This is a genomic window from Pseudomonas sp. GL_117, from assembly GCF_057835125.1.
The window spans coordinates 5,532,390-5,760,931 of the sequence record NZ_CM174418.1 but is presented as its reverse complement, the minus strand read 5'-3'; the positions used below and the strand labels follow the sequence as shown (position 1 = coordinate 5,760,931).

The window sequence follows — 228,542 nt, the reverse complement described above, 5'->3', positions numbered from 1 at the left end:
AGGGCGCGCTCCGCGGTCTCCAGGACCTGGCGCAACAGCACGTGCTTGGTGCGGAAATGGTAGCCGTGGGGCTCGCTCCAGCGTTTGCGGGTGGCGTCGTCCAGGGTGTGGACGTGCACCGGCAGGTCGCGATAGGGCTCGGGGTTGTCGCTGAATACCTGGATGTCCAGAGGCATGTCCTGGGGGCCGCCCAGGTGGGACAGGGCACTGGCGATGCTGAATACCGCTTCCTGATGATAGGTCTCGGCGCCGAATACCAGATAAACCAGCTGCGGGCGGGGAGTCGGGGATGCTGTATTCATGTACTGCAGGCTTCCATTCCGGGAGGTATGAACAAAAAAAGCCCCCGTATCAACGAGGGCCCGGGTGCGACCGAACGGGCCTTAGCGTGGCAGCTTGAGGTTGTTCCAGATCGCCAGGCTAGGGTCAGCCTGGTTGAGGGTATAGAAGTGCAGGCCGGGTGCACCACCTTGTAACAAACGTTCACACATTTCGCTGATGACCTGCTCGCCGAACGCCTGGATGCTCTTGACGTCGTCGCCGTAGGCTTCCAGTTGTTTGCGCACCCAGCGTGGGATCTCGGCACCGCACGCGTCGGAGAAGCGTGCGAGCTTGCTGTAGTTGGTGATCGGCATGATGCCCGGCACGATCGGGATGTTCACACCCATGGCCCGTACACGCTCGACGAAGTAGAAGTAGCTGTCAGCGTTGAAGAAGTACTGGGTGATCGCACTGTTGGCGCCGGCGTTGGCCTTGCGTACGAAGTTCTGCAGGTCATCTTCGAAATTGCGTGCCTGGGGGTGCATCTCCGGGTAAGCCGCCACTTCGATATGGAAGTGATCGCCGCTTTCTTCACGGATGAAACTCACCAGGTCGTTGGCGTAGCGCAGCTCACCGCTGGCGATACCCATGCCGGATGGCAGGTCGCCACGCAGGGCAACGATACGTTTGATGCCGGCTTGCTTGTATTGGGTCAGCAGGCCGCGCAGGTCGGCCTTGCTGTCGCCCACGCAGGACAAGTGCGGAGCGGCAGGAACTTTGACTTCGCTTTCCAGCTGCAACACGGTGTTGATCGTGCGATCACGGGTCGAACCGCCGGCGCCGTAGGTGCAGGAGAAGAAGTCGGGGTTATAGCTGGCCAACTGCTTGGCAGTCGCCATCAGTTTTTCATGCCCAGCATCGGTCTTGGTCGGGAAGAACTCGAAGCTGTAGCGACGGTCTTGGGACATGGGGGAGGTCTCCAGCTGCAAGTTGCAAGCTTCAAGCTTCAAGAGCGGCGGTGCGCCTGATCTTGTTGCTTGAAGCTCACATCTCTCAGCTGCTCAAAGAGCAATGAGGTAACAAGCCCTGTACCACAAGCGCTTTTACTTACCGCTTGTAGCTAAAAGCTTGCAGCTGCTTAGTACCGATAAGCGTGCGGCTTGAACGGACCTTCAACGGTCACGCCGATGTAGTCGGCCTGGGTCTTGGTCAGTTGAGTCACGACGCCGCCGAAGCCGCGGACCATTTCCAGGGCCACTTCTTCGTCGAGTTTCTTCGGCAGTACTTCCACGGTCAGACGCTCGGCTTTCTGGGCTGGCGACAGGTCGGCGTATTTCTGCTCGAACAGGAAGATCTGCGCCAGTACCTGGTTGGCGAACGAGCCGTCCATGATGCGGCTTGGGTGGCCAGTGGCGTTGCCCAGGTTAACCAGGCGGCCTTCGGCCAGCAGGATCAGGTAGTCGTCGTTCTGCGGGTCGAAATCGCCAGCGCCGGTGCGGTGAACCTTGTGCACCTGCGGCTTCACTTCTTCCCATGCCCAGTTCTTGCGCATGAAAGCGGTGTCGATTTCGTTGTCGAAGTGACCGATGTTGCAGACCACGGCGCGCTTCTTCAGGGCCTTGAGCATGTTCGAGTCGCAAACATTGACGTTGCCGGTGGTGGTCACGATCAGGTCGATCTTGCCCAGCAGGGCCTTGTCGATGCTCGCTTCGGTGCCGTCATTGATGCCATCGATGAACGGCGAAACCACTTCGAAGCCGTCCATGCAGGCTTGCATGGCGCAGATCGGGTCAACTTCGGAAACCTTGACGATCATGCCTTCCTGACGCAGGGACTGGGACGAACCCTTGCCCACGTCACCGTAGCCGATCACCAGGGCTTGCTTGCCCGACAGCAGGTGGTCGGTGCCGCGCTTGATGGCGTCGTTCAGGCTGTGACGGCAGCCGTATTTGTTGTCGTTCTTGCTCTTGGTCACCGAGTCGTTGACGTTGATGGCCGGGATTTTCAGCTCGCCCTTGGCCAGCATGTCCAGCAGGCGGTGTACGCCGGTGGTGGTTTCTTCGGTCACGCCGTGGACGCGGTCCAGGATGGCCGGGTATTTCTTGTGCAGCAGCTCGGTCAGGTCGCCGCCGTCGTCGAGGATCATGTTGGCATCCCAAGGCGCGCCATCTTTCAGGATGGTTTGCTCCAGGCACCACTCGTACTCTTCTTCGGTCTCGCCTTTCCAGGCGAATACCGGGATACCGGCAGCAGCGATGGCGGCGGCGGCCTGGTCTTGAGTCGAGAAGATGTTGCAGGACGACCAACGCACTTCGGCACCCAGGGCAACCAGGGTTTCGATCAGCACGGCAGTCTGGATGGTCATGTGGATGCAGCCGAGAATCTTCGCGCCCTTGAGCGGTTGCTCGCTGGCGTATTTGCGGCGCAGACCCATCAGGGCTGGCATTTCGGATTCGGCGATAAAGGTTTCGCGACGGCCCCAGGCAGCGAGGGACATGTCGGCGACTTTGTAGTCGGTGAAATCTGCAGGCGTGTTGACAGCGCTCATAGAGAGCCTCCATTCGTAGTGTGCGAATGGGCGCCGTTGTGCGTTTAGTATCAAGCCCGATGAACCAGGCCGGACAACGCCCCATCCGAGCCTGACAGGTTGAACCTGCTGCAGCGCCCCTCGGACAGGTGGCGGGAAAACGGCATTAGCCGTTGTAAATCGGCGGCGATTATAGCTTTCTTTGGCTGGCTAGTGGCAAGTGACAAGCTACAAGCGGCAAGTTAAGAGCGAATCGGCTTTTACTTGCAGCTTGTCGCTTGAAACTTGAAGCTGGGGGCGCAACCTTATTGATTACCCCCCCTCGAACCCGGAGCCCCCATGAACTTCCACACCCGCAAATGGGTAAAACCTGAAGACCTCAACCCCAACGGCACCCTGTTCGGCGGCAGCCTGCTGCGCTGGATCGACGAAGAAGCGGCGATATACGCGATTGTCCAACTGGGCAACCAGCGCGTCGTTACCAAGTACATCTCCGAAATCAACTTCGTCAGTGCCTCGCGCCAGGGCGACATCATCGAACTGGGCATCACCGCCACCGAGTTCGGCCGTACCTCCATCACCCTGACCTGTGAAGTGCGTAACAAGATCACCCGCAAAAGCATCCTCACCGTGGAAAAAATGGTCTTCGTCAACCTCGGCGAAGATGGCTTGCCGGCGCCACACGGGCGTACCGAGATCAAGTACGTGAAGGATCAGTTTCAGGACGAAAGCATCAGCAAGTAGGGGGCTGCTCGGGATAAATATTTCCAGATGCCACGAGAGGGATCTTTCATCGGCGCTCGCGTTACTCAGGATTACATCCTGCAGAGAGCGCCACCATGAAAGTCTCACCTACTCCCCTGCTTGTATCCTACCCCGCACCTCAATCCGAGACTGCCGCTGACAAAACCGTATTGGTGGCGAACAGTGGCAAGCGTGCCTTGACCCTCAACCGGTATCGAAATGGCCAGGTAGAAGTGCTGCTGTCGCGGCCGCCCGCGACGCAGTTGGTGGCCAGCGGCGGTGGGGCCAAGGGCGTTGCCTATTCCGGAGTGGTGCAGGCTCTGGAGGAGAGGAACGCTCTGCGTGACATTCAGACGGTTTCCGGCTCGTCGGCCGGGGCGATTTACGGCGCGCTACTGGCCAGTGGCATGGGGGCCGAGCGGTTTGACCTGCTGTCGGACAACTTGGAGCTTCCGACGCTGCTCAATAGCGACAAGACCTGGGTCCGGGCGTTGCAGAATGCCTACACCGACGTGGGACGGATGGTGGGTCGCTTACCGGCGCCTGTAGGCGATGTCCTGCAAGCGCTCTACACGCTGCTGCCACGCCTGCAATCCAACGCGCAGCCCCTGGAACGCTTGATCCGTGACGAGTCGCGCCAGGCGGTGCTGGAACGAATCGCCGAGCTGCCCAGGGATGCGCGTTCGACCAGCACCATGGCCATCGCCGACCGGCTCAGTGCCGGCGGGGCCACTACGTTTGCCGACCTGGAGGCCTTGAGCCGGCAGATTCCTGCAATCAAGCCGCTCAATATCACCGGCACGGCGATGTTTGCCGGCAGACCGCAACTTGTCGTGTTCAACGCCAGCCTTACGCCGGATATGGACATTGCCCGCGCCGCGCACATTTCCGCAGCCCTGCCGATCCTGTTCAAGTCACCGCAAGAGCGGGGGCATGGCTTCCAGGAGCAAGGTGAAAAAACGGCTTTCCAGGACGGCGGCGTATTGCTCAACACGCCGGTGGCGGACCTGTATCAGCGCCAGCCCCACGGCAACACAGTGACCGATGTCGAGCGGTTGATCCTGCGATTGGACGACGTCACGGTGCCCAAGCCGGGTGCGGGCCTGATGGATGCGGTCGCGGACGCCGTCACGGGAACCGCACACACCGCCAACGGCGAACTGATGCACGCTCGGTTGAAGCCCTTTGCCGATCAGACGGTGAGCCTGCCTTTCAATACCGAATTGGGCGATTTCCGCAGCGCGCTCAAGGGCACACTCAACTTCAGCATGTCGCAGGATGTAAAAAATCATCTGCAAAAGCGCGCCTTTGATGCGGTGAGCGAGCACTTGGACAAGCGCGAAAACGTACGTGAGCAGTACATGTTTGACTCCGTCCACAGCGCCATTCTGGCCCTGGACGACGAAACGCTGGCCAGTGCCGCACCGGATCTCGCCAAGGACGAAGCCTGCAAGCCGGTGCTGCGTTTTCGGCATGAGGCGCGCCAGGTGTTAGCGGCTCTGGACAGTGCCATCAGCGCGTCCAATCAGGGTGATCGGCTGGAACTGAGCGCAGCGCTGGGCAGTGCCTTGCGCAACCTGGACGGCCTGGCTGATCGGCCGGAGTCGCTGGACTGGCTGGCGACGCAACTCAATGCCCCGGGCAACGCCAACTTCCAGCAATTGCTGCAATCGACACACGGGCATATGTCCAAGGTGCTGCGAAGTGGCATGGCTGAGATGAAGCGGCGCGATGTGGCTGCGGCGGCCGATAACCTGGTGCGCGAAGTGATTTACCCATCCTTGTTCCGCTACGGTCAGTCGGATGCCAACGCGACGCTGTTGCGCGACGCCGTGCGTGATCTGGAGCGTGCGACGACGCCAGCCGAAGTGAACCAGGTGCTGGATAACATCATTAACAACTATCAGGCGCGTAACAAACCCTGGGGCAAACCCTTTAGCTCAACCACCGTGGAAATGGCCAAGACCTGGCGCCTTCCGGTTTAAATGAACAGCCACGCTCGCGGCATGTCGTATCTTCAGGCACCCCTTGGACGCACACGATCATGGCCACTCGAGACGACGGCAAGACCCCCAACCTGTCGCGGGAAGAACAACAGGATGTAGACGAGAACCAGCCGCCACGCGCGGCGGTTCTGCATGAAATCATCCGCACCCAGGGCGACCAGGAGCTGGAGCGCAATGTCGCGGCCTTGTGGTGGTCGGCGTTGGCCGCCGGCCTGACCATGGGCTTGTCGTTGATGGGCATGGGCCTGCTCAACTCGCGCCTGCCGGACGGCGAGGCGTTCAAGGTCATCGCCAGCTTCGGCTACTGCGCGGGGTTTCTGGCGGTGATCCTCGCGCGTCAGCAACTGTTCACCGAAAACACCCTTACCGCCGTGTTGCCAGTAATGAGCAAGCCGACCCTGGCCAATGCCGGACGCCTGTTGCGGCTGTGGACGGTGGTGCTGGTGGGCAACCTGTGCGGCACCTTACTGGTGGCGTACGTGATGTTGCACCTGCCGATCTTCGACACCAAGACCGACCTGGCCTTCCTGGAAATCGGGCGCAAGGTCATGGAAAACGCCCCAGGCCAGATGTTCGCCAAGGGCATTGTCTCCGGCTGGATGATCGCCACCATGGTGTGGATGATCCCGTCGATGGAGAGCGCCAAGCTGTGGATCATTATCCTGATTACTTATCTGATGGCCCTTGGCGACTTCACCCACATTGTTGTCGGCTCGGCGGAAGTGTCCTACCTGGTGTTTGCCGGCGAGCTGGCGTGGAAGGACTTCTGGCTGGTATTCGCCGGGCCGACCCTGGCCGGCAATATCATTGGCGGCAGCTTTATCTTTGCGTTGATCAGCCATGCGCAGATCCGCAGTGAAAGCAGCCTGCCGGCCAAAAAGACTGCGGACCCGAGGCATCCGCAGTCGGTTCCCAAGGATCAGTGATGCTCTGGCGCGGCCTGGGGTTCGTCACGGGTCACGCGCTTGACCAGCTTGCCGATGCTCAATCCCTGCAACAGGATCGACGACAGCACCACGATGTAGGTGATGCTCAGTAACAGGTCACGCTCCGGGCCCAACGGCAGCGCCAGTGCCAGCGCCACCGAAACCCCGCCGCGCAAACCGCCCCAGGTGAGGATGCGGATGGTGCCGCGGGGCACCGTGCGCCAACGCCTCAGCAACAGGATCGCGGGTGCCACGGTGAGCAGGCGCGAAAGCAGGATCGCCACGGCCAGCAGGCTGGCGGCGAACACGTGCAGCCAGTTGAACGGCAACAGCAGCAGCTCCATGCCGATCAGCGCGAACAGCAGGGCGTTGAGCATGTCGTCGAGCAACTCCCAGAAACCATCGAGGTAGCGACGGGTCATGTCGTTCATCGCCAGCTTGCGGCCCAGGTTGCCGATGATCAGGCCCGCCACCACCATCGCAATCGGTGCCGAGACGTGCAGTTCGGTGGCCATCGCCGAGCCGCCGATCACCAGGGCGAGGGTCAGCATCACTTCGATCTGGTGTTGCTCGATGCTCTTGATCATCAGGTACACGAGGTAGCCGATCAGGCCGCCGAACACCACGCCGCCAATCGCTTCATGGGCGAACAGCATCGCTGTGGCGCCGACGGTGGGGGTTTCGCCCAGCTGTGCGATGCCGAGCAAGACGGTAAACACCACCACTGCCGTGCCGTCGTTGAACAGCGACTCGCCGACGATGGTGGTCTTCAAGGGTTTCGAGGCATTGGCGGTACGCAATACGCCCAATACCGCAATCGGGTCGGTGGGCGAGATCAGCGCGCCGAACAGCAGGCAGTACAGGAAACTGACGTGCCAGCCGAACAGGGCAAAAATGTAGTACGCCAGGCTGCCGATCACCACAGTGGCGATCAACACGCCAAAGGTCGCGAGCAGGCCGATGGGCCAGCGGTAGCTGCGCAGGTCATTGAGGTTGACGTGCAGGGCGCCGGCAAACAGCAGGAACGAAAGCATCCAGTTCATCAGCAGGTCGCCGAAGTCGATCTGGCCGATCAATTGCTGGATGCGTTCCTCCAGGCCCGGGTAGCCGAGGACACTCAGGCCTTGCAGGATCAGGGAAAACACCAGGGCCGTGACCATCACACCGATGGTGGGCGGCAGGCCGATAAAGCGGAAGTTCACGTAGGTGAGCAGGGTGGTGAGGCAAATAAACGCGGCGACAAGTTCAAGCATCCGGGGTCCTTGGAAGTTGGGTGACGGATCATTGGTGGGGGGATGGACCGCAGCAGCGGCGGGAGGTTGCAGGGCAAGCGGCAAGTCGACGATAGAACCTTTCGCGCGGCGGCGGTTCATAGCGGTGAGTGCGGCGTGTCAAATTTAGTGCTAAAACTCTAATTTCTGTTTAAAAACCAAAAAAGGAAGCAGTGATGACGGTGGCCTTCTGGTGTGTGTTGATCGCGATTTTCCTGCCTTACCTGTGCACGGGTGTGGCCAAGTTCAGCGGCGGTAAGTTCGGGCCCCGGCAGAACCATGATCCGCGTGCGTTCCTGGAAACGCTTGATGGGGTCGCCAAACGTGCGCACAACGCGCAGCTCAACAGTTTTGAAGTCACCCCGGCGTTTGCGACGGCGGTGATTGTCGCGCACCTGGCCGGCACGGCTGAGTTGGTGACGATCAATGTGCTGGCGGTGTTGTTTATCACCAGTCGCCTGCTGTACATCATTTGTTACCTGGCGGACTGGGCGATGTTGCGTTCACTGGTGTGGTTCGTGGGCATGGCGTTGATTGCGAGTTTCTTCTTCATCTCGATCTAAAGCCTGATAACAATCCCCTGTGGGAGCGGGCTTGCCCGCGAATGCGGCGTATCAGTAGCGAATTTGCTGGCTGACACTGCATATTCGCGGGCAAGCCCGCTCCCATACTTTTGATCTTCAGCGCTTGTCAGCTCCCGGTAGTGACTTGCGGCACTTGTGGCAATGCTGCGCCTTTAGGCCACAACATCCAGATCTGCCCCTGCTGCTTCATATTCCCCGCCAGCTCACCCGCTGCTGCGCCAGTGCCCCAGAACAAGTCCGCACGCACTTCGCCGGTGATTGCACCGCCCGTGTCTTGCGCGGCTACAGGTCGCGCGATGGGCGAGCCATCCGGCTTGGTGGTGGACAGCCACAACAGACTGCCCAACGGAATCACCTTGCGATCCACCGCCACGCTGTAGCCGGCAGTCAAGGGTACGTTCAGCGAACCGCGCGGGCCTTCGTTGCTGTCGGGGCGCACGCTGAAGAACACGTAGCTGGGGTTGCTCGCCAGCAGTTCCGGGATGCGCTGCGGGTGGGCCTTGGCCCAGGCACTGATGGTGCCCATGGTCACGTCTTCTTTCTTCAACTCGCCTTGCTCCACCAGCCAACGCCCGATAGGGCGGTAGGGGTAGCCGTTCTGGTCGCCATAACCGATGCGCAGTTGGCGTCCGCCGGCCAGTTGGATACGGCCCGAGCCCTGGATCTGCAGGAATTGCAGGTCCATCGGGTCGGTCAGCCAGGCAATCGGCTTGGCGGTGGAGCCCTGGCCATTGATCGCACTGGCGTCGTCGTAAGGCTTGAGCACCCGGCCTTCGAGGCGGCCGCGCAGGCGCTTGCCCTTGAGTTCGGGGTAGATGCTTTCGAGGTTGACGATGATCAGGTCATCCGGCACGCCGTACACCGGCACGTCGGCTTTGGCGGTCTTGGTCAGGCTGCCGGGGTAGACCGGTTCGTAGTAGCCGGTGATCAGGCCGTTAGGCGTGTTGTCGGCCGAACGCAGGCCGAAGACATCCAGGCGCTCTTTGAGAAACCCGCGTACCGCCTCGGCATTGCCCGGCACCGTAGCCGCTGCGGCGCAGGTCGCGCCCCAGATCGGGTCGGCCTTGAGGCGTTGGCAGGCACTGCGCCAGGATTCAAAACCGGCCAGCAGGTCGCTGTCGGATACCGCCGGCAAGGCTTCCCAGGGGGCGCTCACATAGGTGGCCACGGCGTGGGGTTTGGAAGTTTCATCTTTGGCTGTTTCTTTCCCCGCATCGCAACCGGCAAGCAGCGCGATCAGCGGTAGAGCCCACGCCAGGCGGCTGCTCCAAGGGTTGAGGGTGACATTCATACACGTATTTCCTGAAGCGATTGCCCGCGCCGTAGCGCCTGTTGGGCAACCCTTATTATTAATAGGGCTATTGGTCTTTGTGGGCTGGGCGAGGATACTGGCCGCCGTTTCCCGTGACCCTGAAGCCACCATGACTTTTAAACGATTGACCGTTGTATTGCTGGCCTGCATGACACTGTCCGCCTGCGGCGGCGTTGATCCGAATTCGCCCTTGGGCCAGCGCAAGGCGATCTTCAAACAGATGCTCAAGACCGGCGAAGACCTGGGCGGCATGCTGCGTGGGCGCATCCCGTTCGACGGCGCCAAATTCGCTGAAGGTGCGGTCAAGCTGGACGCGTTGTCCCATGAGCCATGGAAGCACTTTCCGAGCGTGCGCGAAGAAGACCATAGCAGCGCCAAAGATGATGTCTGGCAGAAACAGGCGCAATTCCAGGAACTGGCCCGCAACCTTGAAACGGCCACCGGTGAATTGGTAACCGCCAGCCAGGTGCAGCCTTACAAGGCCAGCAACCTGGGGCCTGCGGTGCAGAAAGTCGAAGATGCCTGCAGCGCGTGCCATAAGCAGTTCCGCGACCACTAAGCGATTTTACTGGTCGAGCTCTTCCACAGCGTCCTGCAGCTCTTTACGCGACTCGGCAAGCTTGTCCTTACGCTTGTTGATCTTGTCCGCGTCGCCTTTTTTCATGGCCTTGTCGAGGTCGGCCTGACGGCGGCTGACTTCGTGCTTGGCGTCGAGCACCTTGTTTTCCCGTTCCTTTTTCAAGGACGCGTCGGTGCAATTGGCGGTGACTTCGCTCAGGGCTTTTTCCAGGCCGGCTTGCTGGGCGCTGTTGCCGTGGGCCTTGGCTTGTTCGATCTGGGCGCTGATGGCCTGGCGCTTGGCGGCGCAGCCGGTGAGTTGCGGGGCGTCTTCGGCGGCCAGCAACGGCGTGGCCATGAAGCTTGCGACGGTCAGCAGGGCAAACGGTGCGAGAAATTTCATGTGGAGCTCCAAGGTCGCAATCTGATGGCCGGGCGGGTTCAAAACCCGTCGATCCCGGCCGCGCGTAATGTTTCAGCCATGGCCAGCACCTGCGGGTCGCGAAAAAAGGCGCTCAATTGCGCCGCGCGACCGGGGCCGATGCCGTCGGTTGCCAGCCAGGCTTGGGTGTCTTTGGCAGCCAGGGTGTGCCAGCCGCCTTCCAGGTTGTTGCGTGCCGTAGGCGGTACGCCGAGGGCTTTGAGCCATTGTGCAAAGGGCCGTTGTCGCGCGCTGCGCAGGCTGTCGAGCACTCGCGCGCGACTGCGATCACCGAGGCCGTCAATGTTAGCAAGCTCTGCCGCATCCAGGGTCAACCAATCGAGAAAGCCTGCGATTAGACCGGCCTGGATCAATACGTTCCACGTCTCGCGGCCCACATGGGGCAGCGCCAGGCCCTGACTACTGCTGAGCCAGGTGAGGCGGGCGAGCAATTGCTCTTCGCAACCGGGGTCCAGTTGCCAGCAACTGAGGGCGTGAAAGGCGCCGGCGTCGGGGGCGTGCACCTCGACACGCTCGGTGTTGCGCAAAATCACCTCGTCCAACCGCGGGATCACCTGGCCGGCGAGGCTGATGGACACCTGATCGCCGGGGCGTATGTCCAGCGCTTGCCAGCGTTTCAATGAGCCGGCGCTGACGCGACTGATCTGCCGGTCATCCAGGCGCACCGGTTCCAGTTCCAGGATCGGCGTGATGCGCCCGGTGCGGCCGATCTTGAACTGCACCTTGCGCACCAGTGCCAGGGCCTTGGTGACCGGGTACTTCCACGCGACCACCCAGTAAGGCGCGCTGACTTTCCAGCGCTCGGCCGGTGCGCGCAATGCCTGGTGCAGTACCACCCCATCGCTGGCGAAGGGCAACGGGTGGGTGTACCAATAAGTGCGCCAGTGCGCGGCTTCGCTGATGCTCCGGACCGGCTGGCTGTAGCGCTGGCTGTCGGTGAAACCCAGGTGTGCGAGGGTATTCAGGCGTTCGCTGAATGAGGCCGGGCCGTCGGGCCAGGCCCAGACAAACAGGCCGATACCGGCGGCGTCGGCGTCGCTCAGCTGTTGGCGGTTCATCAGCCCGGCCACCTTGCTGCGGGCATTGAGCCCGCCGTGTACCGATTGCACATGGTCGGTGAGGCGCCAATAGAGTTCACCTTGCAGGACCAGGTCGATGGGCTCCGGCAGGTGCTGGACAATGCCGGGAATCCTGCGTGCGGCGGCTGACCAGTCCTGGCCCTGGAGACCGTCGCCGCGGCTGATCAACCGGCTCAGGCGGCCCTTGCGATACACCAGGGTCACAGCCACGCCATCGATCTTGGGCTGAATCCAGACATCCTGGCGGCTGCTCAGCCAGGCCTCGACAGCGTGTTCATCCAGGAGTTTTTCCAGGCCGGTATGGGCGACAGGGTGGGGGTGGGTGCCCCGGGAACTGGCCAGGGGGTTGTCTGCTGGCGCCGTGGGTTGGGGCGCGCACTCGCGCCAGCGGGCCAGGCGCTGGCGGGCCTGGTCGTAAAGCTCGTCGCTGATGGGGGACTGCCCGAGCCGGTGGTAACTGTCGTCCCACTGGCGGATCTGCGCGGACAGGCTGTTGATCTGTGTCCGGGCGTCATCGGGGCAATCCTCGGCCCACGCCCAAAAAGCGCACATGCTGAGTAAAAGAGCCATCACTGAACGCATCATGAGCATCCTTGCTCGGAAGGGGAACCCAGCCTAAATGATCCACACGCCCACAAAAAAGCCCCGACGGTGCGGGGCTTTTTACGGGGTGTTTCTGCTTACTTGAACAGGCCGCCCAGTGCTTTCACGGCGTCGTTCTTGTCGGCCTTGGCTTCGGTGGTTTGCTGCTTGGCGTCGGCCTTGGCCTGGGTTTCGGCGAGTTTGTCACAACCTTTGTTGACTTGGTCCTGCGCTGCTTTGAAGGCCTTCACGGACAGCGTGTCGTTCTTGGCTTCGGCGGCATCGATCTTGGTTTGCAGGTCTTTGGCGTGTTGCTGGCAGTCGCCGGAGTTGCCGCCCAGTTGGGAACTCAGGGCGCCGCTCAGTGCGCTCAAGTCGGTGCCGGCGTGAGCAGGCAGGGCGAACAGGCTGAGCAGAAGGGCAGCAGGGGCGAGCGTGGAGATGCGCATGAAAAACCTCAATGTTCGATTGCTCGCGCGCGGATGAATCCCGGGCTGGCGCAAGGCAATATCCAAATAAGGTGAAGGCCCGAGAGGGCGCGGATTCTAGTGGGCCATTATTTGGCCTGCAAGGTTTGGATCCAAAAAATGTGAACATCACCGCGAATCATCCGGCAATAAAAAGCCCCGCCGGGCGAACCCGGCAGGGCTTTGGGTACTGCGGGCGATTACAGGCCGGCAGCGACGCGCAGGTCGTTGGCGCGGTCGGTTTTTTCCCAGGTAAACGTGGTGAAGGTGTCGTCGCCAACCGTCTTCTGTGCAGGGGTGCGGCCGAAGTGGCCGTAGGCTGCGGTTTCCTGGTACATCGGGTGCAGCAGGTCGAGCATGGTGGTGATGGCGTACGGACGCAGGTCGAAGACCTCACGCACCAGCTTGACGATCTTGTCATCGCTGATCTTGCCGGTACCGAAGGTATTCAGCGAGATCGACGTAGGCTGGGCCACACCGATAGCGTAGGAAACCTGAATCTCGCAACGCTCGGCCAGGCCGGCCGCGACGATGTTCTTGGCCACGTAACGACCAGCATAGGCCGCCGAACGGTCAACCTTGGACGGGTCTTTGCCGGAGAACGCGCCGCCGCCGTGACGGGCCATGCCGCCGTAGCTGTCGACGATGATCTTGCGGCCGGTCAGGCCGCAGTCGCCCACTGGGCCACCGATGATGAACTGGCCAGTCGGGTTGATGTGGAACTGGGTGTCTTTGCTCAGCAGTTCGGCTGGCAGCACATGCTTGACGATCAGCTCCATCACGCCTTCGCGCAGGTCGGCGTAGGACACGTCCGGGTTGTGCTGGGTCGACAGTACGACAGCGTCGATACCGACGACTTTGCCGCCTTCGTAACGGCAGGTCACCTGGGACTTGGCGTCCGGACGCAGCCATGGCAGCAGGCCGGACTTGCGCGCTTCAGCCTGACGCTGCACCAGTTGGTGCGAGAAGGTGATCGGGGCTGGCATCAGCACGTCGGTTTCGTTGCTGGCATAGCCGAACATCAGGCCCTGGTCGCCGGCGCCCTGATCTTCAGGCTTGGCGCGGTCGACACCCTGGTTGATGTCGGGGGATTGCTTGCCGATGATGTTCATCACGCCGCAGGTCGCGCCGTCGAAGCCGACGTCGGAGCTGTTGTAGCCGATGTCGGTGATCACATCACGGACGATCTGCTCCAGGTCAACCCAGGCCGTGGTAGTCACTTCGCCAGCGATGATCGCTACACCGGTTTTCACCAGAGTCTCGCAGGCCACACGGGCGTGCTTGTCTTCAGCAATGATGGCGTCCAGCACCGCGTCAGAAATCTGGTCGGCGATTTTGTCCGGATGCCCTTCAGACACGGACTCGGAGGTGAAAAGGGAGTATTCGCTCATCTCGATGTTTTCCTGATATTTACCGATGGTGAGTGTCGCCAGCCGGTCGCTGAAAATGGCGGACCTGGATCTGGAAACCATTACGTAAACCTACATAGAGGCTTTCCCCGGGAACGAGTCCCGCAGCGGTGGCCCAACGGGCCAGATCGTCCTGTTCAAAACCCAACCAGAGATCACCGCAGGCCTCCTTGGCCCAATTCTGGTTGTGGCTGCATAAATCCGTAACCAACAGGCTACCGCCGGGGTGCAGGAGCCCGGCCATTTGCTTGAGGGCGTCGGCGGGGGCGGCGAAATGGTGCAAGACCATGTTCAGCACCACGCAGTCGGCCTGCAGGGTTGTGCCATTGAGCGCGTCAGCCAGTTGCAGCGTGACGTTGCCCAAAGCCTCGCGCTCGCAGAGCTGGCGCGCCAGTTCGAGCATCGCCGGGCTGTTGTCCAGCGCACTGACGTGCTTGAAACGGCATGCCAGGTCTGGCAGGAAACCACCATCCCCAGGGCCGACCTCCAGCGCGCTGGCTTCATCACTGAAGCTCAGCTTGTCCAGTAGCGCCAGTACGCTTTCGCGGTATTGGGGCAGACCGGCAATCAGGTCCTGTTGGGCGCGAAACTTCTCGGCCACCCGTGAGAAAAAGTCCTGGCTGGCCGCAGCACGCTGCCCGTGGACCTGGGCGATGCGCGCTTGCACGTCGCCCGGCAGGTTCAGGCCATCGACTTCTTCAAGCAGGGCGGCGTGCAGCTTGCCACCGAGCAGGTCGGTGTGGGGCAGGGCGCGACGGTAGAAGATCGCGTTGCCTTCGCGGCGGGTGGCCACCAGTTCGGCCTGGGCCAGCACCTTCAGGTGGTGGCTCATGCCGGATTGACCGATGGCGAAGATCTGCGCCAGTTCCAATACGCCAAACGAGTCGTTGGCCAGTGCGCGCAGTACGTTCAAACGCAACGGATCGCCGGCGGCCTTGCACAAGGCTGCCAGTTCATCGCCGTCATCGGGACGCAGGGAGGGCACGGGTAGATTCATAAGGCCAGCAGTCTAGTGACGGGTGCAAGGCATCGCAAGGTCAATATCAAAAAGTTTTGATATTGATCGATAAGTGGCGGTCATAAGCAAGCACTCCAGCCTTTAGACGAACGGGTGGCCGATTTCTGCAAGGGATTGGCGCACAAAGGGCAGGAAAAACCGCTCAAGTGACTATCTGTCATTGCCCGCAGGCGGTGGCTGAGGGAAAATGCCGGTCCTTTTTTCCGTTTCTTTTTATTCAAACCCCAGGAGATCAGCGATGCCCAGCCGTCGTGAGCGTGCCAACGCCATTCGTGCCCTCAGCATGGATGCCGTGCAAAAAGCCAACAGCGGCCATCCCGGTGCCCCGATGGGCATGGCGGATATCGCCGAGGTACTTTGGCGTGACTACCTGAAACACAACCCGAGCAATCCATCGTTCGCCGACCGTGACCGCTTTGTGCTGTCCAACGGCCACGGCTCGATGCTGATTTACTCGCTGCTGCACCTGACCGGCTACGACGTCACCATCGATGACCTCAAGAGCTTCCGCCAGCTGCACAGCCGCACCCCGGGTCACCCGGAATTCGGCTACACCCCAGGCGTCGAGACCACCACCGGTCCCCTGGGCCAAGGCCTGGCCAACGCCGTTGGCTTCGCGCTGGCTGAAAAAGTCCTGGGCGCACAATTCAACCGCCCTGGCCACGACATCGTCGACCACCACACCTACGTGTTCCTGGGTGATGGCTGCATGATGGAAGGCATTTCCCACGAAGTCGCGTCCCTGGCCGGCACCCTGGGCCTGGGCAAGCTGATCGCCTTCTACGATGACAACGGCATCTCCATCGACGGCGAAGTCGAAGGCTGGTTCACCGATGACACCCCGAAGCGTTTCGAAGCCTACAACTGGCAGGTGATCCGCAACGTCGACGGCCACGATCCGGAAGAGATCAAGACCGCCATCGACACCGCTCGCAAGAGCGCACAGCCGACCCTGATCTGCTGCAAGACCACCATCGGCTTCGGTTCGCCGAACAAGCAAGGTAAAGAAGACTGCCACGGCGCCCCACTGGGTGACGCGGAAATCGCCCTGACCCGTGCTGCGCTGAAGTGGAACCACGGCCCGTTCGAAATCCCGGCCGACATCTACGCCGAATGGGATGCCAAGGAAAAAGGCCTGGCGACCGAAGCCGAGTGGGACCAGCGTTTCGCTGCCTACTCCGCCGAGTTCCCGGAGCTTGCCAACGAGCTGGTACGTCGTCTGGCCGGTGACCTGCCTGCCGACTTCTCGGAAAAAGCCTCGGCCTACATCGCCGAAGTCGCGGCCAAGGGCGAGACCATCGCCAGCCGTAAAGCCAGCCAGAACACCCTGAACGCCTTTGGCCCGCTGCTGCCGGAGATCCTCGGCGGTTCGGCCGACCTGGCCGGTTCCAACCTGACCCTGTGGAAAGGCTGCAAGGGCGTGACGGCGGAAGACGCCAGCGGCAACTACATGTACTACGGCGTACGTGAGTTCGGCATGAGCGCCATCATGAACGGCGTGTCCCTGCACGGTGGCCTGGTGCCTTACGGCGCGACCTTCCTGATGTTCATGGAATACGCACGCAACGCTGTGCGTATGGCTGCGCTGATGAAGAAGCGCGTGATCCACGTTTACACCCACGACTCCATCGGTCTGGGCGAAGACGGCCCGACGCACCAGCCGGTCGAGCAGCTGACCAGCTTGCGTACCACGCCGAACCTGGACACCTGGCGTCCAGCCGACGCGGTGGAATCCGCCGTGGCCTGGAAGCACGCCATCGAGCGCAAGGACGGCCCTTCGGCGCTGATCTTCTCGCGTCAGAACCTGCAACACCAAGTGCGTACCGACGCGCAGATCGCCGACATCGCCCGTGGCGGTTATGTGCTCAAGGACTGTGCTGGCGAGCCGGAGCTGATCCTGATCTCCACGGGTTCCGAAGTGGGCCTGACCGTTCAGGCGTACGACAAGCTGACTGAGCAAGGCCGCAAGGTGCGTGTGGTTTCGATCCCGTGCACCAGCGTGTTCGATGCCCAGGACGCCAGCTACAAGCAATCGGTCCTGCCGTTGCAGGTCAGCGCGCGTATCGCCATCGAAGCGGCTCACGCCGACTACTGGTACAAGTACGTGGGCCTGGAAGGCCGTGTGATCGGCATGACCACCTACGGTGAGTCGGCGCCGGCGCCAGCGTTGTTCGAAGAGTTCGGTTTCACCCTGGACAACATCCTGGGTCAGGCTGAAGAGCTGCTGGAAGACTAAGGCTGTAAATTGGGGTGGCTGTACCGACGCCTTCGCGAGCAAGCCCGCTCCCACACTTGACCGAGTTCCAGCATGAGAATGCGGTCAAAATGTGGGAGCGGGCTTGCTCGCGAAAGCGGTCTAACAGTCACCCCTCTACCCAAGGTAATCGAGAACCCCATGCCTCAACCGCGTCCCTACAAAGTTGCACTCAACGGCTACGGCCGCATTGGTCGTTGCGTCTTGCGTGCTCTGTTCGAGCGAGGGGCGGCTGCCGGGTTTGAAATTGTTGCGATCAACGATCTGGCCGACATGGCCAGCGTCGAATACCTGACACGCTTTGACTCCACCCACGGCCGTTTCCCAGGCGAAGTGCGGGTCGAGGGCGATTGTCTGCATATTAATGGCAACTGCGTGCAGGTCCTGCGCAGTGCCACCCCCGAAGGCATCGACTGGAAAGCACTGGGCGTCGACCTGGTGCTGGAGTGTTCCGGTGTCTATCACACCCGTGCCGATGGCCAGCGTTTTCTCGACGCCGGCGCGCCGCGTGTGCTGTTTTCCCAGCCGATGGCCAGCGAGGCGGATGTCGACGCCACCATCGTCTACGGCATCAACCAGGATTGCCTGACCGGCGCGGAGCTGTTGGTGTCCAACGCCTCCTGCACCACCAACTGCAGCGTGCCGCTGTTGCGCCTGCTGGATCAGGCGATTGGTGTGGACTACGTGTCGATCACCACGATTCACTCGGCGATGAACGACCAGCCGGTGATCGACGCCTACCACCATGAAGACCTGCGTCGTACGCGTTCGGCGTTCCAGTCGGTGATTCCGGTGTCCACGGGCCTGGCGCGCGGCATCGAACGACTGCTGCCGGAACTTGCCGGGCGAATCCAGGCCAAAGCCGTACGGGTGCCGACGGTGAACGTGTCTTGCCTGGACATCACCATGCAGACCGTGAGCGACACCGATGCGACGGAGGTCAACCGTATCCTGCGCGACGCCGCCACCAGCGGCCCGCTCAAAGGCCTTTTGGCCTACACCGAGTTGCCCCACGCCAGTTGTGATTTCAACCATGACCCGCATTCGGCGATTGTCGATGCCAGCCAGACCCGCGTTTCCGGCCCGAGGCTGGTGAACATCCTGGCCTGGTTCGACAACGAATGGGGTTTTGCCAACCGCATGCTGGATGTTGCAGGACACTATCTGCACATCGCCTCCAAACAACCTCAACAGTAATTCAGGAACTGCGACCCATGACCGTGTTGAAGATGACCGACCTCGATCTGCAAGGTAAGCGCGTACTGATCCGCGAAGACCTCAACGTCCCAGTCAAGGACGGTGTTGTCACCAGCGATGCGCGAATCCTGGCCTCGCTGCCGACCATCAAGCTGGCCCTGGAAAAAGGTGCGGCCGTGATGGTCTGCTCCCACCTGGGTCGTCCGACCGAAGGTGAGTTCTCCGCCGAAAACAGCCTCAAGCCTGTAGCCGATTACCTGAGCAAGGCCCTGGGCCGCGAGGTGCCGCTGGTGGCTGACTACCTGGCTGGCGTCGACGTTAAAGCCGGCGACATCGTGCTGTTCGAAAACGTGCGCTTCAACAAGGGCGAGAAAAAGAACAGCGACGAACTGGCCCAGCAATACGCAGCGCTGTGCGACGTGTTCGTGATGGATGCATTCGGCACCGCTCACCGTGCCGAAGGTTCGACCCACGGCGTGGCCAAGTTCGCCAAAGTCGCCGCTGCGGGCCCTTTGCTGGCCGCTGAACTGGACGCACTGGGCAAGGCCCTGGGCGCGCCGGCGCAACCGATGGCGGCCATCGTTGCCGGTTCCAAAGTCTCCACCAAGCTGGACGTGCTCAACAGCCTGAGCCAGATCTGCAACCAGCTGATCGTTGGCGGCGGTATCGCCAACACCTTCCTGGCCGCCGCCGGCCACCCGGTGGGCAAGTCGCTGTACGAGCCGGACCTGCTCGACACCGCCCGCGCCATCGCCGCTAAAGTCAGCGTGCCATTGCCGGTAGACGTGGTCGTCGCCAAGGAATTCGCCGAGAGCGCCGAAGCCACCGTCAAGCTGATCGCAGACGTGGCTGCCGACGACATGATCCTGGACATCGGTCCGCAAACCGCGGCCAACTTCGCCGAACTGCTGAAAGCCTCCCAGACCATCCTGTGGAATGGCCCGGTCGGCGTATTCGAGTTCGACCAGTTCGGCAACGGCACCAAGGTGCTGGCCAAGGCCATCGCTGAGAGCTCGGCGTTCTCGATTGCCGGCGGTGGCGACACCCTGGCGGCCATCGATAAATATGGCGTTGCTGATCAGATCTCCTACATTTCTACCGGGGGTGGCGCGTTCCTCGAGTTCGTCGAAGGCAAAGTCCTGCCGGCGGTTGAAGTGCTGGAAACACGGGCCAAAGGTTAAGGCGCGTGATCCGGAAAAGGAGCATTCCCATGATCAAGACGTTGGCACTGGTGATCGCAGCGGGCCTGTTGGCCGGCTGCGGCAGCACGCCGAACGCGGCGTCCGAGGCCGGAACGCCTGGGGCACAGCCGAAAAAAAGCTGCTACCAGGCTGACTGGCAAGCCGAGACCATGCCGGTGATCAACAAGCGTATCGGCAATGAACGGCTGGAGAAATACGACGCTGCGCCCAACGGTCAGGAACAGGGTTGTCCTTGACGGGTCTGATCAATTGGCGGCCGTTGGTCGCCTCACGAGGATTGGCAATGAAAGGCGTTTTCGCCCTGGCAGCCCTGGCCCTGTTGGCCGGCTGCAGCAGCATGAACATGTTCAACAAGGCAGAGCCTGCCGACAAGTGGACCACCTGGACCTGCGACAGCAAGGCCGAGGTCAACTGGCGCTTTGCCAATGCAGCCCGCAGTGAGGTGGACGTACGCCTCGGCGGTTCTGACCAGGTCTACCGCCTCAAGCAAGACGTCGCCGCCTCGGGTGCGCTGTACGCCAACGACCAATTGGCGTTTCACACAAAAGGTGAGGAAGGCCTGGTTTACTGGGTCGCCACCGACGATTTGATCGGCCGTGGCTGCAAAGCTCAATAGTTGGATCAATAGAGTTCAAATGTGGGAGCGGGCTTGCCCGCGAAAGCGGTGGGTCAGTTAGCGAATTCGGCATCTGGTACACCGCCATCGCAGGCAAGCCAGCTCCCACATTGACCCCGTTTCAACTTCAGATTGGTTAAATCCAATCAGCAATAACGATTCAGCAGGCCAGGCAAGCAAACCTGACCGGCAATAACTTGAATAGCAGTCGCCGCTACGGCAGGCTTGCACGATTAACGACCCTCGACCGGGAGAGACAACACAATGGCACTTATCAGCATGCGTCAAATGCTGGACCACGCAGCCGAATACGGCTACGGCGTCCCAGCCTTTAACGTCAACAACCTTGAGCAGATGCGCGCCATCATGGAAGCCGCTGACAAGACCGACTCCCCAGTGATCGTCCAGGCTTCGGCCGGTGCCCGCAAATACGCTGGCGCGCCGTTCCTGCGTCACCTGATCCTTGCCGCGATCGAAGAATTCCCGCACATCCCGGTGTGCATGCACCAGGACCACGGCACCAGCCCTGACGTGTGCCAGCGCTCCATCCAACTGGGCTTCAGCTCGGTGATGATGGACGGCTCCCTCGGCGAAGACGGCAAGACCCCGACCGACTACGAGTACAACGTACGCGTTACCCAACAAACCGTCGCCATGGCCCACGCCTGCGGCGTGTCGGTTGAAGGCGAGTTGGGCTGCCTGGGGTCCCTGGAAACCGGCATGGCCGGCGAAGAAGACGGCATCGGCGCCGAAGGCGTGCTGGATCACAGCCAGATGCTGACCGACCCGGAAGAAGCCGCTGACTTCGTCAAGAAGACCCAGGTCGACGCCCTGGCCATCGCCATCGGCACCAGCCACGGCGCCTACAAGTTCACCAAGCCACCTACCGGCGACGTGCTGGCCATCGACCGCATCAAGGAAATCCACAAGCGCATCCCCAACACCCACCTGGTGATGCACGGTTCTTCCTCGGTGCCGCAAGAATGGCTGGCGATCATCAACCAGTACGGCGGCGACATCAAAGAAACCTACGGCGTACCGGTTGAAGAAATCGTCGAAGGTATCAAGCACGGCGTGCGCAAGGTCAACATCGACACCGACCTGCGCCTGGCGTCCACGGGTGCGATGCGTCGCCTGATGGCTACCAACCCGAGCGAATTCGACCCGCGTAAGTTCTTCGGCGCCACTGTGACTGCGATGCGTGATGTGTGTATCGCGCGTTATGAAGCGTTTGGTACTGCCGGTAATGCTTCGAAGATCAAGCCGATCTCGTTGGAAGCGATGTACCAGCGGTATTTGAAAGGTGAGTTGAACGCCAAGGTCAACTAAGCCCCAAGCGTTTAAAAAGAAGCCCGCAGCGATGCGGGCTTTTTTGTGCCTGCTGGTTCAAATAACGGTAAACCGTAGATTCTGCGAGATAACGGTGTAAGTTCCGGATGCATTGGTCTGTTCGAAATAAATGTCGTAGGTGCCAGGTGAATTGAATTTGAATGGTGCCTCCGCCTCGTAGTGCTCTTGCTTGTTGGTAATGAATGCCTGCAAGCGGGCAGCGGTCAGCAGCGTGGTGATAACAGTCACCCTCGGGAAACCGGCAGAGGGAACCGGGTACAAATAATAGGTCACCGTGTCATTGATCCGGGTGTCTACGTCGAGCAGGTGATAGAGGACGAGGTACCTGATGTTGATACTGACTACCGGCAAAGTCTGAGGGCCGGTTGAAAACCCCCCCGGTGGCACCGCGTTATATATCTTGGGTTGGTTGCCCGATGAAAATCCGGAGACAGGAGCTTGAGCAATAGAAATTAAGCTGGGCATCAACTACTCCGGGGTAACGTGGCTATCGGCAGGACAATCTCGGCTCAGTCACTCAACTGCCTCCGACGTTGTGATCTGAGTGCGGTGCCGTGTGCCAAGTCTAAAGGGAGTTGATGTGCCCTCCACCTGTGAAACTTGACAGTGTTTTATAGGTGTTGGCTATATCGACGGTTTTTTCCATTCCCCAGTGTGCTGAAGAATGAAAAAAACCGTGCTGACAGGGTGTCGGTGCTCAGTCGTGATCAATATCCAACTTTGCAAAGGTCACCTTCGCGCCTTCCTTGCTATCTCCACTGTTGTCCTGCACATACGCCCCCGCCTTGAAATACAACGGCTTCGCCCCCCACGCCGCACCAATGCGTTCGTTCCACTCGCCATCCGCGGCATACACGCTGAGCAACCCTGCCTTATTCAGATTGATCACATAGGTGAAGCTCTTCTGCAGCGGCACATTCGAAGCGACGATCACTACCCGCCCTTCATCCTCATCCGGGCGCATGCGCACTTTGGCGACGATGTTGCCGGTCTGGGTCTTCTCCTTGAATTGATACTCCAGCTTGATCAGCGGTTTCTGGCTGTCGTAGGCGTGAATCTGCCCGATCACGATCTTGCCCGAGGATGGCACTTGATTGACCGCCAGGGTTGCGCGCAGGAAGTTGTCCGCATCCGGGTAGGTCCAGTTGCGCAAACGCCCATCGGCGTAGGTTTCGCGCAGTTCGCTGCGTGGGTAGATGGCGTTTTCGGTGCGGGTGCCGGTCACGGGGGTCCAGAACTGCACGTTGCTGCCTTCGGCCTGGAAGTATTGATCGTTAAAGCCGCTCATCAGCTTTGGCGTATCGATGGTCGCAGGCGGGGAGCCGACAGGGATGCTCAGGTTCCAGGTAGAGAGGTCGATCATGGCGTAGGCCTTTTTACAGAGGGGTGAAAGCTTTGGCCCGGAGGCCAGACAAGTTCTTTATAGGCGGTGCTTGTCCGGTTGTTAAACACTGGTTGGCAACTTATTGGCGTCAGCGAAATGTCAAAAAGCCATGTTTCCCATGAACCGCGGGCTGTAGCGGTTGACCGTTAGTCGGCTGACTGAACTTTGCGTCTATCATGGCATCCACGTCACTTCTGATTTTCAGGAACCGGGTCTAGAGTGAAGCCTCAGGGTTTGTCCGGGTTTTCTCTCAAAAATGACCGGAATTGCACCTTAAGGAAGAGAAGCAGCATGGATTGCGCTCCACACAACGGCGATGGCAGTTCGGTTCTTTTGGTGGTCGACGACTACCCGGAAAACCTCATCAGCATGCGTGCGCTTTTGCAGCGTGAAGATTGGCGGGTGATGACCGCCGCGTCCGGCATGGAAGCGCTGGAATTACTGCTGGCCCACGAAGTCGACCTGGTCCTGCTGGATGTGCGCATGCCCGGCATGGACGGTTTTGAAGTGGCGCGGCTGATGCGTGGCAGCCAGCGCACGCGCATGACCCCGATTATTTTTCTCACCGCCAATGCGCAGTCGCCCGCCGCCGTGCAGGAAGGTTATGCCAGCGGGGCGATCGACTACCTGTTCAAGCCGTTTGACCCGCATATCCTCAAGCCCAAGGTCCAGGCATTGCTGGAACACCAGCGCAACCGCCGGGCCTTGCAGCGCCTGAGTCATGACCTGGAGTCCGCCCGCGCCTTTAATGCCTCGGTGTTGGACAACGCCGCCGAGGGCATTCTGGTGGTGGGCGAGGGCAGTGTGATCCAGTACGCCAACCCGGCGATTTCGCGGTTGTTGAACGCCACGATGCTCGAGTTGCAGGGCGAGAGCTTCCTGAGCTTCCTGCAAAAGCCCCACGTGCCCGCCTGGCTGAGCTTCCCCATGTATGAGGCGTACTGCAAAGGTGAGACGTGGCGCCTGCACGACGCCATTTTGCGCACCAGTCGCGGCCAGCAGGTGGCGGTGGCCTTGTCCAGCGCGCCATTGCCCGCCGAGCAGAAGGCCATGGTGGTGACGGTGCTGGACATGTCCGAAGTGCGCCACCTGCATCAGCAGCTGGAGTTTCAGGCGGTGACCGACCCGTTGACCGGCCTGCTGAACCGGCGCGGCTTCTACCAGGCGGTGGAAAGCACGTTGCTGCGCAGCGAACGCAACGAGAACGCACTGGTGCTGCTGTACCTGGACCTCGATGGTTTCAAGCGGGTCAACGACTCCCTCGGCCATGATGCGGGGGATCGTGTGTTGCGTTGGGTCTCGGAACAGATGCAGGCATGCCTGCGCTCCTACGACATCCTGGGGCGCATGGGGGGCGACGAATTCACCGCGCTGCTGGAGCTGGAATTCCCCGAGCAAGCGGCGAAGATTGCAGAAAAACTCATCGAGCGCGTGTCGATCTGCCAGCAGGTTGACGGCCTGGATGTGATGCTTGGCGTGAGCATCGGCATCGCGACGTTCCCCGACTGCGGCGCGGACTTGAGTGGCCTGTTGCGTGCAGCCGACATCGCCATGTACGAAGCCAAGCGCGCCGGGCGTCAGCAGTATCGCTATTACGATCAAGACATGAACGGCCGCGCCCGCTCACGCCTGATGCTGGAAGACAGCGTGCGCACGGCCATTGAGAACAGAGATTTCACACTGGTGTACCAACCCCAGGTGTCGCTGCTGGACGGGCGTTTACGTGGCGTCGAGGCGTTGTTGCGCTGGCAGCACCCCAGTGTCGGTGATGTGCCGCCAGGGCTGTTTTTGCCGCTGCTGGAAGAGGCGCGGTTGATCAGCCAGTTGAGCGCCTGGATCTACCAGCAAGTCGCCGCCCAGCGCCAGGCCTGGCAAACGTTTGACCCGGAGTTGGTGCTGAGCGTCAGCCTGAGCGGCAACCAGTTCAATATGCCCAACCTCGCCGCCCAGTTGCAGCAGGTGGTAGAGCGCCATGGGTTGCAGGGGCGCCAGCTGGAAGTGGAGATCAGCGAAGACTGCCTGACCAGCAACCTGGAAGAGTCGGCCAAGCAACTCAAGCTGCTGCGCCAGATTGGGGTGCGCATCGCGCTGGATGACTTTGGTTGCGGCCATTGTTCCCTGGCCCATCTGCGTGACCTTGAGTTCGACACCCTCAAGCTCGACCCGCAACTGGTCGCCCGTTTGCCGGGATCGACCCGGGATGCGGCGATGGCGCGCAGCATCATCGAACTGTGCGGACACTTTGATGTGCTGGTGGTTGCCGAAGGGGTGGCCACCCAGGCGCAGGCGGATTGGCTCAAGGCCAGTGGTTGCGCGTTTGCCCAGGGCCCGCTGATTGCGCAACCGCTGATGGCCGACGAAGTCGCCAGCTGGCCGCACCCTCGGCAGGTCTGAATTCGTTACACTGGCGGCCATTCGAACCCTGTTGCAGACCCCATGACCGCGCTGAAATACCTCCAGGCCTATCCCGCTGCGCTCCAGGAGCAAGTGCGCCAACTGATCGCCAAGGACCAGTTGGGCGCCTACCTTGAGCAGCGCTACCCTGAACGTCACGCCGTGCAGAGCGACAAGGCCCTGTACGCCTACGCCCTGGCCTTGAAGCAGGAGCACCTGCGCAACGCGCCGGCCATCGACAAAGTGCTGTTCGACAACCGCCTGGACCTGACCCACCGCGCCCTCGGCCTGCATACGACGATTTCACGGGTGCAGGGCGGCAATCTCAAATCCAAGAAAGAAATCCGCATCGCGGCGCTGTTCAAGGACGCGGCGCCGGAGTTCCTGCGCATGATCGTCGTTCACGAACTGGCGCACTTCAAGGAATCGGACCACAACAAGGCATTCTACAAACTCTGCGACTACATGATGCCGGGCTACCATCAGGTGGAATTCGACCTGCGGGTGTACCTCACGTATCGCGACCTGCAAGGCAAGCCCTGACCGCATAAGGCGACCGACCATGGATGTGAGCAAGACCAAGAGCAGCTTCTACCGCCGCCTGTACGTGGCGTACCTGATCGACAGCGGGCTGGCGAGCAATGTGCCGGCATTGACCGACGTCACCGGCATGCCCCGGCGCACGGCGCAGGACACGATTGCGGCGTTGGCCGACTTGGACATCGTGTGTGAGTTCGAGCAGGAAGACGGGGCGCGCAATCATGCGGGGCAGTATCGGATCCGCAGTTGGGGGGCGATTGATCGGGGGTGGATTGCGGGGAATCTGGCTTCGGTGAAGCAGGTGTTGGGGTATCCCTGAAGTTTTGTGGTGAAGGGGCTGGCGTTATCGCAGGCAAGCTCCCACATTTTGACTGTATTCACAAATCAGAATGTGGGAGCTGGCTTGCTTGCGATGCGGCCCTCAGACCCGCCGCATCCCAATATGCGGAATGTCATCCTCCAGATATTCCTCCCCCGCCACCACAAACCCATACCGCCCGTAATACCCCTGCAAATGGGCCTGGGCCGACAGAAAGATCGGCGTCTCGGGCCAGATGTCGGCAATCCGCTTGAGCGTCTCTTCCATCATCTGGTGGCCCAAGCCGGTGCCCCGCGCCACCGGCGCCACGATCACCCGGCCGATGACCACATCGCCGCCCTGGGACTCCGGGTCCAGCAGGCGCAGGTAGGCCACCAACTGGTCATCCTGCCAGGCCATCAGGTGGTGGGTGTCGCCTTCCAGATCCTGCCCGTCGATGTCTTGGTAGACGCACTTTTGCTCGACGACGAACACCTCGCCACGCAGGCGCAGGATCGCGTACAGCTGCTCCTTGCCCAGGTCGGTGTGATGTTTGCAGACCCAATCGACTGTCATGGCGAAATCTCTTATCAGTAGGTGTTCTGGATAGTAAGCGCGACGAGCGATTGTGTCTAAATCAGCTATTTTTTGTGAGTGAAATCAATTTGCCATCATTGGGTGCATTCGCCGCCCGTTTCTTTGTGTAATCTTGAGCTACTGTTAGAACCTCTGGGCCCGCCAAGGATGTTGAGCATGCCGCGATTGTTTCGTGCCGTTGCTTTGATTGGAGTGTTGTTGCTGGCCCAGCCGGCGTTCGCACAGCGTTTACGCTTGGTGGCGGATGCCTGGCCTCCCTTTACCGATGCCACCTTGATCAATGGCGGCTTGGCCACCGACATCGTCAGCACAGCCTTGGCCCGTGCCGGCTACGCCAGTGATTTCGAGCAGGTGCCCTGGGCCCGTGCGCTGATGGGCGTGGGTGACGGGCGCTACGACGTGCTGGTCAATGCCTGGTACGACGATGCCCGTACCCGGCTGGGCCAGTTTTCCGGCGAGTACCTGCTCAACCGCGTGCGTTTCATCAAGCGACGCGACGACCCTATCGAGTTCAACAACCTTGAGCAATTGCACGCGTACCCCATCGCGGTGGTGCGCGGCTATGCCTACTCCGCAGCGTTCGACGGCGATGCGCAGTTGCAGAAAGTCCCGGTGCACAGCTTCGCCATGGCCGTGCGCATGCTGGCGGCGCAACGGGTGCGGCTGACGGTGGAGGATGAATATGTGGCGCGCTATTACCTCGCACGGGAGTCGCCCAAGGTGCGCAATGCGGTGGAGTTTCTACCCACACCGTTGAGTGAAAACAGCCTGCATATCCTGGTGAGCCTGAAGAACCCCGAACATGCGCAGATCGTTGCCAGTTTTGATCGGGAAATTGCCCGGATGAAGGATGATGGCAGTTATGCGCGGTTGATGAAGGCGCATGGGATGTAGTGCCTGGAAGGGCCTCATCCGCAAGCCCGCTCCCACAGGGGAATGCATTCCTACAGATAAATGCATTTCAAATGTGGGAGCGGGCTTGCCCGCGATAGCGATCTAAGCCTCGCCGGTTTCTTTGATCAGATGCGCCGCCAGAGTCCGCAACGGCCCCAGCTGCCGACAAATCAACGCCAACTGCGTCTGCACCAATCGCTGCCCCTCATCAATCTCATCCGGCATCTGCTCCAACTCCGCCGCCAACGCTTCCTCGGCATCACTCTGAATCGCAATCGGCTGCTTGTTCGCCAGCCCCGTGGCGATCTCATCGATGCTCGCCGCCAATGTCTTGCCGGCGCCGTCGATCAGATGCTCGCGCACCTCGGCCGGCAACTGCGTTTCGCGGTGCGCCCCCAGCCCCGACAAGTAGCTGAGCAAGGTGTGTGACAGCACCAGGAAGCGAAAGCCCACATCGGCTTCCTTGCGGAAGTGCCCCGGCTCCATCAGCATGTTCGCCAGGGTGGTGGACAGCGCCGCATCGGCGTTGTGCGCGTTGCGCCGGGCCAGGCGATAGGCGAGGTCGTCGCTCTTGCCGGCGGCGTACTGCTGCATGATCTGGCGCAGGTAGATGCTGTTGCAGGTCAGGGTGTTGGCCAGCACCTTGTTCAGGCGTCGACCTTGCCAGTCCGGCAGGAACAGGAACACCGCCAGGCCGGCGATCAGGCTGCCAAGCAAGGTATCGAACAGGCGCGGCAGGAACAGCCCGTAGCCGTCGCCCACCTGGTTGAAGCAGAACAGCACCATCAGGGTGATCGCCGCCGTGGCCAGGGTGTAGCGGGTGGTGCGGTTGATAAAGAACACCAGGCCGGCGGCGATGGCGAACATCGACTGCACCAGCGGGCTGGGGAACAGATCAAACAGCGCCCAGGCCACGGTCAGGCCGATGGCGGTGCCGATGATCCGCTGGCCGAGCTTGCGCCGCGTGGCGCCGTAGTTCGGCTGGCACACGAACAGTGTAGTGAGGATGATCCAGTAGCCTTGCGAGGCGTGGATCGCATGCAGCATGCCGTAGCCGACGGTCAGCGCCAGGGACAGGCGCAGCGCATGGCGGAACAGCAACGAGGTCGGCGTCATCTGCGTGCGCAGGCGCGTCCACATTTCCTTGAGGTTGCGCGGGGCACGGTCGAGCAGGTTGCTGTCGGTGGCGTCGGCCAGGCTATCGGGGTTGCTCGCGTCGCCGAGCAGGCGGTCCAGTGTGGACAGGTTGGCCGCCAGTGCACGCAACGAACGCAGCAGGCCGCGCCAGGCCGGGTTGCTCTGGATGCGCAGGTGTTCCAGGGATGCGTTCAGGTCACCCAGGGCTTCGGCGAAGCTGGCGTCATAGATGAATGGCTGGCGCAGTTGGATCGACTCGGCCAAGGCCTGGCAGGCCTTGCCTTGCTGGCGCAGCAGGCGCTGGCAGCGGAACAGCACGTCACTGTGGAAAAAGGCTTCGGCCAGGGCGTTGTAGGGGTAGTGCGACGAGCTGGCGCGTTCGTGGATGTCCTGGGCGAGGAAGTACAGCTTGAGGTAGCGACTGACCTTCGAACCCGGTCGGCCATTGCCCACGCGGTGCAGGATGATTTCCTTCGCGGCATTCAGTGCGGCGACCACCCGGCCGTTTTGCTGGGCCAGTTCCAGGCGGCGCGCTTCCACATCCAGCTGGCGGATCGGTTCGAAAAGCGACGATTTGAGCTTGAGGTAGCGCCCCAGTTCGCGGAACAACCGCGCCAGGCTCTGTTGCACCGGCTGGTTGGAAAACAGCGCCTGCCACAGCACCGACAACGCGCCGTACCAGGCCGCACCGGCCACCAGCAGCAGTGGTTCATGCCAGAAGTCCGAGACCGCGCCACCGCGCTGGTCCACGCCGATCATGGTGTACACCGACAGGATCAGCGTCGCCGAGGCAATCGCCCCGTAGCGTTCGCCCAAGGCGCCGAGCATGGTCAGGCAGAAGGTGGCCAGGGCCAGGGAAATCGCGAAAATCCACGGGTAGGGGAACAGCAACTCCACGGATAGCGCGGCAATGCTGAAACACACCAGTGTCACGGCCAGGGCGTTGAGGCGGCCTTGCCAGCTGTCGTCGGTCTCGGCCAGGGCACTGGCGATAATCCCCAGGAACAGCGGGATCAGCAGGGTCATCTCATCCTGATACCAGCACAGCGCCATACTGCCGGTGAGGGCGATGAACACCCGGATGCTGTAGCTGAATTTATCCAGCGCCCACAGGCGGCGCAGGGACTGCTTGAACGAGGTCGATGACATGAAGGCTGGAGTCTTCCGGGGCGATGCCGTTAAGTTGGCGCATCAGTGACGCCACGGCAAGGGTCGTGATCACATCTACTCGCAATTATTTCAGCAACACCCCATAACCCTGTGGGAGCAGGCAAGCCAGCTCCCACAGGGGATTGCATTTCAAAGGTTGAAACCGTGGTGTCAGGCGTATTGTGCGGCGGCGTAGCCCGAAGCCCACGCCCACTGGAAGTTGAACCCGCCCAAGTGACCGGTCACATCCAGCACTTCACCGATAAAGTACAGCCCAGGGCTTTTCAGGGATTCCATGGTCTTGGACGACACCTCCCGCGTATCCACCCCGCCCAGCGTTACCTCCGCCGTGCGATAGCCCTCGGTGCCCGCCGGCACTAGCTGCCAACTGCCGAGTTTTTGCGCAATATCGGCAATCTCCGCATGGGTGTACTGCTTCATCGGCTTGGACACAAACCAGGTTTCCGCCAGCAGGTTGGCCATCTTCTTGGTGAAGATCTCGCCCAGCAGGGTTTTCAGCTCGCTGTTCGCACGCTCGGCCTGTTGCTGTTGCAGCCAGGTGTGGGCGTCGTGGTCGGGCAGCAGGTTGATCTCCACGGTGTCGCCGGGTTCCCAATACGAGGAAATCTGCAAGATCGCCGGGCCGCTCAGGCCGCGGTGGGTAAACAGGATGTTCTCGCGAAAGCTCTGGTCGTTGCAGCTGACCAGGCAATCCACCGAGGTGCCGGATAACTCGCCGCACAAGTCCTTGAGCTGGTCGGTGATGGTGAATGGCACCAGCCCGGCGCGGGTCGGCAGCAGTTCGTGGCCGAATTGCCTGGCCACCTGATAGCCAAAGCCGGTGGCGCCCAAGGTTGGAATCGACAGGCCGCCGGTGGCGATCACCAGGGACTCGCAGCGCAGTTCGCCGAGGGTGGTCTGCAATTGGTAGCCGCTGTCGACTTTGGCGATCTCCTGGATGGAGGTGTCCAGGTGCAGGCTGACGCCGGTCTGGATGCATTCGTCGAGCAGCATGCCGAGGATGTCGCTGGACTTGTTATCGCAGAACAGCTGGCCGAGTTTCTTCTCGTGGTACGGCACGCCGTGCTTGGCCACCAGCCCGATGAAATCCCACTGGGTGTAGCGCGCCAGGGCGGATTTGCAGAAGTGCGCATTGTGCGAGAGGAAGTTGGCCGGCTCGGTGTACAGGTTGGTGAAATTGCAGCGGCCACCGCCGGACATCAGGATCTTCTTGCCGGCCTTGTTGGCATGGTCGATCAGCATCACCTTGCGCCCGCGCCCGGCGGCGGTCAGTGCGCACATCAAGCCTGCGGCGCCGGCGCCAATGATCACTACTTCGGTCGAGCGCACAGCCACGTCCTCATAAAAATTCTGAATTGGAATACAGTCAAAAGTGTGGGAGCGGGCTTGCTCGCGAATGGGGAGTGTCAGTCGTTACATGTCTGACTGATACACCGCATTCGCGAGCAAGCCCGCTCCCACATTTGGATCTCCATTGGGTGGGAGATCGTGTTACAGGATCCGCACGCGCAACGAACGGCCCTTGATCTTGCCGTCATTCAAACGCTGCAACGCCTGCTTGGCGATGCCGCGTTCCACGGCCACAAAGGCCTGGAAGTCGAAAATCGCGATCTTGCCGACCTGGGCCCCCGGAATCCCGGCTTCACCCGTCAGTGCACCGAGGATGTCACCCGGACGCACTTTGTCTTTACGGCCAGCGGCGATGCACAGGGTGCTCATGACCGGCAGCAACGGCCCACCACTTTGCGGCTTGAGGTTGTCCAGTTGGTCCCAGTTCAGCGGCGACTTCTGCAACTGCTCGATAGCCTGGGCGCGGTGCGCTTCGGACGGCGCCACCAGGCTGATCGCAATCCCGGTCTCACCGGCACGGCCGGTACGGCCGACGCGGTGGATGTGGATTTCCGAGTCACGGGCCAGTTCGACGTTGATCACCATGTCCAGCGAGTCGATGTCCAGGCCACGGGCGGCGACGTCGGTCGCTACCAGCACCGAGGTGCTGCGGTTGGCGAACATCGCCAGTACCTGGTCGCGGTCGCGCTGTTCCAGGTCGCCATGCAGGCCAACGGCGGAGATGCCCTTGGACGTCAGGTGGTCGACGGTTTCCTGCACTTGCTGCTTGGTAAAGCAGAACGCCACGCACGAAGCCGGGCGGAAGTGCGCCAGGACTTTGGTCACCGCGTCCATGCGTTCTTCTGGGGAGATCTCGAAGAAACGCTGTTCGATCTGATCGTCGGAGTGGAACGCTTCGGCCTTCACTTGCTGCGGCGCGCGCATGAACTTGGAGGCCAACTGCTTGATGCTTACCGGGTAGGTGGCCGAGAACAGCAGGGTCTGGCGGCGTGCCGGGGTCTTGCTGATGATGTCTTCGATGGCATCGTAGAAGCCCATGTCGAGCATGCGGTCGGCTTCGTCGAGGATCAGCGTATTCAAGCCATCCAGCACCAGCGAACCCTTGCGCAGGTGCTGCTGGATCCGGCCCGGAGTGCCGACGATAACGTGGGCGCCGTGTTCCAGGGAGGCGATCTGCGGACCGAGGGACACGCCACCGCACAGGGTCAGGACCTTGATGTTGTCTTCAGCACGGGCCAGGCGACGGATTTCCTTGGCGACCTGGTCGGCCAGCTCACGGGTCGGGCACATCACCAGCGCCTGGCAGCCGAAGTAACGCGGGTTGATCGGGTTCAACAGGCCGATGCCGAAGGCGGCAGTCTTGCCGCTGCCGGTCTTGGCCTGTGCGATCAGGTCCAGCCCCTTGAGGATCACCGGCAAGCTTTGCGCCTGGATCTGCGTCATCTCGACATAACCCAGCGAGTCGAGGTTAGCCAGCATGGCGGCGGACAGCGGCAAAGTATTAAAAGCGGTGGCGATGGTAGTCACGGGACTGGCTCTGCAAAACAAAATGTCGCGCAGTGTAGCAGGCCCCCTCGGGTTTATTTGTATGTTCTCGACGAGGAGTAGGGGGCCAGCGGCAAGTTATGAGCTGCAAGCTGCAAGTTAGCGCTTTTTCTTGCAGCTTCAAACTTGCGGCTTGCCGCTGTTTGTATGTTCTCGACGAGGAGTAGGGGGGGGCCAGCGGCAAGTTATGAGCTTCAAGCTGCAAGTTAGCGCTTTTTCTTGCAGCTTCAAACTTGCGGCTTGCCGCTGCCTTTAGGCGACAATTGCAGGAAGATCGCCGCCGCCAGCATCGCCATGATGCCTACGGTGAGGAAAGTCAGCTGGAACGCGCCGAGCACGCTTTCCACGCCATCGTTGCCGGTTTCTGCGGTGAACCCGCCGAGCAATGCACCGGCGCAGGCCACGCCAAGGCTGAGGGACAATTGCGCCACGACCGACAGCAAACTGTTGCCGCTGCTGGCCTGGGCGTCGTCGAGGTCGATCAGGGTGACGGTGTTCATCGCGGTGAATTGCAGCGAGTTGATTGCCCCCAGCAGCGCCAGCATGCCCAGCAACAAAGGGTAGGGCGTGTGTTCCGTGACCAGCCCCATGCTCGCCAGCATGATGCCCAGCGCCAGGGTGTTGCCGGTCAGCACGATGCGGTAGCCCAGTCGCTCGATCAACGGCCGCGCGATGGACTTGGCAAACATCGCCGCCGCCGCCAGCGGCAACATGCTCATCCCGGCTTCCGACGGCGAATAGCCCAGCGCCACCTGCAACAGCAGCGGCACCAGGAACGGCAGCGCGCCGCTGCCCAGGCGCGCAAACAAGTTGCCGAGGATGCCCACCGCAAAGGTGCGCGTCTTGAACAGCACCGGCGAGAACAACGGGTTATCGATATGCCCGGCGCGCAGCCAGTACGCCGCCAGGCACGCCAGCCCGCTGAACAGCAGCAACATCACCCGCAGGTGCGGCAGGTGCAGTTCGCCCAGGCCTTCCATGGCGATGGTGATCAGCACCATTGCCGCGCCAAACAGCAAGAAACCCAGGCTATCAAAGCGTGTGCGCTCGCTGCCGCGCAGGTCGGGGATGAATTTCCACACGGCGTAGCAACCGATCATGCCCACCGGCAGGTTGATCAAAAAGATCCAGTGCCACGTCAGGTATTGCACCATCCAGCCGCCCATGGTCGGGCCGAGCAGCGGGCCAAGCAGGCCGGGGATGGTGATAAAGCCCATGATCCGCACCAGTTCGGAACGCGGGTAGGCGCGCAGTACCACCAGTCGCCCGACCGGCAGCATCAACGCACCGCCCAAGCCCTGGATGACCCGCGCGCCCACCAGCATGGTCAGGCTGCTGGACAGCGCGCACAGCAGCGAACCGATGCTGAACAGCATGATCGCGCCAAAGAAGATTTTCTTGGTGCCGAAGCGGTCGGCGATCCAGCCCGAGGCCGGGATCAGCAAGGCGACGGTGAGCATGTAGGCGATCACCACGCCTTGCATGCGCAGTGGGTTTTCCGCCAGGTCCCGGGCCATGGCCGGCAGTGCCGTGTTCAGAATCGTCCCGTCCAGCGACTGCATGAAGAAGGCAATCGCCACCACCCAGGGGAGCCAGCGGGCGGTCTTGGCATCGAGCGGGACGCGATTCGGCATAGAAAACCCTTTTTGTTAGCAGGCTATGTGTCGGCGATTATGCGCCATCCGTCGTGCGTTTTCCCACCAGGAAATCCAGCAGTTCACGGTGCACCGCCGCGGCGGCCTCACTGGATTCGAGGTCGAGCAAGTGCCCGGTATGTTCGGCCACGGCAAAGCTGCTGCGCCCCACATACTGCATGAATACCTGCGCCTCGGCGGCCGGCGTGTATTCATCCAGCGCGCCGTTGATGAAGTGCACCGGCGTGTCAATCTTCTTGAGCTCTGGCAGGTAATTGCCATCGCCCAGCGCCAGCACCTGATGAATATGAAAGCGCGCCTGGCGGTATTCGGTGGTGGCCATGGTCGACAGGTGCCGATGGTTATTGCGCTTGAGCCGGGGCGACAGGTATTTGCCCACCGTCTCGTTGAGCAAATGGCCGACGGCGGACTTGTCATCCGCCTCGATCAGCACGCGCACGCGCTCCACGTAATCGAGCATCGCCCTGTTGAGGTCTGGGGCCAGGGCCATCACCACCGAGCTTTTGATCGATGGCGGGTTGTGCGCCAGGGTCAGCAGCGTGGAGATGCCACCCCACGAAGCCGACACCAGATGGTTGACCTCGAAGCGCTCCACCAGGGCGCGCAGCATCTGGACTTCATCGTCCTTGGTCACCAGATCCAGGTCGGTGTTGTGCTCGCGCGAGTAGCCCGAGAAGGGCAGGTCGAACAACAACACATTGAAATGCTCGGCCAGGCACTTGCTGGTGCGGGCGAACGAGCGGGTGGTGGACAGCGCGCCATTGACCATCAATACGGTGTCTTTCTGCGGGTCGTTGCCCAGTTGCTCAACGTGAACGTTGTAGTGCTTGAACAGCTTGTTGATGACGAAACTTCCGTGGTCCATGTCAACGCTCACTTCCTGTGGGTGGCGGTATGCCACTAACCGTTATAGCGAGGTTTTTTGCAGGGGACAACAGAGCACGGGGGAACAAGTGCGAGATGGGATTTTGCGGTAGGAAGGTGCGAAGCGAGGTATCAGAAACCTGCACAGTGCAATGTGAGAGTGGGTTGGTGTGGGAGCGGGCTTGCTCGCGAAAGCAGTGTGTCAGTCACTGAATGAGTTGACTGACCCACCGTATTCGCGAGCAAGCCCGCTCCCACACAAGCCCGCACCCCACAGGGGGGGTGTTGTGTTTAGAGGGTCAAGGTCAGGCGTTTGACCAAGGCGCCCGGGAGCAGGTTGGACGAGGTATTGCGTTGCCCATAAGTACTGGCCGACAGCAGCAACTCCCGCTCCGCCGTCAGCGCTTCCAACTGCGAACCGAGCAAGCTGTACACACTGTCATCAAAGCGCATGGTGCTCACCGGCGCCTTGATCTCGCCGTCCTCTACCCAGAACGTCGCAAAGCGCGTCATGCCGGTCAGGCGCGCCGCCGGCAGGTCGGAGTAGTTCAAGTACCACAGGTTGCTGATGTACAAACCGGTGCCCAACCTCTTGAGGATGTCGGCCTGGGCCAGGTTGCCCGCCGCCATCTGCAAGGCGCTCGGCGCTTCGTCACGGCTTGCGCCGTTGGTGCTCAGGCCGTACTCGGCGGCGCTGCGCGAGTTGATCAGCTCGCCTGCGGCCTGGCCCGCGTTGATCAGCGTGACATCGCCCCGCGGATAGCCTTCGCTGGAAAACGCTTCGCTCAGGGAGCCGCTGATGCGCTCATCCACCGTTACCAGCGGGCTCAGGGATTGTTCCCCGGCATACAGTTTTTGCAGCGAACTGCTTTTGCTGGCAATGGCCTGGGCGGAAAAACCGCTCCAAGTGATGATGCTGATGATTTCTTCCATGGCCGCCGGAGCGAGGTAGGCGCGGTACTGCCCCGGTGCCAGCTTGTGCAGTGGGCGGCCAAGGAACTCGAGTTGCTCGCGGGCCTGTTGCAAGCGTGCGGCAAACGCTTTGCTGTCCCAGGTGTGCCCGGCGTAGCTGGCTTTCACCGCTTCGCCATTGGCGTGAAACAGGCTGAAGTCGAAGTTGAAGCTATTGGCCTGGTGCCAGCCGAACGCCCCCGAAGAGCTGGCAAAACCACGGCTGATCGGGCCGGCGGCGTAGAAGCCAACCAGGTCCACGCCGTCGGCGGCGCGGCTGATGTCGTCCAGCACCTGGGCCAGCGCTGGCAATGGCTGTGCCTGTTCGTTGCGGCTTTGCCAGGCGTTGTGGTTCAGCAGCAGGTACGGGTCTGGCGGCAGCAGCGGCAGGGTTTCGCGCAACTGTTGCAAGCCATCGGCGAGGCGCTGGCGGTCCAGTTGGGGTGCACCGGCGAGGGTGATGTTCAGGTCGGCGTGGCGGTCAGCGTTGATCAGCTTGAGCGTGACGCTGGCCTGCTGCACCTGCCCGGCCTGGCGCACCTTGGCGTGGTTGAAACGTACGAACTCGGACGCTTCGGCGGCGTAGCCCAAATGAAACTGTTCGTTGTCGGTGATGGCCTGCTTGAGCCATTGCACCAGTGCCTTGAAGTCGTTCATCAGGCATCTCCCCCAAATACATCGACATCACTGAACACACAGGCCGGCGACGCATGGCCGACGCGGATCACCTGGTTGGGTTCGCCTTTGCCGCAGTTCGGCGTACCCAACACCTTGAAGGTGCTGGCATCGCCGACGGCGCTGAGATTGCGCCAGAACTGCGCGGAAATTGCCCGGTAGTTGGGGTTTTTCACCACGCCCTTGAGCTCGCCGTTTTCGATCAGTTGGCCCCATTCGCAGCCGAACTGGAATTTGTTGCGCGCATCGTCGATGGACCATGAACGGTTGGTCGACATCAGGATGCCGTTTTCGATGCCGCCAATCATCTGCGACAGGCTCTTGTCACCCGCCTCGATATTCAGGTTGGCCATGCGGTCGATGGGCGCGCGGTTCCAGCTGCTGGCGCGGCTGTTGGCCACGCCTTGCATGCCCGCACGGAATTGCGACAACGCACCGCCCAGCGGCTTGAGCAACAACCCTTCGCGGATCAGGAATTGCTTGCTGGCGGCGGTGCCGTCGTCGTCATGGCCGTAGCTGGCGAGTTGCTCGGGGATCTGCGGGTCGAAGGTCACGTTGAGCAGCGGTGAGCCGTATTGCAGATGGCCGAAGTCGCTGGCCTTCACAAAACTGGTGCCGGCGTAATTGCGCTCGTCGCCAAGGATGCGGTCCAGTTCCAGTGGGTGGCCGATGGATTCGTGGATTTGCAAAATCATCTGGTCGGGCATCAACAGCAGGTCGCGCAGGCCATTGGGCGTATTTGGCGCGAGCAGCAGTTGCAGGGCTTCATCGGCAACGCGCGGCGCGGCGCCGACCAGGCCGAAGCGGCTGATCACGCCAAAGCCGCCTTGCTGGCCGAAGTTGCTGCCGCCCAGGGTGCGGGTCTGGCTGTCGTGGCCGTCGTAGGCGGTGACGTTGACGCCGGGGAACACGAAGCGTTGGGCCTGGCGCAGTTCGGCACCGGCAGTGTTGAGGTAGATCTGCTCGACGTGGGTCAGGCCCAGGCTGACTTCCCAGTTCACCAGGCGCTCGTCTTTGGGCACCGCAGCGGATTCATCGCCGAGCAGTTGGTAGCAGTCGCTCAAGGACGGGAAGGCTTGCTCGAGATCGGGCGACAGGTAGTCGGCCACGTCGCTGGACACCGGCTGGTCGCGCAGGTCGAGCAGGGCGTGGGCAGCGATCTGCCGGGCTTGCTGTTCGGCGCGCTCAAGGGCGGCTTGCAGGCCGGCGAGGGAAATGTCGTGGGTCGCGGCGTAGGCTTCCACACCGTTGACGCGCACGGTGAGCATGGCGCCCTCGTCGTGGTTCAGGTGCGGCGGTTCGGCGACGTTCTTGCGCACGGCCAGGTAGTGGCCGGATTCGCACACGTAGCGCAGGGAGAAGAATTCGGCGCAGGAGCGCAGGGCACTGAAGTGCTGTTTGAGGAGGGAGTGTTTATCGAACATGGGGCCTTCCTTGTGGGCGGCTCGTCGCGGGCAGGCGGACAGAGTAGGCCTGGGCTGGGAGCTGATCAAGGAAAGTGTAGGCGGGTGGTTTTGTGGTGTCTGGTCGGGCCTCATCGCGGGCAAGCCCGGCTCCCACAGGTGATCGAGTTATTTAGACGAACTCGGTCAACTGTGGGAGCTGGCTTGCCTGCGATACAGGCGACGCGGTGTCTCAGTTACTGCGCGGTAGGGCCCACTTCACGCAGCGGCTTGCCACGCACTGGGGCATCGCCGGCCACGTAGTAGTCGGCAGTGCTGCGTGGCAGCGGCTGGCGGCCACGGATCTTGTCGGCGATTTTCTCGGCGATCATGATCGTCGGCGCGTTCAGGTTGCCAGTGGTGATGATCGGCATGATCGACGCATCCACCACACGCAGACCTTGCATGCCGTGTACACGGCCTTCGCCGTCCACGACTGCCATCTCGTCGGTGCCCATCTTGCACGAGCAGGACGGGTGGAACGCAGTCTCGGCGTGCTCGCGGATGAACTTGTCGAGCTGTTCATCGGTTTGCACGTCGATACCCGGGCTGATTTCGCGGCCACGGTACGGGTCCAGGGCCGGCTGTTGCATGATTTCACGGGTCAGGCGAATGCCGTCGCGGAATTCCTGCCAGTCCTGTTCGGTGGCCATGTAGTTGAAGAGGATGCTCGGGTAGTCGCGCGGGTTCTTCGACTTCAGCTGGATGCGCCCACGGCTCGGCGAACGCATGGACCCCATGTGCGCCTGGAAACCGTGCTCTTTCACACCGTTGCTGCCGTTGTAGTTAATCGCCACCGGCAGGAAGTGGTACTGGATGTTCGGCCACTCGAATTCTTCACGGGTACGGATAAACCCGCCTGCTTCGAACTGGTTGCTGGCGCCGATGCCGGTGCCGTTGAACAGCCACTCGGCACCGATCGCCGGCTGGTTGTACCAGAGCAGCGACGGGTACAGCGACACGGGTTGGGTGCACGCGTATTGCAGGTACAGCTCAAGGTGGTCCTGCAGGTTCTCGCCGACGCCGGGCAGGTCGTGGACCACCGGGATGTCGAGGCTTTCCAGCAGTTTGGCCGGGCCTACACCGGAGCGTTGCAGCAGTTGCGGCGAAGCGATTGCACCGCTGCACACCAGCACTTCCTTACGGGCGCGGGCTTCGACGCGCTCTTCGGCGGCACCGATCAGGTAACGCACGCCGACCGCACGCTTGCCTTCGAACAACACTTTGTCGGTGAGGGCGTGGGTGACGATGGTCAGCGTCGAACGCTTCTTGGCGGTGTCCAGGTAACCGCGTGCGGTGCTGGCGCGACGGCCGTTAGGCGTGACGGTACGGTCCATCGGGCCGAAGCCTTCTTGCTGGTAGCCGTTCAAGTCTTCGGTACGCGGGTAACCGGCCTGCACGCCGGCTTCGACCATGGCGTGGAACAGCGGGTTGTTGCCGGCCTTTGGCGTGGTCACGCTGACCGGGCCATCGCCGCCGTGCCAGTCGTTAGGACCGATGTCGCGGGTTTCGGCCTTGCGGAAATACGGCAGGCAGTCGAGGTAGGTCCAGTCTTCCAGGCCCGGCAGCTTCGCCCAGTTGTCGTAGTCCATGGCGTTGCCACGGATGTAGCACATGCCGTTGATCAGGGAAGAACCGCCCAGGCCCTTGCCGCGACCACATTCCATGCGGCGGCCATCCATGTGTGGCTCTGGATCGGTTTCGTAGGCCCAGTTGTAGCGGCGGCCTTGCAGTGGGAACGCCAGCGCGGCTGGCATTTGCGTACGGAAATCGAAACGGTAGTCCGGGCCGCCGGCTTCCAGCAGCAGGACGGTGACGCCTTCGTCTTCGGTCAGACGGGTCGCTAGTGTGTTGCCCGCAGAACCTGCGCCAACAATGATGTAGTCGTATTCTTGAGTCATGGGGGGCTCCTTGAGAGCTGCAAGCTCTTAGCTTCAAGCTGCAAGAAAGGGCAGCGAGCGGTGTATCGGGGAGGTACGGCAAGCCAAACTGCTTTTACTTGCAGCTTGAAGCTTGCCGCTTGAGGCTCATCAGAACACTGATGCGTAATCGCCCAGCTCGACCTGTACCGATTTGATGCGGGTGAAGTTGTTCAGCGAGCTGATGCCGTTCTCACGGCCCACACCGGATTGCTTGTAGCCGCCAACCGGCATCTTCGCGTCGGACTCGCCCCAGGCGTTGATCCAGCAGATACCCGCTTCCAGCTGATGAATCACACGGTGGGCGCGGTTCAGGTCCTTGGTCACCAGGCCGGCGGCCAGGCCGAAGTCGGTGTCGTTGGCGCGGCGGATCACTTCTTCTTCGGTTTCGTAGGTCAGGATCGCCATGACTGGACCGAAAATTTCTTCACGCACGATGACCATGTCGTCGGTGCAGTCGGTGAACACGGTCGGGGCCACGAAGGCGCCTTTGGCGAAGTCGCCGTCGGTCAGGCGCTCGCCGCCGCACAGCAGGCGTGCGCCTTGCTCTTTGCCCTTGGCGATGTAGCCCAGCACGCTTTCCATGTGGGCAAAGCTGACCAGTGGGCCGAAGTTGGTGTTTTCGTCTTCCGGGTTGCCGACGCGAATGCGCGCGACACGCTCGACGATCTTGGCTTCGAACGCCGCTTGCAGGTGCTTGGGCACGAACACGCGGGTGCCGTTGGTGCACACCTGACCGGAGCTGTAGAAGTTGGCCATCATCGCGGTGTCGGCGGCGCGGTCGAGGTCGGCGTCGTCAAAGATGATCAGCGGGGACTTGCCGCCCAGTTCCATGGTCACGTCTTTGAGCGAGGAGCTCGACGCGCTGGCCATGACTTTCTTGCCGGTGTCGGTGCCGCCGGTGAACGAGATTTTTTCGATGCGCGGGTGCTCGGTCAGCCAGGTGCCGACTTCACGGCCGCTGCCGGTCAATACGTTGAACACGCCCGCGGGAACGCCGGCTTCGGTGTAGATCTCGGCCAGTTTCAGGGTGGTCAGCGAGGTGACTTCGCTTGGCTTGAAGATCATCGCGTTACCGGCGGCCAGGGCCGGTGCGGATTTCCACAGGGCGATCTGGATCGGGTAGTTCCACGCGCCGATACCCGCCACCACGCCCAGCGGCTCGCGGCGGGTGTAGACGAAGGAAGTGTCGCGCAGCGGGATCTGCTCGCCTTCGATGGCGGGCACCAGGCCTGCGTAGTATTCCAGCACGTCGGCGCCGGTGACGATGTCGACGTACTTGGTTTCGGAGAACGCTTTACCAGTGTCCAGGGTTTCCAGGGCCGCCAGTTCGTCGTTGCGCTCGCGCAGGATGTCGACGGCACGACGCAGGATGCGCGAACGCTCCATGGCGGTCATCGCGGCCCAGATTTTCTGGCCTTTTTCGGCGCTGACCACGGCACGTTCAACGTCGTCTTTCGTCGCGCGTTGCACTTGGGCGAGAACTTCACCGTTAGCCGGGTTGATGGCTTCGAAGGTGGCATCGCTGCCAGCGTCGCTGTAGCCGCCGTCAATGTAGAGTTTTTGCAGTTCGAAACGGGCCATAAAGTCCTCGCAAGTGCATAAGTGGTTGGCGTTGACCACCGCACCGTAGGCCGGTGCGGCAGCGTTCAGGGGTTGAGCGTCTATGTGTGCTCTAACTCACCTGCTTGGCCAATTGGAAATCCATGTATTCGTAAGCGATCCGTTGCGCCTGCGCCGTGTCGAAAGCGTCTCCCGACAGGGCGCCGCGCAACCACAAACCGTCGATCAGGGCCGCCAGGCCTCGGGCTGCTTTGCGTGCGTGCGGCAGCGGCAGCACTCGGCGGAACTGGCAGCACAGGTTGGAATACAGACGTTGATCGTTGATCCGCTGCAACCTGTGCAATGACGGGTGATGCATGCTGGTGGCCCAGAAGGCCAACCAGGTTTTCATTGCCGGGCCGTTGACCTGGCTGGCGTCGAAGTTGCCCTCGATGATCACCTGAAGGTGTGCCCGTGGGCTGTCGTCCGTCAGCGCGAGCCTGCGTTCGTGGACGTTGTCGATCAGCGCGTTCATCAAGTAGCGCATCGTCGCTGCAATAAGGCCGTTCTTGTCCTTGAAGTAGTGACTGATGATGCCGTTCGAGACGCCGGCCAAACGGGCGATCAGCGCAATGCTGGCATCTCCCATCCCGACCTGATCGATGGCCGTCAAGGTGGCTTCGATCAATTGCTGGCGGCGTATGGGTTGCATACCGACCTTGGGCATGTAGCACCTCTCCTTAGGCCTGCCGACTGGCGATAAACGTCCGTCGGCTTGATGGCCAGTCTATTTTGTTTTGATTGAACGTTCAATCAACAAAGAATAAGATCTGCGACAAATGGTCGCTGCCTACAGAAGTTTCCTGCCTGAGAGCCGCGACAAATGACACCTGCAAAAACCCTTGAAACGCCCTGTCTACCTGTCCGGTAGGGGGCCAAGGGTTTTCGGGGTGTCTTTATAACACCCGTCCGTCGCCTGCCCATAAAGCGATGTCCCGGGATAACCGCTGCCTTGTGTTTCTCTTTCGCACTGCCCGGAGCATCTGCGCCATGAGTTCTGCCTCTCTTATAAAGACCCCGCCGGAAAAGGTGCGGGTCAACGGTTGGGTGTTCTACACCTCCACCGCGTTGATTCTGTTGTTGACTGCCATCCTGATCATCGCCCCGCAGGAGGCCGGGCGCATGCTCGGCGTCGCACAAGCCTGGCTGTCGAAAAGCTTCGGCTGGTATTACATGGTGGTCATCGCCGCCTACCTGGTGTTTGTGGTGGGCCTGGCGTTTTCTTCCTACGGCAAATTGAAACTGGGCAGTAAGGACGACACCCCGGACTTCAGCTACGGCGCCTGGGCCGGCATGCTGTTCTCGTCGGGTATCGGCATCTCGCTGCTGTACTTCGGCGCCTCGGAGCCGCTGGACCACTACTTCAACCCGCCTGAAGGCGCGGCCGCCAGCAACATGGCTGCACGCCAGGCGCTGCAACTGACCTTCCTGCACTGGGGCTTGCACGGTTGGGCGATCTACGCCTTGGTCGGCCTGGCCGTGGCGTACTTCGCGTATCGCCATAACCAGCCGCTGGCCTTGCGTTCGGCGCTGTACCCGCTGGTCGGCGAGCGTTGGGTGAAGGGCGCGGCCGGTCACGCGGTGGACGGTTTCGGCATGTTCGTGACGCTGCTGGGCCTGGTGACCAACCTGGGGATTGGTGCGATGCAAGTGTCGTCCGGTTTGGAAAACCTGTTCGGCATGGCGCACAACAACACCAACCTGCTGATCGTGATCATCGTGATGAGCACCGTGGCGACCATCGCTGCCGTGTCGGGTGTGGAGAACGGCATTCGCCGCCTGTCCAACCTCAATATCGTGCTGTTCAGCGGCTTGCTGATCTTTGTGCTGCTGTTCGGCCCGACCCTGCACCTGCTCAACGGCTTCGTGCAGAACATCGGCGACTACATGAACGGCCTGGTGCTGAAAACCTTCGACCTCTACGTGTACGAAGGCGACGCCGACAAGACCGAACGCTGGATGGGGCTGTGGACCCTGTTCTACTGGGCCTGGTGGATTTCCTGGGCGCCGTTCGTAGGCATGTTCATCGCGCGCATTTCCCGTGGTCGCTCGGTGCGTGAACTGGTGGCGGGCGTGCTGTTGATCCCGCTGGGCTTCACCCTGGCGTGGCTGTCGATCTTTGGCAACTCGGCGCTGGACCTGGTGCTGAACCACGGTGCGGTGGAGTTGGGCAAGACGGCGCTGGAACAACCGTCGATGGCCATCTACCAACTGCTGGAGCATTACCCGGCGTCGAAAATCGTCATCGGTGTGTCGATCTTTGTGGGCTTTGTGCTGTTCCTGACCCCGGCGGATTCCGGCGCGGTGATGATGGCCAACCTGTCGTGCAAAGGCGGCAATGTGGATGAAGATGCGCCGCACTGGCTGCGGATCTTCTGGTCGGCGGTGATCACTCTGGTGACCATCGGCCTGTTGTTCGCGGGTAACTTCGAAGCCATGCAAACCATGGTGGTGCTGGCGGGGCTGCCGTTCTCGGTGGTGCTGGTGTTCTTTATGTTCGGTCTGCACAAGGCCATGCGCCAGGACGTGGCCATCGAACAGGAGCAGGCGCAATTGGCCGAGCGTGGCCGTCGTGGTTTCAGCGAGCGGTTGACCGCGCTGGACCTGCAACCGAGCCAGGGCACGGTGCAGCGTTTCATGGACAAGCACGTAACGCCGGCGTTGGAAGAAGCCGCCGTGGCATTGCGTGAGCAGGGCTTGGAAGTGCAGACCTTGCTTGGCAAATCCAAGCGCTGCATTGGTGTGCGCATCGAGATGGAAGAGGGCAACCCGTTTGTCTACGAAGTGAGCCTGGATGCTTACTCGTCGGCCTCGACCGACTTGCCTGAAGAAGAGCGCACCCGCTACTACCGCGCTGAGGTGTACCTGCACAACGGGCCTCAGGAGTACGACCTGATGGGCTTTGCTCAGGAACAGATCACCCGGGACGTGCTCGATCAGTTTGAAAGCCATCGGCAGCTCCTTGGCCGGGTCTATAGCTGATAGTTGAAACGAACGGCGCCGTCACTGGCGCCGTTTTTTTATGTTGTACGTAGATCAAAATGTGGGAGCGGGCTTGCTCGCGAATGCGGTGTATCAGTGGCAGATGTGCTGTCTGACACACCGCATTCGCGAGCAAGCCCGCTCCCACATTTGCTTTGCGGTGTGGCTTACCCCAGGTTCTTGCCTAGCAGGGCGTGGTACAGCTCGCTGTCCCCCAAGATCCCCACCACCTGGTTGTTGTCATGCAACACCAGCTTGTTCCCCGTGTGATACCGAATCTGCAATGCATCACGCATGCCGATATTCGAATCCACCAGCGTTGGCAACCGACTCAAACCTTCCACCGCTTGCCCCGGTGCCCAGTTCTGCAAATTCATCACCGCGCCATTCTGGCGAGCACCCTTGATGGTGTTGCCTTCGGCCAGGTCCAGCCACGAGTCGCCGCCCGGGTCCAGGCACACCGAACCGTTGACGCGCTTGCAGTTGTCCAGGGTGCGCATCAGGCTGCGGCCGCACAGGACGTTCAGTGGGTTGGTATGGGCGACGAAGGTGCGCACATAGTCATCCGCCGGGTTCAGCACGATCTCTTCCGGCACGCTGTACTGGATGATCTTGCCGTCTTTCATGATCGCGATACGGCTGCCCAATTTGAGCGCTTCGTCGAGGTCGTGGCTCACGAATACAATGGTCTTGCTCAGCTTGCGTTGCAGTTCCAGCAACTCGTCCTGCAAGCCCTGGCGGATCAGCGGGTCGAGGGCGGAGAAGGGTTCGTCCATCAGCAGGATGTCGGCGTCCATCGCCAACGCGCGGGCCAGGCCGACGCGCTGCTGCATGCCGCCGGAGAGTTCATCCGGCTTCTTGTTGCGCCATTGGGTCAGGCCCACCAGTTCGAGCTTTTCGTCCACCAGCTTGCGCCGGTCTTTTTCCGGACGGCCCTGCATCTCCAGGCCGAAGCTGATGTTTTCGCGCACGGTCAGCCACGGCATCAGGGCGAACTTCTGGAACACCATGGCGATGCGCTTGGTACGCATCATTTTCAGCTCGGCGGGGGTGCAGGAAGCGATGTCGATCTGGCGACCCTCATGCTCCACGAACAGTTGGCCGCGGCTCACGGTGTTGAGGCCGTTGATGCAGCGCAGCAAGCTGGATTTGCCCGAGCCCGACAGGCCCATCAGCACGCAGATCTCGCCTTTCTCGATGTCCAGGCTGGCTTTTTCAACGCCGACAATCTGCCCGGTCTTTTTCAGGATCTCGTTACGGCTCATGCCCTGGTCCAGCAGCTTGAGCGCTTCGCGTGGGTCTTTGGAGAAGATCACGTCGACATTGTCGAATCGGATAATGCTCATGCATCACCCCCTACTTTGGCGTCGGGTTGTTTGCAGATGCGGTCGAGCATGATGGCCAGCAATACGATTGCCAGGCCGGCTTCAAAGCCCAGGGCGATGTCAGCGGTGTTGAGTGCGTTGACCACCGGTTTGCCGAGGCCATCGGCGCCCACCAGGGCGGCGATCACCACCATCGACAACGACAGCATGATGCATTGGGTAATGCCGGCAGCGATGCTCGGCATGGCGTGGGGCAGTTCAATGCGCGAGAGCAACTGACGGCGCGAGCAGCCAAAGGCCTTGCCGGCGTCCATCAACTCTTGCGGTACATCACGGATACCCAGGTAAGTCAGGCGGATCGGCGCGGCAATCGCGAACACCACCGTGGAAATCAGCCCAGGCACCACACCCAGCCCGAAGAGGGTCAGGGTAGGGATGAGGTAGACGAAGGTCGGTACGGTCTGCATCAGATCGAGTACCGGCCGCATCATGGTGTAGAACATCGGTTTGTGCGCGGCAACAATGCCCAGCGGCACACCGATGACCACGCAGACCAGGGTGGCGAACAGCACCTGCGCCAGGGTCTCCATGGTTTCCTGCCAGTACCCCAGGTTGAGGATCAGCAGGAAGGAGGCAATGACAAAGACGGTCAGGCCCCATTTGCGTTGAATAAAATGAGCCAGCAGCGCAATCAGACCGATCAATGCCAGCGGATTGAACCAGGTCAGCGCGAACGTCACGCCGTGGATCATCGTTTCCAGCGTCGATGCGATTGCGTCGAAGTAGTTGGCACCGTGTTGGGTCAACCATTCAACGAAGGCAGCGATGTACTGGCCTAGTGGGATTTTCTGTTCAGTCAGCATGGTAGTGAATGTCCACATGCGAAGAGGGAAAACATCCCGGGGCAGCGCACCGCCCCGGGGACAACGGTGAATTACTTGGCGAGATAGGCTTTCACGGCGTCCAGTCCAGGTTTGCCATCAACGGTGGTGACCCCCGCGAGCCAGGTGTCGAGCACTTGCGGGTTTTTCTGCAGCCAGGCTTTCGCCGCGGCGTCGGGCTTCATCTTGTCGTCCAGCACGTTACCCATCAGGGTGCTTTCCATGTTCAAGGTGAACGACAGGTTTTTCAGGAGCTGGCCAACGTTGCTGCATTCCTGGGTGTAGCCCTTGCGCACGTTGGTGTAGATGGTGGCCTGGCCGTAGTTGGGGCCGAAGGAATCATCCCCGCCGGTCAGGTACTTCATCTTGAAGCGGGTGTTCATCGGGTGCGGTTCCCAGCCGAGGAACACGATGGCCTGGTCACGCTTGGAGGCGCGCTCAACCTGGGAGAGCATCCCGGCTTCGCTGGATTCGACCACTTTGAAACCGGCGGTTTTCAGGCCGAAGGCGTCTTTGTCGATCAGTGTCTGGATGGTGCGGTTGCCGTCGTTGCCCGGCTCGATGCCGTAGATCTTGCCGCCCAGCTCGTCCTTGAATTTGGCGATGTCGGCGAAGTCCTTCAGGCCTTTGTTGTACAGCGCTTCGGGGACCGCCAGGGTGTACTTGGCGTTCTCCAGGTTGGCGCGCACGGTTTCCACGGTGCCGGCATCACGGTACTGCTTGATGTCGTTTTCCATGGTCGGCATCCAGTTGCCGAGGAAGATGTCCATGTTCTTGCCGTCGGCCAGGGACTTGTAGGTCACTGGTACGGAAATCATCGTGGTGCGCGGCTTGTAGCCCAGGCCCTTGAGGATTTCGCTGGTGGTCGCCGTGGTGACGGTGATGTCGGTCCAGCCGACATCGGAGAAGTTGACGGTCTGACATTGTGCCGGCTCTGCCGCGTGCGCCAGGACTGGCAGACTCAGCATGGCGGCCAATAACAACTGGGGTGAACCTTTCATGGGGCTAGACTCCTGTGTTTTTTCTGGCGGCCTTCGCCGCGCTTTATAAGTGTTGCGTTTAGAGCGTGTGACAACTGCTCTGGCACGGCGCCTTGCAAACGAGTCGAGACTGATCATGTACCAGTGAAAATCTGACGCCTACAGGGGGCGTCGTATCCAGTACAGGGAGGGTCGTATCCAGTGTCGGTGACGTCGCTTACAGGTTTTTCCCAAGGCAAAACTGCAGTTTTTGCCCATCTGCACCGCAAAAAACGCCCAAAACAGGTGATCACACGCCAGCGACGCTAGTGAGCATGGGTGCGTCGGTGTGAGACGCCGTGACGGCGGATAAAAGCTTGATGATGCCGCCATCTGGGCGATCTGAGCGTAGCACCTCGTTCAAGCCTGGCCGTGCTTATCGAGGAGTTCTACCGCAATGGCTATCAGTGTTTTCGACCTGTTCAAGATCGGCATCGGGCCTTCGAGTTCTCACACCGTCGGCCCCATGCGCGCCGCGGCGTTGTTCGTCCAGGGCCTGCGTGGACGTGAGTTGTTGGAACAAGTGCGGCGCGTCGAAGTTCAGCTTTATGGCTCCCTGTCCGCCACCGGCATCGGCCACGGCAGCGACACCGCCACCATCATGGGGTTGATGGGCGAGTGGCCGGACGCAATCGACCCGTCGCAAATCGGCCAGCGCATTCACACCCTGCGCGAAACCGACACCCTGCTGCTGGACGGACACCTGGCGGTGCCCTTCGTGTGGGCCCGCGACATGCGCCTGCTCGACGAAAACCTGCCGTTTCACCCCAATGCCATGACCCTTGTGGTGTACGGCGACAGCGGCGAGTTGCATCGCGACACTTACTATTCGGTGGGCGGCGGTTTTGTGGTGGATGAAGCCCAGGCACAAAGCGGCGTGGCCGACATGGATCGCACCGAACTGCCCTACGATTTTTCCAGCGCGGTGGAGCTGTTGCAGCTGTGCAAGACCCACAACCTGCGCGTCGCCGAACTGATGCTGGCCAATGAAAAGGTCTGGCGCTCCGAAGAAGAAATCCGCAGTGGCCTGCTCAAGCTCTGGCACGCCATGCAAGATTGCGTGGAGCAAGGCCTCAAGCACGAAGGCATCTTGCCCGGCGGCCTGAACGTGCGCCGCCGCGCCGCCAAGTTGCACCGCAGCCTGCAGGAATTGAACAAGCCCAATGTAATCGGCTCGACGTTGAGCGCGATGGAGTGGGTCAACCTGTTCGCCCTCGCGGTCAACGAAGAAAACGCCGCTGGCGGGCGCATGGTCACCGCACCCACCAACGGCGCGGCGGGGATCATCCCGGCGGTGCTGCACTACTTCATGAAGTTCAGCGAAGAAGTCACCGAAGCCAATGTGGTCGACTACCTGCTCGGCGCCGCGGCGGTGGGCATCCTGTGCAAGAAAAACGCCTCGATCTCCGGTGCCGAAGTCGGCTGCCAGGGCGAGGTGGGTTCAGCCTGCGCGATGGCTGCCGCCGGCTTGGCGGAAATCCTCGGCGCCACGCCGGAGCAACTGTGCAACGCCGCCGAGATCGGCCTGGAACACAACCTCGGCCTGACCTGCGACCCGGTGGGCGGGCTGGTGCAGGTGCCGTGCATCGAGCGCAATGCGATTGCGGCGGTGAAGGCGATCAACGCGGCGCAGATGGCGTTGCGTGGCGATGGCCAGCACTTTATCTCGCTGGACCGGGTGATCCGCACCATGCGCGATACCGGGGCGGACATGCACGACAAGTACAAAGAGACGTCGCGGGGTGGGTTGGCGGTGAGTGCTGTCGAGTGTTGAGTCAGTGACACCGCCATCGCAGGCAAGCCAGCTCCCACAGTTGACCGAGTTCCAGCATGAGGATGCGGTCGAATGTGGGAGCTGGCTTGCCTGCGATAGCGGAGGTCCAGACAACACTGCTCACAAAGTGCACACCCAAAGCAAAAGCGCCACCTTTTAGCGCGTCGCAAACAGATAAGTAGCTCACGAACGATTTACCCCTCGACCACCCGTCCCCCGTGCCATGGGTGACAGACTTCTCCTACGCCCGCAAAGCGCCTTCCCACAAGTGCTACCGTTCTGCTCACCCGGTCTGTGAGGGCCCGTTCCTACGCCCATTTCAGGGCTTAACCATGCGTCTCGCGCGGGCTTATATAGACGCGTCAAAACGTCGTTTTTAGGAGTTATTGGACGGCCATTCAAATTTAGGCATGGCATTTGCTCTGTCAATTCAAAGCCTCTCTCCGTGAAGGATGAAGAGCGCAATAACAAGAGCCTCGCCTGAGGCCATCACCCGCTTTGTGTGAGGAGATACTGTGATGACGTCGTTCAACTCCGGGGCTCAACCCCAGAACCGTACGCCTCAATCCATCGGCTTTTTGCTGCTGGACAATTTCACGCTGATTTCCCTGGCATCCGCAGTCGAACCCCTGCGCATGGCCAACCAGCTGTCCGGTCGCGAGTTGTATCGCTGGACAACCCTGAGTGTCGACGGCAACCAAGTGTGGGCCAGCGACGGGCTGCAAATCACTCCCGATGCCTCCATGCACAAAGCCCCGGCCCTGGACACTGTGATCGTGTGCGGCGGCGTGGGTATCCAACGTACCGTCACCCGTGAACACGTGTCGTGGCTGCAGAGCCAGGCGCGCCAGTCGCGTCGCCTGGGCGCCGTGTGCACCGGCAGCTGGGCCCTGGCCTGCGCGGGTCTGCTCGATGGTTTCGATTGCAGCGTGCACTGGGAATGCCTGGCCTCGATGCAGGAAGCCTTTCCCCGCGTGGCCATGAGCACACGCCTGTTCACCCTCGACCGCAACCGCTTCACCAGCTCCGGCGGCACCGCGCCGCTGGACATGATGCTGCACCTGATCAGCCGCGATCACGGGCGTGAACTGTCGGCCGCGATCTCCGAGATGTTTGTGTACGAACGCATCCGCAACGAGCAGGATCACCAGCGCGTGCCGCTCAAGCACATGCTCGGCACCAACCAGCCGAAGCTGCAGGAAATCGTCGCGTTGATGGAGGCCAATCTGGAAGAGCCGATCGACCTGGATGAGTTGGCGGTATACGTCGCCGTATCGCGGCGCCAGCTGGAGCGGCTGTTCCAGAAGTACCTGCACTGCTCGCCGTCGCGTTACTACCTGAAGTTGCGCTTGATCCGCGCGCGGCAGCTGCTCAAGCAAACGCCGATGTCGATCATCGAAGTGGCGTCGGTGTGTGGGTTTGTCTCCACGCCGCACTTCTCCAAGTGCTACCGCGAATACTTCGGCATTCCACCACGGGATGAACGTGTGGGCTCCAACACGACCCAACAGGTGGCGATGATGCCGATTCCGCCGGCCTTGGTGCTGTCACCGTTGTCGGGACCGATGTCGGCGTTGAGCCAGGCGCGCAATGAGTCGACGTTTGCCAGCGTAAGGCTCTAGACCCAGGCGCCTGCATTCGCGAGCAAGCCCGCTCCCACACTCGACCGAGTTCCAACCCTGGAATGCAGTCGAATGTGGGAGCGGGCTTGCTCGCGAATGCGCTTCATCAGGCCCCCGAGTTCTGCTTGAACTGCATCAGGGCCGGGAGCAACTGCTTATCGATGGCCTGGCGCACCGCCGGCAAGATCGTCGCGCTGCCGGTGTACATCTGCTCCACCATCCCCTTCAGTGCCTTGGCCCGCGCCTCGCTCAAGCCACGCACCGCACACTCGCAGGCCTGCTCGGCGGTAGAGCCGCTGGAGACTTCAAAACCCAGTGAGCGCAACTGGCCCAGCAGGTCATCCTGGTCAATCAAATCCGCATGCATCATGACGTTTATCCTGGTGAAGGGAACGGGTTTGACCTCGATTCTGGTAGCCACTCAACGGGGCGGCAAGGGCAGATTGCGCGAATGGCTCAGATGGCTATGAGCATGTCGTTTTCGGGCCATTTGCCGACGGCACTAATGGGCACACTGGGTTCAAGCAAGCAGCTTGACGGTTTGGTCACCCTCGGGATGTACAGCTCACACAAAACCTTCTGCCTCGATCTCGTCACGGCTTGATCGGGGCTTTTTTTATGCCGATGACCCGGCCGAGCAGGGCAGGGCGCGGCAAGTCGGCCTGCTCCAGGCATATCGCCGAAAGGCGTTGCAGGGTGGCCTCGCTAAACGCTGTCGCATGGGGCCCTTTGAGGTCGACGTGCAGCAGCATCTGTTCGTTGCCCGCCAGTTCCTTATCGCCGCCGACCAGATGCAGGCTGTGGTAGAGATGCAGGCGCTTGGCGTCATGGGCGATGAGTTGGGTATGCACCTCGACGTCGGCGCCGAGTTTCACTTCGTGCAGGTAGTTCAGGTGCAACTCCAGGGTGAACAGCGAGTGGCCGCTGGCTTCGCGGTGGGTGCTGTCCAGGCCGAGGCTGTCCATCAGCGCGTCGGTGGCGTAGCTGAAAATCAGCAGGTAGAACGCGTCGCGCAGGTGGCCGTTGTAGTCCACCCAGTCGGGTTGGATTTGCGTCGTATAAGTGGTTAATGCAGGCATGGCATGTACTCGGTCAAAAAATGTGGGAGCGGGCTTGCTCGCGAATGCGGTGAGTCAGAAAAATTTAAGTGACTGACACTCCGCTTTCGCGAGCAAGCCCGCTCCCACAGGGGTTATTCAGCGAAGCTCATGCCGTGTTTGGCCTTGGTGGTTTTTACCGCTTCCAGCACCGCCAACAGGCAATCATCACGATAGCGCTCCAGCGCCGAAATGCTGTGTGTGCCCAACTGATCGCGGGTGCCCTCCACCACATCGTCGATCAACTTGTCGGTCAGCTCCGGTGCCGGCAGGTAGGTCCACGGCAGCTGCAGCGCCGGTCCGAACTGCGCCATGAAATGCCGCATGCCGGCGTCGCCACCCGCGAGGGTATAGGTGAGGAACGTGCCCATGAACGACCAACGCAGCCCCGCGCCAAAACGGATCGCATCGTCGATCTCGCCAGTGGTCGCCACGCCGTCGTTGACCAGGTGCAGCGCCTCACGCCAGAGCGCTTCAAGCAGGCGGTCGGCAATAAAACCAGGGACTTCCTTGCGCACATGCAACGGGCGCATGCCGAGGGATTCATACACCTTGATCGCGGCCTGGATCGCTTGCGGCGCGGTGTTTTTGCCACCGACCACTTCCACCAGCGGCAGCAGATACACCGGGTTGAACGGATGGCCGACCACGCAGCGTTGCGGGTGTGTGGCGCTCTCGTAGAACTCACTCGGCAACAGACCGGACGTGCTCGAACCGATCAGCGCATTGGGCTTGGCGGCGGCGCTGATCTTGCTGTGCAATTCGAGCTTCAACTCCAGGCGTTCGGGGGCGCTCTCCTGGATGAAATCGGCGTCTTTTACGCAGGCTTCGATGGTGTCGACAAAGCGCAGGCGATCCTGTGATGCACCGGGTGCCAGGCCTTGTTTCTCCAGGGCACCCCAGGCGTTGGCGACGCGTTTGCGCAGGGCGGCTTCAGCGCCGGGCGCGGGGTCCCAGGCGACCACATCCAGGCCATGGGCGAGGGCGCGGGACACCCAGCCGCTGCCGATGACACCGCTGCCCAGGGCGGCGAAGGTTTTGATTTCGGTGATAAAGCTCATTGGCGACATTCCTGAAGAGTTCGGTGATCCATTGTGGGAGCGGGCTTGCTCGCGAATGCGCAGTGTCAGTCGCTCTATCCGGTACTGAGCCACCGCATTCGCGAGCAAGCCCGCTCCCACATTTTTGATTCGGTTTCGGGCAGGGGGTTAGCCGCGTCGGGTCAGGCCCATCTTCACGCGACCTTCCGCCGGGGTCAGAACCCGTGCACCAAGCCGGCTGAGAATTTCACTCGCCCGCTCCACCAACTGGCCGTTAGTGGCGAGCACGCCCTTGTCCAGCCACAGGTTGTCTTCCAACCCCACCCGCACATTGCCGCCCAGCAGCACCGCTTGCGCCGCCATCGGCATTTGCATGCGGCCGATGCCGAAGCCGGCCCACACGGCGTCGGCGGGCAGGTTGTCGACCATGGCTTTCATGGTGGTGGTGTCGGCCGGTGCGCCCCACGGGATGCCCAGGCACAGTTGGAACAACGGGTTGTCGAGCAGGCCTTCCTTGATCATCTGTTTGGCGAACCACAGGTGGCCGGTGTCGAAAATCTCCAGCTCGGCCTTGACCCCCAGCTCCTGGATACGCTTGGCGCCTGCGCGCAGTTGCGCCGGGGTGGATACGTAAATGGTGTCGCCATCCCCAAAGTTCAGCGTGCCGCAGTCCAGGGTGCAGATTTCCGGCAGCAGTTCCTCCACATGCGCCAGGCGGGTCAACGGGCCGACCAGGTCGGTATTGGGGCCGAACGCCATCGGGTTCTCGCCCGCCCCGATCTCCAGGTCGCCGCCCATGCCGGCGGTGAGGTTGACGATGATGTCGATGTCAGCCTCGCGGATGCGCTCCATCACTTCGCGGTACAAGGCGACGTCGCGGCTGAACTTGCCGGTCTCGGGGTCGCGCACATGGCAGTGCACAACGGTGGCGCCGGCCTTGGCGGCTTCCACGGCGGCGGCGGCGATCTGTTTGGGAGTGACCGGCACGTGGGGGCTGCGGCTGGTCGTGTCGCCAGCACCGGTGAGTGCGCAGGTGATGATGACGTCGTGGTTCATGAGGCGGTTCCTTACAGGCGTGGTGATGCCGTTCGCGGTCGGGAGTGACCGCGAAACGGTGGTTGGAAATGGCTTATTTGCTGGACAGTTGCAGGTTGGCCGCAGCCGGCTTGCCGTCGAAGGTGGTCACGCCTTCGAGCCAGCGCGCCTGGTCCTGGGGGTGATCCTTGAGCCACTGCCTGGCGGACTCGATGGCGTCCTTGTGATCCAGCAGGGGCTGCATCATCCGGCTCTCGTCGGCAGCGGTGAAGGTCAGGTTGGTCAGCAACTTGTGCACGTTGGGGCACTGTTCGGCGTAGGTTGGCGCGGTGACGGTCCATACCGTGGCCATGCCTTCGTTCGGGCCCAGGGCGTCGTCGCTGCCGGTGAGGTAGGTCATGGCGACGTTGACGTTCATGGGGTGCGGCGCCCAGCCGAAGAACACCACGGCTTCCTTGCGGCGCACCGCACGGTCGACGGCGGCGAGCATGCCGGCCTCGCTGGATTCGACCAGCTGGAACTTGCCCAGGCCGAACTGGTTCTTGGCGATCATTGCCTTGATCTGGGTATTGGCGCCCGAGCCTGGTTCGATGCCGTAGATCTTGCCGCCCAGTTCTTTCTCGAACCTGGCGATGTCGGCGAAGGTTTTCAGGCCCTTGTCCGCCAGGTAAGTCGGCACGGCGAGGGTGGCACGCGCATCTTCCAGGCTCGGCTTGTCGAGGACCTTGACTTGCTTGGCGTCGACGAACGGCGTGATGGTCTGGGTCATCAGCGGGTTCCAGTAGCCGAGGAACAGGTCCAGGCGCTGGTCGCGGATGCCGGCGAAGATGATTTGCTGGGAGGCGCTGGTCTGTTTGGTCTTGTAGCCGAGGCCGTCGAGCAACACTTGGGTCATGGCGCTGGTGGCGATGACGTCGGTCCAGTTCACCACGCCCATGCGCACGTTCTGGCAGGACGCCGCGTCGGCCGCCATCGCGTTGGTACTCAAGAGTGCGCAGGCGCTGAGTGCGAGCATCAGTCGTTTCATGGTGGTTCCCTCGGCAGGTCGTTATTGTGGGGGGCCGGTGTCTTTGTGCACCGTGCAGCCAAGGTACGCAGCTTGCGCGGCGGTAAAACGCACGGCGGCGACCGACTCTTGCACTGCAGCGACCTGCCCCCTTGAAACCAGCCGCGAACGGGAGTATCACAGTGCCACGCTGGCCGTCCGACGAGAGCGCCACCATGTCCCAGGATGTCTATTTTTTGCTGATGCCGGGCTTCTCGGCCATCGGCTTTATCTCCGCGCTGGAACCGCTGCGGGTGGCCAATCGCTTTCGTGGCGAGCTGTACCGCTGGCACGTGCTGAGCGCCGACGGCGGCGCGGTGTTGGCGAGCAATGGCATGTCGGTCAACGCCGACGCGGCGCTCGAGCCGCTGAAGAAAGGCGCGACATTATTGGTTGTCGCTGGCTTCGAACCTTTGCAGTTCGCCACGCCCGCGCTGGAGCACTGGTTGCGCCGCCTCGACCACGAGGGCGTAACCCTTGGCGCCATCGACACCGGCGCTTGTGTGCTGGCTGAGGCGGGCCTGCTCGATGGGCACCGCCTGACCCTGCACTGGGAAGCCATCGACGCTTTCAAGGAATCGTATCCGCACCTGACCGTGACCCAGGAACTGTTCGAGATCGACCGTCGTCGCATCACCTGCGCCGGCGGCACCGCGTCCATCGACCTGATGCTCGACCTGATTGCCCAGGCCCATGGCCCCGACCTGGCGATCCAGGTTTCCGAGCAATTCGTGCTGGGCCGCATCCGCCCACGCAAAGACCACCAGCGCATGCAGATCGCCACGCGCTACGGCATCAACAACAAGAAACTGGTGCAAGTGATTGGCGAGATGGAACAGCACACCGAGCCACCGCTGAGCACATTGGCCCTGGCCGAGGCGATCAAGGTCACTCGGCGCCAGCTGGAGCGCCTGTTTCGTTTGCACCTCAATGACACCCCGAGCAATTTCTACCTCGGCCTGCGCCTGGAAAAGGCCCGGCAACTGCTGCGCCAGAGCGACATGAGCGTGCTGGAAGTGAGTATTGCTTGCGGGTTTGAGTCGCCGTCGTATTTCACCCGCAGTTACCGCGCGCGGTTTGCCAAGTGCCCACGGGAGGATCGGCGACGGGAGGTGGTTTGATCATTTTTTAGCCAATTACAGTGGCGACTATAAATTATAGTTGCCGCCATCATTGGGTATAAAACTCAATTTCAGAGCTGCACCGAGTATCAGTGTGGCTTATTTATTCAGCAGGGCCGAGCAGGCGGCTTTGTAGGCTTCGTGCTGGTACTTGTTGAGCGTCGCGGGCAGATCAAAATTGTGCTTCTTGTTCTGCGCATTGATGGTCTGTGGCGACAACAACGTCACCTCCACACCGTCGAGCAACTGAAACACCCCTTCAATCTTGAACGTGGTCGGCCCACCGGCAAATTCACCCTTCTTGCTGCGCTTCTTGATCGCGATGCGCTCGATGCCGTTGGCCTGCACAAACGCCTTCACTTGCGCGGCGAAGGCTTTGACGTTGGCGGCTTCGTCGTCGTCTTCCAGGGCGATCTTCTTGGTGGCCAGGGCGACGTGGCTCAGCACTTGGTTGTCCAGGGAGGCGACGGCGATGATGGCTTCGCTGCCTTTGATTTCGATGCCGCAAGTCTTCATGAATAGCCTTGTTTCAAACGGAAAGTGCCGGGGATTGTCGCTTATTCCTGGCCAATCGACTCCAAAAACTCCGACCGCTCGTCACTCATGCGCGCCAGGCAGTCATTCACTGCAATCGCATAGGCCTTGGTGCCCGTTACCGCCGGGAAGGTGTCCACGGCGCAATCGGCATCCCGCAGTTTTTCCCACTTCTGCTGGGCATCCTTCAGACGAGCGGTAATGTCTGCCAGCTTGGTTTTGTCGCTGCCGTAGGTCGCCGCCATGCGTTCCAGCAGGCCCTGGTAGTTATCCTTGAGCAATTGCTCGGCGGTGGTTTTGTTGTAGGTAGCGCATTCCAGGGTTTGTTTGTCGTTTTCGATGCCATCGCACGGCGTGCTGTCGGTGTCTTCGGCCGCGTGGACGCCGGTTGCGATGAGTGCCAAAGCCAGGAAAATCGATTTCATTGCGCCGTCTCATATCTGGTGATGCGGGAATTCTGGCCCAAGAGTAGGACAAAGAACAGTCGCCAGTCAGGCCTCTGTTCTTAGCCTTTGTCGTGGATTGACGCTTTCGGCAATTCCCCTGTCGTTTTTGCACCCGGCTCTGTCGGCCCCTGGGCATATGCTGGCCCCAAAGCGCCGGCAGACGATTCGGCGCATGAATCGCCAATAAGGGGACGCCTGATGAGCCCAGCCGAATTGCACGCCGACAGCATCGTTATCGACGGGCTGATTATTGCCAAGTGGAACCGCGACCTGTTCGAGGACATGCGCAAAGGCGGCCTCACCGCCGCCAACTGCACCGTGTCGGTGTGGGAAGGGTTCCAGGCCACCATCAATAACATCGTGGCCAGCCAGACCCTGATCCGTGAAAACAGCGACCTGGTGATCCCGGTGAAAACCACCGCCGACATCCGCCGCGCCAAGGAGCAGGGCAAGACCGGCATTATCTTCGGCTTCCAGAATGCCCACGCGTTTGAAGACCAGCTCGGCTACGTCGAGATCTTCAAGCAGCTCGGCGTTGGCGTGGTACAGATGTGCTACAACACCCAGAACCTCGTCGGCACCGGCTGCTACGAGCGTGATGGCGGCCTGTCGGGTTTTGGTCGTGAGATCGTCGCCGAGATGAACCGTGTCGGCATCATGTGCGACCTGTCCCACGTCGGCTCCAAGACCAGCGAAGAAGTCATCCTCGAATCGAAAAAACCGGTGTGCTACTCCCACTGCCTGCCGTCCGGGCTCAAAGAGCACCCGCGCAACAAGTCCGATGAAGAACTCAAGTTCATTGCCGACCACGGCGGGTTTGTCGGCGTGACCATGTTTGCGCCGTTCCTGGCCAAGGGCATCGATTCGACCATCGACGACTACGCCGAAGCCATCGAATACACCATGAACATCGTCGGCGAAGACGCCATTGGCATCGGCACCGACTTCACCCAGGGCCATGGCCAGGATTTCTTCGAAATGCTGACCCATGACAAGGGCTACGCCCGCCGCCTGACCAGCTTCGGCAAGATCATCAACCCGCTGGGCATCCGCACCGTGGGCGAGTTCCCCAACCTCACCGAAACCCTGCTCAAGCGCGGCCACCCCGAGCGCGTGGTCCGCAAGATCATGGGCGAAAACTGGGTCAACGTCCTCAAGGACGTCTGGGGCGAATAAGCCACCGCCAACACATCTTCTCCCCCGGCCGTCCGCGCCCGGGGGCATTAACAAGAATTTTTCTGGAGTTAAGTTTCCATGGCCAAGATCGCCCCGCAATTGCCAATCGAAGTCGACAGCGAGACCGGTGTCTGGACCTCCGACGCCCTGCCAATGCTGTACGTGCCGCGCCATTTCTTCGTCAACAACCACATCGGTATCGAAGAAGTGCTGGGCGCCGAGGCCTACGCCGAGATCCTCTACAAAGCCGGCTACAAATCCGCCTGGCACTGGTGTGAAAAAGAAGCCGAATGCCACGGCCTGGAAGGCGTCGCGGTGTTCGAGCACTACATGAAGCGCCTGTCGCAACGCGGCTGGGGCCTGTTCAAGATCCAGGACATCGACCTCGACAAAGGCACCGCCAGCGTCAAGCTGGAACACTCGGCCTTCGTCTACGTGTACGGCAAGGTCGGGCGCAAAGTCGACTACATGTTCACCGGCTGGTTTGCCGGTGCCATGGACCAGATCCTGCAAGCGCGTGGCAGCAAGATCCGCACCGTCGCCGAACAAGTCTACGGAGGCTCCGAAGAGGGCCACGATGATGGCTTGTTCACCGTCAAGCCGTTGTAAGCCGAGGACCGTGCCATGGCTTTCGAAGCAATGTTTGCGCCGATCCAGATCGGCAAACTGACCATCCGCAACCGCGTGCTCAGTACTGCCCACGCCGAGGTGTATGCCACCGACGGCGGGATGACCACCGACCGCTATGTGAAGTATTACGAAGAGAAAGCCAAGGGCGGTATCGGCCTGGCGATCTGCGGCGGCTCCTCCGTGGTGGCGATCGACAGCCCCCAGGAATGGTGGAGCTCGGTGAACCTGTCCACCGACCGTATCATCCCGCACTTCCAGAACCTGGCTGACGCCATGCACAAGCATGGCGCCAAGATCATGATCCAGATTACCCACATGGGCCGTCGCTCGCGTTGGGACGGTTTCAACTGGCCGACCCTGATGTCGCCGTCCGGCGTACGTGAGCCGGTGCACCGTGCCACCTGCAAGACCATCGAACCGGAAGAAATCTGGCGCGTGATCGGCAACTACGCCCAGGCCGCACGCCGCGCCAAGGCCGGTGGCCTGGACGGTGTAGAACTGTCCGCCGTGCACCAGCACATGATCGACCAGTTCTGGAGCCCGCGCGTCAACAAGCGTACCGACGAATGGGGCGGCACCTTTGAAGGCCGCATGAAGTTCGGCCTGGAAGTGCTGAAGGCCGTGCGCGCCGAGGTCGGTGACGACTTCTGCGTGGGCATGCGCCTGTGCGGTGACGAGTTCCACCCGGACGGCTTGTCCCACGAGGACATGAAGCAGATCGCCAAGTATTACGACGACACCGGCATGCTCGATTTCATCGGCGTGGTGGGTTCGGGCTGCGACACCCACAACACCCTGGCCAACGTGATCCCCAACATGAGCTACCCGCCGGAGCCGTTCCTGCACCTGGCGGCCGGGATCAAGGAAGTGGTGAAGGTCCCGGTACTGCACGCGCAGAACATCAAGGACCCGAACCAGGCCACACGCATCCTGGAAGGCGGTTATGTGGACATGGTCGGCATGACCCGTGCACACATCGCCGACCCGCACTTGATCGCCAAGATCAAGATGGGCCAGATCGACCAGATCAAGCAGTGTGTGGGCGCCAACTACTGCATCGACCGCCAGTACCAGGGGCTGGACGTGCTGTGCATCCAGAACGCCGCGACGTCCCGTGAATACATGGGCGTGCCGCACATCATCGAAAAAACCACCGGCGTCAAACGCAAGGTCGTGGTGGTCGGTGCCGGTCCTGCCGGGATGGAAGCCGCGCGCGTGGCGGCCGAACGTGGCCACGACGTGACCCTGCTGGAAAAGAAAGAATTCATCGGCGGGCAAATCACCACCGCGTCGAAAGCCCCGCAACGCGACCAGATCGCCGGCATCACCCGCTGGTATCAGCTGGAGCTGGCGCGCTTGAAAGTCGACCTGCGCCTGGGCGTCGCGGCCGACGCCGACACCATCATGGACCTGCGTCCAGACGTGGTAGTGCTGGCGGTCGGTGGCCATCCGAACGTGGAACAGAACGAACACTGGGGCGCGGCTGAAGGCCTGGTGGTCAGCAGCTGGGACGTGCTCGACGGCAAGGTTGCACCGGGCAAGAACGTGCTGGTCTACGACACTATTTGCGAGTTCACCGGCATGTCGGTGGCGGACTTCCTCGCGGACAAAGGCAGCCAGGTCGAGATCGTCACCGACGACATCAAGCCGGGCGTGGCCATCGGCGGTACGTCGTTCCCGACCTACTACCGCAGCATGTACCCCAAGGAAGTGATCATGACCGGCGACATGATGCTGGAAAAGGTCTACCGCGAGGGCGACAAGCTGGTGGCGGTGCTGGAGAACGAATACACCGGCGCCAAAGAGGAGCGGGTGGTCGATCAGGTCGTCGTCGAGAACGGCGTGCGTCCGGATGAAGCCATCTACTACGCCCTCAAGGAAGGCTCGCGCAACAAGGGCCAGATCGACGTCGAAGCGCTGTTCGCGATCAAACCGCAACCGTGCCTGAGCGAGACGGGCGATGGGTACTTGCTGTTCCGCATCGGTGACTGTGTGGCGCAGCGCAATACCCACGCCGCGATCTATGACGCCCTGCGCTTGTGCAAGGATTTCTGACCCAGCCTTGAACCAATGTGTACTCGGTCAAAAATGTGGGAGCGGGCTTGCTCGCGAATGCGGTGAATCAGCCACCGAATGCGTCAGCTGACACACCGCATTCGCGAGCAAGCCCGCTCCCACATTTGTGGCCAGTTTCACAGTAGACCTGTGTGGTCTTTGGGAGCTTCACCATGTTGAACACCCTGCTTCCCATTTTATTGTTTGCCGCCCTGGGCCTCGCCGTCCTCGGCGCGCTGCGGCGCGTCATGATGTGGCGCCGTGGCCGCGCGTCCAAAGTCGACCTGCTGGGCGGCCTGCTGGCCATGCCCAAGCGCTACATGGTCGATTTGCACCATGTGGTCGCTCGCGACAAATACATCGCCAACACCCACGTCGCCACGGCGCTGGGCTTTGTGCTGTCGGCGTTGCTGGCGATCCTGGTGCACGGTTTCGGCCTGCACAACCGCATCCTGGGCTATGCGTTGCTGCTCGCCTCGGTACTGATGTTTGTCGGCGCCACCTTTGTCTACCTGCGTCGGCGCAACCCGCCGGCACGCCTGTCGAAAGGCCCGTGGATGCGCCTGCCGAAAAGCCTGATGGCGTTCTCGGTGAGCTTTTTCCTGGTGACCCTGCCAGTGGCCGGGATTCTGCCGGCGGACTTCGGCGGCTGGCTGCTCGCCGCGCTGCTCAGCGTAGGTGTGTTGTGGGGCGTGTCCGAAATGTTCTTCGGCATGACCTGGGGCGGCCCGATGAAACACGCCTTCGCCGGTGCCCTGCACCTGGCCTGGCACCGTCGCGCCGAACGTTTCGGCGGCGGCCGTTCCACCGGCCTGAAGCCGCTGGACCTGAGCGACAAAACCGCGCCCCTGGGGGTGGAAAAACCCAAGGATTTCACCTGGAACCAACTGCTCGGTTTCGACGCCTGCGTGCAGTGCGGCAAGTGCGAAGCCGCGTGCCCGGCATTCGCCGCCGGGCAGCCGCTGAACCCGAAAAAGCTGATCCAGGACATGGTGGTCGGCCTGGCCGGTGGCACCGATGCCAAGTTCGCCGGGAGCCCGTACCCAGGCAAAGCCATCGGTGAACACAGCGGCAACCCACATCAGCCGATCGTCAATGGCCTGGTGGACGCCGAGACCCTGTGGTCGTGCACCACCTGCCGCGCCTGCGTGGAAGAGTGCCCGATGATGATCGAGCACGTGGACGCCATCGTCGACATGCGCCGCCACCTCACCCTGGAAAAGGGCGCCACGCCGAACAAGGGCGCTGAAGTCCTCGAAAACCTGATCGCCACCGACAACCCTGGCGGCTTCGCACCGGGGGGGCGCTTGAATTGGGCGGCGGATCTGAACCTGCCGTTGCTCAGCGACAAAGGCAGTGCCGACGTGCTGTTCTGGGTCGGCGACGGCGCCTTCGACATGCGCAACCAACGTACCCTGCGTGCGTTCGTCAAAGTGCTCAAGGCCGCCAATGTCGACTTCGCCGTACTGGGCCTCGAAGAGCGCGACAGCGGTGATGTGGCCCGACGCCTGGGCGATGAAGCCACCTTCCAACTGCTGGCCTCGCGCAATATCCAGACCCTGGCCAAGTACAGCTTCAAGCGTATCGTCACTTGCGATCCGCACAGTTTCCACGTGCTGAAAAACGAGTACGGCTCCTTCAACGGCCACTACCTCGTGCAGCACCACAGCACCTTCATGGCCGAGCTGATCGGCGAAGGCGCGCTGAACCTGGGCCAGCACAAAGGCAACAGCGTGACCTATCACGACCCGTGCTACCTGGGCCGCTACAACGGCGAGTACGAGGCACCGCGCCAAGTGCTGCGTGCGCTGGGTATCGAGGTCAAGGAGATGCAACGCTCGGGCTTCCGTTCCCGCTGCTGCGGCGGTGGTGGCGGCGCGCCGATCACCGACATTCCCGGCAAGCAACGTATCCCCGATATGCGCATGGAAGACATCCGCGAAACCGGCGCCGAACTGGTAGCCGTGGGTTGTCCACAGTGCACGGCGATGCTCGAAGGCGTGGTTGAACCGCGGCCGTTGATCAAGGACATCGCCGAGCTGGTGGCCGACGCATTGCTTGAAGACGCCGCACCGAGCAAAGCCCCTTTAAAGCGTGAACCTGCGGAGGTGCACTGATGAGCGACATTATCCGCCGCGACCCCCGTGCCGAATGGATCGCCCGCAACCGTCTGCACCCGCTGCACGCAGCGATGCAGCCCGTACAACATAGCTGGATGGGGCCTAACGGCATCGTCCGCAAGAACGTGCATGGCGTCGGTTTTATCGGCCCCAACGGCATCAAGCGCATCGACCGCAGCGGCGCCCAGCAGGGCGGCGCGGCCAAACGCACGGCGGCAGAGCAAGTGCAGTTGCCGCTGCATCAGGTGGCGGCGCCGGCGTTCTACATCAACGTGGTGCCGGACATGGTCGGTGGCCGCCTGAGCAGCCACGACCGCGACCTGCTCGGCCTCGCCCGGCAACTTGCCGGCAGCGACGGCGCAGTGCTGGCGGTGGTGTTTGGCGAGCATAAGGAAAACACGTTTGCCACTGCGGGCGTGGATCGCCTGCTGGTGCTGGAAGGCCACGAGTTCGAGGGTTATTCACCGGAGCAACGCGTGCAAGGTTTGCGGGCTGTGGATAACCAGTTCAACCCGCGTCACTGGCTGCTGCCGGACAGCCGCAGTGGCGGTGGGGAACTGGGACGACGGTTTGCCGCCAGCCTCAAGGAGCGTCCGGCCACGCGGGTGTGGCAGATCAAGGGCGACGAGTGCATCGGCCGTGCCGGCGCGGGCCAGGAAGACTTGGCCCGGCCACTGCCGCGCCTGATCCTGGCTGCCGTGGAATGCGCTGAACCCGTCAGCGAAACCCGGCACGAAGTGCTGCCCGTGGAGTTATCCACAACCCTGGCGCGCAGCCTGCCGCGTATCGAGGACCTCGGCGCGGTGGCCGTGGACCCGGCAGCGATTCCGATGGCCGAGGCGGAGTTCATTTTCTCTGGCGGCAACGGCGTGAAGGACTGGGCGCTGTTCCACCAGACTGCGGCCGCACTGGGTGCCACCGAAGGCGCTTCGCGGGTGGCAGTGGACGATGGCTTCATGGGCCGTGATCGCCAGGTCGGCGCCAGCGGCACCTGGGTCACCGCCCGGGTCTATGTGGCCGTGGGGATTTCCGGGGCGATCCAGCACCTGCAAGGCATCGGCGCCTGCGACAAGGTGGTGGCGATCAACCTCGATCCGAGCTGCGACATGATCAAGCGTGCCGACCTGTCGGTGATCGGCGAAAGTGCCGCGATCCTGCAAGCCTTGATCGCTGCAGTCGAGACCTACCGCAACGGCGCCAAGCGCGATGCCGCTTAAGGACATGACCATGACCACGAATGTAATCAGCCTGGTGTCCATCGGCGCCCACCCTACCTCCGGGCGCCCGCGCCGCGCCGAGCAGGACGCGCGCGCGGTGGAGCTGGGCCTGCAACTGGCTGGGGATACATTGCAGGTGCTGCATGCCGGCAACATCGCCGAGCCGACCTTGCGCAGTTATTTGGGCATGGGCCTGCCGCAACTGCATGTGCTGGAACAACCGGCGGGCAGCGATGCCTTGCCGGTGCTCAGTGAATACCTGCGCGATGCCGGTGCCCACGTGGTGCTCGCCGGCAGCCAGGCGGAAACCGGCGAAGGTTCGGGCATGTTGCCGTTCCTGCTTGCCGAGCAACTGGGCTGGCCGTTGATTGTCGGGTTGGCGCAAGTGGAGTCCATCGACGGCGGCGTGGCCCATGTGCTGCAAGCCTTGCCTCGCGGCCAGCGGCGGCGCTTGAAGGTGCGCCTGCCGTTTTTGGCCACGGTGGACAACGCCGCGCCCAAGCCCCGGCAAAGTGCCTACGGCCCGGCGCAACGTGGTGAGTTGGCGGCGCATGAGGTTGAGGTGGCAGAAGATGAACTGTTCAACGCCGCAGTGCTGCAACCGGCCAAGCCACGGCCCAAGCGTTTGAAGGTGATCAAGGCCAAGAGCGGTGCCGATCGGATGAAAGCCGCGACGGCCAAGGCCAGTGGCGGTGGCGGGCAAGTGCTCAAGGGTGTGAGCGCGGAGGAGGGCGCCCAGGCGATCCTCAAGTTGTTGGTGGAAGAGGGTGTAGTCCGCTAACTAGGGAACCCATGCAAAACCATGTGGGAGCTGGCTTGCCAGCGATAGCGGTCCATCAGCTAAGGCTGTGCAAGCTGACCCGCCGCCATCGCAGGCAAGCCAGCTCCCACAATTGATCTTCATTGTGCCTGTGGGGCTTGAGGTGTCGGCACCGGCGCTGGCTGGGGCAGCAAGTCCGGCAACGGCGGCGGCAGCGGTGCCCAGTTGGCATTCGGTTGCTGCATCGGTGGCGGTATCGAGGGCGTTGGATCGCCGCCGGTGGGCTTGAGCGTCATCTTCTCGGTGGTATCACGCAGGATCATGCCCTCCGTCGAACTGCGCGCCTCGGTGCCGCTGTGGAAGGTGCTGATCTGGGAAATCGGCAGGTCGAGGTTGCGTTCGATCCTGGGGGTCAGCAGCAGGATGATCTCGGTTTTCTGCTGGGTACTCTGATTGGTGCCAAACAGCTTTTTGCCGATCCATGGGATCTGGCTCAACCACGGCAAGCCCGAGCCGTCATCGACGTCGGCGGTGCGGATCAGCCCTGAGACCACCTGGGTTTCATTGTTGCGCGCCGTGAGCAAGGTTCTGGTCGAGCGCGAACCCAATTCAAAAGTGGCAGGCACATTTTCCGAGCCGGCAATGCGTTTGGTGATATGGCTCATCTCCACATCCACTTCCAGGTTCACCTCATCGCTGAGGCTGATATTGGGCTTGACCCTGATCTGTAGCCCCACGTCCTGGTACGCCACGGATGAGGTGGTGACCAGGTTGGCCGTCGTGGTGGTGACCACGGGGATCTTGTCGCCGATATTGACCTGGGCCTCTTCGCGATTGCGCACCCGCACCCTCGGGTTGGCCAGGGTCACGGTGTTGCCGCTGCGTTGCAGCATATTGATGCGGGCCGAGGTGCTGCCTGAGTCCAGCAGGATGTTGTCGCCATTGATCCCGCGCAGTGCACTCAGCGGCACACCCGCGAGCCCCGCGGGTACGTTGGCCAGGTTGCCCACCGACAAGCCGAGACTCTCCGGGTACTGGATGCCCAGATTCAGTTCATCCGTCAGGCTGACCTCCAGCACCTGAATGTCGATAGTGACCTCCGATTGCGCAATGTCGATGGCCTCGACCATCTTCTCCACCGCACTCAACGTATCCAGCCCATCGCGCACAATCACCGCATTCAGGCGCTCGTCCACCAGCACTTCCTTGGGTTTGAGCACTTGCTTGATCTCGGCGGCGACGATCTTTGCGTCACCATGGCTGAGGTAAAAGGTGCGCACGGCCAGCTCACGGTATTCACGCTCTTTGTCGGGGCGCTTGGGGTACACGAGGATCGTATTGTTGTTGAGGATTTTCTTGTCCAGGCCCTGGGTCGCGAGCAGCAGGTTCAGCGCATCTTCGGCGGTGGTGCGGCTGGCGCTCATGCTCGCCGAGGCGCTGGGATTGACGTCTTTGTCGATGACGAAATTGACCCCCGACAGCCGCGCTATCGTCTCGAAGATCGTGCTCAGGCTCTGGGCGCTGAACTCCAGGCTCAGGGGTTTGCGCATGGCTTCGGACAGGTCGGCGCTCAGGTAGTCGGCACTCACCAATTCGCGGGTCAGGGCGTTGCGAAAATCCAGGGCCTCTCGGTAGTTGGGTTTTTGCGCAATGATCTGGCGCACCAGGTTGAGCGCTTCGACCGGGTTGGCGCGTTTCATTTCATAGGCCCGCGCCAGTTGCGGGCGCAGTTGTTTCATCGCCTCGATGTTCTGGATTTCCTGGCGGGCGCCGAGGTTGCTGGGGTCGTACTTGAGGATGATTTGCAGCGCGCGAATGGCGGCCGCGTCGTCGCCGCGCATCAGTGCGGCGCTGGCTTCGCGGCTGTATTGGGCGACCAGCAACTCCAGCTTGCTGAATTGGGCGGTGCGCAATTTCACATCGTCGGGCGCCTGTTTGGCTTCGGCTTGCAGCACTTCGACCGAGCGCACGATGTCGCCTTGCTGGCGCAGTTCGTCACTGTGCTTGATCGCTCGATCGGTCTCGCAGCCGGTAAGCAATATCAGCACCAGGCCCAGGGGAATCGATGTACGCATCCACATGATCATTCCCCTTCATCAGTGAGTATCCAGGCGCAAGGTGCTGACATGTTTGAGCGGCATGTAGGTCAGCACCACGAGCGTGTCGGTGAGTTTGTCCAGCCGGTAGTGCGCGTCGAGCATCTTGCCGGGCACGATACGTCCGGGTACGGAGCAGCGGTTGCACAGGGTGTATTGGCTGCCGTTGCCTTGCAGCACGACGATTTTCGCTTGGTTCTCGTAGCGCCATTGCGCACTGACAGTGAATGGCAGCGGCGGCGGTTTGGGCGGCGAGTTATCCACAGGTATCGGCGGTGGCGGCGGGGGTGTCCAGGTTTGCGCGGGGAACAGCTCGACCATGGCCGCCGGTGCGTTCACGGGCTGGGGTGCCGGTGCGGCGGCCACCGGCTTGGCGGCCACTGCCGTGGGGGCGCTGACCGGGCTGTCCGGCGTGTCCTGCCAGAACAGCCAGGCGCAGCCGATGACGGTGAGCAGCAACAACACGCGTAGATAGAGGGGCAGCTTCATTGCGTCACCCCCAGCAGGCTGATCTTGAGGTTGATGTTCAGCCGGCTGCTGATGATCTCCTTGCGTTCCAGCATGAGGTTTTCAATGCGCACTGCCGGCTGTTGCGCGATGTCCACCAACGCCTCGCGCAGCAGGCTGTAGGGCCCGACCAACGGGATTTCCACGTCCAGGCGTTGCAGCCCGGTGTCGCCGGGGGCGGAGTAGGCCAGGGTGGTTTGCTCGATCACGAAGCCGCGTTGGGTGAGGGAGCCCAGCAGCTGTTCCAGGCGCAGCGCAAAGTCGTCGGCACTGGGCATTTTTTCGACGGCTGCCGGTTCCGTGACTTGCACGTCCTGGGGCCGTTCGGCGATGCCGGCCTCCAGTTCCTGGCGGCGCTGGCGGTCGACGATGCCCGCCGGTTGAATCACCGCGACTTCGACCACCAGTGCAGTCGCCATCACGGCCAATGCCAGCAGCCCCCAGGAGCCCAGGCGCCGTTGCCATTGCATGAGGTGCCAGCGCACGCGCGGCAGGTGACGAGTCAACGCGTCCATGGGCGATTACCCCGCGCCCACGGCGATCTTGACCTGCACCGGGTGTTGCGGGTCATTGGTCTTGAGGGTGCTTTGTTGCAGGTTCACGTGCAGCCGCGGCTGGGCCTTGAGCCGTTCGACAAATCGGAACGCATCGCCCAGCCGCCTGGCCTCCAGCTCCATGTGCAACAGCTGGGTCTGGGTGTTGACCTCGACCCGGGTCAGGGCCACGTCGGCGGACCAGGCTTGCGCCACAGCGTCGATCAGCGCGAAGGGTGTCGCCGCTTGCTTGGATAACGCTGCCAGCTGTTGTTTCTGCCGGGGCGACAGACGACTCGCAGCCTGGATCAATTGCTCCTGGCGTCGCGTCAGCTCGATGAACTGCTGCTCCCGTGCATCGGTCTGGCGTTGCTGCTGGTCCATGCGCTGCCAGTGCAACCAGGTGTTGAGCAGCACTCCCAGCGTGAGCAGCCACAGCACGGCGACCAGCGGCCGATGGACGCCGTCGGGGCGTTGCAAGTCCACCGCTGGCGCCTGGGGCGTGCGCAGGGTGTGCCAGGCGCTGGCGAGCCGGGATTTCATGTGGACGATTCCTCCAGCCACGGATGCAAGGGCCCCAGCCAGGGCGAGACAGGGCGATTGGCGACGATCAGCGTGGTCGTCGCCTGTTGCTGTGCCAGCAGGTCAGCGGTGAACAGGTTGTCGCTCAAGTGACTGTCGGGGCGGGTGGGCAGCACGCACACCTGGGACGGCGCACCGCTGTGTCGATACAGGCAACTGAGGCCGCTGGATTCGGGGACGGCCAGCACGCAGTCTTCGGGCAGGTATCGCCAGTAACGCTGGGCCACGGCCGTGAGCAGCGGTGTGCAACTCACCAGGGGCAGGTGCGCCAGCTTGAACAGCTCGCGGATGTCTTGCAGCAGGTCCCGTGGCAGGGCCACCGCCAGGCGATCGCGGCCGAAGCTACTGTTGGCGACCTGGACCTGCCAGTGTTCGCTGTCGATACCGGCCTGTTGGCTGAACGTGGCTTCGGCGAAGCCCTGCCAGTCAGTGTGGCGATGCAGGTCGGCTTGCCACGGCAGCATCAGGTAATGCACGTGGGGAAACCCCAGCAGCACGCTGGCCCGGTCCAGAAAGCGCACGCGACCGCGCGGCGCCTGTGCGAGCAGTTCGGCGCAGGCGGCCAAGGGTTCGCCGGCCTGTTCCGCGCGCCATACCGTTGCACCGCGCCAGCGCGGGCGCGCAGCCCAGACGGCGCCGCTGCTGTGCAGCCATACCACGTGCTCAATGAAAGGGAAGGACACGGAGGATCTCCTTGATCGTGGTGTGGCCCTGGGCGGCATGGGCCAGGCCGATGTCGCGCATGAACACATGGCCGGTCTCACGCGCCAGCTCGCGCAAGGTGGCTGCCGAGCTGCGGTTGAGCAGGCCCTCCTTGATGCTGTCGTTCAGCGTGAGCACTTCCGCCAGGGCGAGCCGTCCGCGATAACCCGTGTGACGACAGGCGTCGCAGCCTTTGCCCGCGCGGTAGTGGCCGTGTTTGAGTTGGTCATCGGCAAGCTGGACGAGGCGGGCGCTGTCGGCGTCGGGTTCGGCATTCACCGCACAATCCGGACACACCCGCCGCACCAGACGCTGCGCGACCACACCGTTGAGGGCTTCGACGAAGCTGGCTGGGTCCACGTCCATGTAGGTAAAGCGTTCAAGCACGCTGAACGCGCTGTTGGCGTGCACCGAGGACATCACCAGATGCCCGGTGAGTGCGGCTTGCACCGCGATGCCGGCGGTTTCACTATCGCGGATTTCCCCGACCAGAATGGTGTCGGGGTCATGGCGCAGGATAGAGCGCAGACCACGGGCGAAGGTCAGCCCCTTTTTGTCATTCACTGGAATCTGCAGCACACCGGGTAGTTCGTATTCCACCGGATCTTCGATGGTGATGATTTTTTTCTCGCCGGTGTTGATCTCCGACAGGGTCGCGTACAGCGTGGTGGATTTGCCGCTGCCGGTGGGCCCGGTCACCAGCAGCATGCCGTAGGGCTCGCTGGCCAGCAGGCGGATGCGGGCGATGGTGTCGGCGGCGAGGCCGAGGCTTTCCAGGCTCAGGGATTCACCGCGCTGGGACTTGTCGAGAATCCGCAGCACCGCGCCTTCGCCATGGATGCTGGGCATGATCGACGCACGAAAATCCACCTCACGGCCTTGGATCTTCATCTTGAATCGCCCGTCCTGGGGCACCCGGCGCTCGCCGATGTCCAGCTCCGACAGGACCTTGATCCGCGACAGCGCCTGCTCGGCCATGTCCAGGCCGTTGGCCTTGCCCATCGCTTGCAGCACACCGTCGATGCGGTATTTGATGTCCAGGCCTTCGGGGTTGGTCTCCAGGTGGATGTCGCTGGCGCGGCTTTGCAGCGCATCAAACAACATGGAGTTGATCAGGCGCACCACGGGGTTGTCGTCGCGGGCAATGCTGCTCAGGGAGATTTCCTGGGCGGCCTGGCCGACGCGGGCGTCTTCATTGTCCTCGCCAAACGGCTGCATCACGCGCTGGCTGGTTTCGGCGAGCGCCAACTGGGCCTTGACCGCGCCCGGCAGGCTCATCGCCAGGGGCAGTGAATGCAGGTTGGGGGTGGACTGGATCCAGTGCCGATTGGCCAGGGTGAACGGGTCGCCGAGCACCAGGCAGGGGTGGCCCTGGTAGTCCAGGGGCAGCACGTTGTGCATCAGCGATTGGGGCAGTGGCAGCAGGTCGAAACGCCAATGGCTTTCCGTCAGGTGCTTGGGTTTGATCGGCGTCAGGCCCAGGGGGGTGGCGATGGTTGCGAGTTGATCGGGTGCCTTGTCCAGCACTTCCAGCAGGTAGTTGGCCAAGGACATCGAGCGTTGTTGCGCCAATGCTTGCCATTGCCGTGTCTGTTCGCTCATGGCGCTACCCCTGAATGGAACCTGCCAGTTCGAAGATCGGCATGTACAACATGAACACGATCAGGCCGATCAAGCCGCCCACCACCAGCATCAACAGAGGCTCGAAAACTTTGCTGAAGAGTTCGATGGCGCGCTCCAGCGCTTCATCGTGAAATTGCGCGATGCGCTCGCACATCGCCGCCAGTTCACCGCTCTGTTCACCGACCCGCAACAGGCGTTCGGCGACGGCGGTGGTCAGTTGATGGCGGGCCAGGGACGTGGACAGCGGCTGCCCGGCCTGGATGTCGGTCATGGCCTGGCGCAGCGCGCCCTGACGCTCGGCGGGCAGTAGTGCGCCGGACATGTGCACCGCCGTGACCACCGGCATCCCGCCCATCAGCAACATGCCGGCGGTGCGGTAGAAACGCGCAAGGACAAACAGCGTGCGCTGGGCGCCGAGGCTGGGAATCTTCCAGAACAGGTCGGCGGCGCGACGCTTGAACGCGGCGCTGCGCAACAGCAGCACCAGGCCGACAGTCGCCAGCACCACGGCGCTCAACAATTCGCGGCCACGGGTCTCCACCAGCGCGCCCCACCACACCATGAAACGTGCGGTGGCGGGCAGGTCGCTGACCGAGTCGAACACCGAGGCGAACCGCGGGATCACGAAAAACAGCAGGAACAACAGGATCAGCGCGCCGACGCTGAGCACCACCAAGGGATACATCAGCGCACCGCTGACGCGTTTTTTCACGCTCTCCAGGTGTGCCTCGAAGTGGTGATAACGGCGCAGGGCCACCGCCAGTTGGCCGCTGTGTTCGGAGGACGCCACGGTGGCGATCAACAACTCGGGAAAGGTCTGTGGCTTGAGCTGCATGGCCTTGGACAGTGAGTTGCCCTCGTACATCGAGGCCAGCAAGTCGCTCATGACGTGCCGGTTGATCCCCGCCGGCGCCTTGTCCCGCAGGGTTTCCACGGCCTCCACCAGCACCAGCCCGGCATCCAGCAGCACCACCAGTTCCTGGATAAACAGGCCCAGGGCGAACTTGGCGCGGCGGCTGGGCAGCTTGAGTTGGCGGCGTGTCTTCAGCGACACCACCTGGGCGCCATCGGCTTGCAGTTGCTGGCGTGCCTGGGCGAGGTCGCGGGCTTGCAGGCGCAGGGTCTGCAAATGACCGTCACGGATGATGCGCGCGTCGATGTCGATCATGGCGTCTGCCTCGCCAACTGCTCGCGTTGTTGCCGCAATACGCCGTAGTAGCGCCATACCGCCAGTGCATAGCTTGAGCGCCGCGTCGCACGATCCGGCCGGGCGCCCGCGTTATACGCGCCGACGGCCTGCCAGCCATAACCCGTCTGTTGAATAAACCCGGCGAGGATCCACGCGCCGACCATCACGCTGGTACAGGGCTGGCTGATCAATTGCTGTTCGGTGATGCCAAAGCGGGCGAGGGCGGGCAAGTGGCGGCTGTTGATCTGCATCAGGCCCAGGTCCTGGCTGCCGTCACCGTTGAGATTGCGTGCGTTGGGGTTGAGGTTGGATTCGACCTTGGCGATGGCGTACAGCAACAGCGGATCGACGTGATAACGGCTGGCCGCCAACTGCCAGCAGTCGGCCTGGGCGGTGCCCACGAGGCACAGCAAGGTCAGGGCGATCCGCAGCGTGTGCATGTCAGAGTCCGTAGACGATGTCGGCGTAGGTGTTTACACCGCCGGCCTTGCCATCGCGGCCCAGCGAGATGATCTCGGCATCGTTGGGCGGGGTGCCGGGGTTCTTGAAAATGTACGGGTTGCCCCAGGGGTCTGGCGGCAGCGTTTTCAGATACGGCCCCTGCCAGTTCGCTGCGTTGGCGGGGCGGGTAGTGAGGGCGTTGAGGCCGAGGGTTTCGTCGGGGTAGTTGCCGTTGTCCAGGCGGTACTGGTTCAAGGCATCCGCGATGGACTTCATCTGGCCCTGGGCGGTTTGGACTTTGGCCAGCTCGAGCCGGTCGAACATTTTGGGACCAACGTAGCCGGCGAGGAGCGCGATGATCAGCAGGACGACGAGCAGCTCCAGCAGGGTGAAGCCGTGTTGGGGGCTGTGGATAAGCGTGCGTGTGCGCATGGCGATACCCGACGGTTGTGTGTAACTCTTCCGGCCCGCGTTTTTGAAGCGGGCACCGCCGGTAGGACTGCGTCAGTTAAGAAATGAACATCTGTTGTTGGAGACATAATTCCAAGTGATAGGTGAAATATAGCGTTACTTGATATGCAGTATGAGCGAGGCACATATAACGTTTAGCACTCAGAAATAGTGAATTATTGAATAACGTTTCAAACAACGCCGTACATTGTGTACGGCGTTGTTTTACCCGTGTTCACCTCTGGTCGTTATTGTTTCTCCCACGCTTGGCTCCACGCGAGCCCTTTACCGGGTTCATAGTAGAGAGGCGAGCCGTCGCACCATGGTTTTTGCAGGCACTTATAGTTCTCTCCATTATGGGAGTAGATTTTACCGGCTTCATGCGATCCGCTTGGTACATACGGACCGTCGGGCTGTTGTCCGCCGGTTGCTGGCGTAATGGTAACGTCCTGTTCAGCCTGGGCTGTTTTATTGTTCTGAGCGTCCAGTACGTTCAAACGCACCTTGTGCACCGTTGTCTGAGGGACGCCTACGGTCACACCGTTCAACGTGACTTGGTCGTACGGTGCAGTCATACCGATGAAGGCCCAGTTGTATTTCAATCGACCGTTGTATCCAACCGACTGGCTGGCGCTGAAGGTAAACGGCTTGCCGGACTGGAGGGTAGTGGGGCCGGAAATCCGCGCGATCGGAGCGGTAGGGTTGACAGGGTTTTGACCTCCTCCCGGGATGATTGCCATCGCCTGTGCATACCCTTGCACGGTGGCGTAAACGGAGTTGGCGCTGGGGTCAGCAGTATTAAATACAATATTGCCGTTTTGTTTTTCCCCTACTTTTGCGATGGCTGGATTTATTTTATTAGCCAGCTGTTGCCCCCAGACTTTTGGGTCCAGATTACTTCCAGTAATGGGCAGGGTAATGTCAACGATCTCTTTGGCTGCGGGTGTGTTGTCCAGAATACGGAAGTGAACGGCATCATCCGGTTTTAGCCCACCCATGATGGCATCTATGAACTGCCCCATATCGAACCATTGCCCTGGAGTCACCGCATTGACAATATTGATGTCGCTGCAGTTATAGAAACCCTCGCCTGCCGGGTCAATACGCTGCCACTGTACGAATAGGGTGGCATTGCCACTTTGTCCTGAAGGTACAGGGACCAAGAACTCGAAATATCCAGAGGCGCCTGGGATAGCGGGCGGAGAATTACCCCAGTTGGTTTTCGCGACGGTCAGTTGCTCGGTGTGGATAAGAACCAGGTCCCTCCAGGTCAAGGGCGATTTGGTCGGGTCAAAGCCAGGTTTAGTGAGGAACACCTTTGCAAAGCTGGGCACGTGTGGCGCGGTCCCGATGATTCGGACCGTCATCATGCCATTGACCGGTGTCACATCGGTTCGGAACCAGTCCGCCGATACCCGGTTCAACCCCGCTTTCTTATCATCGCCAGCCGAACACAATTTACCGTCTGGAACCTGCTGCTCGACGATGGCTGGATCGTTATAGCCGGGTGCCGCAATCAAGTGGGCGACTTCGTTCCATTGTTGAAATTGATACGCCCATTCGGCGGGAGTGGAAAAGACTAAGGCGGCTCCTCTACAGCCTTTGTCTTTGATCGACGACCCGTCTTGCGAGGCCCAATAGCCTCCGTCTTTCTGACACTTCACTTGCCTGGCAATCGGAGTGTCTACTGCCCCATGTGCCCATCCCAAGGCGGGCACCAGCAAGGCCGCAGCCAACACCCACTTGATCAAATACTGCGTATACCTCTGTAAGTTGTTCATGCTCTATTCCACCTTCAATTCAGATAAACAAGTTCCGAACTGCTGGAACGACCAGTTGTGTAAATGCATTCACGTCATCGGTTCAGCTGATCTCCCATGGGAGCGGTGCGGGTTGGAGGGCTACTCTGTACAGAGCCATACAGAAACACCCACCCTTGATAACTGCCTTGCCCTGTAAAACTCTGATTGATCACTGCAAAGTTGCCTTGCTTGAACGGTGTGCCGTGGGCTTTGCTGAATACGCCCATGATGGTGTCACCCGGCCCGGCGACTACGCCCCAGTCTGTGGTGCCGCTCAGGGGGTCGTTGTAGAGCTTGCGCAGGTAGCGTTTGACGGTGGGTTGGCGGCGGTCCTGGACCAAGTCTTCGAGGGCCTTGGGAAAGGTGTTGCCCTCGCGGTAATACAGGCCGATCGCCCGACGAATCTCGTTGCCCCGCGCGAGCAATTCCAACTCACGCTCGCGCTGCAACACGCTGGACCACAGCGTGCCCACCTGCATCAACATGACGGCCACCACGGCCACCGTCACCAACATGCCCATGAACACCGAGCCGTGTTGGCGTGGTTTACCAGTCGGCATAGGCGCTCCCGTCGCTGGCAGTGCCGGGTGCGCCGCTGCGCACGTCGCCCAGGCCTTGTTCGTCGGAGGGTTGCAGTTGCCAGGTGTCGCGGCTGCCGGTCACCGGGTCCCGGGGGATCTCACGCAAGTAGCGCTTATCCACCAAGGCTTGCAGGCTGTCGGGGTTGGCGCCGTGGTCTTCGCGGTATTGGTCCAGGGCCTGGCGGATCGACGACAGGTTGTGGCGCAGCACGGTTTCCTGGGCCTTGGCGTGCTGGCGGAAATACTGGGGGGTCACGAGGGTCATGAGGGTCGCGATGATGGCCATGACCACCAGCAACTCGATCAGGGTAAAACCCCGATTACCAGGTGTTGTAGGGCGTTCCATTCAAACTCTCCCGAGTGCTGCGCGATGAAACGTCGAAGACATCTTCCCCCTCTTGCGGGCTGTCGGCGCTGCTCTTGTAACTGCGCAGCTGCCAGGTTTTTTCAGGCGCAAGTTCCGGACACTCGCAGACTGGATCGCGAGGAATGCGCCGCAGGAAATAGAGTTTTTGGCCTTGCAGGTTGGTTTTGTCCGTCACGCCTTCCACCAGTGCGTGCAAGGTGGGCGGGTAGCCGCTGTCGGTGACGCTCTTTTCAATGCGTCCGTCGTCGCTGGCTTCCTTGTAGGAATCGATGGCGCGCCGGATCTCCCGCAACGAGCGCTGCAAGTCGAGTTCACGATCACGTTTTCCCATCAGTGCTGTCAGCGGATATGCCACTGTCGCAAGCGTGGCCAGCAGGGCCAGCGTCAGTAGTAACTCAATCAGCGTAAAACCTTTGGCGCAGTGATGGCTGGTTTGACCCTGCCAGATCACCGTGGTCTCTCCTGTTGTTGCGCCAAGGACGTCCGCGTTAACCCAGGCTTGTGAAGTTGGATGCAACAGTCAGTGTAGATGCCGTATGTTTTTTGTACAGTTGCGCGGGTTACCCACAATCGCTGTGAGCGTAGCTGTGGATAAGGTGTTGGTGCTTGTCCACAGGCCACGCCAATCAACGGCTCCAGGCCCTTGTATGAAAACTGACCAGGCTAAGTCACGGTTTTTAAGGCAGTTTTCGTGTGGATAAGGCACCTGCGGGTTCTGGAGTTGCCCCCAAAGTCTGTTGGCGCTTCTGTGGATAAGATGTTTGCTATCGGCTACAGGCCAGGTGGATAGGGCGCTTCACGCATGTGATCATATTTTGATCAATTTCCGGTAATTGTGCGCCCAACTCCCTCGAAGCCTCGATTTATGAAGCTTTAAGGTGGTTTTCCACAGCGCTTTCAAAGTTACACCCAAAGTCTGTTGGCGCTTCTGTGGATAAGGTGTTTGCGTACTGCTGCATGCCAAGGATTACGTGGCTTGTAGAGTTATGGTCAAAAAATGATCAGCGCGTACTCAAAACCGTCTGACTGAATAAGTCACGGATTTTCTTCGGTTATTTTTGGCTGGAAGACACAGTTGCCCACAATTGCTGTGGGTGGCTTTGTGGATAAGTTGTTGGGCAAAGGCTGGAGGGCCTATTGCTAGCGGCCTGTAGGCTGTATGGCTAAATTTTGAACAGTGTGCGGATCAAACTGTGGGAGATTCCATGGTTGAGGGGCAGCCTATCTGCCAGCGGCGCCGATCAACTGTGGGAGCGGGCTTGCCCGCGAAAGCGGTGTATCAGTCAACTTCATCCGTGACTGACACTGCGCCTTCGCGAGCAAGCCCGCTCCCACATCAAGCCCGCATGTTTGTTTATTCGTGTGCGGCCACGCCCTTGAGGTAAGGCGCCGGTGCCGCACCCAGGTTGTTGAGCATGCGCTCGCTGTACCAATCCACGAAGTTCACCACGCCGAACTCGTAGGTCTTGGAGTACGGGCCCGGTTGGTAGGCGGTGGAGTTGATGCCGCGCTGGTTTTCTTCGGCCAGGCGACGGTCCTGGTCGTTGGTGGCGTCCCACACCTGGCGCATGCGCTCCACGTCGTAGTCCACGCCTTCGACGGCGTCTTTGTGCACCAGCCACTTGGTGGTGACCATGGTTTCCTGGGCGCTGATCGGCCACACGGTGAACACGATGATGTGGTCGCCCATGCAGTGGTTCCACGAGTGCGGCAGGTGCAGGATGCGCATCGAGCCCAGGTCCGGGTTCTTGATGCGGCCCATCAGCTTGGCGCAGCCCTGCTTGCCGTCCAGGGTCATCGACACGGTGCCCTTGAGCAGCGGCATGCGCACGATGCGGTTACGCAGGCCGAAGCTGGCGTGGGCGTACGGGATCTTCTCGGCGTCCCAGGCGGCGGCCGATGCGGCGACGTGATCCTTGAAGGCCTGGTCGGCGCGAGGGTCGGTGACGTCGTCCCATTCCAGCAGGGTCTTCAACAGTTCCGGGTGCGACGCGTTGCAGTGGTAGCACTCGCGGTTGTTTTCCAGCACCAGCTTCCAGTTGGCCTTCTCCATCAAGGTGGTTTGCACCGCCACCTTGGTGTTTTCCATGTCGTACGGTTCCATGTAATGGTTCAGCGTCGACAGGAAGTCATCAATGGCTGGCGGGTTCTCGGCCAGGCTGATAAAGATGTAGCCGCCAGCGGTCTTCACGTTCACCGGCTTCAAGCCATACTGCTTCATGTCGAAGTCGGCACCCATCTCGGTGCCGGCGAACAGCAGGCGGCCGTCCAGCTCGTAGGTCCACTGGTGGTAGTGGCAGACCAGCTTGGCGACCTTGCCCTTGTCGCTGGTGCACAAGCGCGAGCCACGGTGACGGCACACGTTGTGGAACGCATGCACCACGCCTTCGGCGCCGCGGATCACGATGATCGGGTTCTTGCCCACTTGCAGGGTCAGGTAGTTGCCCTTGGCGGGGATCTCGCAGGTCATGCCGGCGATCAACCATTCTTTCTGGAAGATTTCCTGCATGTCGATATCAAACAGTCGCTCATCAGAGTAGAACGGCTGTGGCAGCGAGAAAGTGCGCTCGCGCTCTTGCAGCATTTGCGCGGTGGCCTTGCGTGCGGGTTCCAGCGGATCGCCCAAGCTTAAGGTTGCGGTGACGTCCATCGTGTGTGTCCTCATGGCCATTCTGTGTGGCCGGCGAATAGTGGCTACGGTTGGTGCAGTGCAAGGCGTAAAGAAAGCGTCGTTGTTGGGAGCGAGTGTGGGGCCGCCGATGGGTTGAACCTTATCCATGGGCGACATGGCCCAATCTGTTCCCGACGCGCAAGCCTAGGTAGTTGGGGGCTGGTCGCGATAAGTATGTGAATGTCGCAGATAGGTAAATGGGCGGTTGCGACGTTACGCAGAATCGCCACCATAAAGCCGAACATCGGCAGTGGAGAATCAGCATGTCCAACAGCTTCCTGAATCCGGTAACCACCCAGACCTGGGCCAATGGTCGACACATTGTCCGTTGCGTCAAAGTCATCCAGGAAACCTGGGACGTGCGCACCTTCTGCTTCATGGCCGACCAGCCGATCCTGTTCTTTTTCAAGCCGGGGCAGTTCGTCACCCTGGAGCTGGAAATCGAAGGCCAGCCGATCATGCGCTCCTACACCATTTCCAGCTCGCCGTCGGTGCCGTACAGCTTCTCGGTGACGATCAAGCGCGTGCCGGGCGGCAAGGTGTCCAACTGGCTGCACGATACCTTGCACGAAGGCCAGGAGCTGGCGGTGCACGGGCCGGTCGGCCTGTTCAACGCCATCGATTTCCCCAGCCCGAAAGTGCTGTACCTCAGCGGTGGTGTCGGGATCACCCCGGTAATGTCCATGGCGCGCTGGTTCTACGACACCAACGCCAACGTCGACATGACGTTTATCCACAGCGCCCGCTCGCCCAAAGACATCATCTACCACCGCGAGCTGGAACACATGGCGTCGCGGATCGACAACTTCAGCCTGCACCTGATCTGCGAAAAGCATGGCCTGGGCGAACCATGGGCGGGTTATCGCGGCTACCTCAATCACAAGATGCTCGAGCTGATGGTGCCGGACTTCCTTGAGCGCGAAGTGTTCTGCTGCGGCCCGACGCCGTACATGAACGCGGTGAAACGCCTGCTGGAAGTCGCCGGGTTCGATATGGCGCGTTATCACGAGGAATCCTTCGGTGCCACGCCGGCGGAAGCGCGTGCCGATGCGGTAGAGCAAGCTGAACAAGCGGCGGATGCGCCGGAGATCGACCTGGCGGACCTGCATCAAGTGGAGTTCATTGCCTCGGGCAAAAGCATCCGCGTGGCGCCGGGCGAAACCGTGCACGCGGCAGCGGCCAAGCTCGGCCTGTTGATCCCGAAAGCCTGTGGCATGGGGATCTGCGGCACGTGCAAGGTGATGAAGCTGGGTGGCGAGGTGGAGATGGAGCACAACGGCGGGATCACCGAGGAAGACGAGGCCGAGGGTTACATCCTGTCGTGCTGCAGCGTACCGAAGGGTGACGTGCGCATCGAGTTCTGACAGCGGGCGCAGTTCAGAGTAGGAGCGGGCTTGTGTGGGAGCGGGCTTGCTCGCGAAAGCGGTGTGTCAGATCACTGATCTGGTGACTGATACTGCGTATTCGCGAGCAAGCCCGCTCCCACACAAGCCCGCTCCCACATCAGTGGTTACTGGGCGTAGATATGCACGACGAAGTGCTGACCTGATGCTGTCAATTCATAGACTTTATCGTAGATCCTCAACGTCCTTGATGGCTCGCGGATGGTGTCGCCGACTCTGGCGGATTTCCTGAACTCATCCCAGTCGATGACTGTGGTGTTGACGCCGTCGTCGCTTTGCAGGGTGGTACCGTTGCTTTGATATTCCATGGTTTGGCTCTCTGCTGGATTTCCATTTCCGGCCGATGATTCGGCAGGCAGTTGTACCCGGAAGGTGGCCGCTGCAGCGGCCTTTTCCTTGCGGGTTCCAAGAGGCTAGTCAATGAAAATACAGTGTGCTGCTGTCAGAAATATCAAATAACAGACTCGGCATAGCGCCAGTATCCGCCGGGATCAGGCGCCCATCACTTTCCGAATATCATCGGCCAATTCCCTTACACGTTCCTCTTCTGTGTCCCACGCACACATGAAGCGCGCGCCGCCTTTGCCGATGAAGGTGTAGAAGCGCCAGCCCTTGGCTGTCAGCGCCGCAATCGCCGGTTCCGAGAGTTGCAGGAACACGCCGTTGGCCTGCACCGGGAACATCAGCTCCACGCCGGGAATATCCGCCACCAGGCTGCTCAACAGTTGCGCGCAATGGTTGGCGTGGCGTGCGTGTTTGAGCCAGGCGTCGTTTTCCAGCAGGCCTACCCAAGGGGCAGACAGGAAGCGCATTTTCGACGCCAACTGGCCGGCCTGTTTGCAGCGGTAGTCGAAGTCTTCGGCCAGCTTGTGGTTGAAGAACAGGATCGCTTCACCCACGGCCATGCCGTTCTTGGTGCCGCCAAAGCACAGCACGTCGACGCCGGCCTTCCAGGTCAGGTCGGCCGGCGAGCAGCCCAGGAATGCGCAAGCGTTGGAGAAGCGTGCGCCGTCCATATGCAGGTTCAGCCCGAGTTCCTTGCAGGTGGCGCTGATGGCGCGGATTTCGTCCGGGGTGTACACGCTGCCGACTTCGGTGGCCTGGGTCAGGGTGACCACGCGGGGCTTGGGGTAGTGGATGTCCTGGCGCTTGAGGGCGATCTCGCGGATCGATTCCGGGGTCAGCTTGCCGTTTTCGGTACGGGCGGTGAGCAGCTTGGAGCCGTTGGAGAAAAACTCCGGCGCGCCGCATTCGTCGGTCTCGACGTGGGCGGTTTCCGAGCAAATCACGCTATGGTAGCTCTGGCACAGCGAGGACAGCGCCAGGGAGTTGGCGGCGGTGCCGTTGAAGGCGAAGAACACTTCACAATCGGTTTCGAACAGGTTGCGGAAACCGTCGGCGGCGCGGTGGGTCCATTCATCATCGCCGTAGGCACGTTGATGGCCGTGGTTGGCTTGTTCCATGGCGGCCCAGGCTTCCGGGCAAATGCCGGAATAGTTGTCGCTGGCGAATTGTTGGCTCTTGTCAGTCATGGCCCATTCCTGTGGTCGATGTTGGTGCGCACTGTAACCAAGATTGTCGCGGGTGCGCACGCTCTGTAAATGCAAAGTCACTGGGGAATTATGCACGGCACTCACACCTTGCCTGTCGGACCTGTCCGAGATGGCGCTTTGGACTTGCTCAAGTGGCTGGCGCTGCTGTGCATGGTGCTCGATCACCTGCGCTATGTCGGGTTGAGCCTGGACGGTTTGTATGTGCCGGGGCGCCTGGCGTTCCCATGGTTTTGCCTGGCGATTGCGGCGAATCTGCACCGGGTGAAAGGGGCCCCGGTCAGCGTGCGCTACCTGGGCTGGCTGCTGTTGTTCAGTGTGATCAGCGAGGTACCGTACCGGTTGTTTATCGAGGATGCCGATACGTTGAATGTGTTGCCGACCTTGGCGCTGGGAATGCTGGTTGCGCGAGGATGGCAGCAGAAGACGCTTTTTGATCGAGGATTGGCGCTGATTGCCCTCACGATAGCCGGCGTGTTTTCCCCGTACCTGATGTTCGGATTTTTTGGCGTGCTGCTGCCGTTGGCGATGCTGCTGGTGTTTAGCCGTGCCTGGTATTTCAGCGTATTGCCGGGGTTGGTCTGCGTGGCCGCCAATCAATGGCAGGTGTTGCTCGATAGCGGCACGCTGATGGCGATGTCGGGATTGGCCACATGCCTGATCGCGCCATTGGCCGGTCTGGTCTTGTTGCGACATGCCAAAAACGCCTCGCCGCCGGCGATGCGGCGCTGGGCCTACACCCTCTATCCTCTGCATTTTCTGCTGCTGTTAATCGTCCGCAAAATCATTGCGTAACCCCCTGTGGGAGCGGGCTTGCTCGCGAATGCGGTGGGTCAGTCAACACATGTATTGGCTGGCCCACCGCATTCGCGAGCAAGCCCGCTCCCACATTTTTTCTGCGGCGCTCAATGAATGTCGTAAACGCACCTTTGCGTGGCGTGCGTAGGCATTTGATCTACAGGCGCCAGCCCTACCATCGCATCAAAGGGCCCTGCACCGGGCCTCAACAATACGAAAGGCTGGGAGAGACGCGATGTTCAGCAAACAAGACCAGATCCAGGGATATGACGATGCACTGCTGGCGGCGATGAATGCCGAGGAGCAGCGCCAGGAAGATCATATCGAGCTGATCGCGTCAGAGAACTACACCAGCAAGCGCGTGATGGAAGCTCAAGGCAGCGGCCTCACCAACAAATATGCCGAAGGCTACCCAGGCAAGCGTTACTACGGTGGCTGCGAGCATGTGGATAAAGTGGAAGCCCTGGCCATCGAACGCGCCAAGCAGCTGTTCGGCGCCGATTACGCCAACGTGCAGCCACACTCCGGTTCGTCCGCCAACAGCGCCGTGTACCTGGCCCTGCTGAACGCCGGCGACACCATCCTGGGCATGAGCCTGGCCCACGGCGGTCACTTGACCCACGGCGCCAAAGTGTCGTCCTCGGGCAAGCTGTACAACGCGGTGCAATACGGCATCAACACCGACACCGGCCTGATCGACTACGACGAAGTCGAGCGCCTGGCGGTCGAGCACAAGCCGAAAATGGTCGTGGCCGGTTTCTCTGCCTACTCCAAGACTCTGGATTTCCCACGCTTCCGTCAGATCGCCGACAAGGTTGGCGCGCTGTTGTTCGTTGACATGGCCCACGTCGCCGGCCTGGTTGCCGCCGGCCTGTACCCGAACCCGCTGCCGTACGCCGATGTGGTCACCACCACCACCCACAAGACCCTGCGCGGTCCACGTGGTGGTTTGATCCTGGCCAAGTCCAACGAAGAGATCGAAAAGAAACTCAACGCCGCCGTATTCCCCGGCGCCCAGGGCGGCCCGCTGATGCACGTCATCGCCGGCAAGGCCGTGTGCTTCAAGGAAGCGCTGGAGCCAGGCTTCAAGGCCTACCAGCAACAAGTGATCGATAACGCCCAGGCGATGGCCAGCGTGTTTATCAAACGCGGCTACGATGTAGTGTCCGGCGGCACCGATAACCACCTGTTCCTGGTCAGCCTGATCCGTCAGGGCCTCACCGGCAAAGAGGCGGATGCCGCCCTCGGTCGCGCCCACATCACCGTCAACAAAAACGCCGTGCCGAATGACCCGCAGTCGCCGTTCGTGACCTCGGGCCTGCGCATCGGCACCCCGGCGGTGACCACGCGTGGTTTCAAAGTGGCGCAGTGCATCGAACTGGCCGGCTGGATCTGCGACATCCTCGACAACCTCGGCGACGCCGACGTCGAGGCCAACGTGGCCAAGCACGTGTCTGCCCTGTGCGCTGATTTCCCGGTTTATCGCTGAGCGCGGTTTTGGAGTAATGACTATGCAACGCTACTCGGGCTTCGGCCTCTTCAAGCACTCCCTCAGCCACCACGAAAACTGGCAGAAGATGTGGCGCACGCCCACCCCTAAAAAGGTCTATGACGTGGTCATCGTCGGCGGCGGCGGGCATGGTCTGGCGACCGCCTACTACCTGGCAAAAGAACACGGCATCACCAACGTGGCCGTGGTCGAGAAAGGCTGGCTGGGCGGCGGTAACACCGCGCGCAACACCACCATCGTGCGTTCCAACTACCTGTGGGACGAGTCGGCGCACCTGTACGAACATGCGATGAAACTGTGGGAAGGCCTGTCCCAGGACCTGAACTACAACGTGATGTTCTCCCAGCGCGGCGTGTACAACCTGTGCCACACCCTGCAAGACATCCGTGACTCCGAGCGGCGTGTGAGCGCCAACCGCCTCAACGGCGTGGACGGCGAGCTGCTCAACGCCAAGCAAGTGGCCGACGAGATCCCGTACCTCGATTGCTCGAAAAACACCCGCTACCCGGTACTCGGTGCCACCGTGCAACGGCGCGGCGGCGTGGCCCGTCACGATGCCGTGGCGTGGGGCTTTGCCCGTGCTGCCGACGCCCTTGGCGTGGACCTGATCCAGCAGACCGAAGTGATCGGTTTCCGCAAGGAAAACGGCGTGTGCATCGGCGTGGAAACCACCAAGGGCTTTATCGGCGCCAAGCGCGTCGGTGTGGTCACGGCCGGTAACTCCGGGCACATGGCTTCGCTGGCCGGGTTCCGCCTGCCGATCGAATCCCATCCGCTGCAAGCGTTGGTGTCGGAGCCGATCAAGCCGATTATCGACAGCGTGATCATGTCCAACGCCGTGCACGGTTACATCAGCCAGTCCGACAAGGGCGACCTGGTGATCGGCGCCGGTATCGACGGCTACAACGGCTACGGCCAGCGTGGTTCGTACCCGGTGATCGAGCACACCATCCAGGCCATCGTCGAGATGTTCCCGGTGCTGTCGCGCGTACGCATGAACCGCCAGTGGGGCGGCATCGTCGACACCACGCCGGACGCCTGCCCGATCATCTCCAAGACGCCAGTGCCGAACATGTTCTTCAACTGCGGTTGGGGCACCGGTGGCTTCAAGGCCACTCCAGGCTCAGGCAACGTGTTTGCCGCCAGCCTCGCCAAGGGTGAAATGCACCCGTTGGCCGCACCTTTCTCCATCGACCGTTTCCACAACGGTGCGTTGATCGACGAACACGGCGCTGCGGCCGTCGCCCACTAACAGGAGAAATTCCTATGTTGCATATCTTCTGTCCTCACTGTGGCGAACTGCGCTCCGAAGAGGAATTCCACGCGTCCGGCCAAGCGCATATCCCGCGCCCGCTGGACCCGAATGCCTGCACCGATGAGCAGTGGGGCGACTACATGTTCTTCCGCGACAACCCCCGTGGCCTGCACCACGAGTTGTGGATTCACGCCGCCGGTTGCCGCCAGTATTTCAACGCGACCCGCGACACCCTGACCTACGAAATTCTTGAAACCTACAAGATCGGTGAGAAGCCACAATTCACCGCCAAGGCCTCTGGAGAGAAGGTATGAGCCAGACCAATCGCCTGTCCAACGGTGGCCGGATCGACCGTAATAAAGTCCTGACGTTTACCTTCAACGGCCAGACCTACAAGGGCTTTGAAGGCGACACCCTGGCCGCCGCCCTGTTGGCCAACGGCGTCGACATCATCGGCCGCAGCTTCAAGTACTCGCGTCCTCGCGGCATCTTCGCCGCCGGCGCCGAAGAGCCGAACGCGGTGTTGCAGATCGGTGCGACCGAAGCCACCCAGATTCCCAACGTGCGCGCCACGCAACAGGCGCTGTACCAAGGCCTGGTCGCCACCAGCACCAACGGCTGGCCGAACGTCAACAATGACGTGATGGGCATTCTCGGCAAGGTCGGCGGCAAGCTGATGCCGCCGGGTTTCTACTACAAAACCTTCATGTACCCACAATCGTTCTGGATGACCTACGAGAAGTACATTCGTAAGGCTGCCGGTCTGGGCCGCTCGCCGACCGAGAACGATCCGGACACCTACGACAACTTCAACCGTCACTGCGACGTGCTGGTGGTCGGTGCAGGCCCTGCCGGCCTGGCCGCCGCACTGGCTGCCGCACGCAGCGGCGCGCGCGTGATCATTGCCGACGAGCAGGAGGAGTTCGGCGGTTCGCTGCTCGATTCCCGCGAAAGCCTCGACGGCAAGCCGGCTACCGAATGGGTCGCCAGCGTCATCGCTGAACTCAAGGCCCTGCCGGACGTGGTGCTGCTGCCGCGCGCCACCGTCAACGGCTACCACGACCATAACTTCCTGACCATTCACGAGCGCCTCACCGATCACCTCGGTGACCGTGCGCCGATTGGCGTGGTGCGTCAGCGTATCCACCGTGTGCGTGCCAAGCGCGTGGTGCTGGCGACGGGCGCGTGCGAGCGTCCACTGGTGTACGGCAACAACGACGTGCCGGGCAACATGCTCGCCGGTGCGGTCTCTACCTACGTGCGTCGCTACGGCGTGGCGCCGGGTAAAAAACTGGTGCTGTCGACCAACAACGACCACGCCTACCGCGTTGCGCTGGACTGGCTCGACGCCGGCCTGCAAGTGGTCGCCGTCGCCGATGTGCGCCACAACCCACGTGGTGCGCTGGTGGAAGAAGCCCGCGCCAAAGGTATTCGCATCCTCACCGGCAGCGCCGTGATCGAAGCCCGTGGCAGCAAGCACGTCACCGCTGCCCGTGTGGCCGCGATCGATGTGAAAGCGCACAAAGTCACCAGCCCAGGCGAATGGCTGGACTGTGACCTGGTGGCCAGTTCCGGCGGCTACAGCCCGGTGGTTCACCTGGCGTCGCACCTGGGCGGCAAGCCGACCTGGCGTGAAGACATCCTCGGTTTTGTCCCGGGCGAAGCGCCGCAGAAACGCGTGTGCGTCGGTGGCATCAACGGCGTCTACGGCCTCGGCGATTCCCTGGCCGATGGTTTTGAAGGCGGCGTGCGCGCGGCCAGCGAAGCCGGTTTTGCGCCGGTGGAAGGCACCCTGCCAAAAGCCCTGAGCCGCTTGGAAGAGCCAACGCTGGCGGTATACCAGGTGCCCCACGACAAGCCGACCGCACGGGCGCCGAAGCAATTCGTCGACCTGCAGAACGACGTCACCGCCGCCGCCATCGAACTGGCGACCCGCGAAGGTTTCGAGTCGGTCGAGCACGTCAAGCGCTACACCGCGCTGGGCTTCGGCACCGACCAGGGCAAGCTGGGCAACGTCAACGGCCTGGCGATTGCCGCCCGTTCGTTGAACGTGACCATCCCGCAGATGGGCACCACCATGTTCCGTCCGAACTACACGCCGGTGACGTTCGGCGCGGTGGCAGGTCGTCACTGTGGGCACATCTTCGAACCTGTGCGCTACACCGCACTGCAAGCCTGGCACGTGAAGAACGGCGCCGAGTTTGAAGACGTCGGCCAGTGGAAACGCCCATGGTATTTCCCACGCAACGGTGAAGACCTGCACGCCGCGGTGAAACGTGAATGCCTGGCCGTGCGCGACAGCGTGGGCCTGCTGGATGCGTCCACACTCGGCAAGATCGACATTCAGGGCCCGGATGCCCGTGAGTTCCTCAACCGCATCTACACCAACGCCTGGACCAAGCTCGATGTGGGCAAGGCGCGCTACGGCTTGATGTGCAAGGAAGACGGCATGGTCTTCGACGACGGCGTAACGGCCTGCCTCGCCGACAACCACTTCCTGATGACCACCACCACCGGCGGCGCTGCTCGCGTGCTGCAGTGGCTGGAAATCTACCAACAGACCGAATGGCCAGACCTCAAGGTGTACTTCACCTCGGTCACCGACCACTGGGCCACCATGACCCTGTCCGGCCCCAACAGCCGCAAGCTGCTGGCCGAAGTCACCGACATCGACCTGGACAAGGACGGCTTCCCGTTCATGACCTGGAAAGAAGGCCTGGTGGGCGGCGTACCGGCGCGGGTGTTCCGGATCTCGTTTACCGGCGAGCTGTCGTACGAAGTCAACGTGCAGGCCGACTACGCCATGGGCGTGCTCGAACAGATCGTCGCGGCGGGCAAGAAGTACAACCTGACCCCGTACGGCACCGAAACCATGCACGTGCTGCGGGCCGAGAAGGGCTTCATCATCGTCGGCCAGGATACCGACGGCTCGATGACCCCGGACGACCTGAACATGGGCTGGTGTGTTGGTCGCACCAAGCCGTTCTCGTGGATCGGCTGGCGCGGCATGAACCGTGAAGACTGTGTGCGTGAAGAGCGCAAGCAACTGGTGGGCCTCAAGCCGGTCGATCCGAAAGTGTGGCTGCCCGAAGGTGCGCAACTGGTGTTTGATCCGAAGCAGTCGATCCCGATGAAGATGGTCGGTCACGTCACTTCAAGTTATGCGCACAACTCCCTTGGTTATTCGTTTGCCATGGGCGTGGTGAAGGGCGGCTTAAAGCGCATCGGTGAACGGGTGTTCTCGCCACAGGCCGATGGCAGTGTGATCGAGGCGGAGATTGTGTCTTCGGTGTTCTTCGATCCTAAGGGCGATCGTCAAAATATCTGACGGACCGAGTAGCGGCCTTCGCGAGCAAGCCCGCTCCCACATTTGGAATGCGTAACCCCTGTGGGAGCGGGCTTGCTCGCGAAGACGCCAGTAGCCTCACAACAGAATTTGGATAGGTGCTTTATGACAGCAGCCAATGTGTACCAACAACGCCCAACCACCGGGGCCAAGGCCGAGTCGTCGCTGCACCATGCCGACCTCGCCAGCCTGGTTGGCAAGGGCCGCAAGAACGCCGGTGTGACCGTGCGTGAAAAGAAACTCCTGGGCCACCTGACCATCCGGGGCGATGGGCACGATGCAGCCTTCGCCGCCGGCGTGCACAAGGCCCTCGGCATCGAACTGCCCAGCGCCCTGACCGTGATCGTCAAAGGCGAAACCAGCCTGCAATGGCTCGGCCCGGATGAGTGGTTGCTCATCGTGCCAAGCGGTGAAGAATTCGCCGCCGAGAAAAACCTGCGCGAGGCCCTGGGTGATTTGCATATCCAGGTGGTCAACGTCAGCGGCGGCCAGCAGATCCTTGAGCTGAGCGGCCCGAACGTGCGCGATGTGTTGATGAAGTCCACCAGCTACGACGTGCACCCCGACAACTTCCCGGTAGGCAAGGCGGTGGGCACGGTGTTCGCCAAGTCGCAACTGGTGATCCGCCACACGGCCGAAAACACCTGGGAACTGCTGATTCGTCGCAGCTTCTCGGACTACTGGTGGTTGTGGTTGCAGGACGCCTCGGCGGAATTCGGCCTCAACGTCCAAGCCTGAGGAATCAGCCATGAGCCGCGCACCTGATACATGGATTTTGACCGCCGACTGCCCCAGCGTGCTCGGCACGGTGGACGCGGTCACCCGCTACCTGTTCGAGCAGGGCTGCTACGTTACCGAGCACCACTCGTTCGATGACCGGCTTTCGGGCCGGTTTTTCATCCGCGTGGAGTTCCGCCAGCCCGACGGTTTTGACGAGCAAGGTTTCCGCGATGGCCTGGCCACTCGCGGCGGAGCCTTTGGGATGATCTTCGAGCTGACGGCGCCGAACTACCGGCCAAAAGTGGTGATCATGGTCTCCAAGGCCGATCACTGTCTCAACGACCTGCTGTACCGCCAGCGCATCGGCCAACTGTCGATGGACGTGGTTGCGGTGGTGTCCAACCACCCTGATCTGAAGCCGTTGGCCGACTGGCACCAGATTCCCTACTACCATTTCCCCCTCGACCCCAATGACAAACCGTCCCAGGAGCGTCAGGTGTGGCAGGTGGTGGAAGACACCGGTGCCGAACTGGTGATCCTTGCGCGCTACATGCAAGTGCTGTCGCCGGAGCTGTGCCGCAAACTTGATGGAAAGGCCATCAACATTCACCACTCGTTGTTGCCGGGGTTCAAGGGCGCCAAGCCGTATCATCAGGCGTACAACAAGGGCGTGAAGTTGGTGGGCGCCACGGCGCATTACATCAACAACGATCTGGACGAAGGCCCGATCATCGCCCAGGGCGTGGAGGTGGTGGATCACAGCCACTATCCCGAGGATTTGATCGCCAAGGGGCGTGATATTGAAGGGCTGACGTTGGCCCGGGCCGTTGGGTATCACATTGAGCGGCGGGTTTTCTTGAACGCCAATAGGACTGTGGTGCTCTGATGGACGCCTTCGCGAGCAAGCCCGCTCCCACATTCGACTGGGTTCCAACCTTGGAATGCAGTCGAATGTGGGAGCGGGCTTGCTCGCGAAGAGGCCTTCACTAACAACGCAAAAACAGCATCTGTACCCGAGCATTTAACGCGCTGCCCACCCAAGGGCAACGCAGTTCCATAAAAACAACAGCGAGGTGAAAGCATGTCTGGTAATCGTGGTGTCGTGTATCTCGGCAACGGCAAGGTCGAAGTACAGAAAATCGACTATCCCAAAATGCAGGACCCCCGTGGCAGGAAGATCGAGCATGGCGTCATCCTGCGCGTGGTCTCCACCAACATCTGCGGCTCCGACCAGCACATGGTGCGCGGCCGTACCACCGCCCAGACCGGCCTGGTGCTCGGTCACGAGATCACTGGTGAAGTGATCGAGAAGGGCAGCGACGTCGAGAACCTGAAGATCGGCGACCTGGTTTCCGTCCCCTTCAACGTCGCCTGCGGCCGCTGCCGCTCGTGCAAAGAGCAACACACCGGCGTGTGCCTGACCGTCAACCCGGCGCGTGCCGGGGGGGCCTACGGCTACGTCGACATGGGCGACTGGACCGGCGGCCAGGCCGAATACGTGCTGGTGCCGTACGCCGACTTCAACCTGCTCAAGCTGCCGGACCGCGACAAGGCCATGGAAAAAATCCGTGACCTGACCTGCCTCTCCGACATCCTGCCAACCGGCTACCACGGCGCCGTCACGGCCGGCGTTGGCCCCGGCAGCACCGTGTACATCGCCGGTGCCGGCCCAGTCGGCCTGGCCGCTGCCGCGTCTGCTCGCCTGCTCGGTGCGGCGGTGGTGATCATCGGTGACGTCAACACCATCCGCCTGGCCCACGCCAAGGCCCAGGGTTTTGAAATTGTCGACCTGTCCCAGGACACGCCGTTGCATGAACAGATCGCCGCGTTGCTGGGCGAGCCTGAAGTGGATTGCGCAGTCGACTGCGTGGGCTTCGAAGCCCGTGGTCATGGGCACGACGGCGTCAAGGCGGAAGCCCCGGCCACCGTGCTCAACTCGCTGATGGGCGTGGTGCGCGTGGCGGGCAAGATCGGCATTCCGGGCCTGTACGTCACCGAAGATCCGGGTGCCGTCGACGCCGCCGCGAAAATGGGCAGCCTGAGCATCCGCTTCGGCCTGGGCTGGGCCAAATCCCACAGCTTCCACACCGGCCAGACCCCGGTGATGAAGTACAACCGCGCGCTGATGCAAGCGATCATGTGGGACCGTATCAACATCGCCGAGATCGTCGGTGTGCAGGTCATCAGCCTGGACGACGCGCCAAAAGGCTACGGCGAGTTTGACGCAGGCGTGCCGAAGAAGTTTGTGATCGATCCGCACAAGCTGTTCAGCGCGGCGTAATCGACAGATAAGGGCGACTCAGGGTCGCCCTTATCTCATGGGTCAGTTTTTTATAAACAACCAGCTGATACACATACTGATGAAAGAGATGAAGCTGATCAGGGTGGGGATGACCATCCAGTACTTGAGATGCGCAGGTATTTTTTCGACATCCTCAACACGTACCAAATGCCTCCATTGAAATAGTGTGGGAACTAGAATGATGAGCGCCATGGCGACGAGACGAGAGGGCCGCCCTTCAAAGGGAGCATTACGAAGTGCAGTCTTGTGCACGATGATATAGGCGCTGCAGTCCACATAGCGCTCTGCAGCATCGAGTTTTTTGAACATGGCGTAAAAGATCAGCGGGAAGCTAAGTAGCATGATGGCCCCCGAGCAGATGCCGATGTATTCAATGAACATCTAATCCCTCACAGTCTTGAAGAGAAATCTTCCAGTACTTTCCCCCAACTCGCTCCCCACCTTGCCACCGACCAGTCCGCCTGCTGCACCACCTACAACTGCGCATGCCAAGGCGCCGGCGCCTGCCGTCGGTATGCCAAAAACAATCATGCATGCCGCAATACCGATAGGGGCCCCGAATGTACCTCCCGCAGCAGCACCACCGATGCCAAGTACTAGCTTGCCTCCTTCAACGTACTTTGCCTGGGTGCAGTCTTGCTCACGTCCGGTAGAGCAAGCCTGCGTTATCTCCAACGCCGTTGCCCCTACATCCAGCGCTATACCGATGTAAGTCCCCTTCTTCAGCATTTGCGAGGCCTTGGCTATACGCTTGACCGACTGCTCGTACCCCTGGATTTCCCCATGGTGCCAATAGCTCTTACTGGAAATCCCTAGCATCTTTTTAATCGAACCTTCGCGTTTCAACCCTGTGCCCCAGTGCGCAAATCCTGAGAGTTGAATATCAAGCTTCGCAAACAGTTCCCTGCGTTTAAACAAGAACTCATCTCTTGCAGCCAGGGTGCCCTTTCTCAAGTACTGCTTATGCAAATCATCGATGTCCTTGAGCGTTTTCTCGATCTTTGCCAGGTGATTGCTCCAGGCACCACTGGTGCTGCCAATGCCAAGAGAGGCCAGGGACATGATTACTTGTAGTTGATCGTAGTTTTTGACCAAGAATTGATCGACGGCAGAGTGCGCCAATAACGAGTGTTTGATGTTTTCGGCTGAGCGCATCAATCGCGCTTCTTCTGCCGTGCAGGACGCTGTTCGGTTATCTCCGATAATGACCAACTGCCCAGGCAACACCACGGTGTTGCGGATGTGCTGATTGAGGAGATCGAACTTTGTGTGCGTGTGCAGGTTGAGTGACAGGCTTAGTTTGAGCAGTGGATAAGGCTGAGGCCTTTCGTTGATGAATGCGTAGGGTCCTTGCATCGCGTACACCTCCAAGACTGTGGCGCACGACTATAAGAAGGCGCCACAGATGGAGTAAGACGCTAACTGGAGCATGGTTAACGTTTCAGAAGCGGACTACTCAAGTGTCCGCTCGTGCCTACAATGGCAGTGTGGGAAGGATCAGCGATTGGCCAACGCCCCTTGGTACACCGTCGGGCCTGTCGGCTGTTTGCTCACCGAGCCGCCTTTGGTTTCCGAACTCACCATCAGCGTGACCGGCTTCTTGATCGACTCCTGCTGGCGCGGGTTGAGGCCGATGATGCCTTTGCCGTCTTCCGGCAACAGGCCAAGGGACACTGGCACACCGTCTTCGGGGATTGCCCACAGTTCCAGGCTCTGGTCTGGCGCAGGGGTGGCGGCGGCAATCGGTTGCACTTCCAGGTAGTCCTTGTGGGCCATGATCTGCGCAGCGGGCTGCTGGGTCGTGGTCACCAGGGTCGCGGCGGATTTGACCGAGTCTTGGGTGTAAAGGGCACCGCCGATACCCGCGAGCACCACAAGGCAGGCGCCCACGAACAGACGCGGGCCGTTCCAGAATGAGGGTTTGTGCTCAATCACTTGGGGGTCGATCGTAGTCATAGGTCTCTTCCTGACAAATTTTGTAGTCAACTCATGGACCTTGTGCAGGACGATGGGTTCCTGAACCCATCGCCCGTGATCTTCGCTAAAGTGATGCCAATTTGCCTTGATATAGCACTGGGCCAGTGGGCTGGCCGGTCGGTGAGCCGCCTTGTGGCTCCAGGCTCACGGCCAAGGTCAGTGGCGTGGAGAGCAGGGCTTTTTGTGCGTTGTTCAGCTGGATTTGACCTTTACCCGCTGTGGGTACCAAGCCCAGTGAAATCGGTTTGCCACCGGCGGGGATCGCCCACAGTTGCAGGGCACGCGCCGGTTCCACGGCGGCCAGGGCCAGCGGCTCGACCTGCAGTCGGTCGCCCACCGCCTGCACCCGCAATGCCGGTTGCTGGCTGGCGTTGACCAGGGTGGCGTTGTACGTCACGCCTGGATCGCGGGGGTACAGCACCCCCACCAGCAGCGCCGCGCCCAGCACGCAAGCGGCCGCGAGCAAGCGCCAACTGATCCTGAACGCTTTCTTCGCCGGCATATGCAGCACCTGCGGTTCGATGCGCGCCTGGATGCCCGCCCAAACGTGATCCGGCACCGGGTGTTCCGGCAGCTCGCCGGTCAGCGTGGCGAGGGCGTCCTGCCAATGGCCGAGCTCGACCCGCAGCGCGGGATCTTCCAGCAGCAACCCATCAAAGCGCCGACGCGCGGTCGCGGGCATCAGACCGATGGCGTAGTCGGCCGCGAGAGCGCGGCGCAGGGGCGTGGTTTGGTAGTTCATGATTCAAGGCACCTGCGTAGGCGCTCCATGCCGCGACGGATCCAGGATTTGACCGAGCCCAGCGGCGCCGCCATGTGCGCGGCCAACTCTGCGCACGACAGGCCCTTGAAGTAGGCCACGCTGATCGATTGACGCTGCATGCCGTCAAGGCTGTCGAGGCAGCGGTTCAGTGCATGGGTATCGCGTTCGCGGTCGAGTTGCTCGTGGGCGCTGGGGCCGTCATCGAGCAGGGCGTCCTGCTGGCCGTCGGCCAGGGGTTGCTCGCGGTGTTTGCGCAGTTGGTCGATGGCCAGGTTGCGGGTGATGTTGACCATCCACGTCATCGGCGCCGCCAGGTGGGCCTCGTAGCGCGAGGCGTTGTACCAGATACGCACGAAGGCTTCCTGCAGCACCTCTTCGGCCAGGTCCGGGCGCCCCATGAACCGCAAGGCAACACCGTGCAAGCGCGGCGAAACACTGCGGTAAAGGGTTTCGAACGCCTGGCGATTGCCCTCGGCACATCGGGCCAGCAAGGCGCACAACGGATCAGCGTCGTTGATCGAAATAAGGCATCTCCAGGCTCGCGAACGAGGGCGACGGCACTGCGCACGGTAGGCAAAGGGTAGTTCAGCTTGTGCGTTCATTCCATTTCACTCGCGGCGGCGCATGGTGGATATACGCGAGGGCAGGGGATTCGGATGCAGCCTTTTCTGAACTAACCTCCATGTGGGAACAATCCTTCGGGACAGTCAGTCAAACCCATGCTTTCAGCTCTTACATCCAGAGGTTGTTTCAATGAAGATTTCACGCGGTTTCGCCCTTTCCTGCCTGATGACCCTGGCAGCCGGCCCGGTGTTTGCCGCAGGCTTCAGCCTTGGCGATGCAGCCAATGCGATTTCCGGCATGCAAGGTGGCAACAACAAGGCTGCCGCTGCCGCACCGTCGTCCGAGACGGCCGATTTGCTGAGCACACTGACCTCGCAACTGAACATCACCCCCGAGCAAGCCATCGGCGGCACCGGCGCGATGCTCGGCCTGGCCAAGAACAAGCTGAGTGGCAATGACTACTCGCAACTGGGCAACAGCGTGCCGGGCCTGGATCAGCTGTCGGGCAACAATGCCCTGGGCAGCCTCGGCGCCTTGAGCGGGATGCTCGGCCAGGCCGGTGGCAGCAAGACCAGCGGCCTGGACGGCCTGCTGGGTAACGTGAAGAGCACCAACGACCTGAACACCGCGTTCGGCGCCCTGGGTATGGACAGCGGCATGATCGGCCAGTTTGCCCCGGTGATCCTGCAGTTCCTGGGCGGCCAGGGTGCCAACGAATCGTTGCTGGGCAAATTGGCTCAGGCGTGGGGCACCGGCAGCTAAGAACGCTCTGCGCGCAGTTGTTCGATGCGCGCATCCTTCTCGTTCCAGAGCTGGTTCACCCAGTTCTGGACGGTCTGGCGAAACGCCGGATCGTTCTCGTAATCCCCCTGCCACAACGCCGGGTCCAGCTCACGGGTACGGATGTCGATGATCACTTCTGGCACCGCGCCGCTGATCAAATCCCAGAACCCCGGAATCTTTTGCTGTGGATACACCACGGTCACATCGAGGATCGCGTCCAGCTGTTCGCCCATCGCCGCCAGCACAAAGGCCACGCCGCCCGCCTTGGGCTTGAGCAGGCGCCTGAACGGTGAGTCCTGCTGCTGGCGCTTGGCCTCGTTGAAGCGCGTGCCTTCCAGGTAATTGACCACCGTCACCGGCTGGCGCTTGAACAATTCACAGGCCTGTTTGGTGATTTGCAGATCCTGCCCGGCCAGTTCCGGATGCTTGGCCAGGAACGCCTTGCTGTAGCGCTTCATGAACGGGTAATCCAGCGCCCACCAGGCCAGGCCGAGGAACGGCACCCAGATCAGCTCTTTTTTCAGGAAGAATTTGAAGAACGGTGTGCGCCGGTTGAGGGCCTGGATCAGCGCCGGGATGTCCACCCAGGATTGGTGGTTGCTGATCACCAGGTAGGAGGTGTCGCGACGCAGGTCGTCGCCGCCGCGAATATCCCAGCGGGTGGGGATGCAGCGCGCGAAGATCAGTTTGTCGATCTCGGCCCAGGTCTCGGCGATCCACATCACCGCCCAGGACATAGAGTCGCGAGAACGGCCAGGGGCGACCAGCTTGAGCAGGGCAAACACCATCAACGGACCGATCAGGACCAGGGTGTTGAGCAATAGCAGCAGTGTGACCAGACAGCCGGTGAGCAGGCGGCGCATAAGCAACTCTTGGGATCTTGTGGGCGGGCCATGATAAGAGAGCTGAGTCTAGAGACCAAATCGCAAAGTATCGGACGAATGTTTCACAATGTGCCGGGTATGGTTCCGGTGAGCTAACTAAGTGCCGCGCGTGCGGTCTAGAATCCGCCTACTTCTTTCCGAGGACATGCCTTCGTGAAACTTCTATTTGCCTCGCTTGCCCTGGTTGCCTTGCCGGTCATGGCTGCTGAACCGACCCTTTACGGTCGCTACGAATACATCCAGTTGCCGGAGATCGGCCAAACCTTCAAGGCCAAGATGGACACTGGCGCGCTCACCGCTTCGCTGTCGGCCCGTGACATCGAAACCTTCCAGCGCGATGGCGATGACTGGGTGCGTTTCCGCCTCGGCGGCAAGGATGCGTCGGACAAAGTCTACGAGCACAAGGTCGCGCGGATCAGCAAGATCAAGAGCCGCGCCGACGAAGATGACGAGAAGGACGAACCCGCCGTGGCCAAGCGCCCGGTGATCGACCTGGAAATGTGCCTGGGCAACGTCAAGCGCACCGTCGAGGTCAACCTCACCGACCGCAGCAGCTTCAACTACCCGCTGCTGATCGGTGCCAAGGCCCTGCGTGAATTCGGCGCTGCGGTAAACCCGGCCCGTCGTTACACTGCCGACAAACCGGACTGCTGACAGAGCCCCATGCCCCACATCCTGATTGTCGAAGACGAAGCGGCGATAGCCGATACGCTGCTGTTTGCCCTGCAAGGCGAGGGTTTCACCACCACCTGGCTGAGCCTCGGCCAGGAGGCGCTGGCCTATCAGCGCCAGACCCCGGCTGACCTGATCATCCTCGACATCGGCCTGCCGGACATCACCGGCTTTGAAACCTGCAAGCAATTGCGCCGCTTCAGCGAAGTGCCGGTGATGTTCCTCAGTGCCCGTGACGGCGAGATCGATCGGGTGGTGGGCCTGGAAATCGGCGCCGATGATTATGTGGTCAAGCCGTTCAGCCCGCGGGAAGTGGCGGCGCGGGTGCGGGCGATCCTCAAGCGTGTAGGGCCCGCTGTCGCGCCGGCGGTGTTTCAGGTGGACCTGGAACGCATGCAGATCAACTATCGCGGTCAGCCCCTGAGCCTGACGCGGCACGAATTCCGTTTGTTGCAAAGCCTGCTGGAACAGCCCGAGCGTGTGTTCAGCCGCGAGCAATTGTTGGACGCGGTCGGCGTGGCCGCGGATGCCGGTTACGAACGCAATATCGACAGCCATATCAAAAGCCTGCGCAGCAAGTTGCGCAGCGTCGCCGCCGAGGCCGAGCCGATCCAGACCCATCGCGGCCTCGGCTACAGCTACAGCCCGAGCCACAGCTGATGCGCCTGGGGCTACGGATTTTCTTGGTATACGCGCTGTTTATCGGCCTGACCGGTTATTTCGTGCTCAGCACGGTGATGAAGGAAATCCGCCCCGGCGTGCGTCAGTCCACCGAGGAAACCCTGGTGGACACCGCCAACCTGCTCGCCGAGATCCTGCGCGATGACGTGAAAAACGGCACCCTTGGCCAAAGCCACTGGCCCGAATTGCTCAAGGCCTATGGCAACCGCCAGCCAGGGGCGACCATCTGGGGGCTGCCGAAAAACCAGGTCAACCACCGCATCTACGTGACCGATGCCAAGGGCACCGTGCTGCTCGACTCCACGGGCGAAGCGGTGGGCCAGGATTACTCCAAATGGAACGACGTGTACCTGACCCTGCGCGGCGAGTACGGCGCCCGTTCCACCCGCAGCGCAGCGGATGACGCCGCGTCGTCGGTGATGCACGTCGGTGCGCCGATCCGCGACAACGGCCGGATCATCGGCGTGGTCACCGTGGCCAAGCCCAACAGTTCGTTGCAGCCCTATGTGGACCGCACCGAGCGGCGCTTGCTGTGGTACGGCGCCGGCCTGGTGGTGCTGGGCCTGTTGCTCGGGGCGTTGCTGTCGTGGTGGCTGAGCGTGGCCCTGCGTCGGCTCACGGCCTACGCAGAGGCGGTCAGCGAAGGTCGGCGGGCCGAGTTGCCGCATTACCGGGGCGGCGAGCTCAAGCAGCTGTCCACCGCCGTGGAGCACATGCGCACGCAGTTGGAGGGCAAGGCCTACGTCGAACATTACGTGCACACCCTGACCCACGAACTGAAAAGCCCACTGGCGGCGATTCGCGGCGCGGCGGAGCTGTTGCAGGGCGACATGAGCCGCGAGCAGCAGCAGCGCTTTGTCGGCAATATCGACAGCGAAAGCGCGCGCTTGCAGCAGTTGATTGAACGCCTGCTGAACCTGGCGCAAGTCGAGCAACGCCAGGGGCTGGAAGAGCAGGTGCAGATTCCGCTGGCGACTATGGTCGAGGACGTGCTCAAGGCCCAATGTGCGCGGATCGAAGGCGCGGGCCTGCATGTCGAGCAACGGATAACGGCGGATGTGAAGGTGTATGGCGAACCCTTCCTGCTGCGCCAGGCCCTCGGCAACCTGCTGGACAACGCCTTGGACTTCACCCCGCCCGGTGGGGTGTTGCGGTTCAGCGCGCAGGTGCAGCACAACGCTGTGCACGTCAGCCTGTTCAACCAGGCCGCACCGATTCCCGACTACGCCCTGCCGCGCCTGAGCGAGCGTTTCTACTCGCTGCCACGCCCGGCCAGCGGGCGCAAAAGCACCGGCCTGGGCCTCAACTTTGTCGAAGAAGTGATGAAGCTACACGGCGGCGCGTTGCAGATCGGCAATGTGCAAGGTGGGGTGAACGTGGTGCTGCATCTCCACACAGTCTCCACAGTGCCCACATAAATCTCCCACACAGGCTGCCCAGACTCTCCCCATCAAAACAGGGAGAGTCCCATGAACCGCAGTCTGCTTTTCAAACTTGGCGCGATTGCGCTGCTGATGCTGGTGTTGCTGATTCCACTGCTGATGATCAACGGCATCATCGGCGATCGCCAAAACACTCGCGATGCCGTGCTGGATGACATCGCCCGCAGCTCCAGCTACAGCCAGCGTCTGACCGGCCCGTTAATGGTGGTGCCGTACCGCAAGACTGTGCGCGAGTGGAAGCTCAATGAAAAACTCAACAAACGCTACGAAGTCACCCGTGAAGAGCGCGGCCGTTTGTACTTCCTGCCGGACCGCTTCGAACTCGACGGCAAGGTGCAGACCGAACTGCGCGCCCGTGGCATCTACCAGGCGCGGCTGTTCCATGCCGATAACCGTATCAGCGGGCATTTCGAACTGCCGGCACAACTGGGCATCACCGAAGACTTTGCCGACTACCGCTTTGAACCGGCGTTCCTGGCGGTGGGTATCAGCGATATTCGTGGCATCGAGAACTCGCTGAAACTGGAACTGGGCAGCCAGCGCCTGGACTTCGAACCGGGCTCCCAAGTCGACTGGCTGGGCGAGGGCGTGCACGTGGCGCTGCCGGAGCAGGACAGTAAAAAACCTTATGTCGTGACCTTCGCTTTCGACCTGCGCCTGCAAGGCACCGAACAACTGCAAGTGGTGCCGGTGGGCAAGGTCAGCCAAGTGTCGCTCGCCTCCAACTGGCCGCATCCGAGCTTTATCGGCAACTTCCTGCCGGCCCGGCGTGACGTCACCGATCAGGGCTTCAGCGCCAACTGGCAGACCTCATTCTTTTCCACCAACCTTGAGCAGGCGCTGCAAAGTTGCCTGGACGGGCAGGGCTGCAAGGACTTCAACAACCGCAGCTTCGGCGTCAACTTCATCGACCCGGTGGACCAGTACCTCAAGAGCGACCGCGCGATCAAATATGCGCTGCTGTTTATCGCCCTGACTTTTGCCGGCTTCTTTCTGTTTGAAGTGCTCAAGAGCCTGGCGGTGCACCCGGTGCAGTACGCGTTGGTAGGCTTTGCGCTGGCGTTTTTCTACCTGCTGCTGTTGTCGTTGTCCGAGCACATCGGCTTTGCCCTGGCTTACCTGATCTCGGCGAGTGCCTGCGTGTTGTTGATCGGTTTCTACGTGTGCCATGTGCTGCGCAGCGTCAGCCACGGGCTGGGGTTTTCGGCGGGGTTGGCGGCGTTGTATGCCTTGCTCTACGGGCTGTTGAGTGCCGAGGATTACGCGCTGCTGATGGGCTCGCTGTTGCTGTTTGGGTTGCTGGGCACGGTGATGGTGCTGACGCGCAAACTGGATTGGTATGGCGTGGGCAAGCGCAAGGCGGTGGAGCCATTGCAGTTCGATCTGGAGGCGGTGCAATGATTGGGTTAAGGGAAGATCAGCAGATGAAGGCGAGGCTGGTCAACTTCCTCAACCACGCCACTGGACAATGTGGGAGCGGGCTTGCTTGCGAAAGCGGTGGGTCAGTCAATGAATCCGTTACTGATAGACCGCATTCGCGAGCAAGTCGAATCGTCGCACCGCCGCTCCCACAGGGGAATGTCGGTGGGGGTTAGGCGGGAGGTTGGGTTTCAAGCATCGAGGGACGCTGGCTGACCTCGGCGTACCAGGCGGCGAGCTTCGGGTTATCGAGGCGCCATTGCAGGTCCGGGTGGCGGAAGTCCAGGTAACCCAGGGCACACGCCACACTGATCGCCGCGATATCGAAATGGCTGGCCAGCTCCGCAATCGCATCCGCTTCCAACTCGGCCACGCTGCGCCGGATCTTGTTGCGCTGCTCATCCAGCCACTGGTCCCAATGCTTCTGCACCGGGCGCATCGCGGTCTCGTAGCGCACCAGCACGGCGGCATCCATGATGCCGTCGGCCATTGAGGCCAGGGTCAGGCGGCGCCAGCGGGCGGAGCCGTCGCGGGGGATCAGCGGGTTGCCGACGTGCTGGTGGTCGAGGTAATCGAGGATCACCCGGCTGTCGTGCAGCATCGAACCGTCGGCCAGGCGCAGGGCCGGGATCTTGCCCACGGGGTTGCCTTGCACCACTTGCAGGTCGGGCTGGACCGGCGTCGGCAGGGTGGCTTGCAGCGCCACGCGGTCCTGCTGGCCGGTTTCGATCAGCAGCACGCGGACCTTGCGCACGAAGGGCGAGGCGGGGTTGTGGAACAGGGTCATGGTGGACATGGGCATTCCTCAAGATGGGCAGGGGCTAGCCTAGAGGCATTTATGGTGTTTTTGAAGGCCTCTTCGCGAGCAAGCCCGCTCCCACATTTGACCCCATTTTGTCAGGCGGATCGCGGTCGAATGTGGGAGCGGGCTTGCTCGCGAAAGCGCCATCAGCTACGCCGCTTAAACAACCCCCAAGTGCCAAGCGCCGCCGGCACCCCCAACCCAACCCAACTCAACGAATCCCACCACCCATCCCCCAGCAACGCCGCAAACAACCCGGCTGCACTCAGCACGCCAATCCCCAAGGGAATGCCAAACACCTTCCAGAAACTCGACTGTCTTGGCTTCATGTCTTGCGCCTGACGATCCACAGGTAAATACCGCTGAGCAACACGATGATGGTCAGCACATCCAGCACCGCCCACAGAATTTTCATTGGCATGCCGCCGTAGTCGCCAAAGTGCAGCGGCTGGGACATGCCCATGGCGTCCATGTACCACGGCCGCTCGGCGATGGCGGTGACAGCCAGGGTACTGGCGTCGATCAGCACCGGCGTGAGCAGGTGCGAGGTCAGGTGCGTGCTGCCCTTCATGAACACCGCGTAGTGGTGCTCGCTGGAAAAGCGCGTGCCGGGGAAGGCGATAAAGTCTGGCTGCATGCCCGGTGCGGCCTTGGCGGCGATGGTCAGCAAGTCCGTTGCCGGGGCGCGCTGGGTCAAGGGCGGGGCGTTTTTGTAGGGTTCGATCATGGCGCCGAGGCTGTCCTGGCGCCAGGCGGCGATGATCAGGTCGGCGCAGGCGCTGATCACGCCGGTGACGCCGACCACCAGGGCCCAGGTCAGGGTCACCACGCCGATCAGGTTATGCAGGTCGAGCCAGCGCAGGCGTGTGGATTTGTCGTGGCGCACCGTGGCGAACCTCAGGCGGCGCATGAACGGCAGGTACAACACCGTGCCCGAGATGATCGCCAGCACAAACAGAATGCCCATGAACGCCAGCAGCAACTTGCCCGGCAGCCCGGCGAACATATCCACATGCAGACGCAGCAGGAACAGGGTGAAGCCGCCATTTGCCGACGGCATCTGCACCGCATCACCCGTACGCGCATCCAGCATGAAGGTGTGCGACGAATTGGGTTCGGTACCGGCAGTGGCGGCCATGATCGCGATCACACCGTTCGGGTCGTCCTCGTCCCAGGCCAGGTACTGCATGGCCTCGCCGGGGCGATGGGCCTGGGCCTTGGCCACCAGCTGTTCGAGGTTGAGCCGCGGCGTATCGGCGGGCATCTGCGCCAGTGCCGGCTCGTTGCCCAGCAGGTGGTCGATCTCGTGGTGGAACACCAGTGGCAGGCCGGTGAGGGCAAGCAGCAGCAGGAATACGGTGCAGATCAGGCTGGTCCAGGTGTGGATGAAGGACCAGCGGCGGATAGTGGTGCTTTTCATTTTCCAACCTTCAGACATGCCGAGGCCGCCCACTGGGGGGCGGCCCGGCTGTTAACTCAGCCGATCACCACTGGTAGGTGGCGCTGGCAACGACGCTGCGTTGGTCGCCGAAGTAGCAATAGTTGGCGTCACAGGTCGACAGGTAGTCCTTGTTGAACAGGTTGGTGGCGTTGAGCTTCACCGATGCGCCCTTGAGGGCGTTGTCCAGGCGGCCGAGGTCGTAATGCACCGAACCGTCGAACACGGTGTAGGCGTTGGCCTTGCCCAGCCAGGTGTTGGCCTGGTCGCCATAGGTGTTGCCGGTGTAACGCGCACCAAAGCCGACGCCGAAACCATCGAGTGGGCCGGTGTGCCACGTGTAGTCAGTCCACAGCGAGGCTTGCTGGTTGGGCATCAAGGTCAGGCGGTTGCCTTTGTAGATGCCTTTTTGCACCTCGGACTTGGCCAGGGTGTAAGCGGCGATGACCTTGAGGTTCTCGGTCACGTCAGACACGGCTTCCAGCTCCAGGCCCTTGACCTTCACTTCGCCGGTCTGGCTGTTGATCTGCTGGTTGCCAGCGCCAAGGGTGGTCACTTGCACGTTCTTCTGGGTCAGATCGTAGACCGCCGCCGTCAGCAGCGTGTTGGAACCGGGCGGCTGATACTTGACGCCCATTTCCCACTGTTTGCCTTCAGTCGGTTTGAAGGTCTTGGCCGCACTGGTATCGGCGTTGCTGGCCGGTTGGAACGATTCGGCGTAGGACAAGTACGGTACGACGCCCGAATCGAACACATAGCTCAGCGCTGCGTTACCGCTGAAGTGTTTGATGCGGTCGGTGTTGGTCGCATCGCTGTCGTTGAAGTAAGTGGTGGCCTGATGCACCCAGTCTTCACGCCCGCCCAGGGTCAGGCGCCATTTGTCCAGGGCCATCTGGTCCTGTACGTAGAGGCCGGTCTGCACGGTTTTCTGGTTGTAGTCGTAGAACGGCCGGACGTCGGTCGGGCGTACCGTCGGCGTGGTATTGACCGGGTTGAAGATGTTGATACCCGAAGCGGTGCCGTAAATCGCGCGGTAGGACGTATCGGTACGCTGGTGGTCCAGGCCCAGCAGCAAGGTGTGGATCACGTCGCCAGTGGCGAAGTCGGCCTGGAAGTTGTTGTCCACCGCAAACTGGCCGATGTTCTCGTCCACATTGGTGGTCGAACGGCTGATATTGCCTGCGGCATCCGCCGGCGAATAGGCATAGGAGCCCACAGTCAGCTGCTGGAACGATAATTCCGACTTGGTGTAGCGCAGGTTCTGCTTGAACTGCCACGTATCGTTGAAACGGTGTTCGAACGCATAACCCAGCGCGTAGTAGGTACGGTCGTAGAACTCGTAGTCCGGGTCGCCCAGGTTCTTGTGATGGGACACTTCGCCCAGCGGCGATTTGATCTTGGTGCCCTGGATCGGCATGAACTGGCTGGTGGTGCCGGTATCGTCGCGGGTGAACTGCGAGAGCAAGGTCAGCTTGGTGTCGGGGTCGACGTTCCAGGTCAGGCTGGGGGCGATGTTGTAGCGCTTGTTATCGATATGATCGACCTGAGTGCCGGCATCGCGCACCACGCCGCTGAGGCCGTAGAGGAACTGGCCTTCATCGTCGATCTTGCCGGTGCTGGCGAAGTTGATCTGGCGGTAGTTGTCGCTGCCGTATTGCACTTGGACGGCATGGCTCGATTCTTCGCTGGGACGGCGGCTGACCATGTCCAGGAGGCCTCCCGGTGGCGTCTGGCCGTACACCGACGACGCGGGGCCGCGCAGCAGGGCGAGGCGGTCGAGGTTCCAGGTCTCGGCCTTCGGGTTGGCGTAGACGCCGCGCGGCAGCGGCAGGCCGTCGAGGAACTGGGTCGGTTCGAAGCCGCGTACACGCATCCAGTCGTAGCGGGTGTCGCTGCCGTAGCTCGCGGAGACGATACCGGGCATGTATTTGACCGCGTCATCCAGGTTCTGCACGTTGCGGTCTTGCATCTGCTGGCGGGTGGCGACGGAAATCGAGCGCGGCGCCTCGACCAGGGCGGTATCGGTCTTGGTCCCGGCAGCGGTGCGCGTTGCGACATACCCGTCCACCGGGCCCCAGGCGCTTTCATAGCTGCCTTGGCCAATGATATTGGTCTGCGGCAACGCCACTACACCCTCCGGGATTGCCACCAGCGTGTACGTGCCGGCGCTGCTCTGTTCCAACTGCAAGCCCGTGCCGCGCAGGGCTTCGCGCAGTGCGCCCGGTGCATCGAACTGGCCTTGGACCGGGGCCGAGGTCTTGCCGGCGGCGAGTGCCGGGTTGAGGGTCAGGGCCAGGCCCGCTTGGCTGGCGATCTGGTTCAGGGTGGCCGCCAGGGGCGCCGCCGGCAGGTTGTAGGCACGCACGCTGGAGGCCTGTTCGGCGGCGATCAGCAAGGGGCTGGCCAGCGGGGTACCGAGGGCGATGGCCACGGCTAACAGGCTGGGGCGCAGCAGGGTGTCTAGCGTGCGGGACATGGGGCGGCTCCTGAATGGAAATATTTCTCAATTGCCTAGGTGCCGAACGAGAATCGAAAAGTGATAGGGCTGGGTGTAATTATTTTTTGCGCTGTTCTTGGGGGCCTCTTCGCGAGCAAGCCCGCTCCCACACTTGAGCGCATTCGTTCCGGTAGAACGCGGTCGAATGTGGGAGCGGGCTTGCTCGCGAAAGCAATCGGCCAGGCACTACAGAACCTAAGGCTTGGCGCTGACAGTCACCCACCACGGCGTAAGCTGCTCGATCTGAACCGGCAAAGTCGGCAGCAGCGCATTCAACGCCAGGGTTGTGTCATGCAGCGGGAAGCTGCCGGTGATCCGCAGGTCGGCCACATTGTTATCCACGCCCAGGTGCCCGGTGCGATAACGGCTGAGTTCCTCGATCACATCCCCCAGGCGAGCGTTGTCGACCACCAGCATGCCGCGCGTCCAGGCGTCGGTAGCCGGGGTGACGGCCAACGTAGGGCCCAGCCCGTCGCTGCGCATCAGCACTTGCTGGCCTTCCTTGAACACCTGTTCGTGCGGCGAGGTTTCGGGCTGGGCGCCGACGGCCGATTGCAGCACGCTCAAGCGCGTGGCGTGGTCTTCGCGCTTGACGATAAACCGCGTGCCCAGCGCCCGCAGGCTGCCGTCGCGGGTCTGCACATAGAACGGCCGCGCGTCGTTGTGGCCGGTTTCGACGAGGATTTCGCCGTCCTGCAACACAATCAGCCGGCGCTTTTCATCGAAGCGTACGTCGATGGCGCTGTGGGTGTTGAGGTTGATCAGCGTGCCGTCCGGCAACTTCAGCGTGCGCTGCTCGCCAGTGGCGGTGCGTTGGTCGGCCAGCCAATAGTGGATCGGTACGTAGCGTTCGCCGGCGAACAACGCCAGGCCGATGACCAGCGCGATGCTTGCCAGCCCGCTGCCGAGCTTGCGCACCCGCTGGCGAATGCCCTCGCGGGACTGCAACAACGCCACCCGCGCCGGGCCCGAGGCGGCGCTGAAACGCTGGTCGAGCATGCCCAACTGGCGCCAGGCGCGGGCGTGTTCTTCGTCGCTGGCCAGCCATTTATCGAACTCTTCGCGCTCAACCGGGCTGCCGTCGCCGGAGTCGAGGGACAGTTGCCAGGCAATTGCCGCGTCCAGCACACGGGACGACACCGGTTTGGAACTGATCGTGTTCACTGCGGCTCGCCATACAGCGCGATGTAGCACTGGCGAATGCCCTGGGCCAGGTACTGGCGCACACGCGGCACCGACACGCCGAGGCGCTGGGCGATTTCGGCGTGGCCAAGGCCGTCGAGGCGGTTATAGAGGAAGGCGGCGCGGGCCTTGCTCGACAGCTTGCCGAGCAGGCGGTCGATGGCCTTGAGGTCTTCGAGGATCAGTTGCTGTTCTTCCGGCGAGGGGTGTTCGCTTTCCGGGATCAGCATCAGCTCGGTGAGATAGGCCTGTTCCAGTGCGGCGCGGCGGAAGTAGTCGAACAACAGGCCCTTGGCGATGGCCACCAGGAACGCCCGTGGCTCGCGCGGTTCGCGCAGTTCGTCACGGCCGAGCAGGCGCATGAAGGTGTCCTGGCTCAGGTCTTCGGCACGGCTCGGGCAGGCCACGTTGCGTCGCAGCCAGGCCAGCAGCCAGCCGCGATGGTCGCGATACAACGCGCCAACAAGCTCACTGCGTGGGGTCTGGATCGACGACAAGGATCACCTGGCAAACAAAACGTTTAAACTAACGAGAATTATTCGCGATTGTGTCAGAGCCGTAGGGTGGACGCAATTGGCGTCTGTCGGGCGGTGCTATTAAAACGCTGGCGCTTGTTTACGCCGTTTCCATTGGCTTAAACGCTCTTGCAGGGCGTGGGGCGTGTCGATGAACTGCTGGCGCGCGCGGCTGAACAAGATGAGCATCAACTCGGCCGTGGCCAGGGCGTCGGCGCTGGCGTGGTGGCGTTCGCCGACCTGCAAATTGAAGTGGCTGATCCAGTCGTCCAGCCCGGCCTCGCGGATATGCGCTTCAGGGCACAGCAGCGGGGCGATGTCGGCCACGTCGAGGAACGGGTGGGTCAGGCGGTAACCCAGGCTGTCCTTGAGCGCCCGGCACAGCATGTGTTGATCGAATGGCGCGTGGAACGCGAGCAACGGGCTGTCGCCGACAAACGCCATGAACTCCAACAGCGCTTCCACCGGATCACTGCCGGCGGCAATTGCACTGGGACCGAGGCCGTGGATCAACACGCTGGGGCTGAGTTTGGTCTCGGCCCGTTGCAGGGTGCGTTCAAACATCTGTGAGAAATCCACCGCGCCGTCTTCGATCACCACTGCGCCGATCGACAGCACCTGATCGCGGTTGAGGTTCAGGCCGCTGGTTTCCAGGTCGACGACCACCCAGCGTTGCGTGCGCAAGGCGTTATTGCCCAGCGCCGCGGGCTCCGGCAGTTGCGCCAGGCGTTGTAGTTGCGTGCTGTCGAGGCCAGGCTTTTTCGCACGCAGCCAACTGAACAAACTCACAGCTGATACCGCAACGTCAGGCTGCTTTGCAGGCGTTGGGCCTGGCGCAGGGATTCGCGCAGGATGCGTCGGTCCAGGTGGTTGAGGCTGTCGGGGTCGACGCGATTGGAATACGCCTGGTTTTCCCGGGTCTGCAACTGGTGCTGCTGCATGCGGGTTTGCTGGATGAAGTGATACGCCTCTTCATAGGCGGCGCCGTCCAGCGGCTCGATGATTTCCTTGAGCACCAGTTGGCGCAGGCGCTCCAGGGTGTTGTTGGCGTGGATGCCATTGGCCAGGGCCAGCAGGCGCGCACCATCGACGAAAGGCGTGAGGCCCTGCACCTTGAGATCCAGCATGGCCTTTTCGCCACCTTTGCGTGTGAGCACAAAATCGCGGAAACGTCCTACGGGCGGACGCTGGCGCAAGGCGTTCTCGGCCAGCATGCGTTGGAACAGCCGGTTATCCCCAACCTGATCGAGAATGCCCTGGCGCAGTTGTTCACAGCCGCGTTCATCGCCCCACACCACGCGCAGGTCGAAGTAAATACTGGAGCCGAGCAGGTTCTCCGGGGTCGCCTCGCGGATAAACGCCGCGAAACGCCGCGCCCATTCGGCCCGCGACAGGCACAGCTCGGGGTTGCCGGCCATGATATTGCCCTTGCACAGGCTGAAGCCGCACAGCGCCAGGCTCTGGTTGATCTGCTGCGCCAACGGCAACAGTTGGGCGCGGATCTGTGCGGCTTCGGCGGCGTCCTTGGCCTCGAACAGGATGCCGTTGTCCTGGTCGGTATACAGCGTCTGTTCGCGGCGGCCTTCGCTGCCAAAACACAGCCAACTGAAGGGCACGCCGGGGTCGCCTCTTTCGGCCAGGGTCAGTTCGATCACCCGGCACACGGTGTGATCGTTGAGCAGGGTAATGATGTGGGTGATCTGGGTGGACGACGCGCCATGGGCCAGCATGCGCTCGACCAACTGGCCGATCTCGCCGCGAATCGCCACCAGGTTGTCGACCCGGGGCGCGTTGCGGATGGTGCGGGCCAGGTGCACCAGGTCTACCCGTTGCAGGGAAAACAGGTCGCGTTCGGATACCACGCCACACAGGCGTTGCTCCTTGACCAGGCAGACGTGGGCGATATGTCGCTCGGTCATGGCGATGGCGGCGTCGAATGCACTGTGGTCTGGCGTCAGATAGAACGGCGCCTGGGTCATATGGCGTTCGATGGCCTGGTTGAAATCACTGGTGCCGTCGGCCACCACCTGACGCAGGTCGCGCAGGGTGAAAATTCCCAGCGGCGCCTTGTGCTCGTCGACGATCACGATGCTGCCGACCTGTTGCTCATGCATCAGCGTCACCGCTTCGCGTAGCGGCGTGGTGGGGCTGCACGTTACCGGATGGCGCATGGCCAACTCGCCGAGGCGGGTGTTCAGGGAGTATTGGGTGCCGAGGGTTTCCACGGCTTTTTGCTGGACTTGCTGGTTGACCTGATCCAGCAGACTGCTCACGCCGCGTAGGGCAAAGTCGCGAAACGGGCTGGAAAGGGCGAACAGTTTGATGAACGCCGGTTTGTTCAGCTGTAGGCAGAAGGTGTCTTCGGCGGCTTTATGCTCGGTGCGGGTAGCCCGTTCACTCAGCAGGGCAGCGAGGGGGAAGCATTCGCCGGTGGTGATTTCGAAGGTGGTTTCGGTCGAGTCCGGGCGTTCGCCGACCACGCGGCCTTGCTTGACGATGTAAAAGTGTTCGACGGGCCCACCCGACGGCTTGAGGATGCTCTCGCCGGGGCCGAAGAAGCGCAGTTGGCATTGCTCCACCAGGAACGCCAGGTGGGCGTTTTCCATCTGGTTGAACGGCGGGAAGCGCTGCAGGAACTGCAAGGTGCCGTGGATATTCTGTAGTACGGCAGTTTTCCCCGCCTGGGCGAAGGCATCAGCTTTACTCATGACAGTGACCGCATTTTTTTGTCGTTATCGGTCTGCATGGTCGACTCCTGCGCTGCGGGTGCCCATTGGACGTAAGTCTAGGTCGATACAAGCGGCATAAACCTAGGGCAAAACCTTAGATGAGGATCGTGCAAAACCCGTAGAACGCCCACTAGGCAAACTTTCCGACGAAGTGCACATTGTTCGTCCGTGCGCCGATGTCTGACGAATGTGCCGGGAGCTGGATGAGAACTGCTGAGAACCGTATGTCCGACCACGATATTTTAAGTGATGCCGAGCGCGAGGCGCTGAGCGCCGTGATGCTGGAGCCTGATTTACCGCCGCAACGGGTGTTGATCGTCGATGACGACAAGGACGCCCGTGAACTGCTCGCGGAGATACTTGGGCTGGACGGCATTCGCTGCATGACCGCCGAGAGTGGCGAAGCCGCCTGGGCATTGTTGCAGTCCAACAGTTCCATTGGTTTGCTGATCACCGACCTGCGCATGGCGCCGAGCAATGGCCTGGAGTTGATTCGTCGGGTGCGCGAGTCCACACGGGCGGCGTTGCCGATCATCATCATGTCGGGGGACGCGGAAGCGCTGGATGTGATCGATGCAATGCATTTGAGCGTGGTGGACTTTTTGCTCAAGCCGATTGATAGCGTGAAGTTGGCGAAACTGGTGAAGCGGGAGTTGGGGATGGTTTCCTGATTGTTGTGGTGCCTGTACCGGCCTCTTCGCGAGCAAGCCCGCTCCCACATTTGATCGCGTATATCCCGTAGGCACTCGGTCGAATGTGGGAGCGGGCTTGCTCGCGAAAGCGCCAGTCCGGTCACCCTGGCCCCCCAAGAAAAAGCCCCAGTCTCTCGACCGGGGCTTTTTTCATTTACAGGCCATTCTTAGCCTTGAACTCCCGACGCCGACGATGCAACACCGGCTCGGTATAGCCATTGGGCTGCTTGGTCCCTTCAATCACCAACTCCACCGCTGCCTGGAACGCGATGTTGCTGTCGAAATCCGGGGCCAGTGGGCGATACAACTTATCCCCAGCGTTCTGACGGTCCACCACCGGCGCCATGCGCTTGAGGCTTTCCAGCACCTGATCCTGGTTGACGATGCCGTGGCGCAGCCAGTTGGCGATGTGCTGGCTGGAAATGCGCAGGGTGGCGCGGTCTTCCATCAGGCCCACATCGTTGATGTCCGGCACTTTCGAGCAACCGACGCCCTGGTCGATCCAGCGCACCACGTAACCGAGGATGCCCTGGGCGTTGTTGTCCAGTTCGTTGCGGATTTCTTCGTCAGACCAATTGGTATTGGTTGCCAGAGGAATGCTCAGGATGTCGTCCACCGAAGCGCGTTCGCGCTTGGCCAGTTCGGTCTGGCGGGCGAATACGTCGACCTTGTGGTAGTGCAACGCGTGCAGCGCAGCCGCCGTTGGCGACGGCACCCAAGCGGTGTTGGCGCCGGCCAGCGGGTGGGCGATTTTCTGTTCGAGCATCAAAGCCATCAGGTCGGGCATTGCCCACATACCTTTACCGATTTGCGCACGGCCTTGCAGGCCGGTGCTCAAGCCGATGTCGACGTTCCAGTTTTCGTACGCGCCAATCCATTTTTCCGCCTTCATCGCCGCCTTGCGCACCATCGCGCCGGCTTCCATGGAGGTGTGGATTTCGTCGCCGGTACGGTCGAGGAAGCCGGTGTTGATAAACACCACGCGCTCGCTGGCCGCCTTGATGCAGGCCTTGAGGTTGACCGTGGTACGGCGCTCCTCGTCCATGATCCCGACTTTGAGGGTGTTGCGCGGCAGGTTCAGCACCTCTTCGATGCGACCGAACAGCTCGTTGGTGAATGCGGCTTCTTCCGGGCCGTGCATCTTCGGTTTGACGATGTACACGGAGCCGGTGCGGCTGTTTTTGCGAGTGCTGTTGCCGTTGAGGCTGTGGATCGCGGCCAGGCTGGTGATCAGCCCGTCGAGGATGCCTTCCGGTACTTCGTTGCCGTCTTTGTCGAGGATCGCGTCGATGGTCATCAGATGACCCACGTTGCGCACAAACAACAGCGAACGGCCGTGCAGGGTTACGTCCTGGCCATTCACGCCGGTGTAGACGCGGTCGGCATTCATGGTGCGGGTGAAGGTCTTGCCGCCCTTGGCCACTTCTTCGGCCAGGTCGCCCTTCATCAGGCCGAGCCAGTTGCGATAGATCACGACTTTGTCATCGGCATCGACGGCGGCGACGGAGTCTTCGCAGTCCATGATGGTGGTCAGCGCAGCTTCCATCAGCACGTCTTTGACACCGGCGGCGTCGGTCTGGCCGACCGGGGTGCTGGCGTCGATCTGGATTTCGAAGTGCAGGCCGTTGTGTTTCAACAGTACGGCAGTCGGTTGTGCCGCGTCGCCGTGGAAACCGATCAGTTGCGCATCGTCGCGCAGGCCGCTGTTGCTGCCGCCCTTGAGGCCGACGATCAGCTTGCCATCAACGATCTTGTAAGCGGTGGAGTCGACGTGGCTGCCGGCGCTGAGCGGTGCGGCTTCGTCGAGGAAGGCGCGGGCGAAGGCAATCACCTTGTCGCCGCGCACTTTGTTGTAGCCCTGGCCCTTTTCGGCGCCGTCGGCTTCGCTGATGGCGTCGGTGCCATACAGCGCGTCATACAGCGAGCCCCAACGCGCATTCGATGCGTTGAGGGCAAAACGCGCGTTCATCACCGGCACCACCAGCTGCGGGCCGGCCATGCGGGCGATCTCGTCGTCGACGTTTTGGGTCGTGGCCTGGAAATCTGCGGCTTCTGGCAGCAGGTATCCGATGTCTTGCAGGAAGGCCTTGTAGGCCACCGCGTCATGAGCCTGGCCCGCGTGGGTCTGGTGCCAGGTGTCGATCCGCGCCTGGAAATCGTCGCGTTTGGCGAGTAGGGCTTTGTTCTTCGGTGCCAGGTCATGGATGACCTTGTCGGCACCGGCCCAGAACTGCTCGGCAGTAATGCCGGTGCCGGGAATGGCTTCGTTGTTCACGAAGTCGAACAGGACTTTGGCGACCTGCAGGCCACCGACTTGAACGTGTTCAGTCATTGCTTGCCTCACTCTACGGAGCTTATGCGCTTTTTCAGATTTTCATTATGTAGTGCACGGTTGGGCATACTACATGATGACTTGCGGTTGTGAAAATTAGACTAAATACGTCGTTTAGCGACCCACTTTGGTCGTACGGTCACAGCGGAGAACCGGATGTTCTCAAAAAACTATTGGATTGTTCCAGATAAATATAAAAATGGTACACGATTTGTTATCAAGGGCTTCCGGGTCCACCTTGTAGATTGAATTCCAGAGGGCATCGCCATGGACCATCTTGTACTCACAATCATCGCCGCCGACAAACCCGGCCTGGTGGAACGCATTGCACAGAACATCGCCGCCCACGGCGGCAACTGGCTGGAAAGCCGCATGGCGCACATGGCCGGGCAGTTTGCGGGGATCCTGCGGGTCAGCGTTCCTGCAGAAAACCGTCAGGCCCTGGTAGGCGCGCTGGAGGACTTATCCACACATGGCATCCGTGTGCTGGTGGGTGAGGGCAGCAGTGGGCAGGCGTCGGCGTCCAAATCCATCCTGATGACGCTGGTGGGCAATGACCGCTCGGGCATCGTGCGGGAGATCACGGCGTTGTTGAGCAAACAGGGGGTGAACCTGGAGAGCCTGAGCACCGATGTGCGGCCGGCTCCGATGAGCGGTGATCCACTGTTTACCGCCGAGGCGCTGTTGCGGGTGCCGGCAGCGTTATCCCTGGACACCTTGCAGCTCTCCCTGGAAACCCTGGCCGACGACTTGATGGTGGAGCTGCACCACGAGGAATAATCTGCCCACAGGGTTATGCATGGAAATCTTGCATGGGCCTGTGGATAACCTGTAGAGACCCGGCGCCAGGCCACGCCGGCCGGGCTTCTGCGCTGCTTGAGCAAAAAACGAGCAATTTCAAAAGCTTGTGCACAGATGGCGGGGATCAGGTTGTGGATAACCTTGGGGTGGATGTCTGCAAGCCACGCCCGCTGTGGCTTGCAGAGTTTTGTACGTTATTTGATCAGCGTTTGCGCACGCTCATCCACGCATCCACGCTGTAAACCACCAGGCCCGCCCAGATAAACGCGAAGGCGATCAGGGTGCTCGGTGCCAGGTGTTCACCGAACAACAGCACCGCTTCCAGCAGCACCAGGGTCGGCGCGACGTACTGCAAAAAGCCCAGGGCTGTGTAGGGCAGGTGCCGTGCGGCGGCGTTGAAACAGACCAGCGGGATCAGCGTCACCGGGCCTGCGGCCACCAGCCACCAGGCTTCGGACGTGCTCCAGAACGCCAGCTGTGCACTGTGGGCGGTCGGGTTGAACAGCAACCACGCCACGGCAATCGGCACCAGCATCCAGGTTTCCACCACCAGCCCCGGCAGCGCCTTGACCGGCGCCTGTTTGCGGATCAGCCCATAGAAGCCGAAGGTCAGTGCCAGCACCAGCGACACCCACGGCAAACTGCCGACCTGCCACACCTGCTGTGCCACACCCACTGCCGCCAGCCCGACCGCCGCCCACTGCAAGCGTCGCAGGCGTTCGCCGAGGATCAGCATGCCCAGCAACACATTCACCAGCGGGTTGATGTAGTAACCGAGGCTCGCTTCCAGCATGCGCCCGCTGTTCACCGACCACACATAGGTCAGCCAGTTGCCCGCAATCAACGAACCGCTGAGGGCCAGGATCGCCAGGCGCTTGGGGTTGTCACGCAGTTCACGGAACCAGCCGGGGTGCTTCCATACCATCAGCAGCAAGCCGCCGAACAGCGCCGACCACAACACGCGATGCACGATGATTTCGGCGGCCGGGACGCTGGCGATAGCTTTGAAATAGAGCGGGAACAGACCCCAGATGACATAGGCGCTCAGGCCCAGGATGTACCCCTTGCGGGGGTTGGCGGAGTGCATTGCAGAATCCTTGCTTAGGCAGCTAACAAAGGCGCGATTGTAAGTACATTTGCCAGGCAATGGGCGGTGCTTTTCTGTGGGAGCTGGCTTGTCGGCTCCCACAAGGAGAGGGGTTGGGTCAGAAGAGTTTCAGCGGCTCTTCGTTCAGTGCCGACAGCTGCTCACGCAATGCCAACACCTGGTCCCCCCAATACCGCTCAGTGCCAAACCACGGGAAGCTGTGGGGAAACGCCGGGTCATCCCAGCGCCGCGCCAGCCAGGCGCTGTAATGCATCAGGCGCAAGGCGCGCAGCGGTTCGATCAGCGCCAGTTCGCGCGGGTCGAAGTCGTGGAATTCCTGGTAGCCGTCCATCAATTCCGACAACTGTCCCAGGCATTCCTGACGATCACCGGCAAGCATCATCCACAGGTCCTGCACTGCCGGGCCCATGCGGCAGTCATCCAGGTCGACGATGTGGAACATCTCGTCACGGCACATCATGTTGCCGGGGTGGCAATCGCCGTGCATACGGATGTTCTTGTGCGGCGTGGCCTTGTACACCTCTTCCACGCGCTTGAGCAGGTCGCGGGCCACGGACTCGTAGGCCGGCAGCAGGCTCTTGGGGATGAAGTTTCCCTCGAGCAAGGTGGTGAGGGAATCGTGGCCGAAATTCTTCACACCCAAGGCTTCACGGTGTTCGAACGGGCGGGTGGAACCCACCGCATGCAAACGGCCCAGCAGTTGCCCAAGACGATACAGCTGGTCGAGGTTGCCCGGCTCCGGCGCACGGCCGCCACGGCGGGGAAACAGGGTGAAGCGGAAACCTGCGTGTTCGAACAGGCTTTCGCCGTTGTGGATAAGTGGTGCAACCACTGGCACGTCACACTCGGCCAGTTCGAAGGTGAAGCGGTGTTCTTCGAGGATCGCTTCGTTGGTCCAGCGCTGTGGGCGGTAGAACTTGGCGATCAGCGGCTCGGAATCTTCGATGCCGACTTGATACACGCGGTTTTCGTAGCTGTTGAGCGCCAGTACGCGGGCATCGCTGAGGAAACCGATGCTTTCAACGGCGTCGAGGACCAGATCAGGGGTGAGTGTTTCAAACGGATGGGCCATGCGAACTCCTGCGCGCAGCAGGGCGCCGCGTCCGGCCGGGTATGGTAACAGCATAGATAGGCGGTGGCTGTGCGGACGCCTTCGCGAGCAAGTCGAATCGTCGCACCGCCGCTCCCACAGTTGACCGAGTTCCAATATGAGAATGCGGTCGAATGTGGGAGCGGGCTTATCAGGCGCCGACTATTCCACCATCATCCCTACGAATCGCCACGACCGACGACCTTGGCTTGCCGTTCGGCACATGCTCCGGCCAGGTCGAACCGCCGGTTTCCCCCGGATGCTGAATCCCCACAAACAACGTTTTCTGATCCGGCGAGAAGCTGATGCCTGTCACCTCACATGCCACCGGTCCTACCATGAAGCGGCGGATTTCCCCAGTGGCCGGGTCGGCACACAGCATCTGGTTATTGCCCATGCCCGCGAAGTCGCCCGTGTTGCTGTAGTCGCCGTCGGTAAGAATCCACAGGCGCCCAGCCTTGTCGAAACCCAAGCCATCAGGACTGTTGAACATGTTCTGCGGGTTGATATTGGACGAGCCGCCCTTAGGTGTGCCGGCGTGGACACCCGGGTTGCCGGCCACCACAAACAAGTCCCAGCTGAACGTCGCGGCGCCGTGGTTATCGGCGTCGGCCTTCCAGCGCAGGATCTGGCCGTAGACGTTTTTCTCGCGCGGGTTGGGCCCGCCCACCGGCTGGCCGTCTTCGCCGCGCTTGGCGTTGTTGGTCAGGGTGCAATACACCTGGCCATCGGTGGGGCTGACCACGATCCATTCCGGGCGGTCCATGCGTGTGGCTTTCACCACGCTGGCGGCGAGGCGTGCGTGGATCAGCACCTCGGCCTGGCTGGTGAAACCTGTGCTGGCGTCGATGCCGTTCTTCCCGAAAGTCAGCTCGACCCATTGGCCTTTGCCCTTGGGATGGTCGGTGTTGCCGTCGCCGGCGTCGAAAATCGCCACGTACAAGGTGCCGTGGTCGAGCAGGTCTTTGTTGGCCTTGGGGTTCTTGTGGTTGATCTTGTCGCGGCTGACGAATTTGTAGATGAACTCGCCACGCTCGTCGTCGCCCATGTACACCACGGCGCGGCCGTCGCGGGTTTCGGCCAGCGCGGCATTTTCGTGTTTGAAGCGGCCCAGGGCAGTGCGCTTGACCGGGGTGGACTTGGGATCGAACGGGTCGATTTCCACTACCCAGCCGTGGCGATTGAGTTCGTTGGGGTTCTTGGCGAGGTCAAAGCGCGGGTCGTGCTGGTGCCAGTTGATGTCTTTGCTGGCGGCCACGGCGCCGTAGCGCTTTTGCCCGGCATCGAAGGTTTGTTGTGGGTTGGTGCTGCCGAAGCAGTCGGTGAAGTTCTCTTCACAGGTCAGATAAGTACCCCATGGCGTTTTGCCGTTGGCGCAGTTCTGGAACGTGCCAAGGGCCTTTGTGCCGCTCTTGTCGGCGCCGGTTTTCAGCCAGGCGTGGCCGGCGGCGGGGCCGCTCAGGCGGATCGGCGAGTTGCCGTGGATGCGCCGGTTGTAGCGCGAGTCCTGCACGAACTGCCAGGTATCGCCCTGGCGCCGCACTTCGATCACCGACACGCCTTCGCTGGCCTGGGCCTTGCGCACGTCCTCGGCCGATTGCGGCGCGCCGCCGTGGGCGAAGAGGTAGCGGTAGTTGGTGTATTCGTTGTTGATCGCCATGAGCGCACGGTTGTCGTCGCCGGGGAAGGCGAACAGGCTCATGCCGTCGTTGTGGTCGCCGAACTGCTGCTCCTGGGCCAGGGCCGTGCCGTTGCCGGACGGGTCGAACGCCGGTGCGCTCTTGCTCAGCGGCTGGCCCCAACTGATCAGCACCGAGGCGCTGTAGCCCGGCGGCAAGGTAATGGCGTCGCTGGTGGCGGCGGCGATGCTGGTGAAACCCAGCAACGGGCTGGCGCTTGCGGCGTTGACGGCCATCGCGCTGCGGCTCAACAGGTTGCCACCGAGGAACATCGCGGCACCGCACAGGGCACCGGCGCCGATAAAGCGGCGGCGGGTGAGGCCGACCATCTGTTCGAGGTCGGTGGCTTGGTTTTCTTCTAATAGGCTCATCGTCAGGCTCCCTGCGGTTTTTGCAGACACCTTAAGGAGCGCGCGTGACGAAATTGTTGCAGTTTGAGGATGGCCGTCGCCTATACCGGTGTGCCCAGCAGCACATTGCTTGGGGCGAATTGCACACGGATCGTCTGGCCTTCGGCGGCGCCCAGGGCCGTGAGCGTGCCGGGCGGCGCCAGGGCGCATAAAACCTGGCCGTTGGGCAGGGTGATACGCACTTCGCTGGGGCCGTCTTCAGCGTCGAGAATCGCCTCGATCCTGCCGCTCATGCAATTGTGTCCAGGTGTTGCAGAGGACCCGGGGGCCAGCAATTCCAGCCAGCCGGCCTTGATCAGTGCGACCACTTCCACACCGCTTTCCAGTTCCAGCCGTTGCGTGCTGTCGTGGGTGATCTGCGCTTGCAGCGTCAGGCCACCAGCGAGTTGCAGGCGGATCAGGTCGTTGCGGCCATGGCTCTCAATCGCCATGACCTGGCCGTGCAACTGGTTGCGCGCGCTGGTGCGCAGCATCAAGCGGCCAAGCAGGTTGAAGTCACTGGCGGCTTCATCCGAACCGAGCAGTTCGGCTTGCAGCACTTGCAGGCGCTGGTAGAGGCGCAGGACCCGCTCACCCTCTGCCGTCAGCCTGGCACCGCCGCCGCCCTTGCCGCCGACGCTGCGCTCCACCAGCGGTTTTTGCGCGAGGTTGTTCAGTTCGTCGATGGCGTCCCAGGCGGCTTTGTAGCTCAAACCGGCGCTTTTCGCTGCGCGGGTAATCGAACCCTGTTCGGCGATATGTCCCAGCAAGGCAATGCGCTGGGGGCGGCGGATGATGTGTTGGCTGAGGGAGGCTGGCAAAGACATGGCGATACGCTTGGATGAGATAAACAGAACGTTGCGGGCAAGGCGCGCTTGCGTCAAGTCAGGCCCCCGGTTTGGGCGTGCGGGCCAGGCAATACACATCGACTTGCCGCGCACCGGCGTTGATCAACAGGCGCGCAAGGCTGTGGGCGGTGGCGCCGGTGGTGAGTACGTCGTCGACCAGGGCGAAGTGGCGCCCCGTCACCTCGGCGTTGGCGGCCACGGCGAAGGCCTTGAGCAAGTTGCGTTTGCGCTGTTTGGCGTCAAGGGCTTGCTGCGCGACGGTTTCCTGGGGCCGCAGCAGCACGTGTTCATCCAGTGCGATGTCGAGGTCGTGGCTCAGCCACCGCGCCAGCATCAGTGCCTGGTTAAAGCCGCGTTCACGCTGGCGTTTGCGCGCCATGGGCACCGGCAGCAGGCAGTCGGGGCGCGGGAGTTCGGCGTTGTCGAAGCGGTGTTGCAGGTGCTGGGCGAGCAAGCGCGCGAGCAGGTGGCCGAACGGCCAGCGTGCCTGGTGCTTGAAGCGGCTGATCAGGCTGTCGACCGGAAAGCTGAAGGTCCAGGGCGCGATCACATGTTTAAACGCCGGTGGCTGTTTGAAACATTGTGCGCAAACCAGGCCGTCCATCGGCAGGGGCACGGCGCAAATCTCGCACTGCTCCAACAGCCAGGGCAGCTCGGTTTCGCAGACGTTGCACACACAATGGGCGGATTCCGTCGCTTCATCGCAGATCAAACAGGTGTGTTCGTTTTTTAACCAGATGTAAACCTGGCGTTTGTAGTCCGGTTGACAGTGCATGAATCTTCCTTAAATATGCCGAGCATCCGTGTCGTGTCTGTGGGTATTGCCCTTCCCACAGCGCTTGCCCAAGCATAATCAAGGAATCGCCCATGAGCGCCAGCACCACCGCCACCTTGCGTCACGATTGGTCCCTCGCCGAAGTCAAAGCGCTGTTCGTGCAGCCGTTCAATGACCTGTTGTTCCAGGCGCAGACCGTGCATCGCGCGCATTTCGACGCGAACCGTGTGCAGGTGTCGACCTTGCTGTCGATCAAGACCGGTGCTTGCCCGGAAGATTGCAAATATTGTCCGCAGTCGGGCCACTACAACACCGGCCTGGAAAAAGAAAAGCTGATGGAAGTGCAGAAGGTCCTCGAAGAGGCCGCCCGCGCCAAGGCCATCGGTTCGACCCGCTTCTGCATGGGCGCCGCGTGGAAGCACCCGTCGGCCAAAGACATGCCCTACGTGCTGCAGATGGTCAAAGGCGTGAAGGCCATGGGCCTGGAAACCTGCATGACCCTCGGCCGCCTCGACCAGGACCAGACCGCAGCCCTGGCCCAGGCCGGTCTCGATTACTACAACCACAACCTGGATACGTCGCCGGAGTTCTACGGTTCGATCATCACCACCCGCACCTACAGCGAGCGCCTGCAAACCCTGGCCTATGTGCGTGAATCAGGGATGAAGATCTGCTCTGGCGGCATCCTTGGCATGGGCGAGTCGCTGGATGACCGAGCCAACCTGCTGATCCAGCTGGCCAACCTGCCGGAGCATCCGGAGTCGGTGCCGATCAACATGCTGGTGAAGGTGGCCGGTACGCCGCTGGAGAATGCCGAGGACATCGACCCGTTCGACTTCATCCGCATGCTGGCCGTGGCGCGCATCCTGATGCCGCAGTCCCACGTGCGCCTGTCGGCCGGCCGTGAAGCGATGAACGAGCAGATGCAGGCCCTGGCGTTTTTTGCCGGCGCCAACTCGATCTTCTATGGCGACAAATTGCTGACCACTGCCAACCCGCAGGCGGACAAGGACATGCAACTGTTCGCGCGCCTGGGGATCCTGCCCGAAGCCCGCGAAGAGCACGCCGATGAAGTGCATCAGGCGGCAATCGAACAGGCACTGGTTGAGCAAAAAAGCAGCGAGCAGTTCTACAACGCGGTGGTTTGACGCCCATCTCTCTATTGGAATGCAATCCATTGTGGAAGCTGGCTTGCCTGCGATAGCGGCCTTTCAGACACATTGATGCTGAATGTGCCACCGTCATCGCAGGCAAGCCAGCTCCCACATTGAGACTGTGTTCAGTCTGTTTAATCGAGGCCTGCATGTCTTTCGATCTCTCCGCGCGCCTCGCTGCCCGCCGTGCCGAGCACCTATATCGCCAACGCCCGCTGCTGGAAAGCCCCCAAGGCCCGCAAGTGGTGGTCGACGGCCAACCGCTGCTGGCGTTCTGTAACAACGATTACCTGGGCCTGGCCAATCACCCGCAAGTGATTGAAGCCTGGCGCGCCGGTGCGTCCCGTTGGGGTGTCGGCGGCGGCGCGTCGCACCTGGTGGTCGGGCATGCCACGCCGCACCACGAGCTGGAAGAGGCCCTGGCCGACTTCACCGGGCGCCCGCGCGCATTGCTGTTTACCACCGGCTACATGGCCAACCTCGGCGCAGTCACGGCGTTGGTGGGGCAGGGCGATACGGTGCTGGAAGACCGGCTCAACCACGCCTCGCTGCTGGATGCCGGCTTGCTGTCCGGTGCGCGTTTCAATCGCTACCTGCATAACGACGCCGAAAGCCTGGCCAAGCGTCTGGAAAAGGCCACTGGCAACACGCTGGTGGTCACCGACGGCGTGTTCAGCATGGACGGCGACCTGGCCGACTTGCCCGCGCTGGCCCGTGAAGCCCGCGCAAAAGGCGCCTGGCTGATGGTGGATGATGCCCACGGTTTTGGCCCGTTGGGCGCCAATGGCGGTGGGATCGTCGAGCATTTCGGCTTGAGCCAGGAGGACGTGCCGGTACTGGTCGGCACCCTCGGTAAAGCCTTCGGTACGGCGGGCGCCTTTGTGGCGGGCAGCGAAGAGCTGATCGAAAGCCTGATCCAGTTCGCGCGGCCGTATATCTACACCACCAGCCAGCCCCCGGCGCTGGCCTGTGCGACCTTGAAAAGCCTGGAGTTGCTGCGCACCGAGCATTGGCGGCGCGAGCACCTCGACGGCCTGATCCGCCAGTTCCGCCGGGGCGCCGAGCAGCTTGGCCTGGATTTGATGGCGAGTTTTACGCCGATCCAGCCGATCCTGGTCGGTAGCAGCGCCAAGGCCGTGCGCCTGTCGCAAATGCTGCGCGAGCGTGGCCTGATGGTCACGGCGATCCGCCCGCCCACCGTACCCGCCGGCAGCGCACGTTTGCGCGTGACGTTAACGGCGGCCCACACCGAGGCGCAGGTGCAGCTATTGTTGAACGGATTGGAAGAGTGTTTCCGCTTGTTAGGCGCCACGGAGCCCGACCATGCGTGATCGACTGATTTTGTTGCCTGGCTGGGGCCTCGGCGTATCGCCGCTGGAGCCGTTGGCCGCTGCCTTGCACGGTCTGGACGAACACCTGCGGGTGCAGATCGAACCGTTGCCGACGCTGGACGCCAGCGACCTGGATGAATGGCTCGATGAACTCGACGCGACGCTGCCGGACAACGCCTGGCTGGGCGGCTGGTCCCTCGGCGGCATGCTCGCTGCGGAACTGGCGGCACGACGTGGCGAACGCTGCTGCGGCTTGCTGACCCTGGCGAGCAACCCCTGTTTTGTCGCCCATGACGGTTGGCCGAGTGCGATGCCTGCCGAGACCTTCGACGCCTTCCTCGCCGGTTGTCATGCCGATTCCCAAGTCACCCTGAAACGCTTCGGCCTGTTGTGTGCCAAGGGCGCCGCCGACCCGCGTGGGCTGGCGCGTTTGCTGGTGGGCGGGGCGCCGAACACTCCACCCCGGGCGTTGATGAGCGGCCTTGAATTGCTTGCCCGACTCGACACCCGCGACGCCTTGCTGGCCTATCGGGGCCCGCAGATGCACCTGTTTGCCGGGGGCGACGAACTGGTGCCCGCCGAAGCCGCGAGCGACCTGCTGAGCTTGCTGCCCGATGTTGAAATCGGCCTGATTGAACAGGCTGGTCACGCTTTTCTTCTGGAGGACCCCCACGGTGTGGCGGGGGCCATCCAGGCTTTTTTGCATGAGTGCGCTGATGACTGATTTATCCCACGCCCCGTTGCCGGGTGCCCTGCCGGACAAGCGCCAGGTGGCGGCGTCGTTTTCCCGTGCGGCGGCCAGCTATGACAGCGTTGCCGAGTTGCAGCGGGCTGTCGGCGCTGAATTGCTGGCACGTGTGCCGGCCGGTATTGCACCGCAACGCTGGTTGGATATGGGGTGCGGCACCGGGTATTTCAGCCGTGTGCTGGGCGCGCGCCTGCCCGCCAGCCAGGGCATTGCGTTGGACATCGCCGAAGGCATGCTCAACCACGCGCGGCCCCTGGGTGGCGCACAGCACTTCATCGCAGGTGATGCCGAGCGCTTGCCGCTTAAAGCTGAAAGCGTGGGGCTGCTCTTCACCTCCCTCGCGGTGCAATGGTGTGCGAATTTCGGCGCGGTGCTCAGCGAGGCTTATCGCGTGCTGCAACCCGGTGGCGTGTTGGCGTTCGCCAGCCTGTGCGTGGGCACCCTGGATGAGCTGCGCGAAAGCTGGCGGGCGGCGGACGGTATGGTTCACGTCAACCGTTTCCGCACCTTCGAGATGTATCAGCAATTGTGCGCGGCCAGCGGCCTGCGGGTGGTGAGCCTGGAGCGCCAGCCCCATGTGCTGCACTACCCGGATGTGCGTAGCCTGACCCATGAATTGAAGGCGTTGGGCGCCCATAACCTCAACCCCGGCCGGCCGGGAGGGTTGACGGGGCGCGCGCGGATTGTTGCACTGGTGGACGCTTACGAGCAGTTCCGTCAGGCCCAGGGCCTGCCCGCCACGTATCAAGTGGTGTACGCCGTACTGGAGAAACCGCTATGAGCGCCTATTTTGTCACCGGTACCGATACGGATGTCGGCAAGACAACCATCGCCGCCGGCCTGTTGCACGCCGCCCGGCAAGCCGGAAAAAGTACTGCCGCCGGTAAGCCGGTGGCCTCTGGTTGCCAGGTCACGCCCAAAGGCTTGCGCAACGCCGACGCGCTGGCGCTGTTGGCCGAGTGCTCGCTGCCGCTGAGTTATGCCGAGGTCAACCCGCTGGCGTTCGAGCCGGCCATCGCGCCCCATCTGGCGGCGCGCGAAGCGGGGGTTGCGCTCACGGTGCAAGCGTTGCTCAAGCCGATGCAGCAGATCCTGGCGCGGGATGCGGATTTCACCCTGATCGAGGGCGCGGGCGGTTGGCGCGTGCCGCTGGCGGATCAGGCGAACCTGTCGGACCTGGCCATTGCGCTGAAGCTGCCGGTGATCCTGGTGGTGGGCGTGCGCCTGGGGTGCATCAGTCATGCCTTGCTGACTGCCGAGGCCATCGCCCGGGACGGTTTGTCGCTGGCGGGCTGGGTGGCGAATATCATCGATCCCAAGACCTCCCGTCTGGAAGAGAACCTCGCCACCCTGGCCGAGCGATTGCCTGCGCCGTGCCTGGGGCGTGTGCCGAAGCTCAAGCACGCCGGGGCTGAAGCGGTGGCCGAGTACTTGCAATTGGACCTGCTTGACTGATTTTGGCTATCACTAAGGCATTGTGCCATTAGTGTTTTTGACGGGTGTTTTGCCGGTTTCTCTGCTTCAATCAGGGCTCACGATTCTATAAAGGCAGGTTTACGCCATGGACATCTCTGGAAGCAGCGCGTTTTATTCGGGACTGAGCACCATTCAGGCCGGGCAGAACCGTGTCGACCAGGCCGCCGGCAAGATCGCCAGCGCGGCGACGACCCAGCCATCGGATGCACAGCTTGATCGTCTGCGCGCCAACGACCGGGCCCAGCCGTCGAATTCGGCGAGCAATATGGTCGAGATGGCTGAAGGCAAGTTTCAGGTGGAGCTGGGCGCCAAAGTCGCCAAGGCTTCGGATGAAATGCTCGGCACCTTGATCGATACCTTCGCTTGACCCCTCTGCGCCCAGGCGTGCTGGCTCTTCTGGGGGAGCTGGCTTGCCTGCGATAGCTTCTACTTTTTCTTCCTGATGCACCGCGGCGCCTGTATCGCAGGCAAGCCAGCTCCCACATTTGTTCTGCGCCAACCCTCTGAACTTCTACACTTTCCTGTGCAGTGGCATCTCGCCACGGCGCTGTCGTGCGCGCCATTGATTTGCCGCATGACAAACGGCGTCTTGACATCCCCAAGTCGTAAACGTATGTTTCAAACACCTGTTTGACCGCCACAACAATTCCACGCGGTTGTTCATTCCAGATACATCAGCAGAGGTTTATCGCTATGCCTGACTACAAGGCCCCCTTGCGTGATATTCGCTTCGTTCGTGACGAACTGCTTGGCTATGAAGCGCACTATCAGAGCCTGCCGGCTTGCCAGGACGCTACCCCGGACATGGTTGACGCCATCCTTGAGGAAGGCGCCAAGTTTTGTGAGCAAGTGCTGGCCCCGTTGAACCGCGTGGGTGACATCGAAGGGTGCACCTGGAGTGAGTCTGGCGTTAAAACCCCTACTGGTTTCAAAGAAGCCTATAAACAATTCGTCGAAGGCGGCTGGCCAAGCCTGGCCCACGACGTAGAGCACGGTGGCCAAGGCCTGCCGGAATCCCTGGGCCTGGCCGTGAGCGAAATGGTTGGTACCGCCAACTGGTCGTGGGGCATGTACCCAGGCCTGTCCCACGGTGCGATGAACACCATTTCCGAGCACGGCACCCCCGAGCAGCAAGAGGCTTACCTGACCAAACTGGTGTCGGGTGAATGGACCGGCACCATGTGCCTGACCGAGCCTCACTGCGGTACCGACCTGGGCATGCTGCGCACCAAGGCCGAGCCTCAGGCGGACGGTTCCTACAAGGTCTCCGGCACCAAGATCTTCATCTCGGCCGGTGAGCACGACATGGCCGACAACATCGTCCACATCGTACTGGCCCGCCTGCCGGACGCTCCGGCTGGCACCAAAGGCATCTCGCTGTTTATCGTGCCGAAGTTCCTGCCCAACGCCGACGGCTCGATCGGCACGCGCAACGCGGTGAGCTGTGGCTCGCTGGAACACAAGATGGGCATCCACGGCAACGCCACCTGTGTGATGAACTTCGACCAGGCCACCGGTTTCCTGATCGGCCCGGCGAACAAAGGCCTGAACTGCATGTTCACCTTTATGAACACCGCTCGCCTGGGGACCGCGCTGCAAGGCCTGTCCCACGCCGAGATCGGCTTCCAGGGCGGCCTGAAATATGCCCGTGATCGCCTGCAAATGCGCTCCCTGACCGGCCCGAAAGCACCGGACAAAGCTGCTGACCCAATCATCGTGCACCCTGACGTGCGTCGCATGCTGCTGACCATGAAAGCCTTCGCCGAAGGCAACCGTGCGATGGTGTACTTCACCGCCAAGCAAGTGGACATCGTCAAGTACGGCACCGACGACGAAGCCAAGAAACAGGCAGACGGCCTGCTGGCCTTCATGACTCCTATCGCCAAGGCGTTCATGACCGAGGTCGGTTTCGAGTCCGCCAACCACGGCGTGCAGATCTACGGCGGCCACGGCTTCATTGCCGAGTGGGGCATGGAGCAGAACGTGCGCGACAGCCGCATTTCGATGCTGTACGAAGGCACCACGGGTATCCAGGCTCTCGACCTGCTGGGCCGTAAAGTGCTGATGACCCAAGGCGAAGCGCTCAAGGGCTTCACCAAGATCGTGCACAAGTTCTGCCAGGCCAACGAGGGCAACGAAGCGGTCAAAGAGTTCGTCGCACCGCTGGCTGCACTGAACAAAGAGTGGGGCGAGTTGACCATGAAGGTCGGCATGGCCGCGATGAAAGACCGCGAAGAAGTCGGCGCCGCCTCGGTGGACTACCTGATGTACTCCGGTTACGCGTGCCTGGCTTACTTCTGGGCCGACATGGCGCGCCTGGCGGCTGAGAAACTGGCGGCCGGCACCACCGAAGAAGCGTTCTACACGGCCAAGCTGCAGACGGCGCGCTTCTACTTCCAGCGCATCCTGCCGCGTACCCGTACCCACGTGGCCACCATGCTGTCGGGCGCCAACAACCTGATGGACATGAAAGAAGAAGACTTCGGCCTGGCTTACTAAGCCTTACCGGGTCACTTCCTGAGCCGCCGCTTCCTATCGGAAGCGGCGGCTTTTTTTTGGGCAATAAAAAACCACAGTACAGCGCTCAGGGATTGCCGTTGGCTGCCGTTAAAGTGATGGCAATGTGATACATGCGTGCCAGGTTATGCTTAACTGTTCGCGCAGAGGCACAGTGCCATCATTCTTTTGCGGGTCGGAGTTTTACCCTTGTCACGCGTGTCCGCTGTACGGTTCAGTCATTTCCTACCTTCGTTGCTGCTGTTGCTGGCCGGGCTCTCGGCTGCGTACGTCAAGGACCTCAACGTCTTCTTCACCTCGCTGTTCAACGTGCTGCCGACCCTGGTGCTGTTGCTCGGCGGTTCGTATTGCGCGGTGTATCGACGCCAGCGCGAACTGTTTCTGATGATCACGGTGTATATCGCCTACTTCCTGCTCGATACCCAGACCGACTACTACCGCGACAATGGCCGCGTGCGTGAAGACGCCGCCGTGGTGTTCCATTTGTGTTGCCTGCTCTTGCCGCTGTTGTTCAGCATCTATGCGTTATGGCAGGAAAAAACCCACCTGTTCCGCGACCTGGTCGCACGCTGTGCTGTGTTGCTTGCCGTAGGCAGTGTTGCGTTGGCGTTGGAGCAAAGTTATCCCCAGGCGCTGTTGAACTGGCTGGCAGAGATCCGCTGGCCGGCGTTGCATGGGGCCTGGATGAGCCTGATCCAGTTGTCGTACCCGATGTTCCTGATCGGCTTCCTGACCCTGGTGGCGCAATACTGGTATCAGCCACGCCCGCTGCACGCCGCGCAACTGGTGGGGTTTATCGGTTTGTTCTGGATGCTGCCGCAAACCTTTATCCTGCCGTTCACCCTCAACATCATGTGCAGCCAGGTGATGCTGATGATCGCCGCGGGTGTGGCCCACGAGGCCTATCAAATGGCCTTCCGCGACGAACTGACCGGCCTGCCCGGACGGCGTGCGCTGAACGAACGCATGCAGCGCCTGGGGCGCAACTACGTGCTGGCGATGACCGACGTTGATCACTTCAAGCGCTTCAACGACACCCACGGCCACGACGTGGGTGATCAGGTGCTGCGCCTGGTGGCGAGCAAGCTGGCCAAGGTCAACGGTGGCGGTCGCGCCTACCGGTATGGTGGTGAAGAGTTCGCTGTGGTGTTTGCCGGCAAGAGCCTGGATGAGTGCATGCCGCATCTGGAAGAAATCCGCGAGATCATCGCCAACTACGACATCAAGCTGCGCAACCCGGATCGTCCCCAGGACGATCAGCAAGGGCGCCAACGGCGGGTGGGCAATGGCGCCAGCAGTGTGTCGGTAACCGTCAGCATCGGCGTGGCCGAGCGTCAGGCTGAGCAACGTACCAGCGAAGAAGTGCTCAAGTCTGCCGACCAGGCGCTGTACGCCGCCAAGGGCGCGGGGCGCAATTGCGTGATCGCGGCCGGGCAGACCCGGCGTGGCGCCGTGCGCACGCAAAGCGCTGCCGGTTGAGTAATGGCGCTGTATTCAGCAGCGCTACAGTGATTGTCCGAGGGCTTGGCCGGCAGTAGGTTGAAGCGATCTGCTGCCGGAGACATTGCCATGCCTGACTACAAAGCTCCCCTGCGCGACATGCGCTTTCTGATCGACAACGTGTTTGATTTCCACGGCCACTACGCCGCGTTGGGCGCGACGGATGCCAGCCCCGACATGGTCAGTGCGATCCTCGAAGAAGGCGCCAGATTCTGCGAAAACGTGCTCGCGCCGCTCAACCGCAGCGGTGATGAAGAAGGCTGTCATTTCGACAACGGCGTCGTCACCACACCCAAGGGTTTCAAGGAAGCGTTCGCCCAGTATGTCGAAGGCGGCTGGCACGGCGTGGCGGCGGACCCGGCCTACGGCGGCCAAGGCTTGCCGCAGTCCCTGGGCCTGGTGCTCAGTGAGATGATCGGCTCCAGCAATACCTCGTGGGGCATGTACCCGGGGCTGACGCATGGCGCGATGTCAGCGATCCACGCCCATGGCACTGCGCAACAGAAAGACACCTTCCTGACTAAGCTCACCGCCGGCGAATGGACCGGCACCATGTGCCTCACCGAAGCCCATTGCGGCACCGACCTGGGCCTGATCAAGACCCGCGCCGTGCCCCAGGCGGACGGCAGCTATGCGCTGACCGGCAGCAAGATCTTCATCTCGGCCGGCGAGCACGACATGAGCGCCAATATCATCCACTTGGTGCTGGCCAAGCTGCCGGATGCGCCGGCGGGTACCAAGGGCATCTCGTTGTTTATCGTGCCCAAGTTCCATGCCGATTCCGGCGAGCGCAACGCGGTGCATTGCGGCTCTATCGAACACAAGATGGGTATCAAGGGCTCGGCCACCTGCGTGCTGAATTTCGACGGAGCCAAGGGCTTCCTGATCGGCGAGGCGAACAAGGGCCTCAACTGCATGTTCACCATGATGAACCATGCGCGCCTTGGCACCGGCATGCAGGGGTTGTGCAACGGCGAGGCGAGTTACCAGGGCGCGATCAAATACGCCAACGACCGCCTGCAGATGCGCTCTTTGACCGGCGCCAAGGCCCCGGACAAAGCCGCCGACCCGATCATCGTGCACCCCGACGTGCGGCGCATGTTGCTGACCATGAAGGCCTTCAACGAAGGCAACCGGGCGCTGACCTACTTCACTGCGCAATTGCTCGACACCGCGCACCTGAGCAGCGACGCCGCGCAACGTCAGGAGGCCGAAGACCTGTTGGCGTTCCTCACGCCGATCTGCAAAGCCTTTATGACCGACACCGGCCTTGAAGTGACCAACCACGGCATGCAGATCTTTGGCGGCCATGGCTACATTCGCGAATGGGGCATGGAGCAACTGGCGCGGGATGCGCGGATTGCGCCGATCTATGAAGGCACCAACGGCATCCAGGCCCTCGATTTGCTGGGGCGTAAAGTGCTGGGTAGCCAGGGCAAGTTGCTGCGCGGGTTTACCAGGATTGTGCATAAGTTTTGCGCGGCGAATGCCGAGCATGCCCAGCTCAAGGCCTATGTGGCGCAACTCAATCAACTCAATGGGGAATGGGGCGAGTTGACGACCAAAGTGGGCATGGCGGCCATGAAGAATCCCGACGAAGTCGGCGCGGCGGCAGTGGATTACTTGATGTACAGCGGGTACATCGTGCTCGCCTATCTGTGGCTGCGCATGGCGGTTGCCGCCCAAGCGCAGGTCGAGGATGCCGCGTTCGCCCAAGCCAAACTGGCCACCTGCGACTTCTACTTCAAGCGCCTGCTGCCCCGCACCGCCACCCACCGCGCTGCCGTAGAAGCGGGCAGCGAATGCCTGATGAGTCTGCCTGCGGAGGCATTTGCGTTGTGATGACTTAAAAATACCGGCCAGTCACAAGTGGACCCTATGTGTCTGAAAAGTTGTTCGGGTACACTCGGAGCCTGTAAAACCGACCCTTACCGAATTACTTTTCACGTTCTCACGAGGTTTGCCATGGCTGATTACAAAGCGCCGCTGCGTGATATGCGCTTCGTCCTCAACGAAGTCTTTGAGGTCGCCGACATTTGGGCTCAGTTGCCGGCATTGGCAGACACCGTTGATGCCGAAACCGTAGAGGCAATCCTCGAAGAAGCCGGCAAAGTCACTGCCAAATCCATCGCCCCGCTTAGCCGTGGTGGCGATGAGCAGGGTTGCCGTTGGCAAGACACAGCGGTGTTTACCCCGGATGGTTATCCGCAGGCTTATAAAACCTACGCTGAAGGTGGCTGGGTGGGTGTAGGCGGTGATCCGGCGTTCGGTGGCATGGGCATGCCCAAGGCGGTATCGGCCCAGGTTGAAGAGATGATCAACTCGTCGAGCCTGGCGTTTGGCCTGTACCCGATGCTGACGTCCGGCGCCTGTGTCTCCATCAATACCCACGCCAGTGAAGAACTCAAGGCCACCTACCTGCCGAAGATGTACTCCGGTGAGTGGGCCGGTTCCATGTGCCTGACCGAAGCCCATGCCGGTACGGACCTGGGGATTATTCGCACGAAAGCCGAGCCGCAAGCGGACGGTTCCTACACGATCAGCGGCACCAAGATCTTTATCACCGGCGGCGAACACGACCTGACCGAAAACATCATCCACCTGGTGCTGGCCAAGCTGCCGGACGCGCCGGCCGGTCCCAAGGGCATCTCGTTGTTCCTGGTGCCGAAGTTCATGGTGAATGCCGATGGCAGCCTGGGCGCGCGCAACCTGGTGAGCTGTGGCTCGATCGAGCACAAGATGGGCATCCAGGCGTCCGCGACCTGCGTGATGAACTTCGACCAGGCCGTGGGTTATCTGGTGGGCGAGCCGAACCGTGGCCTGGCGGCGATGTTCACCATGATGAACTACGAGCGTCTGGGGGTGGGTATCCAGGGCCTGGCGTCCGGTGAGCGCTCGTATCAGAACGCGATTGAATATGCGCGTGACCGCCTGCAAAGCCGTGCGCCGACCGGTGCCCAGGCCAAGGACAAGGTGGCCGATCCGATCATCGTCCACCCGGACGTGCGTCGCATGCTGCTGACCATGAAGGCCGCGAACGAAGGCGGTCGCGCGTTCTCCACCTACGTGGCGACGCAGTTGGACATCGCCAAGTTCAGCGAAGACCCGGCTGCCCGCGAGCGTGCGGATAACCTGGTGGCCTTGCTGACCCCGGTGGCCAAGGCGTTCTTGAGCGACCTTGGCCTGGAAACCACCGTGCTCGGCCAGCAAGTGTTCGGCGGCCACGGCTACATCCGCGAGTGGGGCCAGGAGCAACTGGTGCGTGACGTGCGCATCACCCAGATCTACGAAGGCACCAACGGCATCCAGGCGCTGGACCTGATGGGGCGCAAAATTGTTGGCAGTGGTGGGGCGTTCTACACCTTGTTCGCTGACGAGATCCGCGCATTTATTGCCTCGGCCGCTGGCGAGTTGGCGGAGTTCACCAAGCCGCTGAGTGCGGCGGTCGACACCCTGGACGAACTGACGGCGTGGGTGCTGGATCGCGCGAAAACCAACCCGAATGAAATCGGTGCGGCGTCGGTGGAGTATTTGCATGCATTTGGATACATGGCCTACGCCTATATGTGGGCGCGCATGGCAAAGGCGGCGTTGGGCAAAGAGGCTGAGGAGGCCTTCTACGCCAGCAAGCTGGGGACTGCGCGCTTCTACTTTGCCCGCCTGCTGCCGCGTATCCAGTCGCTGAACGCGTCGGTAAAGGCCGGTAGTGAATCGCTGTTCCTGTTGGATGAGGCGCTGTTTTAAGGGGAGAGGGCGTGTAAGTATTCTCTTACATGACGTGCTGCTATTCGTCCTCTATCGCCAAATTGGATCCACAGTTAATCTACTTCACATGGACGTCGCGCAGGAAGCGCAAAGCAACAACACGGACACGTAGGATTCTGCCAGGATGGCGGAGTGAAATGGATGTCAGGGAAACAGTCTGCAAAGCCCCGCTTCGGCGGGGTTTTCTTTTGCCCGCGAAAAAGTCAGGCGCTTGCCTGCGGCGCATTCATCACGTCTTCCAGCAACGTGCGCAACAGCGCTACCGTCGCCTGCTGGCGTTGCGCATCACGGCACACCAAACCGACTTTCAACGGCACCCTGGGTTCGCTCAAGGGTTTCCACAGCAGTGCCTTGCTGTTGTGTTCGTCTTGGGAGCGGCCCGGCAGTACCGTCGCCAGTTTGGAATGGGGCAGGCTGTCGAGAATCCCCACCATGGTGTTCAGCTCGGCCTGCACCTGCGGGCGCCGTCCGAGGTTGGCCAACTGGCCCTGCCAGATTTGTCTGACCTGAAACTCTTCCCCCAGCAGCAACATCGGCAACTCGGCCGCCTGTTTCAGCGAGACTTTCTTGAATTCCCGCAACGGGTGATCCTCGGGGATGACCACCTTCAACTCATCTTCATACAACAGTGCGCCGTGCAGGCCCGGCTGGCGTGGCGGCAGGTAGCTGATGCCGATGTCTAGCGAGCCATTGAGCAGTCGCCGTTCAATCTCCAGCCCGGTCAACTCGTAGATCTGCACCACCAGGTGTGGCTGGGCCTTGCGCACCCGTTCGAGCATTTGCGGGACCAGGCTGGTATGCACGGTTTGCAGCACACCGATGGCCAAGGTGCGCATGGCCTGGCCCTTGAAGTTGCGCAAGGCTTCGACGGCTTGCTGCATGCCATCGATCAACGGCAACGCGTGGTTGTACAGGGTGTGTGCGGCGAGGGTCGGCAGCAGGCGTTTGCTGCTGCGCTCGAACAGGCTCACGTCGAGGTTTTGTTCCAACTGGCGGATCTGCTGGGACAACGCCGGCTGGGAGATCGACAGACGCTCCGCGGCACGGCCGACGTGGCCTTCCTCATACACCGCGACGAAATAACGCAGTTGCTTGAAATCCATAAGATTTGCTTATCGAAAAAGCTGGAAAATCGAAATGGCCGTTGGCCCCCGGGGCGCCTAGTCTAGCGCCTATTCGCAGGGCTTACAGGGCCAGATCGGGCAATGAATAGCGTTTATTTAGATAGCGTTTACATAGGCAAGGCAAAAAACCTCAAGGCACTGATGCTCGGTCGCACCGACCAAGGTCCGGTTGCTATTGGGGGGGAGCTGTGAACCTGTTCAATATGCGCCGCCCGACGCCCAGCCTGGATGACCTGATTTTGGACGAGTCGCGTGATGATGCGTCGAGCGAATCCCTGATGCCCACTGTGGCGCGTCCACCGCAAGTGTTCGTACGCGGCCAGGGCTCCTGGCTGTGGGACAGCGACGAGCGTGCCTACCTGGATTTCAGCCAAGGCAATGCTGCCAACAGCCTCGGCCACAGCCCACAGGTGTTGATCAAGGCCTTGGCCGACCAGACCCAGGCGCTGATCAACCCGGGCAACGGCCTGCATAACCGTGCTCAACTCAACCTCGCCGAACGGCTCTGCCATCGTACCGGCAGCGACCAGGCCTACCTACTCAACAGTGGCGCGGAAGCCTGTGAGGCGGCGATCAAGCTGGCGCGCAAGTGGGGCCAACTGCATCGCGGTGGCGCCTACCGCATCATCAGTGCCGGCGGCGGTTGCCATGGGCGCAGCTTCGCGGCGATGTCGGCCTCGGCCGGTGGTCCGGACAATCGTTTTGAACCGCAACTGCCAGGCTTCAGCCATGTGCCTTTCAACGACCTGCCGGCCCTGCACGCCGCAGTCGATGCGCAAACCGTGGCCATCCTGCTCGAACCCATCCAGGGCGAAGCGGGCGTGATCCCGGCCACCGAGCACTACCTCAAGGGTGTTGAGCGCCTGTGTCGTGAACTGGGCATCCTGCTGATCCTGGACGAAGTACAAACCGGCCTTGGCCGTTGCGGCACCCTGCTTGCCGAACAGCAATACGGCGTACGCGCCGACATCATCACCCTGGGTAAAGGCCTGGGCGGCGGCGTACCCCTGGCGGCGCTGTTGGCGCGGGGCAAAGCCTGTTGCTTCGAGTTGGGCGAGCTGGACGGCACCCATCACGGCAACGCGTTGATGGCCTCAGCCGGCATGGCGGTGCTTGATACGGTGCTGGAGCACGGCTTCCTTGAACATGTACGTGAAGCCGGCTTGCATCTGGGCGAAGGCCTTGCCCGCCTGGCCTACCGCTACGACCACGGCCAACTGCGCGGCCACGGCCTGATGTGGGGCCTGACCTTGTCGGATGATTCTGCAGATGCAGTGGTAAAAGCGGCGCTGCACGAAGGCCTGATCCTCAACGCCCCGCAACCCAATTGCCTGCGCTTTACCCCGGCGTTGACCGTCAGCAAAGGCAACATCGACGAAATGCTCCTGCGCCTGGCGCGCGCTTTCTCCCGCGTGCGTACTGCGCAGTTGCAATGCCGCAAGGGCATCGCCGTTTAACCCCAATTTCCTGAACCGTCTCGCGGTATACGCGGCGCCTCCAGCCTGATTCTTTTGGCTGGGGGCGTTTTTTTGTGTACGTCGGTATGGATGGCTCTAAGCCAGATCCCACTGAACCCTCACGAACCCCCAAGGTCGATTAGCTACACGGCTCACACGAGCCGATTTTCTGGAGCTGACCCATGGATTTCATTCGTATCCTCATCGCCATCCTGCTGCCGCCACTGGGCGTGTTCCTGCAAGTGGGCTTCGCCGGCGCGTTCTGGCTGAATATTCTGCTGACCCTGTGCGGCTACTTCCCCGGCATCATTCACGCGGTATACATCATCGCCAAGCGCTGAGGCCGTCAGCTTTTGGCGATGAGGCGTGAGTTGCGCTCGTTGCGAAACGCCAGCTGTTCGATGGTCTGGGTGGCGTGTTCGGCATCTTCGCGCGCTTGAAGGATGATGCCGTGCTGCTCGGATTTGCTGCACACCGGGTCGGCGTTGCTGGCGTCGCCAGTGAGCATGAATGCCTGGCAGCGGCAGCCACCGAAGTCCTTTTCTTTTTCATCGCATGAACGGCACGGCTCGGGCATCCAGTCGTAGCCGCGAAAGCGGTTGAAGCCGAACGAGTCGTACCAGATGTGTTGCATGCTGTGGTCGCGCACATTCGGAAATTGCACCGGCATCTGTCGGGCGCCGTGGCAGGGCAGGGCGGTGCCGTCTGGCGTCACTGTCAGAAAAATACTGCCCCAGCCGTTCATGCAGGCTTTCGGGCGTTCTTCGTAGTAATCCGGGGTAACGAAGATCAGCTTGCACGGGTGGCCTTCGGCTTCGAGCTTGGCGCGGTATTCATTGGTGATGCGTTCGGCGCGCACCAGTTGTTCCTTGGTCGGCAACAAACCCACACGATTGAGCTGCGCCCAGCCGTAGAACTGGCAGGTGGCGAGCTCAACGAAGTCTGCCTCCAGCGCGATACACAGCTCGATGATGCGGTCGATCTTGTCGATATTGTGCCGGTGGGTAACGAAGTTCAGCACCATCGGGTAGCCGTGGGCTTTCACCGCCCGGGCCATCTCCAGTTTTTGCGCGAAGGCTTTTTTCGAGCCGGCCAGCAGGTTGTTCACCTGCTCGTCGCTGGCCTGGAAGCTGATCTGGATATGGTCCAGGCCAGCCTTCTTGAAGTCGCTGATCTTCTGCTCGGTCAGGCCGATGCCGGAGGTGATCAGGTTGGTGTAGAACCCCAGCTTGCGCGCTTCGGCGATCAGCTCGGCGAGGTCCTGGCGCACCAGCGGTTCACCGCCGGAAAACCCCAGCTGTGCTGCGCCCATTTCCCGCGCCTCGCGAAACACCTTGAACCACTGCTCGGTGCTCAGTTCCTTGCCCTGCTCGGCGAAATCCAACGGGTTGGAGCAATACGGGCATTGCAGCGGGCAGCGGTAGGTCAACTCGGCGAGCAGCCACAGCGGCAGGCCGATCGGCGGTTTTTCAGGCAAGGGTGATCCAGTGTTCTGCACGGGCGACCTCCATGAATTGCTCGATGTCGTCACCCAGCTCAGGTACGCCGGGGAACTGCTTATCCAGCTCGGCGATGATCGCCGCCACGTCGCGCTCGCCGTCGATCAAGCCGCCGATCAGCGCAGCGCTGTCGTTGAGCTTGATCATGCCTTCGGGGTAGAGCAACACATGGCCTTTTTGCGCGGGTTCGTACTGGTAGCGATAGCCCTGGCGCCAGGTCGGTTTCTTGCTGCGATCAAAGCTCATAGGGCGATCCCTTTATGCCACACCCGCTGGTCGGTCACGCTGTGATACGGCGGGCGTTTGAGTTCGTAGGCCATGCTCATGGCGTCCAGCATGCTCCACAAAATATCCAGTTTGAACTGGAGAATTTCCAGCATGCGCTCCTGGCCTTCGCGGGTGGTGTAGTGCTGCAAGGTGATCGCCAAACCGTGTTCCACATCCCGGCGGGCCTGGCCCAGGCGGGTGCGGAAATATTCGTAGCCGGTCGGGTCGATCCACGGGTAATGCTGCGGCCAGCTGTCGAGGCGCGACTGGTGGATCTGCGGCGCGAACAGCTCGGTCAGCGAACTGCTGGCGGCTTCCTGCCAGCTGGCGCGACGGGCGAAGTTGACGTAGGCATCGACCGCAAAGCGTACGCCGGGCAGTACCAATTCCTGCGAGCGCAGTTGGTCGGGATCGAGACCGACGGCCTGCCCCAGGCGCAGCCAGGCTTCGATGCCGCCGTCTTCACCGGGGGCGCCGTCGTGGTCGAGCAGGCGCTGGATCCATTCGCGGCGGATCTCGCGGTCAGGGCAGTTGGCCAGAATCGCCGCGTCTTTGAGCGGAATATTCACTTGATAGTAGAAACGGTTGGCGACCCAGCCCTGGATCTGCTCGCGGCTCGCGCGGCCTTCGTACATCGCCACGTGGTACGGGTGATGGATATGGTAGAAGGCGCCCTTGGCACGCAGGGCGGCTTCGAATTCGGCGGTGGTCAACGGCGTATCAGTCATTTCGATCGCTCCTACAGTTCAATGCTCATGCCGTCGTAAGCCACTTCGACATTGCGCCGCACCAGCTCGGCTCGCTCGGGGGAGTCTTCATCGAGGATCGGGTTGGTGTTGTTGATGTGGATAAGCACTTTGCGCTGCTCGGGCAGTTGTTCCAGCACTTGCAGCATGCCGCCGGGGCCGTTCTGCGCCAGATGACCCATTTCGCGGCCGGTGCGGGTGCCGACGCCACGGCGCTGCATTTCATCGTCGTCCCACATTGTGCCGTCCACCAGCAGGCAGTCGCTGCCGGCCATGATCTCCAGCAGTGGTGCGTCGACCTTGCCCAGGCCGGGGGCATAGAACAGCTTGCCGCCGGTGCGCAGGTCTTCGACGATCAGGCCGATATTGTCGCCCGGGTGCGGGTCGAAGCGGTGCGGTGAGTAGGGCGGTGCAGCGCTGCGCAGTGGCAGTGGGGTGAACCGCAGGTTGGGGCAGGCCGGGATGCTGAAGCTGGTGTCCAGCTCGATGCGGTTCCAGGCCAGGCCGCCGTTCCAGTGGGTAAGCATGGGGAACAGCGGGAAGCCGGTGCTGAGATCTTCGTGGACCATGTCGGTGCACCACACCTGGTGCGGGCAGCCTTCGCGCAGGCTCAGCAGGCCGGTGGTGTGGTCGATCTGGCTGTCCATCAGGATGATGGCGCTGATGCCGGTGTCGCGTAGCGCACGGCCGGGCTGCATCGGCGCAAAGCCTTGCAGTTGCGCGCGAATATCCGGCGAGGCGTTGCACAGCACCCAATTCACGCCATCGTCGGAGATTGCGATGGACGACTGGGTACGTGCCTGGGCCCGCAAGCTGCCATCACGAAAACCTGCGCAGTTGGCGCAGTTGCAGTTCCACTGTGGGAAACCACCGCCGGCGGCGGAACCTAGAATCTGGACAAACATGGTAGCTCCCAAGCAAAGCTCAAAACAAAAACGCCCCGGGCGGGCCGAGGCGTTGTAGTACCCAGCGGATTAACGGCTGGCGAAGTACATGGTGACTTCGAAACCGATACGCAGATCAGTGTAAGCAGGTTTGGACCAGGTCATATTCTTACTCCTACCAAGGGATGGGACTTTCACTACCAAGTAATACATATAGTCCATCTCCGATCGGAGATGTTCAGCAGCGTGAGTAGGAATAATACTCAGATCTGCTCAAGTTAGCGCTGTCTCGCTGGAAAAAGCCTGTTGCAAGGTTGGCAATGATCAGCCCGCCGGTATCAGCCTGTTGTGATGCGCGGGCCGTTGGCGACATAGCGCCAGCCGCCTGTGGCGTTGTTCAACTGTTCGGCGGCGTGTAGCAGATCTTCGCGGGTCAGGCGTTGGATCGACTGTTGAACGCGCTCCAGATAATCCGCCGGGTGCCCGGCCAAACGCGCATGCCAGAGCAGTTCGGCGGCTTGGGCAAGCGGTAGCGTGCTTGCCGAGAACTGGCCCGCCAGTGCCGTGTTGGCCATGTCGTCAGCGTTGTTGATCAGCGTCGGCAATTGCGTCAGGAAGATCTGTAACTGCTCAACGATCGCTTCCCGGGACACATTGGGCGATTGCACGCCAAACAGCAGGCCCGTTTGCCCGTTGATCTGTCGGACGCCGCTGAACACGGCGTAGCCGATTTGCAGCTCTACCCGCAGGCGTTGGTAAAACGGACCCTGGAGCAGATGCCCAAGCAGGCGCCACGCGGCTTCATCCTCCAGGGATTGGCTGGGTGCCGGGCAAAACAGCAGCAAGGCGGCCTCGCTGGAATCGGTCTTCACCTCGTGCCAGATGCGCTGGCCGCCTAGGGTTGGCAGGAACTGCTCGGTCGGTGCGGGTTGCCCGGGCAGGTGCGCTGCGGCTGCCTTGATCGCCGCTTCGGACGCGGCCGGAAAACCCAGCCCCAGGCCCTGCCAGCGGGCGTTGACCCAGGAGGTTTCGCGGTGCTCGGGCGGGGTGGCGCAGTAAGCGGGCAGTGCCTTGAGCAATTCGCGAATGGCGATCGTCGGCGTCGGGGCGCAGGGTTTCTGTTGTGCCTGGTTCAGGCTGTGCGCCAAGGCATCCAACACCGCCGGCATGGGTTCGTGCAGCCCGACCATTTTCACCAGCCAGTCGTTGCCGATGGTTTCAAACGACAATTCAACGCCCGCCTGGCGAGCATTCTCACGCAGTGGCTGCAATGCGCCTTGCAGGTCGCTGGGAGCAGAGCGCCAGCGCAGGTACAGCGCGGCTTCATCGGTGTCATTCGCCCACGCTTGGCTGAAGGACAGCGCCGACACTTCCCGGCGGCCCCGTGAACGGTCCTGGGCGAAGGTGCGCAAACCGCGGTGGGCGCTGGTCTGGCCACGAATCAGGCCAGCACGCTCTTCCTTGGCCGGCGGGCGCAGGAATGGATTGTTCGGTGGCAGTTGCCATGTGTGCTGCGCCGGTGGCAGGTGCAGGGCGGCGAGCAGGGTTTTGAGGGCCGTGAGGGCCTGCTCCGACAGGTCTTCGCTGTCGTGTCGAGCCAAGGCGAGGGCGCCGCCGGTTTGTTGCTGGCGAGCGGCCAGCAGGGCGAACTCTTCTTGCAGTGCCGTCCAATCGCTGTGTGCGAAAAAGCTCAGCCAGTCGTGCAGCAATGCCTCAATCGCTGTCGCCGGTTCATCTTGAGTGTCGAGGGTGAAATCGACGTCCAACAGTGCTTGCCCGGCAAAGTGATACAGCACCCTCGCTTGCAGGTCGGTGGCCAGTTGTCGTGTTTGCAGTTCGGCCAACAATCCGCCTGGAGCCGAAGCGTTGAGCCAGGTGCAGAGGAACTCCAGGGCTGCGCGCGGCGCGTTGCAAGTGATGACTTGGTGCAGGTGGTTGTCAGCTTTGTGCTGGTAGCCCTGAACGTCACCGGGCATCAACGGCGGTGGTGCGAGTTGTGGGCGTTGAGGGCTCGAATTCAACACAGCGCTGAATCGCTGCGCGAGAGTTTCCAGTGCGTCCAGCGACTGTGGGCCTGCAAGGCTTAAGGTCATTTGTCCGCTCTGGTAGAACTGCTGATGAAATTCCCGCAATGCCTGCTGAAATGCCTGACTTTCCACCGGCAAGCTGTCGCGGTTGCCCGCATGAAAACCGCGCAGTGGATGATCCGCCGCCAGCCCTGCGAACAACGCCACCTGCTGCTGGGCCTTGGCATCCTGGGACCAGGCGACAAATTCCGCGTGCAGCACTTCGCGTTCGCGCAGTTGATCTTCCAGCGCCAGACGCGGCTGGGCCAGCATGTCGGCCAAGCGCTCCAGGCCATCGGCGAAGGCCGACACCGGCAGTTCAAAGAAGAAGTCCGTGGTGCGCTCGCGGGTGCTGGCGTTGACCTGGCCGCCGTGACGTTGCACGTAGGCCATCAGCCCTTCGTCTGTGGGAAAACGCTCGGTTGCGAGGAACAGCAGATGCTCAAGAAAGTGCGCCAACCCCGGCCAGGCCAGGGGCACATCGTGGCTGCCGGCGGCGACCCGTAAAACCGCTGCGCTGCGCTTCAAGCGCGGCGCATGGCGCAGGGAAACCCGCAGGCCATTGGCCAGGGTCAGTTGACGGTGAAGAGGGTGGGCCGGCGCAGGCATGGGCACTTCCGAAACGTAGGAAGTGCCTATGCTAACAAACCCATAAGGTCAGGGCTTGTGCAGCGCGCTGTACAGCTCGGGACGGCGGTCGTGCAGGTAGTGGTTGGCGGCGCGGGCGGTGAGGATCGATTGATGATCCAGCGTGCCGATGATCAGCGCTTCATCCAGTCCGGCCTGGGCAATGCGCTGGCCGTCCGGCGCGGCAATACTGCTTTGCCCGCAGTAGTGGATGTCGCCTTCATGCCCGCAGTAATTGGCGTAGGCCACGTAGCATTGGTTCTCGAAGGCCCGCGCTCGCACGGTGACATCGGCGACAAAGTCGAACGGCACCATGTTCGCGGTGGGCACCAGGATCAACTCGGCACCGGCCAGGGCCAGGCGGCGGGTGTTTTCCGGGAATTCCAGGTCGTAGCAGATCAGCATGCCCAGCTTCCAACCGTTGAGTTCCACTACCGGGAAGTCATCGCCCCCGGCACTGAACATCCCGTGATCCAGATCGCCAAACAGATGCGTCTTGCGGTAGTTGCACAGGCGCTGGCCGTGAGCGTCTATCAGTTGCACGGCGTTGTAGATCTGCCCGTCGTCGGCCCGCTCCGGGTAGCCGTAGACAATTGCCAGCCCGGCACTTTGCGCCAGTGCGGCAATCCTCTGCGCGGCCGGACCATCCTGAGCCTCGGCCAAGGCCCCCACCGCCTCGGCGCCGATGTTGTAGCCGCTGAGGAACATTTCCGGCAACACCAGCACATCCGCACCGGACGCTTCATGCGCCAGCTGGTGCAGGCGTGCCAGGTTGCCGGCCACATCCAGTGGCAGCGGCGGGCATTGGTACAAGGCGACACGCATGGTCAACTCCTTACTCAGGCAGGGCAATCGGGCCGATTTCATCGAACACATCGCCCGGCCCCGGGTTCTCGGGGTAAGTGCTGCCGCCGAAGTGGGTCATGATGCCCCATACAGCATTCAGCGAGGTTTGCACGGCGCCTTCTACCCATGCCGGTGTCCAGGAAACGTCGTCACCGGCGATAAAGATCCCACGCTGTTCGGCGGGCATGTCCTTCTGCATGAAGTGCGCATACATACGCTGGTTGTAGCGATAGTGACCGGGCAGCGCGCCTTTGAAGGCCCCGAGGAAATGCGGGTCGGCTTCCCAGGATACGGTGATCGGGTCGCCGATGATGCGCGCCTTGATGTCGACTTTCGGGTAGATCTTCTTCAGGGCGTCGAGGGCCAGCTTCACGCGTTTGTCGATGGGCTGCGGGAGCATTTTCAGTGCGTCGCTCATCCACGCGTAGGACAGGCAGATCACCCCCGGCTTGTCGTCACCGTTGTCGAACAGGTAGGTGCCACGGGTCAGGCGATCGGTGAGGGTCATGCTCATCAGGTCGCGACCGGTTTCCGGGTCTTTGTCTTTCCAGAAGGGGCGGTCGACCATCACGAAGGTTTTCGAGGACTGCATGTAGCGTGTGCGGTCGAGGGCCATCCACATTTTTTGTGAGAACAGGCTTTCGTCACATTCGATCTGGGTGGTCAGCAGCCAGCTCTGGCAGGTGGTCAGGACGGCGGCGTATTCGCGGGTGTCGCCGTAGTTGTCGGTGACGGCGAAGCGGCCACCGTCGGCGTGGGCAATGCGCTTGACCCCGGCCCGTGGCGCGCCGCGGTGCAGCGAACTGAGGCTGGTGCCCGCCGGCCAATGGGCGCAGCGCTCCGGTACATGGCGCCAGATGCCCATGGGCACTTGGGCCACGCCACCGACCACGAGGTGCTGGTGGTCATCGCAGTTGGTCATCACCACGCGGAAGATTTCCAGCATCGAGTTGGGGAAGTCCGAGTCCCAGCCACCTGTGCCGAAACCGACCTGGCCGAAGACTTCGCGGTGCAGGAACGACAACTTGGCGAACGCCTTGGAGGTGGCGACGAAGTCGTAGAACGTGCGGTCGTCCCACAACGGTACGAGCTTGTTCCACAGCGCCTTGAGGCGTGGTACGTCACGGTCGCGGATGGCTTGCTGGATGTCACCGAACTGCGAGCCGGCCTCCAGGGCATCGGCCCAGGCGTCGGCAACTTCCTGGAACAACGCCGGCAAGTCCGACAGCTTTTGTGCGTAATGGGTCTGGCCTTCGAGGTCGATCACCGTGCTGCCGGACGCTGGCGTCAACGGGTTGGGGAAGGGTTTGGTTTCCAGGCCGAGCTTGTCGACGTAGTGGTAGAACGCGGTGGACGACACCGGGAAGCGCATGCCGCCCAGCTCGGCGATGATGCCTTCGGCGCCTTCAAACGCCTGGGAGCGCAAGCGCCCGCCCATTTTCGAGGCTTCGTACACCACCGGCTTGAGGCCCAGCTTCATCAGTTCGTAAGCGGCCACCAGACCGGCGATGCCCGCGCCGACAATCGCTACTTCGGCGCCATGGTTGGCGGCGGGAATGCTGCCCAGGCCGGCGGGGTGTTCGATCCAGTCATCGAAGGCGAACGGAAAGTCCGGGCCAAAGATGGTGATGGGTTTTTTACCGTCTGCAGGGTGGCGATTGTTTTTGTTGAATGTGTTCATGGCTGACCTGGCTGGCGACTCGGCGGGGCACGTCCCGCTGAGTATAGGAAAAGATGGCAGCCAGTTTAGGGAGCGTAGCGTTCGTTAATAAGACGCAAAGTGTCGTCGGAATGAATTGTTTTTAGTCAGAGTGACGAAGCGGGTGGTCAGACTGGCTGGCCGCGATCCAATTTGTTACTGAGGATGATCGAAGTAGTGGTCTTCTCGACGCCATCGACGCTGCCGATCTGGTCGAGCAACTGGTCGAGCTGCTCCGGCGAGTCGGTGCGCAGCCAGGCCACGTAATCGAACTCGCCGCTCACGGCGCACAACTGCTGGACCTGGGCCATCGCACTCAGTCGGCGCAGCACTTCCTTGCCGGAGCGCGGCTGGACGGTGATCCCCACATAAGCCTGCAAACCACCGCCCGCCACCCGTTGGCCGAGGCGTACACCGTAACCTGTGATCACCTGGGTCTTTTCCAGGCGCGCCAGGCGCGACGTCACCGTGGTGCGCGCGATCCCCAACTGGCGGGCCAGCATGGCCACGCTTTCGCGCGCGTTGATTTGCAGGGCGGCGATCAGTTGGCGGTCGATTTCGTCTAGGGCAGGCAAGGGGAGGCTCCAGTAGGTGAGCGATGGAGTGTGGACGCTTTTTACACACTTTCGTCGATTTATTCGCCTGGGCTGGCTGGCAAACCACTCGGCCAGACACACAAAAGCCGCGCAATGCGCGGCTTTGGAGTTGGTGGGCCCACACGGACTTGAACCGTGGACCAAAGGATTATGAGTCCTCTGCTCTGACCAACTGAGCTATAGGCCCTAAACAGGTCGCGGATTATAACGACGGTTTCTCCACTGTGCTATCCGAAAAATCCTCAGCCCTCATACGAAGGAATGTAGCTGCGAACAGTTCGGGCGGCAGGGGCAGGCTGACGATGTAGCCTTGCATCTGTTCGCAGCCCTCGGCGGCAAGGAATGCCTGTTGCGCGGAGTTTTCCACGCCCTCGGCGATGATGGTGAATTGCATGCTGTGGCCCAGGGCGATGATGGCGCGCACGATTGCAGCGTCGTGGGGGTCGTCGGGCAGGCCGCGGACGAAGGATTGGTCGATTTTCAGGAAGTCCAGCGGCAGCCGCTTGAGGTAGCTGAGGGATGAATAACCTGTGCCGAAGTCGTCGATCGCCAGCTGCACGCCCAGGTGCTTGAGTTGGTGCAGGACCTCCAGCGCTTCTTCAGCCTGGCTCATGATGAAGTTTTCGGTGATCTCCAGTTGCAGGCAGCCGGGTGTGAGGTGGTAGTCGTGCAACAGTTGTTCGATGCGTGACAGCAGGTTGGGGTGACGCAGTTGCGCGCCGGCGAGGTTGACCGAGAGTGTACCGAAGTCATCGAAGGTGCCTTGCCAGGCGTGCATTTGGCGGCAGGCCTGTTCCAGTACCCAGTCGCCGATCTGCAGGATCATGCCGTTCTCTTCGGCGAGGGCGATGAAGTGTTCGGGCGGCACTTCGCCGAAGGTCGGGTGACGCCAGCGGATCAGTGCTTCGGCGCCGATCAGTTCTTGTGTCGCCAGGCTGCGCTTGGGTTGGTAGCACAGGCTCAGTTCGTCGCGTTCGATGGCGCGGCGCAGTTCGTGTTCCAGGGCCACGCGCTCGTTGGCCTGGGCGGTGAGGTCGCGGGTGTAGCTCTCTACCCGGTTGCGGCCCTTGGCCTTGGAGCGGTACATCGCGGCGTCGGCGTTCTTGACCAGAGTGGCGACGTCGGTGCCGTCCTGGGGATACAGGCTGGTGCCGATGCTGGCGCTGATGAAGAACTCATGTTCGCCGGCCTGGAACGGTAGGGTGAAGCACGCCAGCAGCTTGTTTGCGAGGTGTTCGGCGTCGCTGGCATGTTGCAGGCCCGGCAGCAGGATGATGAATTCATCGCCACCGAGGCGGGCGACGGTGTCGATGTCACGCAGTTGTTCCTTGAGGCGTACGGCAATGTCCTTGAGCAGCAGGTCGCCAACGGGGTGGCCGAGGCTGTCGTTGATGTGCTTGAAACGGTCCAGGTCGAGAAACAGCACGGCGCCCTGTTTGCCGGTTTCCTGATGGCCGTTGAGGGCGGCCTGCAGTCGGTTTTCAAACAGCGTGCGGTTTGGCAGGCCGGTCAGCGGGTCGTGGTGTGCCTGGTAGTCGAGGCGGGCCTGGGCCAGTTTGAGGCTGGAAATGTCGGCAAACACGGCGACGAAGTGCGTGATCAACTGGTCGCGGTTGCGTACGGCGCTGATGGTCAGCCAGCTGGGGTACGGCTCGCCATTCTTGCGGCGGTTGGAGATCTCGCCTTGCCAATGCCCGTGGGCGGTCAACTGATGCCACATCGCGGCATAGAAGGCGCTGTCGTGCAGGCCCGAGGCGAGCATGCGTGGTGTCTGGCCCAAGGCTTCGGCTTCGCTGTAACCGGTGATCTCGCTGAAGGCGCGGTTGACGGCGCTGATGTTCTGCTGCGTGTCGGTGATCAGCACGCCCTCGGCAGTGCTTTCGAAGACCGTTGCGGCTTGTTGCAGTTTTTCCTGCATCAGCTGGCGTTCGGTAATGTCGCGGGCAATGGTGAGCATGCAGTCGTCGTCGCCGATTGGCAGTGGGCGGCTGGACAATTCACAGAGGCGGACTTGCCCATCACTGCGGCGGATATGGCAGATGAAATCGCGGACAAAGCCGTCGCGCTGCATCATCTCCAGCATGTTTTTGCGTTCGTTGAGGTCGACCCAGATGCCCAGGTCCAAGGCGGACTTATCGATGGAGGTGGCGCTGGCGAAGCCGGTAATGCGGCTGAAACCATCGTTCACTTCGATCAGCAGGCCATCGCGTTGACGGCTCAGCAGCAAACCGTCGGGGGAGGCATGGAATGCCTTGGCGAACTTCTCTTCCGAGGTTTGCAACTGCTGCTGGGTTTCCTTGAGCTGGGAAATATCGCGCACGACCACGACGATGGCTTCGATGGTGTCGAGCTGGAACGGCTCGGCGGAAATCAGGCCGGTGAAGACTTGGCCGTTGCTGCGCCGAAAGGGCATCTCCAGGTTGCGGATGCTGGAGGTCTGCACCCGTTTCAGCAGATCCGGGCCGGCGCCCTCGTAGCCCCAGATGTTCAACGCCGTGCCGGTTTTACCCACTACTTCCTCGGCGCTCAGGCCGACCTGATCCTCGAAGGCCTTGTTCACCTCCAGCAGGCAGCCGTCGGACAGACGGGCGATCACGAGTATGTCCGGGCATTGCTGGAACACCGAGGCAAACTTTTGCTCGGACAGTTGCAGCGCTTCTTCAGTGCGTTTGGCTTCGCTGATGTCGATCATCAGGCCGCGCAACACGGGCTCGTGGCCATGCTCTATGAGGCTGACGATGTCGCGCACCCACAGGCAGCGGCCGTCGGCGGTGATGACGCGGTAATCGACGCTGTGGTCGCGGTTGGCGCTGGTTTCGCGATGGCAATAGGTTTCGGCGCGTGTCAGGTCGGCAGGGTGGATGATGTTGCGCCAGAAGCCCGGGATCAGCCAATGGGCACGCGGGTACCCCAGCAGTTCTTCGGCGTGGGGGGAGACGTAGCTGTAGGTGAAATCGATGATGCTGGCTTCCCAGGCGATAGCCGACAGGCTCTCTACCAGGCCGCGGTAGTGGTATTCGCTGCTGCGCAGTTCTTGTTCGAGCGCCACGCGGCGGGAAATTTCCGAACTGAGCCGGCGATTGATCCGAATCACGATGGCCAAAACGGTGCTCAGCAGCAGCACTGCGGGCAGGCCGTAGGTCAGCAGGTCAGTCCAGAATGCGCGGTGATCGGTAATGCTGCCGACCCAGTGTTGCTGGATGGCATCGGTTTCGTCCGGGCTGAGGTCGGCCAGGACTTTATCGAGGATGCCGACCAGCATCTTGTTGTCACGCGGCACGCCCATCGCCAGTTGGTAGCGGTAGGGCGTTTCGCCGCTGACGTACAGACCGTCGAGTTTCAGCTGGCGCAGGCTCCAGACGCTGGATGCGAGGTCGCCGACCACGGCATCCACTTCGTCGGTGGCCAGCGCTTGTAGCGTCGAGCTGACGTTGGGCATGGCCACCAGATTCAGGTCGGGGTGGTGGGTGCGGAGCAGTTCGTGGGGGGCGTAATTTTCCACCACGGCAATTTTAAGCCCGTAGAGATCCTTGAGGTTGCGCGGCTGGGCGCCACCCTCATGGGCCAGGATCACGATGGGGAAGTCCAGGTACGGGCGCGTGAAGGCCATGTAGCTCTGGCGTTCAGGCGTGGACATGACACCGGGCAGCAGGTCGAGCTGGTTGTTTCGGGCCTGCTCGAGCACCGCGCTCCAGCTTGCGGGTTCGATCAATTTGATCCTGACGCCCAGGCGGTCCTGGATCAGACGCACATAGTCGGCGGCCAGGCCCTGGTAGTGGCTATTTTCATCACGGTATTCGAAGGGTGGCCATGACGCATCCACCCCCAGCCGCAGTTCCTGATGGTCCGCTAGCCAGCCACGCTCATCATCGCTAAGAGTCAACGCGCCAGCCGTTGCGGTCCAGGTCAGCAGCGACAGCAGTAACACGGTCGGCAATCTGGGCATAACGGTCTCGTTATGGCACGGGGAATGGTTCGAGTGTAGACGGGCATTGCGGGGGAGGGGTGTTGCGCGGGATTTTTTGCTGTAGAAAACAAAACCCCCGGCCTGGGCCGGGGGTTCTGGTATCACTCGTCGAGGAAGGAGCGCAGGTGCTCGCTTCGCGTCGGGTGGCGCAACTTGCGCAACGCCTTGGCTTCGATCTGACGGATCCGCTCGCGGGTCACGTCAAACTGCTTACCGACTTCCTCAAGGGTGTGGTCGGTATTCATGTCGATGCCGAAACGCATGCGCAGTACCTTGGCTTCACGGGCAGTGAGGCCGGACAGTACGTCGCGAGTCGCTTCCTTGAGGCTCTCAACGGTGGCGACATCGATTGGCGACTGCATGGTCGAGTCTTCGATGAAGTCACCCAGATGGGAGTCTTCGTCATCACCGATCGGGGTTTCCATGGAGATCGGCTCTTTAGCGATCTTCAATACCTTGCGGATTTTATCCTCAGGCATTTCCATGCGTTCGCCCAACTCTTCCGGGGTCGGTTCGCGACCCATTTCCTGCAACATCTGCCGGGAAATGCGGTTGAGCTTGTTGATGGTCTCGATCATGTGCACCGGAATACGGATGGTGCGGGCCTGGTCGGCGATCGAGCGAGTGATCGCCTGACGGATCCACCAGGTGGCATAAGTCGAGAACTTGTAGCCGCGACGGTATTCGAACTTGTCCACAGCCTTCATCAAGCCGATGTTGCCTTCCTGGATCAGGTCGAGGAATTGCAAGCCACGGTTGGTGTACTTCTTGGCGATGGAGATCACCAGACGCAAGTTCGCTTCAACCATCTCTTTCTTCGCGCGGCGGGCCTTGGCCTCACCGATCGACATGCGACGGTTGATGTCCTTGATCTCGGCAATTGTCAGGCCGGTCTCGGTTTCAAGCGCGGTCAGCTTCTGCTGGCAGCGGATGATGTCCGGTTGCAGGCGACCAATGGCTTCAGCGTACTTCGCCTTGCCTTTGGCCAGTGCGTCGGACCAGCTTTCGTCAACTTCGTTGCCCGGGAACTGGCGCAGGAAGTCGGTACGCGGCATGCGCGCATCACGGACACAGAGCTGCATGATCGCACGCTCTTGTGCACGCAGACGCTCAAGGGCGCTACGAACGCGTTCAACCAGGCCTTCGAATTGCTTCGGCACCAGCTTGATCGGCATGAACAGCTCGGCCAGGGCCAACAGTTCGGCAATGGCCTGCTTGTTGGTGCGACCGTGCTTCTTCAATGCCTTGCGGGTGATTTCCATTTGATCGGAAACCGCCCCGAAACGCTGGGCAGCGACGATCGGGTCCGGGCCGCTTTCGACTTCTTCTTCGTCGTCGCTGCTGGCTTCAGCATCGTCGTCTTCGGAATCGTCGTCAGCTTTCGCCGCTTTTGCATCGACAGGCGGCGGTACTTCGGCGGCAGGCGGCGCAATGCCGTCGTCCGGGTCGATGTAACCGCTCAAGACGTCGGACAGGCGACCACCTTCGGTGGTGACGCGAGTGTACTCGGAGAGAATGTGGTCAACCGTGCCAGGGAAGTGCGCGATTGCGCCCATCACTTCACGGATACCCTCTTCAATACGCTTGGCGATTTCGATTTCGCCTTCGCGTGTCAGCAACTCGACGGTACCCATTTCACGCATATACATGCGCACAGGGTCAGTCGTGCGACCGATGTCGGTCTCCACCGCAGCCAGCGCGGCAGCGGCTTCTTCAGCGGCTGCCTCGTCGGTATCGGCGTCGGCCAACATAAGGGCGTCCGCATCCGGAGCACTCTCGTGTACGGGGATCCCCATGTCGTTAATCATGCGGATGATGTCTTCCACCTGCTCAGGATCTGAAATATCCTCAGGCAGGTGGTCGTTGACCTCTGCGTAAGTCAGATACTTCTGCTCACGACCAAGGGTGATCAACTCTTTGATACGAGACTGCTGTTGCGCTTTTCCGGACATAACACCCTATCCACTGAAGGTCTTGGCGGGCAAAAAACAAGCCGAGGATTATACCCGAGCTATGACCTCACACGCCAGCTGAGGTCGGGTTTGATGCGGAAACATTCTGTTTTAAGAGGTCGCGCATCTGTTTTGCTATCTGAATTTGCTCTTCAGCCGACAATCCCGGCTGTCTTGCTCTCTTGATCAGTTCATCGAGGGTCTGCGTGTGCTGGCCCGCGGATAACCTAGTAATGGTGTCTAAAAACTGTTGTTCAAGGTTATCGCCGTCAATTAGCCACTCCTTTTCCGCGAGCGCCTTGAGTAATCGGCCTTGTTCGGTGCCATGCCAGCGAGCCATCAGCTGAATAGAGTTTAGCTTAGGATTTTTCTGCACGGCTTCGATCAGGGCAATCAGCACCTGGGCGTAAGTGTTGCTCGCGTTGGCAAAATGATCGGCACTTTCAACCTTGCCCGCCAGTTGCGGGTGGTGGATGAGCGTGCGCAGGGCAATCAGCGTCGGCGCTTCTACGGCGACCGGGGTGCGCGGGGCATAGGCTTCATCGCGGTCACCGCGCTTGCCGTTCTTGCTCCAAGGCTTCTTGTTCCATTTCTTGCCGCCGGCGCCGGGCTTTTTCGGTGTCCACTCCTGCTGGGGCGCGTAGGCCTCCTGCGGCTGGTGGAAGTCGGCGTAATCCGGCATGGCGTCGTAGTCCATGCCTGGGTCGTAGGTCGGTGGCGGTGCATCTTGCGGCGCGCTGTGCGCCAGCTGGCTGACGGCTTCGCCGCTCAGGCCGGTGATCTCTTGCAGGCGTTGGCGCATAAGCGTGCGCAGGTTGGCGCCCGGCACCTTGTCGATCAGCGGCGCCGCGAGGGTGGCCATGTGGGCCTTGCCTTCGAGTGAGCGCGGGTCGGCTTCTTCGGTCAGTTGCTGGAAGAAGTAATCTGCCAGCGGTTGCGCGTGTTGGTTGATGCGGGCGCGGAATGCGTCGGTGCCTTCGGAGCGGACCAGGGTGTCCGGGTCTTCGCCTTCGGGCAGGAACAAAAAGCGCGCGCGGCGCCCATCTTGCAGGCTCGACAGCGTGGCTTCGAGGGCGCGCCAGGCGGCATTGCGGCCGGCCTGGTCGCCGTCGAAGCAGAAAAGCACACTGGGCACTACGCGAAACAGGCGCTTCAAATGTTCTTCGCTGGTCGCCGTACCCAGGGTCGCCACGGCATTGCGCAGGCCTTGCTGGGCGAGGGCGATCACGTCCATATAGCCTTCGACCACGATGATTTCATCGAGGTTGCGGTTGTTCTTGCGCGCTTCAAACAGGCCGTAGAGTTCCTGGCCCTTGTGGAATACCGGGGTTTCCGGGGAGTTCAGGTACTTGGGCTTGTCGTCCCCCAGCACGCGGCCACCGAAGGCGATGATGCGGCCGCGGCTGTCGCGGATCGGAAACATCACGCGGTCGCGGAAGCGGTCGTAACGTTTGCCGGTCTCGGCGTTTTCCACCAGTAGGCCGGCGTCGATCATGGCTTTTTGCTGCAGGGTGTCGCTGCTCAGGTGCTTGTACAGGTTGTCCCAGCCAGGCGGAGCGAAACCCAGGCCGAAGTCACGGGCGATTTCGCCGGTGAGGCCACGACCCTTCAGGTAGTCGACGGCGGCCTTGCGCTGCGGGTGGCTTTTAAGCGCCTGACGATAAAAGTCGGCAGCGGCCGTCAGCAGTGGGTACAGCGGCGAGTCGGTGGGCTGGCGCGGTTTGTGTGGGCGACCACTTTCTTCGCGAGGGACTTCCATGCCGGCGGCTTTCGCCAGGTCCTCGATGGCCTGGGGGAAGTCCAGGTTGTCGTGGTCCATGAGGAAACCGAGGGCATTGCCGCCAGCGCCGCAGCCGAAACAGTAGTAGAACTGCTTGTCGGGGCTGACGCTGAATGACGGGGTTTTCTCTTTGTGGAACGGGCAGCAGGCGGTGTAGTTCTTGCCGGCTTTTTTCAGTTGCACGCGCGAGCTGACGACATCGACGATGTCGGTGCGGTTCAGAAGGTCGTCAATAAAGCTCTGGGGAATTAGCCCGGCCATGGCGTTCTCGTCATCACTGCGTGTAAATGAGGGCCCATGATGTGCTCAAGCGCACGTAAGGCGTGGCTCGTTCATCGATTGTGTGCTGGGGCTGCATGGAAGTGTATCTGCCGAACATTCACTGACGTTAATTTCTGATCAGTCTTTGGCGTGGAAATGTTGCCCGGGCGTCCGGTCTTGGCCGTTAATGGGCCTCGGAATCGCTTTGTTGGGCACAGCCGACCTGTTGATCGTCTGTTTACAGAATAAGTGTGCTCGTCAGTAGCCTTGTTAGACTCGTCAGAAGAGACGTGCACCGCTGGCAGAAGAGCCAGTCCTGACGTGTGAAGCAGTTGTTTCAGTCGCATGTGCGGCGTCAACAGTGAAGCATCAAGCGTTGTCCGCAAATGCCATTAGCCCGGCTGAGGGCCGGGCTTGGCAGAAGCTTGCTACGAACGTCTGTGTATTAGTACAGACGAACGGCGCGGCGCTGTTCGCGCTGAACTTTCTTGGCGTGACGCTTAACAGCGGCTGCTGCTTTGCGCTTACGCTCAGAAGTTGGCTTCTCGTAAAATTCGCGGCTACGAACTTCAGCCAGTACACCGGCTTTTTCGCAGGAGCGCTTGAAACGACGCAGAGCTACGTCGAAGGGTTCGTTCTCTTTAACTTTGACGGCTGGCATCCAGAGCTACCTTCTTTCATTACCGGGATCAACGTTCTCGTCGCAAACAATTCGCGGCTGAGGTCGTCGGTTTTTAAGGGTTGCGGATGTTAACCCCTCATTGGCCGGAATGCAAAGCCTCTGATCGAAAACCGCTAGTCGGGAGGGGGAGTGGCGACTATTATGCGCGCCTTCGAATTCAGCCTCTACAAGGCGCAAACCCATGCTAGTACTGGGACTTGAAACCTCCTGCGACGAAACCGGTGTCGCACTTTACGACAGTGAACGCGGGCTTTTGGCCGATGCACTGTTCAGTCAGATCGACCTGCACCGCGCCTATGGCGGCGTGGTGCCGGAGCTTGCCAGCCGAGATCACGTCAAACGCATGCTGCCGTTGATTCGCCAGGTGCTGGACGAGGCCGGTTGCGTGCCGACCGAGATCGATGCGATTGCCTACACGGCTGGTCCAGGATTGGTCGGAGCCCTGCTGGTTGGGGCCTCTTGCGCCCAGGCACTGGCCTTCGCCTGGGGCATTCCGGCCCTTGGCGTGCACCATATGGAAGGCCATTTATTGGCTCCAATGCTGGAAAAAACGCCGCCAGAGTTCCCGTTCGTCGCTTTGTTGGTTTCCGGCGGCCATACGCAGCTGGTTCAGGTGGATGGCATCGGCCAATACACGCTGCTGGGTGAATCCCTGGACGACGCCGCCGGCGAAGCCTTCGATAAAACCGCGAAGATGATGGGCCTCAACTATCCAGGCGGTCCGGAAATCGCACGGCTTGCCGAAAAAGGCGTCGCCGGTCGCTACACCTTCCCGCGTCCGATGTGCGATCGCCCGGGTTTGATGTTCAGCTTCAGCGGCTTGAAGACCTCCGCGTTGAATACCTGGCAGCACAGCGTCAGCGCCGGAGACGACAGCCAGCAAGCCCGTTGCGACATCGCGCTGGCGTTCCAGCAGGCCGTGGTGGAGACTTTGACCATCAAGTGCAAGCGTGCGCTGAAACAGGCGGGCATGAAGCGCCTGGTGATTGCCGGTGGCGTCAGCGCCAACAAGGCCTTGCGCACGTCGTTGGAAAAAATGCTCGGCGACATGAAGGGCGACGTGTTCTACGCGCGCCCCGAGTTCTGCACCGACAATGGCGCGATGATCGCCTACGCCGGCTGCCAGCGCCTGCAGGCCGGGCAGCATGAGAGTCTGGCGATCAGCGTGCAGGCGCGCTGGCCGATGGAGCAGTTGTCTGCGTTGTAAGCCTTTGCATGGGGCAACGTGAGCGGGTATTTAAAAATGCCGTTCGCGCCCGGCAAACAGGTCGCGTAAATTGCCGCGGTGGCGCCAGACGATCAGCAATGTCAGCACGCTCATCGGCAACAGTGCCGCCGGCTCCTGCCAGGCCAGCAGCGGCAGGGTCAGCGGGGTGGCGATCAGTGCGGCGAGTGAGCTGGTGCGGGTCAGGTAGAACGTCAGCAGCCAGGCGATAACGGCCAGCAACGCTGCTGGCGGGTAGATCCCCAGCAACATGCCGGCCGCCGTGGCGACACCTTTGCCACCGCGAAAGCGGAAGTACAGTGGGAACAGATGGCCGAGGACGGCACACACGCCGACCCAGGCCTGCTGTTGCAGGGTAAGACCGGCGAGGCTGGCGATCAGCACGGGCAACAGGCCCTTGCACAGATCGCCCAGCAGCGTCAGCACGGCGAGCTTCTTGCCCGCCAGGCGCAACATATTGGTGGCGCCGGCATTGCCTGAACCACTCATTCGCGGATCGGGATTTCCCGTCAGGCGGCTGAGCAAAATGGCGAAGGACAGCGAGCCGAGCAGGTAGGCGAAAATCGCCAGTGACCAAAACATGCTAACTATTCCGGGCGAGGACGCCCTGATTCTAACGGGGCATCGCGCCCTTGTCGTGCTGCGGAGAAGAGTGCTTGGACAGAGTGTTTATCGAAGGCCTGGAAGTCGACACCGTGATCGGGGCCTACGACTGGGAGCGCGGAATCCGCCAATGCCTGCGCCTGGACCTGAGCTTCGCCTGGGACAACCGTCCGGCTGCGGCCGGTGACGACCTGACCCTGGCCCTGGATTACGCCAGCGTTAGCGCGCGCATCCAGGCGTTTGCCGAGCAATCCCAGTACCAGCTTGTGGAAACCTTCGCCGAGCGTCTGGCCGAAGTGTTGATGAGCGAGTTCCAGATTCCCTGGCTGCACCTCAAGTTGACCAAGCCTGGGGCTGTGCCGGCCGCCAAGGGCGTGGGCGTGGAGATCGAGCGCGGATGTCGCTAACTCAGATTTACCTTGGCCTTGGCAGCAATATTGATCGCGAGACCCACCTGCGCGCCGGTCTTGATGCATTGGCGAGCTTTCTGACGCAAATACGTTGCTCGGCTGTGTTCGAAAGCCAGCCAGTGGGCATCAAGAGCGGTCCGTTCTTTAATCTGGTGGTGTCGGCCTATACCGACCTGTCATTGATGGAACTGGATCGTCGCTTGAAATCCATCGAGGCCGATAACGGTCGCTATGCGCCGGACCGCAAAGGCTTGCCGCTGGACATCGACGTACTGCTGTATGGTGACCTGGTGGGCGATTTCGATGGTTTGATCCTGCCGCGAGCAGAGATCCTCAAGAACGCCTTCGTGCTGTGGCCGCTGTCACTGATGGCGCCGCAGCGTGTGCATCCTGAGGTGGGCAGGACCCTTGGCGACCTGTGGCGCGATGCGCAGATCGACCAGGTGCTGGCGCCTGTCGGGTTTGAATGGCAAGGCCAGCAACTCACGCCCGATGAGCTTCTGTAGGCCTGTGGCGAGCGCTGGGGTGCGCGGCGCCCCCGCGCCACGGTGGATTGGCGTCTACAGGTTGTGTTGCTCTTTGTAGGTTTTCAGCGCCTTGAGCCGTTCGCGCTTTAGAGCCTCGCCCAGTTCCGGGCCTTTGAAGCCCTTCTCCAGCAATGGCGCCACCGCCACCTCCCGCGCGGCCTTGGCAGCGCCGCGTAGATAATCCGCCTGTGGATAACTACGCTGCTCGAAACCCTTGCGGCCTCGGGCATCCATTTCGCAGGCGACCACAAACTCTTCGAAGCGCTGTGGTCGACGGTACACGTCAAAACTCTGCAGTAATTCCAGTAAAGTCGAGGCCTTCAGCTCCAGTGCCCGGTGGCCATGGGTGTGATATTGACCCACCAACAGTGCCAGTTCCTGGCAATCTCGCGGCACCTTGAAGCGTTCGTTGACCGCCTTGATCAGTTTGAGGCCGGTGTATTCGTGCGCAATGTGCTGTGGCAACTTATCCACAGGCGTCAGGCCCTTGCCCAGGTCATGCAGCAGGCAGGCCCAGCGCACAGTCAGCGGCTGTGTGTGTAGGGCGGCCTGTTCCAGCACGCTTAAGGTATGCACGCCCGTGTCGATCTCGGGGTGGTGCGCGGCCGGTTGCGGCACGCCGAAGAGGGCATCCACTTCCGGCATCAAGGTTTTCAGGGCGGCGCAGTCGCGCAGCACTTGGATAAATACCTGTGGCTGATCTTCCATCAGTGCGCGGGAGATTTCCTTCCAGCTGCGCTCCGGGGTCAGGGCTTCCAGTTCGCCGGATGCACTGAGTTGACGCATCAGCTCCAGGGTTTCCGGTGCGACGCGAAAACCCAAGGGCGCGTAGCGCGCGGCGAAGCGGGCAACACGCAGGACTCGAAGGGGATCTTCGGCAAATGCGGGGGAAACGTGACGTAAAATGCGCGCTTTGAGATCGCGCTGCCCGTTATAAGGATCGGTCAGGTTGCCGTCGTCATCCTCTGCCATGGCATTGATGGTCAGGTCGCGGCGGACCAGGTCTTCTTCCAGCGTGACGTCAGGGCTGGCGTGGAACACAAAGCCACCGTAACCCCGGCCGCTCTTGCGCTCGGTGCGGGCGAGGGCGTATTCGTCACCGTTTTTCGGGTCGAGGAACACTGGGAAGTCCGAGCCCACCGGCTTGTAGCCCTTGGCGAGCATCTCTTCTGCCGTGGCACCCACGACAACGCGGTCGATGTCGGTGACCGGGATGCCCAGCAGGCGATCCCGTACCGCACCGCCGACTTTGTAGATTTTCATGAAAAAGCCTCCATTAGCCGCACAGGATACCGCCTGTGCCCTGCCAATGGAGGCTTTGCCGATTCAGAGGTGGACGACGGCAAGGTCCAGGCGGCCGTAGTCGTTGTCGTTGTGATCGGTGCGCGGGGGCACGTGGTGGGTTTTCATCACCTGATCGCCCTGCAGGGTTTCCAGGTGGATGTCGAAGCCCCAGAGCCGATGCAGGTGCTTGAGCACTTCCTCGGTGGACTCGCCCAAGGGTTTGCGGTCGTGTTGCTGGTGGCGCAGGGTCAGCGAACGGTCGCCGCGCACGTCGATGCTGTAGATCTGCACGTTGGGTTCGCGGTTGCCCAGGTTGTACTGCGCCGCCAGGGTTTCACGGATGATGCGGTAGCCGGGTTCGTCGTGGATGGCCGGTACCACCAGGTCGTCCTTGAGATCGTCGTCGAGGATGCTGAATAGCTTGAGGTCGCGAATCACCTGGGGGGACAGGTATTGCAGGATGAAACTCTCATCCTTGAAGCTGCTCATGGCGAACTTGATGGTCGATAACCAATCGCTGCCGGCGATTTCCGGGAACCAGCGGCGGTCCTCCTCGGTGGGGTGTTCGCACATGCGCCGGATGTCGCGGTACATGGCAAAGCCCAGCGCATAGGGGTTGATGCCGCTGTAATACGGGCTGTCGAAGCCGGGCTGGAATACAACGCTGGTGTGGGATGTGAGGAACTCCATCATGAAACCGTCGGTGACCAGGCCTTCGTCGTACAGGTCGTTCATCAGCGTGTAGTGCCAGAACGTCGCCCAGCCTTCGTTCATCACCTGGGTCTGGCGCTGTGGATAAAAGTACTGGGCGATCTTGCGCACGATGCGCACGATTTCCCGTTGCCACGGCTCCAGCAAAGGCGCGTGTTTTTCCAGGAAGTACAGGATGTTTTCCTGGGGTTCGGCGGGGAAGCGCGCATTGTCCTTGTCGCTGTTTTTGCCGGTTTTTTTCGGAATGGTGCGCCATAGGTCGTTGATCTGTTTCTGCAGATGCTCCTCGCGCTCCTTTTGGCGCAGGCGTTCTTCCTCGGCGGAAATCGGGTACGGGCGTTTGTAGCGATCGACGCCGTAGTTCATCAGCGCATGGCAGGAGTCGAGCAGGTCTTCCACCGCATCGATGCCGTGGCGCTCCTCGCACTGCATGATGTACTGCTTGGCGAATACCAGATAGTCGATGATCGAGCTGGCGTCGGTCCAGGTACGGAACAGGTAATTGCCCTTGAAGAAGCTGTTGTGCCCGTAGCAGGCATGCGCCACTACCAATGCCTGCATGCAGATGGTGTTTTCTTCCATCAAATAGGCGATGCACGGGTCGGAGTTGATCACGATCTCGTAGGCCAGGCCCATCTGGCCGCGGCTGTAGGACTTCTCGGTGCTGAGGAAGTGCTTGCCGTAGGACCAATGGTGATAACCCAAGGGCATGCCCACGGAGGCATAGGCGTCCATCATCTGTTCGGCAGTGATCACTTCGATCTGGTTGGGGTAGGTGTCCAGGGCATAACCCGCCGCAATACGGCTGATTTCCCGGTCATAGGCCTGGATCAGTTCAAAGGTCCACTCGGACCCCGTGGAAATCGGTTGGCGCTTTTGCTCTTTTTTGGCGGTCATGTCACTAACCTGCGCTGGAAGAGTTCACGGAAGACCGGGTAGATGTCGCCGGCCGAGACCAGTTGCTGCTGGGCGAACGTGTCGGCAAAGGCTTCGCCGATGCGCTCGTATTCGAACCACAGGGCCTGGTGCTCACGGGGGGTAATCTCAACATAAGTGTAGTACTGCACGAACGGCATGATCTGGTTGATCAGGATGTCGCGGCAGATGGGCGAATCGTCGTTCCAGTTGTCGCCGTCCGAGGCCTGGGCGGCGTAGATGTTCCATTCGTTGGCCGGGTAACGTTCGGCCATGATCTCCTGCATCAGCTTCAGTGCGCTGGAGACGATGGTGCCGCCGGTTTCCCGTGAGTAGAAGAACTCTTCTTCGTCCACTTCCCGGGCGCTGGTGTGATGGCGGATAAACACCACGTCGATCTTGTCGTAGTTCCGTTTCAGGAACAGGTACAGCAGGATGAAGAAGCGCTTGGCGATGTCCTTGGTGGCTTGAGTCATGGAGCCGGAGACGTCCATCAGGCAGAACATCACGGCCTTGGAACTGGGGTTGGGCTGCTTGACCAGCAGGTTGTACTTCAGGTCGAAGGTGTCGAGGAACGGCACGCGGTGAATGCGCGCGCTGAGTTTCTCGATTTCTGCCTCGATTTCCTGAATATCGCCGAAGTTGTCCGGCTCTTCGCGTTTTAGACGCGCCAACTCTTCCTTGGCTTCCTTGAGCTTGGCGCGGCTGCTGCCGGACAGGGCGATACGCCGCGCATGGGCCGAGCGCAGGGTGCGGATGATATTGATGCGAGACGGATTGCCCTCGTTGCTGATCCCGGCACGCACAGTCTTGAAGGTATCGGTGCCGGTCAGGTTGCGCTTGACCAGGTTGGGCAGTTCCAGGTCTTCGAACATGAATTCGAGGAACTCTTCCTGGGTGATCTGGAACACGAACTCGTCCATGCCCTCGCCGGAGTTGCCGGCCTTGCCCGGGCCTTTGCCACCGCCACCGCCTTGGGGGCGCTGGATGTGTTCGCCGGTGGTGAACTCCTTGTTGCCGGGGTGCACGACAGTCTGTTTGCCGCCCCGGCCGTGGTGCAGCACCGGTTCGTCGATGTCCCGGCCGGGAATGCTGATTTGTTCGCCATGCTCCATGTCGGTGATGGAGCGGCGGCTCACGGCCTCTTCAACGGCCTTTTTGATATGGTCACGGTAACGCCGCAGGAAACGCTGGCGGTTTACCGTGCTCTTGTTCTTGCCATTGAGGCGTCGGTCGATCACATAGCTCATGGGGCCCTCCGGGAGCTTCAAGTCGTAAGCTGCAAGCGACAAGTAAAAGCGGATCGGCTTTTACTTGCAGCTTGTAGCTAGAAGCTTGCAGCTGCTTCTCTTACTGCGATTTCCGGACCCGTAGGTACCATTCCGACAGAAGCCGTACCTGTTTGTCGGTGTAGCCACGTTCGACCATGCGTGTGACGAAGTCGTTGTGTTTTTGCTGATCCTCCTTGCTGGCCTTGGCATTGAAGCTGATGACCGGCAGCAGGTCCTCGGTGTTGGAGAACATTTTCTTCTCGATGACCACCCGCAGCTTCTCGTAGCTGAGCCAGGTGGGGTTCTTGCCGTTGTTGTTGGCCCGGGCACGCAGCACGAAGTTGACGATTTCGTTGCGGAAATCTTTCGGGTTGCTGATGCCGGCCGGTTTTTCGATCTTTTCCAGTTCCTCGTTGAGGGCTACGCGGTTGAGGATCTCGCCGGTTTCCGGGTCGCGGTATTCCTGGTCCTGGATCCAGAAATCGGCGTACAGCACGTAGCGGTCGAAGATGTTCTGGCCGTACTCGCTGTAGGACTCCAGGTACGCGGTCTGGATTTCCTTGCCGATGAACTCGATGTAGCGCGGTGCCAGGTATTCCTTGAGGAACCGCAGGTAGCGCTCGCGGGTTTCGGCCTGGAATTGTTCCTGTTCGATCTGCTGTTCCAGCACGTAGAGCAGGTGCACCGGGTTGGCGGCGATCTCGTGGGGGTCGAAGTTGAAGACCTTGGACAGGATCTTGAACGCAAAGCGTGTCGACAGGCCGTTCATGCCCTCGTCCACACCCGCGGTGTCGCGGTATTCCTGGATCGATTTGGCCTTTGGATCGGTGTCCTTGAGGTTCTCGCCGTCGTACACGCGCATCTTCGAGTAGATATTCGAGTTCTCCGGCTCCTTGAGGCGCGACAGCACGGTGAACTGGGCGAGCATCTTCAGGGTGTCGGGCGCGCAATGGGCCTTGGCCAGGGAGCTGTTGAACAGCAGTTTGTCGTAGATCTTGATCTCATCGCTGACCCGCAGGCAGTACGGCACCTTGACGATATAGATCCGGTCGATGAAGGCTTCGTTGTTCTTGTTGTTGCGGAAGGTGTGCCACTCCGATTCGTTGGAGTGGGCCAGCAGGATGCCGGTGAACGGAATCGCGCCGAGGCCTTCGGTACTGTTGTAGTTGCCTTCCTGGGTGGCGGTGAGCAGTGGGTGCAGCACCTTGATCGGTGCCTTGAACATCTCCACGAACTCCATCAGGCCCTGGTTGGCCCGGCACAGCGCGCCCGAGTAGCTGTAGGCGTCGGCGTCGTTCTGTGGGAACTCTTCCAGTTTGCGAATATCGACTTTGCCCACCAGCGCCGAGATGTCCTGGTTGTTCTCGTCGCCCGGTTCGGTCTTGGCCACGCCGATCTGGTTAAGGATCGAGGGGTAGAGCTTGACCACGCGGAACTGGCTGATGTCACCGCCGAACTCGGCCAGGCGCTTGGTGGCCCAGGGCGACATGATGGTGTTGAGGTAGCGGCGTGGAATGCCGAAATCCTCTTCGAGGATCGCGCCATCTTCGGTGGCGTTGAACAGGCCCAGGGGCGACTCGAACACCGGCGAGCCCTTGATGGCGTAGAAGGGCACTTTTTCGATCAGTTGTTTGAGTTTTTCGGCCAGGGACGATTTACCGCCACCGACGGGGCCGAGCAGGTAGAGGATCTGTTTCTTCTCTTCCAGGCCCTGGGCCGCGTGGCGGAAGTAGGAGACGATCTGGTCGATGCATTCTTCCATGCCATGGAAGTCTTCAAAGGCCGGATAGCGACGGATCACCTTGTTGGAGAATATTCGCGACAGCCGCGAATTGTTCGAGGTGTCTATCAATTGCGGCTCGCCTATCGCCAGCAGCAGACGTTCGGCGGCAGACGCGTAGGTGCTGCGATCCTGTTTGCACAGCTCGAGGTACTCTTGCAGCGTGAGTTCCTCCTGCTGTGTGGATTCGAAGCGGTTTTTGAAGTGGCTAAAAATACTCATGACGTCGTCACCTCGCTCGATACGTGGAGCCGACGCCGGATCAATCAGTCGATGCTGGCAGTCATTGGCAGACGCCAATGGCCGTTTTCCCCCCAGAACACCCTGAAACGCTACCGATGACCCGCACGCCGGTGTACCGGCTCTCCCCTGATTCGGATGGCCTGCGCTTAAGGATAGTTCGGAATCAGGGAGGTCAAGGCGCGATGCGTAATTAGTTTGGCTGCGCCGTTCGTCAGAAACGGCGCGAGCCCAAGCGTCACGCGGGGTAGCGGGGTGTGAAAAAAATTATTGCGAGTCGCCTGAGGAAATTTCCGCAGGAAAGGTCGTACGCCACAGCTCAAAGCCACCGTCCAGGCTGTAGACGTCGGAGAAGCCCTGGCTGATCAGGTAGGCCGCTGCGCTCTGGCTGGAATTGCCGTGGTAGCAACCCACGATCACCGGTGCGTCGAGGTCGGCGGCGCGGATGAAGTCGGCGATGTTGTGGTTGTCCAGGTGCTGGGCGCCGCTGATGTGTGCAGCGGCAAAAGTCGGTTGGTCGCGGATGTCGACAACCACTGCGCCTTTCTCGCGCAGGGCCTGGGCTTGTTCGGGAGAGATGCGTTTGAATTCGCTCATGGGGGCTCCTAGGGCTTGGCGGCCGGCAGTGTAACGGAAAGGGGCGATTCGCACTGGCAGCTGTGGCGCTCGCCGGTGTCGATGTTCATCAGGGTCATGGCACCGCCCCACACGCAGCCGGTGTCGAGGGCAAATATACCGGGCTCGGTGCACTTGCCTTCGAGGGCTGCCCAGTGGCCAAAGATGATCTTTGTGCCGGCGGCCTTGCGGTCCTTGTGGGCGAACCAGGGTTTGTAGCCGGGCAGCGCGGTGTCGGCGCCTTCCTTGCTCTTGAGGTCCAGCTTGCCTTCGGCGGTGCAGAAACGCATGCGCGTGAAGTAGTTGGTGATCACCCGCAGGCGGGCAACGCCGGTCAGGTCGTTGTCCCATTTCACCGGATCGTTGCCGTACATGCCGTCGAGGTAGGCGGTGTACAGGTTGTCATCGGCCAGGGCCGCCTCGACTTCGGCAGCGCACTTGAGGGCTTTCTTCAGCGTCCATTGCGGCGGGATGCCGGCATGCACGAGGGCCATGTTGCGGGCCTCGTCATAGTGCATGAGCTTTTGTCGGCGCAGCCAATCGAGCAAATCGGCCCGGTCGGGTGCGTCGAGGATCTCCCGCAGGGTGTCGCTTTTTTTCAGGCGTTCGACGTTTTTATCCGCCGCCAGCAAGTGCAGGTCGTGGTTGCCCAGCACGCAGACCAGGGAATCGCGCAGGCTATATAAGTAGCGCAGGGTCTCCAGGGATTCGGGGCCGCGGTTGACCAGATCACCGACCAGCCACAGGCGGTCGCTTTTCGGGTCGAAGGCCACGCGCTCAAGTAAGCATTTGAGGGGTTCCAGGCAGCCTTGCAGGTCGCCGACCGCGTACGTCGCCATCAGTGCAGGGCTCCTGGCACGGCGAGGCGGAAGGGTGCGATGACGGCGTCGAACAGCTGGCCGTCCGTTGCTTTCATCTGATAGGAACCTTGCATGGTACCGACCTTGGAGGTCATCACCGTGCCGCTGCTGTAGGTGTGGCTGGCGCCGCAGTCGATCAACGGTTGCTGGCCGACGACGCCGGCACCGCGTACTTCCTCGACCTGACCGTCACCATCGGTGATCACCCAGTGGCGTGATAGCAACTTGGCCGGCACCAGCCCGTTGTTTTTCACCGTGATGGTGTAGGCAAAGGCGAAGCGGTTCTGTTCAGGTTGCGATTGGTCCGCGAGGAAGCGGGTGACGACGCTGACGTCGATCTGATAGCGAGGATCGGACATGCGAAAGGCCTTAAAAGCAAAAGCGGAGGACAGCAGATGCGGATCAGTCTAGGCCAAGAGGCGGGCACTAGGCCAGACATGCCGTCTGGCCTGTGCTCGGCAGGCTTCAGTCCGCGGCGGGCGCTGGCTGGATGGCAAGCTGGTCGGCCAGGCGCACGAATGCAGCCAGGTCCAGCTGCTCGGGGCGCAAGCTGCCGTCGACGCCAGCGGCTTCGATTTCAGCATTGCTCAGCAAAGCCTTGAGCGTGTTGCGCAGGGTCTTGCGACGCTGGTTGAAGGCCTCGCGTACCACGCGTTCGAGCAGCTTGTGATCCTTGGCCGGATGCGGCAGCACAGCGTGTGGCACCAGGCGCACGATGGCCGAATCGACCTTCGGCGGCGGGTTGAATGCGCCCGGGCCGACATTGAACAGGTGTTCGACGCGGCAGTGGTACTGGACCATGATCGACAAGCGGCCCCAATCACCGCCGCCAGGCCCTGCGGCTAGGCGCTCTACCACTTCCTTTTGCAGCATGAAGTGCATGTCACGGATGATCCCTGCGTTATTCAGCAGGTGGAAAATCAGCGGCGTAGAGATGTTGTACGGCAGGTTGCCCACCACGCGCAGGCTGTTCGGCGCGGCGTTGAGGCTGTTGAAGTCGAACTTCAGCGCATCGCCCTGGTGCAGGTTGAAGTTGGGCTTGTTGGCGAACTGCTGGTTGAGGATCGGGATCAAGTCCTTGTCCAGTTCCACTACGTCCAGCTGCCCACCGCTGGCCAGCAGGCCTTGGGTCAGTGCGCCCTGGCCCGGGCCGATTTCCAGCAGACGGTCTTCGGGTTTGGCATGGATGGAGCGCAGGATGCGGTCGATCACGCCAGCGTCGTGCAGGAAGTTTTGCCCGAAGCGCTTGCGCGCCCGGTGTTGGTAATGCTCGGTCATATACGGGTCTCGGCCATCTGATAGGCGGTTTCCAGGGCCACGTGCAGGCTGCCGGTATCGATCTTGCCGCTGCCCGCCAGGTCCAGGGCAGTGCCATGGTCGACGGAGGTGCGGATGATCGGCAGGCCCAGTGTCACGTTGACGGCGGCGCCGAAGCCTTTGTATTTAAGCACCGGCAGCCCCTGGTCATGGTACATCGCCAGCACTGCGTCGCAGTGCTCCAGATATTTGGGGGTAAACAGAGTGTCTGCAGGCAGTGGGCCGCGCAGGTCCATGCCTTCTTGGCGCAGACGCTCCAGGGTGGGTTCGATGATGTCGATTTCTTCATGGCCCAAGTGGCCGCCTTCACCGGCGTGGGGGTTGAGCCCACAGACCAGGATGCGCGGTTGGGCGATGCCGAATTTCTGTTGCAGGTCGGCGTGCAGGATGCGCGTGACGCGCTCAACCCGCTCGACGGTGATGGCGTCGGCAATTTCACGCAGCGGCAGGTGCGTGGTCACCAGGGCGACGCGCAGGCCGCGGGTGGCCAGCATCATCACGACTTGTTCGGTGTGGGTCAGTTCGGCAAGGAATTCGGTATGCCCGGAAAAGGCGATCCCGGATTCGTTGATCACGCCCTTGTGCACCGGTGCGGTGATCATCCCGGCGAAGTCGCCGTCGATGCAGCCTTGGCCGGCACGGGTGAGGGTTTGCAGCACAAACGCGGCGTTGGCTTTGTCCAGTTGGCCGGCAATTACCTTGGCCTGCAGCGGGGTGTCCCACACATACAGGCTGCCGGCGGGGGCGGGCAGGTCGGGCCAGTTGCCTGGCGCCACGTCCAGCAAACTGACAACCACACCCAGCTGCGCGGCCCGCTCAAGGAGCAGGTCACGGCTGGTAATGGCAATCAGGGGGTATGGCTGTGGGTGCGAGGCGAGCAGCAGGCACAGGTCTGGACCAATGCCGGCCGGCTCGCCGGGTGTTACCGCGAAACGCTGGGGTTTCACTGGGGTGCCTGGTCGGTGCCTGTTTGCTCGGCGCCTGGCAGCTTGTTTTCTACGTAGGCTTCGTCACGGATCTGACGCAACCAGGTTTGCAGCTCTTCGTCGTATTTGCGGTTACGCAGTACGGACAGGGCTTGTTGCTCGCGGGCCTGGCTGGTGTTGTCGGTGGCGCGACGGCCAAGGACTTCCAGCACGTGCCAGCCATATTGGGTCTTGAACGGCTTGGACAATACGCCTTGCGGGGTCTTGGCCATGACGTCCTGGAACTCTGGCACCAGGGCTTTCGGGTCGATCCAGTTCAGGTCGCCGCCGTTGAGGGCGGAACCCGGGTCTTCCGAGAAGCTCTTGGCCAGGGTGGCGAAGTCTTCACCGTTTTCGATACGGTCATAGATCTTCTGGGCCAGTTCCTTGGTCTGGGCTTCGGTGCGGATTTCGCTAGGTTTGACCAGGATATGACGAACGTGCACTTCGTCTTTCAGCGAGGTCTCGCCGCCGCGTTTCTCCAGCAACTTCAGGATGATGAAGCCGCCCGGCGTACGTGCGGGCTGAGTGATTTCACCCGGCTGCATGGCGCTCAGCTCACGATCGAATGGAGGTGGCAATTGAGCGGCTTTACGCCAGCCCATGTCACCGCCGTCCAAGGCGTTGTCGCTGTTGGATACGGCAATCGCCGTCTGGGCAAAGTCGGCACCGGCTTTCAGGCGGTTATACACCGCCTGGGTCTTGGCGGCGGCGGCATTGAGCTGCTCGGAGTTGGCGCTGTCGGGTGTAGCGATCAGGATGTTGGCCAGGTGCAACTCTTCGGAGAGCTGCATCTTGCCCAGATCGGAAGCCAGGAAGTTCTTCACTTCCTGTTCCGACACCTGAACCCGCTCAGCTACGCGACGCTGACGTACACGGCTGATGATCATCTCGCGACGGATCTGGTCACGGGCGTCCTCATAGGACAAGCCGTCGTGGGCCAGGGCGGCACGGAACTGGTCGATGCTCATGTTGTTGCGTTGAGCGATGGTGCCAACCGCCTGGTTCAGTTCTTCGTCCGAAATACGGATACCGGAACGCTCGCCGATCTGCAGTTGCAGGTTCTCGACGATCAGGCGTTCCAGCACCTGTTGGTCCAGCACGCTGGTCGGTGGCACGCCACCGCCACGCTTGGCGATGGTTTGCTGGACTTCCTTGACGCGTTGGTCCAGCTGGCTCTGCATGATCACGTCGTTATCGACGATGGCCACCACTTTATCCAGCTGTTGAACCGCAGCGTGTGCCGATGCGGTACCCAGGAACAGCGCGCCCAGTACGAGCGGGCGCAGACAATCAGAAAGCTTGGTCTTCACGTTCACGATAACCTTCAATGCCTTTGTCGAGGAAGCTCTCTACCTTGGCGCCGGTCAGGCCGCCGAGTCCTTTGAGGACGATCTGCAGGAAGAGCCCGTGGTCACCCTTTTCGTTAAGCGGGGCGATCTGGCTGTATTCGTCGTTGGCAACCCAGTAACGGTTGATGACACGCAGTTTCCAGCAGCAGTTGTCGTACTCGAAACCACCGAAGGCTTCCAGGGTACGGTTGCGGGCATAGTCATACTGCCAGCGGGTGATCAGGTTCCATTGTGGAACAATCGGCCACATCATCGAGAAGTCGTGTTGCTGGATTTTGTAGTAATCCTTCACGAAGTTCGCGTCGCCTTCCTTGCCATAGTCACCACCGAACTGCCATTTGCCGGTCAGCTGGTTGTACACCACCTGATCGTTGCGATAGCGGTAGCCAAGGTTGACGACCTTGTTCGGGTTGTCTTCCGGCTGGTAGTGGAACATCGCGCTGCCGGAACGAGGACTGTGGTTCTCGGTGTCCCAGTTGTAGTCGGCCGTGGCGCGCCAGTCGCGGTTGAAGCGGAACTCGTAGTCCAGGGCGATTGGCGATACGTTGGACTGTGCGTCGGCACGGTCTGCGGCCAGGATGCCCGGCAGTTGCACCTCACGATCCTTGAAGTACAGCGCCTGGCCAACGGCGACGCGTTGACGTTCGAAGCCGTTTTCTTCGATCCAGCGGCTAGTCACACCCAGGGATAGCTTGTTCTCGTCGCCGATCCGGTCGGAGCCGCTGAAGCGGTTGTCACGGAACAGCGAGGCGTAGCTGAACGAGTACTCACTGGTGTCGAATACCGGGATGTCGCTCTGGTCCTTGTTCGGTACGTACAAGTAGAAGGCGCGCGGTTCAAGAGTCTGGCGATAGTCTTTGCCGAACCAGTTGGTGTCGCGGTCGAAGTACAGGCCGCTGTCGACACTGGCGACTGGCACGGCACGGTCTTGCGAGCTTTTGAATGTGCCGCCGGAATATTGGGTCCCGGCTAACGCTGCTGCTGCTTGCGCCGCAGCGATGTCGTTCTTGCCTCGGTTATCCAGATCAAGATCGTACTTGGTGTAGACGTACTTGAGCTTCGGCGTAATGAAACCGTAGGTCGACTCCATCGGGTACGAGACAGCCGGGGCAGCGTTCAGGCGAGTACCGTTTGCACGGGTCAGGCCTCTGACATTGGTGTCCAGGCGAGGGGTGACTGTTACCCCGTCCTGAGAAACAAAGTCGCCACTTAGAAGATTTCGCTCAAACCGAACTGCTTCGGTCTCGTAAGTGAAATCCAGGCCGCCCGGATGGTAAGGCAGTGCACCGTTAAAGGTGATCTGCGGCAAACGGTCATACGGCGTGATCTGGGAAATCGTCGCCAGCTGGTAAGCCTGCACATTCAGGCGCGCCTGATAGGAGTCGCCACGGTAAGCCACCGAACCTTGCTGGTTCAGGAAGTCGCGGCTTTCCACACCTTCCTGATAGGCCTTGAGGTCCTGGAAGTAGTACGGATCGCTGATCTTGGTGTAGTCGACCTGAGTCGTCAGGCGCGAATCCAGCCCACCCCTGTGCTGCCAATTGAGCATATAGCGGGTTTTTTCGTAATCGGTCTGCTTCTTGCGCTCGTCGCTATCGTCATTCAGGTACGCCCCACCGAACTGACCTTCGCTGGACTTGGTGAGGTAGCGGAATTCGCCTTCCATCAACATGCCGCGCTTGGTCATGTACTGCGGATACAACGTGGCATCGTAGTTCGGCGCCAGGTTGAAGTAGTAAGGCGTAACCAGGGTGAAGCCGGTTTCGCTGCCGGTGCTGAAGCTCGGCGGCAGGAAGCCGGACTGACGACGGTCGTCGATCGGGAAATAGATGTAAGGGGTGTACAGGATCGGAATGTTCTTGATCCGCAACGTCGCGTTGGTGGCCGTACCGAAACCGGTCGCCGGGTTCAACGTGATGTTGTTGCCCTTGAGCTGCCAGGCGTTGCTGTCCGGCTCGCAGGTGGTGTACGTACCGTCCTTGAGACGGATGATCGCGTTTTCGGCACGCTTGGCGTACAGCGCGCTGCCGCGGATACGCGACTTGTGCATCACGTATTCGGCGTTGTCGATCTGTGCCGCACCGGTATCCAGCTGGACTTCGGCATGGTCGCCGACGATCAGCGCGCCGTTGTCGCGCAGACGGACCTTGCCGTTCAGCTCGCCACGGTTCTCGGCCTGATACAGGCTGGCCTCATCGGATTCCATCTGCATGCTGCCCTGACGCATGACGACGTCACCGGCCAGGGTCGCGACCTGTTGTTCCTGCTCGTAACGAGAGGCCTTGGCACCGATGAAGGTCGGCGCATCGCTCTGTTTCGTCTTGTCGTTCATGCCAGGACGAGTCGGCTCGATATACGCACCGCCGCAATACGGGCCGGTTTCGGCCAGTTGGGCAGCGGTCAGCTTCTCGCGGGGTACCCAGTCCAGGTGGCTGTAGTCGGCGCTGCGCGAACGCAGGCCACGGCCCTTGGATTCGGTGACCAGTGCGGTCTGCGGCGCGGCGTCGGCGCTGCCGCCGGTTTCGCCTTGCGACGCAACGGCGGTCGAGCCAGCGGCGGCACCGTCGTGCACCGGACGCGGTGGCAATGGGGCTGCGGCGGTTTTCGGCGCGCAATCCCAGGCACCCGAAGCAGAGACTGAGCAGTCATACTGTTCCGCGGCGACCACGAATGAGGTGGCGAAAGGTTGCATGGCCAGCAGACTGCCGGTTACCAGCAACGGAAATTTTCTACGAAACGCGGGGGATTTCAATGCCATCTTATTAGTCCGGGCTTCCTGCGTGCCATCTGCCCGCGGTGTGGGCCGCACGACTCTCGATGGTCTGAAAAAGATGCGTGATAATAAAGCATGACCCGCTTGACGGCTAGGGCCGTCGGAGACCCTTGTAATGCCCGACCAAGATCTACGTTTACAACAGCTGGAAGTCTGGCTGGAAGAGCAGTTACCGATCCTTTTCAATGCTCAAGGCTGGGGTGCCGTACCCCCGGCAACATTGACCGCAGCCAGCAGCGACGCGAGTTTCAGGCGTTACTTCCGCTGGGAAGGCGGTGGTCGCACGTTCGTCGTGATGGACGCCCCACCCCCCCAGGAAAACTGCAAACCTTTCGTCGATATCGCGCATCTGCTGGCGAAATCGGGAATAAATGTGCCAAAAATTTATGCAGAAGATTTGCCGCGCGGCTTTCTTTTGCTCAATGACCTGGGCACAAAAACCTATCTGGACGTGATCGACGAGCAAAACGCCGACCCATTGTTCGCCGATGCCATCAACGCCCTGCTGGCCTTCCAGCAATTGCCGATGGACGCGCCACTGCCCAGCTATGACGTGGCTTTGCTGCGCCGCGAGCTGGAATTGTTTCCCGAGTGGTACGTGCGTCGCCACCTGGGTCGTGAACTGGATACCCACCAGCAAGCGCTGTGGCAACGCGCCAGCGACCTGCTGATCGACAGCGCCCTGGCCCAGCCGAAAGTGCTGGTGCACCGCGACTACATGCCGCGCAACCTGATGATCAGTACGCCTAACCCCGGCGTACTGGACTTCCAGGACGCGGTCTACGGCCCGGTGACCTATGACATCACCTGCCTGTTCAAGGATGCGTTCCTCAGCTGGCCCCAGGCTCGTGTGCGTGAATGGCAGCGCGGCTACTGGGAGTGCGCTGTGCAGGCCGGAATTCCTGTGCAGGCGCAATTTGATGACTTCCTGCGCGCCAGCGACCTGATGGGCGTGCAGCGTCACCTCAAGGTCATCGGCATTTTTGCGCGGATCTGCCATCGCGACGGCAAACCCCGCTACCTGGCCGATGTACCGCGCTTCTTTGCTTATATAGAAGCGGTGCTGGCGGATCGCCCTGAGCTGGGCGAGTTGGCCGAACTGCTGACCAGCCTGCGCCAGCCCGCCGAGGCGACGGTATGAAGGCCATGATCCTGGCCGCCGGCAAAGGTGAGCGGATGCGTCCGCTTACCCTGCACACGCCCAAGCCGCTGGTGCAGGCCGGCGGCAAGCGCCTTATCGAGTATCACCTGGAGGCGCTGGCCAAGGCCGGTTTCACTGAAATCGTGATCAACCATGCCTGGCTCGGCCAGCAGATCGAAAGTTACCTGGGCGACGGCGCGCAGTTCGGCTTGCGTATCCAGTACTCGCCGGAGGGCGAGCCGCTGGAGACTGGCGGCGGGATCTTCCAGGCCTTGCCGTTGCTGGGGGATGAGCCATTTCTGGTAGTCAACGGCGACATCTGGACCGACTACGATTTCAGCCGACTGCGCCAGCCGCTCCAGGGCCTGGCCCATCTGGTGATGGTCGATAACCCGGCACATCACCCCTCGGGCGGTGATTTCTACCTCGATCAAGGTTTGCTTCATGATGCTGCGCCCGGTGCCGATAACCTGACCTTCAGTGGCATTTCTGTGCTCGACCCGCAGCTGTTCGCGGGTTGCAGCGCCGGTGCCTTCAAGCTGGCGCCGCTGTTGCGGGCGGCGATGGCCAAGGATTTGGTGACGGGGGAGCACATGGCGGGACGCTGGATTGATGTCGGTACGCTGGAGCGCCTGGCGCAAGTCGAAACCCTGCTGACAGCGGGGCAGTAATATGCTGTGGCCAGGGACGCTGATCGGCGCCGGGGCTGGCTTTGCCATTGCCAGTATTCCGGGGGCCATGTTGGGTGCGCTGTTGGGGCAGGCGCTGGATCGGCGGTTGCACCTGCAAAACTGGGCGCAACTGCGCGAGCGCCTCGGCGGGCGGCCGGCGTTGCGCAACGACGAGTTGTTGTTTGTGCTGCTGGGTCGCCTGGCCAAAAGCAATGGCCGGATCGTCGACGGGCATATCCAGCAGGCGCGCCAGGAAATGCGCGCGCTGGATATGTCCGAGCCTGCCCAGCGCCGGGCGATTGCCGCGTTCAACCGTGGCAAGTCCGGCACCGACCGCGTGCGCAGCTACTTGCGCGTGCTCAAGGCCCAGCCCCATGCCGCGGAAGGTGTGTTGCGTGCCTGTTGGCGCATGGTCTGGGCGGACGGCAAGGCGGATGACGCCGAGCGCGATCTGATCGAGCAATGGGGTAAATGGCTGGGCTGGACGCCGCAACAGTTGCAGGCATTGGCGACTGACTACAAGCCGGAACGCAAGCCGCTGGTGAGCCGGGGGATGTCCTATCAGGACGCGTTGCGCCTGCTCGCCGTGACGGCCACCACTGAACCTGCGGTGATCAAACGTGCCTATCGTCGCCTGCTCAGCCGCCACCATCCGGACAAGATTGCTGGCACTGGCGCAAGCCCCGCGCAAGTGCTTGAGGCCACCGAGCGTACCCGCGAGCTGCACAGCGCGTTTGCATTGATTCGCGAGCGCCGGGATTTCCGCTAGTCATCGTCAGTCTTGATTTGATAACCCATTCCAATGTGGGAGCGGGCTTGCTCGCGAATGCGGTGGTTCAGTCAAAACATCTGTGACTGATACTCCGCCTTCGCGAGCAAGCCCGCTCCCACAAGGGGATCGGCGGTGTTCTTTGAGTCTGCGATCAGTCGGCGGTTGCCTGCGGGCTCAGCCAGCCACGAATCCGCCGATACAACTGCTCCTGCTCGGCCGAGCTGTTGCCCGGCACGGTCTTGAGCGATACCTGCTTGTACCCGTCATTCTTCGAGCGCTTGGCCGCCTGAATACGTTCCAGCGCGGCTTTGCGATCCTGGGCGGCGTCTTGATAGAACACATCCGCCGTGGGCACCTTCAGCTCCGGAGCCAGTTGTTGCAAATTCGGCTGGCGACCTGCGGGCGTTTTGCCGGCGACCATCACCAGTTTCTGCACCTGGGCCGGCTGTTTCTCGCTGAGATAACGCGCCGCCCACCAGGCGCCGGTGCCGTGGCCGAGCAGCACCACACTGCGCGCACCCTGGGTCTGGGCGAAGGCGACGGCGGCGTCGATGCGCTCGAAGATGCGCTTGGCGTCGGTTTTGTCGCTCTCGTCCGCACCTGGCACCACCGCCGGATCGGTGCCTTCGGCTTCGGCGCTGGCCGCTTGTTCGATGGGCTTGGCGGCGGTGCTGCCGTCTTTGCTGCTGGTGTCGACCGCTGCCTTCGGCGCTTCGATCACCCGAGGTGGCAAGGTGTCGATGTTGATGTCGGGCAGCGAGAGGCTGAGGGTGCCCCAATTGGCATTGGGCAGTTTGCGCCGCAGCGGTGCAATTGCTTGCGGCCAGTCAGCACTTTCGCCGGCGCCCGGTACGATAATCACCACGCCTTCGGGTTCGGCGCTGTTGGCCGGTTTCCACAAGGCCAGGAAGGTATCGCTGGCGGCCTGCAGTTGTTGCTGTTCCTCACGCGGAACCTGGCGTTCCAGGGCCCTGGCATCTTCCTGGCTACGCTCCGGCAGGGGTTGGCGCACGGCAGGTGTTTCGGCGGCGGGGGCAGGCACATCGGCGGCCTGCGCAGAAAAGCCGCTGGTAAAGAGCAGCGACAGGCACAATGCTGGCAGTGCCGAGCGGTTTCGAGGTGGCATCGTTGGTTTCCGGCCGTAAGTGATTCCAGCAGCCTAATGGGTTGGTCAGTATTTGTCAGTGATGTGAGACGTGGATCATGGGTTTTCGCTGTCTGCTGGTTATCGGCTGTTTGTGGTTTCCCTTGATGGCGGGAGCCACGCCTGTCTCTGCGGCGCCGCAAGCGCAGCTGGACGCCGGGCAACGGGAATGGTTGGCCGCGCACCCGCAGCTGCGCGTCGGCCTGGTGCTGCAGGCGCCCTACGCGCAGTACGACCGGCGCTTGCAGCGCTTGTCGGGGGCCAATGTCGAGTTGATGCAGTGGCTGGCCAAGGCGTTGAACATCGAACTGAGCTGGCGCAACTTTCCCACCCAGGAGCAACTGGAAGAGGCGTTGCGCGACGGTGAGGTCGACATCGCCCCCGGCCTGCAACAAACCCCGGCCGGTTTGCGCCTGTGGTTGTTCACCGATCCGTATATGCGGGTGCCCCAACATATCGTCGGGACCCGCGAAGGTGGCGGCGCCGTCGAGTTGGAAAAACTCGACGAGCTCTCACGCATCGCCGTGCGTATGCCCAGTGCCGTGGCCGACTACCTGCGCAGTACCTATCCCAAGCTGAACCTGCAAGGCGTGCCCATGGAGCGCCAGGCCTTGCAATTGCTGCTCAGCCAGCAAGCGCGCTATGCCGTGGTGGATGAGGCGCAATTGAGCCGGCTGTCGGGTGAGGCGGAATTCGCCGGGCTGGCGGTGGTGGGGGACATCGGCCTGCCGCAATTGCTGCGGGTGGCCACGCGTCGCGAATGGCCGGAACTGGCCGGGATCATGCAAAGTGCGCTGCGCGCGATCCCCGCCCGGGATCTGGACCAACTACACACCCGCTGGCTGCAACCCAAATACCCGCGGTTGTCGGAGTCGCCAGGGCTGTGGCAAAACCTCAGCCTGCTGCTCGGCCTGTTGCTGCTGGCCGGCCTGGCGGCGCTGTTCTGGCAGCGGCGCCAGTTGCGCGGCCTGGAGCACAGCTTGCTCGGCGCGCGGGAAGAAAGCGCCGCGCGTGCGGCGGGCGCCGAGGCGTTGCGGTTGACGCAGTTTTCCATCGATCAAAGCACCGTCGGCATTCTGTGGGTCAACTGGGACAGCCATGTGCGCTACGCCAACCGTGCGGCGGAAAGCATGCTTGGCTACGCGCCCGGAGCCTTGATCGAGCGGCCGCTGATCGATTTTGATCCGACCCTGGACATGGACCGTTGGCTCAACCTGTGGAAACGCGCCCGCGCCAGCGACGACGCCCCGCAGAACTTCGCCACCGACTGCCTGCGCGCCGATGGCAGCATCCTGCCGGCCGATGTGTCGTTGAGCTTTCTGCGCTTTGCCGACGGCGAATACCTGGTGGTCTACCTCAATGACGTCACCGAACGCCGTCGCTACGTGGCCGCGTTGCTGCAGAGCGAGGCGCAACTGCGCGAACTGTCCGCGCACCTGGAAACCGTGCGTGAAGAAGAAAAAGCGCGCATCGCCCGCGAAGTGCACGACGAACTGGGACAGATGCTCACCGTGCTCAAGCTGGAAACCTCCATGTGCGAATTGGCCTACGCGCAACTCGACCCCGGCCTGCAGGAGCGCCTGAACAGCATGAAGCGCCTGATCGCCCAACTGTTCCAATTGGTGCGCGATGTGGCCACCGCGTTGCGCCCGCCGATTCTCGACGCCGGGATCGCCTCGGCCATCGAATGGCAGGCGCGGCGCTTCGAAGCGCGTACGCAGATTCCCTGCCTGGTGCAGGTCCCGGATAATCTGCCCGCCTTGAGCGATGCCAAGGCCATCGGCCTGTTCCGCATCCTGCAGGAGGCGCTGACCAATGTGATGCGCCATGCCCAGGCGCATACTGTCGAACTGACCCTGGCTGTGGAGGATTCGGACTTGCGGCTGACCATCAGCGATGACGGCGTCGGTTTTGTCCAGGCCCAGGGCCGCCCGGTATCGTTTGGCCTGGTCGGCATGCGGGAGCGCGTGTTGATCATGGGCGGGCAGTTGAGCCTGGACAGCGAGTTGGGGGAGGGCACCACCCTGAGTGTCACGGTGCCGTTGGATGCATAACACCAAGAGGAAGTCCCTGTGATCCGCGTACTGGTAGCCGAAGACCACACCATCGTTCGAGAAGGCATCAAGCAATTGATCGGCCTGGCCAAAGACCTGCTGGTGGTCGGCGAGGCGAGCAATGGCGAGCAGTTGCTGGAGACCCTGCGCCATGTGGCGTGCGAGGTAGTGCTGTTGGACATCTCGATGCCCGGCGTCAACGGCCTGGAGGCGATTGCGCGGATCCGTGCATTGAACAACCCGCCGGCGATCCTGGTGTTGTCGATGCACGATGAGGCGCAAATGGCCGCCCGTGCGTTGAAGGTCGGTGCCGCCGGTTACGCCACCAAGGACAGCGATCCAGCGCTGTTGCTCACGGCAATTCGCAAGGTCGCGGCAGGTGGGCGTTATATCGACCCGGACCTGGCCGACCGCATGGTCTTCGAGGTCGGCCTGACCGATGCGCGGCCGCTGCATTCGTTGCTGTCGGAGCGCGAGTTCTCGGTGTTCGAACGCCTGGCCCAGGGCGCCAACGTCAACGACATCGCCCAGCAACTGGCGTTGAGCAGCAAGACCATCAGCACCCACAAGGCGCGCTTGATGCAAAAACTCAATATCACCTCCCTGGCCGAACTGGTGAAGTACGCCATGGAACACAAGCTCCTCTGACGACATACCCAATAACGACACCCCAAAAATCTCGGCGCACCTATTCTTGCCGCTTGCGGCTCACCCCTTGCGCCGGCACTGTCCCGTGCGCGCCATCCGTGTAGGGCAATCCCTACCCCCAACCTTCCATCCGGCTGATGCAATTCTCTCCCGGCCCCCGATTTCCGGGGCCTCGCGCCTGGACTACGCTTGTGCCACAGCAGTCCAAAATACAAAGGTGCGGGTATGAGCGAGGTGGATTCAAATGAGGTCCTGGTCAGCTTTCGTGGCGTGCAGAAGAGCTACGACGGCGAGAACCTGATCGTCAAAGACCTCAACCTGGAGATTCGCAAGGGCGAGTTCCTCACCCTGCTCGGGCCTTCCGGTTCGGGCAAGACCACCAGCCTGATGATGCTTGCCGGCTTTGAAACGCCGACCGCCGGCGAAATCCAGCTGGCCGGGCGCGCCATCAACAATGTGCCGCCGCACAAGCGCGACATCGGCATGGTGTTCCAGAACTACGCGCTGTTCCCGCACATGACCGTCGCCGAGAACCTGGCGTTCCCGCTGTCGGTGCGCGGCCTGAGCAAGACCGACATCAGCGAGCGGGTCAAACGTGTGCTGAGCATGGTCCAGCTCGACGCCTTCGCCCAGCGCTACCCGGCGCAATTGTCCGGCGGCCAGCAACAGCGTGTGGCCCTGGCCCGCGCCTTGGTGTTCGAACCGCAATTGGTGCTGATGGATGAACCCCTCGGCGCCCTCGACAAGCAACTGCGCGAACACATGCAGATGGAGATCAAGCACCTGCACCAGCGCCTCGGCGTGACCGTGGTGTACGTGACCCATGACCAGGGCGAAGCCTTGACCATGTCCGACCGTGTGGCGGTGTTCCACCAGGGCGAGATCCAGCAGATCGCCCCACCGCGCACACTTTATGAAGAGCCGAAGAACACCTTCGTCGCCAACTTCATCGGCGAAAACAACCGCCTCAATGGCCGCCTGCACAGCCACTCCGGCGAGCGCTGCGTGGTCGAGCTGGCGCGCGGTGAGAAGGTCGAGGCACTGGCGGTCAACGTCGGCCAGGTCGGTGGCCCGGTGACCCTGTCGGTGCGCCCGGAGCGCGTCAGCCTCAATGGTTCCAGCGAAAGTTGCGTCAACCGCTTCTCGGGGCGGGTGGCGGAATTCATCTACCTGGGCGACCACGTGCGTGTGCGCCTGGAAGTCTGCGGCAAGGCCGATTTTTTTGTGAAACAACCGATTGCCGAGCTGGACCCGGCCCTGGCAGTCGGCGACGTGGTTCCGATTGGCTGGCAAGTCGAGCACGTTCGCGCACTCGACCCACTTCTAGAGGCGAATTAATCGCCCCCATGGCTTCACCAACCCTGCACGTGGAGAGAACAACAATGTTGAGAACCCTGAAATTTTCCGCCCTGGCCCTGGGCCTGATCGGTGCGACCCAGGCCATGGCCGGCCCGGACCTGACTGTCGTGTCCTTCGGTGGCGCGAACAAGGCCGCCCAGGTCAAGGCCTTCTATGCCCCGTGGGAAAGCGCGGGCAACGGCAAGATCGTCGCTGGCGAGTACAACGGTGAAATGGCCAAGGTCAAGGCCATGGTCGACACCAAGAGCGTGTCCTGGGACCTGGTGGAAGTGGAGTCGCCGGAGCTGTCCCGTGGCTGTGACGAAGACATGTTCGAGCCGTTGGACCCGAAACTGTTCGGCAACACTGCCGATTACGTTAAAGGCGCGATCCAGCCATGCGGAGTGGGCTTCTTCGTGTGGTCCACGGTGTTGGCCTACAACGCCGACAAACTGGCCAGCGCGCCTACCAGCTGGGCGGATTTCTGGGACGTGAAGAAATTCCCGGGCAAGCGCGGCCTGCGCAAGGGCGCCAAGTACACCCTGGAATTCGCGCTGATGGCCGATGGCGTTGCGCCGAAGGACGTCTACAAAGTACTGGCCGGCAAAGATGGCCAGGACCGCGCGTTCAAGAAACTCGATGAACTCAAGCCGTCGATCCAGTGGTGGGAAGCTGGCGCGCAACCGCCGCAGTACCTCGCCTCGGGTGACGTGGTGATGAGCTCGGCCTACAACGGCCGCATCGCCGCCGTGCAGAAAGAAAGCAACCTGAAAGTGGTGTGGAACGGCGGTATCTACGATTTCGACGCATGGGCCATTCCTAAAGGCCTGGCCAAGGACCGTGCCGAAGCGGCGAAGAAATTCATCGCCTTCTCGGTACAGCCGCAGCAGCAGAAGACCTACTCGGAAAACATCGCCTACGGCCCCGCCAACACCCAAGCCGTACCGTTGCTGGCCAAGGACATCCTCAAGGACATGCCGACCACCCCGGAAAACATCGCCAACCAGGTGCAGATCGATGTGAGCTTCTGGGCGGATAACGGCGAGCAGTTGGAGCAGCGTTTCAACTCGTGGGCTGCCAAGTAATCAGCAACACCGCTAAATCCATGTGTAGTGGGCTTGTGTGGGAGCGGGCTTGCTCGCGAAGGCGGTAGATCAGCCGCCACATGTGCAAGCTGATCCACCGCCTTCGCGAGCAAGCCCGCTCCCACATGGGATCTGCTGTGTTCAGTAGATTGCATTCATTTTCAGATTTTCCGGAGTTAGCCATGGCCATCGCCGTTCCCTCTAACGAGGTCAACAGCCCCACCCTCAAGCAGCGTCTGGCGCATGCCGAGCGGGTCAATCGCTGGAAGGCCCAGGCCTTGATTGCGCCGCTGGTGCTGTTTTTGCTGCTGGTGTTCCTGGTGCCAATCGTTGCGCTGCTGTTCAAGAGCGTCGGCAACCCGGAAGTGGTGGGCGGCTTGCCGCGTACCGTGGTGGCTGTGACGGCCTGGGACGGGCGTGGCCTGCCGGGCGAGCCGGTGTATCAGGCCCTCAGTGAGGACCTGGGCGAAGCCCGCAAAAACCAGACCTTGGGCGACCTGTCCAAGCGCTTGAACATGGAACTGGCCGGCTATCGCAGCCTGCTGACCAAAACCGCCCGTGCGCTGCCGTTTACCGAAGCGCCGGCCTCTTATAAGCAAGCGCTGGAAAGCCTCGATGAACGCTGGGGCGACCCGGCGTACTGGCAGGCGATCCGGCGCAACACCAGCAGCCTGACGCCGTTCTACCTGCTGGCGGCCGTCGATCACCGTATCGACGACCTCGGTGAAATCGCCCCGGCCACACCGGACCAGGCGATCTACCTGGACATCTTCGCCCGTACCTTCTGGATGGGCCTGGTGATCACCGCCATCTGCCTGCTGCTGGCCTATCCCCTGGCCTACCTGCTGGCCAACCTGCCGGCGCGTAAAAGCAACCTGTTGATGATCCTGGTGCTGCTGCCGTTCTGGACCTCGATCCTGGTGCGGGTGGCGGCGTGGATCGTGTTGCTGCAATCCGGTGGCCTGATCAACAGCGCACTGATGAGCATGGGCCTGATCGATAAACCGCTGGAGCTGGTCTTCAACCGCACCGGGGTCTACATCTCCATGGTGCACATCCTGCTGCCGTTCATGATCCTGCCGATCTACAGCGTGATGAAGGGCATCTCGCCCACCTACATGCGTGCGGCGATCTCCCTGGGCTGCCACCCGTTCACCAGCTTCTGGCGCGTGTACTTCCCGCAGACCTACGCCGGTGTGGGCGCCGGTTGCCTGTTGGTGTTCATCCTGGCGATTGGTTACTACATCACCCCGGCACTGCTGGGCAGCCCGAACGACCAGATGGTCAGCTACTTCGTGGCCTTCTACACCAACACCAGCATCAACTGGGGCATGGCCACGGCACTGGGCGGCTTGCTGCTGCTGGCCACCGTGTTGCTGTACCTGATCTACAACCGGCTGGTGGGCGCCAGCCGCCTGCGCCTGAGCTAAGGAGACCTTGCGATGCTGAGCCCTTATATGTCGCCCGTTGAGCGGGTTTGGTTCTACAGCTTGCGGATCCTCTGCGGCTTGATCCTGTTGTTCCTGATATTGCCGGTATTGGTGATCATCCCGCTGTCGTTCAACAGCGGCAGTTTCCTGGTGTATCCGTTGCAGGGGTTTTCGCTGCATTGGTATCAGGACTTCTTCGGCTCGGCCGAATGGATGCGTGCGCTGAAAAACAGCATCATCGTCGCCCCGGCGGCCACGGTGTTGGCGATGGTGTTCGGTACCCTGGCTGCGATTGGCCTGACCCGTGGCAATTTCCCCGGCAAGGCGCTGGTGATGGCCCTGGTGATTTCGCCGATGGTGGTGCCAGTGGTGATCATCGGCGTGGCCAGTTACCTGTTCTTTGCGCCGCTGGGCCTGGGTAACAGCTTTTTCTCGCTGATCGTGGTGCATGCGGTACTGGGCGTGCCGTTTGTGATCATCACCGTGTCGGCGACGTTGCAGGGCTTCAACCATAACCTGGTGCGGGCGGCGGCGAGCCTGGGCGCTTCGCCTTTGACCGCGTTCCGTCGGGTGACCTTGCCGCTGATTGCACCGGGGGTGATTTCCGGGGCGTTGTTTGCCTTTGCGACGTCGTTTGATGAGGTGGTGGTGACGCTGTTTCTGGCCGGGCCTGAGCAGGCGACGTTGCCGCGCCAGATGTTCAGCGGTATCCGCGAGAACCTCAGCCCGACGATTGCTGCTGCCGCGACGTTGTTGATTGCCTTCTCGGTACTGCTGTTGCTGACATTGGAATGGCTGCGCGGCCGCAGCGAAAAACTGCGTACCGCACAGGTCTGACTTACCGAAACCGGATCAACTGTGGGAGCTGGCTTGCCTGCGATAGCGGTGGGCCAGCTTGCTTATCTGCTGCTGACACACCGCTATCGCAGGCAAGCCAGCTCCCACATCGACCGTGCCCACTTTGAATTACCTCTGCATTCAGTTGCTGAATGGCTGACAACCTATTTCCCTCAGCTACGCTTGTGCCAGCCCATTTCCGAATAAGAGGCCGCGCACATGAGTACTTCCTCATTCAAGATCGCCCACAAACTGCTCACCGGCGCTGGCGCCATCGAACAACTGGCGTTTGAACTCACGCGCCTGGATGTGGATAACCCGCTGATTGTCACCGACGCTGCGTTGGTCAAGTCCGGCACCGTGGCGCTGGCGCTCGAACACCTGGGCGAGCGCAGTTACGAAATATTCGACCGCGTACTGCCCGACCCGGAAATCGCCATCGTCGAAGACTGCATGCGCGCCTACCGCGAAGGCGGGCATGACGGGCTGATCGGCCTGGGCGGCGGCAGTGCCATCGACATTGCCAAAAGCGTAGCCGCCTATGCCGGTTACCACGGCGCGCTGGCGGATTTGTTCGGTGTCGACCAGGTGCCGCGCAAGGGGCCGCCGCTGATCGCGATTCCGACCACGGCCGGCACTGGTTCGGAAGTGACCAACGTGGCGATCCTTTCCGACAAGGTCGCGCAACTGAAAAAAGGCATCGTCAGCGACTATCTGTTGCCGGATGTCGCGCTGATCAGCCCGCAAATGACCCTCACCTGCCCGCGTAGCGTGACTGCCGCCAGTGGCGTGGATGCGCTGGTGCATGCCATCGAGTCGTACCTGTCGCTGAATGCCTCGCCGATCACCGATGCGCTGGCGATTGGCGCAATCAAGCTGATCGCCAACGCGTTGCCCAAGGCTTACGCCAACCCGGCCAACTTGCAGGCCCGGGATGACATGGCCACCGCCAGCCTGATGGCCGGCATGGCCTTTGGTAATGCCGGCGTGGGCGCGGTGCATGCGCTGGCGTACCCGTTGGGCGGGCGGTTCAATATTGCCCATGGGGTGAGCAATGCGCTGTTGCTGCCGTATGTGATGCACTGGAACAAGCTGGCATGCGTGGAGCGCATGCAGGAGATTGCCCAGGCCATGGGCGTGAATGTCACGGGGCTGAGCGCCGTCGATGCGGCCGATAGCGCTGTCGAGGCGATGACGCGACTGTGTGCCGCAGTCGAGATCCCGGCGGGCCTGCGCAGCTTCGGGGTGCCCGAGGACGCCATCCCGGCCATGGCCACCGAAGCGGCGGGCATTGAGCGGCTGATGCGCAACAATCCGCGCAAGCTCAGCGCGGCCGACATCGAGAAAATCTATCGGGCTGCCTACTAGCCGTTGAGACAGGTCACGGTGCGCGTGGCAAAGCATGCGGTATACAATGCGCGCCATCGTGATTTAGCTCAGAAAAGGTGCGTCATGCAGCCCTTCGTAATTGCTCCATCGATTCTCTCCGCCGATTTCGCCCGCCTGGGTGAGGAAGTGGACAACGTGTTGGCCGCCGGTGCCGACTTCGTGCACTTCGATGTCATGGACAACCACTACGTGCCCAACCTGACCATCGGTCCGATGGTCTGCGCGGCGCTGCGCAAGTACGGCGTCACTGCGCCGATCGACGCGCACCTGATGGTCAGCCCGGTGGACCGCATCGTCGGCGACTTCATCGAAGCCGGTGCGACCTACATCACCTTCCACCCGGAAGCCACGCAACACGTCGACCGCAGCCTGCAGCTGATCCGCGAGGGCGGCTGCAAGGCGGGCCTGGTGTTCAACCCGGCGACGCCGCTGGACGTGCTCAAGTACGTGATGGACAAGGTCGACATGGTCTTGCTGATGAGCGTCAACCCAGGCTTCGGCGGGCAGAAGTTCATCCCCGGCACCCTCGACAAGCTGCGCGAAGCCCGCGCGCTGATCGACGCGTCCGGCCGTGACATCCGCCTGGAAATCGACGGTGGGGTCAACGTCAACAACATCCGCGAAATCGCCGCCGCCGGCGCCGACACCTTTGTGGCCGGCTCGGCGATCTTCAACGCGCCGAACTATCAGGACGTCATCGACAAGATGCGCGCCGAACTGGCGCTGGCGCGCCCATGAGCGGCTTTGAGCAGCTGTTTCCCGGCAAACTGCCCCGGCTGGTGATGTTTGATCTGGACGGCACCCTGATCGACTCGGTGCCAGACCTGGCGGCGGCGGTGGACAACATGCTGCTCAAACTGGGGCGTAAGCCGGCGGGGATCGAGGCGGTACGCATGTGGGTCGGTAACGGCGTGCAGATGCTGGTACGCCGGGCTTTGGCCAATAACATCGATGCCGAGGGGGTCGATGAGGTCGAGGCCGAGCACGCGCTGGAACTGTTCAACACCGCCTATGAAGACGGCCACGAACTGACCGTGGTCTACCCCGGCGTACGTGACACCCTCAAGTGGTTGAGCAAGCAGGGCGTGGAAATGGCCCTGATCACCAACAAACCGGAGCGGTTCGTCGCGCCGCTGTTGGACCAGATGAAAATCGGCCGCTATTTCCGCTGGATCATCGGCGGCGATACCTTGCCGCAGAAGAAACCCGACCCGGCGGCGCTGTTTTTCGTGATGAAAATGGCCAATATTCCTGCCTCGCAGTCGCTGTTTGTCGGTGACTCGCGCACTGACGTGCTGGCCGCAAAGGCCGCTGGCGTGCAGTGCGTGGCCTTGAGCTACGGCTATAACCACGGCCGCCCCATCGCCGAAGAGTCGCCGTCGCTGGTGATTGATGACCTGCGACTGCTAATCCCCGGTTGCTTGGGAGCGGGCGCTGAGATAACGTTGCCCGACACCGATCCGTCCCCTTCTGGAAATCCCATCGTGGTGGTCACTCGCAAACTCTGGATGAAAGTCATCAAGGCCCTGGCCCGCTGGCGTTGGCGCGCCTGACTGATCCCGGCCGCGCTACGCGGCACGTTTGCATACCTGACCGTTAGACCCTCACGCCACGAGGCACACATGATCCGCGAAGAATTCCTGCGTTTGGCCGCTGCCGGCTATAACCGTATCCCCCTGGCCTGCGAAACCCTGGCCGACTTCGACACGCCGCTGTCGATCTACCTGAAACTGGCCGACGAGCCCAATTCCTATCTGCTGGAATCGGTGCAGGGCGGCGAGAAATGGGGCCGTTATTCGATCATCGGCCTGCCGTGCCGCACCGTCATGCGTGTTCACGATCATCACGTGAGCATCACCCATGATGGCGTCGAGATCGAAAGCCACGACGTAGAAGACCCGTTGGCCTTCGTCGAAACCTTCAAGGCGCGCTACAACGTGCCGACCATCCCGGGGCTGCCGCGTTTCAACGGCGGCCTGGTGGGTTACTTCGGTTATGACTGCGTGCGTTATGTGGAAAAGCGCTTGGGCAAATGCCCGAACCCGGACCCGCTGGGCGTGCCGGACATTCTGCTGATGGTTTCCGACGCGGTCGTCGTGTTCGACAACCTGGCCGGCAAGATGCACGCAATCGTGCTCGCCGATCCGTCCCAGGCGGACGCATTCGAACAAGGCCAGGCCAGCCTCGAAGCCTTGCTGGAAAAACTGCGCCAGCCGATCACTCCGCGTCGCGGCCCTGACCTCAGCCGTCCGCCGGCGGCCGACCCGGTGTTCCGCTCCAGCTTTACCCAGGATGACTACGAGCGCGCCGTCGATACCATCAAGGAATACATCCTCGCCGGTGACTGCATGCAGGTTGTGCCGTCGCAGCGCATGTCCATCGACTTCAAGGCCGCGCCGATCGATCTGTACCGCGCGCTGCGCTGCTTCAACCCGACGCCGTACATGTACTTCTTCAATTTTGGCGACTTCCACGTGGTGGGCAGCTCGCCGGAAGTGCTGGTGCGCGTCGAAGACAACCTGATCACCGTGCGCCCGATTGCCGGCACCCGCCCACGTGGCGCGACCGAAGAAGAGGATGTGGCGCTGGAACAAGACCTGCTCAGCGACGACAAGGAAATCGCCGAGCACCTGATGCTGATCGACCTGGGCCGCAACGATACCGGGCGCGTCTCGGAAATCGGTTCGGTGAAGCTCACCGAGAAGATGGTCATCGAGCGGTATTCCAACGTGATGCACATCGTGTCCAACGTCACCGGCGAGCTGAAGGCCGGCCTGACCGCGATGGACGCACTGCGTGCGATTCTGCCGGCGGGCACCTTGTCGGGCGCGCCGAAGATCCGTGCGATGGAAATCATCGACGAGCTGGAGCCGGTCAAGCGTGGTGTCTACGGCGGTGCCGTGGGTTATTTCGCCTGGAACGGTAACATGGACACTGCGATTGCAATCCGCACTGCGGTGATCAAGGACGGGGAGCTGCACGTGCAGGCCGGTGGCGGGATTGTCGCCGACTCGGTGCCGGCCCTCGAATGGGAAGAAACCCTGAACAAGCGCCGCGCGATGTTCCGCGCCGTTGCGCTGGCTGAACAGACCCCCAATTCCTGAGGTTTCCCCCATGTTGCTGATGATTGATAACTACGACTCCTTTACCTACAACGTTGTGCAGTACCTGGGCGAACTCGGTGCCGAGGTCAAGGTGGTGCGCAACGATGAAATGACTGTGGCCGAAATCGCCGCGCTGAACCCAGAGCGCATTGTGGTCTCGCCAGGGCCGTGCACGCCGACCGAAGCGGGCATCTCCCTCGAAGCGATCAAGTACTTCGCCGGTAAATTGCCGATCCTGGGCGTGTGCCTGGGCCACCAGTCCATCGGCCAGGCCTTTGGCGGTGACGTGGTGCGCGCGCGCCAGGTCATGCACGGCAAGACCAGCCCGGTGTTCCACAACAATGTGGGCGTGTTCCACGGCCTGAATCTGCCGGTGACGGTGACCCGTTACCACTCCCTGGTGGTCAAGCGCGAAACCTTGCCCGAATGCCTGGAACTGACCGCCTGGACCCAGTTGGAAGACGGCTCGGTCGACGAGATCATGGGCCTGCGTCACAAGACACTGAATGTCGAAGGGGTGCAATTTCACCCTGAATCGATCCTGACCGAGCAGGGCTACGAGCTGTTCGCCAATTTTCTCAAGCAGAGCGGCGGCACGCGCTAAGGACTTTCCATGGATATCAAGACTGCCCTGAGCCGTATCGTCGGCCACCTGGACCTGAGCACCGCTGAAATGAGCGATGTGATGCGCGAGATCATGACCGGTCAATGCACCGATGCGCAGATCGGCGCGTTCATGATGGCGATGCGCATGAAGAGCGAGAGCATCGACGAGATCGTCGGCGCCGTGTCGGTGATGCGCGAGCTGGCGGACAAGGTTGAGCTCAAGACCCTGGATGGCGTGGTGGATGTGGTCGGCACTGGCGGTGACGGTGCGAACATCTTCAACGTGTCGACGGCATCTTCTTTTGTGGTCGCCGCGGCGGGTTGCACAGTGGCCAAACACGGTAACCGTGCGGTGTCCGGCAAGAGCGGCAGCGCCGATCTGCTGGAAGCGGCCGGGATCTACCTGAACCTGACGCCGGTGCAAGTGGCGCGTTGCATCGATAACGTCGGCATCGGCTTCATGTTTGCCCAGACCCACCACAGCGCAATGAAACACGCCGCCGGCCCGCGCAAAGACCTCGGCCTGCGTACCCTGTTCAACATGCTCGGCCCGCTTACGAATCCGGCCGGTGTGAAACACCAGGTGGTTGGCGTGTTCAGCCAGGCGCTGTGCCGGCCTTTGGCCGAAGTGTTGCAGCGCCTGGGCAGCAAACATGTGCTGGTGGTGCACTCCAAGGATGGCCTGGACGAATTCAGCCTGGCGGCACCGACCTTTGTCGCGGAGCTGAAGAACGACCAGATCACGGAGTATTGGGTCGAACCTGAAGACCTGGGCATGAAGAGCCAGAGCCTGCACGGCCTGGCGGTGGAAAGCCCGGCGGCGTCCCTGGAATTGATTCGTGATGCCCTGGGGCGGCGCAAGACCGAGAACGGGCAAAAAGCTGCGGAGATGATTGTTCTGAATGCTGGCGCGGCACTTTATGCAGCCGACCACGCCTATAGTCTTAAGGAAGGTGTCGCCTTGGCCCACGATGCGCTGCACACCGGTCTGGCTCGCGAAAAGCTCGAAGAGCTGGGAGCATTCACCGCGGTATTCAAGATGGAGAATGAAGGATGAGTGTGCCAACCGTTCTGGAAAAGATCCTCGCCCGCAAAGCCGAAGAAGTCGCCGAGCGCCGCGCCCGCGTCAGCCTTGCCGAGCTGGAAAGCCAGGCCAGGCTTGCCGATGCCCCGCGTGGTTTCGCCAACGCCTTGATCGCCCAGGCCAAGCTCAAGCAGCCGGCGGTGATCGCCGAGGTCAAGAAAGCCTCGCCAAGCAAAGGCGTGATCCGCGAGAATTTTGTGCCGTCGGAAATTGCCGTCAGTTATGAGAAGGGCGGCGCGACGTGCCTGTCCGTCCTGACTGATATCGACTATTTCCAGGGTTCCGACCTGTTCTTGCAACAAGCCCGCGCCGCGTGCAAGTTGCCGGTGATCCGCAAGGATTTCATGGTCGACCCGTACCAGATCGTTGAAGCCCGTGCCCTGGGCGCCGATTGTGTGCTGCTGATCGTCTCCGCCCTGGATGACGTGAAGATGGCCGAGTTGGCGGCCGTGGCCAAAAGTGTCGGCCTGGATGTGCTGGTGGAAGTGCACGACGGCGATGAGCTGGAGCGCGCACTGAAAACCCTGGATACACCGCTGGTTGGCGTCAACAACCGCAACCTGCACACCTTCGAAGTGAGCCTGGAAAACACCCTCGACCTGTTGCCGCGGATCCCGCGTGACCGCCTGGTGATTACCGAGAGTGGCATCGTCAACCGTGCCGATGTGGAACTGATGGAAATCAGTGGGGTGTATTCGTTCCTGGTCGGCGAGACGTTCATGCGTGCCGAGAACCCGGGCGCGGAGTTGCAGCGCCTGTTCTTCCCGGAGCGTGGCGTGGCGGTCAGTGGTTCGACCCTCGACTGATTTGAAATGCGATCAAACTGTGGCAGCGGGCTTGTGTGGGAGCGGGCTTGCCTGCGATAGCGATTGGTCAGTCGATGGATAGGTGACTGACACACCGTCTTCGCGGGCAAGCCCGCTCCCACATTGGGTTTTGTGTTTGTTCAGAAAGATAGGTGTTTGATGGTTAAGCCAGTTTCGATGACTGTTGAGGCTGGCCTTGCCGCCGAGCAGGACCTTTTGGCGGCTGTTTGCGCAGGCGACCAGGAATACGGCCTGCTGTTCTGGCAGCCCAGCGATCAAGCCTTGGTAATGCCGCGTCGGCTGAGTCGTTTGCCTGCATTCGAAACCGCCAGCCAGGTCTCGGCCGCCGCCGATTGGCCGGTGTTGCTGCGCGAAACCGGTGGCGAGCCGGTGCCGCAGTCGAGCGCCACGGTCAACATCGCCCTGGTCTATGCGCCACCGCGCAGTGAAGGCGATCAGAATCGCATCGAAACCGGCTATTTGCGGTTGTGCCAGCCAATCTGCGATTTGCTGATCGAGCTGGGTGGCGATGCGTCTGTCGGCGAAATCGATGGCGCGTTCTGCGACGGTCGCTACAACGTCAATCTCAACGGCCGCAAAATGGTCGGCACGGCCCAACGCTGGCGCCAAAGCGGTGGGCGCCCGGTGGGGTTGGTGCACGGTGCGTTGTTGCTGGACGGCGATCGCGAAGAGCTGATCGCGGCGGTCAACCGCTTCAATGCGGCATGCGGGCTGGAACAGCGGGTTCGCGCCGAGAGTCATATCGCCTTGCACGAAGCTTTCCCTGCGCCGGATGCAATCAGCCGCCTGGACACGTTGTATCGTCAGATGCTGGCAGGCTTCCTGGCGCTTTAACGTGTACCGAACACCACCATCGTCTTGCCTTTGACGTGCACCAGGTTGCGTTCTTCGAGATCCTTGAGCACGCGGCCGACCATCTCCCGTGAACAACCGACAATGCGCCCGATTTCCTGGCGTGTGATCTTGATCTGCATGCCATCGGGGTGGGTCATGGCGTCGGGCTGCTTGCACAACTCCAGCAGGCAGCGGGCTACGCGGCCGGTCACATCAAAGAAGGCGAGGTCGCCGACCTTGCGTGTCGTGTCCCGCAGGCGCTGGGCGATCTGGCCACTCAGGGCGTAGAGAATGTCCGGGTCTTGCTGGGCCAACTCGCGAAACTTGGCGTAGCTGATCTCGGCCACTTCGCACTCGACCTTGGCGCGCACCCACGCACTGCGTTCCTGTTCCTTGCCTGCTTGCTCGAACAGCCCCAGCTCACCAAAGAAATCGCCGGTGTTGAGGTAGGCGATGATCATCTCGCGGCCGTCTTCGTCTTCGATCAGGATGGTGACCGAGCCCTTGATGATGAAGAACAGTGTCTCGGAACGTTCGCCGGCGCAGATAATGTTGTGTTTGGCCGGATAACGCCGACGTTGGCAGTGCATCAGTAGCTTGTCGAGATTCTTGATCTTGGGTATGGGCGTAAGAGCAACCATGTTTGTATCCCGAAAAGACAGCGCAAGGGGTCGGAGTTTTTGTATTTGTGTGGGTATCGGCATTGATACACGTTGTATAAATACTAGCAATACGCCATCCATTTGGCGCCAGCTTACCAGACACATTCTGACTCGATTAGCCAATTTTCTCGGCAAACCCTGCTATTGATCGCTTTGATGCGAAACGCAGTCGGCGGCGGGCCCTGTGCTAAGCTGGCGACCCTTTTTTAGCAGTGGAGTCTGGGCGATGAAGGCACGCATCCAATGGGCGGGCGAAGCCATGTTCCTCGGTGAGTCGGGCAGTGGCCATGTCGTGGTCATGGACGGCCCGCCGGAAGCCGGTGGCCGTAACCTGGGCGTACGCCCGATGGAAATGCTCCTGCTTGGTGTAGGCGGTTGCAGTAATTTCGACGTGGTCAGCATCCTGAAGAAGTCCCGGCAGGCCGTGGAAAGCTGCGAAGCCTTCCTGGAAGCCGAGCGCGCCACTGAAGATCCCAAGGTGTTTACCAAGATCCACATGCATTTTGTGGTGAAGGGGCGGGCGTTGAAGGAAGCCCAGGTCAAGCGTGCCATCGAGCTGTCGGCCGAGAAGTACTGCTCGGCGTCGATCATGCTCGGCGCGGCCGGTGTGGCCATCACCCATGACTACGAGATTATCGAGCTGGGTTGATCGCACGTTCCGGCAAAAAGAAAGGGCGCTTAGAAAGCGCCCTTTTTTGTGGATTGGATTTGATGTATTCAGATTCGGTACGTGCTTTTGGTCATGACCTTGGCCAGTAGGCTCATGCCAAATCGTACCGGCGCCGGGAAGCGGAAACCGCCGGCGTCCAGTGCGCTTTCTGCGTGGTGTTCCTCGTCGATGCGCATTTGCTCGAGAATCGCCCGGGACTTTTCGTCCTCGGCCGGTAATTGCTCAAGGTGCTCGTCCAGGTGTTTGCACACTTGATGTTCGGTGGCGGCGACAAAACCCAGGCTGACCTTGTCGCTGATCAGGCCGGCGGCGGCGCCGATGCCAAATGACAAACCGTAGAACAGCGGGTTGAGCACGCTCGGGTGGCTGCCCAACTGCCGAATGCGCTGCTCGCACCAGGCCAGGTGGTCGATTTCTTCCTCGGCCGCATGTTCCATGGCCGCGCGTACTTGCGGCAGCTTGGCGGTCAGCGCCTGGCCCTGGTACAGCGCTTGGGCACAGACTTCGCCGGTATGATTGATGCGCATCAGGCCCGCGACGTGGCGGGTGTCGGTCTCGCTCATCTGTGCGTCGGGCTGCACGATGGCAGGCGAGGGGCGATACGGCTGGCCGCTGAACGGCAACAGCGTGCGCATGGCCATGTCGGCTTGCAACAACAGACGGTCAATCGGCGAGTAGTGACGTTGGGTAGTCATGCTGACCTCCGGGAAGAATCTCGGCGGCCAGTTTACCGCAAGAGAGGGGGAAGCGTTTGCGCTGCGTCAAGCCCATGGGGTCGCGGCCTGGGGCGCACGACCGTTGCTGAGGGGCTGATCAGCCCGGCGGCCAGTTCATCTGGCGTTGACCGAGCACATGCATATGGATGTGATAAACGGTCTGCCCGCCTTTCGGGTTGCAGTTCATCACCACGCGGAAACCTTCCTCGCAGCCCTGCTCCAGTGCCAGGCGCTGGGCGGTGAACAAGATATGGCCGGCCAGGGCCTTGTCTTCTTCGGTCAGGTCGTTGAGGGTCGCGATGTGCTTCTTCGGGATGACCAGAAAGTGCACGGGTGCTGCCGGGTGGATGTCCTTGAAGGCCAGGACCTGGTCATCTTCGTAGATGATGTCGGCCGGTATTTCTCTGTTGATGATCTTGGTGAACAGAGTATCCACAGCTGTTTCTCCATTATGAGTAGGCAGGGTGAGTGTACTCAGGCAATCAACGCGGGCAATAGGCCTTGTTGATCGCGCCGGCAATCTTGCGAGTCAGCCAGCGTGGGCTGAAACGCGGGCTGAAGGCGAGCCAGCGGTTGCGTCGGCCGGGAATGATGATGGCTTTGTTCTTGTCGAGGGCGCGTACGGTGAAGAGTGCCACTTCTTCCGGACTCATCAGTTTTTCGCTGCGGTCGAGCTTGGCGGTATCCATTTGCGCAGTGCCGAAGAACGCGGTGCGCGTCGGGCCGGGGCAGAGTACCGAGACCTTGATGCCGCAGGTCTTCAACTCTTCACGCAAACCTTCTGAGAAGTGCAGCACGTAAGCCTTGCTGGCGTAGTAGCTGCTCATCCATGGGCCGGGCTGAAACGCGGCCACCGAGGCAACGTTGAGAATCTGCCCGCCGCCGTGCAGCGCCATGGCGTTGCCAAGGGCGTGACACATACGGGTGAGGGCGAGGATGTTGACTTCGATCAGGTCCTGTTCGGTCATCCAGTCCTGGGCCAGGAAGGGGCCGCTGGTACCGATGCCGGCGCAGTTGACCAGCAGGTCGATCTGCCGTTCGCCTTCTTCCAGCTCCAGCAGGAACCCGGACAAACGCAGCGGTTCGCCCAGGTCGCAGGCTCGAAACAGCACCTCCACGCCGAAACGTTGGGTCAATTCGAGTGCAATGCTTTCCAACTGATCACGCTGGCGGGCCACCAGAATCAAGCTGCGGCCGCGACGGGCCAAGGCTTCGGCCAAAGCCAGGCCGATGCCGCTGGAGGCACCGGTGATCAGAGCGTAACGGGTCATGCCTTTCTCCATCGCAACGCCGCCGAGCCTGTGACAGAGGCATCACAGGCGGCGGGCGTTTCTTCACTGTTCTGGAGAGTCTACAGGTTCGGCCGCTTCGTCAGCACTTTGCGCTTCGTCTTCATCAACGATCACGCTCTGGTCGGTGTCGGCATCGGAGGTGATGGAGCTGTTTTCGTAGCTGCTGTCGACGTTGGCTTCAAGTTGGTTCAGGTAACCGTTCATACCCAGGGTCACCACAATCGCCAGCATTACCGGGATAAACGCCAGCCATAGGGTGGCCAGGACCTTTACCGCGGTGGAGTTGCGCGGTGGTGGCGCGCCGTATTGGTTGGCGCCTGCATTGCCTGGCAATACCAGCAGCAGGATCGGGAAGACGCTGTTCACCAGCGGCACCAGGTTGAGGAACCACAACCAACCGGACCAGCCCAGGTCATGCAGGCGCTGCACGGCGATTTGCACGCTGACCCACAGCAGTGCGACGAACAACGCAAACCCCAGCAGGATGCCGAGAATCATGCCTGCCGTCGGCGAGGCGGTTGCCACGGCGAAGCCGGCAGTGGCGATGATGCCCGAGGCGACCAGCATCGCGACGGTCAACACCAGCGTCCATGCCAGGTAGCGCAGGCGACCGATACGCCCGTGGATGGTGAACACCTTCAGGGTGGAGAATTCCGGCAAGTCGTCACCCACAGCGGCGCGGGGCGGCGCGTAAGGGGATGCGGCGGCGGAGGGGCCGGAACCGGTTTCGTGTGTTTCGGCAAGGTTGAACGCTACGGGTTGCTCGGTTTCGATGCGTGCGTCGACCCCGGCGTTTTTCAGTGCATTGAGGTAGGTTTCGGCATCGGGGCGGGACAGGTCGCGTTTCAGCGCGACCGGGCGGCCGGTGAAGAGTTTTTCGATGGCGTCGACTTCACTCTTGAACAGCTCGGCCAGGTTGAGTTTGGCAGTGGCGCTTTCGACCCCCGGGAGCAAGGCTCCATCAAACACAATCTTGAAACGGTTGTCGCTCATGCGGGCTTCCTTGTCACTTTATCTGTGAGGTAATGCAGGCCTGCCCAAGCGGCAGGCCTTGCGGTTGGTTCAGCGTGGCCAGCGCAATTGTACCGCCTGTTCGTGCGCCTTGCGGTATTCGGCATCCAGGCGCGCAACCAGTTCATCGACGCTGGGTAAATCTTTGATCTCACCAACGCCTTGGCCGGCCGACCATACGGTCTTCCAGGCCTTGGCTTCGTCGCTCAACGGCTTGAGCTTGGAGCCGAAGTTGACTTCACCCTTGCCTTGCAGCGCAGCGAGGTCGAAACCGGCGTTTTCCAGACTCTGGCGCATAAAGCTGGCGGGTACGCCGGAGACTGCAGGAGTGTGCACGATGTCGGCGGCGCGCGATGTGAGCAGCATCTCTTTATAGGCATCCGGGGCGTGGCTTTCGGTGGTGCCGATAAAGCGAGTGCCGAAATACGCCAGGTCAGCCCCCAGTAACTGGGCCGCGAGGATCTCGTGCCCGTGGTTGAGGCAGCCGGCCAGCAGCAGGGTCTTGTCGAAGAACTGACGAATCTCGGCGATCAGCGCGAACGGGCTCCAGGTACCGGCATGGCCGCCGGCGCCTGCGGCCACGGCGATCAGGCCATCCACACCGGCTTCAGCGGCTTTCTCGGCATGGCGCCGGGTGGTGACGTCGTGGAACACCAGGCCGCCATAGCTGTGCACGGCGTCGACCAGTTCCTTCACCGCGCCAAGGCTGGTGATGACGATTGGCACCTTGTGCTCGACGCAGATCGCCAGGTCGGCCTCCAGTCGCGGGTTGCTGTTGTGCACGATCAGGTTCACGGCATATGGCGCGGGGTTGTCCAACTGCGCCAGGCCCGCTTCGATTTCTTCCAGCCAGGCTTTGAAACCACTGCTTTCGCGCTGGTTGAGTGCCGGGAAACTCCCGACGACACCATTACGGCAGCAGGCCAGCACCAGTTGCGGGTTGGAAATCAGAAACATCGGCGCGACCACCACCGGCAGGCGCAGACGTTGTTCAAGCAGAGCGGGCAGCGACATTGGATTGACCCCGTGTGATTGAAGTTAGAACGGTTTGACCACGACCAAAATTACGATAGCCAGCAATAGCAGAACCGGGACTTCATTGAACCAGCGATAAAAGACATGGCTGCGGGTGTTTTCGCCACGGGCAAAGCGTTTCACCTGCGCGCCGCACATGTGGTGGTAGCCGATAAGCAGCACGACAAGGGTCAGCTTGGCGTGGATCCAGCCGCCCGAGTGAAAGATGCTCGGGTTCAGGTAGATCAGCCAGCCGCCGAAAATCAGCGCGGCAAGCATCGCCGGGCCCATGATGCCGCGATACAGCTTGCGCTCCATGAGGCTGAAGCGTTCCTGGCTGACGGTGTCTTCGCTTTGGGCGTGGTACACGAACAGGCGTGGCAGGTAGAACAGCCCGGCAAACCAGCAGACGATGCTGATGATGTGGAAGGCTTTGACCCATAGATAAAGCATTTTTAGTTATTCCCAGGTTCACGGTAGCGAAGATAGTAGTGGCTGATGCGCCCGTACGTCACGTTGGCGGTTGTCGCAGGACGATACGGCCCCTATTATCGTCGGCTTTCCAGTGGGTTCGTTGAGGGCAGGTTTATGGTCAAGGTCGGTATCGTCGGCGGCACGGGTTACACCGGTGTCGAATTGCTGCGTCTGTTGGCTCAGCATCCGCAAGCAGAGGTGGTGGTCATCACTTCCCGATCCGAGGCTGGGCTGGCCGTGGCCGATATGTACCCGAACCTGCGAGGCCACTACGATGGCCTGGCGTTCAGCGTGCCGGACATCAAGACCCTGGGCGCCTGCGACGTGGTGTTCTTCGCGACCCCGCACGGTGTTGCCCATGCGCTGGCCGGTGAGCTGCTGGCGGCCGGCACCAAGGTGATCGACCTGTCTGCGGACTTCCGCCTGCAAGATGCCGATGAGTGGGCCAAGTGGTACGGCCAGCCGCACGGTGCGCCGGAGTTGCTTGAGGAGGCTGTCTACGGTCTGCCGGAAGTCAATCGTGAGCAGATCAAGCAAGCCCGCCTGATTGCCGTGCCCGGTTGCTATCCGACCGCGACACAACTGGGTTTCCTGCCATTGCTGGAAGCCGGGCTGGCGGATGCATCGCGTTTGATCGCGGACTGCAAGTCGGGCGTCAGCGGTGCCGGTCGTGGTGCTGCCGTAGGCTCGCTGTACTCCGAGACGTCGGAAAGCATGAAGGCCTATGCGGTAAAAGGGCATCGTCACTTGCCGGAAATCCGCCAGGGGCTGCGTCGCGCCGCCGGCAAGGAGGTGGGCCTGACGTTTGTGCCGCACCTGACGCCGATGATCCGTGGCATTCACTCCACGTTGTACGCGACCGTGGTCGATCGTTCGGTAGATCTGCAGGCACTGTTTGAAAAACGTTATGCCAACGAACCGTTCGTCGATGTGATGCCTGCCGGCAGCCACCCGGAAACCCGCAGTGTGCGTGGCGCCAACGTGTGCCGTATCGCCGTGCATCGTCCGCAGGATGGCGACCTGGTCGTGGTGCTGTCGGTGATCGATAACCTGGTCAAGGGCGCGTCGGGCCAGGCGGTGCAGAACATGAACATCCTCTTCGGCCTGGATGAGAAGTTGGGCTTGTCCCACGCAGGCATGCTGCCTTAAGGCCGCTGGCTGGATGTGCAAAAGGCCCGTTGATCGGGCCTTTTGTGTTTTTAATGGCGCCAGCGCAGATTGATATACCGTAACAATAGTTGACCGCTTTTCTAGGAGAAGCGGATAATGCCCGCCATTACGCATATGGCGGCGGTACGCCGGGAGATTATCAGCATGAGCGTCGAATCCTTCACCCCCACGGCTTTGCAATTCACCCACGGTGCTGCGCACAAGGTGAAGAGCCTGGTCGATGAAGAGGGTAATGATCGCTTGAAGCTGCGCGTGTTTGTTACGGGCGGCGGTTGTTCAGGGTTTCAGTACGGTTTTACCTTCGATGAAGATGTAGCCGATGACGACACCATCGTCGAACGCGAGGGCGTGAGCCTGGTCGTGGACCCGATGAGCTTCCAGTACCTGGCAGGCGCCGAGGTGGATTATCAGGAAGGTCTGGAGGGTTCGCGTTTTGTGATCAAGAACCCTAATGCCACGACTACCTGTGGTTGCGGGTCTTCGTTCTCGATCTGATCGATAGCGGATACAAAAACGCCGCTTGGCTTTAATCGGCCAAGCGGCGTTTTGCTGTGCGGGGTTCAGGCTGGATAGATCGCGCCCAATACGCGAAGCCCGCGTGCTCCGGTAACGCTGGGGCGGTTGGCGGCGATTCCCTCCAGGCAGCAGTGGGCCAGCCAGGCGAAGGCCATCGCTTCTACCCAGTCAGGGTCTACGCCGTGGGTGGCTGTACTGCTGACCTGAGTGGAGGGCAGTAGCGTCGCCAGACGATTCATCAATGTCGAGTTATGTGCGCCACCGCCACAGACCAGCAAGGTTTCGGTCTGGGGTTGGGCGGTTTGCAGAGACTCCACGATGGTCAGGGCGGTCAGTTCCAGTAGGGTGGCCTGAACGTCCTGCTGCTCGAATACAGGCAAGCGGGAGAGGTGTTGTTGCAGCCATCCCAGGTTGAACACTTCGCGGCCGGTGCTTTTAGGGCCCTTGGTCAAGAAGAAGGGGTCGCTGAGCAAGGCGTTGAGGAGCTGGGGCACGATACTGCCGCTGGCTGCCCATTGGCCATCAAGGTCGAAGTGTTTGCCGCGTTGTTGATGAATCCACGCATCGAGCAGCACATTGCCTGGGCCGCAGTCGAAGCCGGCTACCGGCTTGCCGGTCTCGATCAGGCTGAGGTTGCTGAAACCTCCCACATTCAACACCGCGTTATTGCCGGTGCGTTCACCAAACAGTGCTTCGTGAAAGGCTGGAACCAGCGGTGCGCCTTGGCCGCCGGCGGCGACGTCGCGGCTACGGAAGTCGCTGACCACGGTAATACCTGTCAGCTCGGTGAGCAGGGCAGGGTTGCCGATCTGCACCGTAAAGCCCCGTGCAGGCTCGTGGCGGATGGTCTGGCCGTGGCTGCCAATCGCGCGAATATCCTGGGGCTTGAGGTTTTGCTGGTCGAGCAAGGCGTGAATGCCTTGAGCGGCAAGCGTAACCCAGTGTTGCTGGGCAATGGCCGAGCGTGCGATCTCGTCCGGGCCGCTGGCGCACAGTCCGAGCAGCTCGGTGCGCAGGGCGTCGGGCATGGGGATGTAGTGGCTGGCGACCAGTGCGATCGCCGAGTCTTGTTTGATGAGGGCTATGTCCAGGCCGTCGAGGCTGGTTCCGGACATCACTCCTATATAGAGCGACATACCTTAGCGCTTCGCCGAAGCCAGCAGCGTGGAGCGCTCCTGGTCCATGCGCGCCATCAGCGGCTGGCTTTGCTGCATGAAGCGCGCGCGCTCAGCCTTGGCAATCGGATCGGCCATCGGCAGCTTCTGGCCCAGCGGGTCGACGTGTACGCCGTTGACCTGGAATTCATAGTGCAAGTGCGGGCCGGTAGACAGGCCAGTGGTGCCGATGTAGCCAATGACCTGGCCTTGTTTCACGGTGCCGCCGGTCTGCACGCCTTTGGCAAAGCCCTGCATGTGACCGTAGAGCGTACGGTAGGTGTTGCCGTGCTGAATGATCACGGTGTTGCCATAACCGCCACGACGCCCGGCCAGCAGCACTTTGCCGTCACCCGCTGCCTTGATCGGTGTGCCGCGAGGGGCGGCGTAGTCGACGCCTTTATGGGCGCGGATTTTGTTCAGAATTGGATGCTTGCGGCCCATGGAGAAACGCGAGCTAATGCGAGCGAAGTCCACGGGTGTGCGGATGAAGGCCTTGCGCATGCTGTTGCCGTCGGCGGTGTAGTAGCTGCTGTTGCCTTGTTTGTTGGTGTAGCGCACGGCGGTGTAAGTCTTGCCGCGGTTGGTGAAGCGTGCGGAGAGGATGCTGCCGGTGCCTACCACTTTGCCGTTGGCGACCTTTTGTTCGTAAATGACGTCGAATTCGTCGCCTTGGCGGATGTCCTGTGCGAAGTCAATGTCATAGCCAAACACGCTGGCCATGTCCATGGTCATGCTGTGGGACAGACCGGCGCGGGCGGCCGATTGCGACAAGGAACTGTTGATCACGCCGTGTGCGTAGGCCGAACGCATTACCGGTTTGGTCGTGATGCGGTTGAAGGCGAAGCCTTTGGCGCCCTTGGTCAGGGTAATGATTTCGAGGTCGCTGACGCTGCTGTGCAGGTTGTTCAACTGGCCGTCGGGCGTGAGTTCGAACTCCAGCTTTTGTCCGTGCTTGAGTTGGGTGAACTGCTTGGCTTGCTTATCGCTGGCGAGCACGTCATTTACCGTGGCAGCAGGCAGGCCGACCTTCTCGAACAGCGTAGATAGCGTGTCGCCCTTGGCCACGACCACTTCGCGGTGCTGAGGGTTCTTGGCGGTGGCTGCAGCAGGCGCGGGTTGACCCTGGGCGGCTTGCTGGGTGTCTTCTGGAGCGCTTTCTATCTGGGCGAACGGCGATTCGCTTGGCGCATTTGTGGCTTGTTGTGCGTCGGAAGCGTCTTGATCTTGTGTCAGTTGTTCAACTGGACTTTCCAGGTCAAGGCTCAGGGATGTTCGTTTGGCTTCTACGTCACTGGAAGGGAATACCAGGAGTGCCAGGCTGAGAAGGGCGGCGATACCACTTGCTGCGAGCAGGTGGGTCTTCGGGTAAAGCGGAGGCGCTTTAGACGGTTCAGTGGTCATAAGTAATTTTGACTTTGAAGATGAAATGGAAAAGATGAATGACATGATGAAGATGAAATAACTGTATAAAATATAACCAAATCATCTGTGGCGCAAGCTCGCGAACGCTGGGCTTGCTGAACGGTGTCCGTGCGCAGGGCAAAACTTGTAATTAGTCCCTGATCTTGTATGGTTGGTTCCCTTTTGAATCTGAGCCTTGCGGGTCTGTTATGAAGTCGGTTGAAGAGCAGCTAGCGCTGATAAAACGTGGTGCGGAAGAACTGTTGGTTGAGGCTGAGCTGATTGAAAAGCTCAAGCGTGGCCAGCCCCTGCGTATTAAAGCCGGCTTTGATCCGACTGCGCCGGATCTGCACCTGGGTCACACCGTGCTTATTAATAAGCTGCGCCAGTTCCAGGAGCTGGGGCACCAGGTGATCTTCCTTATAGGTGACTTCACCGGGATGATCGGTGATCCGAGCGGCAAGAGCGCGACGCGTCCACCGTTGACTCGCGAGCAAGTGCTCGACAATGCCGAGACCTACAAGACTCAGGTGTTCAAGATTCTTGATCCGGCCAAGACTGAAGTGGCGTTCAACTCCACGTGGATGGATCAAATGGGGCCGGCGGATTTTATTCGCCTGACTTCCCAGTACACCGTGGCACGCATGCTTGAGCGTGACGACTTCGATAAGCGCTATTCAACCAATCAGCCAATCGCTATTCATGAGTTCCTCTATCCGCTGGTTCAGGGCTATGACTCGGTGGCGTTGCGTGCGGACGTTGAGTTGGGTGGCACGGATCAGAAGTTCAACCTGCTGATGGGGCGTGAGCTGCAGCGTGCCTATGGGCAGGAAGCTCAGTGCATTCTGACCATGCCGTTGCTGGAGGGCTTGGATGGCGTCAAGAAGATGTCCAAGTCGCTGGGTAACTATGTCGGTATCCAGGAAGCGCCGGGCGTGATGTACGGCAAGCTTGTTTCGATTCCGGATGCCCTGATGTGGCGTTACTTCGAGCTGTTGAGCTTCCGTTCGATGGATGAGATCAATGCGTTGCGTGCTGATGTCGAGGCAGGTGCCAACCCGCGTGATGTGAAGATCAAGCTGGCGGAAGAGATTGTTGCGCGCTTCCATGGTGAGGAGGCTGCGGCCAGCGCTCATCGTGGCGCTGGCAACCGCATGAAGGATGGCGAGCTGCCGGATGATCTGCCGGAAGTTGAGCTGTCTGCTGCGGAAGCCATGCCGATTGCGGCCGTACTTAATAAGGCGGGCTTGGTGAAGAACTCGGCGGTTGCGCGTGATCTGTTGGGTTCGGGCGGCGTGCGTATAGATGGTGAAGTTGTTGATCGCACCTTTATATACGAGCTGGGCGCTACCCATGTCTGCCAGGCTGGGAAGAAGGCATTTGCGCGTATTACGCTCAAATCCGAATAAACCTGTAATTAAGTGTTGACGGCGAATTGTAACTGTCTATAATTCGCCCCACTTCCGGCGCAGTCGAAACGGAAAACTCCTTGGTAAACAATGAGTTACGCAGTTTTCGGCAGCGGGTTGCTTCAGTTCATCGAAGCGCTGAGGAAGTTGAAAAAGAGGTGTTGACAGCGGCGTGTAACGCTGTAGAATTCGCCTCCCGCTAACGAGAGATCGTAAGCGCAAGTGGTTGAAGTTGTTGAAGAAATCTTCGAAAGCTTCTGAAAATAATCACTTGACAGCAAATGAGGCTGCTGTAGAATGCGCGCCTCGGTTGAGACGAAAGATCTTAACCAACCGCTCTTTAACAACTGAATCAAGCAATTCGTGTGGGTGCTTGTGGAGTCAGACTGATAGTCAACAAGATTATCAGCATCACAAGTTACTCCGCGAGAAATCAAAGATGTAACCAACGATTGCTGAGCCAAGTTTAGGGTTTCTTAAAAACCCAAAGATGTTTGAACTGAAGAGTTTGATCATGGCTCAGATTGAACGCTGGCGGCAGGCCTAACACATGCAAGTCGAGCGGTAGAGAGAAGCTTGCTTCTCTTGAGAGCGGCGGACGGGTGAGTAATGCCTAGGAATCTGCCTGGTAGTGGGGGATAACGTTCGGAAACGGACGCTAATACCGCATACGTCCTACGGGAGAAAGCAGGGGACCTTCGGGCCTTGCGCTATCAGATGAGCCTAGGTCGGATTAGCTAGTTGGTGGGGTAATGGCTCACCAAGGCGACGATCCGTAACTGGTCTGAGAGGATGATCAGTCACACTGGAACTGAGACACGGTCCAGACTCCTACGGGAGGCAGCAGTGGGGAATATTGGACAATGGGCGAAAGCCTGATCCAGCCATGCCGCGTGTGTGAAGAAGGTCTTCGGATTGTAAAGCACTTTAAGTTGGGAGGAAGGGCAGTTACCTAATACGTATCTGTTTTGACGTTACCGACAGAATAAGCACCGGCTAACTCTGTGCCAGCAGCCGCGGTAATACAGAGGGTGCAAGCGTTAATCGGAATTACTGGGCGTAAAGCGCGCGTAGGTGGTTTGTTAAGTTGGATGTGAAATCCCCGGGCTCAACCTGGGAACTGCATTCAAAACTGACTGACTAGAGTATGGTAGAGGGTGGTGGAATTTCCTGTGTAGCGGTGAAATGCGTAGATATAGGAAGGAACACCAGTGGCGAAGGCGACCACCTGGACTAATACTGACACTGAGGTGCGAAAGCGTGGGGAGCAAACAGGATTAGATACCCTGGTAGTCCACGCCGTAAACGATGTCAACTAGCCGTTGGAAGCCTTGAGCTTTTAGTGGCGCAGCTAACGCATTAAGTTGACCGCCTGGGGAGTACGGCCGCAAGGTTAAAACTCAAATGAATTGACGGGGGCCCGCACAAGCGGTGGAGCATGTGGTTTAATTCGAAGCAACGCGAAGAACCTTACCAGGCCTTGACATCCAATGAACTTTCCAGAGATGGATTGGTGCCTTCGGGAACATTGAGACAGGTGCTGCATGGCTGTCGTCAGCTCGTGTCGTGAGATGTTGGGTTAAGTCCCGTAACGAGCGCAACCCTTGTCCTTAGTTACCAGCACGTAATGGTGGGCACTCTAAGGAGACTGCCGGTGACAAACCGGAGGAAGGTGGGGATGACGTCAAGTCATCATGGCCCTTACGGCCTGGGCTACACACGTGCTACAATGGTCGGTACAGAGGGTTGCCAAGCCGCGAGGTGGAGCTAATCCCATAAAACCGATCGTAGTCCGGATCGCAGTCTGCAACTCGACTGCGTGAAGTCGGAATCGCTAGTAATCGCGAATCAGAATGTCGCGGTGAATACGTTCCCGGGCCTTGTACACACCGCCCGTCACACCATGGGAGTGGGTTGCACCAGAAGTAGCTAGTCTAACCTTCGGGAGGACGGTTACCACGGTGTGATTCATGACTGGGGTGAAGTCGTAACAAGGTAGCCGTAGGGGAACCTGCGGCTGGATCACCTCCTTAATCGACGACATCAGCTGCTCCATAAGTTCCCACACGAATTGCTTGATTCATTGAAGAAGACGATAAAGAAGCAGCCCGAAATTGGGTCTGTAGCTCAGTTGGTTAGAGCGCACCCCTGATAAGGGTGAGGTCGGCAGTTCGAATCTGCCCAGACCCACCAATTTTGTGTGGGAAACGCCTGTAGAAATACGGGGCCATAGCTCAGCTGGGAGAGCGCCTGCCTTGCACGCAGGAGGTCAACGGTTCGATCCCGTTTGGCTCCACCACTACTGCTTCTGTTTGTTGAAAGCTTAGAAATGAGCATTCCATCGTGACGATGGTGAATGTTGATTTCTAGTCTTTGATTAGATCGTTCTTTAAAAATTTGGGTATGTGATAGAAAGATAGACTGAACGTTACTTTCACTGGTAACGGATCAGGCTAAGGTAAAATTTGTGAGTTCTCTTAGTTGAGAAATTCGAATTTTCGGCGAATGTTGTCTTCACAGTATAACCAGATTGCTTGGGGTTATATGGTCAAGTGAAGAAGCGCATACGGTGGATGCCTTGGCAGTCAGAGGCGATGAAAGACGTGGTAGCCTGCGAAAAGCTTCGGGGAGTCGGCAAACAGACTTTGATCCGGAGATGTCTGAATGGGGGAACCCAGCCATCATAAGATGGTTATCTTGTACTGAATACATAGGTGCAAGAAGCGAACCAGGGGAACTGAAACATCTAAGTACCCTGAGGAAAAGAAATCAACCGAGATTCCCTTAGTAGTGGCGAGCGAACGGGGACTAGCCCTTAAGTGGCTTTGAGATTAGCGGAACGCTCTGGAAAGTGCGGCCATAGTGGGTGATAGCCCTGTACGCGAAAATCTCTTAGTCATGAAATCGAGTAGGACGGAGCACGAGAAACTTTGTCTGAATATGGGGGGACCATCCTCCAAGGCTAAATACTACTGACTGACCGATAGTGAACTAGTACCGTGAGGGAAAGGCGAAAAGAACCCCGGAGAGGGGAGTGAAATAGATCCTGAAACCGTATGCGTACAAGCAGTGGGAGCAGACTTTGTTCTGTGACTGCGTACCTTTTGTATAATGGGTCAGCGACTTATTTTCAGTGGCGAGCTTAACCGAATAGGGGAGGCGTAGCGAAAGCGAGTCTTAATAGGGCGTCTAGTCGCTGGGAATAGACCCGAAACCGGGCGATCTATCCATGGGCAGGTTGAAGGTTGGGTAACACTAACTGGAGGACCGAACCGACTACCGTTGAAAAGTTAGCGGATGACCTGTGGATCGGAGTGAAAGGCTAATCAAGCTCGGAGATAGCTGGTTCTCCTCGAAAGCTATTTAGGTAGCGCCTCATGTATCACTGTAGGGGGTAGAGCACTGTTTCGGCTAGGGGGTCATCCCGACTTACCAAACCGATGCAAACTCCGAATACCTACAAGTGCCGAGCATGGGAGACACACGGCGGGTGCTAACGTCCGTCGTGAAAAGGGAAACAACCCAGACCGTCAGCTAAGGTCCCAAAGTTATGGTTAAGTGGGAAACGATGTGGGAAGGCTTAGACAGCTAGGAGGTTGGCTTAGAAGCAGCCACCCTTTAAAGAAAGCGTAATAGCTCACTAGTCGAGTCGGCCTGCGCGGAAGATGTAACGGGGCTCAAACCATACACCGAAGCTACGGGTATCACGTAAGTGATGCGGTAGAGGAGCGTTCTGTAAGCCTGTGAAGGTGAGTTGAGAAGCTTGCTGGAGGTATCAGAAGTGCGAATGCTGACATGAGTAACGACAATGGGTGTGAAAAACACCCACGCCGAAAGACCAAGGTTTCCTGCGCAACGTTAATCGACGCAGGGTTAGTCGGTCCCTAAGGCGAGGCTGAAAAGCGTAGTCGATGGAAAACAGGTTAATATTCCTGTACTTCTGGTTATTGCGATGGAGGGACGGAGAAGGCTAGGCCAGCTTGGCGTTGGTTGTCCAAGTTTAAGGTGGTAGGCTGAGATCTTAGGTAAATCCGGGATCTTAAGGCCGAGAGCTGATGACGAGTTACCTTTTAGGTAACGAAGTGGTTGATGCCATGCTTCCAAGAAAAGCTTCTAAGCTTCAGGTAACCAGGAACCGTACCCCAAACCGACACAGGTGGTTGGGTAGAGAATACCAAGGCGCTTGAGAGAACTCGGGTGAAGGAACTAGGCAAAATGGCACCGTAACTTCGGGAGAAGGTGCGCCGGTGAGGGTGAAGGACTTGCTCCGTAAGCTCATGCCGGTCGAAGATACCAGGCCGCTGCGACTGTTTATTAAAAACACAGCACTCTGCAAACACGAAAGTGGACGTATAGGGTGTGACGCCTGCCCGGTGCCGGAAGGTTAATTGATGGGGTTAGCTAACGCGAAGCTCTTGATCGAAGCCCCGGTAAACGGCGGCCGTAACTATAACGGTCCTAAGGTAGCGAAATTCCTTGTCGGGTAAGTTCCGACCTGCACGAATGGCGTAACGATGGCGGCGCTGTCTCCACCCGAGACTCAGTGAAATTGAAATCGCTGTGAAGATGCAGTGTATCCGCGGCTAGACGGAAAGACCCCGTGAACCTTTACTATAGCTTTGCACTGGACTTTGAATTTGCTTGTGTAGGATAGGTGGGAGGCTTTGAAGCGTGGACGCCAGTTCGCGTGGAGCCATCCTTGAAATACCACCCTGGCAACTTTGAGGTTCTAACTCAGGTCCGTTATCCGGATCGAGGACAGTGTATGGTGGGTAGTTTGACTGGGGCGGTCTCCTCCTAAAGAGTAACGGAGGAGTACGAAGGTGCGCTCAGACCGGTCGGAAATCGGTCGTAGAGTATAAAGGCAAAAGCGCGCTTGACTGCGAGACAGACACGTCGAGCAGGTACGAAAGTAGGTCTTAGTGATCCGGTGGTTCTGTATGGAAGGGCCATCGCTCAACGGATAAAAGGTACTCCGGGGATAACAGGCTGATACCGCCCAAGAGTTCATATCGACGGCGGTGTTTGGCACCTCGATGTCGGCTCATCACATCCTGGGGCTGAAGCCGGTCCCAAGGGTATGGCTGTTCGCCATTTAAAGTGGTACGCGAGCTGGGTTTAGAACGTCGTGAGACAGTTCGGTCCCTATCTGCCGTGGACGTTTGAGATTTGAGAGGGGCTGCTCCTAGTACGAGAGGACCGGAGTGGACGAACCTCTGGTGTTCCGGTTGTCACGCCAGTGGCATTGCCGGGTAGCTATGTTCGGAATAGATAACCGCTGAAAGCATCTAAGCGGGAAACTAGCCTCAAGATGAGATCTCACTGGAACCTTGAGTTCCCTGAAGGGCCGTCGAAGACTACGACGTTGATAGGTTGGGTGTGTAAGCGCTGTGAGGCGTTGAGCTAACCAATACTAATTGCCCGTGAGGCTTGACCATATAACACCCAAGCAATTTGCGTCGAAAGGCCAGATTGCGGTGTGTGAAGACGAAATGAACCGAAAGTTCGACGCTCACAAAACACCGAAAGCTATCACATACCCAATTTGCTGAAGCGAGGCATAAGCCACGACTCAGTACCAGAATTTCTTGACGACCATAGAGCATTGGAACCACCTGATCCCATCCCGAACTCAGCAGTGAAACGATGCATCGCCGATGGTAGTGTGGGGTTTCCCCATGTGAGAGTAGGTCATCGTCAAGATTAAATTCCGAAACCCCATTTGCGAAAGCAGATGGGGTTTTGTTTTGGGTGGTCGAAAAGTTGACGTGGCCACGTCTCGCTTTTCAGGCGCTAAATTCTCGGCTTTCTATGCAATGACCCTGCGCATGGCTATCATGCGGGCCTCATTGTGAGGCGATACTTGCATGCTGACGTTGTTAGAACTTCTGAAAGATGGCCGATTCCACTCCGGAGAAGCACTTGGCGTGGCCCTGGGTGTCAGTCGCAGTGCTGTCTGGAAGCAGCTCCAGCACCTTGAGGCGGAATTAAATCTGCCCATTCATAGGGTTCGTGGAAAGGGCTATCAGTTGGCCTCCCCACTGGTGTTCCTGAGCGCTGAAAAAATTGCACTGAGCGCGCCTTCTCTGGCGTGGCCTATTCAAATTTACAACTCTATTGATTCTACAAATGCAGAGGCTCTACGTCTTGTTGATGCGGGACGTGCGGCGCCCATCCTGGTGCTTGCGGAGCAGCAAACAGCGGGAAGGGGGAGGCGCGGCCGAAAATGGGTCAGTCCATTTGCACAGAATGTTTATTACAGCCTCGTGCTGCGTATCGAAGATGGCCTGCGGCAGCTGGAAGGTTTGAGTCTCGTTGTTGGCTTGGCGGTTATGCAGACTTTGCGTGAGTCAGGTGTGCAGGAGGCTGCCCTGAAGTGGCCAAATGATGTCCTTGTGGGGCAGAAAAAAATTGCCGGAATTTTGCTGGAGTTGGTAGGAGATCCTGCTGATATTTGCCACGTTGTTGTCGGAATAGGCATCAATGTGAATATGCACAAAGCCGATGCTGTCGACCAACAGTGGACCTCGATGCAGCTTGAAACGGGCGTACCCGTTGATCGGAACTCGTTGGTCGCGCGGCTGGGGCTGCAGTTGCAAGGCTACCTGGCGCGGCACAAGGCTGAAGGTTTTGCGGCTCTTCAGGGGGAGTGGGAGCGGGGGCATGCGTGGCAGGGGCGGCAAGTCTCTCTCATTGCTGGAGTTAATCAGGTTGATGGTGTGGTGCTGGGCGTCGACCATCAAGGGGCGTTGCGTTTGAATGTTGATGGTGTTGAGAAAATATACAGCGGTGGTGAGTTAAGCCTGAGGTTGCGTGATGATTCTTGAGCTCGACTGTGGGAATAGCTTTATCAAATGGCGTGTACTTGACACGGATCGGGCAGATGTCTCGGCGGAAGGTATCGTTGGTTCGGACAGTGCTTTGATTGATTGCTTGGAGGTGCTCCCAGGCTTGTTGCTGACGCGTTGCCGCTTGGTGAGCGTCAGGGCGCAGGAGGAGACCAGCAAGCTGGTCGCGGCCTTGGAGTCGGCTTTTGGCGTCATTGTGTCTTGTGCCTCCTCTGCGCGTGAAATGGCCGGGGTGCGCAACGGCTACGAAGACTTCGAACGTCTGGGTCTTGATCGTTGGTTGGCGATGTTGGGCGGATTCAAGCTGGCCTCAGGCGCTTGCCTGGTCCTCGATTTCGGTACAGCGGCGACTGCGGATTTTATTGGTGCAGATGGTGAGCACCTGGGCGGCTTTATTTGTCCTGGTATGCCTCTCATGCGTAACCAATTGCGTACTCATACCCGCAAGATCCGTTACGACGATGCTGCTGCCGAGAGGGCTCTGGAGCGCCTCTCTCCAGGTCGTACCACGGTAGAGGCGGTCGAGCGTGGTTGTACACTGATGCTCAGGGGGTTTGTACTGACTCAGCTGGAGCTGGCTCGTAGCTATTGGGGTGATAACTTCACCGTATTCCTGACCGGAGGGGATGCGGATCTGGTTTCGGGTGCCGTGCCGCACGCTCGACTCGTTCCTGACCTGGTATTCGTGGGTCTTGCGATGGCGTGCCCTTTATCCTGAGGTGTTTATGCGTTGGTTGTTTCTACTTTTACTTGTCCTCAACGCGTTTTATTACGTCTGGCATCAACAAGAGGCGCCGCTACGGGCCAAGGATGTCACGCCTTTAAGTCTTTATCGGGGGACTCAGCAGGATATTCGTCTGCTGAGTGAGTCTTCTGATGCGGTCGGTCGTAGAGAGCGAGCAAAAACCGCCGATGCGCAAAATACGTGTTTGTACATAGGTGGATTTACGGATCAGCGCCAGGCGCAGGCGGTTGAGCAGCGTCTGATTAGCCTGGATATAAAGGCCAAGGTCCAACTGCTGAGCACTCCTGACGCTTCTGGTTATTGGCTTCGCGTGGCGCCTGAAAGTCGGCGATTGGCTGATGATCTGCCCTTTGAAAACCTTGCTAATGAATTCAATGAGTTAAAACATAAAATAATGTTGTGCGAAGGCGTTGCAACTCTCGAATAGTTTGCATAGAATGGCGCCCGCTTCGCAGTGAAGACCTTTAAGGCTTTAGCTGCAAAGCAATCGTCAACGCAGCTAACCTCATAATTTAAATGAGAAAATGCTTGACAGAAGGCCGGCGTGATGTAGAATGCCGGCTCGCTTAGGAGGGGTTCCCGAGCGGCCAAAGGGATCAGACTGTAAATCTGACGTCTACGACTTCGAAGGTTCGAATCCTTCCCCCTCCACCATTTTTAGCGTGAGCTGCAAGCTCCGCGGGTATAGTTTAGTGGTAGAACCTCAGCCTTCCAAGCTGATGATGCGGGTTCGATTCCCGCTACCCGCTCCAAGTTTGCAGGTTGTGCAAGATGTTTCGCTCTTGTAGCTCAGTTGGTAGAGCACACCCTTGGTAAGGGTGAGGTCAGCGGTTCAAATCCGCTCAAGAGCTCCATATAACAAGGCAGATATGAAAATATCTGCCTTTGTTTTAACAGCTGCCTCGGCTTGATATTGTTTTTTCTGGCGCTTTTGTCAGGTGGTTTCAAGTCTGTTGGGGTTGGTTGTTGTAAAGTCTTTTTCAGGTCTGCATAATGGTCGGCCTGATTTTGTTTTAGGTCAGTAGCTCAATTGGCAGAGCGACGGTCTCCAAAACCGTAGGTTGGGGGTTCGATTCCCTCCTGACCTGCCAGATTCACGTGGTGTGTCTGGCTTTCTTTTCACAGGATCTTCATAGATGACTCCTAAGGCTGAAGCTCAAAGCTCTCGTTTCGATCTGGTCAAGTGGCTCGCTGTAGTCGCCTTGGTGGTCGTAGGCGTTGTTGGCAATCAGTATTATTCTGCTTCGCCGATCCTGTACCGTGTACTCGCTTTGCTGGTCCTTGCTGCTGTGGCTGCCTTTGTAGGCCTGCAGACTGCCAAGGGCAAGTCGTTTGCGGTCCTGGTAAAGGAAGCTCGCACCGAAATTCGTAAAGTCGTTTGGCCGACTCGCCAAGAAACCACGCAGACCACGTTGATTGTTGTGGCTGTTGTCCTGGTTATGGCGTTGCTGTTGTGGGGTCTTGATTCCCTGCTCGGCTGGCTTGTTTCCTTGATTGTTGGCTAAGGGTGTCCCGTGGCTAAGCGTTGGTACGTTGTGCATGCTTACTCGGGTTACGAGAAGCATGTTATGCGCTCTTTGCTGGAGCGCGTAAAGCTGGCAGGCATGGAAGATGGCTTCGGCGAAATTCTGGTTCCCACTGAAGAAGTGGTTGAAATGCGGAATGGTCAGAAGCGTAAAAGCGAACGCAAGTTCTTCCCTGGCTATGTGCTGGTTCAGATGGACATGAATGAAGGTACTTGGCACTTGGTCAAGGATACCCCTCGTGTCATGGGTTTCATTGGCGGAACCGCTGATAAGCCTGCTCCTATCACTGACAAAGAGGCGGAAGCAATTCTGCGTCGTGTTGCTGATGGCAGCGACAAGCCCAAGCCGAAGACGTTGTTCGAGCCGGGTGAGGTTGTTCGTGTTACTGATGGTCCGTTTGCTGATTTCAACGGCACTGTCGAAGAAGTTAACTACGAAAAGAGCCGGATCCAAGTGGCGGTGCTCATTTTCGGTCGCTCTACTCCGGTAGAGTTGGAGTTCAGCCAGGTCGAGAAGGTCTAGCTGAATAAGCATCCCAACCCCACAGCCTTAGGCTGTGGGGTTTTGTCGTCACTGGGATAAACGCGCAAGTAACCGGGGAGCCTTTCGAGGCGTCTGAACCCGTAATTGGAGTGCCTCATGGCCAAGAAGATTACCGCTTACATCAAGCTGCAAGTGAAGGCCGCTCAGGCCAACCCAAGTCCACCCGTCGGTCCAGCTCTGGGTCAGCACGGCGTGAACATCATGGAATTCTGCAAGGCCTTCAACGCCCGTACTCAGGGTATTGAACCAGGTCTGCCGACTCCAGTGATCATCACTGTATATAGCGACCGTAGCTTCACTTTCGAAACCAAGTCGACCCCGGCTTCGGTTTTGCTGAAGAAGGCTGCCGGTCTGACTAGCGGTTCCGCTCGTCCTAACACCGTTAAAGTCGGCACTGTAACTCGTGCTCAGCTGGAAGAAATCGCGAAAACCAAAAACGCGGATCTGACTGCAGCTGATATGGATGCAGCCGTGCGTACCATCGCCGGTTCTGCTCGTAGCATGGGCCTTAACGTGGAGGGTGTGTAATGGCTAAGCTGACCAAGCGCCAAAAGGCTATCGCCGGCAAAATCGAAGCAGGCAAGGCCTACAACTTTGTAGACGCTGCTGCCCTGCTGACCGAGCTGTCGACTGTCAAGTTCAGCGAGTCCGTTGACGTTGCTGTAAACTTGGGTGTTGACCCACGTAAATCCGACCAGGTCGTACGTAGCGCTACTGTGCTGCCTCACGGTACTGGCAAGACTGTACGTGTAGCTGTCTTCACCCAAGGCCCGGCAGCTGAAGCTGCTCTGGCCGCTGGCGCTGATCGCGTTGGTATGGACGACCTGGCTGCCGAAATGAAAGGCGGCGACCTGAACTATGACGTAGTTATTGCCTCCCCGGATGCAATGCGCGTTGTAGGTCAGTTGGGTCAGATCCTCGGTCCACGTGGCCTGATGCCTAACCCTAAAGTCGGCACCGTAACTCCAGACGTAGCTACCGCGGTTAAAAACGCCAAGGCTGGTCAGGTTCGTTATCGCACCGACAAAAACGGCATCATTCACACCTCCGTTGGCAAAGTCGGTTTCGACGCCGTCAAGCTGAAGGAAAACGTTGAAGCCCTGATCGCTGACCTGAAGCGTATCAAGCCTGCTTCCTCGAAAGGTATCTACGTCAAGCGCGTTACCCTGAGCACCACTATGGGCCCAGGTCTGGTCATCGACCAAGGCTCGCTGGACGTATAAGACACAGATTGGCGCGCGAGATCGCGTCAATTGAAAAAATTGGGGTCCCTGCCTGGCGGGGGCTATCCAAGACCGTAGGCGACGCAAGTCTTAAACCTCCAGCCTACGCAGATGGTGCTCCCGGTTCCTTACCGAATCAGACACCAAAACGACATCCGGCTTCGGCCAGATGAAACGGTAACAAGCAGGAGTTAAACCCGTGGCAATTAATCTCGAAGACAAGAAGGCCATCGTCGCTGAAGTCAACGAGGCTGCCAAAGCTGCTCTGTCCGCTGTCGTGGCTGATGCCCGTGGTGTGACAGTAGGCGCTATGACCGGACTCCGTAAAGAGGCTCGTGAAGCTGGCGTATACGTACGTGTTGTACGTAACACCCTGCTCAAGCGCGCTGTTGCTGACACTGAATACAGTGTCCTCAACGACGTGTTCACCGGCCCGACTCTGATCGCGTTCTCCAAAGAACATCCAGGCGCTGCTGCCCGTTTGTTCAAAGAATTCGCCAAGAGTCAGGATAAGTTCGAGATCAAGGCAGCTGCGTTCGAGGGCAAGTTCCTCGCAGCTAACCAAATCGACGTACTGGCAACACTGCCGACCCGCGACGAAGCCATTTCGCAGCTGATGAGCGTGATTCAAGGCGCTACCAGCAAGCTGGCTCGTACTCTGGCCGCAGTTCGCGAGCAAAAAGAAGCTGCCGCAGCCTAAGGCTGAGCAACTTCTCTCGCGTATTTTTGTTTATTTCGATGGCCGTGTAGGCCGTCCCCCAATTCAGGAAATACAGCAATGTCTATCTCCCAAGACGATATCCTCAACGCCGTAGCTGAAATGTCGGTTCTGCAGGTTGTTGAGCTGATCAAAGCTTTCGAAGAAAAATTCGGCGTTTCCGCTGCCGCTGCTTCCGCTGGCCCAGCTGCTGCTGCTGCCGTTGTTGAAGAGCAAACCGAATTCAACGTCATGCTGACCGAAGCTGGCGAGAAGAAAGTAAACGTGATCAAGGCAGTACGTGAACTGACCGGTCTGGGCCTGAAAGAAGCCAAGGCTGTAGTTGACGGCGCTCCTGCCGTGGTTCTGGAAGCTGTGTCCAAAGACGCTGCTGACAAAGCCAAAGCTACTCTGGAAGAAGCAGGCGCTAAAGTCGAGCTGAAGTAAGCATCGACCTTGCGTCTCCAGCCCAAGCGTTAAGCTGAAGGCTGATGGCTGGTGGCTCTTGCCACCGGCCTTTTTCCGTTCTTGGCTGTCGACTCGGTCGCCGCCATTAACGCGCTGTAGCCACCCGATGCGGTGGTGCAAACCATGGGGTTTGCGAGATTTTCTGGCTGCTCCCGTCGGAGGGGCCAAACAAGCAGGTGACCAAGCTGGGGAACGCTGATGGCTTACTCATATACTGAGAAAAAACGTATCCGCAAGGACTTTAGCAAGTTGCCGGACGTCATGGATGTCCCGTACCTTCTGGCTATCCAGCTGGATTCGTATCGTGAATTCTTGCAGGCGGGAGCGACCAAAGATCAGTTCCGCGACGTGGGCCTGCATGCGGCCTTCAAATCCGTTTTCCCGATCATCAGCTACTCCGGCAATGCTGCGCTGGAGTACGTGGGTTATCGCCTGGGCGAACCGGCATTTGATGTCAAAGAATGCGTGTTGCGCGGTGTTACGTACGCCGTACCTTTGCGGGTAAAAGTCCGTCTGATCATTTTCGACAAAGAATCGTCGAACAAAGCGATCAAGGACATCAAAGAGCAAGAAGTCTACATGGGCGAAATCCCACTGATGACTGAAAACGGTACCTTCGTAATCAACGGTACCGAGCGTGTAATCGTTTCCCAGCTGCACCGTTCCCCGGGCGTGTTCTTCGATCACGACCGCGGCAAGACGCACAGCTCCGGTAAACTCCTGTACTCCGCGCGGATCATTCCGTACCGCGGTTCGTGGTTGGACTTCGAGTTCGACCCGAAAGACTGCGTGTTCGTGCGTATCGACCGTCGTCGTAAGCTGCCGGCCTCGGTACTGCTGCGCGCGCTCGGCTATACCACTGAGCAGGTGCTGGACGCTTTCTACACCACCAACGTATTCAGCCTGAGTGGCGAAACCCTCAAGCTTGAGCTGATCGCTTCGCGTCTGCGTGGTGAAATTGCCGTCCTGGATATCCAGGATGAAAAGGGCAAGGTCATTGTTGAGGCTGGCCGTCGTATTACTGCGCGCCACATCAACCAGATCGAAAAAGCCGGTATCAAGGAGCTGGAAGTACCTCTGGATTATGTCCTGGGTCGTACTACCGCCAAGGTCATCGTTCACCCGGCTACAGGCGAAATCCTGGCTGAGTGCAACACCGAGCTGAATACCGAGATCCTGGCAAAAATCGCCAAGGCCCAGGTTGTTCGCATCGAGACTCTGTACACCAACGATATCGACTGCGGTCCGTTCGTCTCTGACACTCTGAAGATCGACTCCACCAGCAACCAATTGGAAGCGCTGGTCGAGATCTATCGCATGATGCGTCCTGGCGAGCCGCCAACCAAAGACGCTGCCGAGACCCTGTTCAACAACCTGTTCTTCAGCCCTGAGCGCTACGACCTGTCTGCGGTCGGCCGGATGAAGTTCAACCGTCGTATCGGTCGTACCGAGATCGAAGGTTCGGGCGTGCTGTGCAAGGAAGACATCGTCGCGGTACTGAAGACCCTGGTCGACATCCGTAACGGTAAAGGCATCGTCGATGACATCGACCACCTGGGTAACCGTCGTGTTCGCTGCGTAGGCGAAATGGCCGAGAACCAGTTCCGCGTTGGCCTGGTACGTGTTGAGCGTGCGGTCAAAGAGCGTCTGTCGATGGCTGAAAGCGAAGGCCTGATGCCGCAAGACCTGATCAACGCCAAGCCAGTGGCTGCGGCGGTGAAAGAGTTCTTCGGTTCCAGCCAGCTCTCGCAGTTCATGGACCAGAACAACCCGCTCTCCGAGATCACCCACAAGCGCCGTGTTTCCGCACTGGGCCCGGGCGGTCTGACCCGTGAGCGTGCTGGCTTTGAAGTTCGTGACGTACACCCGACGCACTACGGTCGTGTTTGCCCGATCGAAACGCCGGAAGGTCCGAACATCGGTCTGATCAACTCCCTGGCTGCCTATGCGCGCACCAACCAGTACGGCTTCCTCGAGAGCCCGTACCGTGTGGTGAAAGACGCTCTGGTCACCGACGAGATCGTGTTCCTGTCCGCCATCGAAGAAGCTGATCACGTGATCGCTCAGGCTTCGGCCACGATGAACGACAAGAAAGTCCTGATCGACGAGCTGGTAGCTGTTCGTCACTTGAACGAGTTCACCGTCAAGGCGCCGGAAGACGTCACCTTGATGGACGTATCGCCGAAGCAGGTAGTTTCGGTTGCAGCGTCGCTGATCCCGTTCCTGGAGCACGATGACGCCAACCGTGCGTTGATGGGTTCCAACATGCAGCGTCAAGCTGTACCTACCCTGCGTGCCGACAAGCCGCTGGTAGGTACCGGCATGGAGCGTAACGTAGCCCGTGACTCCGGCGTTTGCGTCGTGGCTCGTCGTGGCGGCGTGATCGACTCCGTTGATGCCAGCCGTATCGTGGTTCGTGTTGCCGATGACGAAGTTGAAACTGGCGAAGCCGGTGTCGACATCTACAACCTGACCAAATACACCCGCTCGAACCAGAACACCTGCATCAACCAGCGTCCGCTGGTGAGCAAGGGTGATCGCGTTCAGCGTAGCGACATCATGGCCGACGGTCCGTCCACCGATATGGGTGAGCTGGCTCTGGGTCAGAACATGCGCATCGCGTTCATGGCATGGAACGGCTTCAACTTCGAAGACTCCATCTGCCTGTCCGAGCGTGTGGTTCAAGAAGACCGTTTCACCACGATCCACATCCAGGAACTGACCTGTGTGGCACGTGACACCAAGCTTGGGCCAGAGGAAATCACTGCAGACATCCCGAACGTGGGTGAGGCTGCACTGAACAAGCTGGACGAAGCCGGTATCGTTTACGTAGGTGCTGAAGTTGGCGCAGGCGACATTCTGGTAGGTAAGGTCACTCCGAAAGGCGAGACCCAGCTGACTCCGGAAGAGAAACTGCTGCGTGCAATCTTCGGTGAAAAAGCCAGCGACGTGAAAGACACTTCCCTGCGTGTACCTACCGGTACCAAGGGTACTGTCATCGACGTACAGGTCTTCACCCGTGACGGCGTTGAGCGTGATGCTCGTGCACTGTCCATCGAGAAGACCCAGCTCGACGAGATCCGCAAGGACCTGAACGAAGAGTTCCGTATCGTTGAAGGTGCGACCTTCGAACGTCTGCGCTCCGCTCTGGTAGGCCGCAAGGCTGAAGGCGGCGCAGGCCTGAAGAAAGGTCAGGACATCACCGACGAAATCCTCGACGGTCTTGAGCACGGCCAGTGGTTCAAACTGCGCATGGCTGAAGATGCTCTGAACGAGCAGCTCGAGAAGGCTCAGGCCTATATCGTTGATCGCCGCCGTCTGCTGGACGACAAGTTCGAAGACAAGAAGCGCAAACTGCAGCAGGGCGATGACCTGGCTCCAGGCGTGCTGAAAATCGTCAAGGTTTACCTGGCAATCCGTCGCCGCATCCAGCCGGGCGACAAGATGGCCGGTCGTCACGGTAACAAAGGTGTGGTCTCCGTGATCATGCCGGTTGAAGACATGCCGCACGATGCCAATGGCACCCCGGTCGACGTCGTCCTCAACCCGCTGGGCGTACCTTCGCGTATGAACGTTGGTCAGATCCTTGAAACCCACCTGGGCCTCGCGGCCAAAGGCCTGGGCGAGAAGATCAACCGTATGATCGAAGAGCAGCGCAAGGTTGCTGACCTGCGCAAGTTCCTGCACGAGATCTACAACGAGATCGGCGGTCGCAACGAAGAGCTGGACTCCTTCACCGACCAGGAAATCCTGGATCTGGCGAAGAACCTGCGCGGCGGTGTTCCAATGGCTACCCCGGTATTCGACGGTGCCAAGGAAAGCGAAATCAAGGCCATGCTGAAACTGGCAGACCTGCCAGAAAGCGGCCAGATGCAGCTGTTCGACGGCCGTACCGGCAACAAGTTCGAGCGCCCGGTTACTGTTGGCTACATGTACATGCTGAAGCTGAACCACTTGGTAGACGACAAGATGCACGCTCGTTCTACCGGTTCGTACAGCCTGGTTACCCAGCAGCCGCTGGGTGGTAAGGCTCAGTTCGGTGGTCAGCGTTTCGGGGAGATGGAGGTCTGGGCACTGGAAGCATACGGTGCTGCATACACTCTGCAAGAAATGCTCACAGTGAAGTCGGACGATGTGAACGGCCGGACCAAGATGTACAAAAACATCGTGGACGGCGATCACCGTATGGAGCCGGGCATGCCCGAGTCCTTCAACGTGTTGATCAAAGAAATTCGTTCCCTCGGCATCGATATCGATCTGGAAACCGAATAACACGTGACGCGAATCGAGAGCGGGGCTGTTTAGCCCGCTCTCTGCTCCGCCAGGAGGAAAGGCCTTGAAAGACCTACTGAATTTGCTGAAAAACCAGGGTCAAGTCGAAGAGTTCGACGCCATCCGTATTGGATTGGCATCGCCTGAGATGATCCGTTCGTGGTCGTTCGGTGAAGTTAAAAAGCCGGAAACCATCAACTACCGTACGTTCAAACCTGAGCGTGACGGCCTGTTCTGCGCCAAGATCTTTGGCCCGGTAAAGGATTACGAGTGCCTGTGCGGTAAGTACAAGCGCTTGAAGCATCGCGGTGTGATCTGCGAGAAGTGCGGCGTTGAAGTTGCACTGGCCAAGGTTCGTCGTGAGCGCATGGCGCACATCGAACTGGCTTCGCCGGTTGCCCACATCTGGTTCCTGAAATCGCTGCCGTCCCGTATCGGCTTGCTGATGGACATGACCCTGCGTGATATCGAACGCGTTCTCTACTTCGAGAGCTATGTCGTTATCGACCCAGGCATGACCACCCTTGAAAAAGGTCAGCTGCTGAACGACGAGCAGTACTTCGAAGCGCTGGAAGAGTTCGGCGACGATTTCGATGCCCGCATGGGTGCCGAAGCTGTCCGCGAGCTGCTGCACGCTATCGACCTGGAGCACGAGATTGGCCGTCTGCGCGAAGAAATTCCGCAAACCAACTCCGAAACCAAGATCAAGAAGCTGTCCAAGCGTCTGAAGTTGATGGAAGCCTTCCAGGGTTCCGGCAACTTGCCAGAGTGGATGGTGCTGACCGTTCTGCCGGTTCTGCCGCCAGACCTGCGTCCGCTGGTACCGTTGGACGGTGGTCGTTTCGCGACGTCCGACCTCAACGACCTGTACCGCCGCGTGATCAACCGTAACAACCGCTTGAAGCGCCTGCTCGATCTGTCCGCTCCGGACATCATCGTGCGCAACGAAAAGCGTATGTTGCAAGAAGCTGTCGATGCCTTGCTCGACAACGGTCGTCGTGGCCGCGCTATCACCGGTTCCAACAAGCGTCCTCTGAAATCCCTGGCTGACATGATCAAGGGTAAGCAAGGTCGTTTCCGTCAGAACTTGCTCGGTAAGCGTGTTGACTACTCCGGTCGTTCGGTAATTACCGTAGGCCCGACCCTGCGTCTGCACCAGTGCGGTCTGCCTAAGAAGATGGCACTTGAGCTGTTCAAGCCATTCATCTTCGGCAAGCTGGAAATGCGCGGTCTCGCGACCACCATCAAAGCGGCCAAGAAAATGGTCGAGCGCGAACTGCCAGAGGTTTGGGACGTTCTCGCCGAAGTGATCCGCGAACACCCGGTTCTCCTCAACCGTGCACCGACCCTTCACCGTCTGGGTATCCAGGCGTTTGAACCGGTACTGATCGAAGGTAAGGCTATCCAGCTGCACCCTCTGGTCTGTGCTGCGTACAACGCCGACTTCGACGGCGACCAAATGGCCGTGCACGTACCGCTGACACTGGAAGCCCAGTTGGAAGCGCGTGCGTTGATGATGTCGACCAACAACATTCTGTCGCCAGCCAACGGTGAGCCAATCATCGTTCCGTCGCAGGACGTTGTATTGGGTCTGTACTACATGACCCGTGAAGCGATCAACGCCAAGGGCGAAGGTCGTGTGTTCGCTGACCTGCAAGAAGTTGACCGTGTGTTCCGTGCCGGCGAAGCCGCACTGCACGCCAAGGTCAAAGTGCGGATCAACGAAACCGTCAACGACCGTGATGGTGGCAGCGTGAGCGGCACCCGTATCGTCGACACCACTGTCGGCCGTGCGTTGCTGTATCAAGTTGTGCCAAAAGGTTTGTCCTACGACGTCGTCAACCTGCCGATGAAGAAAAAGGCGATCTCCAAGCTGATCAACCAGTGCTACCGCGTGGTTGGTTTGAAAGAGACCGTGATCTTCGCTGACCAGTTGATGTACACCGGCTTTGCTTATTCGACCATTTCCGGCGTTTCCATCGGTGTTAACGACTTCGTTATTCCGGATGAAAAAGCCCAGATCATCGGTGCTGCTACCGATGAAGTGAAAGAGATCGAGAGCCAGTACGCCTCCGGCCTGGTAACCCAGGGCGAGAAGTACAACAAAGTGATCGACCTTTGGTCGAAGGCGAACGACGAAGTTTCCAAGGCGATGATGGCCAACCTCTCGAAAGAGAAGGTTATCGACCGTCACGGCGTGGAAGTCGATCAAGAGTCCTTCAACTCGATGTACATGATGGCCGACTCGGGCGCACGGGGTTCTGCTGCGCAGATCCGTCAGCTCGCCGGCATGCGTGGCCTGATGGCCAAGCCGGACGGTTCCATCATCGAAACGCCGATCACTGCGAACTTCCGTGAAGGTTTGAGCGTACTTCAGTACTTCATCTCCACTCACGGTGCTCGTAAGGGTCTTGCGGATACCGCGTTGAAAACCGCCAACTCCGGTTACCTGACTCGTCGTCTGGTAGACGTTGCACAAGATCTGGTAGTAACCGAGATCGACTGCGGCACCGAGCACGGCCTGCTGATGACTCCGCACATTGAAGGCGGTGACGTTGTAGAGCCGTTGGGTGAACGCGTTCTGGGTCGAGTGATCGCCCGTGACGTATTCAAGCCTGGCACCGAAGAAATCATCGTTCCTGCCGGCACCTTGGTAGACGAGAAGTGGGTCGAGTTCATCGAACTCAACAGCATCGACGAAGTGATTGTTCGCTCGCCGATCAGCTGCGAAACCCGCTACGGCATTTGCGCCAAGTGCTACGGCCGTGACTTGGCTCGTGGTCACCAGGTGAACATTGGTGAAGCGGTCGGCGTTATCGCTGCCCAGTCCATCGGTGAGCCGGGTACCCAGCTGACCATGCGTACGTTCCACATCGGTGGTGCGGCAAGCCGGACCTCCGCAGCTGACAGCGTTCAGGTGAAGAATGGCGGTACCGTCCGTCTGCACAACCTGAAGCACGTTGAGCGAGTGGATGGCCACCTGGTTGCTGTGTCCCGTTCCGGTGAGCTGGCAATCGCTGATGACTACGGTCGTGAGCGTGAGCGCTACAAGCTGCCGTACGGTGCTGTGATTTCGGTTAAAGAAGGTGACAAGGTCGACGCTGGCGCAATCGTGGCCAAGTGGGATCCGCACACTCACCCAATCGTTACCGAAATGAAAGGTACCGTGACCTACGTGGGCATGGAAGAAGGCATCACGATCAAGCGTCAGACTGACGAATTGACCGGTATGACAAACATTGAAGTACTCGACGCGAAAGATCGTCCAGCTGCCGGTAAAGACATCCGTCCTGCCGTGAAGATGGTCGATGACAACGGCAAGGATCTGTTGCTGCCAGGCACTGACGTAATCGCTCAGTACTTCCTGCCAGCCAACGCCCTGGTCGGTGTAGCGGATGGTGCGAAGATCGCGATCGGTGATGTTATCGCGCGTATCCCGCAAGAAACTTCGAAGACCCGTGACATCACCGGTGGTCTGCCGCGTGTTGCCGACTTGTTCGAAGCTCGTCGTCCGAAAGAAGCGTCGATTCTGGCTGAAGTCAGCGGCACCATCGCGTTCGGTAAAGAAACCAAAGGCAAGCGCCGTCTGGTTATTACCCCGAACGACGGTAGCGATCCGTATGAAGAGCTGATTCCAAAGTGGCGTCACCTGAACGTGTTCGAAGGCGAACAGGTAAACCGCGGCGAAGTTATCTCCGACGGCCCGAGCGATCCACACGACATCCTGCGTCTGCTGGGTGTGAGTGCGCTGGCCAAGTACATCGTTAACGAGATCCAGGACGTTTACCGTCTGCAAGGCGTGAAGATCAACGATAAGCACATCGAGACCATCCTGCGTCAGATGCTGCGTAAAGTTGAAATCGCTGAATCCGGCGATTCCAGTTTCATCAAGGGCGACCAGATGGAACTGACTCACGTACTGGTAGAGAACGAACGTCTGGCGAACGAGGAGAAATTTGTTTCCAAGTTCACTCGTGTGTTGCTGGGTATCACCAAGGCGTCGTTGTCCACTGAGTCGTTCATCTCGGCGGCCTCCTTCCAGGAGACCACTCGCGTACTGACCGAAGCAGCGGTAACCGGCAAGCGCGATTACCTGCGCGGCCTGAAAGAAAACGTGGTCGTGGGTCGTTTGATCCCGGCTGGTACCGGTTTGGCTTATCACAGCGAGCGTAAGCGCCGCCGTGATGCTGACAAGCCGTTGCGCGTAAGCGCCAGTGAAGTGGAAGCTGCACTGACCGAAGCGCTGAACTCAAGCGGTAACTGAGTTCTGCGATAAATAAGTCTGGGCCCTGGCAGTCCCATTCGTCGGAACGAGGCAATTTTGCCCCGGTTCGATGAGTGGGAAGGTCGGGGCCTTGCCTTGACTGGGGGCAAGATCCTCTTTAGACTCTTGTACCCCTAAATTTGGCGGGAATTCGTTCCTGCCATTTTGCTTTTCTTGCAAGACAATAGCGTCGCAAGACAACAGTGGAGCTAGTAGATGGCAACTATCAACCAGCTGGTACGTCAGCCGCGTAAGCGTATCGTCGAGAAATCCGACGTGCCTGCGCTGCAGAACTGCCCGCAACGTCGTGGCGTATGCACCCGTGTGTATACCACCACGCCGAAAAAACCTAACTCGGCACTGCGTAAAGTATGCCGTGTGCGCCTGACCAACGGTTTCGAGGTTTCCTCGTACATCGGTGGTGAAGGTCACAACCTGCAAGAGCACAGCGTGGTACTGATCCGCGGCGGTCGTGTAAAAGACTTGCCAGGTGTTCGTTACCACACCGTACGCGGCTCCTTGGATACTTCCGGCGTTAAAGGTCGTAACCAGGGTCGTTCGAAGTACGGTACCAAGAAGCCTAAGTAGTAGCGGCTTTTTGTAAAACTGAATCATCTTATTTTCTGAGTCGATAAGAGTAAGGTCGGAGGCGTCCCGAAAGGGCACCGATTCCGAGCGAACCTGAAGACCGTTTGAGGGCTTATCCATGCCAAGAAGACGCGTAGCAGCCAAGCGCGAAGTGCTTGACGATCCAAAATACGGAAGCCAAATCCTGGCCAAGTTCATGAACCACGTGATGGAAAGCGGCAAGAAAGCCGTTGCCGAGCGTATCGTTTATGGCGCGCTGGAAAAGGTTAAAGAACGCAAGAACAGCGACCCCCTGGAAATCTTCGAGAAAGCTCTCGACGCCATCGCTCCGCTGGTCGAAGTGAAGTCGCGCCGTGTAGGCGGTGCTACTTACCAGGTTCCGGTTGAAGTTCGTCCGTCCCGTCGTAACGCTCTGGCAATGCGCTGGTTGGTAGACTTCGCCCGTAAGCGTGGCGAGAAGTCTATGGCTCTGCGTTTGGCCGGCGAACTGTTGGACGCTGCCGAAGGTAAAGGTGCTGCTGTTAAGAAGCGTGAAGACGTGCACCGTATGGCTGAAGCCAACAAAGCTTTCTCGCACTACCGCTTCTAATCTTAGCTTCACTAATTTTGCGAGGGCTTTATGGCTCGTACTACTCCGATTAGCCGCTACCGTAACATCGGTATCGTTGCTCACGTGGATGCTGGTAAAACCACCACCACCGAGCGCGTACTGTTTTACACCGGCAAAAGTCACAAAATGGGCGAGGTGCATGACGGCGCCGCGACCACAGACTGGATGGTTCAGGAGCAGGAGCGTGGTATTACCATTACTTCTGCTGCTATTACCGCCTTCTGGAAAGGTTCCGAGAAGCAGTACAAAGACGAGCATCGCTTCAACGTAATCGATACCCCGGGCCACGTAGACTTCACCATTGAAGTTGAACGTTCCCTGCGCGTACTCGACGGCGCTGTCGTTGTGTTCTGCGGTACCTCGGGTGTTGAGCCTCAGTCGGAAACCGTATGGCGTCAAGCCAACAAGTACGGCGTTCCACGTCTTGTTTACGTAAACAAGATGGACCGTGCTGGTGCCAACTTCCTGCGCGTGATCGGTCAGATCAAGCAGCGTCTGGGTCACACTCCGGTGCCAATCCAATTGGCTATCGGTTCCGAAGACAACTTCCAGGGTCAGATCGATCTGATCAACATGGAAGCTGTTTACTGGAATGATTCCGACAAAGGTATGGTTCCTGTTCGTAAGCCTATCCCTGCAGAGCTGCAGGAACTGGCTGACGAGTGGCGCAACAACATGGTCGAGGCTGCTGCCGAAGCCAGCGAAGAGCTGATGAACAAGTACCTCGAAGGTGAAGAGCTCACCAACGTGGAAATCAAGGCCGCTCTGCGTCAGCGTACTATCGCTGGCGAAATCGTCCTGGCTGTTTGCGGTTCTTCCTTCAAGAACAAGGGTGTTCCCCTGGTTCTCGACGCCGTTATCGACTTCCTGCCTGCTCCAACCGACATTCCTGCTATCAAGGGTTCCAACCCTGATAACGAGGAAGAAGAGATGGAGCGTCATGCTGACGACAGCGAGCCGTTCTCGGCTCTGGCGTTCAAGATCGCTACCGACCCATTCGTGGGTACTTTGACCTTCGTCCGTGTTTACTCGGGCGTGTTGGCATCCGGCGACGGCGTGATCAACTCGGTTAAAGGCAAGAAAGAGCGCGTGGGTCGTATGGTGCAAATGCACGCAAACGCCCGTGAAGAGATCAAGGAAGTTCGCGCTGGTGACATCGCGGCCCTGATCGGCATGAAGGACGTCACCACTGGTGAAACCTTGTGTGACGCTGCCAAGCCAATCATCCTGGTTCGTATGGACTTCCCGGAGCCGGTTATTTCGGTTGCCGTAGAGCCTAAGACCAAGGATGACCAGGAAAAAATGGGTATCGCTCTGGGCAAGCTTGCTCAGGAAGATCCATCTTTCCGCGTTAAAACTGATGAAGAGACTGGTCAAACGATCATCTCCGGCATGGGCGAGCTGCACCTGGACATCCTGGTTGACCGGATGCGCCGTGAGTTCAACGTCGAAGCCAACATCGGTAAGCCTCAGGTTTCCTATCGTGAGCGCATCACGAAGAATTGCGAAATCGAAGGCAAGTTCGTTCGTCAGTCCGGCGGTCGTGGTCAGTTCGGTCACTGCTGGATCCGTTTTGCTCCTGCTGACGAAGGTCAGGAAGGTCTGCAATTCGTGAACGAAGTAGTTGGTGGTGTTGTTCCTAAGGAATACATCCCGGCTATCCAGAAAGGCATCGAAGAGCAGATGAAGAACGGCGTTGTTGCCGGCTATCCGCTGATCGGCCTGAAAGCAACCGTTTTTGACGGTTCTTACCACGACGTCGACTCCAACGAGATGGCGTTTAAGGTGGCTGCCTCCATGGCTACCAAGCAACTGGCCCAGAAGGGCGGTGGTGAGTTGCTTGAGCCGATCATGGCGGTAGAAGTTGTTACACCTGAAGACTATATGGGTGATGTCATGGGCGACCTTAACCGTCGTCGCGGCATGATCTTGGGTATGGAAGACACGGTTTCCGGCAAAGTGATTCGCGCCGAGGTTCCGTTGGGTGAGATGTTCGGTTATGCGACCGACGTTCGCTCCATGTCCCAGGGTCGCGCAAGCTACTCTATGGAATTCAAAAAATACAACACAGCTCCGGCGCACATCGCTGAAACTGTATCCAAAAAACAAGGCTGATTCAGTCCTTTAGGCAAGGAGTTAATTGTCGTGGCTAAAGAAAAATTTGATCGTTCCCTACCGCACGTAAACGTTGGCACCATCGGCCACGTTGACCACGGTAAAACCACTCTGACCGCAGCTCTGACTCGCGTTTGCTCCGAAGTATTCGGTTCTGCAATCGTTGATTTCGATAAAATCGACAGCGCTCCAGAAGAAAAAGCTCGTGGTATCACCATCAACACCGCGCACGTCGAGTACAACTCGAAAATTCGTCACTACGCTCACGTTGACTGCCCAGGTCACGCTGACTATGTGAAGAACATGATCACCGGTGCTGCCCAGATGGACGGCGCGATCCTGGTTTGCTCGGCCGCTGATGGTCCGATGCCACAAACCCGTGAGCACATCCTGCTGTCCCGTCAGGTAGGCGTTCCGTACATCGTGGTTTTCCTGAACAAGGCTGACCTGGTAGACGACGCTGAGCTGCTGGAACTGGTTGAGATGGAAGTGCGCGATCTGCTGAGCACTTACGACTTCCCAGGCGACGACACTCCGATCATCATCGGTTCTGCTCGTATGGCTCTGGAAGGTAAAGACGACAACGAAATGGGCACCACTGCCGTTCGTAAACTGGTTGAAACTCTGGATACCTACATCCCAGAACCAGTTCGTCTGACCGACAAGCCGTTCCTGATGCCAATCGAAGACGTGTTCTCGATCTCCGGTCGCGGTACTGTTGTGACTGGTCGTATCGAGCGCGGTATCGTTCGCGTTCAAGATCCGCTGGAAATCGTTGGTCTGCGTGACACCACCGTCACCACCTGCACCGGTGTTGAAATGTTCCGCAAGCTGCTCGACGAAGGTCGTGCTGGCGAGAACTGCGGCGTTCTGCTGCGTGGTACCAAGCGTGACGACGTTGAGCGTGGCCAGGTTCTGGTTAAGCCAGGCACCGTTAAGCCGCACACCAAGTTCACCGCAGAAGTCTACGTTCTGAGCAAGGAAGAAGGCGGTCGTCACACTCCGTTCTTCAAAGGCTACCGTCCTCAGTTCTACTTCCGTACTACTGACGTGACTGGTAACTGCCAGCTGCCAGAAGGCGTTGAAATGGTAATGCCAGGTGATAACATCCAAATGGAAGTTACCCTGATCAAAACCATCGCAATGGAAGACGGTCTGCGCTTCGCTATCCGTGAAGGCGGCCGTACCGTTGGTGCTGGTGTTGTAGCTAAAATCATCGAGTAAGCTCTTTTTTGAGTTAGCTTGATGCTTTGAAAAAGGCCCCCGCTCAGCGGGGGCCTTTTTTATTGGGTTGACACCTATCTGGGGCGTCTATAGAATTGCGCCTCCTTTTAACGGGCGTATTGCGCTCGCTGGGAATAGCAGCCGGAGTCTGAAATCCAATGCAAAATCAGCAAATCCGTATCAGGTTGAAGGCTTTTGACCATCGCCTGATCGACCAATCCACCCAGGAAATCGTGGAAACCGCGAAACGTACTGGTGCTCAAGTGCGTGGTCCAATTCCACTGCCTACCCGTAAAGAGCGGTTCACCGTTCTGGTCTCCCCGCACGTCAACAAAGACGCGCGTGACCAGTACGAGATCCGTACTCATAAGCGCGTACTGGACATCGTCCAGCCAACGGATAAAACCGTTGATGCACTTATGAAGCTTGATCTGGCGGCCGGTGTGGAAGTACAGATCAGCCTCGGCTAAGACTTGGGTCTTAGTCGTGTAACGCTCTGAAATGGGCGGCCATAGCGGGTGAAAGCCCCGTACACTCATGAGGTTTACAACATGACTATTGGTGTAGTCGGTCGTAAATGCGGTATGACCCGTATTTTCACCGAAGAAGGTGTCTCCATTCCGGTCACGGTCATTGAGATCGAACCGAATCGCGTCACCCAGTTCAAAACTGAAGAAACCGATGGCTATCGTGCAGTGCAAGTCACTGTCGGCGAGCGTCGTGCTTCGCGCGTGACTGCTGCTCAAGCAGGTCACTTCGCAAAAGCAAACGTTGCAGCTGGTCGTACTGTTATGGAGTTCCGTCTTGAAGATGGCGACTACCAGGCTGGCGATCTGATCAACGCTGAAATCTTCGCCGCTGGTCAACTGGTTGATGTAACCGGTCAGTCCAAGGGTAAAGGCTTCCAGGGTACGATCAAGCGTTGGAATTTCCGTGGCCAAGACAACACTCACGGTAACTCCGTTTCCCACCGCGTCCCGGGCTCTATTGGCCAGTGCCAGACTCCTGGTCGTGTATTCAAGGGCAAAAAAATGTCCGGTCATATGGGCGCTGAGCGCGTGACCGTGCAGTCCCTCGAAGTAGTGCGCGTCGACGCTGAACGCAATCTGTTGTTGGTCAAGGGTGCTGTTCCTGGCGCTACTGGCGGCAACCTGGTTGTACGTCCAGCGGCCAAGGCTCGCGGTTAAGGGGAAGCTGACATGCAATTAAATGTAAATGACGCTCAAGCGATCGAAGTTTCCGAACTGACATTTGGCGGCGAATTCAACGAGACGCTGGTTCACCAAGCAGTCGTGGCCTACATGGCCGGCGGCCGTCAAGGTAGCAAGCAGCAAAAGACCCGTTCCGACGTACGTGGTGGCGGTAAGCGCCCTTGGCGTCAGAAAGGCACTGGCCGTGCTCGTGCCGGTACTATCCGTAGCCCAATCTGGCGTGGCGGCGGTACCACTTTCGCAGCTCGTCCACAGGATCACTCTCAGAAGCTCAACAAGAAGATGTATCGCGCAGCACTGCGCTCCATCCTTGCTGAACTCGTGCGTACTGATCGTCTGGTCGTGGTTCAGGACTTCGCTGTTGAAAGTCCAAAAACCAAAGATCTGCTGGGCAAACTGAACAACATGAGCCTGACCGACGTTTTGATCGTGTCTGAAGCTGTTGATCAGAACCTGTACCTGGCTGCTCGCAACCTGCCACACGTTGATGTACGTGACGTGCAAGGTTCCGATCCAGTTAGTCTGATCGCATACGACAAGGTGTTGATCACCGTGTCGGCCGTGAAGAAATTCGAGGAGCTGCTGGGATGAACCAGGAACGCGTATTTAAAGTTCTGCTTGGCCCGCACGTTTCCGAAAAGGCTACGGTTCTGGCTGACAAGAAAGGCCAGTTCGTTTTCAAGGTTGCAACTGACGCAACCAAGCTGGAAATCAAGAAGGCCGTCGAAAGCCTGTTCAGCGTGAAAGTAGAGCGTGTTACTACCCTGAATGTTCTGGGTAAGAGCAAGCGCACTGCTCGCGGTCTGGGCAAGCGTAATGACTGGAAGAAGGCAGTTATCTCCCTTCAGCCAGGCCAAGATCTCGATTTCAGCAGCAGTGCTGAGTAAGGAAGGGGTGCATCATGGCAATCGTTAAATGCAAACCGACTTCCCCTGGCCGCCGTTTTGTGGTCAAGGTGGTCAACCAGGAGCTGCATAAAGGCGCTCCTCACGCACCGCTGCTCGAGAAAAAATCGAAGTCTGGTGGTCGTAACAACAATGGTCGTATTACCACTCGTCACATCGGTGGTGGCCATAAGCAGCATTATCGTCTGGTCGACTTCCGTCGCAACGACAAAGATGGCATCTCTGCCACTGTCGAGCGTATCGAATACGATCCAAACCGTACTGCTCACATCGCTCTGCTGCTGTACGCAGATGGCGAGCGTCGCTACATCATCGCCCCTAAAGGCGTGAGCGCTGGCGACCAGCTGATCGCAGGTGCCCTGGCACCGATCAAGCCGGGCAACGCTCTGCAACTGCGTAACATTCCAGTTGGTAGCACCGTACACGGCATCGAATTGAAGCCAGGTAAAGGCGCACAGATCGCT

Annotated in this window: 202 protein-coding genes, 7 tRNA genes, 3 rRNA genes and 1 riboswitch (2 of these 213 cut by a window edge); of the genes, 106 read left to right on the top strand and 106 right to left on the bottom strand. The window is 60.5% G+C overall.

The features are described from left to right. The 3 genes from AC3ISR_RS26370 to ahcY all read right to left on the bottom strand — a co-directional run. Positions 1-302, bottom strand: partial view of a hypothetical protein gene (locus tag AC3ISR_RS26370; RefSeq protein ID WP_192299933.1) — the beginning only. It extends 781 nt beyond the left edge of the window; 302 of the gene's 1,083 nt are visible here — the first part of the coding sequence; its start codon is at positions 300-302; its stop codon lies off the left edge, out of view. An 81-nt stretch (positions 303-383) separates the two neighbouring features. Next, the gene (gene metF / locus AC3ISR_RS26365) at positions 384-1,229 is read right to left on the bottom strand and encodes a methylenetetrahydrofolate reductase [NAD(P)H] (protein WP_192299932.1); all 846 of its coding nucleotides are present in this window, start codon (positions 1,227-1,229) and stop codon (positions 384-386) included. Positions 1,230-1,399: 170 nt separating this feature from the next. Then, positions 1,400-2,809, bottom strand: coding sequence for an adenosylhomocysteinase (ahcY, locus tag AC3ISR_RS26360; protein WP_192299931.1), 1,410 nt, complete (start codon positions 2,807-2,809; stop codon positions 1,400-1,402). A gap of 21 nt (positions 2,810-2,830) precedes the next feature. Then, a riboswitch (S-adenosyl-L-homocysteine riboswitch) is annotated at positions 2,831-2,937 on the bottom strand. A gap of 190 nt (positions 2,938-3,127) precedes the next feature. Between ahcY and AC3ISR_RS26355 the strand changes: the two genes are divergently transcribed. From AC3ISR_RS26355 to AC3ISR_RS26345, 3 genes are all read left to right on the top strand, one after another. After that, the gene (locus AC3ISR_RS26355; RefSeq protein ID WP_192299930.1) at positions 3,128-3,532 is read left to right on the top strand and encodes an acyl-CoA thioesterase; all 405 of its coding nucleotides are present in this window, start codon (positions 3,128-3,130) and stop codon (positions 3,530-3,532) included. Positions 3,533-3,627: 95 nt separating this feature from the next. Further along, on the top strand, positions 3,628-5,517 hold the full coding sequence (locus AC3ISR_RS26350) for a patatin-like phospholipase family protein (RefSeq protein WP_463983621.1): 1,890 nt from the start codon (positions 3,628-3,630) through the stop codon (positions 5,515-5,517). 59 nt (positions 5,518-5,576) lie between these two features. Beyond that, a complete protein-coding gene (locus AC3ISR_RS26345) occupies positions 5,577-6,464 on the top strand; it encodes a formate/nitrite transporter family protein (protein ID WP_192299928.1) in 888 nt (295 codons plus the stop codon). Here AC3ISR_RS26345 and AC3ISR_RS26340 read toward each other — a convergent pair. Further along, a complete protein-coding gene (locus tag AC3ISR_RS26340; protein ID WP_192299927.1) occupies positions 6,458-7,717 on the bottom strand; it encodes a cation:proton antiporter in 1,260 nt (419 codons plus the stop codon). The two genes, AC3ISR_RS26345 and AC3ISR_RS26340, sit on opposite strands and share 7 nt — an antisense overlap. Positions 7,718-7,911: 194 nt before the next feature. On the opposite strand from AC3ISR_RS26340, the gene AC3ISR_RS26335 reads away from it, so the two are divergent. Then, a complete protein-coding gene (locus AC3ISR_RS26335; protein WP_463983620.1) occupies positions 7,912-8,298 on the top strand; it encodes an MAPEG family protein in 387 nt (128 codons plus the stop codon). A 127-nt stretch (positions 8,299-8,425) separates the two neighbouring features. Here AC3ISR_RS26335 and mltA read toward each other — a convergent pair whose 3' ends face one another. Further along, a complete protein-coding gene (gene mltA, locus AC3ISR_RS26330; RefSeq protein ID WP_463983619.1) occupies positions 8,426-9,610 on the bottom strand; it encodes a murein transglycosylase A in 1,185 nt (394 codons plus the stop codon). 130 nt (positions 9,611-9,740) lie between these two features. Here mltA and AC3ISR_RS26325 point away from each other — a divergent pair, with 130 nt between their 5' ends. Beyond that, complete coding sequence (locus AC3ISR_RS26325) at positions 9,741-10,190, top strand: c-type cytochrome (RefSeq protein WP_192299924.1); 450 nt, start codon at positions 9,741-9,743, stop codon at positions 10,188-10,190. 6 nt (positions 10,191-10,196) lie between these two features. Here AC3ISR_RS26325 and AC3ISR_RS26320 read toward each other — a convergent pair whose 3' ends face one another. The 5 genes from AC3ISR_RS26320 to AC3ISR_RS26300 all read right to left on the bottom strand — a co-directional run bounded on the left by AC3ISR_RS26320 (position 10,197) and on the right by AC3ISR_RS26300 (position 15,165). Further along, on the bottom strand, positions 10,197-10,592 hold the full coding sequence (locus tag AC3ISR_RS26320) for a DUF1090 domain-containing protein (RefSeq protein WP_192299923.1): 396 nt from the start codon (positions 10,590-10,592) through the stop codon (positions 10,197-10,199). Between the two features lie 38 nt (positions 10,593-10,630). Next, positions 10,631-12,295, bottom strand: a complete 1,665-nt coding sequence (gene ligB, locus AC3ISR_RS26315; protein WP_192299922.1) for an NAD-dependent DNA ligase LigB — start codon at positions 12,293-12,295, stop codon at positions 10,631-10,633. Between the two features lie 95 nt (positions 12,296-12,390). Continuing rightward, positions 12,391-12,741 carry a hypothetical protein gene (locus AC3ISR_RS26310; protein WP_192299921.1) on the bottom strand — a complete coding sequence of 117 codons (351 nt, stop codon included), beginning with the start codon at positions 12,739-12,741 and terminating at the stop codon, positions 12,391-12,393. A 218-nt stretch (positions 12,742-12,959) separates the two neighbouring features. Further along, on the bottom strand, positions 12,960-14,150 hold the full coding sequence (gene metK / locus AC3ISR_RS26305) for a methionine adenosyltransferase (protein ID WP_192299920.1): 1,191 nt from the start codon (positions 14,148-14,150) through the stop codon (positions 12,960-12,962). Positions 14,151-14,169: 19 nt separating this feature from the next. Continuing rightward, positions 14,170-15,165 (bottom strand): ArsR/SmtB family transcription factor, encoded by a 996-nt coding sequence (locus AC3ISR_RS26300; RefSeq protein ID WP_192299919.1) that lies wholly within the window; start codon positions 15,163-15,165, stop codon positions 14,170-14,172. 259 nt (positions 15,166-15,424) lie between these two features. Between AC3ISR_RS26300 and tkt the strand changes: the two genes are divergently transcribed. The 6 genes from tkt to fba all read left to right on the top strand — a co-directional run bounded on the left by tkt (position 15,425) and on the right by fba (position 21,784). After that, the gene (gene tkt, locus AC3ISR_RS26295; RefSeq protein ID WP_192299918.1) at positions 15,425-17,422 is read left to right on the top strand and encodes a transketolase; all 1,998 of its coding nucleotides are present in this window, start codon (positions 15,425-15,427) and stop codon (positions 17,420-17,422) included. A gap of 159 nt (positions 17,423-17,581) precedes the next feature. Continuing rightward, positions 17,582-18,637 (top strand): erythrose-4-phosphate dehydrogenase, encoded by a 1,056-nt coding sequence (gene epd / locus AC3ISR_RS26290; RefSeq protein WP_192299917.1) that lies wholly within the window; start codon positions 17,582-17,584, stop codon positions 18,635-18,637. Positions 18,638-18,654: 17 nt separating this feature from the next. Then, positions 18,655-19,818 (top strand): phosphoglycerate kinase, encoded by a 1,164-nt coding sequence (locus AC3ISR_RS26285; RefSeq protein WP_192299916.1) that lies wholly within the window; start codon positions 18,655-18,657, stop codon positions 19,816-19,818. 29 nt (positions 19,819-19,847) lie between these two features. Further along, positions 19,848-20,075: a hypothetical protein gene (locus tag AC3ISR_RS26280; RefSeq protein ID WP_192299915.1), complete on the top strand. Its 228-nt coding sequence runs from the start codon at positions 19,848-19,850 to the stop codon at positions 20,073-20,075. A gap of 47 nt (positions 20,076-20,122) precedes the next feature. Next, on the top strand, positions 20,123-20,455 hold the full coding sequence (locus AC3ISR_RS26275) for an MliC family protein (RefSeq protein ID WP_192299914.1): 333 nt from the start codon (positions 20,123-20,125) through the stop codon (positions 20,453-20,455). Positions 20,456-20,719: 264 nt separating this feature from the next. Then, positions 20,720-21,784: a class II fructose-bisphosphate aldolase gene (gene fba, locus AC3ISR_RS26270; RefSeq protein ID WP_192299913.1), complete on the top strand. Its 1,065-nt coding sequence runs from the start codon at positions 20,720-20,722 to the stop codon at positions 21,782-21,784. 57 nt (positions 21,785-21,841) lie between these two features. Here the strand turns inward: fba and AC3ISR_RS26265 are convergent, their stop codons facing one another. Then, positions 21,842-22,270, bottom strand: a complete 429-nt coding sequence (locus AC3ISR_RS26265; RefSeq protein ID WP_192299912.1) for a hypothetical protein — start codon at positions 22,268-22,270, stop codon at positions 21,842-21,844. A gap of 232 nt (positions 22,271-22,502) precedes the next feature. Beyond that, positions 22,503-23,168: a polysaccharide lyase family 7 protein gene (locus AC3ISR_RS26260; RefSeq protein WP_192299911.1), complete on the bottom strand. Its 666-nt coding sequence runs from the start codon at positions 23,166-23,168 to the stop codon at positions 22,503-22,505. Between the two features lie 312 nt (positions 23,169-23,480). Between AC3ISR_RS26260 and AC3ISR_RS26255 the strand changes: the two genes are divergently transcribed. The 3 genes from AC3ISR_RS26255 to AC3ISR_RS26245 are packed head-to-tail and all read left to right on the top strand — an operon-like array spanning position 23,481 to position 26,442. Then, complete coding sequence (locus AC3ISR_RS26255; RefSeq protein ID WP_463983618.1) at positions 23,481-25,583, top strand: putative bifunctional diguanylate cyclase/phosphodiesterase; 2,103 nt, start codon at positions 23,481-23,483, stop codon at positions 25,581-25,583. A 42-nt stretch (positions 25,584-25,625) separates the two neighbouring features. Beyond that, entirely contained in the window at positions 25,626-26,126 is a 501-nt protein-coding gene (locus AC3ISR_RS26250) for a M48 metallopeptidase family protein (protein ID WP_017735682.1), read from the top strand. Positions 26,127-26,145: 19 nt separating this feature from the next. Continuing rightward, positions 26,146-26,442 carry a winged helix-turn-helix domain-containing protein gene (locus tag AC3ISR_RS26245; RefSeq protein ID WP_192299909.1) on the top strand — a complete coding sequence of 99 codons (297 nt, stop codon included), beginning with the start codon at positions 26,146-26,148 and terminating at the stop codon, positions 26,440-26,442. A gap of 102 nt (positions 26,443-26,544) precedes the next feature. Here AC3ISR_RS26245 and AC3ISR_RS26240 read toward each other — a convergent pair whose 3' ends face one another. Then, positions 26,545-26,997 carry a GNAT family N-acetyltransferase gene (locus AC3ISR_RS26240; RefSeq protein ID WP_226454528.1) on the bottom strand — a complete coding sequence of 151 codons (453 nt, stop codon included), beginning with the start codon at positions 26,995-26,997 and terminating at the stop codon, positions 26,545-26,547. Between the two features lie 177 nt (positions 26,998-27,174). On the opposite strand from AC3ISR_RS26240, the gene AC3ISR_RS26235 reads away from it, so the two are divergent. Then, positions 27,175-27,912 (top strand): substrate-binding periplasmic protein, encoded by a 738-nt coding sequence (locus AC3ISR_RS26235; RefSeq protein WP_226454527.1) that lies wholly within the window; start codon positions 27,175-27,177, stop codon positions 27,910-27,912. 102 nt (positions 27,913-28,014) lie between these two features. On the opposite strand, the gene yccS is transcribed toward AC3ISR_RS26235, so the two are convergent. From yccS to betI, 10 genes are all read right to left on the bottom strand, one after another. Beyond that, the gene (gene yccS / locus AC3ISR_RS26230; RefSeq protein ID WP_192299906.1) at positions 28,015-30,198 is read right to left on the bottom strand and encodes a YccS family putative transporter; all 2,184 of its coding nucleotides are present in this window, start codon (positions 30,196-30,198) and stop codon (positions 28,015-28,017) included. A 171-nt stretch (positions 30,199-30,369) separates the two neighbouring features. After that, the gene (locus tag AC3ISR_RS26225) at positions 30,370-31,548 is read right to left on the bottom strand and encodes a BaiN/RdsA family NAD(P)/FAD-dependent oxidoreductase (protein ID WP_192299905.1); all 1,179 of its coding nucleotides are present in this window, start codon (positions 31,546-31,548) and stop codon (positions 30,370-30,372) included. Between the two features lie 162 nt (positions 31,549-31,710). Beyond that, positions 31,711-33,048 (bottom strand): ATP-dependent RNA helicase DbpA, encoded by a 1,338-nt coding sequence (gene dbpA / locus AC3ISR_RS26220; protein WP_230412671.1) that lies wholly within the window; start codon positions 33,046-33,048, stop codon positions 31,711-31,713. A 293-nt stretch (positions 33,049-33,341) separates the two neighbouring features. Next, on the bottom strand, positions 33,342-34,748 hold the full coding sequence (gene mdtD / locus AC3ISR_RS26215; RefSeq protein ID WP_463983617.1) for a multidrug transporter subunit MdtD: 1,407 nt from the start codon (positions 34,746-34,748) through the stop codon (positions 33,342-33,344). A 37-nt stretch (positions 34,749-34,785) separates the two neighbouring features. Next, positions 34,786-35,634: an alpha/beta fold hydrolase gene (locus AC3ISR_RS26210; protein WP_463983616.1), complete on the bottom strand. Its 849-nt coding sequence runs from the start codon at positions 35,632-35,634 to the stop codon at positions 34,786-34,788. Between the two features lie 290 nt (positions 35,635-35,924). After that, entirely contained in the window at positions 35,925-37,241 is a 1,317-nt protein-coding gene (locus AC3ISR_RS26205; protein ID WP_463984140.1) for a TldD/PmbA family protein, read from the bottom strand. Continuing rightward, a complete protein-coding gene (locus tag AC3ISR_RS26200; protein ID WP_463984141.1) occupies positions 37,241-38,683 on the bottom strand; it encodes a TldD/PmbA family protein in 1,443 nt (480 codons plus the stop codon). Before AC3ISR_RS26200 ends, AC3ISR_RS26205 begins: the two co-directional genes overlap by 1 nt. 215 nt (positions 38,684-38,898) lie before the next feature. Continuing rightward, positions 38,899-40,602, bottom strand: a complete 1,704-nt coding sequence (betA, locus tag AC3ISR_RS26195) for a choline dehydrogenase (RefSeq protein WP_463984142.1) — start codon at positions 40,600-40,602, stop codon at positions 38,899-38,901. 129 nt (positions 40,603-40,731) lie between these two features. Continuing rightward, positions 40,732-42,204, bottom strand: coding sequence for a betaine-aldehyde dehydrogenase (gene betB / locus AC3ISR_RS26190; RefSeq protein ID WP_305391669.1), 1,473 nt, complete (start codon positions 42,202-42,204; stop codon positions 40,732-40,734). A 91-nt stretch (positions 42,205-42,295) separates the two neighbouring features. Next, positions 42,296-42,889, bottom strand: a complete 594-nt coding sequence (gene betI / locus AC3ISR_RS26185; RefSeq protein WP_015886274.1) for a transcriptional regulator BetI — start codon at positions 42,887-42,889, stop codon at positions 42,296-42,298. Positions 42,890-43,269: 380 nt separating this feature from the next. Here betI and AC3ISR_RS26180 point away from each other — a divergent pair, with 380 nt between their 5' ends. Then, positions 43,270-45,204, top strand: a complete 1,935-nt coding sequence (locus AC3ISR_RS26180; protein ID WP_463984180.1) for a BCCT family transporter — start codon at positions 43,270-43,272, stop codon at positions 45,202-45,204. Positions 45,205-45,371: 167 nt separating this feature from the next. Here AC3ISR_RS26180 and choV read toward each other — a convergent pair whose 3' ends face one another. The 3 genes from choV to AC3ISR_RS26165 form a co-directional block, all read right to left on the bottom strand. After that, complete coding sequence (gene choV, locus AC3ISR_RS26175; RefSeq protein ID WP_192299896.1) at positions 45,372-46,550, bottom strand: choline ABC transporter ATP-binding protein; 1,179 nt, start codon at positions 46,548-46,550, stop codon at positions 45,372-45,374. Further along, entirely contained in the window at positions 46,547-47,392 is an 846-nt protein-coding gene (gene choW / locus AC3ISR_RS26170) for a choline ABC transporter permease subunit (protein WP_010207125.1), read from the bottom strand. Before choW ends, choV begins: the two co-directional genes overlap by 4 nt. Positions 47,393-47,463: 71 nt before the next feature. After that, the gene (locus tag AC3ISR_RS26165; protein WP_192299895.1) at positions 47,464-48,411 is read right to left on the bottom strand and encodes a choline ABC transporter substrate-binding protein; all 948 of its coding nucleotides are present in this window, start codon (positions 48,409-48,411) and stop codon (positions 47,464-47,466) included. 415 nt (positions 48,412-48,826) lie between these two features. On the opposite strand from AC3ISR_RS26165, the gene AC3ISR_RS26160 reads away from it, so the two are divergent. Both AC3ISR_RS26160 and gbdR read left to right on the top strand, forming a co-directional pair. After that, positions 48,827-50,203: an L-serine ammonia-lyase gene (locus AC3ISR_RS26160; protein WP_192299894.1), complete on the top strand. Its 1,377-nt coding sequence runs from the start codon at positions 48,827-48,829 to the stop codon at positions 50,201-50,203. Positions 50,204-50,721: 518 nt separating this feature from the next. After that, positions 50,722-51,825: a choline metabolism transcriptional regulator GbdR gene (gene gbdR / locus AC3ISR_RS26155; protein ID WP_192299893.1), complete on the top strand. Its 1,104-nt coding sequence runs from the start codon at positions 50,722-50,724 to the stop codon at positions 51,823-51,825. Positions 51,826-51,931: 106 nt separating this feature from the next. Here the strand turns inward: gbdR and AC3ISR_RS26150 are convergent, their stop codons facing one another. The 5 genes from AC3ISR_RS26150 to AC3ISR_RS26130 form a co-directional block, all read right to left on the bottom strand. Then, a complete protein-coding gene (locus AC3ISR_RS26150; protein WP_192299892.1) occupies positions 51,932-52,195 on the bottom strand; it encodes a hypothetical protein in 264 nt (87 codons plus the stop codon). Positions 52,196-52,418: 223 nt separating this feature from the next. Continuing rightward, positions 52,419-52,904 carry a thioesterase family protein gene (locus AC3ISR_RS26145; RefSeq protein ID WP_463984143.1) on the bottom strand — a complete coding sequence of 162 codons (486 nt, stop codon included), beginning with the start codon at positions 52,902-52,904 and terminating at the stop codon, positions 52,419-52,421. Between the two features lie 113 nt (positions 52,905-53,017). After that, a complete protein-coding gene (locus tag AC3ISR_RS26140) occupies positions 53,018-53,983 on the bottom strand; it encodes an L-carnitine dehydrogenase (RefSeq protein ID WP_192299890.1) in 966 nt (321 codons plus the stop codon). Positions 53,984-54,130: 147 nt separating this feature from the next. After that, positions 54,131-55,018 carry a 3-dehydrocarnitine:acetyl-CoA trimethylamine transferase CdhC gene (gene cdhC, locus AC3ISR_RS26135; protein ID WP_192299889.1) on the bottom strand — a complete coding sequence of 296 codons (888 nt, stop codon included), beginning with the start codon at positions 55,016-55,018 and terminating at the stop codon, positions 54,131-54,133. A 73-nt stretch (positions 55,019-55,091) separates the two neighbouring features. Further along, on the bottom strand, positions 55,092-56,024 hold the full coding sequence (locus AC3ISR_RS26130) for a choline ABC transporter substrate-binding protein (RefSeq protein WP_192299888.1): 933 nt from the start codon (positions 56,022-56,024) through the stop codon (positions 55,092-55,094). A 194-nt stretch (positions 56,025-56,218) separates the two neighbouring features. On the opposite strand from AC3ISR_RS26130, the gene AC3ISR_RS26125 reads away from it, so the two are divergent. Continuing rightward, positions 56,219-57,163, top strand: coding sequence for a GlxA family transcriptional regulator (locus AC3ISR_RS26125; protein WP_192299887.1), 945 nt, complete (start codon positions 56,219-56,221; stop codon positions 57,161-57,163). Between the two features lie 99 nt (positions 57,164-57,262). Here AC3ISR_RS26125 and AC3ISR_RS26120 read toward each other — a convergent pair whose 3' ends face one another. Together AC3ISR_RS26120 and AC3ISR_RS26115 are read right to left on the bottom strand one after the other, a co-directional pair. Further along, entirely contained in the window at positions 57,263-57,679 is a 417-nt protein-coding gene (locus tag AC3ISR_RS26120; RefSeq protein ID WP_489324507.1) for a DUF3010 family protein, read from the bottom strand. A gap of 41 nt (positions 57,680-57,720) precedes the next feature. Next, positions 57,721-58,122 (bottom strand): lysozyme inhibitor LprI family protein, encoded by a 402-nt coding sequence (locus AC3ISR_RS26115; RefSeq protein ID WP_192299885.1) that lies wholly within the window; start codon positions 58,120-58,122, stop codon positions 57,721-57,723. A 219-nt stretch (positions 58,123-58,341) separates the two neighbouring features. Between AC3ISR_RS26115 and AC3ISR_RS26110 the strand changes: the two genes are divergently transcribed. The 6 genes from AC3ISR_RS26110 (at position 58,342) to etfB (ending at position 66,122) form a co-directional block, all read left to right on the top strand. Then, positions 58,342-59,319, top strand: coding sequence for a dipeptidase (locus tag AC3ISR_RS26110; protein ID WP_005792153.1), 978 nt, complete (start codon positions 58,342-58,344; stop codon positions 59,317-59,319). A gap of 78 nt (positions 59,320-59,397) precedes the next feature. Continuing rightward, positions 59,398-59,928, top strand: coding sequence for a DUF5943 domain-containing protein (locus tag AC3ISR_RS26105; protein ID WP_192299884.1), 531 nt, complete (start codon positions 59,398-59,400; stop codon positions 59,926-59,928). Between the two features lie 15 nt (positions 59,929-59,943). Continuing rightward, complete coding sequence (gene dgcA, locus AC3ISR_RS26100; RefSeq protein ID WP_192299883.1) at positions 59,944-62,004, top strand: dimethylglycine demethylation protein DgcA; 2,061 nt, start codon at positions 59,944-59,946, stop codon at positions 62,002-62,004. 173 nt (positions 62,005-62,177) lie between these two features. Next, a complete protein-coding gene (gene dgcB, locus AC3ISR_RS26095; RefSeq protein ID WP_489324506.1) occupies positions 62,178-64,121 on the top strand; it encodes a dimethylglycine demethylation protein DgcB in 1,944 nt (647 codons plus the stop codon). Beyond that, entirely contained in the window at positions 64,121-65,341 is a 1,221-nt protein-coding gene (etfA, locus tag AC3ISR_RS26090) for an electron transfer flavoprotein subunit alpha (protein ID WP_489324505.1), read from the top strand. The genes dgcB and etfA overlap by 1 nt, the downstream gene beginning before the upstream one ends. A gap of 10 nt (positions 65,342-65,351) precedes the next feature. Further along, a complete protein-coding gene (gene etfB / locus AC3ISR_RS26085; RefSeq protein ID WP_192299880.1) occupies positions 65,352-66,122 on the top strand; it encodes an electron transfer flavoprotein subunit beta in 771 nt (256 codons plus the stop codon). 119 nt (positions 66,123-66,241) lie between these two features. On the opposite strand, the gene AC3ISR_RS26080 is transcribed toward etfB, so the two are convergent. From AC3ISR_RS26080 to gbcA, 14 genes are all read right to left on the bottom strand, one after another. Next, a complete protein-coding gene (locus tag AC3ISR_RS26080; protein ID WP_489324504.1) occupies positions 66,242-68,182 on the bottom strand; it encodes a secretin and TonB N-terminal domain-containing protein in 1,941 nt (646 codons plus the stop codon). A 15-nt stretch (positions 68,183-68,197) separates the two neighbouring features. After that, positions 68,198-68,686, bottom strand: a complete 489-nt coding sequence (locus tag AC3ISR_RS26075; protein WP_192299878.1) for a hypothetical protein — start codon at positions 68,684-68,686, stop codon at positions 68,198-68,200. Next, entirely contained in the window at positions 68,683-69,219 is a 537-nt protein-coding gene (locus tag AC3ISR_RS26070; protein ID WP_463984148.1) for a hypothetical protein, read from the bottom strand. The genes AC3ISR_RS26075 and AC3ISR_RS26070 overlap by 4 nt, the downstream gene beginning before the upstream one ends. Positions 69,220-69,225: 6 nt before the next feature. Further along, the gene (locus AC3ISR_RS26065) at positions 69,226-69,780 is read right to left on the bottom strand and encodes a hypothetical protein (RefSeq protein WP_192299876.1); all 555 of its coding nucleotides are present in this window, start codon (positions 69,778-69,780) and stop codon (positions 69,226-69,228) included. Further along, on the bottom strand, positions 69,777-70,502 hold the full coding sequence (locus AC3ISR_RS26060) for a hypothetical protein (RefSeq protein ID WP_318652606.1): 726 nt from the start codon (positions 70,500-70,502) through the stop codon (positions 69,777-69,779). Before AC3ISR_RS26060 ends, AC3ISR_RS26065 begins: the two co-directional genes overlap by 4 nt. Continuing rightward, positions 70,483-72,123: a GspE/PulE family protein gene (locus tag AC3ISR_RS26055; protein WP_192299875.1), complete on the bottom strand. Its 1,641-nt coding sequence runs from the start codon at positions 72,121-72,123 to the stop codon at positions 70,483-70,485. Before AC3ISR_RS26055 ends, AC3ISR_RS26060 begins: the two co-directional genes overlap by 20 nt. A gap of 4 nt (positions 72,124-72,127) precedes the next feature. After that, on the bottom strand, positions 72,128-73,312 hold the full coding sequence (locus AC3ISR_RS26050) for a type II secretion system F family protein (protein WP_463984149.1): 1,185 nt from the start codon (positions 73,310-73,312) through the stop codon (positions 72,128-72,130). Further along, positions 73,309-73,773 carry a transglycosylase SLT domain-containing protein gene (locus AC3ISR_RS26045; RefSeq protein ID WP_463984150.1) on the bottom strand — a complete coding sequence of 155 codons (465 nt, stop codon included), beginning with the start codon at positions 73,771-73,773 and terminating at the stop codon, positions 73,309-73,311. Before AC3ISR_RS26045 ends, AC3ISR_RS26050 begins: the two co-directional genes overlap by 4 nt. 1 nt (position 73,774) lies before the next feature. Continuing rightward, positions 73,775-74,206, bottom strand: coding sequence for a type II secretion system major pseudopilin GspG (gene gspG / locus AC3ISR_RS26040; RefSeq protein WP_192299872.1), 432 nt, complete (start codon positions 74,204-74,206; stop codon positions 73,775-73,777). A 266-nt stretch (positions 74,207-74,472) separates the two neighbouring features. After that, the gene (locus tag AC3ISR_RS26035; RefSeq protein WP_463984151.1) at positions 74,473-76,005 is read right to left on the bottom strand and encodes a lytic polysaccharide monooxygenase; all 1,533 of its coding nucleotides are present in this window, start codon (positions 76,003-76,005) and stop codon (positions 74,473-74,475) included. Between the two features lie 74 nt (positions 76,006-76,079). Beyond that, entirely contained in the window at positions 76,080-76,586 is a 507-nt protein-coding gene (locus AC3ISR_RS26030; RefSeq protein ID WP_463984152.1) for a pilus assembly FimT family protein, read from the bottom strand. Further along, entirely contained in the window at positions 76,573-76,953 is a 381-nt protein-coding gene (locus AC3ISR_RS26025; RefSeq protein WP_192299869.1) for a type II secretion system protein, read from the bottom strand. The genes AC3ISR_RS26030 and AC3ISR_RS26025 overlap by 14 nt, the downstream gene beginning before the upstream one ends. Next, on the bottom strand, positions 76,928-77,422 hold the full coding sequence (locus tag AC3ISR_RS26020) for a prepilin-type N-terminal cleavage/methylation domain-containing protein (protein WP_226454819.1): 495 nt from the start codon (positions 77,420-77,422) through the stop codon (positions 76,928-76,930). Before AC3ISR_RS26020 ends, AC3ISR_RS26025 begins: the two co-directional genes overlap by 26 nt. Positions 77,423-78,328: 906 nt before the next feature. After that, entirely contained in the window at positions 78,329-79,624 is a 1,296-nt protein-coding gene (gene gbcA, locus AC3ISR_RS26015; protein WP_192299868.1) for a glycine-betaine demethylase subunit GbcA, read from the bottom strand. Between the two features lie 284 nt (positions 79,625-79,908). Between gbcA and gbcB the strand changes: the two genes are divergently transcribed. Beyond that, positions 79,909-81,009 carry a glycine-betaine demethylase subunit GbcB gene (gbcB, locus tag AC3ISR_RS26010; protein WP_192299867.1) on the top strand — a complete coding sequence of 367 codons (1,101 nt, stop codon included), beginning with the start codon at positions 79,909-79,911 and terminating at the stop codon, positions 81,007-81,009. 146 nt (positions 81,010-81,155) lie between these two features. Here gbcB and AC3ISR_RS26005 read toward each other — a convergent pair whose 3' ends face one another. Together AC3ISR_RS26005 and AC3ISR_RS26000 are read right to left on the bottom strand one after the other, a co-directional pair. Next, positions 81,156-81,356 (bottom strand): hypothetical protein, encoded by a 201-nt coding sequence (locus AC3ISR_RS26005; protein ID WP_463984153.1) that lies wholly within the window; start codon positions 81,354-81,356, stop codon positions 81,156-81,158. 183 nt (positions 81,357-81,539) lie between these two features. After that, a complete protein-coding gene (locus AC3ISR_RS26000; protein ID WP_463984154.1) occupies positions 81,540-82,580 on the bottom strand; it encodes a threonine aldolase family protein in 1,041 nt (346 codons plus the stop codon). 90 nt (positions 82,581-82,670) lie between these two features. On the opposite strand from AC3ISR_RS26000, the gene AC3ISR_RS25995 reads away from it, so the two are divergent. The 8 genes from AC3ISR_RS25995 (at position 82,671) to fdhA (ending at position 92,508) form a co-directional block, all read left to right on the top strand. Further along, complete coding sequence (locus AC3ISR_RS25995; RefSeq protein WP_192299864.1) at positions 82,671-83,393, top strand: TraX family protein; 723 nt, start codon at positions 82,671-82,673, stop codon at positions 83,391-83,393. 238 nt (positions 83,394-83,631) lie between these two features. Then, complete coding sequence (gene glyA / locus AC3ISR_RS25990; RefSeq protein ID WP_192299863.1) at positions 83,632-84,885, top strand: serine hydroxymethyltransferase; 1,254 nt, start codon at positions 83,632-83,634, stop codon at positions 84,883-84,885. A 22-nt stretch (positions 84,886-84,907) separates the two neighbouring features. Further along, positions 84,908-86,158 (top strand): sarcosine oxidase subunit beta, encoded by a 1,251-nt coding sequence (locus AC3ISR_RS25985; protein WP_034115307.1) that lies wholly within the window; start codon positions 84,908-84,910, stop codon positions 86,156-86,158. A 14-nt stretch (positions 86,159-86,172) separates the two neighbouring features. After that, entirely contained in the window at positions 86,173-86,475 is a 303-nt protein-coding gene (locus AC3ISR_RS25980; RefSeq protein WP_073525868.1) for a sarcosine oxidase subunit delta, read from the top strand. Then, positions 86,472-89,489, top strand: coding sequence for a sarcosine oxidase subunit alpha (locus tag AC3ISR_RS25975; protein ID WP_192299862.1), 3,018 nt, complete (start codon positions 86,472-86,474; stop codon positions 89,487-89,489). Before AC3ISR_RS25980 ends, AC3ISR_RS25975 begins: the two co-directional genes overlap by 4 nt. Before the next feature lie 123 nt (positions 89,490-89,612). After that, entirely contained in the window at positions 89,613-90,245 is a 633-nt protein-coding gene (locus tag AC3ISR_RS25970; RefSeq protein ID WP_192299861.1) for a sarcosine oxidase subunit gamma, read from the top strand. A 10-nt stretch (positions 90,246-90,255) separates the two neighbouring features. Further along, a complete protein-coding gene (purU, locus tag AC3ISR_RS25965) occupies positions 90,256-91,113 on the top strand; it encodes a formyltetrahydrofolate deformylase (RefSeq protein ID WP_192299860.1) in 858 nt (285 codons plus the stop codon). 195 nt (positions 91,114-91,308) lie between these two features. Further along, entirely contained in the window at positions 91,309-92,508 is a 1,200-nt protein-coding gene (gene fdhA / locus AC3ISR_RS25960; protein ID WP_192299859.1) for a formaldehyde dehydrogenase, glutathione-independent, read from the top strand. Positions 92,509-92,550: 42 nt separating this feature from the next. On the opposite strand, the gene AC3ISR_RS25955 is transcribed toward fdhA, so the two are convergent. The 5 genes from AC3ISR_RS25955 to AC3ISR_RS25935 all read right to left on the bottom strand — a co-directional run bounded on the left by AC3ISR_RS25955 (position 92,551) and on the right by AC3ISR_RS25935 (position 95,871). Continuing rightward, positions 92,551-92,910 (bottom strand): hypothetical protein, encoded by a 360-nt coding sequence (locus tag AC3ISR_RS25955; protein WP_463984155.1) that lies wholly within the window; start codon positions 92,908-92,910, stop codon positions 92,551-92,553. Next, entirely contained in the window at positions 92,911-93,885 is a 975-nt protein-coding gene (locus AC3ISR_RS25950; RefSeq protein WP_463984156.1) for a hypothetical protein, read from the bottom strand. A 141-nt stretch (positions 93,886-94,026) separates the two neighbouring features. Further along, entirely contained in the window at positions 94,027-94,485 is a 459-nt protein-coding gene (locus AC3ISR_RS25945; RefSeq protein WP_226454495.1) for an anti-sigma factor, read from the bottom strand. 85 nt (positions 94,486-94,570) lie between these two features. After that, on the bottom strand, positions 94,571-95,248 hold the full coding sequence (locus AC3ISR_RS25940; protein ID WP_463984157.1) for an anti-sigma factor: 678 nt from the start codon (positions 95,246-95,248) through the stop codon (positions 94,571-94,573). Then, positions 95,245-95,871 (bottom strand): RNA polymerase sigma factor, encoded by a 627-nt coding sequence (locus AC3ISR_RS25935; RefSeq protein WP_226454493.1) that lies wholly within the window; start codon positions 95,869-95,871, stop codon positions 95,245-95,247. Before AC3ISR_RS25935 ends, AC3ISR_RS25940 begins: the two co-directional genes overlap by 4 nt. Positions 95,872-96,022: 151 nt before the next feature. Between AC3ISR_RS25935 and AC3ISR_RS25930 the strand changes: the two genes are divergently transcribed. Then, positions 96,023-96,595: a DUF2780 domain-containing protein gene (locus tag AC3ISR_RS25930; RefSeq protein ID WP_192299855.1), complete on the top strand. Its 573-nt coding sequence runs from the start codon at positions 96,023-96,025 to the stop codon at positions 96,593-96,595. On the opposite strand, the gene yihG is transcribed toward AC3ISR_RS25930, so the two are convergent. After that, positions 96,592-97,479 carry a 1-acylglycerol-3-phosphate O-acyltransferase, YihG family gene (gene yihG / locus AC3ISR_RS25925; RefSeq protein ID WP_226454491.1) on the bottom strand — a complete coding sequence of 296 codons (888 nt, stop codon included), beginning with the start codon at positions 97,477-97,479 and terminating at the stop codon, positions 96,592-96,594. The genes AC3ISR_RS25930 and yihG overlap by 4 nt on opposite strands. A gap of 174 nt (positions 97,480-97,653) precedes the next feature. Between yihG and rloA2 the strand changes: the two genes are divergently transcribed. From rloA2 to creD, 4 genes are read left to right on the top strand one after another with little or no spacing between them, the layout of a single operon-like run. Beyond that, positions 97,654-98,154, top strand: coding sequence for a retropepsin-like aspartic peptidase RloA2 (gene rloA2, locus AC3ISR_RS25920; protein ID WP_192299853.1), 501 nt, complete (start codon positions 97,654-97,656; stop codon positions 98,152-98,154). Positions 98,155-98,163: 9 nt separating this feature from the next. Then, on the top strand, positions 98,164-98,832 hold the full coding sequence (gene creB, locus AC3ISR_RS25915) for a two-component system response regulator CreB (protein WP_192299852.1): 669 nt from the start codon (positions 98,164-98,166) through the stop codon (positions 98,830-98,832). Further along, a complete protein-coding gene (creC, locus tag AC3ISR_RS25910; protein WP_463984158.1) occupies positions 98,832-100,271 on the top strand; it encodes a two-component system sensor histidine kinase CreC in 1,440 nt (479 codons plus the stop codon). The genes creB and creC overlap by 1 nt, the downstream gene beginning before the upstream one ends. 51 nt (positions 100,272-100,322) lie before the next feature. Then, the gene (gene creD / locus AC3ISR_RS25905) at positions 100,323-101,696 is read left to right on the top strand and encodes a cell envelope integrity protein CreD (RefSeq protein ID WP_463984159.1); all 1,374 of its coding nucleotides are present in this window, start codon (positions 100,323-100,325) and stop codon (positions 101,694-101,696) included. Positions 101,697-101,886: 190 nt separating this feature from the next. On the opposite strand, the gene AC3ISR_RS25900 is transcribed toward creD, so the two are convergent. The 8 genes from AC3ISR_RS25900 to AC3ISR_RS25865 form a co-directional block, all read right to left on the bottom strand. After that, positions 101,887-102,516: a glutathione S-transferase family protein gene (locus tag AC3ISR_RS25900; protein WP_192299953.1), complete on the bottom strand. Its 630-nt coding sequence runs from the start codon at positions 102,514-102,516 to the stop codon at positions 101,887-101,889. A 146-nt stretch (positions 102,517-102,662) separates the two neighbouring features. After that, complete coding sequence (locus AC3ISR_RS25895; protein ID WP_192299849.1) at positions 102,663-102,845, bottom strand: hypothetical protein; 183 nt, start codon at positions 102,843-102,845, stop codon at positions 102,663-102,665. Continuing rightward, positions 102,842-103,936 (bottom strand): PepSY-associated TM helix domain-containing protein, encoded by a 1,095-nt coding sequence (locus AC3ISR_RS25890; protein ID WP_463984160.1) that lies wholly within the window; start codon positions 103,934-103,936, stop codon positions 102,842-102,844. Before AC3ISR_RS25890 ends, AC3ISR_RS25895 begins: the two co-directional genes overlap by 4 nt. Positions 103,937-104,000: 64 nt before the next feature. Then, entirely contained in the window at positions 104,001-106,430 is a 2,430-nt protein-coding gene (locus tag AC3ISR_RS25885) for a TonB-dependent siderophore receptor (protein WP_489324503.1), read from the bottom strand. 216 nt (positions 106,431-106,646) lie between these two features. After that, complete coding sequence (locus AC3ISR_RS25880) at positions 106,647-107,615, bottom strand: FecR domain-containing protein (RefSeq protein WP_463984161.1); 969 nt, start codon at positions 107,613-107,615, stop codon at positions 106,647-106,649. Then, positions 107,612-108,130 (bottom strand): RNA polymerase sigma factor, encoded by a 519-nt coding sequence (locus tag AC3ISR_RS25875; protein ID WP_226454483.1) that lies wholly within the window; start codon positions 108,128-108,130, stop codon positions 107,612-107,614. Before AC3ISR_RS25875 ends, AC3ISR_RS25880 begins: the two co-directional genes overlap by 4 nt. A gap of 99 nt (positions 108,131-108,229) precedes the next feature. After that, positions 108,230-108,937, bottom strand: coding sequence for a 3'-5' exonuclease (locus tag AC3ISR_RS25870; RefSeq protein ID WP_463984162.1), 708 nt, complete (start codon positions 108,935-108,937; stop codon positions 108,230-108,232). After that, positions 108,934-110,856 (bottom strand): putative nucleotidyltransferase substrate binding domain-containing protein, encoded by a 1,923-nt coding sequence (locus tag AC3ISR_RS25865; RefSeq protein WP_463984163.1) that lies wholly within the window; start codon positions 110,854-110,856, stop codon positions 108,934-108,936. The genes AC3ISR_RS25870 and AC3ISR_RS25865 overlap by 4 nt, the downstream gene beginning before the upstream one ends. Positions 110,857-111,101: 245 nt before the next feature. Between AC3ISR_RS25865 and AC3ISR_RS25860 the strand changes: the two genes are divergently transcribed. Next, a complete protein-coding gene (locus AC3ISR_RS25860) occupies positions 111,102-111,548 on the top strand; it encodes a response regulator (RefSeq protein WP_463984164.1) in 447 nt (148 codons plus the stop codon). A gap of 175 nt (positions 111,549-111,723) precedes the next feature. On the opposite strand, the gene AC3ISR_RS25855 is transcribed toward AC3ISR_RS25860, so the two are convergent. Beyond that, a complete protein-coding gene (locus AC3ISR_RS25855; protein ID WP_192299840.1) occupies positions 111,724-113,901 on the bottom strand; it encodes a malate synthase G in 2,178 nt (725 codons plus the stop codon). Between the two features lie 267 nt (positions 113,902-114,168). Between AC3ISR_RS25855 and AC3ISR_RS25850 the strand changes: the two genes are divergently transcribed. Continuing rightward, positions 114,169-114,681, top strand: a complete 513-nt coding sequence (locus tag AC3ISR_RS25850) for a glycine cleavage system transcriptional repressor (protein ID WP_192299839.1) — start codon at positions 114,169-114,171, stop codon at positions 114,679-114,681. 223 nt (positions 114,682-114,904) lie between these two features. On the opposite strand, the gene rarD is transcribed toward AC3ISR_RS25850, so the two are convergent. The 5 genes from rarD to AC3ISR_RS25825 all read right to left on the bottom strand — a co-directional run bounded on the left by rarD (position 114,905) and on the right by AC3ISR_RS25825 (position 120,591). Further along, positions 114,905-115,789 (bottom strand): EamA family transporter RarD, encoded by an 885-nt coding sequence (gene rarD, locus AC3ISR_RS25845; protein WP_463984165.1) that lies wholly within the window; start codon positions 115,787-115,789, stop codon positions 114,905-114,907. 118 nt (positions 115,790-115,907) lie between these two features. Then, the gene (locus tag AC3ISR_RS25840) at positions 115,908-116,882 is read right to left on the bottom strand and encodes a serine/threonine protein kinase (protein WP_034101116.1); all 975 of its coding nucleotides are present in this window, start codon (positions 116,880-116,882) and stop codon (positions 115,908-115,910) included. 169 nt (positions 116,883-117,051) lie between these two features. Next, positions 117,052-118,950, bottom strand: coding sequence for a PhoX family protein (locus AC3ISR_RS25835; protein ID WP_463984166.1), 1,899 nt, complete (start codon positions 118,948-118,950; stop codon positions 117,052-117,054). A gap of 80 nt (positions 118,951-119,030) precedes the next feature. After that, entirely contained in the window at positions 119,031-119,795 is a 765-nt protein-coding gene (locus AC3ISR_RS25830) for a TOBE domain-containing protein (RefSeq protein WP_192299835.1), read from the bottom strand. Between the two features lie 58 nt (positions 119,796-119,853). Further along, positions 119,854-120,591 carry a ComFC family protein gene (locus AC3ISR_RS25825; protein WP_192299834.1) on the bottom strand — a complete coding sequence of 246 codons (738 nt, stop codon included), beginning with the start codon at positions 120,589-120,591 and terminating at the stop codon, positions 119,854-119,856. Positions 120,592-120,683: 92 nt separating this feature from the next. Here AC3ISR_RS25825 and bioB point away from each other — a divergent pair, with 92 nt between their 5' ends. The 10 genes from bioB (at position 120,684) to AC3ISR_RS25775 (ending at position 133,061) form a co-directional block, all read left to right on the top strand. Then, positions 120,684-121,739: a biotin synthase BioB gene (gene bioB / locus AC3ISR_RS25820; RefSeq protein ID WP_192299833.1), complete on the top strand. Its 1,056-nt coding sequence runs from the start codon at positions 120,684-120,686 to the stop codon at positions 121,737-121,739. A gap of 155 nt (positions 121,740-121,894) precedes the next feature. Continuing rightward, positions 121,895-123,076 (top strand): 8-amino-7-oxononanoate synthase, encoded by a 1,182-nt coding sequence (gene bioF / locus AC3ISR_RS25815; RefSeq protein ID WP_192299832.1) that lies wholly within the window; start codon positions 121,895-121,897, stop codon positions 123,074-123,076. Continuing rightward, the gene (locus AC3ISR_RS25810; RefSeq protein ID WP_192299831.1) at positions 123,069-123,800 is read left to right on the top strand and encodes an alpha/beta fold hydrolase; all 732 of its coding nucleotides are present in this window, start codon (positions 123,069-123,071) and stop codon (positions 123,798-123,800) included. The genes bioF and AC3ISR_RS25810 overlap by 8 nt, the downstream gene beginning before the upstream one ends. Beyond that, complete coding sequence (gene bioC / locus AC3ISR_RS25805; RefSeq protein ID WP_192299830.1) at positions 123,793-124,605, top strand: malonyl-ACP O-methyltransferase BioC; 813 nt, start codon at positions 123,793-123,795, stop codon at positions 124,603-124,605. The genes AC3ISR_RS25810 and bioC overlap by 8 nt, the downstream gene beginning before the upstream one ends. Then, positions 124,602-125,279, top strand: a complete 678-nt coding sequence (gene bioD, locus AC3ISR_RS25800; RefSeq protein WP_192299829.1) for a dethiobiotin synthase — start codon at positions 124,602-124,604, stop codon at positions 125,277-125,279. Before bioC ends, bioD begins: the two co-directional genes overlap by 4 nt. Positions 125,280-125,385: 106 nt before the next feature. Beyond that, a complete protein-coding gene (locus AC3ISR_RS25795) occupies positions 125,386-125,667 on the top strand; it encodes a pyrroloquinoline quinone biosynthesis protein PqqE (protein WP_192299828.1) in 282 nt (93 codons plus the stop codon). 326 nt (positions 125,668-125,993) lie between these two features. Continuing rightward, positions 125,994-127,799, top strand: a complete 1,806-nt coding sequence (locus tag AC3ISR_RS25790) for a phenylacyl-CoA dehydrogenase (RefSeq protein ID WP_192299827.1) — start codon at positions 125,994-125,996, stop codon at positions 127,797-127,799. 207 nt (positions 127,800-128,006) lie between these two features. Further along, positions 128,007-129,296: a GGDEF domain-containing protein gene (locus tag AC3ISR_RS25785; RefSeq protein WP_192299826.1), complete on the top strand. Its 1,290-nt coding sequence runs from the start codon at positions 128,007-128,009 to the stop codon at positions 129,294-129,296. 90 nt (positions 129,297-129,386) lie between these two features. After that, positions 129,387-131,159 (top strand): acyl-CoA dehydrogenase C-terminal domain-containing protein, encoded by a 1,773-nt coding sequence (locus AC3ISR_RS25780; protein ID WP_192299825.1) that lies wholly within the window; start codon positions 129,387-129,389, stop codon positions 131,157-131,159. 123 nt (positions 131,160-131,282) lie between these two features. Next, positions 131,283-133,061, top strand: a complete 1,779-nt coding sequence (locus tag AC3ISR_RS25775; RefSeq protein ID WP_192299824.1) for an acyl-CoA dehydrogenase C-terminal domain-containing protein — start codon at positions 131,283-131,285, stop codon at positions 133,059-133,061. Between the two features lie 224 nt (positions 133,062-133,285). Here the strand turns inward: AC3ISR_RS25775 and AC3ISR_RS25770 are convergent, their stop codons facing one another. Next, positions 133,286-134,185: a LysR family transcriptional regulator gene (locus AC3ISR_RS25770; RefSeq protein WP_192299823.1), complete on the bottom strand. Its 900-nt coding sequence runs from the start codon at positions 134,183-134,185 to the stop codon at positions 133,286-133,288. A gap of 209 nt (positions 134,186-134,394) precedes the next feature. On the opposite strand from AC3ISR_RS25770, the gene AC3ISR_RS25765 reads away from it, so the two are divergent. Together AC3ISR_RS25765 and AC3ISR_RS25760 are read left to right on the top strand one after the other, a co-directional pair. Continuing rightward, positions 134,395-135,663, top strand: coding sequence for an aspartate aminotransferase family protein (locus AC3ISR_RS25765; RefSeq protein WP_463984167.1), 1,269 nt, complete (start codon positions 134,395-134,397; stop codon positions 135,661-135,663). A 182-nt stretch (positions 135,664-135,845) separates the two neighbouring features. Continuing rightward, the gene (locus tag AC3ISR_RS25760; RefSeq protein WP_192299821.1) at positions 135,846-136,004 is read left to right on the top strand and encodes a YqaE/Pmp3 family membrane protein; all 159 of its coding nucleotides are present in this window, start codon (positions 135,846-135,848) and stop codon (positions 136,002-136,004) included. A gap of 5 nt (positions 136,005-136,009) precedes the next feature. Here AC3ISR_RS25760 and pqqE read toward each other — a convergent pair whose 3' ends face one another. The 14 genes from pqqE to rpsU form a co-directional block, all read right to left on the bottom strand. Continuing rightward, the gene (gene pqqE, locus AC3ISR_RS25755) at positions 136,010-137,161 is read right to left on the bottom strand and encodes a pyrroloquinoline quinone biosynthesis protein PqqE (RefSeq protein WP_192299820.1); all 1,152 of its coding nucleotides are present in this window, start codon (positions 137,159-137,161) and stop codon (positions 136,010-136,012) included. After that, the gene (pqqD, locus tag AC3ISR_RS25750) at positions 137,133-137,408 is read right to left on the bottom strand and encodes a pyrroloquinoline quinone biosynthesis peptide chaperone PqqD (protein WP_003194772.1); all 276 of its coding nucleotides are present in this window, start codon (positions 137,406-137,408) and stop codon (positions 137,133-137,135) included. The genes pqqE and pqqD overlap by 29 nt, the downstream gene beginning before the upstream one ends. Continuing rightward, entirely contained in the window at positions 137,405-138,157 is a 753-nt protein-coding gene (pqqC, locus tag AC3ISR_RS25745; protein ID WP_017739525.1) for a pyrroloquinoline-quinone synthase PqqC, read from the bottom strand. The genes pqqD and pqqC overlap by 4 nt, the downstream gene beginning before the upstream one ends. A gap of 11 nt (positions 138,158-138,168) precedes the next feature. Continuing rightward, complete coding sequence (gene pqqB, locus AC3ISR_RS25740) at positions 138,169-139,080, bottom strand: pyrroloquinoline quinone biosynthesis protein PqqB (protein WP_192299819.1); 912 nt, start codon at positions 139,078-139,080, stop codon at positions 138,169-138,171. 69 nt (positions 139,081-139,149) lie between these two features. Beyond that, a complete protein-coding gene (gene pqqA, locus AC3ISR_RS25735) occupies positions 139,150-139,224 on the bottom strand; it encodes a pyrroloquinoline quinone precursor peptide PqqA (protein ID WP_003194766.1) in 75 nt (24 codons plus the stop codon). Between the two features lie 173 nt (positions 139,225-139,397). After that, the gene (pqqF, locus tag AC3ISR_RS25730) at positions 139,398-141,734 is read right to left on the bottom strand and encodes a pyrroloquinoline quinone biosynthesis protein PqqF (protein ID WP_489324502.1); all 2,337 of its coding nucleotides are present in this window, start codon (positions 141,732-141,734) and stop codon (positions 139,398-139,400) included. Positions 141,735-141,782: 48 nt separating this feature from the next. Beyond that, positions 141,783-142,577, bottom strand: a complete 795-nt coding sequence (locus AC3ISR_RS25725) for a carbon-nitrogen hydrolase family protein (protein ID WP_463984169.1) — start codon at positions 142,575-142,577, stop codon at positions 141,783-141,785. 10 nt (positions 142,578-142,587) lie between these two features. Next, entirely contained in the window at positions 142,588-144,279 is a 1,692-nt protein-coding gene (locus AC3ISR_RS25720; protein ID WP_463984170.1) for a flavin monoamine oxidase family protein, read from the bottom strand. Positions 144,280-144,425: 146 nt separating this feature from the next. Beyond that, entirely contained in the window at positions 144,426-144,872 is a 447-nt protein-coding gene (locus tag AC3ISR_RS25715; RefSeq protein ID WP_192299815.1) for an Lrp/AsnC family transcriptional regulator, read from the bottom strand. A 131-nt stretch (positions 144,873-145,003) separates the two neighbouring features. Then, positions 145,004-145,080 (bottom strand) — tRNA-Ile (locus AC3ISR_RS25710). 15 nt (positions 145,081-145,095) lie between these two features. After that, positions 145,096-148,839 carry an EAL domain-containing protein gene (locus tag AC3ISR_RS25705; RefSeq protein WP_192299814.1) on the bottom strand — a complete coding sequence of 1,248 codons (3,744 nt, stop codon included), beginning with the start codon at positions 148,837-148,839 and terminating at the stop codon, positions 145,096-145,098. A gap of 122 nt (positions 148,840-148,961) precedes the next feature. Beyond that, positions 148,962-150,812 carry an RNA polymerase sigma factor RpoD gene (rpoD, locus tag AC3ISR_RS25700; RefSeq protein WP_463984171.1) on the bottom strand — a complete coding sequence of 617 codons (1,851 nt, stop codon included), beginning with the start codon at positions 150,810-150,812 and terminating at the stop codon, positions 148,962-148,964. A gap of 67 nt (positions 150,813-150,879) precedes the next feature. Next, positions 150,880-152,853 carry a DNA primase gene (gene dnaG / locus AC3ISR_RS25695; RefSeq protein ID WP_463984172.1) on the bottom strand — a complete coding sequence of 658 codons (1,974 nt, stop codon included), beginning with the start codon at positions 152,851-152,853 and terminating at the stop codon, positions 150,880-150,882. A 445-nt stretch (positions 152,854-153,298) separates the two neighbouring features. Beyond that, positions 153,299-153,514 (bottom strand): 30S ribosomal protein S21, encoded by a 216-nt coding sequence (rpsU, locus tag AC3ISR_RS25690; protein WP_002551877.1) that lies wholly within the window; start codon positions 153,512-153,514, stop codon positions 153,299-153,301. A gap of 202 nt (positions 153,515-153,716) precedes the next feature. On the opposite strand from rpsU, the gene tsaD reads away from it, so the two are divergent. Beyond that, positions 153,717-154,742 (top strand): tRNA (adenosine(37)-N6)-threonylcarbamoyltransferase complex transferase subunit TsaD, encoded by a 1,026-nt coding sequence (gene tsaD / locus AC3ISR_RS25685; protein WP_192299811.1) that lies wholly within the window; start codon positions 153,717-153,719, stop codon positions 154,740-154,742. Positions 154,743-154,772: 30 nt separating this feature from the next. On the opposite strand, the gene plsY is transcribed toward tsaD, so the two are convergent. After that, the gene (gene plsY, locus AC3ISR_RS25680; protein ID WP_105524764.1) at positions 154,773-155,342 is read right to left on the bottom strand and encodes a glycerol-3-phosphate 1-O-acyltransferase PlsY; all 570 of its coding nucleotides are present in this window, start codon (positions 155,340-155,342) and stop codon (positions 154,773-154,775) included. A 74-nt stretch (positions 155,343-155,416) separates the two neighbouring features. Between plsY and folB the strand changes: the two genes are divergently transcribed. Beyond that, on the top strand, positions 155,417-155,770 hold the full coding sequence (folB, locus tag AC3ISR_RS25675) for a dihydroneopterin aldolase (protein ID WP_015886183.1): 354 nt from the start codon (positions 155,417-155,419) through the stop codon (positions 155,768-155,770). After that, on the top strand, positions 155,761-156,279 hold the full coding sequence (gene folK, locus AC3ISR_RS25670; protein WP_192299810.1) for a 2-amino-4-hydroxy-6-hydroxymethyldihydropteridine diphosphokinase: 519 nt from the start codon (positions 155,761-155,763) through the stop codon (positions 156,277-156,279). The genes folB and folK overlap by 10 nt, the downstream gene beginning before the upstream one ends. Before the next feature lie 54 nt (positions 156,280-156,333). Here folK and AC3ISR_RS25665 read toward each other — a convergent pair whose 3' ends face one another. The 11 genes from AC3ISR_RS25665 to AC3ISR_RS25615 form a co-directional block, all read right to left on the bottom strand. Then, positions 156,334-157,563: a multifunctional CCA addition/repair protein gene (locus AC3ISR_RS25665; protein WP_192299809.1), complete on the bottom strand. Its 1,230-nt coding sequence runs from the start codon at positions 157,561-157,563 to the stop codon at positions 156,334-156,336. A gap of 63 nt (positions 157,564-157,626) precedes the next feature. Then, positions 157,627-159,192 (bottom strand): SpoVR family protein, encoded by a 1,566-nt coding sequence (locus AC3ISR_RS25660; RefSeq protein ID WP_192299808.1) that lies wholly within the window; start codon positions 159,190-159,192, stop codon positions 157,627-157,629. After that, a complete protein-coding gene (locus AC3ISR_RS25655; RefSeq protein ID WP_016977872.1) occupies positions 159,189-160,460 on the bottom strand; it encodes a YeaH/YhbH family protein in 1,272 nt (423 codons plus the stop codon). Before AC3ISR_RS25655 ends, AC3ISR_RS25660 begins: the two co-directional genes overlap by 4 nt. A gap of 100 nt (positions 160,461-160,560) precedes the next feature. After that, positions 160,561-162,483 carry a PrkA family serine protein kinase gene (locus tag AC3ISR_RS25650; protein WP_192299807.1) on the bottom strand — a complete coding sequence of 641 codons (1,923 nt, stop codon included), beginning with the start codon at positions 162,481-162,483 and terminating at the stop codon, positions 160,561-160,563. Between the two features lie 285 nt (positions 162,484-162,768). Further along, on the bottom strand, positions 162,769-163,098 hold the full coding sequence (glpE, locus tag AC3ISR_RS25645; protein WP_192299806.1) for a thiosulfate sulfurtransferase GlpE: 330 nt from the start codon (positions 163,096-163,098) through the stop codon (positions 162,769-162,771). A gap of 8 nt (positions 163,099-163,106) precedes the next feature. Next, positions 163,107-163,955, bottom strand: a complete 849-nt coding sequence (locus tag AC3ISR_RS25640) for a symmetrical bis(5'-nucleosyl)-tetraphosphatase (RefSeq protein WP_192299805.1) — start codon at positions 163,953-163,955, stop codon at positions 163,107-163,109. Continuing rightward, positions 163,955-164,335, bottom strand: coding sequence for a Co2+/Mg2+ efflux protein ApaG (gene apaG / locus AC3ISR_RS25635; RefSeq protein WP_192299804.1), 381 nt, complete (start codon positions 164,333-164,335; stop codon positions 163,955-163,957). Before apaG ends, AC3ISR_RS25640 begins: the two co-directional genes overlap by 1 nt. A gap of 106 nt (positions 164,336-164,441) precedes the next feature. Continuing rightward, complete coding sequence (gene rsmA, locus AC3ISR_RS25630) at positions 164,442-165,254, bottom strand: 16S rRNA (adenine(1518)-N(6)/adenine(1519)-N(6))-dimethyltransferase RsmA (RefSeq protein WP_192299803.1); 813 nt, start codon at positions 165,252-165,254, stop codon at positions 164,442-164,444. Next, complete coding sequence (gene pdxA, locus AC3ISR_RS25625; RefSeq protein ID WP_463984174.1) at positions 165,251-166,240, bottom strand: 4-hydroxythreonine-4-phosphate dehydrogenase PdxA; 990 nt, start codon at positions 166,238-166,240, stop codon at positions 165,251-165,253. The genes rsmA and pdxA overlap by 4 nt, the downstream gene beginning before the upstream one ends. Next, a complete protein-coding gene (locus AC3ISR_RS25620; RefSeq protein WP_463984175.1) occupies positions 166,237-167,571 on the bottom strand; it encodes a peptidylprolyl isomerase in 1,335 nt (444 codons plus the stop codon). The genes pdxA and AC3ISR_RS25620 overlap by 4 nt, the downstream gene beginning before the upstream one ends. Continuing rightward, positions 167,552-170,368 (bottom strand): LPS-assembly protein LptD, encoded by a 2,817-nt coding sequence (locus tag AC3ISR_RS25615; RefSeq protein ID WP_463984176.1) that lies wholly within the window; start codon positions 170,366-170,368, stop codon positions 167,552-167,554. Before AC3ISR_RS25615 ends, AC3ISR_RS25620 begins: the two co-directional genes overlap by 20 nt. 130 nt (positions 170,369-170,498) lie before the next feature. On the opposite strand from AC3ISR_RS25615, the gene AC3ISR_RS25610 reads away from it, so the two are divergent. The 3 genes from AC3ISR_RS25610 to AC3ISR_RS25600 are packed head-to-tail and all read left to right on the top strand — an operon-like array spanning position 170,499 to position 172,964. Further along, positions 170,499-171,524, top strand: a complete 1,026-nt coding sequence (locus tag AC3ISR_RS25610; protein WP_192299799.1) for an aminoglycoside phosphotransferase family protein — start codon at positions 170,499-170,501, stop codon at positions 171,522-171,524. Continuing rightward, a complete protein-coding gene (gene murU / locus AC3ISR_RS25605; RefSeq protein ID WP_192299798.1) occupies positions 171,521-172,195 on the top strand; it encodes an N-acetylmuramate alpha-1-phosphate uridylyltransferase MurU in 675 nt (224 codons plus the stop codon). The genes AC3ISR_RS25610 and murU overlap by 4 nt, the downstream gene beginning before the upstream one ends. A gap of 1 nt (position 172,196) precedes the next feature. Further along, entirely contained in the window at positions 172,197-172,964 is a 768-nt protein-coding gene (locus AC3ISR_RS25600; protein ID WP_192299797.1) for a TerB family tellurite resistance protein, read from the top strand. A gap of 154 nt (positions 172,965-173,118) precedes the next feature. Here AC3ISR_RS25600 and AC3ISR_RS25595 read toward each other — a convergent pair whose 3' ends face one another. Further along, positions 173,119-174,093, bottom strand: coding sequence for an alpha/beta hydrolase family protein (locus AC3ISR_RS25595; protein WP_463984177.1), 975 nt, complete (start codon positions 174,091-174,093; stop codon positions 173,119-173,121). A gap of 77 nt (positions 174,094-174,170) precedes the next feature. On the opposite strand from AC3ISR_RS25595, the gene AC3ISR_RS25590 reads away from it, so the two are divergent. The 14 genes from AC3ISR_RS25590 to AC3ISR_RS25525 all read left to right on the top strand — a co-directional run bounded on the left by AC3ISR_RS25590 (position 174,171) and on the right by AC3ISR_RS25525 (position 189,347). Continuing rightward, a complete protein-coding gene (locus tag AC3ISR_RS25590) occupies positions 174,171-176,165 on the top strand; it encodes a sensor histidine kinase (protein WP_192299795.1) in 1,995 nt (664 codons plus the stop codon). 18 nt (positions 176,166-176,183) lie between these two features. Then, complete coding sequence (locus AC3ISR_RS25585) at positions 176,184-176,813, top strand: response regulator (protein ID WP_038842984.1); 630 nt, start codon at positions 176,184-176,186, stop codon at positions 176,811-176,813. A 225-nt stretch (positions 176,814-177,038) separates the two neighbouring features. Beyond that, positions 177,039-178,151 (top strand): ABC transporter ATP-binding protein, encoded by a 1,113-nt coding sequence (locus AC3ISR_RS25580; RefSeq protein ID WP_192299794.1) that lies wholly within the window; start codon positions 177,039-177,041, stop codon positions 178,149-178,151. A 44-nt stretch (positions 178,152-178,195) separates the two neighbouring features. Continuing rightward, positions 178,196-179,236, top strand: a complete 1,041-nt coding sequence (locus AC3ISR_RS25575; protein ID WP_226454455.1) for an ABC transporter substrate-binding protein — start codon at positions 178,196-178,198, stop codon at positions 179,234-179,236. A gap of 182 nt (positions 179,237-179,418) precedes the next feature. Beyond that, positions 179,419-180,666 carry an ABC transporter permease gene (locus AC3ISR_RS25570; protein ID WP_192299792.1) on the top strand — a complete coding sequence of 416 codons (1,248 nt, stop codon included), beginning with the start codon at positions 179,419-179,421 and terminating at the stop codon, positions 180,664-180,666. Positions 180,667-180,678: 12 nt separating this feature from the next. After that, positions 180,679-181,503, top strand: a complete 825-nt coding sequence (locus AC3ISR_RS25565; RefSeq protein ID WP_192299791.1) for an ABC transporter permease — start codon at positions 180,679-180,681, stop codon at positions 181,501-181,503. A gap of 219 nt (positions 181,504-181,722) precedes the next feature. Next, a complete protein-coding gene (locus AC3ISR_RS25560) occupies positions 181,723-182,871 on the top strand; it encodes an iron-containing alcohol dehydrogenase (protein ID WP_192299790.1) in 1,149 nt (382 codons plus the stop codon). 84 nt (positions 182,872-182,955) lie between these two features. Next, positions 182,956-183,630 carry a ribulose-phosphate 3-epimerase gene (gene rpe / locus AC3ISR_RS25555; RefSeq protein WP_192299789.1) on the top strand — a complete coding sequence of 225 codons (675 nt, stop codon included), beginning with the start codon at positions 182,956-182,958 and terminating at the stop codon, positions 183,628-183,630. Continuing rightward, a complete protein-coding gene (locus AC3ISR_RS25550; protein WP_463984178.1) occupies positions 183,627-184,445 on the top strand; it encodes a phosphoglycolate phosphatase in 819 nt (272 codons plus the stop codon). Before rpe ends, AC3ISR_RS25550 begins: the two co-directional genes overlap by 4 nt. Positions 184,446-184,514: 69 nt before the next feature. Beyond that, positions 184,515-185,996, top strand: a complete 1,482-nt coding sequence (gene trpE, locus AC3ISR_RS25545; protein WP_489324501.1) for an anthranilate synthase component I — start codon at positions 184,515-184,517, stop codon at positions 185,994-185,996. Between the two features lie 10 nt (positions 185,997-186,006). Continuing rightward, positions 186,007-186,600 (top strand): aminodeoxychorismate/anthranilate synthase component II, encoded by a 594-nt coding sequence (locus AC3ISR_RS25540; protein ID WP_192299786.1) that lies wholly within the window; start codon positions 186,007-186,009, stop codon positions 186,598-186,600. Between the two features lie 9 nt (positions 186,601-186,609). Further along, positions 186,610-187,659, top strand: a complete 1,050-nt coding sequence (trpD, locus tag AC3ISR_RS25535; RefSeq protein ID WP_192299785.1) for an anthranilate phosphoribosyltransferase — start codon at positions 186,610-186,612, stop codon at positions 187,657-187,659. After that, positions 187,656-188,492 carry an indole-3-glycerol phosphate synthase TrpC gene (trpC, locus tag AC3ISR_RS25530; RefSeq protein ID WP_192299784.1) on the top strand — a complete coding sequence of 279 codons (837 nt, stop codon included), beginning with the start codon at positions 187,656-187,658 and terminating at the stop codon, positions 188,490-188,492. Before trpD ends, trpC begins: the two co-directional genes overlap by 4 nt. 159 nt (positions 188,493-188,651) lie before the next feature. After that, positions 188,652-189,347 carry a lipoate--protein ligase family protein gene (locus AC3ISR_RS25525; RefSeq protein WP_192299783.1) on the top strand — a complete coding sequence of 232 codons (696 nt, stop codon included), beginning with the start codon at positions 188,652-188,654 and terminating at the stop codon, positions 189,345-189,347. Here the strand turns inward: AC3ISR_RS25525 and crp are convergent. Next, a complete protein-coding gene (crp, locus tag AC3ISR_RS25520; protein ID WP_192299782.1) occupies positions 189,344-189,988 on the bottom strand; it encodes a cAMP-activated global transcriptional regulator CRP in 645 nt (214 codons plus the stop codon). The two genes, AC3ISR_RS25525 and crp, sit on opposite strands and share 4 nt — an antisense overlap. Positions 189,989-190,235: 247 nt before the next feature. Between crp and AC3ISR_RS25515 the strand changes: the two genes are divergently transcribed. Next, positions 190,236-190,658 (top strand): OsmC family protein, encoded by a 423-nt coding sequence (locus AC3ISR_RS25515; RefSeq protein WP_005792019.1) that lies wholly within the window; start codon positions 190,236-190,238, stop codon positions 190,656-190,658. A 68-nt stretch (positions 190,659-190,726) separates the two neighbouring features. On the opposite strand, the gene coq7 is transcribed toward AC3ISR_RS25515, so the two are convergent. The 6 genes from coq7 to hemJ form a co-directional block, all read right to left on the bottom strand. Next, positions 190,727-191,374, bottom strand: a complete 648-nt coding sequence (gene coq7, locus AC3ISR_RS25510) for a 2-polyprenyl-3-methyl-6-methoxy-1,4-benzoquinone monooxygenase (protein WP_017739622.1) — start codon at positions 191,372-191,374, stop codon at positions 190,727-190,729. A gap of 118 nt (positions 191,375-191,492) precedes the next feature. After that, a complete protein-coding gene (locus tag AC3ISR_RS25505; RefSeq protein WP_192299781.1) occupies positions 191,493-191,831 on the bottom strand; it encodes a histidine triad nucleotide-binding protein in 339 nt (112 codons plus the stop codon). A gap of 46 nt (positions 191,832-191,877) precedes the next feature. Continuing rightward, complete coding sequence (locus AC3ISR_RS25500; RefSeq protein WP_192299780.1) at positions 191,878-192,666, bottom strand: SDR family NAD(P)-dependent oxidoreductase; 789 nt, start codon at positions 192,664-192,666, stop codon at positions 191,878-191,880. A 63-nt stretch (positions 192,667-192,729) separates the two neighbouring features. After that, complete coding sequence (locus AC3ISR_RS25495; protein WP_226454450.1) at positions 192,730-193,680, bottom strand: DUF805 domain-containing protein; 951 nt, start codon at positions 193,678-193,680, stop codon at positions 192,730-192,732. Positions 193,681-193,749: 69 nt separating this feature from the next. Continuing rightward, a complete protein-coding gene (locus AC3ISR_RS25490) occupies positions 193,750-194,712 on the bottom strand; it encodes an NAD(P)H-dependent flavin oxidoreductase (RefSeq protein ID WP_192299778.1) in 963 nt (320 codons plus the stop codon). A 24-nt stretch (positions 194,713-194,736) separates the two neighbouring features. Beyond that, positions 194,737-195,165 carry a protoporphyrinogen oxidase HemJ gene (gene hemJ, locus AC3ISR_RS25485; protein WP_192299777.1) on the bottom strand — a complete coding sequence of 143 codons (429 nt, stop codon included), beginning with the start codon at positions 195,163-195,165 and terminating at the stop codon, positions 194,737-194,739. Between the two features lie 135 nt (positions 195,166-195,300). Between hemJ and argC the strand changes: the two genes are divergently transcribed. Both argC and erpA read left to right on the top strand, forming a co-directional pair. Further along, complete coding sequence (gene argC, locus AC3ISR_RS25480) at positions 195,301-196,335, top strand: N-acetyl-gamma-glutamyl-phosphate reductase (RefSeq protein WP_024077689.1); 1,035 nt, start codon at positions 195,301-195,303, stop codon at positions 196,333-196,335. A 165-nt stretch (positions 196,336-196,500) separates the two neighbouring features. After that, positions 196,501-196,851: an iron-sulfur cluster insertion protein ErpA gene (erpA, locus tag AC3ISR_RS25475; RefSeq protein ID WP_003176443.1), complete on the top strand. Its 351-nt coding sequence runs from the start codon at positions 196,501-196,503 to the stop codon at positions 196,849-196,851. A 65-nt stretch (positions 196,852-196,916) separates the two neighbouring features. Here erpA and AC3ISR_RS25470 read toward each other — a convergent pair whose 3' ends face one another. Both AC3ISR_RS25470 and AC3ISR_RS25465 read right to left on the bottom strand, forming a co-directional pair. Next, on the bottom strand, positions 196,917-198,008 hold the full coding sequence (locus AC3ISR_RS25470; protein WP_192299775.1) for an anhydro-N-acetylmuramic acid kinase: 1,092 nt from the start codon (positions 198,006-198,008) through the stop codon (positions 196,917-196,919). Positions 198,009-198,011: 3 nt separating this feature from the next. After that, positions 198,012-199,430 (bottom strand): peptidoglycan DD-metalloendopeptidase family protein, encoded by a 1,419-nt coding sequence (locus tag AC3ISR_RS25465; RefSeq protein ID WP_463984179.1) that lies wholly within the window; start codon positions 199,428-199,430, stop codon positions 198,012-198,014. 209 nt (positions 199,431-199,639) lie between these two features. Here AC3ISR_RS25465 and tyrS point away from each other — a divergent pair, with 209 nt between their 5' ends. The 30 genes from tyrS to rplB all read left to right on the top strand — a co-directional run. Further along, positions 199,640-200,839, top strand: coding sequence for a tyrosine--tRNA ligase (tyrS, locus tag AC3ISR_RS25460; protein ID WP_226454446.1), 1,200 nt, complete (start codon positions 199,640-199,642; stop codon positions 200,837-200,839). A 496-nt stretch (positions 200,840-201,335) separates the two neighbouring features. Beyond that, positions 201,336-202,872 (top strand): 16S ribosomal RNA (locus AC3ISR_RS25455). Positions 202,873-202,955: 83 nt separating this feature from the next. Next, positions 202,956-203,032, top strand: a tRNA-Ile gene (locus AC3ISR_RS25450). A 30-nt stretch (positions 203,033-203,062) separates the two neighbouring features. Then, a tRNA-Ala gene (locus AC3ISR_RS25445) sits at positions 203,063-203,138 on the top strand. A 247-nt stretch (positions 203,139-203,385) separates the two neighbouring features. After that, positions 203,386-206,277, top strand: a 23S ribosomal RNA gene (locus AC3ISR_RS25440). Positions 206,278-206,426: 149 nt separating this feature from the next. Then, positions 206,427-206,542, top strand: a 5S ribosomal RNA gene (gene rrf, locus AC3ISR_RS25435). Together the 16S, 23S and 5S rRNA genes with 2 tRNA genes alongside form the textbook arrangement of a ribosomal RNA operon. Before the next feature lie 164 nt (positions 206,543-206,706). Further along, positions 206,707-207,666 carry a bifunctional biotin--[acetyl-CoA-carboxylase] ligase/biotin operon repressor BirA gene (gene birA, locus AC3ISR_RS25430; protein WP_463983925.1) on the top strand — a complete coding sequence of 320 codons (960 nt, stop codon included), beginning with the start codon at positions 206,707-206,709 and terminating at the stop codon, positions 207,664-207,666. Beyond that, positions 207,656-208,405 carry a pantothenate kinase gene (locus AC3ISR_RS25425; protein ID WP_463983924.1) on the top strand — a complete coding sequence of 250 codons (750 nt, stop codon included), beginning with the start codon at positions 207,656-207,658 and terminating at the stop codon, positions 208,403-208,405. Before birA ends, AC3ISR_RS25425 begins: the two co-directional genes overlap by 11 nt. Positions 208,406-208,412: 7 nt before the next feature. Then, positions 208,413-208,859 (top strand): hypothetical protein, encoded by a 447-nt coding sequence (locus AC3ISR_RS25420; protein WP_463983923.1) that lies wholly within the window; start codon positions 208,413-208,415, stop codon positions 208,857-208,859. Positions 208,860-209,001: 142 nt separating this feature from the next. Continuing rightward, positions 209,002-209,086 (top strand) — tRNA-Tyr (locus AC3ISR_RS25415). 24 nt (positions 209,087-209,110) lie between these two features. After that, positions 209,111-209,184: transfer RNA gene (locus AC3ISR_RS25410), tRNA-Gly, on the top strand. Between the two features lie 26 nt (positions 209,185-209,210). Next, a tRNA-Thr gene (locus tag AC3ISR_RS25405) sits at positions 209,211-209,286 on the top strand. 161 nt (positions 209,287-209,447) lie between these two features. Continuing rightward, positions 209,448-209,523 (top strand) — tRNA-Trp (locus AC3ISR_RS25400). A 45-nt stretch (positions 209,524-209,568) separates the two neighbouring features. Then, positions 209,569-209,937, top strand: coding sequence for a preprotein translocase subunit SecE (gene secE, locus AC3ISR_RS25395; RefSeq protein WP_025857211.1), 369 nt, complete (start codon positions 209,569-209,571; stop codon positions 209,935-209,937). 9 nt (positions 209,938-209,946) lie between these two features. Beyond that, the gene (gene nusG / locus AC3ISR_RS25390) at positions 209,947-210,480 is read left to right on the top strand and encodes a transcription termination/antitermination protein NusG (protein WP_003176436.1); all 534 of its coding nucleotides are present in this window, start codon (positions 209,947-209,949) and stop codon (positions 210,478-210,480) included. Between the two features lie 117 nt (positions 210,481-210,597). Then, complete coding sequence (gene rplK / locus AC3ISR_RS25385; protein WP_003210097.1) at positions 210,598-211,029, top strand: 50S ribosomal protein L11; 432 nt, start codon at positions 210,598-210,600, stop codon at positions 211,027-211,029. Then, on the top strand, positions 211,029-211,724 hold the full coding sequence (gene rplA / locus AC3ISR_RS25380) for a 50S ribosomal protein L1 (protein ID WP_003232403.1): 696 nt from the start codon (positions 211,029-211,031) through the stop codon (positions 211,722-211,724). The genes rplK and rplA overlap by 1 nt, the downstream gene beginning before the upstream one ends. 199 nt (positions 211,725-211,923) lie before the next feature. Further along, the gene (rplJ, locus tag AC3ISR_RS25375) at positions 211,924-212,424 is read left to right on the top strand and encodes a 50S ribosomal protein L10 (RefSeq protein ID WP_016969477.1); all 501 of its coding nucleotides are present in this window, start codon (positions 211,924-211,926) and stop codon (positions 212,422-212,424) included. Positions 212,425-212,502: 78 nt separating this feature from the next. Continuing rightward, complete coding sequence (gene rplL, locus AC3ISR_RS25370; protein WP_017736673.1) at positions 212,503-212,868, top strand: 50S ribosomal protein L7/L12; 366 nt, start codon at positions 212,503-212,505, stop codon at positions 212,866-212,868. Between the two features lie 219 nt (positions 212,869-213,087). After that, positions 213,088-217,161: a DNA-directed RNA polymerase subunit beta gene (gene rpoB / locus AC3ISR_RS25365; RefSeq protein WP_192299103.1), complete on the top strand. Its 4,074-nt coding sequence runs from the start codon at positions 213,088-213,090 to the stop codon at positions 217,159-217,161. Between the two features lie 64 nt (positions 217,162-217,225). Beyond that, on the top strand, positions 217,226-221,425 hold the full coding sequence (gene rpoC, locus AC3ISR_RS25360) for a DNA-directed RNA polymerase subunit beta' (protein WP_192299102.1): 4,200 nt from the start codon (positions 217,226-217,228) through the stop codon (positions 221,423-221,425). A 216-nt stretch (positions 221,426-221,641) separates the two neighbouring features. Further along, a complete protein-coding gene (gene rpsL, locus AC3ISR_RS25355; protein ID WP_002555494.1) occupies positions 221,642-222,013 on the top strand; it encodes a 30S ribosomal protein S12 in 372 nt (123 codons plus the stop codon). Between the two features lie 118 nt (positions 222,014-222,131). Continuing rightward, the gene (gene rpsG, locus AC3ISR_RS25350) at positions 222,132-222,602 is read left to right on the top strand and encodes a 30S ribosomal protein S7 (RefSeq protein ID WP_002555493.1); all 471 of its coding nucleotides are present in this window, start codon (positions 222,132-222,134) and stop codon (positions 222,600-222,602) included. Positions 222,603-222,632: 30 nt separating this feature from the next. Next, complete coding sequence (fusA, locus tag AC3ISR_RS25345) at positions 222,633-224,738, top strand: elongation factor G (RefSeq protein ID WP_192299101.1); 2,106 nt, start codon at positions 222,633-222,635, stop codon at positions 224,736-224,738. Positions 224,739-224,768: 30 nt separating this feature from the next. Continuing rightward, complete coding sequence (tuf, locus tag AC3ISR_RS25340) at positions 224,769-225,962, top strand: elongation factor Tu (RefSeq protein WP_017736669.1); 1,194 nt, start codon at positions 224,769-224,771, stop codon at positions 225,960-225,962. A gap of 158 nt (positions 225,963-226,120) precedes the next feature. Then, positions 226,121-226,432 carry a 30S ribosomal protein S10 gene (gene rpsJ, locus AC3ISR_RS25335; RefSeq protein WP_003186070.1) on the top strand — a complete coding sequence of 104 codons (312 nt, stop codon included), beginning with the start codon at positions 226,121-226,123 and terminating at the stop codon, positions 226,430-226,432. Between the two features lie 81 nt (positions 226,433-226,513). Beyond that, positions 226,514-227,149 carry a 50S ribosomal protein L3 gene (gene rplC / locus AC3ISR_RS25330; RefSeq protein ID WP_003194649.1) on the top strand — a complete coding sequence of 212 codons (636 nt, stop codon included), beginning with the start codon at positions 226,514-226,516 and terminating at the stop codon, positions 227,147-227,149. 12 nt (positions 227,150-227,161) lie between these two features. Further along, entirely contained in the window at positions 227,162-227,764 is a 603-nt protein-coding gene (rplD, locus tag AC3ISR_RS25325; RefSeq protein ID WP_003176424.1) for a 50S ribosomal protein L4, read from the top strand. Continuing rightward, the gene (gene rplW / locus AC3ISR_RS25320; protein WP_002555488.1) at positions 227,761-228,060 is read left to right on the top strand and encodes a 50S ribosomal protein L23; all 300 of its coding nucleotides are present in this window, start codon (positions 227,761-227,763) and stop codon (positions 228,058-228,060) included. Before rplD ends, rplW begins: the two co-directional genes overlap by 4 nt. Positions 228,061-228,074: 14 nt before the next feature. Beyond that, on the top strand, positions 228,075-228,542 hold the 5' portion of the coding sequence (gene rplB / locus AC3ISR_RS25315; protein WP_008053874.1) for a 50S ribosomal protein L2. Its footprint extends 357 nt past the window's final position; 468 of the gene's 825 nt are visible here — the first part of the coding sequence; the start codon lies at positions 228,075-228,077; the stop codon falls past the right edge of the window.

Excerpts from the sequence above, each read along its gene's own strand:
- metF (WP_192299932.1), bottom strand. The coding sequence starts at position 1,229 with ATGTCCCAAGACCGTCGCTACAGCTTCGAGTTCTTCCCGACCAAGACC.
- ahcY (WP_192299931.1), bottom strand. The coding sequence starts at position 2,809 with ATGAGCGCTGTCAACACGCCTGCAGATTTCACCGACTACAAAGTCGCC.
- AC3ISR_RS26355 (WP_192299930.1), top strand. The coding sequence starts at position 3,128 with ATGAACTTCCACACCCGCAAATGGGTAAAACCTGAAGACCTCAACCCC.
- AC3ISR_RS26350 (WP_463983621.1), top strand. The coding sequence starts at position 3,628 with ATGAAAGTCTCACCTACTCCCCTGCTTGTATCCTACCCCGCACCTCAA.
- AC3ISR_RS26345 (WP_192299928.1), top strand. The coding sequence starts at position 5,577 with ATGGCCACTCGAGACGACGGCAAGACCCCCAACCTGTCGCGGGAAGAA.
- AC3ISR_RS26340 (WP_192299927.1), bottom strand. The coding sequence starts at position 7,717 with ATGCTTGAACTTGTCGCCGCGTTTATTTGCCTCACCACCCTGCTCACC.
- AC3ISR_RS26335 (WP_463983620.1), top strand. The coding sequence starts at position 7,912 with ATGACGGTGGCCTTCTGGTGTGTGTTGATCGCGATTTTCCTGCCTTAC.
- mltA (WP_463983619.1), bottom strand. The coding sequence starts at position 9,610 with ATGAATGTCACCCTCAACCCTTGGAGCAGCCGCCTGGCGTGGGCTCTA.
- AC3ISR_RS26325 (WP_192299924.1), top strand. The coding sequence starts at position 9,741 with ATGACTTTTAAACGATTGACCGTTGTATTGCTGGCCTGCATGACACTG.
- AC3ISR_RS26320 (WP_192299923.1), bottom strand. The coding sequence starts at position 10,592 with ATGAAATTTCTCGCACCGTTTGCCCTGCTGACCGTCGCAAGCTTCATG.
- ligB (WP_192299922.1), bottom strand. The coding sequence starts at position 12,295 with ATGATGCGTTCAGTGATGGCTCTTTTACTCAGCATGTGCGCTTTTTGG.
- AC3ISR_RS26310 (WP_192299921.1), bottom strand. The coding sequence starts at position 12,741 with ATGCGCATCTCCACGCTCGCCCCTGCTGCCCTTCTGCTCAGCCTGTTC.
- metK (WP_192299920.1), bottom strand. The coding sequence starts at position 14,150 with ATGAGCGAATACTCCCTTTTCACCTCCGAGTCCGTGTCTGAAGGGCAT.
- AC3ISR_RS26300 (WP_192299919.1), bottom strand. The coding sequence starts at position 15,165 with ATGAATCTACCCGTGCCCTCCCTGCGTCCCGATGACGGCGATGAACTG.
- tkt (WP_192299918.1), top strand. The coding sequence starts at position 15,425 with ATGCCCAGCCGTCGTGAGCGTGCCAACGCCATTCGTGCCCTCAGCATG.
- epd (WP_192299917.1), top strand. The coding sequence starts at position 17,582 with ATGCCTCAACCGCGTCCCTACAAAGTTGCACTCAACGGCTACGGCCGC.
- AC3ISR_RS26285 (WP_192299916.1), top strand. The coding sequence starts at position 18,655 with ATGACCGTGTTGAAGATGACCGACCTCGATCTGCAAGGTAAGCGCGTA.
- AC3ISR_RS26280 (WP_192299915.1), top strand. The coding sequence starts at position 19,848 with ATGATCAAGACGTTGGCACTGGTGATCGCAGCGGGCCTGTTGGCCGGC.
- AC3ISR_RS26275 (WP_192299914.1), top strand. The coding sequence starts at position 20,123 with ATGAAAGGCGTTTTCGCCCTGGCAGCCCTGGCCCTGTTGGCCGGCTGC.
- fba (WP_192299913.1), top strand. The coding sequence starts at position 20,720 with ATGGCACTTATCAGCATGCGTCAAATGCTGGACCACGCAGCCGAATAC.
- AC3ISR_RS26265 (WP_192299912.1), bottom strand. The coding sequence starts at position 22,270 with ATGCCCAGCTTAATTTCTATTGCTCAAGCTCCTGTCTCCGGATTTTCA.
- AC3ISR_RS26260 (WP_192299911.1), bottom strand. The coding sequence starts at position 23,168 with ATGATCGACCTCTCTACCTGGAACCTGAGCATCCCTGTCGGCTCCCCG.
- AC3ISR_RS26255 (WP_463983618.1), top strand. The coding sequence starts at position 23,481 with ATGGATTGCGCTCCACACAACGGCGATGGCAGTTCGGTTCTTTTGGTG.
- AC3ISR_RS26250 (WP_017735682.1), top strand. The coding sequence starts at position 25,626 with ATGACCGCGCTGAAATACCTCCAGGCCTATCCCGCTGCGCTCCAGGAG.
- AC3ISR_RS26245 (WP_192299909.1), top strand. The coding sequence starts at position 26,146 with ATGGATGTGAGCAAGACCAAGAGCAGCTTCTACCGCCGCCTGTACGTG.
- AC3ISR_RS26240 (WP_226454528.1), bottom strand. The coding sequence starts at position 26,997 with ATGACAGTCGATTGGGTCTGCAAACATCACACCGACCTGGGCAAGGAG.
- AC3ISR_RS26235 (WP_226454527.1), top strand. The coding sequence starts at position 27,175 with ATGCCGCGATTGTTTCGTGCCGTTGCTTTGATTGGAGTGTTGTTGCTG.
- yccS (WP_192299906.1), bottom strand. The coding sequence starts at position 30,198 with ATGTCATCGACCTCGTTCAAGCAGTCCCTGCGCCGCCTGTGGGCGCTG.
- dbpA (WP_230412671.1), bottom strand. The coding sequence starts at position 33,048 with ATGCTGGCTAACCTCGACTCGCTGGGTTATGTCGAGATGACGCAGATC.
- mdtD (WP_463983617.1), bottom strand. The coding sequence starts at position 34,748 with ATGCCGAATCGCGTCCCGCTCGATGCCAAGACCGCCCGCTGGCTCCCC.
- AC3ISR_RS26210 (WP_463983616.1), bottom strand. The coding sequence starts at position 35,634 with ATGGACCACGGAAGTTTCGTCATCAACAAGCTGTTCAAGCACTACAAC.
- AC3ISR_RS26205 (WP_463984140.1), bottom strand. The coding sequence starts at position 37,241 with ATGAACGACTTCAAGGCACTGGTGCAATGGCTCAAGCAGGCCATCACC.
- AC3ISR_RS26200 (WP_463984141.1), bottom strand. The coding sequence starts at position 38,683 with ATGTTCGATAAACACTCCCTCCTCAAACAGCACTTCAGTGCCCTGCGC.
- betA (WP_463984142.1), bottom strand. The coding sequence starts at position 40,602 with ATGACTCAAGAATACGACTACATCATTGTTGGCGCAGGTTCTGCGGGC.
- betB (WP_305391669.1), bottom strand. The coding sequence starts at position 42,204 with ATGGCCCGTTTCGAACTGCAAAAACTCTACATTGACGGCGGCTACAGC.
- betI (WP_015886274.1), bottom strand. The coding sequence starts at position 42,889 with ATGCCCAAGGTCGGTATGCAACCCATACGCCGCCAGCAATTGATCGAA.
- choV (WP_192299896.1), bottom strand. The coding sequence starts at position 46,550 with ATGAGCATTATCCGATTCGACAATGTCGACGTGATCTTCTCCAAAGAC.
- choW (WP_010207125.1), bottom strand. The coding sequence starts at position 47,392 with ATGCTGACTGAACAGAAAATCCCACTAGGCCAGTACATCGCTGCCTTC.
- AC3ISR_RS26165 (WP_192299895.1), bottom strand. The coding sequence starts at position 48,411 with ATGAAAGGTTCACCCCAGTTGTTATTGGCCGCCATGCTGAGTCTGCCA.
- AC3ISR_RS26160 (WP_192299894.1), top strand. The coding sequence starts at position 48,827 with ATGGCTATCAGTGTTTTCGACCTGTTCAAGATCGGCATCGGGCCTTCG.
- gbdR (WP_192299893.1), top strand. The coding sequence starts at position 50,722 with ATGACGTCGTTCAACTCCGGGGCTCAACCCCAGAACCGTACGCCTCAA.
- AC3ISR_RS26150 (WP_192299892.1), bottom strand. The coding sequence starts at position 52,195 with ATGATGCATGCGGATTTGATTGACCAGGATGACCTGCTGGGCCAGTTG.
- AC3ISR_RS26145 (WP_463984143.1), bottom strand. The coding sequence starts at position 52,904 with ATGCCTGCATTAACCACTTATACGACGCAAATCCAACCCGACTGGGTG.
- AC3ISR_RS26140 (WP_192299890.1), bottom strand. The coding sequence starts at position 53,983 with ATGAGCTTTATCACCGAAATCAAAACCTTCGCCGCCCTGGGCAGCGGT.
- cdhC (WP_192299889.1), bottom strand. The coding sequence starts at position 55,018 with ATGAACCACGACGTCATCATCACCTGCGCACTCACCGGTGCTGGCGAC.
- AC3ISR_RS26130 (WP_192299888.1), bottom strand. The coding sequence starts at position 56,024 with ATGAAACGACTGATGCTCGCACTCAGCGCCTGCGCACTCTTGAGTACC.
- AC3ISR_RS26125 (WP_192299887.1), top strand. The coding sequence starts at position 56,219 with ATGTCCCAGGATGTCTATTTTTTGCTGATGCCGGGCTTCTCGGCCATC.
- AC3ISR_RS26120 (WP_489324507.1), bottom strand. The coding sequence starts at position 57,679 with ATGAAGACTTGCGGCATCGAAATCAAAGGCAGCGAAGCCATCATCGCC.
- AC3ISR_RS26115 (WP_192299885.1), bottom strand. The coding sequence starts at position 58,122 with ATGAAATCGATTTTCCTGGCTTTGGCACTCATCGCAACCGGCGTCCAC.
- AC3ISR_RS26110 (WP_005792153.1), top strand. The coding sequence starts at position 58,342 with ATGAGCCCAGCCGAATTGCACGCCGACAGCATCGTTATCGACGGGCTG.
- AC3ISR_RS26105 (WP_192299884.1), top strand. The coding sequence starts at position 59,398 with ATGGCCAAGATCGCCCCGCAATTGCCAATCGAAGTCGACAGCGAGACC.
- dgcA (WP_192299883.1), top strand. The coding sequence starts at position 59,944 with ATGGCTTTCGAAGCAATGTTTGCGCCGATCCAGATCGGCAAACTGACC.
- dgcB (WP_489324506.1), top strand. The coding sequence starts at position 62,178 with ATGTTGAACACCCTGCTTCCCATTTTATTGTTTGCCGCCCTGGGCCTC.
- etfA (WP_489324505.1), top strand. The coding sequence starts at position 64,121 with ATGAGCGACATTATCCGCCGCGACCCCCGTGCCGAATGGATCGCCCGC.
- etfB (WP_192299880.1), top strand. The coding sequence starts at position 65,352 with ATGACCACGAATGTAATCAGCCTGGTGTCCATCGGCGCCCACCCTACC.
- AC3ISR_RS26080 (WP_489324504.1), bottom strand. The coding sequence starts at position 68,182 with ATGTGGATGCGTACATCGATTCCCCTGGGCCTGGTGCTGATATTGCTT.
- AC3ISR_RS26075 (WP_192299878.1), bottom strand. The coding sequence starts at position 68,686 with ATGAAGCTGCCCCTCTATCTACGCGTGTTGTTGCTGCTCACCGTCATC.
- AC3ISR_RS26070 (WP_463984148.1), bottom strand. The coding sequence starts at position 69,219 with ATGGACGCGTTGACTCGTCACCTGCCGCGCGTGCGCTGGCACCTCATG.
- AC3ISR_RS26065 (WP_192299876.1), bottom strand. The coding sequence starts at position 69,780 with ATGAAATCCCGGCTCGCCAGCGCCTGGCACACCCTGCGCACGCCCCAG.
- AC3ISR_RS26055 (WP_192299875.1), bottom strand. The coding sequence starts at position 72,123 with ATGAGCGAACAGACACGGCAATGGCAAGCATTGGCGCAACAACGCTCG.
- AC3ISR_RS26050 (WP_463984149.1), bottom strand. The coding sequence starts at position 73,312 with ATGATCGACATCGACGCGCGCATCATCCGTGACGGTCATTTGCAGACC.
- AC3ISR_RS26045 (WP_463984150.1), bottom strand. The coding sequence starts at position 73,773 with ATGCACACGCTGCGGATCGCCCTGACCTTGCTGTGCCTCGTGGGCACC.
- gspG (WP_192299872.1), bottom strand. The coding sequence starts at position 74,206 with ATGCGCACACGCACGCTTATCCACAGCCCCCAACACGGCTTCACCCTG.
- AC3ISR_RS26035 (WP_463984151.1), bottom strand. The coding sequence starts at position 76,005 with ATGAACAACTTACAGAGGTATACGCAGTATTTGATCAAGTGGGTGTTG.
- AC3ISR_RS26030 (WP_463984152.1), bottom strand. The coding sequence starts at position 76,586 with ATGCCGACTGGTAAACCACGCCAACACGGCTCGGTGTTCATGGGCATG.
- AC3ISR_RS26025 (WP_192299869.1), bottom strand. The coding sequence starts at position 76,953 with ATGGAACGCCCTACAACACCTGGTAATCGGGGTTTTACCCTGATCGAG.
- gbcA (WP_192299868.1), bottom strand. The coding sequence starts at position 79,624 with ATGGACGTCACCGCAACCTTAAGCTTGGGCGATCCGCTGGAACCCGCA.
- gbcB (WP_192299867.1), top strand. The coding sequence starts at position 79,909 with ATGTCCAACAGCTTCCTGAATCCGGTAACCACCCAGACCTGGGCCAAT.
- AC3ISR_RS26005 (WP_463984153.1), bottom strand. The coding sequence starts at position 81,356 with ATGGAATATCAAAGCAACGGTACCACCCTGCAAAGCGACGACGGCGTC.
- AC3ISR_RS26000 (WP_463984154.1), bottom strand. The coding sequence starts at position 82,580 with ATGACTGACAAGAGCCAACAATTCGCCAGCGACAACTATTCCGGCATT.
- AC3ISR_RS25995 (WP_192299864.1), top strand. The coding sequence starts at position 82,671 with ATGCACGGCACTCACACCTTGCCTGTCGGACCTGTCCGAGATGGCGCT.
- glyA (WP_192299863.1), top strand. The coding sequence starts at position 83,632 with ATGTTCAGCAAACAAGACCAGATCCAGGGATATGACGATGCACTGCTG.
- AC3ISR_RS25985 (WP_034115307.1), top strand. The coding sequence starts at position 84,908 with ATGCAACGCTACTCGGGCTTCGGCCTCTTCAAGCACTCCCTCAGCCAC.
- AC3ISR_RS25980 (WP_073525868.1), top strand. The coding sequence starts at position 86,173 with ATGTTGCATATCTTCTGTCCTCACTGTGGCGAACTGCGCTCCGAAGAG.
- AC3ISR_RS25975 (WP_192299862.1), top strand. The coding sequence starts at position 86,472 with ATGAGCCAGACCAATCGCCTGTCCAACGGTGGCCGGATCGACCGTAAT.
- AC3ISR_RS25970 (WP_192299861.1), top strand. The coding sequence starts at position 89,613 with ATGACAGCAGCCAATGTGTACCAACAACGCCCAACCACCGGGGCCAAG.
- purU (WP_192299860.1), top strand. The coding sequence starts at position 90,256 with ATGAGCCGCGCACCTGATACATGGATTTTGACCGCCGACTGCCCCAGC.
- fdhA (WP_192299859.1), top strand. The coding sequence starts at position 91,309 with ATGTCTGGTAATCGTGGTGTCGTGTATCTCGGCAACGGCAAGGTCGAA.
- AC3ISR_RS25955 (WP_463984155.1), bottom strand. The coding sequence starts at position 92,910 with ATGTTCATTGAATACATCGGCATCTGCTCGGGGGCCATCATGCTACTT.
- AC3ISR_RS25950 (WP_463984156.1), bottom strand. The coding sequence starts at position 93,885 with ATGCAAGGACCCTACGCATTCATCAACGAAAGGCCTCAGCCTTATCCA.
- AC3ISR_RS25945 (WP_226454495.1), bottom strand. The coding sequence starts at position 94,485 with ATGACTACGATCGACCCCCAAGTGATTGAGCACAAACCCTCATTCTGG.
- AC3ISR_RS25940 (WP_463984157.1), bottom strand. The coding sequence starts at position 95,248 with ATGAACTACCAAACCACGCCCCTGCGCCGCGCTCTCGCGGCCGACTAC.
- AC3ISR_RS25935 (WP_226454493.1), bottom strand. The coding sequence starts at position 95,871 with ATGAACGCACAAGCTGAACTACCCTTTGCCTACCGTGCGCAGTGCCGT.
- AC3ISR_RS25930 (WP_192299855.1), top strand. The coding sequence starts at position 96,023 with ATGAAGATTTCACGCGGTTTCGCCCTTTCCTGCCTGATGACCCTGGCA.
- yihG (WP_226454491.1), bottom strand. The coding sequence starts at position 97,479 with ATGCGCCGCCTGCTCACCGGCTGTCTGGTCACACTGCTGCTATTGCTC.
- creB (WP_192299852.1), top strand. The coding sequence starts at position 98,164 with ATGCCCCACATCCTGATTGTCGAAGACGAAGCGGCGATAGCCGATACG.
- creC (WP_463984158.1), top strand. The coding sequence starts at position 98,832 with ATGCGCCTGGGGCTACGGATTTTCTTGGTATACGCGCTGTTTATCGGC.
- creD (WP_463984159.1), top strand. The coding sequence starts at position 100,323 with ATGAACCGCAGTCTGCTTTTCAAACTTGGCGCGATTGCGCTGCTGATG.
- AC3ISR_RS25900 (WP_192299953.1), bottom strand. The coding sequence starts at position 102,516 with ATGCCCATGTCCACCATGACCCTGTTCCACAACCCCGCCTCGCCCTTC.
- AC3ISR_RS25895 (WP_192299849.1), bottom strand. The coding sequence starts at position 102,845 with ATGAAGCCAAGACAGTCGAGTTTCTGGAAGGTGTTTGGCATTCCCTTG.
- AC3ISR_RS25890 (WP_463984160.1), bottom strand. The coding sequence starts at position 103,936 with ATGAAAAGCACCACTATCCGCCGCTGGTCCTTCATCCACACCTGGACC.
- AC3ISR_RS25885 (WP_489324503.1), bottom strand. The coding sequence starts at position 106,430 with ATGTCCCGCACGCTAGACACCCTGCTGCGCCCCAGCCTGTTAGCCGTG.
- AC3ISR_RS25865 (WP_463984163.1), bottom strand. The coding sequence starts at position 110,856 with ATGAGTAAAGCTGATGCCTTCGCCCAGGCGGGGAAAACTGCCGTACTA.
- AC3ISR_RS25860 (WP_463984164.1), top strand. The coding sequence starts at position 111,102 with ATGTCCGACCACGATATTTTAAGTGATGCCGAGCGCGAGGCGCTGAGC.
- AC3ISR_RS25855 (WP_192299840.1), bottom strand. The coding sequence starts at position 113,901 with ATGACTGAACACGTTCAAGTCGGTGGCCTGCAGGTCGCCAAAGTCCTG.
- AC3ISR_RS25850 (WP_192299839.1), top strand. The coding sequence starts at position 114,169 with ATGGACCATCTTGTACTCACAATCATCGCCGCCGACAAACCCGGCCTG.
- rarD (WP_463984165.1), bottom strand. The coding sequence starts at position 115,789 with ATGCACTCCGCCAACCCCCGCAAGGGGTACATCCTGGGCCTGAGCGCC.
- AC3ISR_RS25840 (WP_034101116.1), bottom strand. The coding sequence starts at position 116,882 with ATGGCCCATCCGTTTGAAACACTCACCCCTGATCTGGTCCTCGACGCC.
- AC3ISR_RS25835 (WP_463984166.1), bottom strand. The coding sequence starts at position 118,950 with ATGAGCCTATTAGAAGAAAACCAAGCCACCGACCTCGAACAGATGGTC.
- AC3ISR_RS25830 (WP_192299835.1), bottom strand. The coding sequence starts at position 119,795 with ATGTCTTTGCCAGCCTCCCTCAGCCAACACATCATCCGCCGCCCCCAG.
- AC3ISR_RS25825 (WP_192299834.1), bottom strand. The coding sequence starts at position 120,591 with ATGCACTGTCAACCGGACTACAAACGCCAGGTTTACATCTGGTTAAAA.
- bioB (WP_192299833.1), top strand. The coding sequence starts at position 120,684 with ATGAGCGCCAGCACCACCGCCACCTTGCGTCACGATTGGTCCCTCGCC.
- bioF (WP_192299832.1), top strand. The coding sequence starts at position 121,895 with ATGTCTTTCGATCTCTCCGCGCGCCTCGCTGCCCGCCGTGCCGAGCAC.
- AC3ISR_RS25810 (WP_192299831.1), top strand. The coding sequence starts at position 123,069 with ATGCGTGATCGACTGATTTTGTTGCCTGGCTGGGGCCTCGGCGTATCG.
- bioC (WP_192299830.1), top strand. The coding sequence starts at position 123,793 with ATGACTGATTTATCCCACGCCCCGTTGCCGGGTGCCCTGCCGGACAAG.
- bioD (WP_192299829.1), top strand. The coding sequence starts at position 124,602 with ATGAGCGCCTATTTTGTCACCGGTACCGATACGGATGTCGGCAAGACA.
- AC3ISR_RS25795 (WP_192299828.1), top strand. The coding sequence starts at position 125,386 with ATGGACATCTCTGGAAGCAGCGCGTTTTATTCGGGACTGAGCACCATT.
- AC3ISR_RS25790 (WP_192299827.1), top strand. The coding sequence starts at position 125,994 with ATGCCTGACTACAAGGCCCCCTTGCGTGATATTCGCTTCGTTCGTGAC.
- AC3ISR_RS25780 (WP_192299825.1), top strand. The coding sequence starts at position 129,387 with ATGCCTGACTACAAAGCTCCCCTGCGCGACATGCGCTTTCTGATCGAC.
- AC3ISR_RS25775 (WP_192299824.1), top strand. The coding sequence starts at position 131,283 with ATGGCTGATTACAAAGCGCCGCTGCGTGATATGCGCTTCGTCCTCAAC.
- AC3ISR_RS25770 (WP_192299823.1), bottom strand. The coding sequence starts at position 134,185 with ATGGATTTCAAGCAACTGCGTTATTTCGTCGCGGTGTATGAGGAAGGC.
- AC3ISR_RS25760 (WP_192299821.1), top strand. The coding sequence starts at position 135,846 with ATGGATTTCATTCGTATCCTCATCGCCATCCTGCTGCCGCCACTGGGC.
- pqqD (WP_003194772.1), bottom strand. The coding sequence starts at position 137,408 with ATGAGCTTTGATCGCAGCAAGAAACCGACCTGGCGCCAGGGCTATCGC.
- pqqC (WP_017739525.1), bottom strand. The coding sequence starts at position 138,157 with ATGACTGATACGCCGTTGACCACCGCCGAATTCGAAGCCGCCCTGCGT.
- pqqB (WP_192299819.1), bottom strand. The coding sequence starts at position 139,080 with ATGTTTGTCCAGATTCTAGGTTCCGCCGCCGGCGGTGGTTTCCCACAG.
- pqqF (WP_489324502.1), bottom strand. The coding sequence starts at position 141,734 with ATGCCTGCGCCGGCCCACCCTCTTCACCGTCAACTGACCCTGGCCAAT.
- AC3ISR_RS25725 (WP_463984169.1), bottom strand. The coding sequence starts at position 142,577 with ATGCGTGTCGCCTTGTACCAATGCCCGCCGCTGCCACTGGATGTGGCC.
- AC3ISR_RS25720 (WP_463984170.1), bottom strand. The coding sequence starts at position 144,279 with ATGAACACATTCAACAAAAACAATCGCCACCCTGCAGACGGTAAAAAA.
- AC3ISR_RS25705 (WP_192299814.1), bottom strand. The coding sequence starts at position 148,839 with ATGCCCAGATTGCCGACCGTGTTACTGCTGTCGCTGCTGACCTGGACC.
- rpoD (WP_463984171.1), bottom strand. The coding sequence starts at position 150,812 with ATGTCCGGAAAAGCGCAACAGCAGTCTCGTATCAAAGAGTTGATCACC.
- dnaG (WP_463984172.1), bottom strand. The coding sequence starts at position 152,853 with ATGGCCGGGCTAATTCCCCAGAGCTTTATTGACGACCTTCTGAACCGC.
- rpsU (WP_002551877.1), bottom strand. The coding sequence starts at position 153,514 with ATGCCAGCCGTCAAAGTTAAAGAGAACGAACCCTTCGACGTAGCTCTG.
- tsaD (WP_192299811.1), top strand. The coding sequence starts at position 153,717 with ATGCTAGTACTGGGACTTGAAACCTCCTGCGACGAAACCGGTGTCGCA.
- plsY (WP_105524764.1), bottom strand. The coding sequence starts at position 155,342 with ATGTTTTGGTCACTGGCGATTTTCGCCTACCTGCTCGGCTCGCTGTCC.
- folK (WP_192299810.1), top strand. The coding sequence starts at position 155,761 with ATGTCGCTAACTCAGATTTACCTTGGCCTTGGCAGCAATATTGATCGC.
- AC3ISR_RS25665 (WP_192299809.1), bottom strand. The coding sequence starts at position 157,563 with ATGAAAATCTACAAAGTCGGCGGTGCGGTACGGGATCGCCTGCTGGGC.
- AC3ISR_RS25660 (WP_192299808.1), bottom strand. The coding sequence starts at position 159,192 with ATGACCGCCAAAAAAGAGCAAAAGCGCCAACCGATTTCCACGGGGTCC.
- AC3ISR_RS25655 (WP_016977872.1), bottom strand. The coding sequence starts at position 160,460 with ATGAGCTATGTGATCGACCGACGCCTCAATGGCAAGAACAAGAGCACG.
- AC3ISR_RS25650 (WP_192299807.1), bottom strand. The coding sequence starts at position 162,483 with ATGAGTATTTTTAGCCACTTCAAAAACCGCTTCGAATCCACACAGCAG.
- glpE (WP_192299806.1), bottom strand. The coding sequence starts at position 163,098 with ATGAGCGAATTCAAACGCATCTCTCCCGAACAAGCCCAGGCCCTGCGC.
- AC3ISR_RS25640 (WP_192299805.1), bottom strand. The coding sequence starts at position 163,955 with ATGGCGACGTACGCGGTCGGCGACCTGCAAGGCTGCCTGGAACCCCTC.
- apaG (WP_192299804.1), bottom strand. The coding sequence starts at position 164,335 with ATGTCCGATCCTCGCTATCAGATCGACGTCAGCGTCGTCACCCGCTTC.
- rsmA (WP_192299803.1), bottom strand. The coding sequence starts at position 165,254 with ATGACCGAGCATTACCAACACCGGGCGCGCAAGCGCTTCGGGCAAAAC.
- AC3ISR_RS25615 (WP_463984176.1), bottom strand. The coding sequence starts at position 170,368 with ATGGCATTGAAATCCCCCGCGTTTCGTAGAAAATTTCCGTTGCTGGTA.
- AC3ISR_RS25610 (WP_192299799.1), top strand. The coding sequence starts at position 170,499 with ATGCCCGACCAAGATCTACGTTTACAACAGCTGGAAGTCTGGCTGGAA.
- murU (WP_192299798.1), top strand. The coding sequence starts at position 171,521 with ATGAAGGCCATGATCCTGGCCGCCGGCAAAGGTGAGCGGATGCGTCCG.
- AC3ISR_RS25600 (WP_192299797.1), top strand. The coding sequence starts at position 172,197 with ATGCTGTGGCCAGGGACGCTGATCGGCGCCGGGGCTGGCTTTGCCATT.
- AC3ISR_RS25595 (WP_463984177.1), bottom strand. The coding sequence starts at position 174,093 with ATGCCACCTCGAAACCGCTCGGCACTGCCAGCATTGTGCCTGTCGCTG.
- AC3ISR_RS25590 (WP_192299795.1), top strand. The coding sequence starts at position 174,171 with ATGGGTTTTCGCTGTCTGCTGGTTATCGGCTGTTTGTGGTTTCCCTTG.
- AC3ISR_RS25580 (WP_192299794.1), top strand. The coding sequence starts at position 177,039 with ATGAGCGAGGTGGATTCAAATGAGGTCCTGGTCAGCTTTCGTGGCGTG.
- AC3ISR_RS25575 (WP_226454455.1), top strand. The coding sequence starts at position 178,196 with ATGTTGAGAACCCTGAAATTTTCCGCCCTGGCCCTGGGCCTGATCGGT.
- AC3ISR_RS25570 (WP_192299792.1), top strand. The coding sequence starts at position 179,419 with ATGGCCATCGCCGTTCCCTCTAACGAGGTCAACAGCCCCACCCTCAAG.
- AC3ISR_RS25565 (WP_192299791.1), top strand. The coding sequence starts at position 180,679 with ATGCTGAGCCCTTATATGTCGCCCGTTGAGCGGGTTTGGTTCTACAGC.
- AC3ISR_RS25560 (WP_192299790.1), top strand. The coding sequence starts at position 181,723 with ATGAGTACTTCCTCATTCAAGATCGCCCACAAACTGCTCACCGGCGCT.
- rpe (WP_192299789.1), top strand. The coding sequence starts at position 182,956 with ATGCAGCCCTTCGTAATTGCTCCATCGATTCTCTCCGCCGATTTCGCC.
- AC3ISR_RS25550 (WP_463984178.1), top strand. The coding sequence starts at position 183,627 with ATGAGCGGCTTTGAGCAGCTGTTTCCCGGCAAACTGCCCCGGCTGGTG.
- trpE (WP_489324501.1), top strand. The coding sequence starts at position 184,515 with ATGATCCGCGAAGAATTCCTGCGTTTGGCCGCTGCCGGCTATAACCGT.
- AC3ISR_RS25540 (WP_192299786.1), top strand. The coding sequence starts at position 186,007 with ATGTTGCTGATGATTGATAACTACGACTCCTTTACCTACAACGTTGTG.
- trpD (WP_192299785.1), top strand. The coding sequence starts at position 186,610 with ATGGATATCAAGACTGCCCTGAGCCGTATCGTCGGCCACCTGGACCTG.
- trpC (WP_192299784.1), top strand. The coding sequence starts at position 187,656 with ATGAGTGTGCCAACCGTTCTGGAAAAGATCCTCGCCCGCAAAGCCGAA.
- AC3ISR_RS25525 (WP_192299783.1), top strand. The coding sequence starts at position 188,652 with ATGGTTAAGCCAGTTTCGATGACTGTTGAGGCTGGCCTTGCCGCCGAG.
- crp (WP_192299782.1), bottom strand. The coding sequence starts at position 189,988 with ATGGTTGCTCTTACGCCCATACCCAAGATCAAGAATCTCGACAAGCTA.
- AC3ISR_RS25515 (WP_005792019.1), top strand. The coding sequence starts at position 190,236 with ATGAAGGCACGCATCCAATGGGCGGGCGAAGCCATGTTCCTCGGTGAG.
- coq7 (WP_017739622.1), bottom strand. The coding sequence starts at position 191,374 with ATGACTACCCAACGTCACTACTCGCCGATTGACCGTCTGTTGTTGCAA.
- AC3ISR_RS25500 (WP_192299780.1), bottom strand. The coding sequence starts at position 192,666 with ATGACCCGTTACGCTCTGATCACCGGTGCCTCCAGCGGCATCGGCCTG.
- AC3ISR_RS25495 (WP_226454450.1), bottom strand. The coding sequence starts at position 193,680 with ATGAGCGACAACCGTTTCAAGATTGTGTTTGATGGAGCCTTGCTCCCG.
- AC3ISR_RS25490 (WP_192299778.1), bottom strand. The coding sequence starts at position 194,712 with ATGTCGCTGCCCGCTCTGCTTGAACAACGTCTGCGCCTGCCGGTGGTG.
- hemJ (WP_192299777.1), bottom strand. The coding sequence starts at position 195,165 with ATGCTTTATCTATGGGTCAAAGCCTTCCACATCATCAGCATCGTCTGC.
- argC (WP_024077689.1), top strand. The coding sequence starts at position 195,301 with ATGGTCAAGGTCGGTATCGTCGGCGGCACGGGTTACACCGGTGTCGAA.
- erpA (WP_003176443.1), top strand. The coding sequence starts at position 196,501 with ATGAGCGTCGAATCCTTCACCCCCACGGCTTTGCAATTCACCCACGGT.
- AC3ISR_RS25470 (WP_192299775.1), bottom strand. The coding sequence starts at position 198,008 with ATGTCGCTCTATATAGGAGTGATGTCCGGAACCAGCCTCGACGGCCTG.
- AC3ISR_RS25465 (WP_463984179.1), bottom strand. The coding sequence starts at position 199,430 with ATGACCACTGAACCGTCTAAAGCGCCTCCGCTTTACCCGAAGACCCAC.
- tyrS (WP_226454446.1), top strand. The coding sequence starts at position 199,640 with ATGAAGTCGGTTGAAGAGCAGCTAGCGCTGATAAAACGTGGTGCGGAA.
- birA (WP_463983925.1), top strand. The coding sequence starts at position 206,707 with ATGCTGACGTTGTTAGAACTTCTGAAAGATGGCCGATTCCACTCCGGA.
- AC3ISR_RS25425 (WP_463983924.1), top strand. The coding sequence starts at position 207,656 with ATGATTCTTGAGCTCGACTGTGGGAATAGCTTTATCAAATGGCGTGTA.
- AC3ISR_RS25420 (WP_463983923.1), top strand. The coding sequence starts at position 208,413 with ATGCGTTGGTTGTTTCTACTTTTACTTGTCCTCAACGCGTTTTATTAC.
- secE (WP_025857211.1), top strand. The coding sequence starts at position 209,569 with ATGACTCCTAAGGCTGAAGCTCAAAGCTCTCGTTTCGATCTGGTCAAG.
- rplK (WP_003210097.1), top strand. The coding sequence starts at position 210,598 with ATGGCCAAGAAGATTACCGCTTACATCAAGCTGCAAGTGAAGGCCGCT.
- rplA (WP_003232403.1), top strand. The coding sequence starts at position 211,029 with ATGGCTAAGCTGACCAAGCGCCAAAAGGCTATCGCCGGCAAAATCGAA.
- rplL (WP_017736673.1), top strand. The coding sequence starts at position 212,503 with ATGTCTATCTCCCAAGACGATATCCTCAACGCCGTAGCTGAAATGTCG.
- rpoB (WP_192299103.1), top strand. The coding sequence starts at position 213,088 with ATGGCTTACTCATATACTGAGAAAAAACGTATCCGCAAGGACTTTAGC.
- rpsL (WP_002555494.1), top strand. The coding sequence starts at position 221,642 with ATGGCAACTATCAACCAGCTGGTACGTCAGCCGCGTAAGCGTATCGTC.
- rpsG (WP_002555493.1), top strand. The coding sequence starts at position 222,132 with ATGCCAAGAAGACGCGTAGCAGCCAAGCGCGAAGTGCTTGACGATCCA.
- fusA (WP_192299101.1), top strand. The coding sequence starts at position 222,633 with ATGGCTCGTACTACTCCGATTAGCCGCTACCGTAACATCGGTATCGTT.
- rpsJ (WP_003186070.1), top strand. The coding sequence starts at position 226,121 with ATGCAAAATCAGCAAATCCGTATCAGGTTGAAGGCTTTTGACCATCGC.
- rplC (WP_003194649.1), top strand. The coding sequence starts at position 226,514 with ATGACTATTGGTGTAGTCGGTCGTAAATGCGGTATGACCCGTATTTTC.
- rplD (WP_003176424.1), top strand. The coding sequence starts at position 227,162 with ATGCAATTAAATGTAAATGACGCTCAAGCGATCGAAGTTTCCGAACTG.
- rplW (WP_002555488.1), top strand. The coding sequence starts at position 227,761 with ATGAACCAGGAACGCGTATTTAAAGTTCTGCTTGGCCCGCACGTTTCC.